General features: G+C 68.3%; 201 protein-coding genes and 5 pseudogenes (2 of these 206 running past the window's edge). 106 read left to right on the top strand and 100 right to left on the bottom strand.

Annotated features, from left to right (window positions below; genetic code table 11):
• The 3 genes in view from oprA to mexX are tightly spaced (at most 15 nt apart) and all read right to left on the bottom strand, a layout consistent with a single transcriptional unit that may run on beyond the window.
• On the bottom strand, window positions 1–968 hold the 5' portion of the coding sequence (gene oprA / locus B7D75_RS14870; RefSeq protein WP_012076019.1) for a multidrug efflux transporter outer membrane subunit OprA. Its footprint begins 436 nt before the window's first position; the window shows 968 of its 1,404 coding nt (coding positions 1–968); the start codon lies at window positions 966–968; its stop codon lies off the left edge, out of view.
• Window positions 968–4,105, bottom strand: coding sequence for a multidrug efflux RND transporter permease subunit MexY (gene mexY / locus B7D75_RS14865; protein WP_107114166.1), 3,138 nt, complete (start codon window positions 4,103–4,105; stop codon window positions 968–970). The genes oprA and mexY overlap by 1 nt, the downstream gene beginning before the upstream one ends.
• Window positions 4,106–4,120: 15 nt before the next feature.
• Complete coding sequence (mexX, locus tag B7D75_RS14860) at window positions 4,121–5,311, bottom strand: multidrug efflux RND transporter periplasmic adaptor subunit MexX (RefSeq protein WP_053817287.1); 1,191 nt, start codon at window positions 5,309–5,311, stop codon at window positions 4,121–4,123.
• A 165-nt stretch (window positions 5,312–5,476) separates the two neighbouring features.
• On the opposite strand from mexX, the gene mexZ reads away from it, so the two are divergent.
• Window positions 5,477–6,109 (top strand): efflux pump transcriptional repressor MexZ, encoded by a 633-nt coding sequence (gene mexZ / locus B7D75_RS14855; RefSeq protein ID WP_107114165.1) that lies wholly within the window; start codon window positions 5,477–5,479, stop codon window positions 6,107–6,109.
• Window positions 6,110–6,115: 6 nt separating this feature from the next.
• On the opposite strand, the gene B7D75_RS14850 is transcribed toward mexZ, so the two are convergent.
• Window positions 6,116–6,340, bottom strand: a complete 225-nt coding sequence (locus B7D75_RS14850; protein ID WP_003154814.1) for a DUF3203 family protein — start codon at window positions 6,338–6,340, stop codon at window positions 6,116–6,118.
• 152 nt (window positions 6,341–6,492) lie between these two features.
• Between B7D75_RS14850 and B7D75_RS14845 the strand changes: the two genes are divergently transcribed.
• Together B7D75_RS14845 and galU are read left to right on the top strand one after the other, a co-directional pair.
• Window positions 6,493–7,854, top strand: a complete 1,362-nt coding sequence (locus B7D75_RS14845) for a UDP-glucose 6-dehydrogenase (protein WP_043101158.1) — start codon at window positions 6,493–6,495, stop codon at window positions 7,852–7,854.
• A gap of 47 nt (window positions 7,855–7,901) precedes the next feature.
• Window positions 7,902–8,741, top strand: a complete 840-nt coding sequence (galU, locus tag B7D75_RS14840; protein ID WP_003088639.1) for a UTP--glucose-1-phosphate uridylyltransferase GalU — start codon at window positions 7,902–7,904, stop codon at window positions 8,739–8,741.
• Window positions 8,742–8,885: 144 nt separating this feature from the next.
• On the opposite strand, the gene B7D75_RS14835 is transcribed toward galU, so the two are convergent.
• Complete coding sequence (locus B7D75_RS14835; protein ID WP_043101161.1) at window positions 8,886–9,308, bottom strand: VOC family protein; 423 nt, start codon at window positions 9,306–9,308, stop codon at window positions 8,886–8,888.
• Between the two features lie 144 nt (window positions 9,309–9,452).
• Between B7D75_RS14835 and gorA the strand changes: the two genes are divergently transcribed.
• On the top strand, window positions 9,453–10,808 hold the full coding sequence (gene gorA, locus B7D75_RS14830) for a glutathione-disulfide reductase (protein WP_043101163.1): 1,356 nt from the start codon (window positions 9,453–9,455) through the stop codon (window positions 10,806–10,808).
• Between the two features lie 63 nt (window positions 10,809–10,871).
• On the opposite strand, the gene B7D75_RS14825 is transcribed toward gorA, so the two are convergent.
• Window positions 10,872–11,873 carry a bile acid:sodium symporter family protein gene (locus B7D75_RS14825; RefSeq protein WP_034080544.1) on the bottom strand — a complete coding sequence of 334 codons (1,002 nt, stop codon included), beginning with the start codon at window positions 11,871–11,873 and terminating at the stop codon, window positions 10,872–10,874.
• Between the two features lie 151 nt (window positions 11,874–12,024).
• Window positions 12,025–12,417: a hypothetical protein gene (locus B7D75_RS14820; RefSeq protein ID WP_043101166.1), complete on the bottom strand. Its 393-nt coding sequence runs from the start codon at window positions 12,415–12,417 to the stop codon at window positions 12,025–12,027.
• A 132-nt stretch (window positions 12,418–12,549) separates the two neighbouring features.
• Here B7D75_RS14820 and B7D75_RS14815 point away from each other — a divergent pair, with 132 nt between their 5' ends.
• Together B7D75_RS14815 and B7D75_RS14810 are read left to right on the top strand one after the other, a co-directional pair.
• Entirely contained in the window at window positions 12,550–13,023 is a 474-nt protein-coding gene (locus B7D75_RS14815) for an Lrp/AsnC family transcriptional regulator (protein WP_107114164.1), read from the top strand.
• 23 nt (window positions 13,024–13,046) lie between these two features.
• Complete coding sequence (locus B7D75_RS14810; RefSeq protein ID WP_034080542.1) at window positions 13,047–13,352, top strand: winged helix-turn-helix domain-containing protein; 306 nt, start codon at window positions 13,047–13,049, stop codon at window positions 13,350–13,352.
• Between the two features lie 52 nt (window positions 13,353–13,404).
• Here B7D75_RS14810 and B7D75_RS14805 read toward each other — a convergent pair whose 3' ends face one another.
• From B7D75_RS14805 to B7D75_RS14790, 4 genes are all read right to left on the bottom strand, one after another.
• Entirely contained in the window at window positions 13,405–14,214 is an 810-nt protein-coding gene (locus B7D75_RS14805) for a hypothetical protein (RefSeq protein WP_053814016.1), read from the bottom strand.
• An 8-nt stretch (window positions 14,215–14,222) separates the two neighbouring features.
• Window positions 14,223–15,335: a hypothetical protein gene (locus tag B7D75_RS14800; protein WP_034080540.1), complete on the bottom strand. Its 1,113-nt coding sequence runs from the start codon at window positions 15,333–15,335 to the stop codon at window positions 14,223–14,225.
• 260 nt (window positions 15,336–15,595) lie between these two features.
• Window positions 15,596–15,838 carry a hypothetical protein gene (locus tag B7D75_RS14795; RefSeq protein WP_043101169.1) on the bottom strand — a complete coding sequence of 81 codons (243 nt, stop codon included), beginning with the start codon at window positions 15,836–15,838 and terminating at the stop codon, window positions 15,596–15,598.
• Window positions 15,835–16,089, bottom strand: a complete 255-nt coding sequence (locus tag B7D75_RS14790) for a DUF1127 domain-containing protein (protein WP_107114163.1) — start codon at window positions 16,087–16,089, stop codon at window positions 15,835–15,837. Before B7D75_RS14790 ends, B7D75_RS14795 begins: the two co-directional genes overlap by 4 nt.
• 179 nt (window positions 16,090–16,268) lie before the next feature.
• Here B7D75_RS14790 and B7D75_RS14780 point away from each other — a divergent pair, with 179 nt between their 5' ends.
• From B7D75_RS14780 to B7D75_RS14770, 3 genes are all read left to right on the top strand, one after another.
• A complete protein-coding gene (locus tag B7D75_RS14780; RefSeq protein WP_003154728.1) occupies window positions 16,269–17,693 on the top strand; it encodes an aminotransferase-like domain-containing protein in 1,425 nt (474 codons plus the stop codon).
• 134 nt (window positions 17,694–17,827) lie between these two features.
• A complete protein-coding gene (locus tag B7D75_RS14775) occupies window positions 17,828–18,736 on the top strand; it encodes a siderophore-interacting protein (RefSeq protein WP_003154726.1) in 909 nt (302 codons plus the stop codon).
• Window positions 18,736–19,410: a class I SAM-dependent methyltransferase gene (locus tag B7D75_RS14770; protein WP_003154725.1), complete on the top strand. Its 675-nt coding sequence runs from the start codon at window positions 18,736–18,738 to the stop codon at window positions 19,408–19,410. The genes B7D75_RS14775 and B7D75_RS14770 overlap by 1 nt, the downstream gene beginning before the upstream one ends.
• 7 nt (window positions 19,411–19,417) lie before the next feature.
• Here B7D75_RS14770 and B7D75_RS14765 read toward each other — a convergent pair whose 3' ends face one another.
• From B7D75_RS14765 to B7D75_RS14755, 3 genes are all read right to left on the bottom strand, one after another.
• On the bottom strand, window positions 19,418–21,076 hold the full coding sequence (locus B7D75_RS14765) for a thiamine pyrophosphate-binding protein (protein ID WP_107114162.1): 1,659 nt from the start codon (window positions 21,074–21,076) through the stop codon (window positions 19,418–19,420).
• 118 nt (window positions 21,077–21,194) lie between these two features.
• Complete coding sequence (locus tag B7D75_RS14760; RefSeq protein WP_012076003.1) at window positions 21,195–21,506, bottom strand: AzlD domain-containing protein; 312 nt, start codon at window positions 21,504–21,506, stop codon at window positions 21,195–21,197.
• Window positions 21,491–22,201, bottom strand: coding sequence for an AzlC family ABC transporter permease (locus B7D75_RS14755; RefSeq protein WP_034000109.1), 711 nt, complete (start codon window positions 22,199–22,201; stop codon window positions 21,491–21,493). The genes B7D75_RS14760 and B7D75_RS14755 overlap by 16 nt, the downstream gene beginning before the upstream one ends.
• Before the next feature lie 555 nt (window positions 22,202–22,756).
• Here B7D75_RS14755 and B7D75_RS14750 point away from each other — a divergent pair.
• From B7D75_RS14750 to B7D75_RS14730, 4 genes are all read left to right on the top strand, one after another.
• On the top strand, window positions 22,757–24,133 hold the full coding sequence (locus tag B7D75_RS14750; protein WP_012076001.1) for a glutamine synthetase family protein: 1,377 nt from the start codon (window positions 22,757–22,759) through the stop codon (window positions 24,131–24,133).
• Between the two features lie 156 nt (window positions 24,134–24,289).
• Window positions 24,290–25,660 carry an APC family permease gene (locus tag B7D75_RS14745; RefSeq protein WP_053817280.1) on the top strand — a complete coding sequence of 457 codons (1,371 nt, stop codon included), beginning with the start codon at window positions 24,290–24,292 and terminating at the stop codon, window positions 25,658–25,660.
• Window positions 25,661–26,141: 481 nt separating this feature from the next.
• The gene (gene sstT, locus B7D75_RS14735) at window positions 26,142–27,371 is read left to right on the top strand and encodes a serine/threonine transporter SstT (protein WP_003156577.1); all 1,230 of its coding nucleotides are present in this window, start codon (window positions 26,142–26,144) and stop codon (window positions 27,369–27,371) included.
• 120 nt (window positions 27,372–27,491) lie between these two features.
• Complete coding sequence (locus B7D75_RS14730; RefSeq protein ID WP_107114161.1) at window positions 27,492–28,394, top strand: RluA family pseudouridine synthase; 903 nt, start codon at window positions 27,492–27,494, stop codon at window positions 28,392–28,394.
• Window positions 28,395–28,430: 36 nt separating this feature from the next.
• Here the strand turns inward: B7D75_RS14730 and B7D75_RS14725 are convergent, their stop codons facing one another.
• The 4 genes from B7D75_RS14725 to cmrA all read right to left on the bottom strand — a co-directional run bounded on the left by B7D75_RS14725 (window position 28,431) and on the right by cmrA (window position 33,175).
• Window positions 28,431–30,305 (bottom strand): DUF3857 domain-containing transglutaminase family protein, encoded by a 1,875-nt coding sequence (locus B7D75_RS14725; protein WP_043104184.1) that lies wholly within the window; start codon window positions 30,303–30,305, stop codon window positions 28,431–28,433.
• A gap of 174 nt (window positions 30,306–30,479) precedes the next feature.
• Entirely contained in the window at window positions 30,480–30,740 is a 261-nt protein-coding gene (gene yidD, locus B7D75_RS14720) for a membrane protein insertion efficiency factor YidD (RefSeq protein WP_034000136.1), read from the bottom strand.
• Between the two features lie 59 nt (window positions 30,741–30,799).
• Entirely contained in the window at window positions 30,800–32,155 is a 1,356-nt protein-coding gene (locus tag B7D75_RS14715) for a hypothetical protein (RefSeq protein WP_043104182.1), read from the bottom strand.
• Window positions 32,156–32,242: 87 nt separating this feature from the next.
• A complete protein-coding gene (cmrA, locus tag B7D75_RS14710; RefSeq protein WP_034080535.1) occupies window positions 32,243–33,175 on the bottom strand; it encodes an AraC family transcriptional regulator CmrA in 933 nt (310 codons plus the stop codon).
• A gap of 535 nt (window positions 33,176–33,710) precedes the next feature.
• Here cmrA and B7D75_RS14705 point away from each other — a divergent pair.
• Window positions 33,711–34,007, top strand: a complete 297-nt coding sequence (locus tag B7D75_RS14705) for a putative quinol monooxygenase (protein WP_003156581.1) — start codon at window positions 33,711–33,713, stop codon at window positions 34,005–34,007.
• Window positions 34,008–34,017: 10 nt separating this feature from the next.
• Here B7D75_RS14705 and B7D75_RS14700 read toward each other — a convergent pair whose 3' ends face one another.
• Window positions 34,018–35,997 carry a metallophosphoesterase family protein gene (locus tag B7D75_RS14700; protein ID WP_107114160.1) on the bottom strand — a complete coding sequence of 660 codons (1,980 nt, stop codon included), beginning with the start codon at window positions 35,995–35,997 and terminating at the stop codon, window positions 34,018–34,020.
• Window positions 35,998–36,148: 151 nt separating this feature from the next.
• Here B7D75_RS14700 and B7D75_RS30095 point away from each other — a divergent pair.
• Window positions 36,149–36,391 (top strand): annotated as a pseudogene (locus B7D75_RS30095) (HAD family hydrolase); the annotation flags it as partial.
• Between the two features lie 35 nt (window positions 36,392–36,426).
• On the opposite strand, the gene cynS reads toward B7D75_RS30095, so the two are convergent.
• On the bottom strand, window positions 36,427–36,897 hold the full coding sequence (gene cynS, locus B7D75_RS14695; RefSeq protein WP_034080532.1) for a cyanase: 471 nt from the start codon (window positions 36,895–36,897) through the stop codon (window positions 36,427–36,429).
• A 38-nt stretch (window positions 36,898–36,935) separates the two neighbouring features.
• Complete coding sequence (gene cynT / locus B7D75_RS14690; RefSeq protein WP_107114673.1) at window positions 36,936–37,598, bottom strand: carbonic anhydrase CynT; 663 nt, start codon at window positions 37,596–37,598, stop codon at window positions 36,936–36,938.
• A gap of 109 nt (window positions 37,599–37,707) precedes the next feature.
• Here cynT and cynR point away from each other — a divergent pair, with 109 nt between their 5' ends.
• From cynR to B7D75_RS14675, 3 genes and pseudogenes are all read left to right on the top strand, one after another.
• Complete coding sequence (cynR, locus tag B7D75_RS14685) at window positions 37,708–38,595, top strand: transcriptional regulator CynR (RefSeq protein ID WP_053817283.1); 888 nt, start codon at window positions 37,708–37,710, stop codon at window positions 38,593–38,595.
• Between the two features lie 90 nt (window positions 38,596–38,685).
• Window positions 38,686–38,826 (top strand): annotated as a pseudogene (locus B7D75_RS30090) (hypothetical protein); the annotation flags it as partial.
• A gap of 184 nt (window positions 38,827–39,010) precedes the next feature.
• Window positions 39,011–40,234 carry a DUF2235 domain-containing protein gene (locus B7D75_RS14675; protein WP_107114159.1) on the top strand — a complete coding sequence of 408 codons (1,224 nt, stop codon included), beginning with the start codon at window positions 39,011–39,013 and terminating at the stop codon, window positions 40,232–40,234.
• Window positions 40,235–40,253: 19 nt separating this feature from the next.
• On the opposite strand, the gene B7D75_RS14670 is transcribed toward B7D75_RS14675, so the two are convergent.
• The 6 genes from B7D75_RS14670 to B7D75_RS14645 form a co-directional block, all read right to left on the bottom strand.
• The gene (locus B7D75_RS14670) at window positions 40,254–41,345 is read right to left on the bottom strand and encodes a copper resistance protein B (protein ID WP_053814006.1); all 1,092 of its coding nucleotides are present in this window, start codon (window positions 41,343–41,345) and stop codon (window positions 40,254–40,256) included.
• Entirely contained in the window at window positions 41,342–43,165 is a 1,824-nt protein-coding gene (locus tag B7D75_RS14665; RefSeq protein WP_053817276.1) for a copper resistance system multicopper oxidase, read from the bottom strand. Before B7D75_RS14665 ends, B7D75_RS14670 begins: the two co-directional genes overlap by 4 nt.
• 145 nt (window positions 43,166–43,310) lie before the next feature.
• Window positions 43,311–43,949, bottom strand: a complete 639-nt coding sequence (locus B7D75_RS14660) for a YdcF family protein (protein ID WP_012075988.1) — start codon at window positions 43,947–43,949, stop codon at window positions 43,311–43,313.
• Window positions 43,946–44,617 carry an HAD family hydrolase gene (locus B7D75_RS14655; protein WP_053817275.1) on the bottom strand — a complete coding sequence of 224 codons (672 nt, stop codon included), beginning with the start codon at window positions 44,615–44,617 and terminating at the stop codon, window positions 43,946–43,948. The genes B7D75_RS14660 and B7D75_RS14655 overlap by 4 nt, the downstream gene beginning before the upstream one ends.
• 1 nt (window position 44,618) lies before the next feature.
• The gene (locus tag B7D75_RS14650; protein ID WP_012075986.1) at window positions 44,619–45,779 is read right to left on the bottom strand and encodes an MFS transporter; all 1,161 of its coding nucleotides are present in this window, start codon (window positions 45,777–45,779) and stop codon (window positions 44,619–44,621) included.
• Window positions 45,780–45,822: 43 nt separating this feature from the next.
• Window positions 45,823–47,547: a carbamoyltransferase family protein gene (locus B7D75_RS14645; RefSeq protein WP_034080528.1), complete on the bottom strand. Its 1,725-nt coding sequence runs from the start codon at window positions 47,545–47,547 to the stop codon at window positions 45,823–45,825.
• Window positions 47,548–47,720: 173 nt separating this feature from the next.
• Between B7D75_RS14645 and B7D75_RS30085 the strand changes: the two genes are divergently transcribed.
• The 3 genes from B7D75_RS30085 to B7D75_RS14630 all read left to right on the top strand — a co-directional run bounded on the left by B7D75_RS30085 (window position 47,721) and on the right by B7D75_RS14630 (window position 52,888).
• Window positions 47,721–47,930, top strand: coding sequence for a tautomerase family protein (locus B7D75_RS30085; protein ID WP_071533823.1), 210 nt, complete (start codon window positions 47,721–47,723; stop codon window positions 47,928–47,930).
• Between the two features lie 119 nt (window positions 47,931–48,049).
• Complete coding sequence (gene fusA, locus B7D75_RS14635) at window positions 48,050–50,158, top strand: elongation factor G (protein WP_034080526.1); 2,109 nt, start codon at window positions 48,050–48,052, stop codon at window positions 50,156–50,158.
• A 153-nt stretch (window positions 50,159–50,311) separates the two neighbouring features.
• A complete protein-coding gene (locus B7D75_RS14630; RefSeq protein ID WP_058175312.1) occupies window positions 50,312–52,888 on the top strand; it encodes a bifunctional diguanylate cyclase/phosphodiesterase in 2,577 nt (858 codons plus the stop codon).
• On the opposite strand, the gene B7D75_RS14625 is transcribed toward B7D75_RS14630, so the two are convergent.
• Window positions 52,853–53,482: a DUF2238 domain-containing protein gene (locus B7D75_RS14625; protein ID WP_012075979.1), complete on the bottom strand. Its 630-nt coding sequence runs from the start codon at window positions 53,480–53,482 to the stop codon at window positions 52,853–52,855. The genes B7D75_RS14630 and B7D75_RS14625 overlap by 36 nt on opposite strands.
• Window positions 53,483–53,508: 26 nt before the next feature.
• Window positions 53,509–53,679 (bottom strand): con-10 family general stress protein, encoded by a 171-nt coding sequence (locus B7D75_RS14620; RefSeq protein ID WP_012075978.1) that lies wholly within the window; start codon window positions 53,677–53,679, stop codon window positions 53,509–53,511.
• Between the two features lie 260 nt (window positions 53,680–53,939).
• Between B7D75_RS14620 and B7D75_RS14615 the strand changes: the two genes are divergently transcribed.
• Both B7D75_RS14615 and B7D75_RS14610 read left to right on the top strand, forming a co-directional pair.
• Complete coding sequence (locus tag B7D75_RS14615; protein ID WP_053817273.1) at window positions 53,940–55,370, top strand: purine-cytosine permease family protein; 1,431 nt, start codon at window positions 53,940–53,942, stop codon at window positions 55,368–55,370.
• Complete coding sequence (locus B7D75_RS14610; protein WP_012075975.1) at window positions 55,370–56,182, top strand: nitrilase family protein; 813 nt, start codon at window positions 55,370–55,372, stop codon at window positions 56,180–56,182. The genes B7D75_RS14615 and B7D75_RS14610 overlap by 1 nt, the downstream gene beginning before the upstream one ends.
• Window positions 56,183–56,740: 558 nt before the next feature.
• Here the strand turns inward: B7D75_RS14610 and B7D75_RS14605 are convergent.
• Together B7D75_RS14605 and B7D75_RS14600 are read right to left on the bottom strand one after the other, a co-directional pair.
• The gene (locus B7D75_RS14605) at window positions 56,741–58,417 is read right to left on the bottom strand and encodes a hypothetical protein (protein ID WP_058134831.1); all 1,677 of its coding nucleotides are present in this window, start codon (window positions 58,415–58,417) and stop codon (window positions 56,741–56,743) included.
• Window positions 58,418–58,562: 145 nt separating this feature from the next.
• On the bottom strand, window positions 58,563–58,772 hold the full coding sequence (locus tag B7D75_RS14600) for a hypothetical protein (RefSeq protein ID WP_012075972.1): 210 nt from the start codon (window positions 58,770–58,772) through the stop codon (window positions 58,563–58,565).
• A 495-nt stretch (window positions 58,773–59,267) separates the two neighbouring features.
• Between B7D75_RS14600 and B7D75_RS14595 the strand changes: the two genes are divergently transcribed.
• Window positions 59,268–60,170 (top strand): LysR family transcriptional regulator, encoded by a 903-nt coding sequence (locus tag B7D75_RS14595; RefSeq protein ID WP_079741125.1) that lies wholly within the window; start codon window positions 59,268–59,270, stop codon window positions 60,168–60,170.
• A 35-nt stretch (window positions 60,171–60,205) separates the two neighbouring features.
• Here the strand turns inward: B7D75_RS14595 and B7D75_RS14590 are convergent, their stop codons facing one another.
• The 5 genes from B7D75_RS14590 to kynB all read right to left on the bottom strand — a co-directional run bounded on the left by B7D75_RS14590 (window position 60,206) and on the right by kynB (window position 67,768).
• Window positions 60,206–62,110 carry a 10S-dioxygenase gene (locus tag B7D75_RS14590; RefSeq protein ID WP_053814000.1) on the bottom strand — a complete coding sequence of 635 codons (1,905 nt, stop codon included), beginning with the start codon at window positions 62,108–62,110 and terminating at the stop codon, window positions 60,206–60,208.
• A gap of 39 nt (window positions 62,111–62,149) precedes the next feature.
• Window positions 62,150–64,024, bottom strand: coding sequence for a (7S,10S)-hydroperoxide diol synthase (locus tag B7D75_RS14585; RefSeq protein WP_107114158.1), 1,875 nt, complete (start codon window positions 64,022–64,024; stop codon window positions 62,150–62,152).
• A 287-nt stretch (window positions 64,025–64,311) separates the two neighbouring features.
• Window positions 64,312–65,718: an amino acid permease gene (locus B7D75_RS14575; protein WP_043100885.1), complete on the bottom strand. Its 1,407-nt coding sequence runs from the start codon at window positions 65,716–65,718 to the stop codon at window positions 64,312–64,314.
• 154 nt (window positions 65,719–65,872) lie between these two features.
• Window positions 65,873–67,123, bottom strand: coding sequence for a kynureninase (kynU, locus tag B7D75_RS14570; RefSeq protein WP_053817268.1), 1,251 nt, complete (start codon window positions 67,121–67,123; stop codon window positions 65,873–65,875).
• Window positions 67,124–67,126: 3 nt separating this feature from the next.
• Entirely contained in the window at window positions 67,127–67,768 is a 642-nt protein-coding gene (kynB, locus tag B7D75_RS14565) for a kynurenine formamidase KynB (protein ID WP_043100889.1), read from the bottom strand.
• A gap of 135 nt (window positions 67,769–67,903) precedes the next feature.
• Between kynB and kynR the strand changes: the two genes are divergently transcribed.
• Entirely contained in the window at window positions 67,904–68,380 is a 477-nt protein-coding gene (gene kynR, locus B7D75_RS14560) for a kynurenine pathway transcriptional regulator KynR (protein WP_107114157.1), read from the top strand.
• Window positions 68,381–68,453: 73 nt separating this feature from the next.
• On the opposite strand, the gene B7D75_RS14555 is transcribed toward kynR, so the two are convergent.
• Window positions 68,454–68,852 carry a four-helix bundle copper-binding protein gene (locus B7D75_RS14555; protein ID WP_034080518.1) on the bottom strand — a complete coding sequence of 133 codons (399 nt, stop codon included), beginning with the start codon at window positions 68,850–68,852 and terminating at the stop codon, window positions 68,454–68,456.
• 170 nt (window positions 68,853–69,022) lie between these two features.
• On the opposite strand from B7D75_RS14555, the gene B7D75_RS14550 reads away from it, so the two are divergent.
• Window positions 69,023–70,795, top strand: coding sequence for a thiamine pyrophosphate-requiring protein (locus B7D75_RS14550; protein WP_012075961.1), 1,773 nt, complete (start codon window positions 69,023–69,025; stop codon window positions 70,793–70,795).
• 18 nt (window positions 70,796–70,813) lie between these two features.
• On the opposite strand, the gene B7D75_RS14545 is transcribed toward B7D75_RS14550, so the two are convergent.
• The 6 genes from B7D75_RS14545 to B7D75_RS14520 all read right to left on the bottom strand — a co-directional run bounded on the left by B7D75_RS14545 (window position 70,814) and on the right by B7D75_RS14520 (window position 76,308).
• Window positions 70,814–71,290 carry a DUF4142 domain-containing protein gene (locus B7D75_RS14545; protein ID WP_034080517.1) on the bottom strand — a complete coding sequence of 159 codons (477 nt, stop codon included), beginning with the start codon at window positions 71,288–71,290 and terminating at the stop codon, window positions 70,814–70,816.
• A 67-nt stretch (window positions 71,291–71,357) separates the two neighbouring features.
• Window positions 71,358–72,299 (bottom strand): 5-oxoprolinase subunit C family protein, encoded by a 942-nt coding sequence (locus tag B7D75_RS14540; RefSeq protein ID WP_034080516.1) that lies wholly within the window; start codon window positions 72,297–72,299, stop codon window positions 71,358–71,360.
• A complete protein-coding gene (locus tag B7D75_RS14535) occupies window positions 72,296–73,009 on the bottom strand; it encodes a 5-oxoprolinase subunit B family protein (protein WP_107114156.1) in 714 nt (237 codons plus the stop codon). The genes B7D75_RS14540 and B7D75_RS14535 overlap by 4 nt, the downstream gene beginning before the upstream one ends.
• On the bottom strand, window positions 73,006–73,749 hold the full coding sequence (locus tag B7D75_RS14530; protein ID WP_107114155.1) for a 5-oxoprolinase subunit PxpA: 744 nt from the start codon (window positions 73,747–73,749) through the stop codon (window positions 73,006–73,008). The genes B7D75_RS14535 and B7D75_RS14530 overlap by 4 nt, the downstream gene beginning before the upstream one ends.
• A 32-nt stretch (window positions 73,750–73,781) precedes the next feature.
• Window positions 73,782–75,011: an OprD family porin gene (locus B7D75_RS14525; RefSeq protein WP_107114154.1), complete on the bottom strand. Its 1,230-nt coding sequence runs from the start codon at window positions 75,009–75,011 to the stop codon at window positions 73,782–73,784.
• Between the two features lie 25 nt (window positions 75,012–75,036).
• Window positions 75,037–76,308, bottom strand: a complete 1,272-nt coding sequence (locus tag B7D75_RS14520; protein WP_012075956.1) for an MFS transporter — start codon at window positions 76,306–76,308, stop codon at window positions 75,037–75,039.
• A gap of 253 nt (window positions 76,309–76,561) precedes the next feature.
• Between B7D75_RS14520 and B7D75_RS14515 the strand changes: the two genes are divergently transcribed.
• On the top strand, window positions 76,562–77,515 hold the full coding sequence (locus B7D75_RS14515) for a LysR family transcriptional regulator (RefSeq protein WP_034000173.1): 954 nt from the start codon (window positions 76,562–76,564) through the stop codon (window positions 77,513–77,515).
• 106 nt (window positions 77,516–77,621) lie between these two features.
• Window positions 77,622–78,419, top strand: a complete 798-nt coding sequence (locus B7D75_RS14510; protein ID WP_053813994.1) for a putative hydro-lyase — start codon at window positions 77,622–77,624, stop codon at window positions 78,417–78,419.
• Here B7D75_RS14510 and B7D75_RS14505 read toward each other — a convergent pair.
• Entirely contained in the window at window positions 78,404–79,384 is a 981-nt protein-coding gene (locus B7D75_RS14505; protein ID WP_107114153.1) for a hypothetical protein, read from the bottom strand. The genes B7D75_RS14510 and B7D75_RS14505 overlap by 16 nt on opposite strands.
• A 300-nt stretch (window positions 79,385–79,684) precedes the next feature.
• On the opposite strand from B7D75_RS14505, the gene ispH reads away from it, so the two are divergent.
• Window positions 79,685–80,614, top strand: a complete 930-nt coding sequence (gene ispH / locus B7D75_RS14500) for a 4-hydroxy-3-methylbut-2-enyl diphosphate reductase (RefSeq protein WP_012075951.1) — start codon at window positions 79,685–79,687, stop codon at window positions 80,612–80,614.
• Between the two features lie 52 nt (window positions 80,615–80,666).
• Here the strand turns inward: ispH and B7D75_RS14495 are convergent, their stop codons facing one another.
• Window positions 80,667–82,538, bottom strand: coding sequence for a flavin monoamine oxidase family protein (locus B7D75_RS14495; RefSeq protein WP_107114152.1), 1,872 nt, complete (start codon window positions 82,536–82,538; stop codon window positions 80,667–80,669).
• Window positions 82,539–82,975: 437 nt separating this feature from the next.
• Here B7D75_RS14495 and ada point away from each other — a divergent pair, with 437 nt between their 5' ends.
• Entirely contained in the window at window positions 82,976–84,052 is a 1,077-nt protein-coding gene (gene ada / locus B7D75_RS14485) for a bifunctional DNA-binding transcriptional regulator/O6-methylguanine-DNA methyltransferase Ada (RefSeq protein ID WP_012075949.1), read from the top strand.
• Between the two features lie 165 nt (window positions 84,053–84,217).
• Here the strand turns inward: ada and B7D75_RS14480 are convergent, their stop codons facing one another.
• The 4 genes from B7D75_RS14480 to bsrA all read right to left on the bottom strand — a co-directional run bounded on the left by B7D75_RS14480 (window position 84,218) and on the right by bsrA (window position 87,490).
• Window positions 84,218–84,457, bottom strand: coding sequence for a DUF2790 domain-containing protein (locus B7D75_RS14480; protein WP_012075948.1), 240 nt, complete (start codon window positions 84,455–84,457; stop codon window positions 84,218–84,220).
• 124 nt (window positions 84,458–84,581) lie between these two features.
• Window positions 84,582–85,682: an NAD(P)-dependent alcohol dehydrogenase gene (locus tag B7D75_RS14475; protein WP_058134839.1), complete on the bottom strand. Its 1,101-nt coding sequence runs from the start codon at window positions 85,680–85,682 to the stop codon at window positions 84,582–84,584.
• Between the two features lie 344 nt (window positions 85,683–86,026).
• Window positions 86,027–86,455 carry a nuclear transport factor 2 family protein gene (locus B7D75_RS14470; RefSeq protein ID WP_012075945.1) on the bottom strand — a complete coding sequence of 143 codons (429 nt, stop codon included), beginning with the start codon at window positions 86,453–86,455 and terminating at the stop codon, window positions 86,027–86,029.
• 129 nt (window positions 86,456–86,584) lie between these two features.
• Entirely contained in the window at window positions 86,585–87,490 is a 906-nt protein-coding gene (gene bsrA / locus B7D75_RS14465; protein WP_012075944.1) for a LysR family transcriptional regulator BsrA, read from the bottom strand.
• 123 nt (window positions 87,491–87,613) lie between these two features.
• Here bsrA and B7D75_RS14460 point away from each other — a divergent pair, with 123 nt between their 5' ends.
• From B7D75_RS14460 to B7D75_RS14445, 4 genes are all read left to right on the top strand, one after another.
• A complete protein-coding gene (locus B7D75_RS14460) occupies window positions 87,614–88,753 on the top strand; it encodes an SRPBCC family protein (protein ID WP_107114151.1) in 1,140 nt (379 codons plus the stop codon).
• A 36-nt stretch (window positions 88,754–88,789) separates the two neighbouring features.
• On the top strand, window positions 88,790–89,740 hold the full coding sequence (locus B7D75_RS14455; RefSeq protein ID WP_107114150.1) for a LysR family transcriptional regulator: 951 nt from the start codon (window positions 88,790–88,792) through the stop codon (window positions 89,738–89,740).
• A gap of 93 nt (window positions 89,741–89,833) precedes the next feature.
• Window positions 89,834–91,474 (top strand): GMC family oxidoreductase, encoded by a 1,641-nt coding sequence (locus B7D75_RS14450; protein ID WP_034080507.1) that lies wholly within the window; start codon window positions 89,834–89,836, stop codon window positions 91,472–91,474.
• A gap of 17 nt (window positions 91,475–91,491) precedes the next feature.
• Window positions 91,492–92,940, top strand: coding sequence for an aldehyde dehydrogenase family protein (locus B7D75_RS14445; protein WP_034080506.1), 1,449 nt, complete (start codon window positions 91,492–91,494; stop codon window positions 92,938–92,940).
• 30 nt (window positions 92,941–92,970) lie between these two features.
• Here the strand turns inward: B7D75_RS14445 and B7D75_RS14440 are convergent, their stop codons facing one another.
• Genes B7D75_RS14440 through B7D75_RS14430 form a run of 3 tightly spaced genes read right to left on the bottom strand, consistent with a single transcriptional unit; the run spans window position 92,971 to window position 95,256 of the window.
• Entirely contained in the window at window positions 92,971–93,603 is a 633-nt protein-coding gene (locus B7D75_RS14440; protein WP_107114149.1) for an IbrB-like domain-containing protein, read from the bottom strand.
• Window positions 93,521–94,033: a GNAT family N-acetyltransferase gene (locus B7D75_RS14435; RefSeq protein ID WP_107114148.1), complete on the bottom strand. Its 513-nt coding sequence runs from the start codon at window positions 94,031–94,033 to the stop codon at window positions 93,521–93,523. The genes B7D75_RS14440 and B7D75_RS14435 overlap by 83 nt, the downstream gene beginning before the upstream one ends.
• Entirely contained in the window at window positions 94,030–95,256 is a 1,227-nt protein-coding gene (locus tag B7D75_RS14430) for a phosphoadenosine phosphosulfate reductase (protein ID WP_034080504.1), read from the bottom strand. Before B7D75_RS14430 ends, B7D75_RS14435 begins: the two co-directional genes overlap by 4 nt.
• 564 nt (window positions 95,257–95,820) lie before the next feature.
• On the opposite strand from B7D75_RS14430, the gene B7D75_RS14425 reads away from it, so the two are divergent.
• Both B7D75_RS14425 and B7D75_RS14420 read left to right on the top strand, forming a co-directional pair.
• On the top strand, window positions 95,821–96,345 hold the full coding sequence (locus tag B7D75_RS14425; RefSeq protein WP_053817258.1) for a DUF4142 domain-containing protein: 525 nt from the start codon (window positions 95,821–95,823) through the stop codon (window positions 96,343–96,345).
• 34 nt (window positions 96,346–96,379) lie between these two features.
• A complete protein-coding gene (locus B7D75_RS14420; protein ID WP_034000195.1) occupies window positions 96,380–97,744 on the top strand; it encodes a cation:proton antiporter in 1,365 nt (454 codons plus the stop codon).
• Here B7D75_RS14420 and B7D75_RS14415 read toward each other — a convergent pair.
• Both B7D75_RS14415 and B7D75_RS14410 read right to left on the bottom strand, forming a co-directional pair.
• Entirely contained in the window at window positions 97,722–98,171 is a 450-nt protein-coding gene (locus tag B7D75_RS14415; RefSeq protein WP_012075935.1) for a DUF421 domain-containing protein, read from the bottom strand. The two genes, B7D75_RS14420 and B7D75_RS14415, sit on opposite strands and share 23 nt — an antisense overlap.
• 25 nt (window positions 98,172–98,196) lie before the next feature.
• Window positions 98,197–98,718 carry a hypothetical protein gene (locus B7D75_RS14410; RefSeq protein ID WP_012075934.1) on the bottom strand — a complete coding sequence of 174 codons (522 nt, stop codon included), beginning with the start codon at window positions 98,716–98,718 and terminating at the stop codon, window positions 98,197–98,199.
• 245 nt (window positions 98,719–98,963) lie between these two features.
• On the opposite strand from B7D75_RS14410, the gene B7D75_RS14405 reads away from it, so the two are divergent.
• The 6 genes from B7D75_RS14405 to B7D75_RS14380 all read left to right on the top strand — a co-directional run bounded on the left by B7D75_RS14405 (window position 98,964) and on the right by B7D75_RS14380 (window position 103,879).
• Complete coding sequence (locus B7D75_RS14405; RefSeq protein ID WP_034000198.1) at window positions 98,964–99,353, top strand: response regulator; 390 nt, start codon at window positions 98,964–98,966, stop codon at window positions 99,351–99,353.
• 17 nt (window positions 99,354–99,370) lie between these two features.
• On the top strand, window positions 99,371–101,914 hold the full coding sequence (ligD, locus tag B7D75_RS14400; RefSeq protein ID WP_107114147.1) for a DNA ligase D: 2,544 nt from the start codon (window positions 99,371–99,373) through the stop codon (window positions 101,912–101,914).
• Between the two features lie 73 nt (window positions 101,915–101,987).
• A complete protein-coding gene (locus tag B7D75_RS14395; RefSeq protein ID WP_012075931.1) occupies window positions 101,988–102,203 on the top strand; it encodes a PLDc N-terminal domain-containing protein in 216 nt (71 codons plus the stop codon).
• A gap of 19 nt (window positions 102,204–102,222) precedes the next feature.
• A complete protein-coding gene (locus B7D75_RS14390) occupies window positions 102,223–102,462 on the top strand; it encodes a metallothionein (RefSeq protein WP_053813985.1) in 240 nt (79 codons plus the stop codon).
• A 10-nt stretch (window positions 102,463–102,472) separates the two neighbouring features.
• Window positions 102,473–102,991 (top strand): CinA family protein, encoded by a 519-nt coding sequence (locus B7D75_RS14385; RefSeq protein WP_012075929.1) that lies wholly within the window; start codon window positions 102,473–102,475, stop codon window positions 102,989–102,991.
• Between the two features lie 27 nt (window positions 102,992–103,018).
• The gene (locus tag B7D75_RS14380) at window positions 103,019–103,879 is read left to right on the top strand and encodes an SDR family oxidoreductase (RefSeq protein WP_034000201.1); all 861 of its coding nucleotides are present in this window, start codon (window positions 103,019–103,021) and stop codon (window positions 103,877–103,879) included.
• Between the two features lie 22 nt (window positions 103,880–103,901).
• Here the strand turns inward: B7D75_RS14380 and B7D75_RS14375 are convergent, their stop codons facing one another.
• A complete protein-coding gene (locus B7D75_RS14375) occupies window positions 103,902–104,090 on the bottom strand; it encodes a hypothetical protein (RefSeq protein WP_012075926.1) in 189 nt (62 codons plus the stop codon).
• A gap of 29 nt (window positions 104,091–104,119) precedes the next feature.
• Complete coding sequence (locus B7D75_RS14370) at window positions 104,120–104,353, bottom strand: hypothetical protein (protein WP_012075925.1); 234 nt, start codon at window positions 104,351–104,353, stop codon at window positions 104,120–104,122.
• Window positions 104,354–104,551: 198 nt separating this feature from the next.
• On the opposite strand from B7D75_RS14370, the gene B7D75_RS14365 reads away from it, so the two are divergent.
• Both B7D75_RS14365 and B7D75_RS14360 read left to right on the top strand, forming a co-directional pair.
• Window positions 104,552–104,839, top strand: coding sequence for a DUF2513 domain-containing protein (locus B7D75_RS14365; protein ID WP_012075924.1), 288 nt, complete (start codon window positions 104,552–104,554; stop codon window positions 104,837–104,839).
• A 49-nt stretch (window positions 104,840–104,888) separates the two neighbouring features.
• Window positions 104,889–107,327: a glycogen/starch/alpha-glucan phosphorylase gene (locus B7D75_RS14360; protein WP_012075923.1), complete on the top strand. Its 2,439-nt coding sequence runs from the start codon at window positions 104,889–104,891 to the stop codon at window positions 107,325–107,327.
• Window positions 107,328–107,333: 6 nt separating this feature from the next.
• On the opposite strand, the gene B7D75_RS14355 is transcribed toward B7D75_RS14360, so the two are convergent.
• Both B7D75_RS14355 and B7D75_RS29585 read right to left on the bottom strand, forming a co-directional pair.
• The gene (locus B7D75_RS14355; RefSeq protein ID WP_012075922.1) at window positions 107,334–107,732 is read right to left on the bottom strand and encodes a hypothetical protein; all 399 of its coding nucleotides are present in this window, start codon (window positions 107,730–107,732) and stop codon (window positions 107,334–107,336) included.
• Between the two features lie 85 nt (window positions 107,733–107,817).
• Entirely contained in the window at window positions 107,818–107,982 is a 165-nt protein-coding gene (locus B7D75_RS29585) for a hypothetical protein (protein ID WP_162835991.1), read from the bottom strand.
• Between the two features lie 249 nt (window positions 107,983–108,231).
• Between B7D75_RS29585 and B7D75_RS14350 the strand changes: the two genes are divergently transcribed.
• The 9 genes and pseudogenes from B7D75_RS14350 (at window position 108,232) to glgB (ending at window position 120,148) form a co-directional block, all read left to right on the top strand.
• Entirely contained in the window at window positions 108,232–108,399 is a 168-nt protein-coding gene (locus B7D75_RS14350; RefSeq protein ID WP_012075920.1) for a con-10 family general stress protein, read from the top strand.
• Window positions 108,400–108,467: 68 nt separating this feature from the next.
• Window positions 108,468–110,609: pseudogene (gene katE, locus B7D75_RS14345) on the top strand (catalase HPII); the annotation flags it as partial.
• Between the two features lie 96 nt (window positions 110,610–110,705).
• The gene (locus tag B7D75_RS29940) at window positions 110,706–110,840 is read left to right on the top strand and encodes a PSPA7_2676 family Cys-rich small protein (RefSeq protein ID WP_012075918.1); all 135 of its coding nucleotides are present in this window, start codon (window positions 110,706–110,708) and stop codon (window positions 110,838–110,840) included.
• On the top strand, window positions 110,837–111,328 hold the full coding sequence (locus B7D75_RS14335; protein ID WP_012075917.1) for an MgtC/SapB family protein: 492 nt from the start codon (window positions 110,837–110,839) through the stop codon (window positions 111,326–111,328). Before B7D75_RS29940 ends, B7D75_RS14335 begins: the two co-directional genes overlap by 4 nt.
• Window positions 111,329–111,341: 13 nt before the next feature.
• On the top strand, window positions 111,342–111,584 hold the full coding sequence (locus B7D75_RS14330) for a hypothetical protein (protein ID WP_012075916.1): 243 nt from the start codon (window positions 111,342–111,344) through the stop codon (window positions 111,582–111,584).
• Window positions 111,585–111,605: 21 nt separating this feature from the next.
• Window positions 111,606–112,493: a non-homologous end joining protein Ku gene (gene ku, locus B7D75_RS14325; RefSeq protein WP_107114146.1), complete on the top strand. Its 888-nt coding sequence runs from the start codon at window positions 111,606–111,608 to the stop codon at window positions 112,491–112,493.
• Window positions 112,494–112,645: 152 nt separating this feature from the next.
• On the top strand, window positions 112,646–114,640 hold the full coding sequence (locus tag B7D75_RS14320; protein WP_034078979.1) for an alpha-1,4-glucan--maltose-1-phosphate maltosyltransferase: 1,995 nt from the start codon (window positions 112,646–112,648) through the stop codon (window positions 114,638–114,640).
• Between the two features lie 10 nt (window positions 114,641–114,650).
• Window positions 114,651–117,953 (top strand): maltose alpha-D-glucosyltransferase, encoded by a 3,303-nt coding sequence (gene treS, locus B7D75_RS14315; RefSeq protein WP_034078981.1) that lies wholly within the window; start codon window positions 114,651–114,653, stop codon window positions 117,951–117,953.
• The gene (gene glgB / locus B7D75_RS14310; RefSeq protein WP_107114145.1) at window positions 117,950–120,148 is read left to right on the top strand and encodes a 1,4-alpha-glucan branching protein GlgB; all 2,199 of its coding nucleotides are present in this window, start codon (window positions 117,950–117,952) and stop codon (window positions 120,146–120,148) included. Before treS ends, glgB begins: the two co-directional genes overlap by 4 nt.
• A 1-nt stretch (window position 120,149) precedes the next feature.
• Here glgB and B7D75_RS14305 read toward each other — a convergent pair whose 3' ends face one another.
• The 12 genes from B7D75_RS14305 to glgA all read right to left on the bottom strand — a co-directional run bounded on the left by B7D75_RS14305 (window position 120,150) and on the right by glgA (window position 136,420).
• Complete coding sequence (locus tag B7D75_RS14305; RefSeq protein ID WP_012075911.1) at window positions 120,150–121,145, bottom strand: lysylphosphatidylglycerol synthase domain-containing protein; 996 nt, start codon at window positions 121,143–121,145, stop codon at window positions 120,150–120,152.
• The gene (clsB, locus tag B7D75_RS14300) at window positions 121,142–122,347 is read right to left on the bottom strand and encodes a cardiolipin synthase ClsB (RefSeq protein ID WP_012075910.1); all 1,206 of its coding nucleotides are present in this window, start codon (window positions 122,345–122,347) and stop codon (window positions 121,142–121,144) included. Before clsB ends, B7D75_RS14305 begins: the two co-directional genes overlap by 4 nt.
• Complete coding sequence (locus B7D75_RS14295; RefSeq protein WP_012075909.1) at window positions 122,344–123,081, bottom strand: endonuclease/exonuclease/phosphatase family protein; 738 nt, start codon at window positions 123,079–123,081, stop codon at window positions 122,344–122,346. The genes clsB and B7D75_RS14295 overlap by 4 nt, the downstream gene beginning before the upstream one ends.
• Window positions 123,078–124,016 carry a DUF72 domain-containing protein gene (locus tag B7D75_RS14290; protein WP_012075908.1) on the bottom strand — a complete coding sequence of 313 codons (939 nt, stop codon included), beginning with the start codon at window positions 124,014–124,016 and terminating at the stop codon, window positions 123,078–123,080. The genes B7D75_RS14295 and B7D75_RS14290 overlap by 4 nt, the downstream gene beginning before the upstream one ends.
• A 3-nt stretch (window positions 124,017–124,019) precedes the next feature.
• A complete protein-coding gene (locus B7D75_RS14285; protein WP_043104333.1) occupies window positions 124,020–125,267 on the bottom strand; it encodes a zinc-dependent alcohol dehydrogenase in 1,248 nt (415 codons plus the stop codon).
• A 66-nt stretch (window positions 125,268–125,333) separates the two neighbouring features.
• The gene (locus tag B7D75_RS14280; RefSeq protein WP_012075906.1) at window positions 125,334–125,750 is read right to left on the bottom strand and encodes a CBS domain-containing protein; all 417 of its coding nucleotides are present in this window, start codon (window positions 125,748–125,750) and stop codon (window positions 125,334–125,336) included.
• Between the two features lie 99 nt (window positions 125,751–125,849).
• A complete protein-coding gene (glgX, locus tag B7D75_RS14270; RefSeq protein ID WP_043104330.1) occupies window positions 125,850–128,000 on the bottom strand; it encodes a glycogen debranching protein GlgX in 2,151 nt (716 codons plus the stop codon).
• Between the two features lie 12 nt (window positions 128,001–128,012).
• Window positions 128,013–128,318 carry a DUF2934 domain-containing protein gene (locus B7D75_RS14265; protein ID WP_107114144.1) on the bottom strand — a complete coding sequence of 102 codons (306 nt, stop codon included), beginning with the start codon at window positions 128,316–128,318 and terminating at the stop codon, window positions 128,013–128,015.
• Complete coding sequence (locus tag B7D75_RS14260; protein ID WP_107114143.1) at window positions 128,315–131,074, bottom strand: malto-oligosyltrehalose synthase; 2,760 nt, start codon at window positions 131,072–131,074, stop codon at window positions 128,315–128,317. The genes B7D75_RS14265 and B7D75_RS14260 overlap by 4 nt, the downstream gene beginning before the upstream one ends.
• 12 nt (window positions 131,075–131,086) lie before the next feature.
• Entirely contained in the window at window positions 131,087–133,135 is a 2,049-nt protein-coding gene (malQ, locus tag B7D75_RS14255; RefSeq protein WP_107114142.1) for a 4-alpha-glucanotransferase, read from the bottom strand.
• Window positions 133,128–134,879, bottom strand: a complete 1,752-nt coding sequence (gene treZ / locus B7D75_RS14250) for a malto-oligosyltrehalose trehalohydrolase (protein ID WP_107114141.1) — start codon at window positions 134,877–134,879, stop codon at window positions 133,128–133,130. Before treZ ends, malQ begins: the two co-directional genes overlap by 8 nt.
• Window positions 134,879–136,420, bottom strand: a complete 1,542-nt coding sequence (glgA, locus tag B7D75_RS14245; RefSeq protein ID WP_034078993.1) for a glycogen synthase GlgA — start codon at window positions 136,418–136,420, stop codon at window positions 134,879–134,881. The genes treZ and glgA overlap by 1 nt, the downstream gene beginning before the upstream one ends.
• 367 nt (window positions 136,421–136,787) lie before the next feature.
• Here glgA and B7D75_RS14240 point away from each other — a divergent pair, with 367 nt between their 5' ends.
• The 9 genes from B7D75_RS14240 to B7D75_RS14195 all read left to right on the top strand — a co-directional run bounded on the left by B7D75_RS14240 (window position 136,788) and on the right by B7D75_RS14195 (window position 142,450).
• The gene (locus tag B7D75_RS14240; protein ID WP_012075898.1) at window positions 136,788–137,153 is read left to right on the top strand and encodes a DUF3509 domain-containing protein; all 366 of its coding nucleotides are present in this window, start codon (window positions 136,788–136,790) and stop codon (window positions 137,151–137,153) included.
• Between the two features lie 336 nt (window positions 137,154–137,489).
• On the top strand, window positions 137,490–138,587 hold the full coding sequence (locus B7D75_RS14230) for a DUF3182 family protein (protein ID WP_012075896.1): 1,098 nt from the start codon (window positions 137,490–137,492) through the stop codon (window positions 138,585–138,587).
• Window positions 138,584–139,360 carry an alpha/beta hydrolase family protein gene (locus B7D75_RS14225; RefSeq protein WP_034078994.1) on the top strand — a complete coding sequence of 259 codons (777 nt, stop codon included), beginning with the start codon at window positions 138,584–138,586 and terminating at the stop codon, window positions 139,358–139,360. Before B7D75_RS14230 ends, B7D75_RS14225 begins: the two co-directional genes overlap by 4 nt.
• Window positions 139,361–139,481: 121 nt before the next feature.
• The gene (locus B7D75_RS14220; RefSeq protein ID WP_012075894.1) at window positions 139,482–139,934 is read left to right on the top strand and encodes a ferritin-like domain-containing protein; all 453 of its coding nucleotides are present in this window, start codon (window positions 139,482–139,484) and stop codon (window positions 139,932–139,934) included.
• A 27-nt stretch (window positions 139,935–139,961) separates the two neighbouring features.
• Window positions 139,962–140,171, top strand: coding sequence for a PLD nuclease N-terminal domain-containing protein (locus tag B7D75_RS14215; RefSeq protein WP_012075893.1), 210 nt, complete (start codon window positions 139,962–139,964; stop codon window positions 140,169–140,171).
• A gap of 75 nt (window positions 140,172–140,246) precedes the next feature.
• Window positions 140,247–140,717, top strand: a complete 471-nt coding sequence (locus tag B7D75_RS14210) for a hemerythrin domain-containing protein (RefSeq protein ID WP_034078997.1) — start codon at window positions 140,247–140,249, stop codon at window positions 140,715–140,717.
• Between the two features lie 3 nt (window positions 140,718–140,720).
• On the top strand, window positions 140,721–141,797 hold the full coding sequence (locus B7D75_RS14205; RefSeq protein ID WP_053813980.1) for a zinc-binding metallopeptidase family protein: 1,077 nt from the start codon (window positions 140,721–140,723) through the stop codon (window positions 141,795–141,797).
• A 26-nt stretch (window positions 141,798–141,823) separates the two neighbouring features.
• Window positions 141,824–142,174, top strand: a complete 351-nt coding sequence (locus B7D75_RS14200) for a YgaP family membrane protein (protein ID WP_012075890.1) — start codon at window positions 141,824–141,826, stop codon at window positions 142,172–142,174.
• A gap of 54 nt (window positions 142,175–142,228) precedes the next feature.
• A complete protein-coding gene (locus B7D75_RS14195) occupies window positions 142,229–142,450 on the top strand; it encodes an Ntn hydrolase family protein (protein ID WP_012075889.1) in 222 nt (73 codons plus the stop codon).
• A 37-nt stretch (window positions 142,451–142,487) separates the two neighbouring features.
• Here B7D75_RS14195 and B7D75_RS14190 read toward each other — a convergent pair whose 3' ends face one another.
• From B7D75_RS14190 to B7D75_RS14180, 3 genes are all read right to left on the bottom strand, one after another.
• Window positions 142,488–142,751 (bottom strand): hypothetical protein, encoded by a 264-nt coding sequence (locus B7D75_RS14190; protein ID WP_012075888.1) that lies wholly within the window; start codon window positions 142,749–142,751, stop codon window positions 142,488–142,490.
• Between the two features lie 336 nt (window positions 142,752–143,087).
• Complete coding sequence (locus B7D75_RS14185) at window positions 143,088–143,426, bottom strand: hypothetical protein (RefSeq protein WP_034079005.1); 339 nt, start codon at window positions 143,424–143,426, stop codon at window positions 143,088–143,090.
• Between the two features lie 9 nt (window positions 143,427–143,435).
• A complete protein-coding gene (locus tag B7D75_RS14180; RefSeq protein WP_034079006.1) occupies window positions 143,436–144,026 on the bottom strand; it encodes an NAD(P)-dependent oxidoreductase in 591 nt (196 codons plus the stop codon).
• Window positions 144,027–144,249: 223 nt separating this feature from the next.
• On the opposite strand from B7D75_RS14180, the pseudogene B7D75_RS14175 reads away from it, so the two are divergent.
• Window positions 144,250–146,201 (top strand): annotated as a pseudogene (locus B7D75_RS14175) (PAS domain S-box protein).
• 3 nt (window positions 146,202–146,204) lie between these two features.
• Here the strand turns inward: B7D75_RS14175 and B7D75_RS14170 are convergent.
• Entirely contained in the window at window positions 146,205–146,813 is a 609-nt protein-coding gene (locus B7D75_RS14170) for a Yip1 family protein (protein ID WP_012075883.1), read from the bottom strand.
• Window positions 146,814–146,975: 162 nt separating this feature from the next.
• On the opposite strand from B7D75_RS14170, the gene B7D75_RS14165 reads away from it, so the two are divergent.
• Window positions 146,976–147,206: a hypothetical protein gene (locus tag B7D75_RS14165; RefSeq protein WP_012075882.1), complete on the top strand. Its 231-nt coding sequence runs from the start codon at window positions 146,976–146,978 to the stop codon at window positions 147,204–147,206.
• Here the strand turns inward: B7D75_RS14165 and B7D75_RS14160 are convergent.
• Both B7D75_RS14160 and B7D75_RS14155 read right to left on the bottom strand, forming a co-directional pair.
• Entirely contained in the window at window positions 147,190–148,146 is a 957-nt protein-coding gene (locus B7D75_RS14160; RefSeq protein ID WP_107114140.1) for a methyltransferase, read from the bottom strand. The genes B7D75_RS14165 and B7D75_RS14160 overlap by 17 nt on opposite strands.
• Window positions 148,130–149,509 (bottom strand): iron-containing redox enzyme family protein, encoded by a 1,380-nt coding sequence (locus B7D75_RS14155; protein ID WP_053817244.1) that lies wholly within the window; start codon window positions 149,507–149,509, stop codon window positions 148,130–148,132. Before B7D75_RS14155 ends, B7D75_RS14160 begins: the two co-directional genes overlap by 17 nt.
• Before the next feature lie 184 nt (window positions 149,510–149,693).
• Here B7D75_RS14155 and B7D75_RS14145 point away from each other — a divergent pair, with 184 nt between their 5' ends.
• From B7D75_RS14145 to B7D75_RS14130, 4 genes are all read left to right on the top strand, one after another.
• On the top strand, window positions 149,694–150,830 hold the full coding sequence (locus B7D75_RS14145) for a carboxylate-amine ligase (protein ID WP_034079016.1): 1,137 nt from the start codon (window positions 149,694–149,696) through the stop codon (window positions 150,828–150,830).
• A gap of 235 nt (window positions 150,831–151,065) precedes the next feature.
• Complete coding sequence (locus tag B7D75_RS14140) at window positions 151,066–152,508, top strand: cytochrome ubiquinol oxidase subunit I (RefSeq protein WP_012075877.1); 1,443 nt, start codon at window positions 151,066–151,068, stop codon at window positions 152,506–152,508.
• A 2-nt stretch (window positions 152,509–152,510) separates the two neighbouring features.
• A complete protein-coding gene (cydB, locus tag B7D75_RS14135; RefSeq protein ID WP_034079019.1) occupies window positions 152,511–153,515 on the top strand; it encodes a cytochrome d ubiquinol oxidase subunit II in 1,005 nt (334 codons plus the stop codon).
• Between the two features lie 18 nt (window positions 153,516–153,533).
• Window positions 153,534–154,433: an alpha/beta hydrolase family esterase gene (locus tag B7D75_RS14130; protein WP_052151038.1), complete on the top strand. Its 900-nt coding sequence runs from the start codon at window positions 153,534–153,536 to the stop codon at window positions 154,431–154,433.
• Window positions 154,434–154,445: 12 nt separating this feature from the next.
• On the opposite strand, the gene B7D75_RS14125 is transcribed toward B7D75_RS14130, so the two are convergent.
• Window positions 154,446–154,730 carry a DUF2061 domain-containing protein gene (locus B7D75_RS14125; RefSeq protein ID WP_107114139.1) on the bottom strand — a complete coding sequence of 95 codons (285 nt, stop codon included), beginning with the start codon at window positions 154,728–154,730 and terminating at the stop codon, window positions 154,446–154,448.
• Complete coding sequence (locus B7D75_RS14120; protein WP_012075874.1) at window positions 154,727–155,236, bottom strand: ferritin-like domain-containing protein; 510 nt, start codon at window positions 155,234–155,236, stop codon at window positions 154,727–154,729. The genes B7D75_RS14125 and B7D75_RS14120 overlap by 4 nt, the downstream gene beginning before the upstream one ends.
• Before the next feature lie 253 nt (window positions 155,237–155,489).
• Between B7D75_RS14120 and B7D75_RS14115 the strand changes: the two genes are divergently transcribed.
• The 3 genes from B7D75_RS14115 to B7D75_RS14110 all read left to right on the top strand — a co-directional run bounded on the left by B7D75_RS14115 (window position 155,490) and on the right by B7D75_RS14110 (window position 157,160).
• On the top strand, window positions 155,490–156,374 hold the full coding sequence (locus B7D75_RS14115) for a manganese catalase family protein (protein WP_058175332.1): 885 nt from the start codon (window positions 155,490–155,492) through the stop codon (window positions 156,372–156,374).
• An 83-nt stretch (window positions 156,375–156,457) separates the two neighbouring features.
• A complete protein-coding gene (locus tag B7D75_RS29580) occupies window positions 156,458–156,628 on the top strand; it encodes a hypothetical protein (RefSeq protein ID WP_043104447.1) in 171 nt (56 codons plus the stop codon).
• Between the two features lie 106 nt (window positions 156,629–156,734).
• Window positions 156,735–157,160 carry a low affinity iron permease family protein gene (locus B7D75_RS14110; RefSeq protein WP_034079025.1) on the top strand — a complete coding sequence of 142 codons (426 nt, stop codon included), beginning with the start codon at window positions 156,735–156,737 and terminating at the stop codon, window positions 157,158–157,160.
• 17 nt (window positions 157,161–157,177) lie between these two features.
• Here the strand turns inward: B7D75_RS14110 and B7D75_RS14105 are convergent, their stop codons facing one another.
• Entirely contained in the window at window positions 157,178–158,344 is a 1,167-nt protein-coding gene (locus B7D75_RS14105; RefSeq protein WP_058134869.1) for a zinc-dependent alcohol dehydrogenase, read from the bottom strand.
• Window positions 158,345–158,495: 151 nt separating this feature from the next.
• Between B7D75_RS14105 and B7D75_RS14100 the strand changes: the two genes are divergently transcribed.
• The 6 genes from B7D75_RS14100 to B7D75_RS14075 all read left to right on the top strand — a co-directional run bounded on the left by B7D75_RS14100 (window position 158,496) and on the right by B7D75_RS14075 (window position 163,866).
• Entirely contained in the window at window positions 158,496–160,754 is a 2,259-nt protein-coding gene (locus B7D75_RS14100) for a membrane-bound PQQ-dependent dehydrogenase, glucose/quinate/shikimate family (RefSeq protein WP_107114138.1), read from the top strand.
• Window positions 160,755–160,852: 98 nt separating this feature from the next.
• On the top strand, window positions 160,853–161,407 hold the full coding sequence (locus B7D75_RS14095) for a ClpP family protease (RefSeq protein ID WP_012075869.1): 555 nt from the start codon (window positions 160,853–160,855) through the stop codon (window positions 161,405–161,407).
• Window positions 161,408–161,612: 205 nt separating this feature from the next.
• The gene (locus tag B7D75_RS14090) at window positions 161,613–161,957 is read left to right on the top strand and encodes a con-10 family general stress protein (RefSeq protein WP_012075868.1); all 345 of its coding nucleotides are present in this window, start codon (window positions 161,613–161,615) and stop codon (window positions 161,955–161,957) included.
• Between the two features lie 78 nt (window positions 161,958–162,035).
• Window positions 162,036–162,371: a hypothetical protein gene (locus tag B7D75_RS14085; RefSeq protein ID WP_012075867.1), complete on the top strand. Its 336-nt coding sequence runs from the start codon at window positions 162,036–162,038 to the stop codon at window positions 162,369–162,371.
• Window positions 162,372–162,467: 96 nt separating this feature from the next.
• The gene (locus B7D75_RS14080) at window positions 162,468–162,881 is read left to right on the top strand and encodes a CBS domain-containing protein (RefSeq protein ID WP_012075866.1); all 414 of its coding nucleotides are present in this window, start codon (window positions 162,468–162,470) and stop codon (window positions 162,879–162,881) included.
• 7 nt (window positions 162,882–162,888) lie between these two features.
• Window positions 162,889–163,866 (top strand): SDR family oxidoreductase, encoded by a 978-nt coding sequence (locus B7D75_RS14075; protein ID WP_107114137.1) that lies wholly within the window; start codon window positions 162,889–162,891, stop codon window positions 163,864–163,866.
• On the opposite strand, the gene B7D75_RS14070 is transcribed toward B7D75_RS14075, so the two are convergent.
• Entirely contained in the window at window positions 163,855–165,462 is a 1,608-nt protein-coding gene (locus tag B7D75_RS14070; RefSeq protein ID WP_012075864.1) for an alpha-amylase family protein, read from the bottom strand. The two genes, B7D75_RS14075 and B7D75_RS14070, sit on opposite strands and share 12 nt — an antisense overlap.
• Window positions 165,452–166,999: an alpha-amylase family glycosyl hydrolase gene (locus B7D75_RS14065; RefSeq protein ID WP_034079038.1), complete on the bottom strand. Its 1,548-nt coding sequence runs from the start codon at window positions 166,997–166,999 to the stop codon at window positions 165,452–165,454. Before B7D75_RS14065 ends, B7D75_RS14070 begins: the two co-directional genes overlap by 11 nt.
• Window positions 167,000–167,203: 204 nt before the next feature.
• Between B7D75_RS14065 and hcnA the strand changes: the two genes are divergently transcribed.
• The 8 genes from hcnA to B7D75_RS14025 all read left to right on the top strand — a co-directional run bounded on the left by hcnA (window position 167,204) and on the right by B7D75_RS14025 (window position 175,826).
• Window positions 167,204–167,518, top strand: coding sequence for a cyanide-forming glycine dehydrogenase subunit HcnA (gene hcnA, locus B7D75_RS14060; protein WP_034000435.1), 315 nt, complete (start codon window positions 167,204–167,206; stop codon window positions 167,516–167,518).
• Entirely contained in the window at window positions 167,515–168,909 is a 1,395-nt protein-coding gene (gene hcnB / locus B7D75_RS14055; RefSeq protein WP_043101681.1) for a cyanide-forming glycine dehydrogenase subunit HcnB, read from the top strand. The genes hcnA and hcnB overlap by 4 nt, the downstream gene beginning before the upstream one ends.
• A gap of 2 nt (window positions 168,910–168,911) precedes the next feature.
• Window positions 168,912–170,165 (top strand): cyanide-forming glycine dehydrogenase subunit HcnC, encoded by a 1,254-nt coding sequence (gene hcnC, locus B7D75_RS14050; RefSeq protein WP_034079041.1) that lies wholly within the window; start codon window positions 168,912–168,914, stop codon window positions 170,163–170,165.
• 174 nt (window positions 170,166–170,339) lie between these two features.
• On the top strand, window positions 170,340–170,924 hold the full coding sequence (locus B7D75_RS14045) for a TetR/AcrR family transcriptional regulator (RefSeq protein WP_012075859.1): 585 nt from the start codon (window positions 170,340–170,342) through the stop codon (window positions 170,922–170,924).
• 126 nt (window positions 170,925–171,050) lie between these two features.
• Window positions 171,051–172,088, top strand: a complete 1,038-nt coding sequence (locus B7D75_RS14040; protein WP_058130449.1) for an NADP-dependent oxidoreductase — start codon at window positions 171,051–171,053, stop codon at window positions 172,086–172,088.
• 129 nt (window positions 172,089–172,217) lie between these two features.
• Window positions 172,218–173,093 carry an NAD(P)-dependent oxidoreductase gene (locus tag B7D75_RS14035; RefSeq protein WP_107114136.1) on the top strand — a complete coding sequence of 292 codons (876 nt, stop codon included), beginning with the start codon at window positions 172,218–172,220 and terminating at the stop codon, window positions 173,091–173,093.
• A gap of 85 nt (window positions 173,094–173,178) precedes the next feature.
• The gene (locus tag B7D75_RS14030; protein WP_107114135.1) at window positions 173,179–174,780 is read left to right on the top strand and encodes an EAL domain-containing protein; all 1,602 of its coding nucleotides are present in this window, start codon (window positions 173,179–173,181) and stop codon (window positions 174,778–174,780) included.
• Window positions 174,781–174,941: 161 nt separating this feature from the next.
• A complete protein-coding gene (locus B7D75_RS14025) occupies window positions 174,942–175,826 on the top strand; it encodes a PoNe immunity protein domain-containing protein (protein ID WP_058145659.1) in 885 nt (294 codons plus the stop codon).
• Here B7D75_RS14025 and B7D75_RS14020 read toward each other — a convergent pair.
• The 15 genes from B7D75_RS14020 to B7D75_RS13950 form a co-directional block, all read right to left on the bottom strand.
• Complete coding sequence (locus B7D75_RS14020; protein ID WP_053813970.1) at window positions 175,823–177,007, bottom strand: type III PLP-dependent enzyme; 1,185 nt, start codon at window positions 177,005–177,007, stop codon at window positions 175,823–175,825. The genes B7D75_RS14025 and B7D75_RS14020 overlap by 4 nt on opposite strands.
• Complete coding sequence (locus B7D75_RS14015) at window positions 177,004–178,758, bottom strand: IucA/IucC family protein (RefSeq protein WP_107114134.1); 1,755 nt, start codon at window positions 178,756–178,758, stop codon at window positions 177,004–177,006. The genes B7D75_RS14020 and B7D75_RS14015 overlap by 4 nt, the downstream gene beginning before the upstream one ends.
• Complete coding sequence (locus B7D75_RS14010; protein ID WP_012075852.1) at window positions 178,755–179,900, bottom strand: MFS transporter; 1,146 nt, start codon at window positions 179,898–179,900, stop codon at window positions 178,755–178,757. The genes B7D75_RS14015 and B7D75_RS14010 overlap by 4 nt, the downstream gene beginning before the upstream one ends.
• Entirely contained in the window at window positions 179,885–181,657 is a 1,773-nt protein-coding gene (locus B7D75_RS14005) for an IucA/IucC family protein (RefSeq protein WP_107114133.1), read from the bottom strand. The genes B7D75_RS14010 and B7D75_RS14005 overlap by 16 nt, the downstream gene beginning before the upstream one ends.
• The gene (locus B7D75_RS14000; protein ID WP_034079054.1) at window positions 181,654–182,853 is read right to left on the bottom strand and encodes an ATP-grasp domain-containing protein; all 1,200 of its coding nucleotides are present in this window, start codon (window positions 182,851–182,853) and stop codon (window positions 181,654–181,656) included. The genes B7D75_RS14005 and B7D75_RS14000 overlap by 4 nt, the downstream gene beginning before the upstream one ends.
• A gap of 70 nt (window positions 182,854–182,923) precedes the next feature.
• Window positions 182,924–184,996 carry a TonB-dependent receptor family protein gene (locus B7D75_RS13995; RefSeq protein ID WP_058136593.1) on the bottom strand — a complete coding sequence of 691 codons (2,073 nt, stop codon included), beginning with the start codon at window positions 184,994–184,996 and terminating at the stop codon, window positions 182,924–182,926.
• Window positions 184,997–185,030: 34 nt separating this feature from the next.
• Window positions 185,031–185,801, bottom strand: coding sequence for an HpcH/HpaI aldolase family protein (locus B7D75_RS13990; protein WP_034079057.1), 771 nt, complete (start codon window positions 185,799–185,801; stop codon window positions 185,031–185,033).
• A 190-nt stretch (window positions 185,802–185,991) separates the two neighbouring features.
• Window positions 185,992–186,669 carry an amino acid ABC transporter permease gene (locus tag B7D75_RS13985; RefSeq protein WP_043101699.1) on the bottom strand — a complete coding sequence of 226 codons (678 nt, stop codon included), beginning with the start codon at window positions 186,667–186,669 and terminating at the stop codon, window positions 185,992–185,994.
• Window position 186,670: 1 nt separating this feature from the next.
• Window positions 186,671–187,387 carry an amino acid ABC transporter permease gene (locus B7D75_RS13980; RefSeq protein WP_012075846.1) on the bottom strand — a complete coding sequence of 239 codons (717 nt, stop codon included), beginning with the start codon at window positions 187,385–187,387 and terminating at the stop codon, window positions 186,671–186,673.
• Window positions 187,388–187,466: 79 nt separating this feature from the next.
• A complete protein-coding gene (locus tag B7D75_RS13975) occupies window positions 187,467–188,273 on the bottom strand; it encodes an ABC transporter substrate-binding protein (RefSeq protein WP_107114132.1) in 807 nt (268 codons plus the stop codon).
• A 298-nt stretch (window positions 188,274–188,571) separates the two neighbouring features.
• On the bottom strand, window positions 188,572–189,048 hold the full coding sequence (locus B7D75_RS13970; RefSeq protein WP_012075844.1) for a hypothetical protein: 477 nt from the start codon (window positions 189,046–189,048) through the stop codon (window positions 188,572–188,574).
• Between the two features lie 81 nt (window positions 189,049–189,129).
• Window positions 189,130–190,077: a LysR family transcriptional regulator gene (locus B7D75_RS13965; RefSeq protein WP_012075843.1), complete on the bottom strand. Its 948-nt coding sequence runs from the start codon at window positions 190,075–190,077 to the stop codon at window positions 189,130–189,132.
• 67 nt (window positions 190,078–190,144) lie between these two features.
• Window positions 190,145–191,665, bottom strand: a complete 1,521-nt coding sequence (locus B7D75_RS13960) for a tripartite tricarboxylate transporter permease (protein WP_012075842.1) — start codon at window positions 191,663–191,665, stop codon at window positions 190,145–190,147.
• Entirely contained in the window at window positions 191,662–192,192 is a 531-nt protein-coding gene (locus B7D75_RS13955) for a tripartite tricarboxylate transporter TctB family protein (RefSeq protein ID WP_053817225.1), read from the bottom strand. Before B7D75_RS13955 ends, B7D75_RS13960 begins: the two co-directional genes overlap by 4 nt.
• A gap of 27 nt (window positions 192,193–192,219) precedes the next feature.
• On the bottom strand, window positions 192,220–193,233 hold the full coding sequence (locus tag B7D75_RS13950; protein ID WP_012075840.1) for a tripartite tricarboxylate transporter substrate binding protein: 1,014 nt from the start codon (window positions 193,231–193,233) through the stop codon (window positions 192,220–192,222).
• A 265-nt stretch (window positions 193,234–193,498) separates the two neighbouring features.
• On the opposite strand from B7D75_RS13950, the pseudogene B7D75_RS13945 reads away from it, so the two are divergent.
• The 14 genes and pseudogenes from B7D75_RS13945 to B7D75_RS13880 all read left to right on the top strand — a co-directional run bounded on the left by B7D75_RS13945 (window position 193,499) and on the right by B7D75_RS13880 (window position 209,448).
• A pseudogene (locus B7D75_RS13945) lies at window positions 193,499–194,823 on the top strand (MFS transporter).
• Complete coding sequence (locus B7D75_RS13940) at window positions 194,816–195,775, top strand: amidohydrolase family protein (protein ID WP_058162569.1); 960 nt, start codon at window positions 194,816–194,818, stop codon at window positions 195,773–195,775. The pseudogene B7D75_RS13945 and the gene B7D75_RS13940 overlap by 8 nt, the downstream one beginning before the upstream one ends.
• Window positions 195,772–196,785, top strand: a complete 1,014-nt coding sequence (locus B7D75_RS13935; protein ID WP_058134888.1) for a 4-hydroxythreonine-4-phosphate dehydrogenase PdxA — start codon at window positions 195,772–195,774, stop codon at window positions 196,783–196,785. The genes B7D75_RS13940 and B7D75_RS13935 overlap by 4 nt, the downstream gene beginning before the upstream one ends.
• A gap of 169 nt (window positions 196,786–196,954) precedes the next feature.
• Window positions 196,955–198,205 carry an OprD family porin gene (locus B7D75_RS13930; protein WP_107114131.1) on the top strand — a complete coding sequence of 417 codons (1,251 nt, stop codon included), beginning with the start codon at window positions 196,955–196,957 and terminating at the stop codon, window positions 198,203–198,205.
• A 204-nt stretch (window positions 198,206–198,409) separates the two neighbouring features.
• Complete coding sequence (locus B7D75_RS13925; protein WP_107114130.1) at window positions 198,410–199,732, top strand: MFS transporter; 1,323 nt, start codon at window positions 198,410–198,412, stop codon at window positions 199,730–199,732.
• Window positions 199,733–199,761: 29 nt separating this feature from the next.
• Window positions 199,762–200,937 carry an L-lyxonate dehydratase gene (locus B7D75_RS13920; protein WP_107114129.1) on the top strand — a complete coding sequence of 392 codons (1,176 nt, stop codon included), beginning with the start codon at window positions 199,762–199,764 and terminating at the stop codon, window positions 200,935–200,937.
• A 27-nt stretch (window positions 200,938–200,964) separates the two neighbouring features.
• A complete protein-coding gene (araD1, locus tag B7D75_RS13915) occupies window positions 200,965–201,960 on the top strand; it encodes an AraD1 family protein (protein ID WP_043101714.1) in 996 nt (331 codons plus the stop codon).
• 116 nt (window positions 201,961–202,076) lie between these two features.
• Window positions 202,077–203,660 (top strand): aldehyde dehydrogenase (NADP(+)), encoded by a 1,584-nt coding sequence (locus B7D75_RS13910; RefSeq protein ID WP_107114128.1) that lies wholly within the window; start codon window positions 202,077–202,079, stop codon window positions 203,658–203,660.
• Between the two features lie 283 nt (window positions 203,661–203,943).
• Complete coding sequence (locus tag B7D75_RS29395; RefSeq protein WP_161971272.1) at window positions 203,944–204,438, top strand: ANTAR domain-containing protein; 495 nt, start codon at window positions 203,944–203,946, stop codon at window positions 204,436–204,438.
• 202 nt (window positions 204,439–204,640) lie between these two features.
• Window positions 204,641–205,003, top strand: a complete 363-nt coding sequence (locus B7D75_RS13900) for a hypothetical protein (protein WP_012075800.1) — start codon at window positions 204,641–204,643, stop codon at window positions 205,001–205,003.
• A gap of 32 nt (window positions 205,004–205,035) precedes the next feature.
• Window positions 205,036–205,776 carry an SDR family NAD(P)-dependent oxidoreductase gene (locus tag B7D75_RS13895; RefSeq protein ID WP_034079079.1) on the top strand — a complete coding sequence of 247 codons (741 nt, stop codon included), beginning with the start codon at window positions 205,036–205,038 and terminating at the stop codon, window positions 205,774–205,776.
• Window positions 205,777–205,925: 149 nt separating this feature from the next.
• Entirely contained in the window at window positions 205,926–207,539 is a 1,614-nt protein-coding gene (gene pdxR / locus B7D75_RS13890; RefSeq protein ID WP_107114126.1) for a MocR-like pyridoxine biosynthesis transcription factor PdxR, read from the top strand.
• Window positions 207,540–207,556: 17 nt separating this feature from the next.
• Window positions 207,557–209,140 (top strand): nitrite reductase, encoded by a 1,584-nt coding sequence (locus tag B7D75_RS13885; protein WP_012075796.1) that lies wholly within the window; start codon window positions 207,557–207,559, stop codon window positions 209,138–209,140.
• A complete protein-coding gene (locus tag B7D75_RS13880) occupies window positions 209,137–209,448 on the top strand; it encodes a c-type cytochrome (RefSeq protein ID WP_034081589.1) in 312 nt (103 codons plus the stop codon). Before B7D75_RS13885 ends, B7D75_RS13880 begins: the two co-directional genes overlap by 4 nt.
• A gap of 184 nt (window positions 209,449–209,632) precedes the next feature.
• Here the strand turns inward: B7D75_RS13880 and B7D75_RS13875 are convergent, their stop codons facing one another.
• Together B7D75_RS13875 and B7D75_RS13870 are read right to left on the bottom strand one after the other, a co-directional pair.
• On the bottom strand, window positions 209,633–210,565 hold the full coding sequence (locus B7D75_RS13875; protein ID WP_003152465.1) for a carbon-nitrogen hydrolase family protein: 933 nt from the start codon (window positions 210,563–210,565) through the stop codon (window positions 209,633–209,635).
• Window positions 210,566–210,574: 9 nt separating this feature from the next.
• The gene (locus B7D75_RS13870; protein WP_053813935.1) at window positions 210,575–211,897 is read right to left on the bottom strand and encodes an MFS transporter; all 1,323 of its coding nucleotides are present in this window, start codon (window positions 211,895–211,897) and stop codon (window positions 210,575–210,577) included.
• A gap of 80 nt (window positions 211,898–211,977) precedes the next feature.
• Between B7D75_RS13870 and B7D75_RS13865 the strand changes: the two genes are divergently transcribed.
• The 7 genes from B7D75_RS13865 to B7D75_RS13830 all read left to right on the top strand — a co-directional run bounded on the left by B7D75_RS13865 (window position 211,978) and on the right by B7D75_RS13830 (window position 220,736).
• Complete coding sequence (locus tag B7D75_RS13865) at window positions 211,978–212,904, top strand: LysR family transcriptional regulator (protein ID WP_105446861.1); 927 nt, start codon at window positions 211,978–211,980, stop codon at window positions 212,902–212,904.
• A gap of 121 nt (window positions 212,905–213,025) precedes the next feature.
• The gene (locus B7D75_RS13860) at window positions 213,026–213,745 is read left to right on the top strand and encodes an MOSC domain-containing protein (protein ID WP_034081586.1); all 720 of its coding nucleotides are present in this window, start codon (window positions 213,026–213,028) and stop codon (window positions 213,743–213,745) included.
• A 961-nt stretch (window positions 213,746–214,706) separates the two neighbouring features.
• Window positions 214,707–215,255, top strand: a complete 549-nt coding sequence (locus tag B7D75_RS13850) for a fimbrial protein (RefSeq protein ID WP_003157878.1) — start codon at window positions 214,707–214,709, stop codon at window positions 215,253–215,255.
• Window positions 215,256–215,350: 95 nt separating this feature from the next.
• Complete coding sequence (locus B7D75_RS13845) at window positions 215,351–216,097, top strand: fimbrial biogenesis chaperone (RefSeq protein WP_033999829.1); 747 nt, start codon at window positions 215,351–215,353, stop codon at window positions 216,095–216,097.
• Complete coding sequence (locus B7D75_RS13840) at window positions 216,081–218,687, top strand: fimbria/pilus outer membrane usher protein (protein ID WP_053817216.1); 2,607 nt, start codon at window positions 216,081–216,083, stop codon at window positions 218,685–218,687. Before B7D75_RS13845 ends, B7D75_RS13840 begins: the two co-directional genes overlap by 17 nt.
• Window positions 218,684–220,030, top strand: a complete 1,347-nt coding sequence (locus B7D75_RS13835) for a fimbrial protein (protein ID WP_033999830.1) — start codon at window positions 218,684–218,686, stop codon at window positions 220,028–220,030. Before B7D75_RS13840 ends, B7D75_RS13835 begins: the two co-directional genes overlap by 4 nt.
• A complete protein-coding gene (locus B7D75_RS13830; RefSeq protein WP_033999833.1) occupies window positions 220,020–220,736 on the top strand; it encodes a fimbrial biogenesis chaperone in 717 nt (238 codons plus the stop codon). Before B7D75_RS13835 ends, B7D75_RS13830 begins: the two co-directional genes overlap by 11 nt.
• Before the next feature lie 95 nt (window positions 220,737–220,831).
• On the opposite strand, the gene B7D75_RS13825 is transcribed toward B7D75_RS13830, so the two are convergent.
• Both B7D75_RS13825 and B7D75_RS13820 read right to left on the bottom strand, forming a co-directional pair.
• Entirely contained in the window at window positions 220,832–221,482 is a 651-nt protein-coding gene (locus B7D75_RS13825; RefSeq protein ID WP_033999836.1) for a response regulator, read from the bottom strand.
• Between the two features lie 53 nt (window positions 221,483–221,535).
• Window positions 221,536–222,216, bottom strand: the 3' end of a protein-coding gene (locus B7D75_RS13820) for a hybrid sensor histidine kinase/response regulator (protein WP_107114125.1). 2,571 nt of this gene lie beyond the right edge of the window; the window shows 681 of its 3,252 coding nt (coding positions 2,572–3,252); its start codon lies beyond the right edge, outside the window; it ends in the stop codon at window positions 221,536–221,538.

The raw sequence follows: 222,216 nt of genomic DNA, 5'->3' as shown, positions 1-222,216 counted from the left end.
GCCGAGCCCAGGTCGGTGCTCAGGCGCAGGCTCGGGAAGAACGCCGCGCGCGCCGCGCCGATGTTGGCGTTGGCCGCGCGCAGTTGTTGTTCGGCCTGGCGGATGTCCGGACGCCGCGCGAGTAGCTCCGAGGGCAGTCCGGCGGGCAGTGGCTGCAGCTGGAGGTGCTCCAGGTCCAGCTGGCTATCCTGCCAGTCGCCGGTGAAGTCGCCGAGCAGCAGCTGCAGACCGCTGACCGCCTGGCTGCGTTCGCGAACCAGCGCGGCGTGGGTGGCGCGGGCGCTTTCCACCAGCATTTCCTCGCTGCGCAGGTCGATGCGCGTGCTCATCCCGGCGGCGTAGCGCTTGCGCACCAGCGCCAGGCCGTTTTCCCGCGCGTGCAGGGTGCGTTCCGCCAGCCGTTGCTGTGCGTACAGCGCCCGTTCCTGCACGTAGCCGCCGGCGACCTCGGCGATCAGGGCGATCCGCGCGCTGCGCTGGGCCTCCTCGCTGGCCAGGTAGTCGGCCAGGGCGGCGTCGCCGAGGTTTTTCACCCGGCCGAAGAAGTCCAGCTCGAAGGCGCTGATGCCGGCTGCGACCCGATAGCGCTGTTCGACCTGGCCGGCCTCGCGGGTTTCGCCGCGCATGCGCTCGCGCTCGTAGCGACCGCTGGCCTCCAGCGTCGGCAAGCGCTCCGAGGCCTGTACGCCATATAGCGCGCGGGCTTCCTCGATGCGCAGGGCGGCGACGCGCAGGTTGCGGTTGTGCTCCAGGGCCTGGCCGATCATCTGGCGCAGCACCGGGTCGGTGAACTGTTGTTGCCAGTCGTCCAGCCTGGCCCGGTCGCCAGCCTGCTGGCTCGCCGGGACGGCCGGATAGGCCGTCGGGATCGGCGCCTCCGGGCGCTGGTAGCGGGGCGCCAGCGAACAGGCGCCGAGCAGGCCCAGGCACAGCGCCAGGGAGGAGGCCGAGAGTTTCGAAAGGGGCATCAGGTCAGCTCCGTTGGGGTATTGGCCGACGCATCGGCGCGAGGCGCCTTGCGCAGCCGGAACAGGCGGCCGACCACCAGGAAGAACAGCGGCACCAGGAACACCGCGAGCACGGTGGCGGTGACTATCCCGCCGAGCACCCCGGTGCCGATGGCGATCTGGGCGCCGGAACCGGCGCCGCTGGAGAGCGCCAGCGGGATCACCCCGAAACCGAAGGCCAGCGAGGTCATGACGATCGGCCGCAGGCGCAGGCGCGCGGCTTCCAGGGTCGCCCGCAGCAGGTCCATGCCTTCCTGGTAATGGTCCTTGGCCACCTCGATGATGAGGATGGCGTTCTTCGCCGAGAGGCCGATGATGGTGATCAGGCCGACCTTGAAGTAGATGTCGTTGGGCAGGCCGCGCAGGCTCACCCCGAGCAGCGCGCCGAGCACGCCCAGCGGCACCACCAGGATCACCGCCAGCGGGATCGACCAGCTCTCGTAGAGGGCGGCCAGGGCGAGGAACACGATCAGCACCGAGAGGGTGAACAGCGCCGGCGCCTGGGCGCCGGACAGGCGTTCCTCGTAGGACTGGCCGGACCACTCGTGGGCGACGCCCTCGGGCAGGCCCTGCATCAGCTGTTCCATCGCCGCCATCGCCTCGCCGCTGCTGTAGCCCGGCGCGGCCTGGCCCTCGAGGTTGAACGAGGGATAGCCGTTGTAGCGGGTCAGTTGCGGCGGGCCGAGGGTCCAGGCGGCCCTGGCGAACGTCGCCAGCGGGACCATCTCGCCCTGCTCGTTGCGCACGTGCAGCTTGCCGATGTCGTCGATGCTCAGGCGCCTGGCGCCATCAGCCTGGACCACCACCTTGCGCACCTGGCTGCCGTGCATGAAGTCGCCGATGTAGTCCGAGCCGAACATCACGGCCAGGGTGGTGTTGATCTCGTCCATGCTCACCCCGAGGGTCTCCGCCTTGCGCCGGTCGATGTCCAGGCGGATCTGCGGCGCCTCGCCCTGGCCGGCGAACATCACGTTGGCCAGCCGCGGGTCCTCGGCGGCGCGTGCCAGGAGTTGGTCGCGGGCCTTGACCAGGGCGTCGTAGCCGACCCCGCCGCGGTCCTGCAGGCGGAAGTCGAAGCCGCTGGTGGAGCCCAGGTCCGGCAGCGGCGGCGAGTTCATCGCGTACACCGTGCGGTTGGGCAGGCCGGCGAAGCGCTGGTTGATCCGCTCGACGATGGCGCCGACGTGCTGGCTGGCGTCCTGGCGCTCGGACCAGTCCTTCAGGGTGGCGAAGATCATCGCCGAACTGGTGCCGTCGCCGTACAGGCTGAAGCCGCCGACCGCATAGGCGTAGGCCACCGGTTCGTGTTCCGCCAGGTAGCGCTCGACGTCGGCGACGTTGGCCATGGTTTCCGCCATCGGCGTGCCCTCGGGCTGCATCACCATGATCATGAAGTCGCCCTGGTCCTCTTCCGGCAGGAACGCCTGGGGCAGGCGCGCGAAGAGCAGGGCGACCACGCCGATGACCAGGGCGTAGACCAGCATCCAGCGGATCGGCCGGGCGAGAATCCCGCCCACGGCCTTCTGGTAGCGCCCGGTCAGGCGCAGGAAGGTACGGTTGAACCAGCCGAAGAAGCCGCGCTTCTCGTGGTGGCCGGCGTCGAGCGGGCGCAGCAGGGTGGCGCACAGCGCCGGGGTCAAGGACAGCGCGAGGAACGCCGAGAAGCCGATGGACACCGCCAGGGTCACCGCGAACTGGCGGTAGATGTTGCCCACCGCGCCGCTGAAGAAGGCCATCGGCACGAACACCGAGACCAGCACCACGGTGATGCCGACGATCGCCCCGCTGATCTGGCGCATCGCCTTGACCGTGGCGTCGTGCGGCGACAGGCCTTCCTCGGCCATCAGGCGCTCGACGTTCTCCACCACGATGATCGCGTCGTCCACCAGGATGCCGATCGCCAGGACCATGCCGAACATGGTCAGCACGTTGATCGAGAAGCCCAGGCCGAGCATCACCGTGAAGGTGCCGAGCAGGGCAACCGGCACCACCAGCGTCGGGATCAGGGTGGCGCGGAAGTTCTGCATGAACAGGTACATCACGGCGAACACCAGGAGCATTGCCTCGAGCAGGGTGCTGACCACCTTCCTGATCGAAATCTCGACGAACGCCGAGGTGTCGTAGGGAATGTTGTAGCTCACGCCTTCGGGGAAGTAGCGCGACAGCTCGTCGAGGGTGGCGCGGATGCGCTTGGCGGTGGCCACCGCGTTGGAGCCGGGCGCCATCTTCACCGCCAGGCCGGTGGCGGTCATCTGGTTGACCCGCGAGACGAAGCCGTACTCGCTCTGGCCGAACTCGACGCGGGCCACATCGCGCAGGCGGATCGCGCCGCCATCGGCGCGGATGCGCAGGGGAATCTCGCCGAACTGCTCGGGCGTCACCAGGGTGTCGTCGACCTTCACCGTGGCGCTGATCGGTGCCGAGTCGGGGACCCCGAGGTTGCCGATGTCGCCCACGGTGAGACGGGCGTTGTGCCGGCGCACGGCGTTGACCAGGTCGCTGGCGCTGAGGTTCATCGAGGTCAGCCTGGCCGGGTCCGGCCAGATGCGCATGGCGTACTCGGCGCCCCAGGTCTCGACCTTGCCCACGCCTTCCACCCGGCGCAGCGCCTGGAGCACGTTGGACGAGGCGATCTCGCCCAGCTCCATGGCACCGTAGCGACCGCTGGCGGAGGTGAGGGTGACGATCAGCTGGATGCTGTCCGCCGCTTTCTCCACGTAGATGCCGTCGCGCCGCACCGACTCGGGCAGGCGCGATTCGACGATCTTCAGGCGGTTCTGCACTTCCACCGCGGCGAGGTCGGCGTTCACGCCCTGGCGGAAGGTCAGGGTCAGCGAGGCCTGGCCGGTGCTGCTGGTGGCCTTGGTGTAGAGCAGGCCGGGCGCGCCGTTCATCTCGCGCTCGATGATCGCGGTCAGCGCTTCCTCGACCACCTTGGCCGAGGCGCCGGGATAGCTGGCGCTGACGTTGACCACCGGCGGCGCGATGTCCGGGTACTGGGCGACCGGCAGGAAGCGGATCGCCAGGATCCCGGCGAGCACGATCAGCAGGGAAACCACCCAGGCGAAGACCGGCCGGTCAATGAAGAAACGAGCCATTCGTAGTGTTCTCCGTCACTGGCCCGCTGGCGAGGCGGCCAGCGGTGAGGGGACGCCGGCGCTGGCCGGCTGGCGGACCACCGCCTGTACGCTGGAACCGGCGGCATGCTGGGCGGCGTTCTCGACGATCACCCGTTCGCCGCCCTTGAGCCCGCGGCTGACGATCCAGTCGCGGCCCTGCAGGGTGTCGGCGTGGACTTCCACGTCTTCCACCACTCCCTGTGGATTGACCACCTTGACCACGGCGGACTGGGCGGTGCGGATCAGCGCGTCGCGCGGGACAGTGATCGCCTGCGGGTTCACTGCGCGCTGCAAGCGTACCTGCACGTAGCCACCCGGCAGCAATTCGCGATGCGGATTGCGGAACAGGGCGCGCATGGCGATGGTGTCGGTGCCGGGATCCACCGCCAGGTCGGAGAACAGCAGCTCGCCGGCCAGCGGGTACTCGCTGCCGTCGGCCAGGACCAGGCGCACGGCGATGTCCTTGTCGGCGACGCCCTGCACCTGGCCCTCGCGGATCGCCCGTTGCATGGCGGCGACTTCGCCGGCCGGCTGGGAAAAGTTCACGTAGATCGGATCGATCTGCTCGACGCGGGTCAGCGGCGTCGGCGAGTCCTCGCCGACCAGCGCGCCTTCGGTGACCAGCGCGCGTCGCGCGCGTCCGTCGATCGGCGCGGTTACCGTGGCGTAGCCCAGGCGCAGGCGGGCCTGCTCCAGCTCGGCCCGGGCCGAGGCGATCTGCGCCAGGCTCTGCCGTGCGTCGGTCTGCGCCTCGGTGTACTCGCGTTCGCTGATGGCGCGGTCCTTGACCAGGTCGGCGTAGCGCTTGAGCTTGTCGGCCGCCGCCGCGTGGCTGGCCTCGGCCCGCGCCAGGGCGCCGCGGCTGATGTCGAGGGCGGCCTTCAGCGGCGCCGGGTCGATCTGGAACAGCACGGTGCCGGCGCGAACATCCTGGCCCTCCTCGTACAGGCGGCGGGTGACGATGCCGGCGACCCGCGCGCGTACCTCGGCCTGGCGGTAGGCCTCGAGGCGGCCGGGCAGTTCGCTGGTGATACCGATCGGCGCCGGTTTCGCCACGATCACCCCGACTTCGGCGGGAGCGTCCGTGGCCTTCTCGGCTTCCGGAGCCTTGTCGCAGCCCAGCAGGAATAGGGCGACCAGGGTCGCCAGCAGCCCGCGCAGCGAGCCGGTCCATTGGATGTGCATGGATGTCCCTCGGATTCATGAGTCTGTGGGCGTGCCCGGAAATGGGCGGTGCAACCCACGAGCGGCGCGACAGTAGCATATAATCAGTCATGAGTGATTGATTAATTGGCGTTTCTGTAACATATCCTTATGATTTGCGGCGCCTTTCCCTTGTGAGGACGTTCAGTGGCCAGAAAAACCAAAGAGGAATCCCAGAAGACCCGTGACGGCATACTCGACGCCGCCGAGCGGGTCTTCCTGGAAAAGGGCGTGGGCAACGCTGCCATGGCCGACCTGGCGGATGCCGCCGGGGTTTCTCGCGGAGCGGTCTATGGCCACTACAAGAACAAGATCGAGGTCTGCCTGGCGATGTGCGACCGGGCCTTCGCCCGCATCGAGGTGCCCGACGAGCGCGCGGACGTGCCGGCGCTGGATATCCTCCTGCGCGCCGGCATGGGCTTCCTTCGCCAGTGCTGCGAGCCCGGGTCGGTGCAACGGGTGCTGGAGATCCTCTATCTCAAGTGCGAGCGCAGCGACGAGAACGAGCCGCTGCTGCGCCGGCGCGAACTGCTCGAGAAGCAGGGCCAGCGCCTGGGCCTGCGCCTGATCCGCCGGGCGGTGGCGCAGGGCGAACTGCCGGCGCGGCTCGACGTCGAGCTGGCCAGCGTCTACCTGCAATCCTTGTGGGACGGGGTCTGCGGCACCCTGGCCTGGACCGAGCGGTTGCGCAACGATCCCTGGAACCGCGCCGAACGCCTGTTCCGCGCCGGCATCGACAGCCTGCGCGGTTCTCCCCACCTGTTGCGCGCCGAGGCCTGACGCCGCTCAGTCGTCCGCCATCAGGTGTCGGCGCTGGTCCTCGGCGCCGGCCACCACCAGCCGCTGGGCATCTTCCTCGCTGATGTGCAGGCGCCTGCCGTCGATGTAGAGCACCGACAGGCGAGCCTCGGCGTCGGTGCCGACGCGCAGGCTGTCGATCGCCGCGCGATGCCGGCTGCCTTCGATCTCGACGCTGCAGACGCCTTGATCCGAATCGATTTCGATGGCCATGGGAGCCTCCTGTTTTTTTCGCTCACTCTGGGTGGACCGTGGATGGCCGTCCCGGGTTCTGTCACAGCAGCTTCATGGTCTGGTCATGAGCCTGCCACCGCGCTTGGCTGCAATCGTCGGCAGAGACGGCGAGGCCAGCGGAGGACGACGCGATGCGGCTATGCGTGATTGGGGCGGGCTATGTGGGGCTGGTGACGGCGGCCTGTTTCGCCGAAATGGGCAACCAGGTGCGCTGCGTGGAGCGCGACCGCGAGCGGGTCGCGCGACTGCGGCGCGGCGAAACGCCTATCTACGAACCGGGCCTGGAGAATATCCTGCGCGACCAGCTGGATGCCGCGCGCCTGACCTTCACCACCAGCCTCGCGCAAGGCCTGGTGGATGCCGAGGTGGTCTTCATCGCCGTCGGCACGCCCTGCGGCGAGGATGGCTCCGCCGACCTCAGCCATGTGCTGGCGGTTGCCGAGGAACTGGGCGCACAGCTACGCCAGGACTGCATCGTGGTGAACAAGTCGACCGTGCCGGTGGGCACCGCCGAGCGGGTCGAAGAGATCATCCGCCTGGGCCTGGCGCGTCGGCGCAAGCGCTTCAGGGTGGCGGTGGCGAGCAATCCGGAATTCCTCAAGGAAGGTTCGGCGGTGGACGACTTCATGCGCCCGGACCGGGTCATCATCGGCAGCGCCGAGGCGCAGGCCGGCGAGACCCTGCGCCAGCTCTACGCACCGTTCCTGCGCAACCACGAGCGGGTCCTGCTGATGGGACGCCGCGAGGCGGAGTTCAGCAAGTACGCGGCCAACGCCTTCCTCGCCACGAAGATTTCCTTCATGAACGAGATGGCCGGGCTGTGCAGTCTCACCGGCGTCGATATCGAGGAGGTGCGCCGTGGCATGGGCAGCGACAGGCGCATCGGCACCCATTTCATCTATGCCGGCTGCGGCTACGGCGGCTCCTGCTTTCCCAAGGATGTCCGCGCGCTGATCCGCAGCGCCGAGCGGCAGGGGTTCGACAGCGCGATCCTGCGCGCCGTGGAAGCGCGCAACGCGCGGCAGAAGGAACTGCTCTTCGAGACCCTCGGCGAGCTGTTCCAGGGCCGCTGGCAGGGGCGCACCGTGGCGCTCTGGGGGCTGGCCTTCAAGCCGGGGACCGACGACCTGCGCGAGGCGCCGAGCCTGGTCCTGCTGGACGCGCTGCTGCGCCACGGGGTGAGGGTCAGGGCCCATGACCCGGTGGCCAACGCCGGGGTCGCCGCGCGCTATCCGCAGGCGCTGGCCTGCGCCCAGTTGACCCTGCACGACTCGCCCTATGTGGCGGTAGAGGGCGCCGACGCCCTGGTTCTGGTGACCGAATGGAAACAGTTCCGCCAGCCGGACTTCGAGAAAATCCGCGGATCCATGCGAACTCCCCTGTTGGTCGACGGTCGGAATCTCTACGCGCCGGCGCGGATGGCGGAACTGGGCTTCATCTACCAGGGCATAGGACGTCCAAGGGCCGGGCATTGTAAGGCGAGCGCAGCCTGATTAGACTGCGCGCCATCCGCATACTTCGTCCATGTCGAAGGATTCTCATGATCAAGAAATGTCTTTTCCCGGCCGCCGGCTACGGTACCCGTTTCCTCCCGGCCACCAAGGCCATGCCCAAGGAAATGCTGCCGGTGGTGAACAAGCCGCTGATCCAGTACGCGGTGGAGGAGGCGCTGGAGGCCGGCCTTTCCGAAATCGGCATCGTCACCGGGCGCGGCAAGCGCTCCCTGGAAGACCACTTCGACATCAGCTACGAGCTGGAGCACCAGATCCGCAACACCGACAAGGAAAAGTACCTCGTTGGCATCCGCCGGCTGATCGACGAGTGCACCTTCGCCTACACCCGCCAGGTCGAGATGAAGGGCCTCGGCCATGCGATCCTCACCGGCCGTCCGCTGATCGGCGACGAGCCGTTCGCCGTGGTCCTGGCCGACGACCTGTGCCTGAACCTGGAAGGCGACAGTGTGCTGAAGCAGATGGTCAAGCTGTACAACCAGTTCCGCTGCTCCATCGTGGCGATCCAGGAAGTGCCGCCGGAGGAAACCAACAAGTACGGCGTGATCGCCGGCGAGATGATCCGCGACGACATCTTCCGGGTGAACACCATGGTCGAGAAACCGAAGCCGGAAGAGGCACCGTCGAACCTGGCGATCATCGGCCGCTACATCCTGACCCCGGATATCTTCGACCTGATCGAGCAGACCGAGCCGGGCAAGGGTGGCGAGATCCAGATCACCGACGCCCTGATGAAGCAGGCCCAGGACGGCTGCGTGCTGGCCTACAAGTTCAAGGGCAAGCGTTTCGACTGCGGCAGCGCCGAGGGCTACATCGAGGCGACCAACTTCTGCTACGAAAACCTCTACAAGACCGGCAAGGCTCACTGAGCCTCGCCGTTCCCGATGAAAAACGCCGCGTCCCCGATGGGGGCGCGGCGTTTTTCGTATGGGGCGAACGGCCATGGGGGGTTATCCGCCCTACGTGAGCTGTCGGCGGGCGTGGCCCAGGCCAGGCGGCACCTCCGCGCCCGGTCAGGGAATCGGCAGCGCCTCGGAGCCCGGGCCCAGCGGCTGGCCGTAGCTGAACTCCACGTAGTTGCCCGCGGGATCGCGCAGGCCGCAGTAGTAGCCGACCGGATAGGGCTCGTCGCGCGGCGCCCAGACCAGGCAGCCGGCGGCCTCGGCGCGGCGCGCCAGATCGTCCACCGCTGCGCGGCTGGAGAGGGCGAAGCCGAAATGGCTGTAGTCGTCGCTGGCGAGGTTGCGCGGCTGGCCGCCGGGCATGATGACGAAGATGAAGCGGTGTTCCTGGCCGGGCTCGGCCATCCAGACGATCTGCGAGCCTTTGCCGGGGCGCCGGTGGATCACCCGCATGCCGCAGAAGGTTTCGTAGAAGGCGATGCAGGCGTCGAGGTCGGGGACGTGCAGTGCGAGGTGGGTGAGGGTGGGGGACATCGCGATTACCTCCTCGGACAAGGATAGCCCATCGCTGGCCAGGCTCCGCGCCGAGCCGTTGCGACAGGTTTTTGCGCCGATCCGGCAGGAGTCCGCGGCAGGGAATGGGTTATGCTGGAACGCATCTGATCCAGGAGTAGGAACATGTCTTTCGATTTCGATCTGTTCGTCATCGGCGCCGGCTCCGGGGGCGTCCGCGCCGCCCGTTTCGCCGCCGGCTTCGGTGCCCGCGTCGCGGTGGCGGAGAGCCGCTACCTGGGCGGCACCTGCGTCAACGTCGGTTGCGTACCGAAGAAGCTGCTGGTCTACGGCGCGCACTACAGCGAAGACTTCGAACAGGCCCGGGCCTATGGCTGGAGCGCCGGCGAGGCGCGCTTCGACTGGGCGACCCTGATCGGCAACAAGAACCGCGAGATCCACCGCCTCAACGGCATCTATCGCAACCTGCTGGTGAACAGCGGGGTGACCCTTCTCGAAGGCCACGCCCGCCTGCTCGATGCGCACAGCGTCGAGGTGGACGGCCAGCGCTTCAGCGCCAGGCACATTCTCATCGCCACCGGCGGCTGGCCGCAGGTGCCGGAGATTCCGGGCAAGGAACACGCGATCACCTCCAACGAGGCGTTCTTCCTCGAGCGCCTGCCGCGCCGCGTGCTGGTGGTCGGCGGCGGCTACATCGCCGTAGAGTTCGCCTCGATCTTCAACGGCCTGGGCGCCGAGACCACCTTGCTCTACCGTCGCGACCTGTTCCTGCGCGGCTTCGACCGCAGCGTGCGTGAGCACCTGCGCGACGAACTGGGCAAGAGGGGGCTCGACCTGCAGTTCAACAGCGACATCGCCCGTATCGACAAGCAGGCCGATGGCAGCCTGGCCGCGACCCTCAAGGACGGCCGGGTACTGGAGGCGGACTGCGTGTTCTACGCCACCGGACGGCGGCCGATGCTGGACGACCTCGGCCTGGAGAACACCGGAGTGAAGCTGACCGACAAAGGTTTCATCGAGGTCGACGAGCACTACCAGACCAGCGAGCCGTCGATTCTCGCCCTTGGCGACGTGATCGGTCGCGTGCAGCTCACCCCGGTGGCGCTGGCCGAGGGCATGGCGGTGGCGCGTCGGCTGTTCAAGCCCGAGGAGTTCCGTCCGGTGGACTACAAGCTGATTCCCACCGCGGTGTTCAGCCTGCCCAACATCGGCACCGTCGGCCTGACCGAGGAAGAGGCGCTGAGCGCCGGGCACAAGGTGAAGATCTTCGAGAGCCGCTTCCGACCGATGAAGCTGACCCTCACCGACAACCAGGAAAAGACCCTGATGAAGCTGATCGTCGATGCCCACGACGACAGGGTGCTGGGCTGCCACATGGTTGGCGCCGAGGCCGGCGAGATCCTCCAGGGTATCGCGGTGGCGATGAAAGCCGGGGCGACCAAGCAGGTCTTCGACGAGACCATCGGTATCCATCCGACCGCGGCGGAAGAGTTCGTCACCCTGCGCACGCCGACGCGCTGAGCCGCGTCGAGACGAAGAAGCCGGCTCATGGGCCGGCTTCTTCGTTTCCGCGAACGCGTCGCCTCAGCGCGAGGATGCTTCCGCCAGCGCCGCCGCTGCGTCATCGCGGCGCCTCGCGTAGCGCTGAGCGAGCACCGCGCAGACCATCAGCTGGATCTGATGGAACAGCATCAGCGGCAGCACCATCGGCCCCACCGCGCTGGTGGCGAACAGCACCTTGGCCATGGGCACGCCGGTGGCCAGGCTCTTTTTCGAACCGCAGAAAACGATGGTGATCTCGTCTTCCTTGCTGAAGCCCAGGCGCCGCGCCAGCACCGTGGTCAGCACCAGGGCCAGGGCGAGGATCACGCAGCAGGCGACGGTCAGGCCGATCAGCGCCAGCCAGGGCACTTCATGCCACAGGCCCTGGATCACCGCCGCGCTGAAGGCGGTGTAGACCACCAGCAGGATCGAGCCCTGGTCGACATAGCGCAGCACCGGCTTGTTGCGCTCCACCCAGGCGCCGATCCAGCGCCGCAGGAGCTGGCCGGCGATGAACGGCACCAGCAATTGCAGGGTGATCTTGCCGATGGCGTCCAGTGCGTTGCCGGTCTCGCCTTCGGCGCCGAGCAGCAGCTTGACCAGCAGCGGGGTGAGGAACACCCCGAGCAGGCTCGATACCGAGGCGCTGCAGACCGCCGCCGGCACGTTGCCGCGGGCCAGCGAGGTGAAGGCGATGGAAGATTGCACGGTGGCCGGCAGGGCGCAGAGGAACAGGATGCCGAGGTACAGCTCCGGTGTGACCATCGGCGACAGCGCTGGCTTCAGCGCCAGGCCGAGCAGCGGGAACATCACGAAGGTGCAGGCGAACACCAGCAGGTGCAGGCGCCAGTGGGTCATGCCGGCGATGATCGCCTGGCGCGACAGCTTGGCGCCGTGGAGGAAGAACAGCAGGCCGATGCCGATGTTGGTCACCCATTCGAAGACCACGGCGGTCTGGCCGCTACAGGGCAGGAAGGTAGCGAGCAGGACGGTGGCGATCAGCGCCAGGGTGAAGTTATCCGGAAGGAAACGCGGTCGGGACATGGGCACGCTCTGCAGGATCGGGAGAACACACGGCAGTCTCGTGGCTGCCTGGCGAACCTGCACTGTAGCCATGGGGCCGGCGACCGGCTAACGCCAGAAGGCCAGCCGATGACGCTGAATGGACAGGGCGACGCAGGCGCCGCCCCGGGGCTCAGACGACGCTGGCGAGCAGGGGCTCGCTGAGGCTGGGGCGGATCTTGCCCGCGAGAGGGGAAAACTCCAGGCGTACGCCGAGCACGGTGACCAGCGAGCGCAGCTTTTCCGCGATCACGCTGGCGCGGTGCTGGCTCAGCCCCTGGTAGGAGAGGGTCAGGCGGATCTTGTGCTCCTCGCGGTCAGCCCGTACTCGCTCCGGGGTGAAGGACTGCACGGCGAACAGATTGAGCACCCGGCACAGCAACTCGGGATCGGCCATGCCCTCGACGTGGAAGATCGACAGGGTTTCGCCGTCTGCGCAAGAGCTTTCCCAGACGTTCGGCCGGATCACCTGGCGCTCTTCGCCGCGTGGGTGCTTGGCCGGGAAAACAGGGGCGAGGGTAGACATGTGAAGCTCCAGGCAGTGTTTCGACGAGAGAAATTCTCCCAAAGCCCGCTGGAAGTTTTTATCCTGTTTTTGCGTGAATACGGGTTATTTGTGCATAATCGTTCCCTGTAAATGTGCTTGTAGGGAATTTATATGTCCATTTCATTGGATGCACACGATCAGCGTATTCTTGCGCTATTGCAGGAGGAATCCTCGCTGTCCACCGCCGAGATCGCCGAGCGTATCGGACTTTCCCAATCGCCCTGCTGGCGGCGCATCCAGCGCCTGAAGGAGGAGGGGGTGATCCGCAAGCAGGTGACCCTGCTCGACCGCAAGAAGATCGGCCTGAATACCCAGGTATTCGCCCAGATCAAGCTCAACGCCCACGGACGCAAGAACCTCACCGACTTCGCCGAGGCGATGCACCAGTTTCCCGAGGTGCTGGAGTGTCACGTACTGATGGGCGCGGTGGACTTCATGCTGCGCATCGTCACCCGCGACATCGAGTCCTATGAACGCTTCTTCTTCGAGAAGCTGTCGGCGGTGCCGGGTATCCAGGAGGTCAACTCCATCGTCGCCCTGTCGGAAATCAAGTCCACCACTACCTTGCCTCTGCTCGCCCCCTGAGCCTTCACGGAGAACGCCTGTCCATGGCCATCAGCAAGACCAAGTCCAGCTTCTATCGCCGCCTCTATGTCGCCCACCTGATCGACAGCGGCGTTGCCAGCGTGCCGGAGATCATGGCTGCCACCGGCATGCCGCGACGCACCGCCCAGGACACCATCGCCGCGCTGGAGGAACTGGATATCGTCTGCGAGTTCGAGCAGCAGGAAGGCGCGCGTAACCACCAGGGTGGCTATGTGATCCGCGACTGGGGCGCGGTTCGGCGGGAATGGGTGACGCGACATCGCGCGAAGCTCGCCGAGGCGCTGGAATATCCGGCATTACCCGCCTGAGTCGAGCCCGCGCGAACAAGGAAGGCCGTCTCGCTGGAGACGGCCAGGATCGTCATAGACAGGCTTCCAGCGCACCACCTTCCGCCGAGGCGTTGGCCGCCGCGGCTTTTTCCAGAACATCCTTGCTCACCAGGTTCTTCTTGACTCCATAGAACTTGTTGGCGATCTGCCGCTCCAGATCCGAGGCCGCTTCCCTGGCGTTCGGCAGGTAGGAAACGTGGGCCTCGCTGACGTAGCCGGTTTCCGGCAGTACGTTTTCCAGCATGGGCTTGCACGATTCGCAAGGAGCCTGGGAAATGAAACCGGTCAGGCGCCCACCGCTGGGGACGAGACCACTGCGGATATCGCTCTCCAGGTTGCGCAGCGCTTTCAGCTCGGCGTCGGCCTGGCGAATGTCCAGCGATGCGCTGAAGCGTGAATCGGGAACCTCGATGTTCTTCACGTAGCGCTCGGCATTGGCGCCTCTTGCGGCGAAGCGTTCGTCGAACCCCGAATAGAGCGGATGGTCCTGCGGCACCTTGAGCAGGTCGCGCAGGTCTTGCCCGGACATCGCGTTATAGACGCGCAGATGTTCGACGCCTTCCTGGACGTAGCGGTATTCGAAGCGCGCGGTGGTACTGGAGCGCCATTTCGAGACCAGTTCCTTTTTCGCCGCGTTGGACGGGTTCAATTGCTCTTCGGCGACAGCGCGTGCCGCCATGTCGACGTGGTAGCGCACGGATTTGAGTAGCCGCGAGGAGACCTGTTCGTTCACGGAGCTGACCGCTTCCACCGTGACCACCGGGCCGGCCTGGGAGAATCCACTGGCAAGGCTGAGGCCGAAAGCGAGGAAAAACCGGGAAATACCTTTGACGATAGTCATGACGAGCCTCAGATACGACAGATCTTGCTTAGGGATGCAGCGGAAATGCCTTCCGCCTCTTCTTCGCTGAACGCGCCTTCGGCACCCAGCTCGCCAGCCTCGGCGGCTTCGAAGGATTCGAACAAAGCCAGGCCATCGAACAGCGTGGCGATCGGTACGATCACCTCCAGCAGCTTGGCGAGGAAACTGCTCTGGGGCTCCTCGGGGGAGCGAGGCTTCATCTGGTCGCGGTACTTTTCCTTGTACCAGTCGAACAGCGCCTTGTCGGTCATGTCGTTGAGGCATGGCTCGGCGCCGTCGGTGCCGCTGTAGCGGCCGTCCGCGGTACAGATCGGGGTGCTGGAAATGAAACCGTTGCGATAGCGGTAGGCTGCGGCCAGGCGAGCCAGTCGGTACTGTGGAGGCAAATGGAAGCCGCCCTGGCCGTCGCGATAGTCCGGGCTCCTCAACTGGTAGTCGAGGATGCCCATCAGATAGTTCTGGTCGCCGTGACTGAGCTGCGTATAGCTCTGGGCCGCCTTGAAGCGGGTCAGGACCCCGGCGTCTATGCCGTTGGCCCGGTGCTGCGCTAGCGGAATGGCGTTCATCGAGTCACGCAGGTATTGCGCGGCAAGAGCGAACTTGGCGGCAATGGTGCCGTAGCGCCAGCCGAAGAGTTCGTAGGCATGATAGTAGAGGTCGGCATCCACCCCGGCCTTGAGCACATTGGCGAGGATCAGCGGGTCGTCGCGTTCGAAGCTGACATAGCCCTCCGGCACCCGGTCGACGGCGATGTCGCTATGCGGGCGCGCCTTGGTCAGTCCGGTCTCGCGAAGGAAGATGCCGAGCGTCTCCTCGGGATCGAATGCCGTGCCCTGGTCGCGATTGAAATCGCCGACAGCGCTCGCCCAGCCGATGCTGTTGAGAATGGGCGGGTTGGATACGGTGTCGGAGTAGATCGATTCAGGCTCGACCAGGAAGGTGTTCTTCAGCGTTTGTTCGTCGAAGTCGATCGAGTTGTCGGTCTTGACTGCGTGGTAGTGGAGTGCCTTGGTCAGCGTATCGGAAAAGTAATCTGCCTGGGCGTAGCCTGAGATGGCCGCCAGGGTTGTCGCCAGCCACAGCGAACTGAAGTGCCTCATGTTCCATCCTCGTATGCGAGGCGCCGCCGGATGCGGCGCCTTCGGCCTGTCGCCGGTTGCGAACAGCCGGCGGGCGGGATACTAGGCAGCGGGGCGGCCGTGGAAGCGGGTGGCGAAGGGAAAATCGGCAAAGGTCGCGGTGGTTCGCAAAAACGCGACAAAGGTATCGTCAGGGCTGTTGCAGACGAATCCAGGTTGGCAGGGGGACAAAAACGGGAGGGGCTCAGCTTGCCTCCCCTCCCTAACATGCGTTCCGTGCTTCAGCCGCCCCCCTGGCCGATGGCCGTCCGCCCTGCGCTGCTCTCCTGGTAGCGTTCGATCTGGGCGGCGGGAGCGGGCGGCAGTCGGGGTTTCAGATAGGCCGCCAGGCTGACGCCGCAATACACCAGCAGGGCCATGGCGATCAGTGCCTTGTATGGATCGATGTCGGATCGACGCTTGCAGACCATACAGATATGCTCTTCGGTGGCCGGGTATTCAGCGCAGTTGCGACAGCGGATCATGCGTTCCTCCCGCGGGGGCTGCCAGCCTGCCAGAACGGTCGCGAGGCTTCCTCGCGGGCCTGCTCGGCGCTCAGGCCGATGTCCTTAAGTTCCGCCGCTTCCAGTTCCAGCAGAGCACGCCGGGTCTGCTGGCGGTGCCTGGCCAGTCGATAGCCGCGGCGCAGGGCCTGGGCCAGGGTATCCATCACGGCGAAGGGTAGGTGGCCATCGAGGCGTTGGCGGTGCTCGGTTCTCGCGCTGTATCCCGACATGCTGCGTACTCCGTGTTGATCGGCTGGACGATGGAGATAGAATGGCCACTGCGCGCTGTTCCGTACAGGTCCAGAAAAGGTGGGTTGACTGCATACAGATCAGACGCTTCCCGGCCTGAATGGTGGATTTCCACGCCATCTGTACCGGTCCCGCTTTCGATCTCGCTGGAGTCCCGTTCATGACCCTTTATCTGCAACTCGCCGAGACCCTCGGCTCGCGTATCGAACAGGGCCTCTACCGGCCGGGCGACCGGCTGCCTTCAGTACGCGCGATGAGCATCGAGCACGGCGTCAGCCTGAGCACCGTGCAACAGGCATACAGGCTGCTGGAGGATCGAGGCCTCGCCGAACCACGGCCGAAATCCGGCTATTTCGTCCCGGCGGCACGGCAGATGCCGCCGTTGCCGGCGATCGCCCGGCTGGCCCAGCGGCCGGTGGAAATCTCGCAATGGGAGCAGGTACTGGCCCTGGTCAGCACGGTGCCGCGCCCGGACGTGGTCCAGCTCGGCCGTGGCATGCCGGATATTTCCAGCGCCTCGCTGAAGCCGCTGACCCGCAGCCTGGCGCGCCTCAACCGGCATGCCGATGCCCGCGCCCTGGCCTATGACGGTATTCATGGCTCGCCGCTGCTGCGCGAGGAGATCGCCCGTCTGCTGGTGGATTCCGGTTGCCGGGCGAACGCCAGCGACGTGGTGATCACCACCGGTTGCCACGAGGCGCTGTCGGTGAGCATCCGCGCGGTGTGCGAGCCGGGCGACATCGTCGCGGTGGAGTCGCCGAGCTTCCACGGCGCCATGCAATCGCTGAAGGGACTGGGCATGAAGGCCCTGGAGATTCCAACCGACCCGGTCAACGGCATCAGCCTGGAGGCTCTCGAACTGGCGCTGGAGCAATGGCCGATCAAGGCCATCCAGGTCACGCCGAACTGCAACAATCCGCTCGGCTACATCATGCCGGAGTCGCGCAAGCGGGCCCTGCTGGCGCTGGCGCAGCGCTACGACGTGGCGATCATCGAGGACGACGTCTACGGCGACCTGGCCTACACCTATCCGCGCCCGCGCACCATCAAGTCATACGACGACGATGGCCGGGTGCTGCTCTGCGGTTCGTTCTCCAAGGTCCTCGCGCCGGGGCTGCGGATCGGCTGGATGGTTCCCGGGCGCTATGCCGACCGGGTGCTGCACATGAAGTACATCAGCACCGGGGCGAGCGCCCTGCAGCCGCAGCTGGCGATCGCCGAATTCATCGGCAACGGCCACTACGAACCGCACTTGCGGCGCATGCGCGCGCAATACCAGCGCGGCCGCGACCTGATGATCGACTGGGTGGCGCGCTATTTCCCCGAAGGTACCCGCGCCAGCCGGCCGCAGGGCGGTTTCCTGCTCTGGGTCGAGCTGGAGGAAGGCTTCGACACCCTGCGCCTGGACAAGGCCCTGCGCCAGCGTGGGGTGCAGGTGGCGGTGGGCTGCATCTTCTCCGCCTCCGGCAAGTATCGGAACTGCCTGCGGATGAACTACGCGGCGCCGCCGACGCCGGCCATCGAACAGGCGGTCAGGCGGGTAGGGGAGTCCGCCTGCGAATTGCTGGAGCCTTGCGAAGCCTGAGTGCCAGGCGTGCTCGCGACGCAGCGAATGATTGCGCAAATGTCAAATGCTAATCATTCGCATCGTCTGCTAGAGTTGCCTGACGCATGCATCCGCCGGCGCCATGGGGCGCCGGTCACCAGGAGACCATCGTCATGTCGCAACCCGCCTATCGATTGTTCAATGTCGAACTCAAGCGCCGCGAGCGGCTCAGTCCTGCGCTGACCCGTTTCGTCTTCGGCGGCCCGGAGGTCGCCGAGATGAAGACCCTGGCCGCCGACCAGCGGATCAAGATCTTCTTTCCCGATGCCAGCGGCCAGCCGCCCAGCCTGCCGGGCGGCAGCCAGTGGTACCAGGCCTACCGCAGCGTCGAGCCGGCGCGCCGGCCGCCGATGCGTACCTATACCATCCGCGCCTTGCGCGCCGAGCAGGAAGAGGTCGACGTGGAATTCGTCCTGCACGGCGAGAACGGCCCGGCCTCGGCCTGGGCGACCCACGCCCGGGTCGGCGACCGCCTGCAGCTGGCCGCGCCCAACCGTCATTACGGCGAGGATCCCGGCGGCTACGAGTGGAAGCCGCCGGCCGGTGTCCGGCATATCCTGCTGATCGCCGACGAAACCGCCTTGCCGGCGGTGGCGGGCATTCTCGAGGCGCTTGCCGGTGAGGCGCAACCGCCGGCAATCGAAGCCTTCCTCGAGGTCCCGGAGGAGGCCGACATCCTCGACCTGCCGGCGATTCCCGGCGCGCGCCTGCACTGGTTGCCGCGCCACCAGGCCGGGATCCACTCGCGCAACGGCGAGCGGATGATCGAGGCGGCGCGCCTGGCGCGCCTGCCGGAAAGCGAGATGGTCGGCAGCGCCATCCAGGAGCTGGAGGATGTCGATGTCGACGAGGAAATCCTCTGGGAACTGGCCAATCCCGAAAGCGGCACCTTCTACGCCTGGGTCGCCGGCGAGTCGGCGGCGGTGATGGCGATCCGGCGCTACCTGGTGAAGGAACGCGGTATCGACAAACGCCACCTGACGCTGATGGGTTACTGGCGCCTGGGCAAGGTCTTCGACTGATGAGCCGTTTCGTCGGGAAGGACGCGGACAGCTACGAGTCGCGCATCGGTTGCCTGCTACCAGGCTACGAGTTGTTGCACCTGCTCAGTCGCGCCCAGTTGCTCGCCCGCCTGCCGGAACGGGCGCGCCTGCTCAGCGTCGGCTGCGGCGCCGGTGGCGAACTGGCGGAACTGGCCGGACAGCGCCCAGGCTGGCGGTTCGTCGCCCTGGACCTGTCGGCGGACATGCTGGCGCTGGCCCGGCAACGCTTCGCCATGCTCGGCCTGCTCGAGCGGATCGACCTGCACTGTGGCGAAGTGGCCGGCCTGCCCGCGTCGCCTCCCTACGACGCGGCGCTGCTCCTGCTGGTGCTGCACTTCATCCGGGGTGACGAGGCCAAGCTTCGCTTCCTCGAGACGATCGCCGCGCGCCTGGCGCCGGCGGCGCCGTTGCTGCTGGCGAACCTGATGGAGCCGCGGGACGCCTTCGAGCGGCCGGTGCAGGCCGAGGCCTGCCGCCTGCTCGGGCTGTCGGCCGAAGAGGCCGGCGGCATGCTGCAACGCTTGCGCGACGACTTCGATCCGCTCTCCGAGCAGCGTCTTGGCGAATTGCTCACGGAGAGCGGCTTCGTCCTGCCCGGACGCTACTTCCAGGCTGTCGGCTACCAGGCCTGGATCGCCTTTCGCGCCGCCTGAGCGCGATTCAGGCGAGGCGTGCCTGTGGCGTGACCTGGCGCGGATCGGTGAGCAGTTCGAGCAGCGCCGGGCGCCCGCTTGCGCGGGCGCGGCGGAATGCCTCGGGGAAGTCGGCGCTGCGTTCCACCCGCTCGGCGTAGGCGCCGAACGCCCGCGCCAGGGCGACGAAGTCGGGATTGACCAGGGTGGTGGCGGAAACGCGTCCTGGGTATGCGCGCTCCTGGTGCATGCGGATGGTCCCGAGCATGCCGTTGTTGACCACGATCACCACCGGTGTCGCGCCGAACTGCGCGGCGGTCGCCAGTTCCTGCGGGTACATCATGAAGCAGCCGTCGCCGGCGAAGCACACCACGTCGCGCCGCGGCTCGCGCAGGCTGGCGGCGATCGCCGCGGGCAGGCCGTAGCCCATGGCGCCATTGGTCGGCGCCAACTGCGTGCGGGCCTGGCGATAGCGGTAGAAGCGGTGCACCCAGACCGCGTAGTTGCCGGCGCCGTTGGCGATCACCGCATCGTCCGGCAAGGTTTCATCCAGATGCGCGACCACCGCCGCCAGGTCGACGCCCTGCAACGCCGGGTCGCTGGCGACGGGGGTCGAGTACGCCAGGTAGTCGGCGCGGGCGGCTTCGCGCCAGGCCTGCCAGGGCGGCGAGGGCCGTGGCGGCAGGGCGGCGAGGGCCTCGGCGAAGGCGGCGGGAGTGGCCTGGATCGGCAGGTGCGCCAGGTAGACGCGGTTGAGCTCCGCGCCGTCGGCATGGACGTGGACCAGCGCCTGCGCCGGCTCGGGGCAACCGACCAGGCTGTAGCCGGCGCTCGGCGTTTCGCTCAGGCGCGAACCGAGCACCAGCAGCAGGTCGGCCTGTCGAACACGCTCGAGCAGACCTGGCGCGGCGCCGAAGCCCAGTTGTCCGACATAGTGCGGATCGCGGTTGTCGAACAGGTCCTGGCGGCGGAACGAGGCGGCCACCGGCAGGCCGTTGGCATGAACGAAGGCCGCCAGGCGCTTGCGGGCGGTCTCGTCCCAGCCGCTGCCGCCGAGCACCAGCAGCGGACGCTGCGCGCGGTCCAGACGCTCTTGCAGTTCGCCCATCGCCGCGGCCGCAGGCTGGCCAGGCAGCAAGCGTGGCGCCGGTGCGTCCGCGACCTGCGCGGAACCGAACAGGATCTCCTCGGGCAGCGCGACCACCACCGGGCCCGGCCGGCCCGAGGTGGCGACACCGAAGGCGCGGGCGACGAGTTCCGGTATCCGGTCGATGCGGTCTATTTCCACGACCCATTTGGCCAGGCCGGAGAACATCTGCACATAGTCGACTTCCTGGAACGCCTCGCGGCCCTTGAAGGCGCTTTCCACCTGGCCGATGAACAGGATCATCGGCGTCGAGTCCTGCTTCGCGGTGTGCACGCCATTGGCCGCGTGGGTGGCGCCGGGGCCGCGGGTGACGAAGCAGATGCCCGGTCGTCCGCTCAGCTTGCCGTAGGCGTCGGCCATGTTCGAGGCGGCGCCTTCGTGACGGGTGACGACGGTACGGATGCCGGCGGCGTCGTGCAGCGCGTCGAGCACCGGCAGGTAGCTTTCACCGGGGATGCAATAGACCGTATCGACGGCGTTGCGCCGCAGCGCTTCCACCAGGATCTGCCCGCCATTGCGCCGGGGAAGGGAGTCGGCCATGGGAACCTCGCTGCGAGAAGGGTCGATGCGCCGATCTTCGGCCGAAAGCGCGTGGGCGCCAAGCGACCTTTCTTCGCGAGTTCATTCCCGTTGCGCATGAAGCGCTGGCCGGTCCCGGTCAGACCAGCCACTTGAAGAAAAAGAAGAACGCCATGCCCAGCAACATGCTCGCCAGGGTGTTGCGGGTGTAGAGCACCAGCGCCACGGTGACCACGCCGCTGACCAGGTAGGGATTGTCGTAGCCGAGGTCGATGCGTCCCTCGGGCATGAACACGATGGGGCCGCAGATCGCCGTGAGCATACCCGGCACGGCGAAGCCGAGGAACTGCCGAAGGTTGCTGCCCAGGCGGATCGGCAGGCGCGGTTCGAGGAACAGGTAGCGGTTGAGAAAGACGATCGCGCCCATGCCGAAGATCACTGCCCAGACCATGGAGCCTCCCGATACAGCTTGTTGCAGACGAAACCGGCGGCCATCCCGGCGAGACCGGCCAGGACCAGCGCCGAACTCCATTGCCAATAGCTGAACAGCACCGAGCAGAACAGCGCGGTGGCGACGCAGACCACGGTCGGCACGTTGCGTACCAGCGGCGCGACCAGGGCGATGAAGGTGGCGGCGATGGAGAAGTCCAGGCCAAGGTGCTCGAGGCCGGGAATGCTGCGACCGAGGAGGATGCCGGCGAGGGTGAAGAGGTTCCAGGCGGCATAGAAGGTCAGGCCGACGCCGAGTGCGTACCAGCGGTCGAAGTTGCGCTGGTCGTGCTGGCTGGCGAGAGCGAAGAATTCGTCGGTGAGCAGGAAGCCGAGGCCGACCCGCCAGCGTCCCGGTAGCGGCGACAGCACCGGGCGCAGGCTCATGCCGTAGAGCAGGTGCTGGGAGGTCAGCAGCAGGGTGGTGAAGATGATCGAGAAGAAACCGGCGCCCCCCTTGAGCATGCCGATCGCCACCAACTGGGCGGCGCCGGCGAAGACGATGGCGGACAGGCCCTGGCCTTCGGCGGGGGTCAGGTTGGCTTCGATGGCCATCGATCCGGCCAGCAGGCCCCAGGGCGCGACGGCCAGGGACAGTGGCAGGATGGCGACGGCTCCGCGGAGAAAGGCGTGGCGGGGCAGGTCGGTAGCGGTCATGGGCATGGCAGGTGGTGGACGTCGGGCCAGCATGCCAGGGGGCGTCCGGGTCTGGCTTGAACGATATTGCTGTTCGTCTCCGCTCGCGGCTGTGCGAAAGGCGATCGCCGTCCTTCCTTATATAAGGATGATGTGGCGAGACGTTCGCCGGCCGAACACGGGCCACGGCGGCGAGGCTGGCGAAGGCAGGGACAGACGGGGATAGGGAGCGCAGCTAGCGCGGATGCTGACCGATCTTGTGGCCACGGAACTTGGCGCCGAGGGACGGCTGGTAAGGCATGGAACACCCGGTTTATTGCTGTTGTAGGGTGGGCACAGCTTAGCCTTGTTCAATTTTTCGTACAACGCCGTCTGTAAAATATCCGCTGCACCCGGTTGAACACCGTGCCCGGCCTGGCTTTCACCGCTTTCCTGCTGCCCTGGAAGGCCCTTTCTACGGCCGCCCGGCATTTTGTGTGCATCGAGGAGGGGCTATTGACAACAAATTGGCTTTCCGATTGACTCTGGCTCCAGCCCCCGCATGATTGAAATTTTTAACAAAAAAGGTGTTGCATCATGTCGGTACCCCTGCGTGCCGTTCAGCTCACTGAGCCGAGCCTGTTCCTTCAGGAACATCCCGAGGTCCAGTTCGTCGACCTTCTGATTTCAGACATGAATGGCGTGGTTCGCGGCAAGCGGATCGAACGCAACAGTCTGCCCAAAGTCTTCGAAAAAGGTATCAACCTTCCCGCTTCCCTGTTCGCCCTCGACATCACCGGCTCCACCGTGGAGAGCACCGGCCTGGGTCTCGACATCGGCGACGCCGACCGGATCTGCTATCCGATCCCCGGCACCCTCTCCATGGAGCCCTGGCAGAAGCGCCCCACCGCGCAACTGCTGATGACCATGCATGAGCTGGAAGGTGATCCCTTCTTCGCCGACCCCCGCGAAGTCCTGCGCCAGGTGGTGGCCAAGTTCACCGAGATGGAACTGACCATCGTCGCCGCCTTCGAACTGGAGTTCTACCTGATCGACCAGGAGAACGTGAACGGCCGGCCGCAGCCGCCGCGCTCGCCGATCTCCGGCAAGCGCCCGCAGTCGGTGCAGGTGTATTCCATCGACGACCTCGACGAATACGTCGAGTGCCTCCAGGACATCATCGACGGCGCCCGCGCCCAGGGCATCCCGGCCGACGCCATCGTCGCCGAATCCGCTCCGGCGCAGTTCGAGGTCAACCTGCATCATGTCGCCGACCCGATGAAGGCCTGCGACTATGCGGTGCTGCTCAAGCGCCTGATCAAGAACATCGCCTACGACCACGAGATGGACACCACCTTCATGGCCAAGCCCTATCCGGGCCAGGCCGGGAACGGACTGCACGTGCACATCTCGCTGCTCGACAAGCACGGCAACAACATCTTCACCAGCGAGGACCCCGAGCAGAACGCCGCATTGCGCCATGCGATCGGCGGTGTGCTCGAGACCCTGCCGGCCTCCATGGCCTTCCTCTGCCCCAACGTCAACTCCTACCGCCGCTTCGGTTCGCAGTTCTACGTGCCGAACGCGCCGAGCTGGGGCCTGGACAACCGCACCGTGGCCCTGCGCGTGCCCACCGGCAGCCCGGACGCGGTGCGCCTGGAGCACCGCGTGGCCGGCGCCGACGCCAACCCCTACCTGCTGCTGGCAGCGGTGCTGGCCGGGGTCCACCACGGGCTGAGCAACCAGGTCGAGCCGGGCGCGCCGATCGAAGGCAACTCCTACGAGCAGTTGGAGCCGAGCCTGCCGAACAACCTGCGCGACGCCCTGCGCGAGCTGGACGACAGCGAGATCCTGGCGAAGTACATCGATCCGAAGTACATCGACATCTTCGTCGCCTGCAAGGAGAGCGAGCTGGAGGAATTCGAGTACTCGATCTCCGACCTGGAATACAACTGGTACCTGCACACCGTGTAAGCGGGGGCGGGCGGTGCCGAGCCGGCGCCGCCCGTCCGCACTTCCGTCGAGGTCCCCATTCTTGCTGGAGGTAGACAGCGGCAAGCCTGCGGTTTCCGCCTGTCCGCCTTCCTTTGCTGTGCATTAGAAAAAGAAGAAATCGAGGCAAGCGCATACATGTCGAATCCACCCCCCTCCGCAGAGCGAACCCAGCTTCGCAAATCCCTGAAGCTGTGGCAGATCGTCATGATCGGGTTGGCCTACCTGACCCCCATGACCGTCTTCGATACCTTCGGCATCGTTTCCGGGATCTCCCAGGGACACGTGCCCACCGCCTACCTGCTGGCCCTGGCCGGCGTGCTGTTCACCGCCGTCAGCTACGGCAAGCTGGTCCGCCAGTTCCCCACCGCCGGCTCGGCCTATACCTACGCGCAACGCGCGATCAATCCACATGTCGGCTTCATGGTCGGCTGGTCGTCGCTGCTCGACTACCTGTTCCTGCCGATGATCAACGCGCTGCTGGCGAAGATCTACCTGACCGCACTGTTCCCTGAAGTAGCGCCGTGGATATGGGTGGTGATGTTCGTGCTGATCATGACCGTCATCAACATCAAGAGCGTGAATCTGGTCGCCAACTTCAACACCGTCTTCGTACTGGTCCAGCTGGCAATCATCGTGGTCTTCATCGGCCTGGTGATCCATGGCCTGGAGAACGGGGAGGGGACCGGCACGGTGCTCAGCACCCAGCCATTCTTCTCCGAGCATGCGCATCTCTCGGCCATGGTGGCGGGCGCGACCATCCTCTGCTTCTCCTTCCTCGGCTTCGACGCGGTGACCACGCTGTCCGAGGAGACCCGCGATGCCGCCAGGGTGATCCCGCGGGCGATCTTCCTCACCGCGCTGTACGGTGGGGTGATCTTCATCACCGTGTCCTACTTCCTGCAGTCGTACTTCCCGACCAACGTGCGCTTCAAGGAGCCGGACGCAGCGCTGCCGGAAATCGCCCTGTACGTCGGCGGCAAGTTGTTCCAGTCGATCTTCCTCTGCGCCACCTTCATCAACACCCTGGCCTCCGGGCTGGCTTCCCAGGCCAGCGTATCGCGCCTGCTGTACGTGATGGGCCGGGACAACGTGCTGCCGGAGCGGATCTTCGGCTTCGTCCATCCGAAATGGCGTACGCCGTCGATCAACGTGCTGATCGTCGGCATGGTGGCGCTCTCGGCGATCTCCTTCGACCTGGTGACCGCCACGGCGCTGATCAATTTCGGCGCGCTGGTGGCCTTCACCTTCGTCAACCTGTCGGTGATCGTGCACTTCTACGTGCGCGGCGGACGCAACCGCAGCCTCAGGGAGCATTTCCACTACCTGGTCCTGCCGCTGACCGGCGCGGCCATCGTCGCGGTGCTCTGGCTCAACCTGGAAAGCACCTCGCTGGTGATGGGGCTGGCCTGGGCCGGGCTGGGCTTCGGCTATCTGTTCTACCTGACCCGCCGGTTCAGCCGGCCGCCGCCGCGCTTCCAGGAGAACGAGCTGAGTGCCACCCGCTGACGTGAAGCGATTCAGCGAAAGGTGAAGAAAAAAAGAGCGGTAAACTTCACGAAATTTTCACGCCGACGGGTCAATCATGGACCCATGGCTAACGGACTAGCCCCCCATCTGAAGCCCGCCTCATGGCGGGCTTTGGCTATCCGCAGCCAGCGGATTCCGCGTTTTCCCTCCTTTTCACAGGGCTTTCCCGGCCTGCAGGGCGCCGCCGCGCCTGCGACGACATGTCCGAATCCAGACAGAATTGGACGCCCCCAAAAAGCCCAGACACGGCTAGAATCCACGCCGTCCCGATCCGGTTCGATGGCCGTGGCGGGGATGCCTGCTGTCCGCTGGTCGGTGTTTCCGCTGCCGCATCAGGTCCTTCCCTAGACTACCGGGCCGATTCGAGCCATCCCTTCGCGGGGGCGGAACGGCACAGGGTCGTTCGGCATGGAAGCCGCCTGGGCCGGCCTTCGACACACCTATAAGAGTGGAAATCTGCATGACATACCCTGAACGACCCCTGCTTCATCTACTGACGCGCACCAGCCTGGTGGTCCAGATCATCGTCGGCCTGGTCGCCGGCCTGCTGCTCGCCAGCTTCTTCCCGGCCGCCGCGCTCAAGGTCGGGTTCATCGGCAAGGTCTTCGTTTCCGCCCTGAAAGCGGTGGCGCCGGTGCTGGTGTTCGTACTGGTGATGGCCTCCATCGCCAACCACAAGCAAGGCCAGCAGACCCATATACGGCCGATCCTGCTGCTGTACCTGGTGGGCACCTTCAGTGCCGCGGTGGTCGCGGTGATCGCCAGCTTCGCCTTCCCCTCCAGCCTGGTCCTGGCCAGCCAGCCGGGCGAGATGTCGCCGCCCGGCGGTATCGCCGAAGTGCTCCAGGCGCTGCTGCTGAGCGTGGTGGACAACCCGGTCAACGCCCTGATTTCGGCCAACTTCATCGGCATCCTGGCCTGGGCCATCGGCCTGGGCATCGCCTTCCGCCACGCCAGCGACAGCACCCGCAACCTGCTCTCCGAGCTGTCCGGCGGCGTCTCGCTGATCGTCAAGGTAGTGATCCGCTTCGCTCCGCTGGGGATCTTCGGCCTGGTCGCCTCGACCTTCGCCGAGTCCGGCGTCGAGGCCTTGAAGGGTTACGCCCACCTGCTGGTGGTACTGCTCGGCTGCATGCTGTTCGTGGCCTTCGTGGTCAACCCGCTGATCGTGTTCCTGAAGATACGCCGCAATCCCTATCCGCTGGTGCTGACCTGCCTGCGCGAAAGCGGCATGACCGCGTTCTTCACCCGCAGCTCGGCGGCCAATATCCCGGTCAACCTGCAGCTCTGCGAGCGCCTTGGCCTGCACGAAGACACCTATTCGGTGTCGATCCCGCTGGGCGCGACCATCAACATGGCCGGCGCGGCGATCACCATCACCGTGCTGACCCTGGCGGCGGTGCACACCCTGGGCATCGACGTGGACGTGCCGACCGCGATCCTGCTCAGCGTGGTCGCCTCGGTCTGCGCCTGCGGCGCGTCCGGCGTGGCCGGTGGTTCGCTGCTGCTGATCCCGCTGGCCTGCAGCCTGTTCGGAATTCCCAGCGAAGTGGCGATGCAGGTGGTCGCGGTGGGTTTCATCATCGCGATCCTCCAGGATTCCGCGGAGACCGCGCTGAATTCCTCCACCGACGTGCTGTTCACCGCCGCGGCCTGCCAGGCGGAGGAGCGCAAGGCCAGCGCCGCCTGAGCCGCTGCCTGGCTCCCGGAAGAAACCGCCTGCGGGCGGTTTCTTCGTTCCGGCCCGGCGGGCTTTGACCTGGGCGCCGTGCTGCGGCCTAATGGGCGTCCGTCTTCCCCGAGTTGCCGCATGTCGTCTCCCGCCTTGCCTGGCGCCAGTCTTCGCGCCAGTACCCTGCATCTGCCCGCCGGTCCCTGGAGCACCGTGCTCGACTGTCTCTGCGCGCGTTTTCCGGCCATCGACCGCGATACCTGGCTGGCGCGCATGCGACGGGGCTGCGTTCTGGATGCCGAAGGGCGCGCGCTGGACGCGCGGACGCCGTATCGCGAAGGCCTGCGCGTGCATTACTTCCGCGAAGTGCCGGTGGAAACGCCGATTCCCTTCGAGGCGCGCATCCTGCACCAGGACGAGCATCTGCTGGTGGCGGACAAGCCGCACTTCCTGCCGGTGATGCCGGCCGGTGGCTATGTCGAGCAGACCCTCCTGGCGCGGCTGGCACGCAGCACCGGCAACCGCGAGCTGGTGCCGCTGCACCGGATCGACCGGCATACCGCCGGGCTGGTGCTGTTCTCGACCAATCCCGGAAGCCGCGGGCGCTACCAGGCGCTGTTCCGCGAGCGGCGCATCGACAAGTACTACGAGGCGATAGCTCCGGCCTTGCCGCGGCTGGACTTCCCGTTGCTGCGCAAGACTCGCCTGGTGCCCGGCGAGCCGTTCTTCCGCATGCGCGAGGGCGACGGCGAGCCGAACAGCGAGACGCGCATCGAGGTGGCCGAGCGCAACGGCCGCTGGTGGCGCTACCGGCTGTATCCGCTGACCGGCAAGAAACACCAGTTACGCGTACATCTGGCGGCGCTCGGCGCGGCTATCCAGAACGACGGCTTCTACCCCGGGTTGCTGGACGCCGAGGACAGCCCCGACGACTATCGGCGGCCGCTCAAGCTGCTGGCCAGGGGCCTGCGTTTCGACGACCCGCTGAGCGGGGAAGCGCGTGTATTCGAATCCGAGCTGAGACTCGAATGGCAGGAGTGAGTGGGAGACGCGCCCGTCGAAGCGGGCGCGTTGTGATCAGGACCGCTCGTCCAGCCTGACCACCAGGCGCAACTGCTCGACGCATCCGCGGCTCTGCTCGATCAGCTTGCCGAACTCGGCGCTGTTGATCTCGTCGTGGTTGAGCCAGCTGGTCTTCTGCACTTCCCGGTAGCGGTAGTGGTAACCGCCATCCTTGGCCGGTTCGGCCTGCAGGTCGATATCGAACCAGGGGCTGCGGATCTCGCAACTGTGCGCCGGTTCGTCGGTCTTGCCGCCGGACAGGCTGATGTCATAGGAAGTTATCTGCGGCTCGCCCAGGTACAGCTCGGCCAACTGGCCTTCGCTGCGGTACTTGGCGAAGGCGTCCCACTGGCTGGCCAGGTCCTGGCGGTTGTAGAAATACTTCCCGCCCAGCCGGTCGAGGGCGCGGCGGTCGGTAAGCCTGGCACTGATCGAATAGCTGGGTGGCAACACGAACTGGCTGTCGTCGCGCTCCAGCACGCAGTCGCTGCCTTCCTTGGCGAAGTTGCGGCACAGGTCCTGGTCGGTGCTGGTGCGGCCGCGCTGGCGGTCGGCGACGCTGAGTTGCATCAGCGGCGCATTGGAAAGCTCCACGCGCGACTCGACCCTGGCTTCGCCGTCGTGGGTGTAATGCTCGCTGCGGGTCACGCGCAGGGTGTCGCTGGGCGCTTCCAGGGGAATCTCGTCGCGCCGTACCTTGCCGTCGGCACCCAGCACCAGCGCCCAGCGCTGCTGGATGTCGGGCATGGTGCGGCCGGGAGCGAACACCGGGTTGGTCGGGTCCAGCCACCAGGTACTGCCGTCCACCTCGGCGCGGACGATGGCGTGGTTCGGCGCGTACAGGCCGGGCACCAGCAGGTCCCAGGCCACGTCGCCGCGGCTGACCAGGGTCGGTTCGGCCTTGATCCCGGCGGCCTTGAGCATGGCGCCGAGGAGGATCGCCAGGTCCTTGCAGTCGCCATAGCCATTGCGCTCGATCTCCGCCAGGGAGAAAGGCACGTAGCCGCGCTCGCTGGCGCGCCAGTCACCGAGGTAGCGGTAGGTGTCGTTGATGTACTGCATCAGGCCGGCGACCTGCTCGCGCGCCGGCTTGCCCTTCACCGCGGCGACGGCCGCCGCGGCGCCCCTGGGCAGCTCCGCGGCGAGGATCTCGTTGTAGCGCGCGGCGAACGGGCCGAAGTTGTCCTGCAGGTCGAGCGAGCTGCCCAGTTCCAGGCGCGGGGTGTGGCGCAGGTAGGCATTGCCGGCTTCGTTGATGTAGTTGGTGTATTGCGGTTTCTTCAGGCTGACCTTGAGGGTCTTCCGGTCCGCGCTCTGTTCGATGCGATAGGCGTCCATCAGCTCGCTGCGCACGAAGATCGGCCGCTCGGCCTTGAACTCGGCGATGAAGCGGTCGTCGCGCACCGGCATCGGCGGCCGGCTGAGGACATAGTGGAACTGGGTGCTCAGCGGCTTGGCGGTGAAGTGCTCGCGCAGGGTATAGCTGATGCGGGTACCGACCCGCAGGTTGGGGAACGCCAGGGAGGTCTGGCGTTCGCGCAGGAAGCCCTGGTCCGGGTTCGGCGCGGTCCGCGTATCGATCTGCGACTGGTCCAGCGGCACCGGCTTTTCGCCGGGCTGGGTCAGTTCGGCCTTCTCCACGATCAGGCTGTCGGTCTCGGCATAGCTGCGGTCGATCCGCGAGAGCATCTCGCGGCCGCTCGGCTTGAGGATGGTGAAGCTGTAGGTGCTCACGCAGTCGGTGCTGTTGTCGGCGTTGAACTGGCAACGGAACTCGGTCTCGCCGGCCAGCGGGGCCTCGGCGATCGGTTGCAGCGCGGCGAGGGCCGGGGTGGCGGCACAGAAGACACTGGCGGCGAGGAAGGAAGGAGAGAAGGGATGACGGGGCATCGGTGCCTCAGGATGAAACGTTTAGGCGGAGCTCCCGGGCACAGCCGGCCGCAAGGGGACGGTGGAGGATAGCCGGGGAGATTGGCCCTGAATGATATGTTTTATCAATTCCGCATGTCGACCGGCGGGTCCGGTTATGTGCGGGATGTCGCCGTTGGGAGCTTTTCGCCGGCCTCATTCGCCCGGTTTCGCCGTTCTGTGGCAGGCGCACGCCTGTTCCTGGCGCTCCGGCACCGGGTCGAAACCGCCCGGATGCCAGGGATGGCAACGCAGCAGGCGGCGCGCGCCGAGGTAGCCGCCACGCAACGCGCCGTGGGTGCGGATCGCCTCCAGGGTGTAGTGCGAGCAACTGGGATAGAAGCGGCAACGGGGCCCGATCAGCGGACTGATCACGTACTGGTAGAAGCGGATCAGTCCGATCAGCAGGAACTTCATGGCGATGCCCTCGGCGGGGTTGCGGCGGCGAACGGGCATTGTAACGCCGTTGACGGTCCTCAAGGCGCATTCTCCGCCGCACAGTAGAGGGTCCGCCCGTCGACGAGGCTGCGACCAGTCGCCAGGCGGCCGCGCAAGCCCGGTTCATCCAACGCCAGCGTACCCTCGCGCCAAGCGCCTCCGCGCAACGGAATCAGCGCCGAACGGCCGTAGCCCGGGCAGTACGCCTCGGCGTCGCCTTCCAGATAGTCGACGCCGTCCAGGGTCAGCTCGCCGACATTCCAGCGCGCGCCGAGGTAGGCCTGGCGGAACGGCCCGTCGGGAAGGACGTAGAAGCCCCCGCGCACCCCGCTTGCCGCCGTGGCGAAGCCGATGGTACGCCGCGGTTGCGGGATCACCAGCAGCGCTCGCCGTGGGTCGGCGAAGGCCTCCTGCAACTCGACCAGGCGCTGGCGGGTGGCGCTCATCTCGCGCCGGTAGCGCTCGCCGCGCGCCCGTGCGGCATCGGATAGTTCGCTCCAGGCCGGAGGCTGGTCGCGCAGCAGGTAGTCCAGCGGCCAGGTGCCATCCATCGCGGCCTCCTTCCAGTCCGCGTCGTCCTCGCGCAGGTCCAGCAACACGCCGGCCAGCGCGCCGATCTCGTAGGCTTCGCTGTCGACGCCGACGCCGATCTCGTTGGCATCGTAGAAGGCCAGCGCGTACTCCCGCAGCGCCTGCCGATAGCGTTGCGGGTCCTCGGTGAAATCGGTGCGGTAGCGCGCGGCGGCGGCCATCTCGACATAGCGCGCGGTGCCTTCGCTCAGATCGACCTGCGCCGCCAGCCGGCTTTCCTCGGGAGCCGCTTCGCGCCAGCGGCGCAGCCAGCCCTGGGCGTCGCTCAGGTAGCTGTCGCGCTGCTCGGGCGTGCGCAGGGCCTGGAGAAGCGACTGGAACAAGGCGTAGCGGTATTGCCGTGGGCGCGGGTCGAGCGTGGCCAGGTCGCCGCGATAGCTGCCGGGCTTGCGCAGGCCCCGCCAGTCTTCCTGGGCGTAGCGGTGGAAGGCTTCGTGCGGACCTATGGCGGCCAGCGCCTCGGTATTGCCGGCATTGCTCCGCAGATGCGCGCGGCTGATCTGCAACAGCACCGTCGGACGCCCCTGGTATTGCACAAAGGCATAGCTCAGGTCGAGTTCCGGGTCGCCGATGGCAGGCGCCGTGGTGCGCTGCGCGCGCCCTTCGGCATCGGCTACCCAGGTGTCATGGCCGTCGCTGTAGAGAAAGGCCTTGTCGGCCAACCGCCAACCGGGCCAGAGTCGCTCGCTGTGCTGGCCGACGGCATGGGCATAGGCCAGGTAGCGGCGGGCGAACGCCTCGCTGTCCGTCGCGGCGGCGGGGAGGGATAGGGCAAGCAGGACCAGGGGCAGGGTTCGGATCATGGTTGGGACGGTTTCGCAAGGCCGGTCATGGCGACGAAGGTATCCCGCCGCTCACCGATTGACCGCCACGGTCGCCCCGACGTTCCCCTAGGCGCTGGTCCGCGCCCGCGCCAGGTCGCGCAGCGGCGGGGCGCCGAACAGCCGGCTGTACTCGCGGCTGAACTGCGACGGGCTTTCGTAGCCGACCCGGTAGCCGGCGGCGGCCACTTCCAGGCCCTCGCTGAAGATCAGCCGGCGTGCTTCCTGCAGGCGTAGCTGTTTCTGGTACTGCAGCGGGCTCATCGCGGTCACGGCCTTGAAGCGGTGGTGCAGGGTCGAGGGGCTGAGGTTGACCACCTGGGCCAGTTGCTCGATGCGCAGCGGCTTGCCGAAGTTCTGGTTGATCCAGTCTATGGCGCGGGTGATGCGGTGCGCCTGGCTATCGCCGATGGCGATCTCGTGCAGGCGCTGGCCCTGGCCGCTGCGCAGCAGCCGGTAGAAGATCTCGCGCAGCACCAGCGGCGCCAGCATCGCGATATCCCGCGGGCTGTCCAGCAGATGGATCAGGCGCAACACCGCATCCAGCAGGCTGGCATCGATGCGATCGACATACAGGCCGCGGTCGCCGCGGCGGCCGCTCACTTCCATGGGCCCGGCCTCGGAGATCAGCTGGGTGATCTCGGCCGGATCGATGTCCAGGCGCACGCACAGGTAAGGCGCTTCCGGCGAGGCGTCGATCACCTGGCCGGCCAGCGGCAGGGTCACCGAGACCACCAGGTAGTGCAGCGGATCGTAGATGTAGCGCTCCTCGGCCAGCTGCACCTCCTTGCGGCCCTGGGCGATGATGCACAGCGCAGGTTTATGCATGCCGCGCGCTGGCAGCGTGGGGCCGTTGGCGCGGATCAGCGCGAGCGGGGCGATGGCGGTTTCGTAGATGCCATCGTCGGCGCAGTGTTTCAGCAGCAGGTGCGCCAGTTCGCTCTGGCGCTGGCGCAGGGCGGCGGGCAGTTCGGTGGCAAGCGGGACGGTGGTTTCGCTCATGCGGGAACTCGTGGGGACGACCCGCCAAGACTAGCGCGCGTCGCGGCGACAGGCATCCACCATCGGCCGTGACGGCAGGATCAGGCAAGCATTCGCCAGGAACAGGCAAGCCGACTCGGCCAAGGGCCCGGGCGCGTGCCGGAAAAACCCGGGACGCGGCAGTTTCAGGCAAGAACCCGACAGTATCCGTCTACCGATTCCGTGTTCCGTCCGCCTAATCTGGCTGGCATGGCGGTATCCCCGCCATGCCGATGGAAACTCTCGAGGGGGACACACGCATGTCAAATCAACAGGCCAGACTGGTATCGGACGGCGTACCGCCACCATCCCCGATGCAGCCGCGCCTTTCCCGGCCGGCTCGCTCCGCCACGGCCCCGGCGCCGCGGCGCACGCATCCCGGCAACTGGTAGGGGAGGAGCGCCGCATGGGTCATCCGCACACCCCAGCGCCGCCGGCCGGAGCCTCGGTGCCGCCGGTCCTTCCCTTCCGGGGGCCGCTCGCGCAGCGGCGAATTCCTGTCGAGGAGACACAGAGCATGCCAGCGTTGAACCCGGCCAGCCATGTGGTCAGCATCCGCGCCCGCAGGGGCCAGTCGCAACTTCTCGGCCAGCGCCTGCACGCACTGGCCTTGCTGGGCCGGGCGGTGCCTGGCTGTCTGCGCTACGAGGTCAGCCAGGCCGGCGAGGATGCCGACCTGTGGTTGATCCACAGCGCGTGGAGCGACGAGGACGCGTTGCTCGCGCATCTCTGCGGCGAGGCCCAGCGGGTCTTCGCCGAGGTGCTCTGGCAGGCGCTCGCCGCGACCCTGGAGATAGAGGAGCGGATCCTCTGAAAGCGTCGCCTCAGTGCTTCGGCTCGGCCGCCGGGGCGGCCGGGTGATCGTCCCCGGCCTCGCGCCGCCGTTCGAAGGCGGTGGCCGGCGAGCCGTCGGCGTTGACCTGCAGAACGGCGCGCGGCCGTCCGTCCTCGTCGATGAAGACCTGCCCGATCCCGGCGCTGTTCCACAGGCGCTCGCCGGCCTGGCTGTGCTCCGGGATGCGCGGGCGGATTTCCAGGCTGCGCCGCTGGGTCAGCCAGTTGAGCGGCGACCAGGGCGCGTAGAGCCAGCGGTTGAGGCGGTCGAACCAGTCCAGCAGGCGCCGTGGAAACTCGTTCTTGATCCCGCTGCTGGTGATCTGCCAGAGCTGCGGTCCGTGTTCGCGGTGGCGAATCTGGATGTCGTAGACGAAGGAATAGTGCACGTCGCCGGAGAGGATCAGGTAGTTACCCGGTGTGCGTGAATGGCGGAAGATGTTCATCATCACCGCGGCCGCGCCGCGATGGGCCATCCAGTTCTCCGCGTCCACCAGCAGCGGCTGGCCGAACCAGCTGAACAGTTTCTGCACGCCCTCGATCAGCTTGACCCCGAACATCGGCGCCGGCGAGACGATGACCGCCGCCTTTTCGCCAAGCAGGTCCTGCTGGAATTCGCTCAGCGCCTCCCAGTCCATCAGCCCGGACGGGCGGCCCAGGTTGCGCTCGCTGCGCCAGCGCCGGGTGCGGGTGTCGAGGACGATCAGGGTGGGACTGCCGGGCAACCGGTAATGCCAGTGCTGGAAACCGAGCAGGGCGTCGAGCAGCCGGTCCTGGGCGGCGCAGGGTAGCCGGCCGTCGGCCGCGGCGCCCTCCATCAATGCCGCGACCGGTGCCAGCCATACGCCGCAGTGCTGCGGGTCGTTGCCCCAGCCCTGGCACAGCAGGTAGCCGAGCAGGGCGTTGCCGATGATCCGTCGGGAGAACGGATGGCCGTAGGCGGTCAGCTCCCAGCGCGCGGAGAGGTTCCAGTCGTCGGTGATGTCGTGGTCGTCGAAGATCATCAGCGAGGAGATGTGCGCGAGCGCCCGCGCCACGCCGGCCAGACCATCGCGGAAGCGTTCGATGTGCCGACGTTCGTCGGCGAAGCGCTGCGCCCGTCGTGCGTCCAGCCCTGCCGGCGGCTCCAGGCCCACCAGGCGCCAGGGGGTCGGCGACCAGACCAGCAGGTACATCGCCAGCACCTCGGCCAGGCTGACCAGGTGGTTGTGTGCGTTGGCCGAGGTGAAGATCGGCTTCTTCACCCCGCCGAAGAACCGCTCGCGCAGGGCTTCGTTGGACTCGAAGGCCGGCAGCAGGTCCTCGCGCCGGTAATAGGTGGCAGGGTGCGCGTAGAGCGCCTCGCTGTCGTCCACCACCGCGCCTTCCAGGTGCTCTCCATACAGGCCGAGGCGGCGGATCAGGCCATGGATCGCCACCAGCATCGGCCCGGCGACGTCGTCGGCGTAGACCTGATCGCCGCTCATCATCAGTAGCGGCGGGCGCGTGTCGACCTGCAGGAGGTTCTCCCGCAGCAGCCGGTCGACCTGCAGCAGGCCGTCGGCCGCCGGATGGTGCGGCTTGCGGCAGGAACCATGGAGCAAATGATCGAGGCGGCTCCTGAGTACCAGGCTGGCCCGCTGGCGGCCGGGATAGAGCAGGTGCGGCGCCCACTCGGCGATGCCGGCGGGGGCCTGGTCGTCGCTGGCGAGGCGCAGGTCGTAGTCGACCAGGCGATCGCCGGGCAGCGGTGGGTCCAGAGTGACGTCGAGCAGTTGCAGCCAGGCCCGCTCGCCGACGCGGATGGCGGTATGCGCCGCGCTGTCGAGGACGATCCGCCGCTCCGCCTCGCCAGCCGGGGCGAGGAGCAGCTCGATGGCCACGGGACGCGAGGTCGCCAGCCAGAAGACCAGGCGTTCGGGTTGTGCGCGGCGCAGCAGTGGGCCGGCCAGGACCAGGGGCAGGGGGGAGGTGTCGGTGCGGGCGGACATGGGATACGGCGGTGTCGAAGCGGCGAGACAAGCCCGCAGTATGCCGTCTTTGCCGGTGCGTGGCGTTGCCATTTCGTAAGGAATGACGACAGTCCGAGCCCTGGAGGTATAGCGGAGAACAGGAAATCAGGTTGGATCCATTTGATATCCTGGTTTGTGGCGAGATTTCCGCGGCTTGTTCCCTCACGCCGTTCGGGGTTTCGCATGCCGTCCCGACGCCCGCGGTTCGAGGCGCAGCAGCGCGCTGGAGCAGGCCGGGGTGGAGGCGGCGACGACCCTGTTCATCGATGACCACCTGCCCAACGTGGAGTCGGCGCGGACGCTGGGCATCGTCGCCGAACACTACGACGGCAGCGTCGCCTGCCTGGAGCGGATCCGCGCGTGCCTGGCCTGAGCGCCGCCCGACTGCCAGCCGGGCGGCGCGGCGGTTCAGAAAGGCTTGGTCGGCAGGTATTTGCCGTCGAGGGTGATCACCGCCCGCGAACCGCCTTCGGGATCCTCGACCTTCTGGATATCCAGCTTGAAGTTGATCGCGCTGATGATGCCGTCGCCGAACTGTTCGTGGACCAGAGCCTTCAGGGTGCTGCCGTATACCTGCAGCATCTCGTAGAAGCGGTAGATCGTCGGGTCGGTGGGGATGCCGCCGGGGATGCTGCCGCGTAGCGGGATGGTTTGCAGCAGGAGCACCGCGTCGTCGTCCAGGCCGAGCTGGCCGGCGACCTTGCGCGCGGCGGCCTCGGGCAGCGCGTGCTGGCCGAGCAGGGCGGCGGTGACGAAGGTCAGGGCGAGGCCGGTGCCGTCGGCCAGGTCCTGCCAGGACAGGCCCAGGCGTGCCTTGTTCAGGACCACGGTCTCGGCCAGTTGCTGGCGGGCGTTGGGGGACAGTTGGCTGTGTTGCATGGGTGACGCTCCTTGCGGGTTGCTGTGAAGGAAGGGATTCAGGCGACCGCTAGCCCGGGTTCGCCGCCGACGGCGCGCACCCCGGGATGCTCGGCGAGGGAGACGAAGCGCCGGCTGGCGCCATCGAGGGCGTCGATGCGGCCGCTCTCGATGTCATAGACCCAGCCGTGCAGGTTCAGCCGGCCCTGTTCCAGGGCGCGGGCGACGCTGGGGTGGGTGCGCAGGTTGGCCAGCTGGGCGATCACGTTGTGCCGCACCAGGGCGTCCAGCCGCGCCGCGTCGCTGGAATGCTCATGGGCGCTGTTCATCGCCCGCGCCGCCTCGGCGTGACGTAGCCAGCCGGCCACCGCCGGCAGGTGGTCGAGGCAGGCGCAGGAGGCGATGGCACCCATCGCGCCGCAGTCGGAGTGGCCGCAGACCACGATATCGGCGACCCCGAGCACCGCCACCGCGTACTCCACCGAGGCGCTGACCCCGCCCGGTTGCTGGCCGTAGCCGGGAACGATGTTGCCGGCGTTGCGGATCACGAAGAGTTCGCCGGGCTCGCGCTGGGTAAGCAGCTCGGGGACCACCCGGCTGTCCGAGCAGGCGATGAACAGCGCCTTGGGCGCCTGGCGGGTGGCGAGGGACTTGAACAGTTGCGAGCGCGCCGGGTAGGCATCGCGCTGGAACCTGAGAAAGCCGTCGATGATGTCGCGCATGGCGCTGGGCTCCTGGCCGTGGATCGTGGCGCCAGGATGCGCGGAACCGATCATAGGGTCAAAGACTGGTTTATTATTCCAACTATTGGTTCTGCCTATGGTCTTCCCCATGCTGCTCCGTCACCTGCGCTACCTGCTCGCCGTCGCCGAACACCGCAACTTCACCCGCGCCGCCGAGGCGCTGCACGTATCGCAACCGACCCTGTCGCAGCAGGTCCGACAGCTGGAGGAACAACTGGGGGCGCAGCTGCTCGACCGCTCCGGCAGGAGCGTGCGTCCCACCGATGCCGGCGAGCTGTACCTGACGCACGCGCGCCGCGCCCTGCGCGAGCTGGAAGCGGCGCGGCGGGCGCTGCACGAGGTCGGCGATCTGAGTCGCGGACGCCTGCGCCTGGGCATGACGCCGACCTTCACCTGCTATCTGGTCGGCGCCCTGGTGGATCCGTTCAACCAGCGCTACCCGGGTATCGAACTGAGCCTGGAGGAGTTGCCCCAGGATGCCCTGGAGGCGGCGCTGATCGACGATCGCCTGGACCTGGGCATCGCCTTCAGCGAGCCGGGTTCGGTGGAGATCGACAGCCAGCCGCTGTACCTGGAGCGCCTTGGCCTGGTGCTCGGCGATGGGCAGCCGGCGGAGCAGGTGCCGCTGGCCGCTGAGGAGCTGGCCGAGCGGCCGCTGGCGCTGTTGCGGGGCGACTTCGCCACCCGCCGGCATATCGACGGCTATCTGCGCGAGCAGGGTGTGAAGGCGCGGGTGGCGCTGGAGGCGAACTCGATCAGCGCCATCGTCGATGTGGTCCGCCGTGGCCGCCTGGCGAGCATCCTGCCCGAAGCCGTGGCGCGCCAGCAGTCGGGATTGCGTTGCGTGGCGCTGTGCCCGCCGTTGCCGACCCGCCAGGTGGCGCTGCTCTGGCGCCAGGGCAGTCATGCCGGGGCTGCGCGCCTGGCGTTCCAGGCCCTGGCCGTGGAATGCGGCGCCGAACTGGGCGACGCCTGAGGCTCAGCCGCGGCCGGGCTCTGGCCCGCGCCACCAGCAGGCCGAGATCGAGCGCAACGAGCGACACCAGCGACCAGCATCGCCCGCGTCGGTCCCAAGGGGATCGGCGCGTTGTACGTCGGGCCGTGCGCCAAGGCGCCCATCGCGCATGCCCTGAGCCTGGCCTTCGACCACCCGGCCTTCACCCCCCGGGTCCTCGAAGCCAGCCTGGCGGTCTCCAGCACGTCGGCGCAACCGGCGCAGGTTGATGGAGCGGGCCAACCAGGGCCGGCGGATAACCGCGAGGCGATCGTTCGTCCCACTGCCTTACCTGTCCATCCTTTCCGCCCCCTTGGCTGACTGCACAGGTTGGGTATCATGCGTCGCCATCCCCATCCACCGCCGACGGAAGTCAGGCTTCGCCTGCGTGAAACCAATGGACGATCTCTCTCCCGATTCCGCCCTGCCGCCCCCGGGTGGCGCTCCGGACGACGACGCGCCGCGCCAGCTGGTGGTCTGCATCGACGGCACCTCGAACCGCTTCGGCGACCAGCCGACCAACGTGGTGCGCCTGTACCGCTCACTGTCACGCGATCCGCGCAAGGTGCTGACCTACTACGACCAGGGTGTCGGTACCTTCGGCCTGAAGGAAACCTTGTTCGAGTGGCAGAAGTTTCCCTCGCGGATCGCCGGCCTGGCCTTCGGCTGGGGGCTCAAGCGCAATGTCGAGGGCGCCTACCGCTTCCTCGCCGAGCACTACCGGCCGGGCGACCAGATCTTCCTCTTCGGTTTTTCCCGCGGCGCCTACGCGGTGCGGGTGCTGGCCGCGATGCTGCGCGCGGTGGGGCTGATCGACGCGCACCAGCCGCATCTCTTCGACTATGCCTGGACCCTGCTGACCACGCGGATGCCGCCGCGCGACGAAGACAAGCAGGCCGGCAAGCGCCGGCGCGGTCCGGACTTCGGACTGCTGGGACGTTTCCGCAAGGTCTTCGGCCGGCAGGTGAAGGTGCACTTCCTCGGCCTGTTCGACACCGTCACCTCGGTGGGCTGGGTCTACGACCCGCTGACCGTGCCGTACTCCTCGAACAACGAGATGGTCGACGTGGTCCGCCAGGCCCTGGCCATCGACGAATGCCGCTGCTTTTTCCGGCAGAACCTCTGGTTCGGCGAGAAGGACCGAAAGTCCGACGTGCTGCAGGTGTGGTTCCCCGGCATGCACTCGGACGTCGGCGGCGGCTACGCGCCGAAGGATTCTCGGCTGGCCCTGGTGGCCTTCACCTGGATGCTCGGCGAGGCGCTGGAGGCTGGTCTGCACGTCGACCCGGCGCGCAGCCGCGACCAGTTGCGCGCGCGTTCGAAGCAGGGGCCGGACCCGAGCGCGCCGATCCTGCCGGTGATGACCCGGCCCTGGCGCCTGGCCGAATGGCTGCCGCTGCTGGTCTGGGACCGCCGCAGCGGCGACCGCGCCTGGCGCTGGTCGCGTGGCCGGCCACGCTCGCGGCCGCTGGAGCCGGTCGGCCGGGAGACCCGGGTCAAGCTGCACCGTTCGGTGCAGCGGCGGATGGAACTGTGCCCCGACTACCGGCCATGCAACCTGCCGCCGCTGGAACGCTGCGACCTGGTCGACGACTCGCCGTCGCTCGACGGCTACCGCTAGCGCCTGGCCAGCGGCGCGTTCAGAACCACATGCGGATGCCGGCGACGAAGCGCGCCTCGTCGTCGTCCTCGCCCTCGGCGCGGGCCAGGTCGGCGGTGTTGCCGTAGGAGCGGTTCCAGGTCACCCCGATGTAGGGCGCGAATTCCCGGCGGATCTCGTAGCGCAGGCGCAGGCCGACCTCGCTGTCGGCCAGGCCCGAGCCGATGCCACGGGTTGGATCGTTCCTGCCGTACAGGTTGATCTCGGCGCTGGGCTGGAGGATCAGCCGGTTGGTCAGCAGGATGTCGTACTCGCCCTCCAGACGCAGTGCGCTCTGGCCGTTCTCGCCGAGGAACGCGGTGACTTCCGCCTCGAAGTCGTAGAGCGCCAGGCCCTGCACGCCGAATGCCGCCCAGGTCTGCGGCGAGCCGGGCTTGAAGTCCTGGCGCACGCCGGCGACCAGGTCCCACCAGGGACCGATGGCATGCCCGAACAGAGCCTGGAGTTCGGCATCCTCGGTCTTGCCGTTGAGCCGCTCGCCTTCGCTGCGCAGCCACAGGCGATTGATGTCGCCGCCGATCCAGCCGCTGGCGTCCCAGGCCAGGGCGCTGCCGTCGTCGGCGTCCTGGTACTCCAGCTGGTCGAGCAGGAAGAAGCTGTTCAGCGCGCTGTCGTGTATCTTGTGGCCCTCCAGCGGAGGGAAGGCGGCGCGGCGGTCGGCGTCGGTCAGGACCGGGATCGGCGTGCGACTCTCGCGCGTCGCGGCCTGCGCCGGCGCCCGCCGCATGCCGGGCATCGCGTCATGGTTCATGCCGGAGTGGTCCATGCCCTGATGGTCCGCGGGCTTCGTCGTGGACGGCGCAGCGGATGGTGGGCTGCCATGATCCATGCCGGGCATCGCCCCGTGGTTCATCCCGGAGTGGTCCATGCCCTGGTGGCCCGCGGGCTTCGTCGTGGACGGCGCAGTGGATGGTGGGCTGCCATGGTCCATGCCGGGCATCGCCCCGTGGTTCATCCCGGAATGATCCATGCCGCCGTCCTGCGCGGCTTCGACGAGAGTCGGCAGGCCCAGCAGCAGGCCCAGGGCAAGGGCGCCGCCGGCCAGGCGGGCGGGTTTCGTCTGGCGGCTCATGCGTTGTCTCCTTCGTCCACCCGGACTTCGCGGAACATGCCCATCTCCATGTGGAACAGCAGGTGGCAGTGATAGGCCCAGCGGCCCAGGGCGTCGGCAGTGACGCGATAGCTGCGGCGGGTGCCCGGCGGCATGTCGATGGTGTGCTTGCGCACCAGGAAGTTGCCCTGTTCATCCTCCAGGTCGCTCCACATGCCGTGCAGGTGGATGGGGTGGGTCATCATGGTGTCGTTGACCAGGGTGATCCGCAGGCGCTCGCCGTAGGTCAGGCGCAACGGCTCGGCGTCGGAAAACTTGATGCCGTTGAAGGACCAGGCGAATTTCTCCATGTGCCCGGTCAGGTGCAGTTCGATGGTGCGCCCCGGCTCGCGGCCGTCGGGATCGGCGAAGCGGCTGCGCAGGTCGGCGTAGGTCAGCACCCGGCGGCCATTGTCACGGAGGCCGAGGCCGGGGTCGGCGAGCTTCGGCGCCGGCGTCATGGTCTGCATGTCCACCAGCGGATTGCCATCCTCCGAGGCCGGGTGGGACTGCATCGGCATGTCACCCATGCCGGCCATCTTCGAATGATCCATGCCATTCATGTGCATGCCGGCCATCTTCGAGTGGTCCATGCCGTTCATGTGCATGCCGGGCTTTTTCGAATGGTCCATCCCGGTGGAGGGCTTCGCCGCCGCGCCATGTCCCATGGCGCCGTGGTCCATGCCGCCCATGCCCATGTCGTCCATGCCGATAAGCGGCCGCGGATCGGGGCTCGGCACCGGCGCGCTGAGACCCTCGGCCACGGCCAGGGTGCCGCGGGCGTAGCCGCTGCGATCCATGGACTGGGCGAAGAGGGTGTAGGCCTGAGCGTCGCCCGGCTCGACGATCACGTCGTAGGTCTCGGCCACGGCGATGCGGAACTCGTCGACGCTGACCGGTTCGATGTACTGCCCGTCGGCGGCGACCACGGTCATCTTCAGGCCGGGGATGCGCACGTCGAAGTAGCTCATCGCCGAAGCGTTGACGAAGCGCAGGCGCAGCTTCTCGCCACGGCGGAACAGGCCGGTCCAGTTGCCGTCCGGAGCCTGGCCGTTGAGCAGGTAGGTATAGGTATAGCCGCTGACGTCGGCGAGATCGGTGGGGCTCATCTTCATCTCGGCCCACATCTTGCGGTCGGCCAGGGTCGCGGCCCAGCCGTTGGCGCTGACGTCGTCGATGAAGTCGCCGACGGTACGCTTGTGGAAGTTGTAGTAGTCGGACTGTTTCTTCAGCTTGGCGAGGATGCGCTGCGGTTTCTCGTCCGACCAGTCGCTGAGCAGCACCACATAGTCGCGGTCGTAGCTGAACGGTTCGGGTTCGCGGGCGTCGATCACCAGGGCACCGTAGACGCCGGCCTGTTCCTGCAACCCGGAATGGCTGTGGTACCAGTAGGTGCCGTTCTGCTGGACCTTGAATCGGTACTCGTAGAGGCCGCCGGGGGCGATGCCTTCGAAGCTGAGGCCCGGCACGCCGTCCATGTTGGCCGGCAGGATGATGCCGTGCCAGTGGATCGAGGTGTCTTCGGCGAGACGGTTGCGTACCCGCAGGGTCACAGTATCGCCCTCGCGCCAGCGCAGGGTGGGGCCGGGCAACGAGCCGTTGATGGTCATGGCGGTGGCTGGCGAACCGCTGAGGTTCACCGGGGTTTCGCCGATGAACAGGTCGAAGCTGTCCCCGGCGAGCAGGTTCTGCTGGCCGCGCCCGGCCAGGGCCCAGGCCGGGGCGCGCCAGAGCCCGAGGCCGCCGAGCAGGCCGGTGGCGGCGAGGCCTTTGACGAAGGTGCGTCGCGAAGTCGTGTGCATCCGCTGGTTTCCACGCAGGTGGCAGGATGGCCGCGCGAACCTGCGCGGCCGGAATGTCGCGGCCCGCCTGGGCGGTGCGGCGATGCGGACACCCTAGCGATGCGCGGCTGTCGACAAGCTGTGGGGAAGATTACAGTCCTGTCAGCTAGCGCGGGAGGGGTACCAGGTGGCGGTCGAAACCGCGCGCCACCAGGCGCTCCCAGGCCTCCATGACCTGCGCCGGGACCGGGCAGGCGACCTGGAAACCGAGCGCCGGATAGCGCAGGATCCGGTCGAGGTCGCCGACCATCTCGTCGATCACCCCGAGCACCCCGACCAGGTTCGAGATGCCCTCGGGGAAGCGGTAGTCGGGCGCGTCGACGTGACCTTCCAGCCCCGGCCAGCGGACCGGCAGGGTCAGCGCCACGCGGCGGATCGAGTTGGGCTTGGTGACGAAGGTCGCGCGGCGCAGGTCGGGAAACAGCTCGCGGGCGAAGGCGATGTTCTCGGCGAAGTTGGTCGCCCGCGGCTCGATCACCACGAGGCTGTCGCTTACCCCGCGCGCCCTGGCGTGGCGGGCGAACAGTTCGGCTTCCGGCTCGACCCAGAGATGGCGCGTCCAGTGCCCGGTATTGCCGGTGAACAGCAGGCGTTCGGCGAGGCCACGCTCGAGCAGGTCGCAGGCGTGGTCGCAGACCCGCAGGTCGTAGGAGCCGCAGACCACCAGCAGTTCGCAGGGCACGTGGCAGCGCCCCTGGCCAAGGAAGTCCCAGAGCAGGAGCGCGTCTTGCAGGGTCGGACTCATGGGACGCCAACGCTCCTCTGGCTGCCGGCCGGTGCGGCGGGTTGCCGGCGCAGGCAATACAGCGCCTGCTCCGCGCGGGCGATCCGCAGCTCGCGGAAGTCCCGGGCCGACCAACGCGCGCCGGCGTCGAGCAGCCCGGCTTCGTCGCCGATCGCCACGCAGGCCGCGCCGGCGGCACAGGCGGCCTGCACGCCGCTGAGGGAGTCTTCGAACACCAGGCAGCGCGCCGCCGGCAGCCCTAGCCTTGCGGCAGCCAGGCGATAGCCATCCGGCGCCGGCTTGCCATGAGCGACGTCGTCGCGGCTGACCAGGGTGCGGAACGCCGTCTGCAGGTCGTGCTGGCGCAGCACGTGCTCGATGCGCGCCGGCCAGCTGCTGGTGACCAGCGCCAGCGGCACGTCCAGCCTGCGCAACTGGCGGAGGAAATCGGCGACCCCGGGCAGCAGCGGGCAATCGGCGCGTTCCTCCAGGGTATCGACCTGCTGCTTGAGGGCTCGGCGGCGCTCCGGCGGCAGGTGGCCGAACAGGTAGTCCAGGGTGTAGCCGCCCGGGCGGCCGTGCACGTGGTCGCGCAGGCAGTCCGCATCCAGCGCCACGCCCTGTTCGCGGGCGACGCTACCCCAGGCGCTGGCGATGGCCTCTCGGGAGCGGATCAGGACGCCGTCCATGTCAAACAGGACGGCTGAAAATTCCAGTCGATGCATCTCGGGCACTCTGTAGGGCAAGCCAGACGAGGACGCCGCCGCCCAGGGCGAACGCCGCCATGATCAGGTAGGACCACTGCGGCAGGCGTTCGTACAGCCAGCCGGCGGCCGGGCTGGCGAGCCCCATGGGCAGGGCCACCGCCAGAGAGTAGTAGATTCCCTGGGTCAGTACCCGCGCGCTTTCCGGCGCGTGGTCGCGGATGTAGCGCATCACCGCGGCGTGGTAGGCGGCGAAGCTGAGGGCATGCAGGCACTGGCCGAGAAGGATCGCCGCGAGGTGCTCGCTGCCGGCCAGCAGGCTCCAGCGCAGCGCCGCGCAGAGGCTGGAGAAGAGCATCACGCGGAGCGCCGGATGGCGGTCCAGGATCCGGTTGGAGATGGCGAAGAAGCTGATCTCGGCGATCACCGCCAGGCCCCAGAAGGCGCCGACCGAGAACGACGAATAGCCCCGTTCGAGCCAGCCCAGCGAGGCGGTGGTGAAGTACAGCGAGTGGCTCAGCTGGATCATTCCGGCCGCGCCGATGGCCAGTAGCAGCGGGCGCTGCCGGAAGATCGCGCGCAGGTCGGGATGGCGCCTGGCGCTTGGCGCCGTCGCGTCCGGGCGGCGTACGCCGCGGCGGAGGAGGAGGCAGGCCAGCGCGGTGAGCAGCATCGTCAGGCCGACCAGGAGCGGCACCAGCTGCTGGCCGAAACGACCGAGCAGCAGGCCACCGAGGGTAGCGGTGAGAATGAAGGCCAGCGAACCGACCGCGCGTACCCGTCCGTAGTTGTGCAGGGCCGCCTTGTCGCGCTTGAGCAGGTAGGACTCGGTGAGCGGCAGCACACTGGTCCAGAACGCGCCGTAGAGCACGCTCAGGGCGATGAACAGCGGCAGGCCCTCGGCCAGCTGGAACAGCAGGGCGCAGGCTCCCGCCAGGGCCGCCAGCAGGGTCGCCAGGCGCAATTGGTCGATGCGCCAGTCGGCGACGTAGGTCAGTGCCACCCCGGCGATCACCTGCGGCCAGTAGGCCGCGGCGATCAGCAGGCCGATCTGGCTGGCGCCGAAGCCGAGGCTGGCCAGCCAGGTCGGCCAGAACGGGTAGATCAGCCCCTCGGCGGCGAAGTAGCCGGAGAAGATCAGGTACATGCCGGTCCCCGCGCCGCCGTGCCGTTGCGCTCCTGCCCGCGGCTCACTCGAAGCGCGCCCTGGCGAAGGCGTTCTCGCCCTTGCGCCAGACCAGCAGGGATTCGCCGAGCACCACCAGGTCGACCATGCCGTCCTCCAGCGCGCCGAGGGCGTCCTGCGGGGCGCAGACGATCGGTTCCTCGTGGCGGTTGAAGGACGTATTGATCAGCGCCGGCTGGCCGCTGCGGGCATGCCAGGCATGCAGCAAGGCATGCATGAACGGATCGGCCTGCGGACGGATGATCTGTGGCCGCGCGGTGCCGTCGACATGGACCACCGCCGGGCAGCGCTCGCGGAAATCCGCATGGCAGTCGTAGGTCATGGTCATGTAGTCGGCCGCTACCTGGTCTTCGCGCCAACCGACGTAGCAGGCCTCGGCGTGCTCCACCGCGGTGACCGGGGCGAACGGCATGAACTCGGTGCGCTCCATGCGTTCGTTGAGCCAGTCGTTGGCCGTGGTGTCGCCGGCGTGATAGACGATGCTGCGGTTGCAGAGCGCGCGCGGACCGAACTCCATGCGGCCCTTGAACATGCCCAGCACCTGGTTTTCCCGCAGTGCCTCGACCAGCGTCTCGATCAGGTTGGCCGGCCGGCTGTAGGCCAGGCGCGGGTACTGGCTGGCGATCAGCTCGGCATTCTGCGCGGCGCTGCGCGCGTCCGGGCCGAGGGCCATGCTCGGCGCCGGGAAGCGCGTGCCCTGCTCGCGGTAGGCAACCGCCACCGCGGCGGCCAGGGCCAGGCCGCCGTCGCCCATGCAGGGCAGCACGTAGACATCGCGGACCCCGGGGATCTCGCGCAGGCGCTGGTTCAGCTTGACATTGCCGAACACCCCGCCGGCCAGGCACAGGTTGGCGCAGCCGGTGCGCGCCACGTGTTCGCGGGCGATCGCCACCAGCAGGTCTTCGGAATGCCGCTGCGCGGCGGCGGCGACGTCGGCCGGGCGCTCCGCCGCGCAGCGTTGCAGCAGCGGGTCGCTGTAGCCGTCGTAGGAGGGCAGGTACAGCTCGCCGCAGCGGGCGCGCAGGCGGCCGTTTTCCAGGCGGATCATGTCGTTCATCAGCGGCAACAGTCTTTGCGCGTCGCCGAAGGCGGCCAGGCCGGTGATCTTGCCTTCGTGGCGGTTCGGCTTGAAGCCGAGCAGGCGGGTGATGCGTCCGTAGAAATAGCCCAGGCTGTCGATGCTGGTCTCGCGCTGCAGGACCGCCTCGCCGCCGTCGGCGCGGTAGTGGGTGACGGTCAGCGACTGGAAGTCGCCGCGGCCGTCGCAGGTGAGGGTCAGCGCCTGGTCGAACGGCGAGCAGACGAACGCGCCGAGGGCGTGGCATTCATGATGGTCGATGTACTCGACCTTGCCGCGCAGGCCGTTGGCGCGGATGAAGGCATCGAACTCGCCGCGCTTGGCCTTGTCGTTGGCCAGTTCGTCGGCGATGCGCTTGCGCAGGTGTGCCAGGCCTTCGGGGCGTTCGCGGGCTTCCTCGAGGACCCGGTCGAGATAGAGGTCCAGATGGCGGTCGGCGTCGAACCCGGCATTCCAGCCATAAGCGACGCGGTCGACGGCGGCCAGCTCCACGCCGGCCTCGCCGAGCACGTAGTCGATGGAGCGGCCCGGCCAGGTCTTGTGGTCCTTCTGGCGGGTGAAGCGTTCCTCGCTGGCGGCGGCGACGATCCGGCCGTCGCGGACCAGACAGGCGCCGGCGAGGTCGTTGTTGGTGATGCCGAGAATGATCATGCAGTGTCCTCTTGCGCGAACGGGTGGGTGGCGAGAGGCGTAATAGGTTGCATGGCGCCGCGGGCCCAACAACCTGCCAGATCTGGTCGCCTGTGAAATCTGCCAGGGCTACCGGATCTGGCAGCTGGACAGGCGTCGGCGGGCTAGGCCGGGGCTCGCCGCGGCCGGGCCGGATGCGTCCGTGGCGACGGCGCGGCACATGCCGGCAATCGCTTCGATCGCCCTGCAGCCAACCTCAAGCCACCGATCCGCTGCGGAAGGTCCTGGACAAACCGCCGGCGAGCATCTTCGTGGTGATCGACGAGGTCGACACCGACAACAGGGGCGTGGCCGGCGAAAGCGTAAGCGCCTTGCGGCGCCGCCAGGCACCCCGGACTTCCTGAACCGCCGCTGGCGAGCGAGGTCGAAAACAGGCGCCGCGACAGGCGTTGCGGCGTTTTTTCTTCAGCTACATTTTCAACAGTCGTTCCCATCATCCAGGGCAGCACCCAAGGGGCAGATCATGGCTCGCAGCACACCCATCGAGCTCTACCGCAACATCGGCATCGTCGCCCACGTCGACGCCGGCAAGACCACGACGACCGAGCGGATCCTCTTCTACACCGGCGTCAACCACAAGATGGGCGAGGTCCACGACGGCGCGGCGACCATGGACTGGATGGTGCAGGAGCAGGAACGCGGCATCACCATCACCTCGGCGGCGACCACCGCCTTCTGGCAGGGCTCGACCAAGCAGTTTCCGCACCGCTATCGCTTCAACATCATCGATACCCCCGGCCACGTCGACTTCACCATCGAGGTGGAACGCTCGCTGCGCGTGCTCGACGGGGCGGTGGTGGTGTTCAGCGGCGCCGACGGCGTCGAGCCGCAGTCCGAGACGGTCTGGCGGCAGGCCAACAAATACCACGTGCCGCGCCTGGCCTACGTGAACAAGATGGATCGCCAGGGTGCCGACTTTCTCCGTGTGGTGGCGCAGATCAAGCAGCGCCTGGGGCATACCCCGGTGCCGATCCAGCTGGCGATCGGCGCGGAGGAGAACTTCAGCGGCCAGGTCGACCTGGTGAAGATGAAGGCCATCTACTGGAACGACGACGACCAGGGCACCAGCTACCGCGAGGAAGAGATCCCGGCGGAGCTGCGCGCGCTGGCCGAGGAGTGGCGGGCGCACATGGTCGAGGCCGCCGCCGAGGCCAACGACGAGCTGATGAACAAGTACCTCGAAGGCGAGGAACTGAGCGTCGAGGAAATCAAGGCCGGGCTGCGCCAGCGGACCCTCGCCAACCAGATCGTGCCTGCGGTGCTCGGTTCCTCGTTCAAGAACAAGGGCGTGCCGCTGGTGCTCGACGCGGTGATCGACTACCTGCCGGCGCCTTCGGAAATCCCGGCGATCAAGGGCACCGACCCTGACGATGAAGAGAAGCACGACGAGCGCCATGCGGACGACAGCGAGCCGTTCTCGGCGCTGGCGTTCAAGATCGCCACCGACCCCTTCGTCGGCACCCTGACCTTCGCCCGCGTGTATTCCGGGGTGCTGACGTCCGGCGACGCGGTGCTCAATTCGGTGAAGCGCAAGAAGGAGCGCGTTGGCCGGATGGTGCAGATGCACGCCAACCAGCGCGAAGAGATCAAGGAGGTGCGCGCCGGCGACATCGCCGCGCTGATCGGCATGAAGGACGTGACCACCGGCGACACCCTGTGCGCCATCGACAAGCCGATCATCCTCGAGCGGATGGACTTCCCCGACCCGGTGATCTCGGTGGCGGTGGAGCCGAAGACCAAGGCCGACCAGGAAAAGATGGGCATCGCCCTGAGCAAGCTGGCCCAGGAAGATCCGTCGTTCCGCGTGAAGACCGACGAGGAGACCGCGCAGACGATCATTTCCGGGATGGGCGAACTGCACCTGGATATCATCGTCGACCGCATGCGTCGCGAGTTCGGCGTCGAGGCCAACATCGGCAAGCCGCAGGTGGCCTATCGCGAGACGATCCGCAACACCTGCGAGATCGAGGGCAAGTTCGTCCGCCAGTCCGGCGGGCGCGGCCAGTTCGGCCATTGCTGGATCCGCTTCGCCCCGGCCGACGAAGGCCAGGAGGGCCTGGAATTCCACAACGAGGTGGTCGGCGGGGTGATCCCGCGCGAATTCATCCCGGCGATCCAGAAGGGCATCGAGGACCAGATGCAGAACGGCGTGCTGGCCGGCTACCCGCTGCTCGGCCTGAAGGCGACGGTGTACGACGGCTCCTACCATGACGTCGACTCCAGCGAGATGGCCTTCAAGATCGCCGCCTCGATGGCCACCAAGCAGCTCTCGCAGAAGGGCGGCGCGGTGCTGCTGGAGCCGGTGATGAAAGTCGAGGTGGTGACGCCCGAGGACTACATGGGCGACGTGATGGGCGACCTCAACCGCCGCCGTGGCCTGATCCAGGGCATGGAGGACACCCCGGCGGGCAAGGTGATCCGCGCCGAGGTGCCGCTGGGCGAGATGTTCGGCTACGCCACCGACGTGCGCTCGATGTCCCAGGGCCGGGCCAGCTACTCGATGGAGTTCGTCCGCTACGCCGAGGTGCCGGCCAGCGTCGCCGAGGCGATCGTCGCCAGGCAAGGCCGCTGAGGTCCGAAGCGCGCCTCTCGCGGCGGGGCGCGCTTCGCCTGGGGATCGACGCTCAAGGCGCCGATGCGCTTGCCAACCGGTGTCTTTGACGCCCCCCGGATGCTTAACTATAAGACAGTCATCCAGGCCCGCACCCACAAGGATGGCGAATCGATGCTTGCTTCAGCGATTGCCAGCGGCACCGCAGTTTCCCAGGTCTCCAAGCATCTCCTTCTGTTCCTGGCCGCCCTTTTCCTCGCCCTTGGTGCATGCGGCTGGGCGATCCTGCACATCGCCAGGCAGCAGGACGGCATCGCCATCGAGCAGAGCCATTTCTACGTGGAAAAGGCGCTGCAGAACCGCCGGGAAAATTCCGAACAGTTCTCCACCACCTATTCCTTCTGGACCGACGCCTACGTCTATCTGGGCAGCCAGGTCGACGTGGACTGGGCCTTCTCCAAGAACAACCTCGGCTCGGTGCTCTACACCACCAACGGCTACGACGGAGTCTTCGTCATCGACGACCGTGGCACTGGCTACGCCATGCTCGAGGGCGAGCTGTCCGAGCGCTCGCTGGCCGAGGCGCTGAACGCCGATACCGGGGACATCCTCCGCGCCGCCCGCCAAGCCGCGCTGGACGAAGCGGCGATCAGCCGCTACGTCGACTTCGGCGGCGCACCGGCGATCCTGGTCGCCTCGGCGATCAAGCCCACCAGCGATCATGCGCCCATCGACCTGGCCAAGGCCTCGGTGCTGGTCTTCCTCGACCGACTGACCCCGGAAAAGCTGGCCAAGCTCGGTGGCGACTACGGCATCGCCAACCTGCACCTGCTGACCGGCGGCGCGGCGGGCGACAAGGAAAGCCTCGCCCTGGAAGGCACTCCCCATCGCCTGGCCTGGGTGTCGTCGCGCCCGGGCAGCGCGATGCTGCGGGAAACCGCGTTGCCGCTGCTGGGAATCTTCGTGGTCGCCGCCGGCCTGCTGTTCTGGTTGAGCCGTAGCGCCCTGCTCAACGCTCGCGCGGTGGACCGCCAGCAAAAGGTGCTGAAGCGCAGCAACCAGGCCCTGCAGGCCAGCGAGGAGCGTTTCAAGTCGATAGCCGAAGCGGCCTCGGACTGGATCTGGGAGGTCGACGCGCGTTTCGTCTTCACCTATCTCTCCACGCGTTTTCGCGAGGTCACCGGCTACCAGCCGGCGGCATGGATCGGCCGGCGCCTGGACGAGTTGCTGGGCAGCGACACGGTGAACATCGTCAAGTGGCTGGAAGGGCTGCCCGATGTCGGCACGCCATCCAGCCTGGTCTGCAGCTTCCGCGACGAACTGGGCCAGGCGCGCATCGGCAAGCTGACCGCCACCGCAATCCGCAACGGCGCGGGCGACGGCTATCGCGGCACGGTCGCCGACATCACCGACGAGGTCGAGGCCCACGCGAAGATCCAGCACCTGTCACAGCACGATGCGCTGACCGGGCTGCCCAACCGCAACAAGCTGTTCGGCTTCCTCGAACGCCTGCTGGCGGAGAAGGCCGGCAAGTCGCCGCTGGCGGTGCTGATGCTCGATCTCGACCGCTTCAAGCCGATCAACGACCAGTACGGCCACCCCGCCGGCGATGCGGTGCTGCATGCGATCGCCGAGCGGTTGCGCGCCTCGACCCGCGACCTGGACATGGTCGCCCGGCTCGGCGGCGACGAGTTCGTGGTGGTCAGCGTGCACGTGACGTCGAGGCTGGAGGTCGAGAAGTTCTGCATACGGCTGATCGAGGTGATCAATCGCGAAATCCTCCACGACGAGCATGTCTTCCATGTCGGCGCCAGCATTGGCGTGGCCCTGGCCAGCGAGCACGGCGACGACCCGCGGGCGCTGCTGCGCTGCGCCGACGTGGCGATGTACGAGGCCAAGGCGGCGGGGCGCAATACCTGGCGCTTCTACTCGGAGGCGATGGATTTCCACCTTGCCGAGAAGAAGCAGCGCGAAGCTGAGCTGCGCGCCGCGCTGCAGCGCGGCGAGTTCGAACTCTACTACCAGCCGCGCTATCGGACGGAGGAGGGCAGCATCGCCTCGGCCGAGGCGCTGATCCGCTGGCACCACCCACGACGCGGCATGATCGGCCCCGATGAATTCATCGGCCTGGCCGAGGAAAGCGACCTGATCGTGCAGATCGGCAACTGGGTGCTGCGCCAGGCCTGCTCCAGCGCGGCCAGCTGGCCGGGCGAGGTGATGGTCTCGGTGAACGTGTCGCCGGCGCAGTTCATCAGCGGCGACATCGTCTGGCAGGTGCGCGAGGCGTTGCGCCTGGCGCACCTGGACGCGCGCCGGCTCGAACTGGAAGTGACGGAGAACGTCATGCTCAACGATGTCGACGGCGCCCTGCGGACCATGACCGCCCTCAAGGAACTGGGCGTGCGCCTGAACATGGATGACTTCGGTACCGGCTATTCGTCGCTCGGCTACCTGCGCACCTATCCCTTCGACAGCATCAAGATCGACAAGCGCTTCATCGCCAACATGGAGAAGACCGGCCGCGACCGTTCGATCGTCCAGGCCATCATCAACCTGGGCAACGCGTTGAACCTGCGGGTGACCGCCGAAGGCGTGGAGACCGAAGGGCAGATGCGCATCCTGCGCGACGAGAAATGCCACGAGCTGCAAGGCTTCCTCCTCAGCCGACCGGTGGACGGGCAGCGCCTGCAGGCGCTGCTGCGAAGCGAAACGGCGCTAGCGCCGCCGCCAGCGCGCACCGGCCATGGCTAGCAGGCTGGCCAGCAGGGCGCCGGCGAATGCCAGGGCCATGTCCTTCTGCGCGTCCCAGGGGTCCTCCTGGGCGCCGACGAACGCCGCGGAACGGGCCCCGCCGAGGTACTCGCCACCCAGCCACTCGATCAGTTCGTAGAGCGCCGAGGTCGACAGCACCAGGTCCACCGCCAGGGCGCCGGCGAGCGGCCGCCGCACGCCGAGGCGTTCGATCAGTTCGCGGAACGGCAGCACCAGAAGCAACCCATAGAGCGCATGGGCCAGGCGGTCGAACTGGTTGCGCCGCCAGCCGAGGGCGGCGTCCAGCGAGGCGCCGGTCAGCCATTCCCAGGCCTGGTCGTAGGGCACCCGGGAATAGGTGTAGTGGGCGCCGATCTCGTGGACCAGCAGGAACAGGAACAATCGCCGGCATGCCGCCAGCGACGGACGGAACCAGCCACGGACGCAGTACAGGCCGAGGCCGAGCGCGGCGACCAGCAGATTCTCCAGCAGCCAGTCGCCGCGTTCGTGGGGGGCCAGCCCGAGCAGGGCGAAGACCAGCAGGAACCCCGCCAGCAGCATGCGGCGTTCGGCGGAGTCGGCGGCGCCGCGCATACCGGCTCCGGCTCAGTTGCTGCGGTTCAGGGACGGTTGCCGCCGTGGCTGTGCTGGCCGCCCTTGCGCGCTCGTTCGGCACGGTTGGTATCGGCCTCGACATTGCCGCCGGCATGTCGGGAACCTTTGCGGCCGGCCTCCGAGACCTTTTGCGGATCGTCGGCGAAATGGTGCTTGTCGTTGCGATGGCTGCTCATGTGCGGTCCTCCTCGTGGTATGCATGGATTGGGAGGTCCGCGGCGAGCGCGCGTTCATTTCCGCTGCCGAACGGACGGGGCGGTTGGTTCAGGGGACGCCTGCGGTTAGTTCAGAAAAAGCTGAAGTAATTTTTTGACCTGACCGATTCACTTCCTGCCTCCGCTTGCCGACACTCGGCCGTTCCCATGGCTTCGGGCCAGGGGCGCCGACCGGAATGCCTGCGTCCGGCGAGCGATAACAAGAATGACGAGGAAGCCGCATGAGCAATAACAACGAGGCGTCACGCCCGAAGATCGAGGTCCGCTCGATCGATTACGTTCCCCGCCACGAGCGCCACGGCAAGGTCTGGCACCAGGCACCGTTCTGGTTCACCGGCAATTTCGTGCTCACCACCATGGTCACCGGCTTCACCGGCCCGGCCCTCGGCCTGGGGGCGCTGTACTCGATCCTGGCGATCGTCCTCGGGGTCTGCTTCGGCACCTTCTTCATGGCCTTCCATGCCAACCAGGGCCCGCGCATGGGCCTGCCGCAGATGATCCAGTCGCGCGCCCAGTTCGGCCTGCGCGGCGCCATCGTGCCGTTCGCCGCGGTGGTGTTCGTCTACATCGGCTTCAACGTATTCAACGTGATCCTCGCCACCGACGCGATCAACACCGTGCTGCCCGGCCACCGCGCGCCCTGGTACGTGCTGCTGATCGGCGTGGCGGTGCTGCTGGCGATCGTCGGCCACGACCTGCTGCATACCGTGCAGCGCTGGCTGACCTACGTGATGATCGCGGTGTTCGGCGTGCTCACCGTCAGCGCCCTGCGCAGCCTGGAGGCGGACGCGGCGCTGGGCGGCACCCCGGCCTTCTCCTGGAGCGCGTTCCTGGTGCAGCTGTCGGCCGCCGCCGGCTACCAGATCAGCTACGCGGTGTACGTTTCCGACTATTCGCGCTACCTGCCGCACGAGACGCCGACCCGCAAGGTGATCTTCTGGACCTACCTGGGCGCTGCCGGCTCGGCGCTCTGGCTGATGTCCCTCGGCGCGTTCCTCGCCTCGGCGCTGCCGGCGCCGGATGCCATCGGCAGCGTGCGCGAGGTGGGCAACCGGCTGTTCCCCGGCTTCGGCACCTTCACCGTGCTGATCGCCGTCCCGGCCCTGGTGGGGATCATGGCGGTCAACTGCTACGGCGCGATGCTCACCAGCCTCAGCGCCATCGACGCCTTCCGCAAGGTCAGCCCGACCCTCAACCTGCGTGTCACCGGCATCGGCGTGATCGCCCTGGTGGTGTTCGGCGTAGCCTTGTCGATCCCGGAAAGCTACCTGGGCAGCTTCAACACCTTCGTCCTGCTGATGCTGTACTTCCTGGTGCCCTGGACCGCGGTCAACCTGGTCGACTTCTACTTCGTGCGCAACGGTCATTACGCGATCAGCGAGATATTCAATCCCCAGGGAATCTATGGCCATTGGGGCCGCCCGGGGCTGACCGCCTACCTGGCCGGGCTGCTGGCGATGATCCCGTTCATGTCCCTGAGCTTCTACAGCGGACCCTTCGCCACCGCGCTGGGCGGCGCCGACGTGGCCTTCGTGGTCGGCCTGCTGGTGGCCGGCGCGGTCTATGCCTTCATGTGCCGGGCGCTGGACCTGGAAGCCGAGCGACGGGTCGCCGCGCTCAGCGACCGGGCGCTGGAAGAGGGGCGCGTCTGATGTCCAGGGTCACCGTCGCCTGCTGCCAGATCGCGCCGCGCATCGGCGAGCACGAATTCAACCTGCGCCTGGTCGAACAGGCGATCCGCGAGGCCGCGCGACGCGGCGCGAATGTCGTGGTGCTGCCTGAACTGGCCACCAGTGGTTATGTCTTCGCCGATCGCAGAGAGGCCCTGGCCCTGGCGGAAACCCGCGAAGGGCCGAGCCTGGCGCTGTGGAGCGCGCTGGCCGGCGAACTCGACCTGGTGGTGGTCGGCGGTTTCTGCGAGCGCCTGGACGAAGGCCGGGTAGCCAACAGCGCCGCCCTGGTCGACGCCGACGGCGTGCGCGCGCTCTACCGCAAGGCCCACCTGTGGAACGAGGAGGGCGCTATCTTCGAGGCCGGCGACCAGTCGCCACCGATCGTCGCCACTCGCTTCGGACGGATCGCGGTAATGGTCTGCTACGACCTGGAGTTTCCCGAGTGGGTACGCCTGCCGGCGTTGTCCGGTGCGCAACTGCTCTGCGCACCGGTGAACTGGCCGGCGGCGCCGCGCCCGCTGGGCGAGCGGCCAGCGGAGGTGGTCAGGGTCCAAGCCAACGCCTCGGTCAACCGGATGTTCATCGCCGCCTGCGACCGTTGCGGGCAGGAGCGCGGGGTGGACTGGGTCGGCGGCTCGGTGATCGTCGACGCCGACGGCTACCCGCTGGCCGGGCCACTGGTGGGCGAGGAGGGCATGCTGCTGGCCAGTCTCGATCTCGCCGAGGCAGACGAGAAGCGCATCAGCCGGCACAACCACGTGCACCGCGATCGCCGCCCGCAGCTGTATTGAGACCCATGGCGGCAGCCATGCGCGTCAGGTGTGCCAGGAACGGGTCGCCGACAAAAGTTGGCGCATCGTACATGCGCCTCAAGGTTGGCGACGACCTCGGTCCAGGCGTTGCCGTGTGTGTTTTCCGGCTTGTGTCGGCTACCTGGCGGAGCGCCACGACCATTCCGTCTTCCGTAGACGAAGCGCTTCTCCATGCCCGCCGCGCCCGGCGTCACCGGCGGGTGCACGTGTTGCGCGAGGCTTGGCGTGGCCCGCGGGCATTGGCGGTCCAGGCGTATCCAGGTCATCCCGGTCGATGCGCGGCTGCGCAGAACGCTCCGGAGAATTTCAGGGTAGCGCCGTGGCATGCTAGCGGACCATGTCATGTGGCGCTCCGGCGTGGAACTGTTCGGCAGCGAAATGCGGGGCGCCGCGCGGCCGATTAGCTGCGTCGAGCCTTTATTCGCCCTGCCGGCATGATCTGGCGCGGTATTGGAGTCGCCCGATGGCGGGGCGGGATGGCGCTATGAAAAAGGGGCGCGGCGCCAGACGGCGCAGCGCCCCTTGGGCGAGCGAGTTTCACTCCAGTTCGGCGGTGCTTTCTTCCTGGCGCGCCTGCGGGGTGTTCAACGCGGTATTGCTGATGGCGTGCAGGGTGGTGTTGAACTGCACGGTCTCGTTGAAGCCCTTGACGATCTGCGCCAGCTTCTCGCGGGCGCTTTCCAGCTTCTTGTAGCGTTCGGCGAGTTCCAGGCTGCGTTGCTGCACGCCGGCCTCGCGCTTTTCCAGCTCGGCCTGGCGCAGATTCTGCTGGTTGCGCTGTTCTTCGATGCGTTCCTGCTCGACCTGCAGCACCTCGGCGCGACGGGCGCTGCTGCGCTCGCGCGCCTCGACGCTTTCCGCCAGCTGCTGCAGGGCGGCGCTGCGTTCGGCCAGGAGGCGACTGCTCTGCTCGGTTTCCTGCTCCAGCGCCTGGCGGTCGTCCTGCAGGCGCTTGTGCCATTGCTTCAGCTGCTTTTCCTTCTCCTGCAACAGGCGTTCCCGCTCGTGCAACTGGGCCTTGCGCGATTCCAGGGACTCCTGCTGCTTGAGCGCTTCCTGTTTCTGCTGGCTCAGCTGCTGGGCCATGCCGGCGAGATCGGCGAGGGTGCCCTGGACATCCTGCAGCAGATGATCGGTATCGGTGCCGATATTGAGCGTGGTATCCGTGTCCACGTGTGGTTCATCCTCGGGTTGGCGGCTGGAAACGGGGGGCTGGGGCGAGTCGGCGATGGCCTCGCTGCCGACGCCGAGCGGGCGTGCGGAAGGAACCTGCAGGCGCAGCGACAGGTTCGGCACCCTGGCCGAAGTCGGCTCCGGGGACCGTTCGGGACTTGCGAGGGGGGAGGGGCTCGGGGTCATGGAGGGTTCCTCGGGAGTGTCGGGGGTGGCGTGGGGCGGTTCGGCGTCCGGCAGCGGTTCCGGGCTGAGCATCTGCGCCAGGCCGGCCAGTTCTTCGCGGAGGTGGCTGGCGTTGTCGACGAAGGCGCCGATCGCATCGGCTTGCGGCAGCCCGGCGTGCTCGTGCTCGGTATCGGGACATGCCTCGGCAGGCGCCTCGGCCGTATCGGTTTCGCTCTCCAGGTGGTCGTGCCCGGTTCCGGCGACGCTCCGCTCTTCGGTTGCCTCAGGTTCGTCGGAGCGCTCGCCCGCGGCAGGGCTGACCACATCGGCGGGTTCAGGCTCGGGCTCGGAGCCGTCACCGGTTTCGATGACCGCGGCAGCGGGACCCTCGGTGTGCGCTTCTTCGCAAACCAGCGGCGGTACTTCCTCGCAGGGCTCCTCGCCATCGAGGGCCGGGCCGTAGCCCGCGGGCGGCTGGAAGGTGACCAGTTGCATGACCCAGTCGTGGTTGAGGGCAAGGGAGCGGTGGTCGTCCCGCCGCGCCGGGGCGATCTCCGCTTCCTGCAGGTCGAGCAGGTGGTAGGCCAGGTCATTGGCCCGGCGGTTGCCGGTGGCGGCCTCGCGAACGATCTGGCGGAACACCTGGATGGCTGCTTCGCAGGCCGGGCCGTCGTCGATCCGGCCGGGACGGAAACCGCCCTCGGTCTTGTACAGCGAGGCGATGTAGACGCGCGAGTTCACCTCGTCGAGCTGCTCGTTCAGGCTGTAGGCGATGAAATTGCGCTCGCTGTCGGGGATGGCGAAGCCGCACAGCAAGGCAGCATTCAGTTCCGTCTGGTCGGCCGTTTCCACACTGATGGTTCGAAGAAGCATAAGCCCTGGAGATCCCGTTGGTGCTGGTAGAGTTAGCCAGCGAGGGTACCGGGCGCACCGGGTCAGGTAACTTGGACGACTCCTATTGGAAGGTAGGAAAAGTCTTAAAGGTATTGGCGCAGCCGCGCGGCGGCAGCTTTCCGGTTCAGCGATCCGCCATCAGCACCACGATGGCTTCGGCGACGAAATCGGCGTTGCGCTCCAGGGTCTGCAGGTGACCCATGACCACATCGTAGGTCTCGCCACCCTCATGTCGCCGCGCCCAGATCGCCAGTTCCTCCAGGGCCATGCCCAGGGCACTCTGGTTCTGGTTGAGACGGCAGAGCAGGGCGACAGTCAGGTCGTGATCGAGCATGGCGCTACTCCTGATCCTGAAAATCTCAGCGTAGACCCGGCGGAGCGGACCCGATATGCGGCGGTTCACGAAAAACCGCGAGCGCTTCGCCGGGACGAGCGCGAGCAGGCCGCCAGGCGCATGGTTGCGGCCTGCTCCGCCCGCGCTGCCAGCTCTGCCGGCGGCTGGCAAGGGGACCTATCCGAACGGAGGGGATGGCGCGCGGCCCTGCACCGGCCGATGGTCCGTTCTCCCGGGTGCCTGGGTATACTGGCGGCACGGGAAAGACGCCGTCCACTCAAGAGCGTCCCGGTTCGAACCTCGCGCTTCCTGTCATCTCCGCTAGCTATCTTCCGACTTCCTGGCGCGAACCGGTCCAGGCAGGCGGGCTGCCGGCGCTCAGGTCGTCGCAGGCCGGCCGTGCCCGTGCCGATCCGACCCGTGTTGCCAGCGAGGGGTATGTACGCGATGTCCGTGACCGATGCCAGTTTCCCGATCATCAACTGGTCGAAGGCGATGCCTTCGTTGCGCCAGCTGATGTATTTCGCCTGTGTCGCCGAGTACGGCAGCATCGGCCAGGCCGCCGAGGTGCTGCACGTTTCGCAGCCGTCGCTGTCGCGGCAGATCCAGGCGCTCGAGGCGCACATCGGCGAGGCGCTGTTCGTCCGCGGTCCGGCCGGGGTGAGCCTGACCGAGGTGGGCAGGGTGGTGCATTGCCGTGCGGTGAAGATCATCGCCGAGGCCAAGGCGCTGACCCGCGACATCGGCGACGGCGACGAGCGCCAGTTGCACATCGGTTTCAGTCGTTATCTCGATCCCGGCTGGTCCGGCGAGCTGGCCCGGCGCTTGAAGGAGGCGCAGGTGTGCAGCGCCGTCTCGCCGTCCTGGGCGCCCTCGCTGGACCTGCTCAGCCTGGTCCGCGAGTCGTCGCTGGACGCCGCGATCATCGGCGCGCCACCGAAAGTGGTGCGCGAGTACGAACTGATGCAGATCGGCAGCTACGAGCATGTGCTCGCCCTGCCCGAGACGGTGCGGGCGCGGCTGGCGCCCGGCTGGTCGCTGGACGACCTGGCCGGCCAGGCGCTGCTGGTGCCCAAGGATTCGCTGTTCCCCGCCTACAGCCAGTTCATGAACGAGGCGATGGAGGCCGCCGCCTTCGCGCCCCGGCGCAGCGTGCGGCCGAACGACCTGAGCATCCTCCTGGCCCAGGTCGCCAGCGGCGACGGCTTCGCCTTCCTGCCGCTGTCGCTGACCAAGTTCGCCTATCCGGGCGTGGCCTTCAGCGCCTTGCCGCCGGCGGTGAACGAGCGCTTCCGCCTGCCGGTGGGGCTGGCGGTATCGCCGACCTCGCGGCTGCGCGCCAGCGACGCGCAGTTCGAATGCTTCATCGAGACCGCGCGGCGGGTCGCCGCCGGTTGAAGCGGGCGGCCGGCGGCCCGGCCGCGGGGATGGTCTCAGAGGGTCTTCATGTACTCGACCAGGGCGCGCCGCTGCTGTTCGCTGAACTGCGCGTTGCCGTAATCGTGGCCGCCATTGGCGTTACCGAGCTTGCCGCTATCGAAGAGGAAGCGGTTGTCGCCACCGGCATCGGTGACATAGCCGACGTTGACCGGATCGAACTCGACGCTGCCGGTATAGAAGGTGCGCGGGCGCAGGTCCGGCGGTAGCAGCAGGTCGTAGAGGGTCGCCACCGAGCCGTTGTGCAGGTAGGGCGGGCTGGCCCAGATGCCGTTCAGCGGGCGCGCCTTGTAGGCCATCAGGTCGCTGGTCATTGCCAGGCACTGCTCCAGGCGTCGGGCCTTGTCGCTGTCGGCCGCCACGTTTTCGACCAGGAGCAGGGCGCCTGGCGCGTCCGCGGCCGTCGCTTCGGCGCTGCTGGCGTCGGGATCGTCCGGAGCCGGGCTGATCAGCGGCGGCAACTGCCCGTCGAAGAGGCCCAGCGCGGCGGTCTGGAAGGCCCCCAGGGCGACGTTCAGGCCGCGCGCGGCCAGGGCCTGGACCACCACTTCCTGGAGTACATCCACCGCGTAGGCCTGCTTGCCGTAGAAACCACGCTGGCCAGTGCCGACGAAGGACAGGTAGGGTTTGCCGCGCACGTAGCCGGTCTTCAGTTGGGCGATGCTGTTGCAGGCGGTCCACGGGTCGGTGCCGATCGGCGCGACGTCGCCGCGCGCCTGCAGGTGGGTGAGCACGGTCTTCACCGGGGTCCGCAGGTCGTTGCGGTCCAGCGGCGTGTGGCAGCTGGAGCAATGTTGCCGGTACAGCTCGCGGCCTTCGGCGACCCTGGTCGGCTCCGGGGCGCCGAACAGCTGGTTCGGCCAGGCCGGCGGCTTCAACTGGCCGAGCTGGTCTTCGATGCGGATCAGGTTGTCGACGTTGATGCTCGACGGGTAGCCGATGTGCAGCGCCGACTGGAGCGGGCTGAGCACCTTGACGTCGGCGAATACCCCGACCGCCTCGCCGGCGTTGCGCGCCAGGGCGCCGACGTCGAACTTGCGGTTGTCGATGTCGACGACGTTGATGTGGTTGGGGTTGAATCCGGTCCATTGCACGCGGTCCAGTTGCGGCACGTTCCACAGGAACGGATAGCTCACCGGGGCGTCTTCGGCCCCATAGATCTGCTCGTCGGCGTGCAGTTCGTAGCCCACCGAGTTGAAGATCGAACCGATGGCGTCCAGGCGGCCCGGGCCGAACTCGGGATCGTGCGGCAGGTTGAAGTGCGAGCCGTCGCGCAGGCGCACGATGGTGGCGTCCAGGGCTGCCTGCAGGCGCGCCTTGTTGGCGTCGTTGTAGCCGCCGACCAGGCCGTCGGCGCCGAGCACCTTGCGGGCGAAGCGCTCGAACTTGGCGGCGTCGGCGCGGGTGCTCTGCAGGGCGCCGAGGATCTCCAGCTGGAAGCCGGCGAGGTCGCCCATGGTCTGCCCGCCGTAGACGGTCAGCCGGGTACCCTGGTAGCTGATGTGCGAGGTGTGGCACATGCTGCAGGTCGGCCCGACCCAGGGTTCCCTGGAGCCCTGCAGGGCCTTCCAGCGCAGCTTGGTGAAGGTCAGGTCGCTGTCGTCGCTGCGGTCGACCGCGTAACCCTGCACCACCTTCACGCTGGAGCCGCCGAGGGTGTGCGGGACATAGCCGTACTGGCGGATCAGCGCGTCGGACATCAGCGGTTCCTCGCTGGCGCGCTGCTCCAGCGCCACCAGCCAGGCCAGCGGCAGCATCCGCGAACCCTGGCCGGCTTCCAGCCAGGCGGTCTTCTGGGTCTGGTTCCACCCCTGGTCGAGGTCGATGCCGCCGTCGTCGGCGAATGCCGGGGCGCCGGCGAGGACGGAAAGGATGGCAAGGCTGAGTCGCGATAGGGTCATCGGGCGGTTCTCTCTATTGGGCATGTGTGCGGGGCCGACTCACAGGGTCTTGAGGTATTCGAGCAGCGCCAGGCGCTGGCTTTCGTCGTACTCGCGGGCGAAGTCGTGGCCGGCGTTGGAGTTGCCTTCCAGGTGGGTGTCGAAGAGGAAGGCGTTGTCCGGGCCGGGCGCGGTGACGTAGCCGACCCGGCTCGGATCGAACTCGTGGCTGCCGCTGTAGAAGGTGGCCGGCCGCTGCTCCTGGGGCAGCAGCAGGTCGTACAGCGACGGCACCGAACCGTTGTGCAGGTAGGGTGCGGTGGCCCAGATGCCGTTCAGCGGGCGGGCGATGTAGCCGAGGAATGGATGCTCGGTATTCAGGCAGTAGTCCTTGCGCGCACTCTTGTCGGCGGGGACTTCGCCGGCGGCGAGGCTCTGCGCCTGGCTGTCGGCAGGGCCGGCGCCGGCCAGCAGCAATTGTCCGGCGGGCACCGCTTGCAGGCTGTCGGAGCCGGGCAGGGTCTGCTGCCCGGTGACGATGGCGTGGATGATCTCGGCGATGCCATCGGCCAGCTGGCCTTTCTTGCCGAGCATGATCTGGAACACCTCGGGGACCTGCATGTCGGCGATCTTCGAGGTCCGCCCGACGATGCCGACGCCGCTGGGGGTGCCGAGGGACGGGCGGAACAGGCCGAAGTAGTTGCCGCTGGGGCTGCTGAAGGTGAAGGTGTTGCAAGCCATCCACGGATCGGTGCCGATCGGCGCGTCGTCGCCATGGGCCTTCAGGCGTACCTGGCGGACCTTGATCGGGGTTTGCAGGTCGTCGCGACCGATGTTCGCATGGCAGGCCGCGCAGTTCTCCGCGTAGAGCCGCTTGCCCTGGGCCAGCCGGGCGCTGTCCGGGGCGCCGAACAGCTGGCTTGGCCAGGCCGGCGCCTTGAGCTTGTGGATCAGGCCCTCGACACGGGTCAGGTTGTCCACGCGGATGCTCGATATGTAGCCCTCCAGGCCGGACAGCGGATGGCTGACCACATCGCCGTAGTCGCCCTGGACCACGCCGATGTCGCCGGCCAGGTAGCCGAGGTCGAAGACCTGGCCGTTGAGGTCGAGCACCTTGACGTTGGGCACGAATCCGCTGGATTGCAGCTTGTCCATCTGCAGCGTGTGCCACAGTGCCGGGAAGCTGGTCGGCGCGTCGGTCGGATTCGGCTGCAGGTGGCGGGCGCCGGAGTTGATCGCCGCGCGGTTGAGCGACTGGCCGGTGGCGTCGAGGCGCCCCGGACCGGGCTGCAGGTCGGTGGCGGACATGCTCAGCAGGGTGTCGATCAGCGCCGCGCGCTTGGCCAGGGCGGCCTTCAGCAGGTCGCGGTTGCCCGGGCTGTCTTCGCTGCCGAGGACGTGGCCGGCGAAGCGCGCGAACTTGTCGCCGTCGTCGCTGGTGCGGCGCAGCGCGGCGAGCACTTCGTCGAAGATCGCCTGGACGTTGGCCAGGGTGGCGCCGGCGTCGATGGTCAGTTCGCTGCCGCGGTAGCTGATGTCGGTGGAGTGGCAGCCGGCGCAATTCAGCCCGACCCAGGGTTCGCTGGACGACTGGCGGGCCTTCCAGCGCAGGTGGGTGTCGGAGAACCGACTGTCGTCCTGCTGGTCGAGGGCGAAGCCGCGCGGCAGGCGCAGTTCGCCGCCCTGCCAGTTGCGCAGGGGAAAACCGAGGCGCCGGGCGTTGTCTTCGGAGAACAGGCGTTCCTCGCTGTCCGGGCGCTCCAGCGCCTGGGCCCAGGCCAGCGGCAGCAGCCGCGAACCGAGCGAGGCGTCGTACCAGGACGCCCTCTGTTCGGCATTCCAGCCTTGTTCCAGCTGGATTTCGGTGGCGACGGCAGGGCTGCCGGCGGTGGCCAGCGCGGCGGCCAGCAGGACCCGCGAAAAGGTCGGATGCATCGTGTTCCCCTCATGGCTGACGACGTCTGCGTCCCCACAGGGCTGAGCGATGCAGTGCGCTCGATGGCTGGGCGTACCGCCATGTCGTCCCTGACGGGAGCGCGCCGGCCATGGCATGCGCCATGGGCCGGAACGTCCGGTTGGGCATTACGCTAAGGAGTCGCGACGATGGGCGGGTAATGCTTTTTGTGCGACGAAAAAGGTATGGGGAACGGAACCGCCCGGTCCGGAAAGGGCGCGTCGGTCGGGCTTCGCCGTGCGCGCCAGGTTCGCAGGGCGGAGAGCGCCTATGGCGTTGCCCGCTCTACCGGGGAATCCCTGCCGGGCCTGCGGACGAACGCCAGGTAGAGGGCGGTGAGCAGCGCGAGGAACGGCACGCCGAAGACCAGGGTCATGCGGAACGCCTCGGTGAAGAAGGTGGTGGCCAGGATCGCCGCCATCAGCAGCAGGCCGAGCAGCGTCGACCAGGGCGCCAGGCGCATGCGGAAGGCCAGCGGCGCACCGCCGTGGCGGGCGCGGTGGCGACGGAAGCAGAGGTGGGTGAAGAAGATCATCAGCCAAGTGAAGAGCGCGCCGAACATCGACACCGCCATCATCAGGGTGAACGACTGCTCCGGGTAGACCAGGTTGAGCAGGGTCGCCAGGGCGATGCCGACGCTCGACAACAGCAGGGCGTTCAGCGGCACGCCCTTGCGGCTCAGTTCGCCGAGGCCCTTCGGCGCGTGCCCGGCGCGCGACAGGCTGAACATCATGCGGGTGGTGATGTATAGCTGGCTGTTCATCGCCGACAGCGCGGCGACCAGCACCACGAAGTTCATCACCCCGGTCGCGCCGGGCAGGCCGATCGCCTGCATCACCGTGACGAACGGGCTCTGGCTCTGCCCGGCCTGGTTCCACGGGACTATCGCCAGCATCAGTGCCAGGGTCAGCAGGTAGAACACCACCAGGCGCACGATGGTCGAGCGGAACGCCGACTTCACCGCCTGTTCCGGATGCTCGGCCTCGGCGGCGGCGACCGCGATCATCTCCACGCTGAGGTAGCTGAAGATCGACACCACCACGGCGATCCACATGCCCTTCAGGCCATGCGGGAAGAAGCCCCCATGGGCGCTGTAGTTGTGCATGCCGTAGGCCGGGTTGGCGGAGCCGAACACCAGGTAGGCGCCGAGCAGGATGAAGGCGACGATGGCGGCGATCTTGAGTGTCGAGAAGCAGTATTCGAAGTTGCCGAAGGCCTTCACGCTGCTGGCGTTGAGGCCGATCAGCAGGCTCGAGAAGGAGAGGATCCAGACCCATTCCGGGACACCGGCGAACCAGTACTTCATGTACATGGCCACCGCCGTGACCTCGGTGCCCACCGCCAGGACGATGGCCGCCCAGTAGGCGTAGCGCACCAGGAACCCGGCCAGCGGGCCGACGTAGTGCTCGGCGAAGGCGCCGAACGAGCCGGGGGTAGCGTGGGCCACGGTCATTTCCGCCAGGCAGCCCATCAGCAGCAGGGTGATCAGCGCGCCGATGGCGTAGCTGAGCAGGACGCTGGGGCCGGCGAAACCGATGGCGAAGGCGCTGCCCATGAACAGGCCGGTACCGATGGCGCCGCCGATGGCGATCATGCTCATCTGCGCGGCCGAGAGCCGCCGTTGCAGGCCCTGTTCGCGGCGCGAGATGGCCTCGAAGCCCTGGGGGTCGTTCATCTGGATGTCCTCTGGAATCTTATTGGGGTTCTTATGAATTGCCGAGGGAACGTCGGTGGCGATGTGCGTGCGCTCCGGTCGCGGGATCCTGGCGCGCGAGCGGACGGCGCTCGCGGGCCGCCGCGGGAATACCGGCGCGGCCCGCGCGGGGGACTCAGGTCACCTTCTGCCGGACCTGGTAGCGCGGCTCTTTCCAGGCTTCGCTCTCGAGGATTTCCAGCAGCGCCTGCACCGCGTCCCAGACCTCGACGAAGCGGGTGTACAGCGGGGTGAAGCCGAAGCGCAGGATGCCCGGCTCGCGGTAGTCGCCGATCACCCCGCGGTCGATCAGGGCCTGGACGATGGCGTAGCCCTGGGCATGCTCGAAGCTGACATGGCTGCCGCGCCGGGCGTGCTCGCGCGGAGTCGCCAGGGTCAGGCCGAAGCGTTCGCAGCGGCTTTCCACCAGCTCGATGAACAGATCGGCGAGGGCCAGCGACTTGTCGCGCAGGCGCTGCATGTCGGTCCGGGCGAAGATGTCCAGGCCGCATTCGACCAAGGCCAGCGAGGTGATCGGCTGGGTGCCGCAGAGGAACCGGGTGATGCCTTCGCCGGGCTGGTAGCGCGGCTCCATGGCGAACTGGCGGGAATGGCCGAACCAGCCGGACAGCGGTTGCCAGACGCGCTCGCGCAGGCGCGGCGCGACCCATACGTAGGCCGGCGAGCCGGGGCCGCCGTTGAGGTACTTGTAAGTGCAGCCGATGGCGTAGTCGGCGTCGGCCGCGTGCAGGTCCAGCGGCAGCGCGCCGGCCGAGTGGGCCAGGTCCCAGATCGCCAGGGCGCCGTTTTCGTGGACCAGGCGGGTGACCTCGCGCATGTCGTGCAGGTAGCCGGTCTTGTAGTTGACATGGCTGAGCATCACCACCGCGGTATCCGCGTCGATCGCCGCCGGCAACTGTTCCGGGCTGTCCACCAGGCGCAGCCGGTAGCCGCGCTGGAGCATGTCGGTGAGGCCCTCGGCGATGTACAGGTCGGTAGGGAAGTTGCTCGATTCGGAAACGATCACCTTGCGCTGCGGCGCCTCTTCCTCCTGGATCCGCAAGGCGGCGCTGAGCACCTTGAACAGGTTGATCGAAGTGGTGTCGGTGATCACCACTTCGCCGGCGCGCGCGCCGATCAGCGGCGCCAGCTTGTCGCCCAGGCGCTCCGGCAGGCCGCGCCAGTCGGCGCTGTTCCAGCTGCGGATGAGGCCGTCGCCCCATTCCGCGGCGACCACTTCGGCGGCGCGTTCCACGGCCGCCCGGGGACGGGCGCCGAGGGAGTTGCCGTCGAGGTAGATCACGCCGTCGGGCAGGGCGAAGAGCTGGCGCAGTTCGGCAAGGGGATCGCGGGCGTCGAGCGCCAGGCAGTCGTCACGAGTGGTCATCGGTTACTCCGCGGTAGGCAGGGAACGCAGCACGGCACGCACCGGGCTGGCATCGAGGTGGGTGAATTTCAGCGGCAGGGCGAGCAGTTCGTAGTCGCCGGCGGGTACTTCGTCGAGGACCACGCCTTCGAGGATCGCCATGCCGTGGCGGCCCACCGCGTGGTGGGCATCGAGGGTCTTGGAATGCTGCGGATCGAGCGACGGGGTGTCGATGCCGATCAGCCTGACGCCGCGCTCGGCGAGGCATTCGACGGTGGCCGGAGCGATTGCGCAGAAGCCTTCCGGCCAGTTCGCCGGGACCCGTTCGAAGGTCCGCAGCAGCACCCGCGGCGGCAGGTCGTCGAGCTGGCCGGCGAGGTGTTCGGGGGTCACCAGGGGAGTGGCGCCGATGCAGTGGAGCACCCGGCACGGCCCCATGTAGACATCCAGCGGCACCTGGCCGATGGCCAGGCCGTCGGCGCGGTAGTGCAGGGGAGCATCGACGTGGGCGCCGGTATGCGGCGAGAGGGTGACCCGGCCGACGTTGACCGGACAGTGCTCGTCCAGCCGCGCCGCCCATTCCTGCTGGAAAGGGGTGTCGCCGGGCCAGGTCGGCGTGTTCGGGTCCAGGGCGGGACTGATGTCCCAGTAGCGGAGCGAAGTCATTGTTTTTCTCCGGAAATCCAGCGAATGATAATGAACGAGATTTCGGAGAATTTTCGTGCGAAATGCAAGGTCGCATGGCAATCTGTTCGCACAAAATTCGAAGATAGCTATTCATTCTGATAGGAACTGCGACGCATGCCCCTCGATGCCATCGATCTCCGCATTCTCCGCCACCTACAGCAGGACGGGCGGATGAGCAACCAGGACCTGGCCGAGAAAGTCTCCCTCTCGCCCTCGGCCTGCCTGCGCCGGCTGCGCCTGCTGGAAAGCGAGGGAATCATCCGCGGCTACTCGGTGGAGCTGGACGCCGAGCGCCTGGGCGTGGAACTGAAGGCCATCGTCCATGTCTCGCTGCGGCAGGACGTGGAAGGCTGGCACGAGGCATTCATCGCGCGCGTCCAGGACTGGCCGGAGGTGGTCACCGCCTATGTGGTGACCGGCGCCACCAACTACGTACTGCGGGTCCGCGCGCGCAACCTCAAGCACTATTCGGACTTCATCGTGAACAAGCTGAACCGCGCCGCCGGGGTCACCGACATCCGCTCGGAAATCGTTCTCCAGGAGATCAAGGCCGGCGCCGACCTGCTCGACCTGGTGAACCTGAAGGGCTGAGCGCGCCGCTAGCCGTCGACATGCGGAGCGGCCGCGCGCGCAGCAAACGCAGCGGCAGCCTTGGGTTGGTCGCTCAGGTCGGCAACAACGGCCGACAGGCCTCGACGAAGCGCCGGCAGGCGCCGGCACATTCGCGCTCCAGCGGCTCGCCGCCATCGCAGCGCTCCGCGCATGCCAGGGCATAGCGCGCCGCCAGCTCGCAGGCGGCCGGCGCCCATGGGCTGCGGCGTTCCAGCAGCAGGGCACCGAGACGGCAGAGGTCGGCGCAGTCGCCGGCGTGCTGGCGTTTTTCCGCGGAGGCCTCGGCGCATAGCGCCAGGTAGCGCTCGCAGGCGAGGATGCAGGCCTGGGCGGCGCGCCGGCAGCGCTCTTGCGGCGCGCGAGCGGCGGCATCGCCGAGCAGGGCGTCGGCGTCGGTTTCCAGCAGCGAACCGGGATCTTCGTTGCCGGGATCGTTGATGGCACGGCTCATGGCGGCACCTCCTGGCCGGTTGCGCCCATGCGGGCCCTGCTCGTTGGTCCGGCGGGGCATGCCGACAGTTCAGTCGATTTCGCCGCCGGCACCGTCGCTCGATTGCCTTGAACCCTCGCCGGCCTGGCCAGTCCTCACAGGTACGACCCAGACAGGACCAGGAGGCGAGAATGTCCAGCACGGTTGCCGATCAACTGCTCGAACGCTTGAGCCAGTGGGGGGTGAAGCGCGTCTTCGGCTACCCCGGCGATGGCATCAACGGGATCATGGGTGCCATGGGCCGGCGCGCCGAAGCGTTCGACTACATCCGCGTGCGGCACGAGGAGATGGCGGCCTTCATGGCCGGTGCCCACGCCAAGTTCACCGGCGAGGTCGGGGTCTGCCTGGCCACCTCGGGGCCGGGCGCCATCCACCTGCTCAACGGGCTCTACGACGCGCGCATGGACCACCAGCCGGTACTGGCCATCGTCGGCCAGCAGGCGGCGACTGCGCTGGGCAGCGACTACCAGCAGGAAGTCGACCTGCAGAGCCTGTTCAAGGACGTTTCCGCCTACGTCGAGACCGTGGTCAGCCCAGCGCAACTGCTGCATGTGCTGGACCGCGCGCTGCGCGTGGCGGTCGGCGAGCGGCAGGTGGCGACGGTGATCGTGCCCAACGACGTGCAACAGATGGCGGCCCCGGAAAGCCAGCCCCACGAGCATGGCCACGTGATGTCCGCGGTGGGTTTCGTCCAGCCGCGACCCTACGCGCGCGATGCGGACCTGCAAGCCGCCGCGGCGATCCTCAATCGCGGCCGGCGCGTGGCAATCCTCGCCGGCGCCGGTGCGCTGGGCGCGCACCGGCAGCTGGAAGCGGTCGCCGAGCGCCTGGCCGCCGGGGTGGCCAAGGCGCTCCTGGGCAAGGCGGCGGTTTCCGACGACCTGCCTTACGTGACCGGCTCCATCGGCCTGCTCGGCACCCGCGCCAGCAGCATGCTGATGGAGCATTGCGACACCCTGCTGATCGTCGGCAGCACCTTCCCCTACAGCGAGTTCTTACCCAAGGCCGGCCAGGCGCGGGCGGTGCAGATCGACCTGTATCCGCGCAACATCGGCATCCGCTATCCGATCGAGCAGGCCTTGCTCGGCGATGCCGGGGAAACCCTGGAGCGCCTGCTGCCGCTGCTCGAGCAGAAGAAGCACGGCGCCTGGCGCCGACGGGTCGAGCGAGCGGTGGCGGCCAGCCGCGAGGAGGCCCAGCGCCAGGCCGAGGAACCGGCCGATCCGATCAACCCGCAACGGGTGTTCCGTAGCTTGTCGGAGCAGTTGCCGGACGATGCGATCCTCTGCGGCGACAGCGGCTCGCACACCAACTGGTACGCCCGCGACGTGCGCATGCGTCCGGGCATGCTCGGCTCGCTGTCGGGCAAGCTGGCGACCATGGGCAGCGGCGTGCCCTACGCCATCGCCGCCAAGCTCGCCTATCCGCAGCGGCCGGTGGTGGCGATGGTCGGCGACGGGGCGATGCAGATGAACGGCAACGCCGAACTGGTCACCGTGCAGCAGTACTGGCAACGCTGGGCCTCGCCGACTTTCATCGTACTGGTGCTGAACAACGGCGACCTCAACCAGGTGACCTGGGAACAGCGCGCGCTGGCCGGCGATCCGGAGTTCAGCCCGGCGCAGGAAGTGATCGACTTCCCCTACGCGCGCTATGCCGACATGCTCGGCTTCAAGGGTATCCGCGTGGATCGCCCGGAGGACATCGACGCCGCCTGGGCCGAGGCCTTCGCCGCCGACCGCCCGGTGCTGCTGGAGGTGCTCACCGACCCGAACGTGCCGCCGCTGCCGCCGCACATCAGTTTCGAGCAGGCCAAGCACCTGCTTGGCGCCATGCTGCAGGACGATCCCAAGCGCTGGGGCGTGATCCGCCAGAGCGCCCGGCAGGTTCTCGCCCGGCACTGAGCAAGGCGGTCGTGCCGCTCAGTCGGTGCGGCCGCTGCGCAACTGGTCGGCCAGTTCGCGGTGGTGGTAGAAGCGCGCCAGCCATTCATCGGCGAAGCGGCGCAGCTCGGGGTCGGTGGCATCCCGGGCTAGGCCTTCGAAGCGCCCGACCAGGCGGTCCTGCTGGCGAATCTGCGCGTCGAGGAAACCGCGCTCGTCGAAGCCGCCGGGAGCGGCGGCCTGGCGTTCGGTCTGGCGCGGCGAGGGCAGCGCCAAGGCCTTTTCCCCGGCCAGGGCGCGCAACTGGTGGTCGAACTCCTGCTGTTCGGTGAGCACGCGCTTGGCGTAGAGCTGCACGGCCTTGTTGTCGGAACGGCGCATGGCCTGCTCGGCGGCCGCCACCTGGGCCTGGCTGTCGGCCAGGCTGGCGGCGAGCAGGGCGCGGGTATCCTCCGGTTCGGCCTGGACGGCCAGGGGGAGCAGCAGGGCGGCGATCAGGGACAGGCGGCGAAGCATGGCGACCTCCGGGCGGGACGATGTGTGCGGTGGACGCCGCTCCCGCGGGGCCGTTCAAAAAAACCGCCTACGCGTCCCAGGCCGCCAGCAGGCGCCGATGCTCGCGATGCGCCGCCTCCTGCACCGTCGGCAGCAGCCGCACCCGCTGGCCCGGCAGGCATTGCGCCAGGCGCGCCAGCGCCAGCGGGGCGAGGGCGCCGAGACGGGGATAACCGCCGATGGTCTGGCGGTCGTTGAGCAGGACGATCGGCTGGCCGTCCGGCGGCACTTGCACCGCGCCCAGGGCGATGCCTTCGGAGATCATCGACTGCTGCCGGCATTCCAGGCGCGGGCCGAGCAGGCGCACGCCCATGCGGTCGGCACGGGTGTCCACCTGCCAGTCGCCGTTGAACGCATCGAACAGGCTCATGGCCGGGAAGGCGCCGATCTGCGCGCCGAGGATCAGCTCCAGGCGCGCGTCGCCAGCGCAGTCCAGGATCCGTTCGCTGGGCATCGGCAGCGCGCGTGGCCGCGCGCCATCGGCCAGCCAGCCGAGGCTGTCGCCTTCGCCCAGGGCCTTGCCGTCGGCGCGGGGGCCGCCCAGGCCCTCGCGGACCACCGTGGACAGGCTGCCCAGCTGGCGCGCGCCGGCGAAGCCGCCGGGTGCCGCCAGGTAGGCGCGGGCGCCCTGGCGTGGGTGGGCGAAGGCCAGGCGCTGACCGTCGCGCACGGCGAACGCGCCCCAGGCCGGCAGCGGCTGGCCATCGAGGGTCGCGCCGAGATCGCCGCCGGCCAGGGCCAGCCAGCCATCGGCGCGGCATTCGGCGACGAAGCCGCCGAGGGCGATCTCGATCACCGCGGCGTCCAGGGGATTGCCCAGCAGCCAGTTGGCCCAGCCCATGGACAGCCAGTCGAGGGCGCCGCCCTGGGTCACGCCGAGATGACGGCAGCCGAAGCGGCCGCGATCCTGCAACTGCACCAGCGGGGTGCTCTGGCGCACCCACAGGCCGCCATGGATGGAATCGTTCATGCCTGGACCTCCAGGGGCGTGTCGTCGCCGCCGAGGCGGACGAATTCGGCGTGTCCGATGGGCTCGAAGCGCACCCGGTCGCCGGCACGCAGCAGGCTGTAGCCGTCCAGGGCGAGGTCGAACAGGCGCACCGGGCAGCGCCCGAGCAGGTTCCAGCCGCCTGGCGAGGCTTGCGGATAGACCGCGGTCTGGCGCTCGGCGATGCCGACGCTGCCGGCGGCGATGCGTTGCCGGGGAGTCGCCAGGCGTGGCGCCGCCAGGGCTTCCTCGACCAGCCCCATGAAGGCGAAGCCGGGGCTGAAGCCGAGGGCGAAGACCCGGTACTCGCGCTGGCTGTGGCGGCGGATCAGCTCGGCGACGCCGAACTGCTTGCGCCGCGCCAGGGATTCCAGGTCGGGGCCGACCTGCGGGTCGTACCAGGTCGGCAGGACGTGCAGGCGGCCGTCGTCCTGGCGCTTCGGGCGCAGGTCGGCCAGCGCCGCGGCGATCCGCGCGCGGGCCTCGCCGGGGTCGAGCTGGAGCAGGTCGTATTGCAGGAGCAGGGTGGTGTAGGACGGCACCAGGTCGAGCAGGGCGCCGCCGAACGCCGCCCGCAGGTTTTCCTCCGCCGCCAGCAGCCAGGGCATGTTGGCTTCGTCGATGCGCTCGAACAGGCGCAGCACGAAGCTGTCGATGGCGGCCACCTCGATGCGCGGTTGCGGTTGGCTCATGCCGCCTCCAGGGCTTCGCGGATGCGCCGCACCGCGGCCAGCGAGGCGGGATTGTCGCCGTGCACGCAGAGGGTCTGCGCCTCCAGCGCCAGGGCGCTGCCGTCGCTGGCGCGCAGCGGCGCGCCGCGGGCCAGCAGCAGGGCCTGGGCGAGCACCGTCTCGGCGTCGTGGTGCACCGCGCCGGGCTGGCTGCGCGCGACCAGGTAGCCGGCGCCGTCGTAGGCGCGGTCGGCGAACGCCTCGAACCACAGCTCGATGCCGTGGGCCGCGCCCAGCGCCCGCGCCGCGGCGTTGTCGCGGGTGCTCATGAGCATCAGCGGCAGGCTACGGTCGTAGGCCGCCAGCGCGCGCAGCACGGCGGCGAGGATCGCCGGGTCGCGCATCATGTCCTGATACAGCGCGCCATGCGGCTTGACGTAGCGTACCTGCGCGCCCTGGGCGCGGCAGAGTCCGTCGAGGGCGCCGATCTGGTAGAGCAGCAGGTCTTCCACTTCCTGCGCCGAGCAGGCCAGCGAGCGCCGGCCGAAGCCGACCAGGTCGGGGTAGCCGGGGTGCGCGCCGATGCGCACGCCATGCTCCACCGCCAGGGCCACGGTGCGGCGCATGGTGCCGGGATCGCCGGCGTGGAAGCCGCAGGCGATGTTGGCGCAATCGATCAGTGGCATCACCTCGGCGTCCAGGCCCATGCGCCAGGCGCCGAAGCTCTCGCCGATATCGCAGTTCAACAACAGGCTGTTCATGCAGGTTCCTTCAGGTCATTGCTCGCCGGACCTCACCACAGCGCCAGGCTGTAGCTGAGGATCAGGCGGTTTTCGTCGAGGTCATTGGCGAAATTCGAACGCACCGTGGCGTTGCGCCATTTCACCCCGAGGTTCTTCAGCGGCCCGCTCTGTACCACGTAGCCGATGTCGGTGTTGCGTTCCCACTCCTTGCCATCGTTGGCCGCGCCACGGGCGACGTTGTCGCCGGAGACGTAGCGGCTCATGAAGCTCAGGCCGGGCAGGCCGAGCGCGCCGAAGTCGTAGTCGTAGCGCAGTTGCCAGGAGCGTTCGTCGACATTGCCGAAGTCGCCGATCTGGATGAAGTTGACCAGGTACGGATCGCTGCCGGCGATGTAGGGATAGGGGTCGTCGCCGCTGATCCGCTGGTAGCCGGCGGCCACCACGTGGGCGCCCAGGCGCAGGCTGAAGAGGGCGCCGAAGGCGCGGTTGTCCAGTTCGCGGAAGTCGCCGTCCTCGCTGGCCCGGGCGAAGCGCAGGTCGCTCTTCAGCGAGCGTTGTCCGCCGAGGTCGAGGGTATGCACCAGGCCGGCGAAGGTTTGCCGGTAGATGTCCTTGAGCCGGCCGTGGTGCAGGCTGGCGGTCAGCGCCGGGGTCAGGCGATAGTCGCCGCCGGCGAAGTCGAAGGCATCGCTGCGCCCGCCGATGCGGTTGGCGCTGAGGGCCTGGTAGTCGCTGGAACTGTTCAGCTTGTTGCGGTCCAGGTGCGCGCCGCGCAGGGTCAGGCCGTCGATCTCCTGCACGTCGAGCAGCGCGCCACGGAACAGTTCCGGCAGCAGGCGGGTGTCGTTGGCCGAGACCAGCGGGCTCTTGAAGTGCAGCGCGCCGACCTTGAGCAGGCTGTTGGAGACCCGCGCCTTGGCGGTCAGGCCGAGCTTGGCGTAGTCGTCCTGGGAGCCGCCAGACGAGCCGTCGGCCGGCAGAAGCCCGGTACCGCCGCTGCCGCCGCCGGAATCGAGCTTGAGGCCGAGCAGGCCGATGGCGTCGACGCCGAAGCCGACGCGGCCTTCGCTGAAGCCGGATTCCAGGCGCAGGAGGAAGCCCTGCGCCCACTCGTCGGCATTGTCGCGCGCGCCGCTCTGGCGGAAGTCGCGGTTGAAGTAGAAATTGCGCAGTTCGAGGCTGGCATGGCTGTCCTCGACCAGGTCGGCCTGGGCGAAGAGCGGCCAGCCCAGCCCGCTGCCGGCGAGCAGCGCGGCAGCCAGGCGGGGATTGGGATGCATGACGGGTTCCTCGGTCGGCGGCGGTTCAGAGTTCGAGTTGCTTGCCGCGGGTCTCCGGCAGGCTGAGGGCGGCGAGGATCACCACGCCGTAGGAGACCGCGGCGAAGGCGCCGATCCCCAGGCCCAGCGAGACCTTCTGGCCGATCATGCCGATCAGCATCGGGAACAGCGCGGCGATGGCGCGCCCGGCGTTGTAGCAGAAGCCCTGGCCGGAGCCGCGGATGCGTGTCGGGAACAGCTCGGTGAGGAACGAACCCATGCCGCTGAAGATGCCCGAGGCGAAGAAACCGAGCGGGAAGCCGAGCCAGAGCATGGCGCCGTTGCTCACCGGCAGCTGGGTGTAGAGCAGCACCACGGTGAAGGAGCCGACGGCGAACAGGACGAAGTTCTTCTTGCGCCCGATCAGGTCGGTGAGGAAGGCGCTGACCACATAGCCGACGTAGGAACCGAGGATCACCATCGCCAGGTAGCCGCTGGTGCCGAGCACGGTCAGCCCGCGCTCGGTCTTGAGGAAGGTCGGCAGCCAGGCGGTGATGGCGTAGTAGCCGCCGAGGGCGCCGGTGGTCAGCAGCGAGGCGCGCAGGGTGATGCTGAGCATGCCGGGGGCGAAGATCTCGTAGAAGCTGACCTTGTCGGCGCCCTGGTTGCGCTGCCGGGCTTCGCGGTAGATCGCCGGTTCCTTGACCAGCCGGCGTACCACCAGGACGAACAGCGCCGGCAGCAGGCCGAGCATGAACAGCGCGCGCCAGGCCTCCTCCGGCGGCAGCAGGCTGAACATCAGCGAGTAGAGGATGGCGGTGAGACCCCAGCCGATGGCCCAGCCGGACTGCACCAGGCCGACCGCCTTGCCGCGGTCGCGGGCCTTGATCACTTCGCCGATGAGTACCGCGCCAGCGGTCCATTCGCCACCGAAGCCGAAGCCCATCAGGGTCCGAGCCACCAGCAATTGCTCGTAGTTCTGCGCGAGGCCGCAGAGGAAGGTGAAGAAGGCGAACCAGAGCACCGTCAGTTGCAGGGTCAGTACGCGGCCGATGCGATCGGAGAGGATCCCGGCGATCCAGCCGCCGGCGGCGGAGGCGAGCAGGGTCATGGTGTGGATGAAGCCGGCTTCGCCGGTGCTGATGCCCCACAGGGCGATCAGCGTGGGAATCACGAAGCTGAGCATCTGGGTGTCCATGCCGTCCAGGCCGTAGCCGATCTTGCAGCTCCAGAAGGCTCGCCGTTCCTGCTTGTCGAGGGCGCGATACCAGCCGAAGTGACCGTCCCGGGAAGTTTCCGGGCCGGCGTCGAGGGTCATGTGTTTTTCCATGGGGGCACCGATCGTCGTTATTGGTGTTATGAAGATTCGGTGGGCGCCGTCGCACCCGGTGGTGGCATTCTTCGAGGCTGGCCAGGGGGCGTCCAACTAATTTATGCGGCCGCCGGGGATAAGAAATTTCGATGGCGGAGCAGGCCGCCATGCGTCGATCATGTGCCGCTGGAAGGCGGCGCTGGCATGCAAACTGCTCGCTCCCGCCACCTTGTGCCCCTTGCCCGTCGGTGCCCGCCACATGAACCTGAAATTCCTCGAGACTTTCGTCTGGGTCGCGCGCCTGAAGAGCTTCCGCCTCACCGCGGAGAAGCTGTTCAGCACCCAGGCCTCCATTTCCAGCCGGATCGCCGTGCTGGAGGACGAGCTCGGCGTCAAGCTGTTCGTCCGCGATTCGCGCGGCGTGACCCTGACCCCGGAGGGCGACAAGGTACTGGCCTACGCCGAGCGGATGATGGACACCATGCACGCGCTGAAGCAGTCGCTCGACACCGGCGCCAGCACCCAGGGACGGATCCGCATCGGCGCCATGGACACGGTCATCCATACCTGGCTGAGCCCGCTGGTGGCGAAGGTCACGGAGGCCTTTCCGGCGGTGGAGATCGAGCTGATGGCAGACACCGCGCGCAACCTCTCCGAACAGTTGCAGAAGGGTTACCTGGACCTGATCTTCCAGACCGACTCGCTGCGCCACGAGTCGGTGCTCAACCTGGAACTGGGCAGCTACCCGCTGCGCTGGATCGTCTCCACCGGTTCGATCTATCACCGCGACTACGCCTCGCTGGCGGACCTGGCGCGGGAACGGGTGGTGACCTTCTCCAAGCACTCGCGGCCGCACCAGGACGTGCTCGGCCTGCTGCACGCCAACGGTGTCGCCGCGCCGCGCCTGAACTGCGTGAACTCGGTGGCGGCGATGACCCGCCTGCTGCGCGATGGCTTCGGCGTCGGCGCCTTGCCGCCGGCACTGGTCAGCCAGGAACTGGAGCGCGGCGAGCTGACCCTGCTGCGCCTCGGCCCGCCGCCGCCGAACCTGCCGGTGGTGGTGTCCTGGCGCGGAGGCACCGGCCTGGAGCTGGTCGACGAAGTGGTGGAACTGAGCAAGACGGTGCTGGCCGACTACGCGGTCAATGTCGGCCCGGAGTGCCTGGTCCTGGCGCCGTTGAAGAAAGGGGTGGGACGGCTGCGTTCGCGCTGATTCGGATTTTCCGATAGCCCCCGGCGGAAAAATCTTGTTGGACGCTGGCCGCCGTCCGCCTCTACAAACCCCGCAACAACAACATCCGCCAGCGAACGGAGCCGCCATGCCTGCCCCGACCTTCGACGAACTCGCCCAATTGCCGCCGCCGACCCTGCGCCAGTTGATCCGCCGCGGCGACTATGCCGGCCATACCAGCGGCCTCGGCCAGCGCCACCTCCAGGCCAACCTGGTGATCCTGCAGAAATCCTGGGCCGACGAGTTCCTCCGCTTCTGCGCCCTGAACCCCCGGGCCTGCCCGCTGCTCGACGTCAGCGAACCCGGCTCGCCGCATTTCGCCAGGCTCGGCGCGGATATCGACGTGCGCAGCGACCTGCCACGCTACCGCGTGCACCGGCGTGGCCAGGAGCCCGTCGAGGTGAACGACATCGGCGCGTTCTGGGAGGCGGATTTCGTCGCCTTCGCCATTGGTTGCTCGTTCTCCTTCGAACAGGCGTTGCTCGACGCCGGCATCGGCCTGCGCCATCTCGAACTGGGACGCAACGTGGCGATGTATCGCAGCTCCATCGCCACCCGGCCGAGCGGTCGCCTGGCCGGGCCCACGGTGGTATCGATGCGCCCGATGAAGGCCGCCGAGGCGATCCGTGCGATCCAGGTCACCAGTCGTTTCCCGCTGACCCATGGCGCACCGCTGCACCTGGGCGATCCAACGCTGATCGGCATCCGCGACCTGGCACGACCCGACTACGGCGACCCGGTGCCGCTCGCGGCGGACGAGATCCCGCTGTTCTGGGCCTGCGGGGTCACGCCCCAGGCGGTGCTCGCCGAAGCCCAGCCGGAGCTGTACATCAGTCACGCGCCGGGACACATGCTGGTCAGCGACCGACTCTACGATGAACTCTGAGGGGCGTCGTCCTTCGCCGGACCGGGAATGATCGCCAGGTGGCGCAGGGCGTCCGGCTCCAGGCTGTAGCTCTTGCCGCTCGGCGCTTCGACGAGCCGGCCGAGGGCATAGAGGGTGAAGTAGCGCACCGTTTCGGCGCAGCCGAGGATGTCTTCGAGGTAGCGCCGATACGGATAGGCCTGCAAGGTTTCCGGGGCAACGTAGAGGAAAACCGGCTTGCCGTCGATGCGGTCGCGGAACCTGAAGCGGAAGCCTTGCGGCCGGTTCGGTGAACCGTAGCGCCGGACCAGGTCGGCACCGCCGTAGAACACCTTGCCGGCGCTGCCCGGAGTGGCATAGCCGATGTGCTGGAAATAGGCGCGCAGCGGTATCCGGCCGAGGCCGCTGATGCGGATGTCCAACTGCTTGAATTCTTCCGCCGGCAGCTCGGCGCGGGCCTGGCGGAAGGTGTCGACGAGCAGTTCGAAATCGCGGGTGCGCCGCGGTCGTTGCGTCCTCTGCCGAGGCGCGGCGGGAGCGGCGGCGCGCGGGCCGGCGGAGGCGGGCGGCTGTTCCTGGGCGTCCGGGTTCGCTTGCGGCGGCGCGGCCTCCTCGGCAATGCCCGGATCGAATTCCTCGACGTAGGCGTCCAGCTTGTCGCGGATGCGCCGCTGGCCGGCTTCCTCGGCGGATTCGCCCGGACGGAGAGCGTCCTCGTCCTCCTCGACGAACCATTCGCAATCCGGCAGGTGGGTGGAGTGCGGGAACTTGCTGAAGTGCGCGGCCTTGCGGGTGTCCTGCGGCAGCTTGTCGTAGTTGCTCGCCGACACCTTGATCCCCTGCGCCCGGCAGCCCTCGCTGGAACAGAGGAAATCGAAGCGCTTGCGCGGCTCCGCCTGGGAGAAGTATTCGCGGCGCGCGCTGGCGATGGAGATCACCCGCTCCAGTTGTACGCAGTAGGCCTGTCCGATCCGTTTACTTGCCATGCTTGCCGTTCTTCCAGGAAGGGAGCGGGCCGCAACAGCCGTCCCGCAAGTGAAATTCATCGCGCGAGCCAGGGGCGGAGACCCGCAGCGACGGCCGGCGCACGATAGCATGGGCAGGCCCGGGCCTTCCTGTGGAAACTGGCAGGGACCGCTTCGGCGCAAGTCCTTATAGATTACATGGGCAAGGTCCACTCGCAGTGATCGGCCTGCGCCCGCCAGTCGCCCCGGGGCCGGGGATTCGTGGCATTGACTGGCGGCGACTCGACCCGGAAATCTTCGTTCCCCCAGAGAGGCACACCCGTGAAAATCATACTTGCCCAACCGCGCGGCTTCTGCGCAGGCGTGGAGAGAGCCATCGAGAGTGTGGAGAGCGCCCTGGAGCAGTTCGGCGCGCCGGTGTACGTGCTCCATGAAATCGTGCACAACCGGCATGTGGTGCGCAGCCTGGAAGGCAAGGGCGCGCGCTTCGTCGAACGGTTGGACGAGGTGCCAGCGGGTGCGGTCCTGCTGTTCAGCGCCCATGGCGTGGCGCAGAGGGTCGAGGACCAGGCGGCGGAGGCGGGCCTGCGGGCCTTCAATGCGACCTGCCCGCTGGTACTGAAGGTTCACCGCCAGGGACGCCAGTATGCCGCCAAGGGATACCGGATCATCCTGATCGGCGACATCGATCATCAGGAAGTGATCGGCACCGTTGGCCAGATCCCCGCGCCAGTGACGGTTCTGCGCAAGGTCGAAGAGGTCGGGGCGCTGCCGTTCGCCGCCGACACGCCGCTGGCCTACATCACCCAGACCACCCTGAGCATGGACGATACCCGGGCCGTTGTCGCGGCGCTGCGCCAGCGCTACCCGCAGATCGTCGGTCCGGATACCCGCAACATCTGCTATGCCGTGCAGAACCGCCAGTTGGCGGTGCGCAGCCTCAGCCGGCAGGTGCAACTCGTGCTGGTGGTGGGCGGGCACAACAGCGCGAATTCGGAAACCCTCCGCTGGGTCGCCGAGTGCGAGGGCATTCCCAGCTACCGGCTGGCCAACGGCAGCGAGTTGCGCCGGGAGTGGTTCGACGGAATCTCGACGGTTGGCCTCAGCGCCGGTGCCTCCACGCCGGAAGCGATGATCGACGACGTACTGGATCGCATCGGCCAGTGGATGCCGGTGGAAATCGGCCTGCAGCCGGGCATCGAAGAATACGCGCAGTTCCAGTTGCCCGCGGGACTGATCGCTCGCCAGTGAGGGAAGCGCCCGCTCGACCCGGGGCCTGCCGTCCGGCAGGCCCCGGGCAGGCTCAGCGGGGCACCGGCTGCAAGCTTTCCCAGGACTCCACCGGCCCCGGGTTGTCGGGCCGGCTACCGCCGCCCAGGCAGACCGCCACCTTGTTCACCGCGTTGAGCGCCGTACCGACCGCGCCTTCCGCCCAGCCACCGGTCCAGGACACGTCATCGCCGGCGAGGATGAAACGGTAGGGTGCGCCTTCGGCCACCCCCTGCATGAACTGCGAGAAGATCCGCCGCTGCAGCTCGTACTGGCCTGGCAGATTCATCTTGAAGGCACCCAGGTAGTGGCCCTGGTTTTCCCAGTTGACCTGGGCGAAGGGCTGCACGTCGGTGTAGTGGCTGCGCAACTCGGCGTTCGGATAGAGCTTTTCCAGCAGGTGCGTGCACAACCCGATGTCTTCCGGCAACGGCGAAGCCGGCGGGCTGTCGCCCGTCAGCAGATCGGGACAGCGGCCAAGGAACTTCAGCGAATCGTCGTTCCAGGTATAGGACAGGAAGATGCCAGCGCCCTTGTAGCATCCGCTGCTGCCGGCGTAGTCCACCAGGTAGGTGCCACGGGTCAGCCGATCGGAAAGGGTGAGGCTGAAGATCCGCTTGTCGTCGCTGCCACGCTCGGTCCAGAAAGCCGAGCGGGTGGCGGCGAACAGCTTGGTGGACTGCATGTAGTGGGTATACATCACCGCTTCCCACAGCTCGCTGCCGAGCAGGGCGTCGGCGGCCGCGATCTGTGCCGGCGTGCCGCTGTAGCGCAGCTTGTCGAGCAGGCGTACGTGCGGGGTATGGATGACCAGGTCGGCTTCGAGCTGGCTTTCGGCGCCGCTGGCGCTATCGCGCAGGGTGGCGACGAACTCGCCGTGCGCGCCCCTGGCGATGCGCAACACCTCCTTGCCCAGCGGCGAGTCGACACAGCGTCGGGTCAGCGACAGCACGGACTCCCGCGACCCCCAATGCCGGCACTGGTCGCCGAAATCGGCGGGCGGCGTGTTCAGCAGGCGCTCCGGCAGGGCGGAAGAGCCGTCGTACATCAGTCGATGGTCGACATCCAGGCCGGTATAGAGCACCCGGAGCACTTCGAGAATGCTGTTCGGGTAGTCGGTGTTCCAGCCTCCGGTGCCGAAGCCGATCTGGCCGAACAGGTCGATCTGCTCCCGACTCCACCCGGACTTCTCCACCAGGGCCAGGTAGAAGCTCACGTCATCCCAGCTGCGGCCCTGCGCCGGGGCGACGATGTCCTTCCACAGCGCCTTGATCCGCTGCTGCTTGGCCTCGGTCACCGGCTCGGTCATGGCCGCCTCCATCTCGGTGAACTGGAAGGCTTCGAGGAACGTGTCGAAGAACTGGTCTTCCAGCTGGTCGTACTCCGGCGGCTTGGGGAACGGGTTGGGTTGTCCTGCCGGGCGCACCTCGTAGTACTGCTGGCGCCCCTGGTAGTCCACCAGCGTGCTGACCGCCGCCTCGGTTCCCGGGTTGGGGAAGGGCGCAGAGTTCAGGGCCATGCCGACCTTGTCGAAATAGTGGAACAGGGCCTTGCCGGACAGCGGGAAACGCATGCCGCCGAGTTCGCAGAGCGTCTGTCCGCCCGGCGCGCTCGCGTTGCCACGCGGCTGCGCGCAGAAACGGCCGCCAATCCTTTGGCTGGCTTCCAGCAGTATCGGCTGCAAGCCCATGCGCATCACTTCGTAGGCCGCCACCAGCCCGGCGACGCCGCCGCCGATCACCAGCACCTTCTTGCCGTGCGCCTCCTCGGGGACATCGCAGAGCGGAGCGCTGCCGGCGTTGCGCAGGTAGCGCTGGTAGTGAAAGGGAAAGTCCGGGATCAGCGCGGTGAGGTCCTTGCCGAACCGCAGGGGGGAGCGCTTGCTCCGATTGGGGATGGAAGACATGGCATCTCTCCTTGACGGGCCCATCTGACAACCATGGGCGATTGGGAACGGGGCTGTACCTTCCCTGTGGGTCCGGCAGACAAACGCCAGTCTTCGAAGCGGTATTTTCCGCTGGAAATGACCAGGGCCGGCGCATTTCCGCCCTGGAAGATCCGCTCCGCTCTTTTCTTCCGGCCTTGCCACGAAGCAAGCGTAGATAGTCTTTCCTGGTTCGGAAAATTAAATGTTTTTCCCATGGAATCAATCATTTGAAGGTTCATGTCGAGACGGGGTCGGGTTTCGTTGGTTACCTGGCGGATTTCCCAGGCGGTCCGGCGTCGCGTCCCGCTCCCGCCGAGGAAAGAGGCGGTGGGGAATTCAAGCGCAAGAACCGGAGTGCTTGCGCTTGAAGGGCGAACTAGTCTGCGCGCATCATCCGCTGCCACAGGGGAACCGCCATGAGCCAGCATCTCGATCCTTCGAGCGCCTACCTGACCGACGCACAGCGCTGGGCCGCCGTGCAGGCCCGCGACGCTTCGGCGGACGGGCATTTCGTCTATGCCGTGAAGACCACCGGGGTATATTGCCGGCCGAGTTCCTCGGCGCGCCGGCCGCGGCGCGAGAACGTCGAGTTCTTCGCCACTGCCGAGGCGGCCGAGGCGGCGGGCTATCGTCCCAGCCGGCGTGCCGCCGGCGACCGCAGCCTTGCGGCGGAACAGCGCGCGGCACGGGTGGCGCAGGCCTGCCGGTTGATCGAGACGGCGGATACTCCGCCGAGCCTGGAGGCGCTGGCCGTCCGGCTGGGGATGAGCCCCTACCATTTCCACCGGCTGTTCAAGGCCGAGACCGGCTTGACGCCCAAGGCCTATGCCTCGGCCTTCCGCGCCCGGCGGCTGCGCGAACGGCTGGGCCAGGCGTCCGCCTCGGTGACCGAGGCGATCTACGAATCCGGTTTCAATTCCAACAGCCGTTTCTACGAATCCTCCTCGCAACGGCTCGGCATGCTTCCGCGCGACTACCGCGACGGCGGCGCCGGCGCGCGGATCCGTTTCGCCATCGGCCAGTGCGCCCTGGGCGCGATCCTGGTGGCACAGAGCCAGCGCGGGATATGCGCGATTCTCCTCGGCGAGGATCCGGATCGACTGCTGCGCGAATTGCAGGACCTGTTCCCGCGCGCCGAGCTGAGCGGAGGCGACGCCGGTTTCGAACGCCTGGTGGCACAGGTGGTGGGTTTCGTCGAGTCGCCCGGGCTGGGCCTCGACCTGCCGCTGGACGTGCGCGGCACGGCGTTCCAGGAACGGGTCTGGCAGGCGCTGCGGGAGATCCCGCCTGGGACAACGGTGAGCTACGCGCAGGTCGCCGAACGGATCGGCGCGCCGAAAGCGGTGCGCGCCGTGGCCCAGGCTTGCGGGGCCAACCGCATCGCGGTGGCGATTCCCTGCCACCGTGTGGTGCGCCGCGATGGCGATATCTCCGGCTATCGCTGGGGCGTGGAACGCAAGCGCGAGCTGCTGCGGCGGGAGGAGGGCGCCTGAGTGGCGCTGCGGTACCCGGGAAACAGGCGCCGTACAATGCAAAAAGCCCACTCGGGGTGGGCTCTATGCAATGGGGCGCTGGTCCTTCAGCTGGTTCCAGTATCCATGTCAGGAGTGAAAATTTTGTGAAATGAAACGACAACCCTGACCGTTCGTCCTTTCCTCTCACTCGCGGCTGCAGGCCCGCGCCTGCTTCAGGTAGTGCAGCACCCGGCGTTCGCCGTGGGAATCCAGGTACACCAGGGTGGCGCGGACCACCTGGCAGGTATCGCTGGGCGCCTCGTCGACGCTCAGCACCCTGGCCACATCCAGCGGCATGCCGTAGACGTAATCGACAGTCGCCGCGCCGGCGAAGGCCGGCGCCAGCAGCGCGGCGCAGCAGAGGTAGAGCTTGGCTCGGTGCATGGACGGTGTCTCCAGCCCCCCGCGAAGCGACGGTGCAAGGAAACCGCCGACGCCATGGGTGGAACCCGCTTCGTCGTTCGCGGCGGGTTCGTCACCTCCGTCCAGCAGTATAGATCGGCGGGCCTCAGTGCGGCTTGATCGCCACCTTCAGTACGTTGTCACGCTGGTTGGCGAACAGGTCGTAAGCGGCGACGATGTCGTCGAGGCGGTACTCGTGGCTGACCAACGGCCCGAGGTCGACCCGGCCCGAGGCCACGATATTGAGCAGGCGGCGCATGCGTTCCTTGCCGCCGGGACACAGCGCGGTGTTGATCCGGTGGTCGCCGAGGCCGGCGGCGAAGGCCGACAGCGGGATCGTCAGGTCTTCCGAATAGACCCCGAGGCTGGAGAGGGTGCCGCCGGGCTTGAGCACCCTCAGGGCGGTTTCGAAGGTCGATTGCGTGCCGAGCGCCTCGATCGAAGCATCCACGCCGCGCCCGCCGGTGAGTTTGAGAATCTCCTCGATCACGTCGCACTCCCTGAAGTTCAGCGTGACGTCGGCGCCCATTCCACGGGCGATATCGAGGCGATGGGAGTTGCCGTCGATGGCGATGATCGTGCTGGCGCCCAGCAGCCGGGCGCCAGCGGTGGCGCACAGGCCTATGGGGCCCTGGGCGAAGATCGCCACGCTATCGCCGATGCGGAGATTGGCGTTCTCCGCGCCCTTGAAGCCCGTGGACATGATGTCCGGACACATCAGCACCTGTTCGTCGCTGAGACCATCGGGGATGGGGGCTAGGTTGGCCTGGGCGTCGGGAACCAGCACATACTCGGCCTGGGTGCCGTCGATCAGGTTGCCGAAGCGCCAGCCGGCGGTCGCCTTGTAGCCATGGCAGGCGCAACGGCCGGATTCCACCAGGTAGCTGCCGTCCTGCGACGGTACGCCGTCCTGGGCGGCATAGGAGTTGAAGTTGGGGCAGATGGCGCCGGCGATCACGCGTTGGCCTTCGCGGTAGCCGACCACCGAGCTGCCGAGCTTTTCGATGATCCCGACCGGTTCGTGGCCCACCGTCAGGCCGGGCGCGACCGGATACTCGCCCTTGAGGATGTGCACGTCGGTGCCGCAGAGCGTGGTGGTGGTGATGCGCACCAATGCATCGTTCGGCCCCACGTCGGGAATCGGCTTGTCGACCAGTTCGATACGGCCGGGCTGGATGAATACGGCGGCTTTCATCATCTTGCTCATGGAGCATCCTCGCGGGGTGGAGGCCCTGGGGGCGGCACGGGGGAAAGAACGGACGGATGCCAGGACAGTGGCGGAATTGCCGTCCCCTGTCCTTGATATGGGTCATGCGCCGCGATGGATGTGGGTTCGCGAAGTACCGGCCTGGCGCTTTTCCTGGAAACTGTCCTCGCCCGGTTCGCTGCGGAATACCCAAGCCCCTCCGCTCTGGCCAGGGTCGAGGCTGAACGCAGGGTGCTCGCGGGCGTTGCGCCCATGCCGGGAGATCGCTTCCGGCAACGCCCCGGCGGGTCGACGCTGCGGTCCTGGCAACGGCAGCGTCCGGCCCTGGCCCGGAAGCTAGCGCCTCAGGCCTTGCTCGCGGCCAGATAGGGCGCCAGGCGCCGGCCCATTTCCTCGCCGAGAGCCTGGAGGCCGCTCATGGGCCGGACCATCACTTCGAAGTCGACGATCCGGCCGTCGTCGCCGAAGCGGATCATGTCGATGCCTTTCAGTTCGCGTTCGCCGACCCGCGCGCTGAACTCCAGCACCACGCTGCGGCCGTCGGCGCTGGCCAACTGGCGGTGATAGGCGAAATCCTCGAAGACCGTGAGCACGGTATTCAGGATCGTCGACACCACCGGCGCGCCGGCATACGGCTTGTGCGCCATCGGCGAGCGGAACACGGCGTCGGGATGCAGCAACCGTGGCAGTTCGCCCAGATCGCGACGGGCGATCAGTTCGTGCCATTCGGCGAGGGTGGCGGCGGCGTTGGCTTCGAGCGGCAGGCTGGACATACGGTGGCTCCTCTGGCGGGTGCTGGAATATGCCCTTGTGGGGGGCGAGCGATCACCTTAGGTCGTCGCGTTGGCAGCGCTCAATGATCGAAAGTGACGGAAGACTGATCCTGGCGCGCAACCTGCGACTCAGCCCTGTTCGATCTGCACGATCTGCTCGCGCAGCCATTGCAGGCCGGGGGTCGCTTCCTGCTGGCGATGCCAGACCAGGTTGACCTGCACCGGCGCCATCTCGAAGGGGACGTCCGCCAGTTGCAAACCATGGCTGCCGGCGAAGCGCTCGGCCAGGCGGCGCGGCACGGTGCCGAGCAGCTCGGTGCTGGCGACGATGTCCGGGATGGTCAGGTAGTGCGGCACCAGCAATTGCACCTGGCGCTGCACCCTGGCCGAGCCGAGGACGATCTCCAGTGGACTGCCGCGGCCCACCCGCGGCAGGATCGAGACGTGCTGCGCGGCCTGGTAGGCCTCCCGGTCCAGTCCGGGACGGAAGGCAGGATGGCCCTGGCGGCCGATCACCGCCAGGCGCTCCTCGCCGAGCGGCTGGTAGCGTAGCTCCGGCTCGTCGAAATACAGGTAGTCGATCGCCAGGTCCAGCTCGCCGCTGGCCAGCTGTGCCGGGATCGAAGTGGCTTCGTCCGGGCGCACCTCCAGGAGCAGCCGCGGGGCGAGGGTCTTCAACCGGGTCACCAGGCCCGGCAACAGGCGCAGCTGGGCGTAGTCGTTCATGCTCAGGCGGAAAGTCCGCGCGGTGTGCGGGTCGAAGGCTTCCTGGGAGCCAAGCCCGGCCTGCAGCAGATGCAGGGCCTGGCGTACCGGTACATGCAGGGAGAGCGCCGCGGCGGTCGGCTCCAGGCCCTTGGCGGTGCGCCGGAACAGCGGCTGGCCGAGCTGCGCGCGCAGGCGGGCGAGGGCATTGCTCACCGCGGGCTGGCTGCGATGCAGGCGCAGCGCGGCGCGCGACAGGTTGCGCTCGCGCATCAGGGCATCGAAGACCAGCAGCAGGTTGAGATCGAGCTGCTGCAAATTCAGGTTCATGAATGATCCTCATTCCAAATATCCATTACCCTGATAAGACTGGCATCGCTACACTCCAATGCAAGCCCTCCGTCCTGGCGGCAGCGGCTCGCTTCGCGGCACATCCATAACAATCACAGCGAGATGCCGGGCATGTCCTTCGATCCCCAACCCTTCCGCGAGCAGTACCGCGCGGCCATCCGTCGCGGCTACAACCCCTGGCTGCACGCCGGCTTCGTCCTCGCCTACGGCGTTGCCTGGATCGTCTTCTTCCTCTCCCGGCTCGAGCAGCCGAGCCTGCTGGAATGGCTGACGGTGCCGGCCGCGCTGGTGTTCTTCAACTGGGGCGAGTACCGCATCCACAAGTCCCTGGGCCACCACAAGCACCCGCTGGGACGGATGTTCTACAAGCGCCATACCGGCGACCACCACAGCTTCTTCGTCGCCGGCCAGATGCGCTACGAACAGCCCCGCGACTGGCGGGTGATCCTGTTCCCGGCCTGGCTGGTGGTGCTCTTCAGCGTGGGTGCGCTGCTCGCCTGGAGCCTGCTCGGCCTGCTGAACGACAACGTCGCCGCGCTGTTCGCCGCGACCCTGCTGCTGGGCTACCTCGGCTACGAAATCTTCCACGCCTGCGAACACCTGCCAGCGGAGCATCCGCTCGCCCGCCTGCCATGGATCCGCCACATGCGCCGCCTGCACGAACTGCATCACCGCCGCGAGCTGATGCAGACACACAACTTCAACCTGGTCTTCCCGCTGATGGACTGGTGGCACGGCACCCTTCACTGGGAAGCGGAAACCGTCGAGGAACGCGCCATGTCGCGCATGCAGCACCGGATCGAGATCGCCCGCGCGCCCGCGGCGACCCTGGCCTACGCCGCCAGCCCGAGCCATTGGCCGCAGTGGCACCCCTCGTCGTTGCGGGTCGACGGCGCCTCTGGCCCGCTGCCGGCCGGTGCGCGCTTCGAGGAGGACATCCACGCCGGCGGCCGCGCCGGGCATCTGTCCTGGGAGGTCGTGGAGTACCAGCCGGGCCGCCTCTGGCGCGCCAATGCCCGCGGCGACCACGGCCTGCACCTGCGCCTGAGCTACGAATGCCGGCCGAGCGCGGCCGGCAGCCATTTCGTGCGCACCCTGGAATACACCTTCGACGGCTGGTCGATGCGCTTGGCCAACCTGTTCCTGTTGCGCCGGCGCATCGAGCGCGAGTCGGCAGAATCGATGCGGCGCCTGCGACGGGCCGCCGAAGCGCTGATCCCACGGGAGGAGGAGCAGGTATGATCGCGGTCCGCGGGGGCGGCTCTCACAGGAACGACGATGAACAAGTTCGCCGAAATGACCACCTATGTCAGCGTGGTGGAAGCCAGCAGCTTCTCCGAGGCGGCGCGCCGCCTGGGCACCACCAAGTCGCAGGTGAGCCAGCGCATCCGCCAGCTGGAGCAGCGCCTGGGCTGCATCCTGCTCAACCGCACCCGCCCGCTCAGCCTCACCGAAGCCGGTAGCACCTACTACGAACACTCCCTTCGCCTGCTGCAGGAGCTGGAGCGGATCGAGGAACGGCTGGCCGAGCCGGAGGCCGGCCTGCGCGGCCAACTGAGCCTGTCCGCGCCGCTGGCGTTCACTCCGCGCTACCTGGCGCCGATGCTGGCGCGCTTCGCCGAGCGCTACCCGCAGTTGCGGGTGGACGTACAGGCCGACGACCGCATGGTCAACCTGCAGGACCCGCGCTTCGACATGGCCCTGCGCCTGGGCCGGCTCGGCGATTCGTGCCTGGTGGCGCGGCCGATCACGGCCAACCGCCACCTGATCTGCGCCAGTCCCGACTACCTGGAGCGCCACGGCGTGCCGCGGCATCCGGAGGACCTACAGCGTCACGACGGCCTGGTCTACTATCACCGCGAGCCGGGCGGCATGCTCAGCCTGCCGCTGGACGGCCAGCAGGCCTCGTTCCGGGTCCGCGTGCGGATGCGCACCGATTCCGGCCACCAGTTGCTCGAAGGCGCGCGCGCCGGCCTGGGCTTGGCGATCCTGCCGAGCTTCCTGGCCGCCGACGCCTTGCTCGCCGGCGAACTGCTGCCGGTGCTGGAAGCCTATACGCCATCCGGCGGGCATGTTTCCGTGGTCTACCGCAAGACCCGCAAGACATCGCAGAAGATCCTCGCCCTGGGCCGCTTCCTCGAAGAGGAGATCGGCGACCCTGCGCCGTGGGACCGCCTGCTCATCGAGCGCGGCCTGCTGGCGCCGCTTCCGGGCCAGGTTCGGCGCTAGCGAACCGGCCGTTCGCTTTCCGGTATCTGTCACCCGGCCCGCGCGGCGCATAGCGTTGCTCCCGTCCATCGATCTCGATACGGGAGAGTCTCCATGCACCAACCTGAAAACCCGGCCCGCCGCACCCTGCTGGGGCAGGCCGTGGCCGGCTCCGCGGCGCTGGCCCTGGGCTCGCTGCTCGGTAGCGCGGCCGGCCCGGCCGCTGCCGCCGCGGGAGCCAGCCCGCGCAAGGCCTTCGACGGCGGCAGCATCGACCTGCTGATCGTCGGCGGCGGTGCCGCCGGCGCGGTACTGGCGCGCCGCCTGAGCGAGCGCGGCGAGCGCCGCGTGCTCCTGCTGGAGGCCGGTGAGGCCTACCCGGCCTGGGACTATCCGAAGGTCATCGCCAGCAGCGACAGCGTCGGCGGCGATACGAGCTGCGACTGGGGCTACCAGAGCCAGCCGGGTGCGATCGGCCACCCGCTGCACGCGATCCGCGGCAAGGTCCTGGGCGGTAGCTCGGCGATCAACGGCGCGGTGGCGATTCGCGGGCGGCGCGAAGATTTCGCCAACTGGAACCTGCCGGGCTGGTCCTACGAGGAACTCCTGCCGGCCTTCCGCCGCCTGGAGAACCGCCATGGCGGCGATCCGGCGCTGCATGGCCAGGACGGCCCGCTGCCGGTTCGGCAGCTGACCCGCGAGGACCTGACGCCGATGCAGCGCGCCTTCGTCGACGCGACCCGGGCCAACGGCTTCCGGGCCATCGCCGACTTCGACGGCGCCGACGCCAACGGCGTCGGCGCGTACCCGATGAACATCGTCAACGGCGTGCGCGTCAACACCGGGATGGCCTACCTCGACAATCCGGTGCGCGCCCGCGCCAACCTGGCGATCCGCGACAACGCCACGGTCGACCGGGTGCTGTTCGACGGCAGGCGCGCGGTCGGCGTGCGCCTGGTCTCGGGCGAGGAGATCCACGCCAGCGAAGTCATCCTCAGTGCCGGCGCCTACGGCAGCCCGGCGATCCTGCTGCGCTCGGGGATCGGCCCGGCCGACCAGTTGAAGGCGCTGTCGATCCCGCTGCTGGCCGACCTGCCGGTGGGGCGGCGGCTCAAGGACCATCCGTTCTACTACAACGCCTACGCGGCCCGCCCGGAGCGAATCGGCGCGCAATCGCCGGTGATCGGCGCCAAGCTCTGGACCCATAGCTCGCGGGCGAAGAACGGCGAGCTGGACCTGCACATCACCGCCACCCACCTGTTCCCCAGCGAGATGAGCCCGACCGGGGTCGGCTTCGTCCTCGCCGTGGCCCTGACCCGCCCGCAATCGCTGGGCAGCCTGCGCCTGGCCAGCCGCGACCCGGCGGCGGCGCCGCTGATCGACCTGAACTTCCTCGCCGAAGCCGAGGACCGCGCGCGGTTGCTGGAAGGAGTCAAGCTGGCGCGGCGCATCGGCCAGACCGAACCGCTGGCCGGCCTGATCCATGCCGAGCTCGGCCCGGGGCCGCAGGCACGCAGCGACGCACAGATCGAGGAGGCGATCCGCGCCACCCTCGACACCTACCACCATCCGACCTCGACCGCGCCGATGGGCCGCGTCGGCGATAGCCGGGCGGTGGTCGACCTCGAAGGCCGGGTGCACGGCCTGCAGGGGCTGCGGGTAGTGGACGCGTCGATCTTCCCGGACACCATCTCGGTGGCCACCCATGTCACCACCCTCGCGGTGGCCGAGCACATCGCCCGGCGCATCGCCTGAGCCCACGGAGAACCGCCATGAACAGACATGCGAGACACTGGATCGACGCCGAATGGGTCGACTCCACGCAACAGGGGCAATCCCTCGACCCGGCCAGCGGCCAACCGATCGGCACCTATGCCGACGGCGGGCGGGCCGAGGCCGATGCGGCCATCGACGCGGCATTGCGGGCCTTCGAAGAAGGCCCGTGGAAGGAGGACCATGCCCTGCGGGCGAAGGTCCTCGAGGAGATCGCCGCCGCCTTCGAGCGCCACGCCGACCGGCTCATCGAGCTGCTGGCCCTGGAGAACGGCAAGATCAAGCCCGAGGCGGCCTTCGAGGTCGGTATGGTGCCGGGCAAGTTGCGCTACTACGCCGGCCTGGCGCGCAGCGAGCGCGGCGCCAGCGGCACGCCGCGGCCCGACGTGGTGTCGCTGGTGCTGCGCGAACCGATGGGCGTGGCCGGGATCATCGTGCCGTGGAATTCGCCGGTGGTCCTGCTGGTCCGCGCGCTGGCCCCGGCGCTGGCCGCCGGCACCACCGTCGTGGCGAAGATGCCGGCGCAGACCGCGCAGACCAATGCCCTGGTGGCGCAGATCATCGCCGAGGCGCCGTCCCTGCCCAGCGGGGTGGTGAACATCTTCAGCGAGTCCGGTTCCGAAGGCGCCCGCCAGTTGATCGTCTCGCCGGCGGTGCCGGTGATCAGCTTCACCGGCTCGACCGCCACCGGCCGGGCGATCTCCGCCGCCGGCGCGCAACAACTGAAACGCTTCGGCCTGGAGCTGGGCGGCAAGACTCCGCACCTGGTGTTCGACGACGCCGACCTCGACGCCGCCCTGCCGGTGCTGGAAAAGTCGCTGACGGTGTTCGCCGGCCAGTTCTGCATGACCGGTTCGCGCCTGCTGGTCCAGCGCGGCGTCGCCGGGCGCCTGCGCGAACGCCTGGCGCAACGCCTGGAGGCGGTGCGCGTGGGGGCGGCGGCGGACCCACGCAGCGAGATGGGGCCGCTGATCGACAAGGCCAGCGTCGAACGCGTCGAGCGCGCGGTGCGGCAGGCGATCGACGCCGGCGCGCGGGTCCTGGTGCGCGGCGGCCCGGTCCGCGAGGGTCCGTTGGCCGCCGGCGCCTTCTATCGGCCGACCCTGCTCGAAGTCGACGACCCGGCGCTGGACATCGTGCAGAAGGAGACCTTCGGCCCGGTGCTGACCCTCCAGGTGTTCGACAGCGAGGAGGAGGGCGTGGCCCTGGCCAACGACAGCGAATACGGCCTCGCCGCCGGGGTCTGGACGCGCGATGTCGCACGCTCGTTCCGGGTGGCGCGGAAGATCCGCGCCGGCACCGTGTGGATCAACGACTGGGCCCGGGTCTACGACGAGTTCGAGGAAGGCGGCTACCGCCAGTCCGGGCTCGGCCGCCTGAACGGCGTCGCCGCCCTCGACGACTTCGTCGAGTACAAGCACATCAGCCTGTCCACCGGCGCCGCCTGAGCCGCGCCGGTCCCGGAGCCGGGACCGGCGTCATTCCCAGGAGCGCGAATACTCGTGGTCGCGGAACATCTCGGGCAGCCCGGAAACCTGCTTGAAACGCAGCACTTCGTCGTTGTCCATGCCCAGTTCGCGGGCCACGTCGGCCTCGCTCCAGCCGGCCCGCAACAGGCTGACCACGATCGCCGTCATCGGCAGCACGCCGTGCACGCCGCGGGCGCGATTGTGGCGGATGGTGGCGGCGATGCGCTCGCTGCCGCCAGTACGGGAAGGGCGGATGCTGGCGAGCGGCAGGTAGCCATGCAGACGTTGGCGCAGACCCTTGCCGCTGCCCACGCGCAGGCGGTGAAATCCGTCGACCACCTCGAAGCGGCCATCGGCCTGCGGATAGGCGACGATCGGCTGGGTGAAGCCGTCCGCCTCGATGGACAGGCGCAGCAGGCGCATTTCCGGAGGCGCGACGCTGTTGGGGTTGTAGTCGTTCCCCGCGACCTGTTCGGCGCGCACCCATTGCACGCAGTCCACCGGTTGGTCGGCGAACGGGCTGTGGGCGTGCAGCAGTCCGCGGAGCCGGTTGAGCGTCTCAATCCGTTCGGCAAGCGGCAAGTCGCCCAGTTCGCGGAACAGCGCTTCGGCGCGCTCCGCCAGAGTGGTTGTCTGTGGCATTGGCTTTCCTTGTCAGGGTCACCCAGCTCCCGCGGCTGGAATGCAGGATGAACCCGTGGGGTTCGAGGAGCCGCGCGCTGGCCTGGGGGGCGCGGACCGTACAAGCCAGTCCGAGCTGGTCGACATGCTCCAGCACCCGCTCGCGCAGGATCCGGAACAACCCGAGGCCGCGGGCTTCCGCGCGCAGGTAGGCGTCGCGCAGGCGCACGCTGTCGGCGCGCTGTTCGAGGCTGATGAAGCCGAGGACTCGCGGGTCGCCCAGGCGGCGAAGGACGAACCAGCGGTGGTAGGGGCCGTCGCTCAGCGGATAGCCACCGCATTCGCGCCGCACCTGGGCGCTGGCGAAGAAACGGCCCATGCTGGCGAAAAACGCCGCTTCGTCGTCGAACGACCGCCACTGGAGGATCTCGCAGTCCCGTGCGCGGATCACGTGCGCTTCTTCCGCTCGGCGAGCAGGCGTTCGACATCGGCCTGGGCATAGCCGAAGGACAGCGAGCGGGCCATGTCCTGCTTCAGCAGCGACAGCGCGATGCGCCGCCAGGACGGTTGCTTGCGCCGGTTCTCCAGGGCCGGCACGCCGGCGTCGGGCCAGGTGGAAAGCGGGTAGTCGTGCTGCTTCCACCACAGGATGAAACGTTCGATCCGACGCAGGTAGATGCCCCGCAGGGGCGGCGGCATGCTGCGCAGGAGGAACCGGCTGTACTCGCGCCAGCTGGCGAAGGTCGGCGGCAGGCCGAGGCCGCCGCGGTAGCCGAGGAAGCGCTGGCGACAGTAGCGCGCGCCATAGTTGGCGCCGGCGACCCGGTGGACCACCCGGGCCCAGGTTCGCGGCTCGATCCGCTGGAACAGGTCGAGCCCCTTGCGCTGGTCGTCGCCATAGGGTTGGCAGATACGCATCTGCGAGAAGGGTACGCCGGCGCGGTACATCTGGTCGTAGAGCCGGTTGTAGGCATAGCCGTGCTCGGCGACGCAGCGCCAGAGGTCCTCGAAGCGCCAGTCGTAGATCGGAAAGAAGCTCACCGCGTGGGGGTTCAGCCGGTCGCGGGCGCTCCATGCCAGTGGCGCAGGGCCACCGGGGGGCGTCCAGGCGCATTGCTTGGCGCGGCTGCGTCGCCTGACCGCCAGGTAGCGGTTGAGCGATTCGTCCGAGCGGATGCCGACCAGGAACGCGGTGGGCGTCTCGCCGGCCAGCCAGGCATTGAAACCGCCGACGAATTCCTCGAACTCCATGCGGTAGCGGTAGAAGGGAAAGAACGACGGATCGCTGATCACCCCGGGATGGCGCGGCAGCGGCCGTACCCAGTCGGCCTCGGCGTCGGGCTCCCAGCAGCACCAGTAGGGCTGCTCCAGGCTGGAGGCGTTGCGCAGGTTGAGCGGCAGGCACACCCACCAGGGACGCACGTCGGGACGCCCGAGCATCTCGCTGACATGTTCGATCGTCGCCCGGTACTGCCCCTCGAGGTCGATGAACAGTACGTCCAGCGGCCCGCGGCCCATCTCGCGGGCCACGTCGAGGGCCAGTTGCAGGGTCACCGAGCTGTCCTTGCCGCCGGAGAACGCGACGCAGACGCGCTCGAAATGCTCGAAGACCAGGCGGATGCGGGAAAGGGCTGCGCTATGAACGTCGGCCTCCTGGTAGTGCTTTCCAGCCATGCTGCGGATCTCTTCCTTCTGCTGTCGAGAAACACCGTTGCGACAACTGTCCGCGCGCGGACTTCCGCCGGGAAGGAGGCGCGCGGGCGCCATGGGGAAGTCTGGACGAAACGGGGAGTCGCCATGTTGATTCGTCGCAACGGGCTGGCCGAACGGCCCTGGCGGGGCGCAGGACGGCGCAGCCGATTATAGGAAGCGCGGCGGGGGCCCAGGCAAGGGACGAAAAGCACAGGATGGATGGGTTCCGCCGTGGCGGCGCCGTTCTTGCCGCCAGATTGGCGCTATATGCCGCAAAACCCCGGCCTGCAGGCGCAGGAACCTATTTATGCATTCGCCCGCTCGCGGTCGCCGTGGCTTCTGTGCGGGAGGAGGCATATGCGGGCCGCGCCATCGAGCGGGCGGGCAACCGGCCGTCGACATTAGCACAGTCGCGGCGGCGGGCAGGCGCAGCGCTGACCGGCGAAAAATCTGAACCGCCCGGGCAGCCTGTCGTCACAGCAGCAACGGCGTCGAACCGCGCCGTGCCGATGTCGGCATCCACCCTGTCACGCCACGGAGACGATCATGAACAGACCCATTCGCCTGCCCCTGAAGGGAGCCACGTGGCTCCTGCTACTGCTGGTCCTGCCTTTCGCCAACGCCCAGGACATGAACACCACCGCGCCGCAGACCTTCGTCAGCGAGGCCTCGGCGGCCGGCGTGGCGGAAATCGAGGCCGGCAAGATGGCGCTGGAAAAAAGCACCGCTGCCGATGTGAAGGTCTTCGCCAAGCAGATGATCGATGACCACGGCAAGGTCAACGCCGAACTGCGTAGCCTGGCCCAGCGCAAGAAGCTCGAGGTCGAGGACGATGCCAGCCTGACCGACAAGGCCAAGGCGTCCCTGCTCGACCTGCGCGACGCTTCCTTCGACCCGGCCTACGCCAACAACCAGGTGGCCGCCCATGAGAAGGCCGTCGAGTTGTTCACCCGGGCCGCGGACAACCTGACCGATCCCGACCTGCAGGCGTTCGCCAGGACCCAGCTGCCGACCCTGAAGCATCACCTGGAGATGGCCCGCGCACTGGCCAAGGCGCACCCATCCAAGTAGCGCTTCCGCGGGTAGCGGCGGAGCCTGGCCAGGCATGAGCTTCAGCCTGTGGTTGCTGGTCCTGGGCTGCATCCTGCTGACGCTCGGCCTGGCCTCGGCCTACCTGCGCCTGCTGCCGGTCAGCGCTTCGTTCCTCTACCTGCTGTTCGGCCTGGCCATCGGTCCGGCCGGGCTGCAGGTATGGCGCAGCGAGTTGCCGGAGATCAGCGGCTGGCTCGAGCACCTGAGCGAAGTGGCGTTGCTGATCTCGCTGTTCATCGGCGGCCTCAAGCTGCGCCTGCCGCTGCGTTCGCCGGCCTGGAGCGCTGCCTGGCTGCTGGCCGGGCCGGCGCTGCTGGGCTGCATCCTCGGCCTGACCCTCGGTGCGCACTTCCTCTTCGGCCTTGACTGGGGCCTGGCGCTGCTGGTGGCGGCGATCCTGGCGCCGACCGATCCGGTGCTGGCCAGCGAGATCCAGGTCAATCACGCCGGCGACGACGATCGCCTGCGTTATGCGGTGTCGGGCGAGGCGGGGTTGAACGACGGCATCGCCTTTCCCTTCGTCGTCGCCGCGCTGCTGCTGATAGGGCAGGGCGGCGACCTGCCACGCGGGGTCGACCGCGACGGCCTGGAGTGGCTGCTGCGCGACGTGCTCTGGGCCATCCCCGTCGGCCTGCTGGTGGGCTATTGTCTGGGCCACGGCCTTGGTCGCCTGGCCATCCACCTGCGTGCCCGGCATACCGACACCTCGGTATCGGCCAATGACTTCCTGGCCCTGGCGCTGATCGCCCTGTCCTATGTCGGAGCCGATGCGCTGGGCGGCTGGGGCTTCCTCGCCAGCTTCGCCGCCGGGATCGGCCTGCGCCACGCCGAGGTGGCGACCCTCGGCCGGTCCTCGGCGCCGGCCGAGGAGCAGGCGGCCGCCGCCGACGTGCGCGAAGCCGGGCAGGTGAGCGCCGCCATCGAATACGGCAGCGACCGCAGCGAACACCCCAAGGTGGCGGCCGGCGCGGTGATGCTCGACGTGCTGTCCTTCGGCAACCTGCTCGAGCGTGCCCTGGAGGTGCTGCTGGTGACCCTGCTCGGCGCCATGCTCTACCAGCACTGGGACTGGCGCGCGCTGCCGCTGGCGCTGCTGTTGTTCGGCGTATGCCGGCCGGCCATGGTCTGGCTGCTGGTCGGCCGCCGGCTCATGCATCCCGCGCAGCGACGCCTGCTCGGCTGGTTCGGCATCCGCGGCATCGGCAGCCTGTACTACCTCAGCCACGCGTTGAACCAGGGCTTGCCGGCGTCGCTGGCCGGCATCGCCAGCGACCTGGTGCTGAGCATGGTCGCCCTGAGCATCTGCCTGCATGGCCTGAGCGTGCAGCCGCTGCTGGCACGCCAGGCGCGCGACGTCAGTCGCCGCGCTCGGGAATGATCGAGATCTTGCCGTTCTTCTCGAGGATGGCGAAGCGGATCTGCTCCATGCGTTCCAGGCCCTGGGTTTCGCGGGCGGCGAGGAGAATGTCCTCCTCGCGCAGGCGCGCCTCGACCAGGCGCGCGCGCAACGGCCTGCCATGCTCGACGATCAGCGTCGGCGAGCCCTCGATCAGGGTGTCGATCTTCGGGTGGCGCAGCTTGAGCAGCGACAGGCCGACATCGATCACGATCAGGGTGACGATCACCAGCACCGCGTTGACCAGCGAGAAGTCGTCGCCGAGCAGGGCCTGCTGGGTGGCTTCGCCGATGATCATCAGCAGGAGCAGGTCGAAGGTGGTGATGTCGGTCAGGGAACGCCGTCCGGCGATGCGGAACAGGATCAGCAGGACCAGGTAGAGCGCGGCGGCTCGCAGTACGGAATCCATCGGGCGCCTCCTCGGGACGGATGAGTCAGGGATAGACGAACTGGTCGAAGGCGAGGCTTTCGCCGGCGAACTCCAGCCGGCTGGCGACTGCGCCGAGTTGGTTCGGCAAGAGTGTCAGGAACAGGCTCAGGCGGCCGTCTTCGTCGAGCCGCCCCTCCAGTTCCAGGCCGCCGCGCCAGCTGTGACTGCGCAGCGGTTGCGGTTGCAGGCTCTGGATGCTGTGCGCCTGTAGCAGGCCGCCCCCCAGGCGCACGCCGACCTCGGCGCCCGGTGCGCCGCGCAGGTCGATACGCAGGCGACTGGAGGCGCCGCTGCGTTCGAAGCGCTCGTAGGCGATCGCCAGCCTGCCGCTGTCGCTGACCAGAGTCCGCGAACTCAGAGGCCCGCCGGCGAACACCCCGGTCAGCGCCAGGAGGATCAACCCGAGCAGCGCCCACAGGCCCGCTCGTTCGAAATGCCAGGCGCGTCGCTGGCTTTCCAGGCGCTCCGGGATCGGATACTCGCGCGGGTCGAACGCATCGTCTTCGGCGTCGTCGGGCGGGCTCATGGCTGGCTCCTTCGCTCGTGGTCTCTCAGGCTGGACTCCGATCGAGGCGGTTGGTGCCGGCGGGCTTACCAGCGGACAAATGGCCGTGCAGTCTGCACGATGGGCGTGGGGCGATCCGGGCACTCTGCTGATCGCACTTTGCGATCAGCGCGCGACGCCCCCGGCAGCGGCGGGCCTCGCGCGACAGCGCGGCGGTCGGCGCGAACCTTGCAGCGGACCGGGCCTGGAACCCTGGAGGGAGAATCGTGATGAACAGGGAAAACAGGATCGTCCTGGTCCTTGAAGAACACGCCGACCAGCTCTGGCGCATAGAGGAATTCCTCCTCGACCGAGGCTATGCGGTGCTCAGCGCGGCGAATCGCGACGAGGCCCTCGACCATCTGGCCTCGGACGCGGTGATCGACCTGTTCCTGGTCAGCGAACAGCTCGACGGGCCGTTCAGCGGCAGTCTGCTGATCGAGACCAGCCTGCCGGTGCGCCCGCGGATGCGGGTCATCCTGCTCAGCGACAGCACCCGCGTCGACATCGACCCGGCGGCGCCGTATCCGGTGCTGCTCAAACCGGTGACCCTGGAGGAACTGGGGAAAGCCATCGACCTGGTCCTGCACAGCGCGCCGGTCTGCCCCGGCGTCTGACCACCGAGGAGCCCGCCATGCCCAGCAAGCCGCTCGCCGAGTACGCGCGCAAGCGCGATTTCCGCCAGACCCCGGAGCCCAGTGGGCGCAAGCGCCGCAAGGACGGCGACGGCCTGCTCCGCTATTGCATCCAGAAGCACGACGCCAGCCGTCTGCACTACGATTTCCGCCTGGAACTGGACGGCACCCTGAAGAGCTGGGCGGTGCCCAAGGGACCATGCCTCGACCCGGCGGTGAAACGGCTCGCGGTGCAGGTGGAGGACCATCCGCTGGACTACGCCGACTTCGAAGGCAGCATACCCAAGGGCCACTACGGCGCCGGCGACGTGATCGTCTGGGACCGTGGCGCCTGGACGCCTCTAGACGACCCGCGCGAAGGGCTGGAGAAAGGTCATCTCAGCTTCCTCCTCGACGGCGAGAAACTCTCCGGGCGCTGGCACCTCATCCGCACCAACCTGCGCGGCAAGCAGCCCCAGTGGTTCCTGGTCAAGTCCAAGGACGACGAGGCGCGCAGCCTGGATCGCTTCGACGTGCTGAAGGAACGTCCCGACAGCGTGCTCAGCGAGCGCACGCTGGTGCCCCGCCGCGGCGAAGCCGCCACGCCCGCGGCCAGGCCCGCGCGACGCGGCAAGGCCGGCAAGGGCGGCAAGGGCGGCGGGAAGACGCCGATGCCCGAGTGGATCGCCCCCGAACTGGCCAGCCTGGTCGAGCAGCCGCCGCAAGGGCAATGGGCCTACGAGCTCAAGCTGGACGGCTACCGGCTGATGAGCCGCATCGAGGACGGCCACGTGCGCCTGCTGACCCGCAACGGCCACGACTGGAGCGAACGCCTGCCGCACCTGAAGAAGGCCTTGGCCGGGCTCGGCCTTGAGCGCAGTTGGCTGGACGGCGAGCTGGTGGTCCTCGACGAGGAGGGCCGGCCGGACTTCCAGGCCCTGCAGAACGCCTTCGAGGAGGGCCACGGCGAAAATATCCTGTATTTCCTTTTCGACCTGCCGTATCACGAAGGCGAGGACCTGCGCGATGTCGCCCTGGAAGAGCGCCGCGCGCGCCTGGAGGCGCTGCTGGAGGGGCAGGACGAAGACCCCCTGCGGTTCTCCGCGACGCTCGCGGAAAACCCCCGCGACCTGCTGGCCAGCGCTTGCAGGCTCGGCCTCGAAGGCGTGATCGGCAAGCGCCTGGGCAGCGTCTACCGCTCGCGCCGCAGCAACGACTGGATCAAGCTCAAGTGCCAATTGCGCCAGGAGTTCGTGATCGTCGGCTACACCGAGCCGAAGGGCTCTCGCCGGCACATCGGCGCTTTGCTTCTCGGCCTCTACAGCCCGGACGAGGAACGCCGGCTGCGCTACGCCGGCAAGGTCGGCACCGGCTTCACCGCCGCCAGCCTGAAGAAGGTCCATGAGCGCCTGGCGCCCCTGGCGATCAATTCCAGCCCGCTGGCGAAGGTGCCGCCGGCGCGCGAGACCGGCGTGGTGCAGTGGGTGCGACCGGAACGACTGTGCGAGGTTTCCTATGCGCAGATGACCCGTGGCGGGATCATCCGCCAGGCGGTGTTCCACGGTTTGCGCGAAGACAAACCGGCGCGCGAGGTGACCGGCGAACGTCCGGCCGGCCCGCCGCCGGCGCGCGGCGCGCGCAAGGCCGGGAGCGCGAGCGGCGCCTCGCGGGCGGCCACCGCCGGGGTACGCATCAGCCATCCGCGGCGGCTGATCGATCCATCGATCCAGGCCAGCAAGCTGGAACTCGCCGAGTTCCATGCGCGCTACGCCGACCTGCTCCTGCGCGACCTGCGCGAGCGCCCGGTGTCGCTGGTCCGCGGCCCCGATGGTATCGGCGGCGAACTGTTCTTCCAGAAGCACGCGGCGCGCCTGAAGATCCCCGGTATCGTCCAGCTCGACCCGGCGCTCGATCCCGGCCATCCGCCGCTGCTGCAGATCCGCAGCGCCGAGGCGCTGGTCGGCGCGGTGCAGATGGGCAGCATCGAATTCCACACCTGGAACGCCAGCCTGGCCAACCTGGAGCGGCCCGACCGCTTCGTCCTCGATCTCGATCCGGACCCGGCGCTGCCGTGGAAGCGCATGCTCGAGGCGACCCAGCTGAGCCTCACGCTGCTCGACGAGCTGGGCCTGCGTGCCTTCCTCAAGACCAGCGGCGGCAAGGGCATGCACCTGCTGGTACCGCTGGAGCGCCGGCATGGCTGGGACGAGGTGAAGGCTTTCGCGCAGGCCATTTCGCAGCACCTGGCGCGGCTGATGCCGGAGCGCTTCTCGGCGGTTTCCGGGCCGCGCAACCGGGTCGGCAGGATCTTCGTCGACTACCTGCGCAACAGCCGCGGCGCCAGCACCGTGGCCGCCTATTCGGTACGCGCCCGCGAAGGGCTGCCGGTGTCGGTGCCGGTGTTCCGCGAGGAGCTCGACTCGCTGCAGGGCGCCAACCAGTGGAACCTGCGCAGCCTGCCGCAGCGCCTCGACGAACTCGCCGGCGACGATCCCTGGGCCGACTATGCCGGCACCCGCCAACGCCTCAGCGCCGCCATGCGCCGCCAGCTCGGCCGCGGCTGACCGTCCGCGAAAAAGGCGGAACTCCCCGGCGCCCGGGACCTCCACCGTGCAACGAGAAGCCGTGGAGGTCCCGATGGATATCGCCTACCTGATCCTGGCGCTGCTGGTCCTATTGCTCCTGGTGGATGCCTGGGCCATCAACAGCGTCCTGCGCAGCGACAGTTCCGCCAGCCGCAAGCTCGGCTGGTCGTTGCTGATCCTGCTCCTGCCGCTGCTCGGCCTGGTCCTCTGGGGCTGGACCGGTCCTCGCGGCCTGCGTCCGGTGAGCTCGCCGGAACACAGCAAGTGAACCCGACTGGAGACTGCCCATGAACAGCGAAACCTGTGCCTGTCCCAAATGCACCTGCCGGCCCGGCGAGAACGCCGTCGAGCGCGACGGCCAGCAATACTGCTGCGCGGCCTGCGCCAGCGGCCACCCGCAGGGCGAACCCTGCCGCGACGCCGACTGCCCGTGCGGCGGCACCACCCGGCCACAGGTGGCGGAGGACCGCCAGCTGGACGACGCGCTGAAGGAAACCTTTCCCGCCAGCGACCCGATCTCGCCCTGAGGAGGCCCGCATGCCCGAGCTACGCCTGGGGGACGACGCCGCCCGCCTGGTGGCCTACCTGCGCGACGCGGGCCTGAGCCTGGTCACCGCCGAGTCCTGTACCGCCGGGCAGATCAGTGCGGAACTCTCGGCGGTGGCCGACAGCGGCCAGGTGATGGAAGGCGGCTTCGTCGTCTATTCGCCGGCCGCCAAGCTGGCCCTGCTGGGCCTGGATCCCGGCTGGCTGGAGCGCTTCAACCTGACCAGCGTCGAGGTCGCCGAGGCCATGGCCGGGGCCGCCCTGCAACGCAGTCCGGCGAACGCCGCCCTGGCGGTCACCGGGCTGCTCGGCAGCGAGGCGAAGGACGGCATCGCCCCGGGCACCGTGTGTTTCGCCCTGGGCTTCCGCATGGCCGACGGCCTCGCGCTGTTCTCGCGCCGCGAGCGTTTCCACGGCGATCCCGCGCAGATGCGCCGCGAAGCCACCCGCTGGGCGCTGCGGCGCCTGCCCGAATTCCATCAACGCGCCCTGCGCGGCGAACGCGCCTGAGGCGCCCGACAAGAGGGGAAAACCACCATGAGCGAACAGCGACAGACCTTGCCGGCGCAACACCAGGACCAGCGCCCCGGCCACGAAAGCGAGATGCGGCCGAAGCCGGAGTTCGTTTCCGGCGACTACCATCCGGCGGCCAAGCTGGAGGGCAAGGTGACCCTGGTCACCGGCGGCGACAGCGGCATCGGCCGCGCGGTGGCGGTGACCTTCGCCCGCGAGAAGGCGGACGTGGTGCTGGTCTACCTGGAAGAGAACGAGGACGCGGCGAAGACCCGCGAAATCATCGAATCGCTCGGCCGCCAGTGCCTGGTGTTCGCCGGCGACGTCGCCGACGCCGGCTTCTGCCGCCAGGTGGTGGACACGGTGCGGCAGAAATGGGGGCGCCTCGACGTGCTGGTCAACAATGCCGGCGAGCAGCATCCGCAGGCGCGCCTGGAGGACATCAGCGAGGACCAGTGGGAGAAGACCTTCCGCACCAATATCTTCGGCATGTTCCAGCTGACCAAGGCGGCGCTGCCGCTGATGGGCAAGGGCGCGGCGATCATCAACACCACCTCGATCACCGCCTACAAGGGCAACCCGCAACTGATCGACTATTCCTCGACCAAGGGCGCGATCACCTCGTTCACCCGCTCGCTGTCGATGAACCTGGTCAACCGTGGCATCCGCGTCAACGCGGTGGCGCCGGGGCCGATCTGGACGCCGCTGATCCCGTCCACCTTCAGCGCCGAGAAGGTCGCGCAGTTCGGCGCGGACACCCCGATGGGCCGCCCCGGGCAGCCGGAGGAACTGGCCGCCAGCTACGTGTACCTGGCCTGCAACGACTCGTCCTACGTCAGCGGACAGGTCCTGCACGTCAATGGTGGTACCGTGGTCAACGGTTGAGCCGCGCCGGCCGCCGCGCGGCTCAGGCGGGCGCGGCGGCCGGCAGCAGGGGAAAGACCTGCACCGCGCTCAGGTGTTGCGGAAAGAGCAGGGGATAGCACAGCTGCAGGCGGGCATGCGCCTCGCTGGCGCTGAGAGTCGACGCAAAGGTGGTGAGGACGGTCTGGCCGGGCTGGCCGGCGTCACGGAAATGAACCACGAATGCCTGCATCGGTGCGCTCCTGGCAGAAAGGGAAAGCTTCATTCGCCAGTAGTGAAGCTGCGCTCCAGCTCGCGCGCCAGTTCGCGCAGCGAACGTTCGCAACAGCATTCCTCGGGGCTGACCCCGGCGACGGTGGTGGCCTCGCCGGGACGATCGGCGCGGGCGACGGTAATCGTGAGACCGCCATCGGCGGCCTTGCGGCAGTGGAAATGCGAGGAACAGGCATTGGCATTGAGGATTCGTTCGATCTGGCGCAGGGAAAGCATGGTCATGTCGGCTGGCTCGTGCGGATTGGACGGTTTCACGATGACTCTGTAATGGGTACGAAGCCCGCTGCGGCGATCGGTTCCCCTCCACGGACGGGCGGGCCGGCTACCGCCGGGAAAAAACAATGAACCATCCCGCGCTTCGCCACTCCGCTTGTAGGTGGCCGGACGGACCGGCCGCGCGACACACGGAGGAGCACGGCGATGAAACGCGACTGGGGGTTGATCCGCGACCTGCTGGAACACCTGGAAAGCCTCGATTTCGGCCAGCACTGGGAGGCCCGCGAGCTACCCGGCCATTCCCGCGAGGTGGTGGCCTACCATCTCCAGCTGCTCAGCCAGGCGGCGCTGATCGCCGGCAGCCTGCAGCATTCCTGGACCGGGCAGGAGCAATGGGTGGCCCACCACCTCACCCTGGCCGGCCACGACCTGCTCGACCGCCTGCGCCAGGAGCCGGTGGCGGCTGCCGTCCCGGTACGCAAGCGCGCCTGAAAACCCTCGCAAGCGCCGGTCCGGGTGCGGACCGGAAGGAAACCCGGCGATGCCCGACAGCCAAGAGCAGACCGCGAGCGCGGTCCATACCCTGAAAGCCAGCATCCTCGCCAAGCTGCGCTACAGCGTCGGCCGCGATCCCTCCACCGCCTGCCCGCACGACTGGTTCGAAGCGGTGGCGCTGGCGGTCCGCGACCACATCATCGATCACTGGGAAGAGGCCACCCCGCAGGGCCAGGCGCCCGCGCGCAAGCGGGTCTACTACCTGTCCCTGGAGTTCCTCATCGGTCGCCTGCTGCTGGACAACCTCGGCAACCTCGGGCTGCTCGAGGAGACCCGCCAGGCCCTCGCCGAACTCGGCGTCGACCTGCAGCGGATCGTCACCCTGGAGCCCGACGCGGCGCTCGGCAACGGCGGCCTCGGACGCCTGGCGGCGTGCTTCATGGAAAGCATGGCCAGCCTCGACATACCCGCCCACGGCTACGGTATCCGTTACGAACACGGGCTGTTCCGCCAGGTGCTCACCGACGGCTGGCAGCAGGAGCAGACCGAGACCTGGCTGGACTTCGGCAACCCCTGGGAGTTCGAGCGCCCGGAGGTCAGCTACTACATCGACTTCGGCGGCAGCGTGCAGGTCGACAGCGAGCACAGCGGTCGCGCCATCTGGCGGCCGGACGAGCGGATCCGGGCGATCGCCTACGACACCCCGATCGTCGGCTGGCGGCGCGCCAGCGTGAACACCCTGCGCCTGTGGCGCGCCCGCGCCGAGGAAGACCTGCAACTGGACCGCTTCAACGCCGGCGACCATATCGGCGCGGTGGTCGACGTGGTCAAGGCCGAGAGCATCTCGCGGGTGCTGTATCCGGCCGACAGCACCGAGGCCGGCCAGGAGCTGCGCCTGCGCCAGGAGTACTTCTTCGTTTCCGCCTCGCTGCAGGACCTGCTGGATCGCCACCTGCGCCGCCACGCAGACCTGCGCAGCCTGCCGGAACAGGTGGCGATCCAGCTCAACGACACCCACCCGGCGATCGCCGTCGCCGAGCTGATGCGGCTGCTGGTGGACGTGCACCAGCTGGCCTGGCCGGACGCCTGGGCGTTGAGCGTGGCGAGCCTGTCCTACACCAACCACACGCTGCTGCCGGAGGCGCTCGAATCCTGGCCGGTGGCGCTGATGGAGCGCCTGCTGCCGCGGCACATGCAGATCATCTACCTGATCAACGCCTTCCATATCGATGCGCTGCGCGCCCAGGACATCCACGACTTCGACCTGCTGCGCTCGGTCAGCCTGATCGAGGAGGGTCATGGCCGGCGAGTGCGCATGGGCAACCTGGCGTTCCTCGGTTCGCACCAGATCAACGGGGTGTCGGCGCTGCACACCGAGCTGATGCGCGAAACCGTGTTCCGCGACCTGCACCACCTGTACCCGCAGCGCATCAGCAACAAGACCAACGGCGTGTCGTTCCGCCGCTGGCTGTTCCAGGCCAATCCGGAACTGACCGGGCTACTGGTGGAGACCCTCGGCGCGGACCTGCTGGACACCCCGGAGCGGCGCCTGCCCGATCTCGAGGCGCATGTCGAGGACGCCAGGCTGCGCAGCCGCTTCGCCGAGCAGCGACGCCACAACAAGACCGCCCTGGCGCGCCTGGTGCTGGATACCCTTGGCGTTGCGATCGAAGCGGAAGCGCTGTTCGACGTGCACATCAAGCGCATCCACGAGTACAAGCGGCAGTTGCTCAACCTGTTGCACACCGTCGCGCTGTACCAGGAAATCCGCAACGATCCGACCGCCGACCGCGTGCCGCGGGTGAAGATCTTCGCCGGCAAGGCCGCCGCCAGCTACCACCAGGCCAAGCTGATCATCAAGCTGGCCAACGACATCGCCCGCACCATCAACGACGACCCGACCGTGCGCGGCCTGCTCAAGCTGGTGTTCCTGCCCAACTACAACGTCAGCCTGGCCGAGGCGATCATTCCGGCGGCGGACCTCTCCGAACAGATTTCCACCGCCGGGCTGGAAGCCTCCGGCACCAGCAACATGAAGTTCGCCCTCAACGGCGCGCTGACCATCGGCACCCTGGATGGCGCCAACGTCGAGATGAGCCAGCGGATCGGCCTGGAGCACATGTTCATCTTCGGCCTCAGCGCCCAGCAGGTGGAGCAGCGCCGGCAGGCCGGGGAACTGGGAATGGGCGGGGTGATCGCGGCTTCGCCGCGCCTGGAGGAGGCCCTGGAAGCGATCCGCAGCGGGTTGTTTTCGGCTGACGATCGCAGCCGCTACGAAGGGCTGGTGGACGGCCTGGTGCATGACGACCGCTTCATGCTCTGCGCCGACTTCGAGGACTACTGGCAGGCCCAGTGCAGGGTCGAGGAGGTGTGGCGCGAGCCCGACCGCTGGTGGCGCTCGGCACTGCTCAACGTGGCGCGGATCGGCTGGTTCAGCGCCGACCGGACGATCAGCGAATACGCCCGGGAAATCTGGAAGCTGTGAAGCGGATCACCAGAAGCCGGCCGGATGACGGCGTCCGGGACCGGCCAGGCGCAGGTCGAAGGCGCGGCGGAAGAATACCGCCAGCTCGCTGTCGAGCACCATCGGGTTGATCGACTCCAGCTCGCCGGGAAGACTGTGCCATTCGCCGGCCCCGGCCAGGTACTGGCGGTGGATCACCCTCTCGCCGGGAATCGCCAGCAGGCTGTAGTGGCTCTTCTCCGCGCCCGGCTCGCCGACTTCCAGGCGCAGGCGCGGATGGCCGTCCTCGTCGAGGTCGAGGCCCACGCTGCAGTCGAGGCCGTGGCTGCGCGCTTCCTCGCAGGAATCCACGAAAAGAGGTTTCGCCACCTGTTCGACGAGAGAAATGAAAGAGTGCTGGAAACGCACTTCGTCACTGTTTTCCATGGCGAGTTCCACCTATTTTTCAAGTTCATTCTTAATTATTGAAGAAGCCTATTGCAATATCGGGCAATGCAATAGAAAAGTATAATTATGGGATTCCTCCCGCCGTCTCTTCGGCATCCTTTCCATGATATATGGGATAGGGCTCCTGATCGCTGTCGCCCGGCTCGAAATTCCATTCATGGCAATCGCGGCCGGGCTCTTCGTTGCTCACCACGGGGTCTCTGTAGACGGGATGCTCGTAGGGTTTCATGGCATTCCTCCGAGATTCTAAGGCCTTTCATCTGAAGCAATTCGAGCCGTCCTGTCAATGCTGGCAATGGAATAGGCAGAACATCGCAGACTCATATAGGCCTGCCTCTAACCGTAATGGCAAAGCGCTCCGTATTCATTCGGAAAAAATAATCTGAACCCCTGGCGAAACGTCCTTTCAGAGTTAGGGCATGCGCCACGCATGCATCCATGAAATCTGTTCTGAAGAGATTATTCGGAGGAAATAGAAATGGCACAGCATCAAGGTGGTAAAGGCAACTTTGCGGAAGATCCGAAACGCGCATCGGAAGCCGGCAAGAAGGGCGGCCAGGCCAGCGGCGGCAACTTCAAGAACGACCCGCAACGCGCTTCCGAGGCCGGTCGCAAGGGCGGCCAGCGCAGCCACGGCGGGCAGTGATCGTCAAGCAGTGAAGTGAAGGGGGCGGCGCAGGGAAGCGTCCGCCCCATTTTCATGCCGAGGATGAGGAGAGGAAACCGATGAGCGAGCAGAACGATCCGCAGCGCAGCCAGGCGGCCGGCACCGACACCGTCGATCGTGGCAACAGCAACGCCAAGCTGGAGCAACTGGAGGCCTATCGCGAGGACGCCACCGGCGAGGCGCTGAGCACCAACACCGGCACCCGCATCGCCGACAACCAGAACACCCTGAAGGCCGGCGAGCGCGGCCCGTCGTTGCTCGAAGACTTCATCATGCGGGAGAAGATCACCCACTTCGACCACGAGCGCATCCCCGAGCGCGTGGTCCACGCCCGTGGCTCCGCCGCCCATGGCTACTTCGAGGCCTACGATGACCTCAGCGACCTGACCAAGGCGAGCTTCCTCGCCGAGGCCGGCAAGCGCACCCCGGTGTTCGTGCGCTTCTCCACCGTGCAGGGGCCGCGCGGCTCCGCCGATACGGTGCGCGACGTGCGCGGCTTCGCGGTGAAGTTCTACACCGACGAAGGCAACTTCGACCTGGTCGGCAACAACATGCCGGTGTTCTTCATCCAGGACGCGATCAAGTTCCCCGACTTCGTCCACGCGGTGAAACCCGAGCCGCACAATGAGATTCCCACCGGCGCCTCGGCCCATGACACCTTCTGGGACTTCGTCTCGCTGACCCCGGAGTCGGCGCACATGGTCATGTGGCTGATGTCCGACCGCGCCATCCCGATCGCCTACCGCAACATGCAGGGCTTCGGCGTGCATACCTTCCGCCTGGTCAACGCGGCAGGCGAGAGCGTGCTGGTGAAGTTCCACTGGCGGCCGAAGTCCGGGACCTGTTCGCTGGTCTGGGACGAGGCGCAGAAGCTGGCCGGCAAGGACCCCGACTTCAACCGGCGGACCCTCTGGGAGGACATCGAGAAGGGCGACTATCCCGAATGGGAGCTGGGCCTGCAGGTGATCCCGGAGAACCAGCAGGACCGCTTCGACTTCGACCTGCTCGACCCCACCAAGCTGGTGCCCGAGGAGTTGGTGCCGGTAAGGGTGGTGGGGCGGATGGTGCTGAACCGCAACCCCGACAACTTCTTCGCCGAAACCGAGCAGGTGGCGTTCCATGTCGGCCACGTGGTCCCCGGCATCGACTTCACCAACGACCCGCTGTTGCAGGGACGGCTGTTCTCCTACACCGACACCCAGCTGTTGCGCCTGAGCGGGCCGAACTTCAACGAGATCCCGATCAACCGGCCGCTGTGTCCGTTCCACAACAACCAGCGCGATGCGCCGCACCGGCAGACCATCAACCGCGGCCGGGCTTCCTACGAGCCCAACTCGATCGACGGCGGCTGGCCGAAGGAAACCCCACCGGCGGCGCGCAACGGTGGCTTCTCCAGTTACCACGAGCCGGTCGCCGGCACCAAGCTGCGCAAGCGCGCCGATTCCTTCGCCGATCATTTCAGCCAGGCCGCGTTGTTCTGGCACAGCATGAGCGAGGCCGAGCAGGCGCACATCGTCGCCGCCTACAGCTTCGAGCTGTCCAAGGTCGATCGCCAGTCGATCCGCGAGCGCGAGGTCAACCAGATCCTCCTCAACATCGATCCGCAGCTGGCCGCCAGGGTCGCGGCGAACCTCGGCGTGCAGCTGGCGGCGCCGGCCAACCCGGCGCCGCAGCCGACCCCGTCGCCGGCGCTGAGCCAGATGAACCTGCTGTCCGGCGACATCCGCTCGCGCAAGGTGGCCATCCTGATCGCCAACGGCGTCGCCGAAAGCGACGTCAGCGACCTGCGCGACGCGCTGATGAAGGAAGGCGCCAGTGCCAAGCTGATCGCTCCCAGCGCCTCGCCGGTGCAGGCCGACAACGGCGCCGAGCTGGTCCCTGAGGGAACCTGGGACGGCCTGCCGTCGGTGGCCTTCGACGCAGTCTTCGTCCCCGCTGGCGCGGCCAGCAGCCAGGCCATCGGCAGCGACGGACGCGGCCTGCACTACCTGCTGGAGGCCTACAAGCACCTGAAGCCGCTGGCTTTCGCCGGCGACGCCCAGGCACTGGCCAGCCAGCTTTCGTTGCCCGGCGATCCCGGCGTGGTGCTGGGCGCGACGGCTACCGACGTGTTCCCCGGCCTGCGCCAGGCGTTGCTGCAGCACCGGGTCTGGCAACGCGAGGCGGTGACCGGGGCGATCCCGGCCTGAGGGCGACCGTCGGTGAATCCGATCGCACCTTCCCGTCGTATCGCCGGTCACAGCAGGAAAGGGTGACTGGCCGAGCGATTCGGCGGGAGGACCCGGATGACCTTGCGTTGCCTGATCGTCGGCTGCGACTGGTGCCGGCAACCGGCGTTGCTGCTGGGTGAGGAAGCCTTCGACTGCGAGCGCTGCCAGCGTTGCGGCGCCCTGCGCTACAGCGGGATGCGCCGTCGATGAGCGCCTGGGAGACGCTGTGGAAGATTCTCGGCGAGGAGTTCGCCGACCTCGCCGACTTCGAGCAGACCGCCCGCGCCGCGTTGCGCCTGTTGCTGGCGGCGGCGCTTGGCGCGGTGCTCGGCTACGAGCGCGAGCAGAGCGGCAAGGCCGCCGGCCTGCGCACGCACATGCTGGTGACTCTTGGCGCGGCGCTGTTCGTCATGCCGCTGCAATTGCAGGACGGTGGGGCGGACGCGCTGAGCCGGGTGATCCAGGGCACCGTCGCCGGCATCGGCTTCCTCTGCGCCGGCACCATCCTCAAGGCCGGGCGGGAAAGCCGGGTCAGGGGCCTGACCACCGCGGCGGGACTCTGGGCGAGCACCGCCATAGGCGTCGCGGTCGGCCTCGGCCACCAGGGCACGGCGGTGCTCGGCACGGTCCTGGCGCTGCTGGTACTGCACGTCCTGGCCTGTCTGAACCGTTCGCCGCCATCTTCCGATAGTCGTTGAGGAGATTTCCGTCATGTTCAAGGACTTCGCCGCCTGTACCGCCTGGACCGACGCGATGCAGGAACATCGCCAGCCGATCGGCCTGATCCTCTACCAACCCAAGCGGCGCGGCGCGCCGGTGCGCGTGCTGTGGGTGGTGATCCCGGGCTGCAGTTGCCTGAGCGACGCCGAGACCGCCGCCGACAACCTGCTGCAACGCATCACCGACATCGCCGCCGACGGCCGCGTGCACTACGCGGACGGCGGCACGCTGTAACGACCCGAGGAGGAAACCAGCATGGCGCGTGCGATCTGGAAAGGCGCGATCAGCTTCGGCCTGGTGCACATCCCGGTGAGCCTGTCGGCGGCGACCTCGTCGCAGGGCATCGATTTCGACTGGCTCGACCAGCGCAGCATGGACCCGGTCGGCTACAAGCGGGTGAACAAGGTCACCGGCAAGGAGATCGAGCGCGAGCACATCGTCAAGGGCGTGGAGTACGAAAAGGGCCGCTACGTGGTGCTGAGCGAGGAGGAAATCCGCGCGGCGCATCCCAAGTCGACCCAGACCATCGAGATCTTCGCCTTCGTCGACAGCCAGGAGATCCCCCTGCAGCACTTCGACACCCCGTACTACCTGTCTCCCGACCGGCGCGGCGGCAAGGTCTACGCGTTGCTGCGGGAAACCCTGGAAAGCACCGGCAAGGTGGCCCTGGCCAACGTCGTCCTGCATACCCGCCAGCACCTGGCCCTGCTGCGGCCGCTGGAAGATGCCCTGGTGCTGATCACCCTCCGCTGGCCGTCGCAGGTGCGCAGCCTGGATGGCCTGGAGCTGGACGAAAGCGTCACCGCGGCGAAACTCGACAGGCGCGAGCTGGAGATGGCCAGGCGCCTGGTGGAGGACATGGCCTCCCATTGGCAGCCTGACGAATACAAGGACAGCTTCAGCGACAAGATCATGAAGCTGGTCGAGGAAAAGGCCGCCAAGGGCCAACTGCACGCGGTGGAGGAAGAAGAGGAGGTGGCCGGCAAGGGCGCCGACATCATCGACCTCACCGACCTGCTCAAGCGCAGCCTGCGCCCCCGCGCCGGCGGCGGCAAGGCCAAGACCAAGGATGGCGGCAAGGCCGCTGCCACCGCGAAGGGCCGCGCCAGGTCCGCTGCCTCGCGGTCGCGGCGCAAGGCCTGAGCGCGCCGCCGGGAAAACAACCTGAACCAATCCGCCGCCGTCAGGCTCGGAACCAATGACCGTCCGGGTCCGCGACCCGGACGGCGGGTGCCGGCGCCAGGCGCCGGCCACCTCCAGCACTGGACCCACGACCCGATAAGGAGCGCGCCTCGATGAGTTCGATTGCCCGCAACAGCGACGATGATCCGGTCGTCATCGCCATCCAGCAGCCGCGTATCGCCATCGAATCGGTCCACCCGGTGGTGGAGGAAGGCGCCTATCCGGCGAAGGCCGAGAGCGACCGCGACCTGCGCCTCGGCGCGCGGATCTTCGCCGATGGCCACGAGGTGCTCGGCGCCGAGGTGGTTTGGCGGCGCGTCGGGGAAACCGCGGAGCGGCGCCTGCCGCTGTTCCCCGAAGGCAACGATTTCTGGAGCGCACGGTTGCGCACGCCGCCCTGCGGCCGCCTGTACTTCCGTATCGAGGCCTGGATCGACCGCTTCGCCGGTTATCGCCGCGAACTGCGCGCCAAGCATGGCGCACGCCTGCCGCTTGACCTGGAACTGCGCGAGGGCGACGAACTGCTGCGGCGCTGCGCCGAGCGTGGTGGTCCGGAGATTGCCGCCGCCTGCGCGCCGCTGGCCGGGCGCCTGCAGGCCTGCCAGAGCGTCGAGGAGCGGGTGGCGCTATGGCTGGCGGCGCAGACCGGCGAGCTGTTGCGCCTGGTCGGCCCGCGCGAGCACCTGGTGCGCAGCCGCGAATACCCGTTGGAGGTGGAACGGCCGCTGGCGCGCTTCGCCAGCTGGTACGAACTGTTCCCGCGCTCGGAAAGCGGCGATCCGACGCGCCACGGCACCTTCGACGATGTGATCCGGCGCCTGCCGCAGATCGCCGCGATGGGCTTCGATGTTCTCTATTTCCCGCCGATCCATCCCATCGGCCGTACCCATCGCAAGGGCCGCAACAACTCCCTGCGCGCCGAGGCCGGCGATCCCGGCAGCCCCTATGCGATCGGCAGCGAGGAGGGCGGCCACGAGGCGATCCATCCCGAACTGGGCGATCGCGAGGACTTCCGCCGGCTGCTCGCCGCGGTACGCGAGCACGGCATGGAGCTGGCGCTGGACTTCGCCATCCAGTGTTCCCCCGACCATCCCTGGCTGCGCGAGCATCCCGGCTGGTTCGCCTGGCGGCCGGATGGCAGCCTGCGCTACGCGGAAAATCCGCCGAAGAAGTACGAGGACATCGTCAACGTCGACTTCTATGCCGAACAGGCCCTGCCGGGCCTCTGGGAAGCCCTGCGCGACGTGGTGCTGGGCTGGGTGGAGCAGGGCGTGACGCTGTTCCGCGTCGACAACCCGCACACCAAGCCGCTGCCGTTCTGGGAGTGGCTGATCGCCGAGGTGCGCGGCCGCCATCCGGAGGTGATCTTCCTCTCCGAAGCCTTCACCCGCCCGGCGATGATGGCGCGCCTGGGCAAGGTCGGCTTCAGCCAGAGCTACACCTACTTCACCTGGCGCAACGACAAGCAGGAACTGGCGGAGTACTTCGCCGAACTCAACCAGCCGCCCTGGCGCGACTGCTACCGGCCGAACTTCTTCGTCAACACCCCGGACATCAATCCCTGGTTCCTGCAACGCTCCGGCCGCCCCGGCTTCCTCATCCGCGCCGCCCTGGCGACCATGGGCTCGGGGCTGTGGGGCATGTATTCCGGCTTCGAGCTGTGCGAGGCGGCGGCCTTGCCGGGCAAGGAGGAGTACCTCGATTCGGAGAAATACCAGCTGCGCCCGCGCGACTACCAGGCGCCGGGCAACATCGTCGCCGAGATCACCCGGCTCAACCGCATCCGCCGGGAGAACCGGGCGCTACAGACGCACCTCGGGTTCCAGGCCTACAACGCCTGGAACGAGCGCATCCTGTACTTCGGCAAACGTACCGAGGATCTCGCCAACTTCATCCTGGTAGCGGTCTGCCTGGATCCGCACGAGGCCCAGGAGGCGCATTTCGAACTGCCGCTGTGGGAATTCGGCCTGCCCGACGACGCCAGTCTCCAGGGCGAGGACCTGATGAACGGGCATCGCTGGGTCTGGCACGGCAAGGTCCAGTGGATGCGCATCGAACCCTGGCACCTGCCGTTCGGCATCTGGCGCGTGCGACGCGTCGACGCATAAGGAGAAGCCCATGGCCAGACGCGAGAAACCGGTCTTCCTCAACGACCCGCAATGGTACAAGGACGCAGTGATCTACCAGGTCCACGTGAAGTCCTTCTACGATGCCAACAACGACGGCATCGGCGACTTCGCCGGGCTGATCGAGAAACTCGATTATATCGCCGACCTCGGCGTGAACACCCTCTGGCTGCTGCCGTTCTACCCCTCGCCGCGCCGCGACGACGGCTACGACATCGCCCAGTACCGTGGCGTGCACAGCGACTACGGCAGCCTCGCCGACGCCCGCCGCTTCATCGCCGAGGCCCATCGGCGCGGCCTGCGGGTGATCACCGAACTGGTGATCAATCACACCTCCGACCAGCATCCCTGGTTCATCCGCGCCCGCCACGCGAAGAAGGGGTCGCGCGCCCGCGATTACTACGTGTGGTCGGACAGCGACGAGAAATACCAGGGCACGCGGATCATCTTCATCGACACCGAGCAGTCCAACTGGACCTGGGACCCGGTCGCCCAGCAGTATTACTGGCACCGCTTCTATTCCCACCAGCCGGACCTGAACTTCGACAACCCGCAGGTGCTGCGCGAGGTGCTCGGGGTCATGCGCTACTGGCTGGACATGGGCGTCGACGGCCTGCGCCTGGACGCGATTCCCTACCTGATCGAACGCGACGGCACCAGCAGCGAGAACCTGCCGGAAACCCACCAGGTGCTCAAGCGCATCCGCGCCGAACTGGACACGCATTATCCCGACCGCATGCTGCTGGCCGAGGCCAACCAGTGGCCGGAGGACACCCGGCCGTATTTCGGCGGCGAGGATGGCGGCGAGGGCGACGAATGCCACATGGCCTTCCATTTCCCGCTGATGCCGCGCATGTACATGGCCATCGCCCAGGAGGACCGCTATCCGATCACCGATATCCTGCGCCAGACCCCGGACATCCCGGCCAACTGCCAGTGGGCGATCTTCCTGCGCAACCACGACGAGCTGACCCTGGAGATGGTCACCGACGACGAGCGCGACTATCTCTGGAACCACTATGCCGCCGACCGCCGCGCGCGCCTCAACCTGGGCATCCGCCGGCGCCTGGCGCCACTGGTGGAGCGCGACCGGCGGCGCATCGAGCTGCTGCACAGCCTGCTGCTGTCGATGCCGGGCACGCCGACCCTGTACTACGGCGACGAGATCGGCATGGGCGACAACATTTATCTCGGCGACCGCGATGGCGTACGCACGCCGATGCAATGGTCGGTGGACCGCAACGGTGGCTTTTCCCGCGCCGACCCGGCGAAGCTGGTGCTGCCGCCGATCCTCGACCCGCTGTACGGCTACCAGACGATCAACGTCGAGGCGCAGGCGCGCGACCCGCATTCGCTGCTCAACTGGATGCGCCGCCTGCTGGCGGTGCGCAGCCAGCAGAGGGCCTTCGGCCGCGGCAGCCTGAAGATGCTCGCGCCGAGCAACCGGCGGATCCTCGCCTACCTGCGCGAATACGCCGAGGGCGAACGCCGGGACAGCATCCTCTGCGTGGCCAACCTGTCGCGCGCGGCGCAGGCGGTGGAACTGGACCTGGCGGCGCACGCCGGCAAGGTGCCGGTGGAAATGGTCGGCGGCATGTCGTTCCCGCCGATCGGCGAGCTGACCTACCTGCTGACCCTGCCACCCTACGGCTTCTACTGGTTCTACCTGGCCGACGCGGCGCAGATGCCGAGCTGGCACGTGGCCGCGGACGAGCGCCTGCCGGAACTGCCGACCCTGGTGGTCAAGCAGCGCCTCGGCGAACTGTTGCAGGGCGCCTCGCGGGACATCCTGGAAGGCGAGACGCTGCCGGCCTACCTGCCGAAGCGCCGCTGGTTCGCCGGCGAGAAGGGCCAGCCGCGGCTCTGCTACATCGTTCCGGTGGACGAGGCGGAGCCGCGCTGCGCGCTGTGCGAAGTCGAGATCGACGGGCTGCGCTACCAGTTGCCACTGGGCTTCCTCGACGCCGACCAGCGCGGCGACAGCCTGCCGCAACTGCTGGCCCTGGCGCGGCTGCGGCGCGGACGCAAGGTCGGCCTGCTGACCGACGCCGCCAGCCTGCCGCTGTTCGCCCGCAGGGTCCTCGCGCAACTCCGCGCCGAGGCGCTGATCGCCCACGGCGACGGCGAGATCCAGTTCGTCCCGGCGGCGGGCCTGGCGGAGCTGGACGACATCGCCGACGAGGAGGTCCTGCCATTCGCGGTGGAACAGTCCAACAGCTCGATCCGCTTCGGCGAGCGCATGGTCCTCAAGGTGCTGCGCAAGATCCTTCCCGGGCTGCACCCGGAGATCGAGGTCGGCGGCTACCTGACCCGCCACGGCTACCCGGGCATCGCCCCGCTGCTCGGCGAAGTGCGGCGGGTCGACGCCGCGGGCGTGCCGCATACCCTGGCGATCCTGCAGGGTTACCTGAGCAACCAGGGCGACGCCTGGAACTGGACCCTGGACAACCTGGAGCGGGCCGTGCGCGACGAGATCTCCGGGGCCAGCGAGGCGCTCGAAGGGCAATACGACAGCCTCGCCGAACTGCGCGGCTTCGCCGCCAACCTCGGGGCCCGGCTCGGTGAGATGCACAGCGTACTGGCCGGCGAGTCGGACGACCCGGCCTTCGGCAGCCGCGAGAGCGACGACGCCAGCGTCCAGGCCTGGGCGCTGCGCATCGCCGAGCAGTTGCGCGAGGCCGCCGAGCGCCTGGGCGAGCCGCCGCGGCCGTTGCAGGGCGAGGCGGCGGAACAGGCGCGGCACCTGCTGGAACGCCTGCCGGCGCTGCTCGAACGCCTGCCGCTGCTGGCCCGGCAGGCCGCCGGCGGGCTGCTGATCCGGGTCCACGGCGACCTGCACCTGGGCCAGGTGCTGATGGTCCAGGGCGACGCGCGCTTCATCGACTTCGAAGGCGAGCCGGCGCGCAGCCTGGAAGAACGCCGCCAGCGCCACAGCCCGATGAAGGACGTCGGCGGCATGCTGCGCTCGTTCGACTACGCGGCGGCGATGGTCCTGCGCAACGCGCAGAGCACCGACAGCTCGGAACAGGCCGACAGCGCCCGGCGCAAGGTCGCCACGCGCTATCGCGGCGAGGCCCGCGACGCCTTCCTGGCCGGCTACCGCGCCGCCGCGGCGGGCCTCGCGCACGCCTGGCACGGCCGCGAAGGCGAGGGCGCGGCGCTGGCCCTGGCCTGCCTGGAAAAGGCCGCCTACGAACTGCTCTACGAAGCCGACTACCGCCCCGACTGGCTGGAAGTGCCGCTCGCCGGTCTGGCCGAACTCACCGAACACCTCCTGAAGGGCAAGAACCGATGAGCGAACCGATGTCCGAACGCGAACGCTGGCAATTGGAACTGGACAAGCTGCAACGCGGCCTGCAGGGCGATCCCTTCGCCTTCCTCGGCCCGCAACGCGACGCCGACGGCGAAGGCGGCGTGCTGCGCGCCTACCTGCCCGGCGCGCAGCGCGTCGAACTGCTCGACGAAGACGGTGCGACGCTCGCCGAGCTGGAGCAGAGCGACCCGGGCAGCGGCCTGTTCCAGCGCCACCTGGAGCGCCTGCCGGCGCGCTACCGCCTGCGCACGCACTGGCCGGACGGCGTGCAGGAAAGCGAGGACCCCTATGCCTTCGGGCCGTTGCTCGGCGAACTCGACCTGTACCTGTTCGCCGAAGGCAACCACCGCCAGCTGGCTTCCTGCCTGGGCGCACAACTGACCCGTCACGAAGGCGTGGACGGCGTGCGCTTCGCGGTATGGGCGCCGAACGCCGTGCGCGTCTCGGTGGTCGGCGATTTCAATGGTTGGGATGGGCGCCGCCATCCGATGCGGCGGCGCTATCCCTCCGGCGTCTGGGAACTGTTCATCCCGCGTCTCGGCGCGGGCGAACTGTACAAGTACGAGTTGCAGGGCCACGCCGGCCTCCTGCCGCTGAAGGCCGACCCGTTGGCACTGGCCTGCGAGACGCCGCCCGGGACCGCCTCGAAGACCTGCGCGGCGCTGCGCCACGAATGGCGCGACCAGGACTGGCTGGCGCGGCGCGCGGAGCGCCAGGGCTACGCGGCGCCGCTGTCGATCTACGAGGTTCACGCCGGTTCCTGGCGCCACCGCGACGGCCGGCCGCCGCGCTGGTCGGAACTGGCGGAGGAACTGATTCCCTACGTGCGCCAGCTCGGCTTCAGCCATATCGAACTGATGCCGGTGATGGAGCACCCCTTCGGCGGTTCCTGGGGCTACCAGCCGCTCGGGCTGTTCGCGCCGACCGCGCGCTACGGCACGCCGGAGGACTTCGCCGGGTTCGTCGACGCCTGCCATCAGGCCGGGATCGGCGTGATCCTCGACTGGGTACCGGCGCATTTCCCCACCGACGCCCATGGCCTGGGCCGTTTCGACGGCACGGCACTGTACGAGTACGAACATCCCTTCGAAGGCTTCCACCAGGACTGGGATACCTACATCTACAACCTCGGCCGCAGCGAGGTGCACGGCTTCATGCTGGCCTCGGCGCTGCATTGGCTGCGCACCTATCACGTCGACGGACTGCGGGTGGATGCCGTGGCCTCGATGCTCTACCGCGACTATTCGCGCAAGGAAGGCGAATGGCTGCCGAACCGCCATGGCGGCCGGGAGAACCTGGAGGCCATCGATTTCCTCCATCATCTCAACCAGGTGGTCGCCAGCGAGACCCCCGGGGCGCTGGTGATCGCCGAGGAATCCACCGCCTGGCCCGGCGTCAGCCGTCCGGTGGCGGAGGGCGGCCTCGGCTTCAGCCACAAGTGGAACATGGGCTGGATGCACGACAGCCTGGCGTACATCGGCGAAGACCCGCTGCACCGGCGCTATCACCACCACCAGTTGACCTTCGGCCTGCTCTACGCCTTCTCCGAGCATTTCATCCTGCCGATCTCCCACGACGAGGTGGTGCACGGCAAGCATTCGCTACTGGACAAGATGCCCGGCGACCGCTGGCAGAAGTTCGCCAACCTGCGCCTGTACCTGAGCTTCATGTGGTCGCACCCGGGCAAGAAGCTGTTGTTCATGGGCTGCGAGTTCGGCCAATGGCGCGAGTGGAACCATGACGGCGAGCTGGACTGGTACCTGTTGCGCTATCCGGAACACCAGGGCGTACAGGACCTGGTGGCGACGCTCAACCGCCTCTACCACGAGGTTCCCGCGCTGCATGCGCGCGACGGCGAGGCCCTCGGCTTCGAATGGCTGATCGGCGACGACCAGGCCAACAGTGTCTACGCCTGGCTGCGCCACGCGGCCGGCGAGCCCTCGCTGCTGGCGGTGCACAACTTCACCCCGGTGCCGCGCCAGGGCTATCGGATCGGCGTACCGCAAGGCGGCGACTGGGACGTGCTGCTCAACAGCGACGCGCAGGCATACGCCGGTTCCGGCGCCGGCAGCCAGGGCCGGGTCGCCAGCGAACCGGCCGGGGCCCATGGCCAGGCGCAGTCGCTGCTGCTCGACCTGCCGCCGCTGGGCACGTTGCTGCTGCGTCCGGCCGGCTGACTCAGGCCTGCCCCTGGCGCAGGCGGCGCTGCTTGCGGCGCAAGCGGATCGCCCGGCGTTCCAGCAGCAGGTAGACCACGCAGGCCAGCGCCAGGGGCAGGAGGAAGTACAGCACCCGGTAGCCGATCAGCGCGGCCAGCAGCACGCCCTGGGACAGGCGCCCCTGGAGCAGGGCGATGAACACCGCCTCGAGCACCCCGAGCCCCGCCGGGATATGGGTGACCACCCCGGCGATGCTGCTGATCAGGAGGATCGCCAGGACGGTCGGGTAATCCACGCTGTGCGGCAGCAGGCTGTACAGCAGCAACGCCATCAGCGACCAGTTGCTCGCCCCGAGCAGGCCCTGCAACGCCGCCAGCCGCCAGGACGGCAGGGTCAGCCGGTGCTCGCGCCAGCCCCATGCCCGGCGCCGGGCGAAACGGCAGGCCAGCAGGTAGCCGGCGGCCAGTGCCAGCAGGAGCAGCCCGATCAGGCGCAGGCCGTCGCTGCCGAGCTTCCAGCCCGGCGGCAGGGCCGGCAGGCCGCAGCTGAAGAGGGTGCCGGCGAGCAGCAGGTAACCGAACCAGTTGGTCACCAGGCTGAAGGTAAGGATCCGGGTGATGTCGGCAATGCCCAGGCCAAGCCGGCTGTACAGGCGATAGCGCAGCGCCACGGCGCCGACCCAGGAACTCAGGTTGAGATTGAACGCGTTGCACACGAACGCCACGGTGAAGACCCGTCGCTTGGGCAGCGAGTGGCCGATGTAGTAGCGGCTGAGCAGGTCGAAGCTGCTGAACACCGTATAGCTGGCGGTGGCCAGCAGCAGGCCGAGGAGCAGGGTGGCGGGACGGTATTCGCCGAGGGCGTGGCGCACTTCCTGCCAGTCGAGATTCTTCACCAGCAGGAACAGCAGCAGCGGGACCAGCACGAAGAACGCCAGGGTCAGCAGCTTGCGCAACCCGCGCCAGTAGCCGCGGCGCGGCGCCGCGGGGGCATTGCCGGGGCTGCCGTCGTTCATGGATTGCCCCGCTGCCCCTGGCGCTCCCGCCAGCGCTTCGGCGGATGCGGCTCCAGTGATTTCAGGCGCGGCAGATGGGCGGGGACCCAGCCGGCGATGGCCGGGAAGTGCCTGGAAAAGTGGAAGCCGAGGAAGATCAGCGGCGCCCGCCACCAGTAGCCGCGCCTGGCGTGCCGGCGGCTGATCCGCCGGCAGTGCTGGCGGGCCAGCTGGCGCAGGTGCTGGTAGAGCTGACCGTTGAAGGCCGGGTCGCGGATCACCAGGTTGGCCTCCAGGTTCAGCGACAGGCTGAGGGGATCGAGATTGCTCGAACCGATGGTCGTCCAGTCGTCGTCGATCACCGCGACCTTGCCATGCAGCGGGCGCTGGCAGTATTCGTGGATGCGCACGCCCTCGCGCAGCAGGTAATCGTAGAGCAGGCGGCTGCACAGGCGCACCAGCGGCATGTCCGGCATGCCCTGCAGCACCAGGTCGACACGTACGCCGCGGCGGGCCGCGTCGCGCAGTTCGCGCAGCAGGCGGTAGCCGGGGAAGAAATAGGCGTTGGCGATCAGCAGGCGCCGGCGTGCCTGGCGGATCGCCTGCAGGTACTCCCGCTCGATATCGTCGCTGGACTGGTCGTTGTCGCGGATCACCAGGCGCACCCGCGCCGGCTGCTCGGCGCCCGAGGGACGCAACGGCGGGTAGTCGGCGTCCGGCTCCAGCAACGCCAGGCAGGCCTGGCGGATGTCACGGACCACCGGCCCCTCGACGCGCACCGCGTAGTCCTGCTTGGCCATGTTGCCGCGGCGCACGAGATGATCCTCGCCATAGTTGATGCCGCCGACGAAGGCCTGCTGGCGATCGATCACCACCAGCTTGCGATGCAACCGGCGGAACAGGTTGGTACGCATGCCGAGCAGGCGCGGACGCGGGTCGAACAGGTGCACGCGGACCCCGGAGGCGGTGAGCCGGGCCAGGTAGTCCGGGCTGAGCGAGGCGGTGCCGTAGCCGTCCACCGTGACCTGTACCTCGACCCCGCGCTCGGCGGCGGCGCTGAGAGCTTCCTGCAACTGCAGGCCGACCTCGTCCTCGAAGATGATGAAGGTCTCCAGGAGGATTTCCCGGCGCGCAGCGGCGATGCACTGGAACAGGCGCGGGAAGTATTCCTCGCCATTGATCAGCAACTCCACGCGGTTGCCGTCGCGCCAGGGGAAGTTCATGGTTCCACCTCAACCGCCAGCGGCAGGTGGTCGGAGAGGTGCGACCACGGCCGCCGCGAGAGGATCCGCGGTTGGCGCCCGCGGGCATTGCGCAGGTAGATGCGGTCCAGCGGCAGCAAGGGCCAGCGCGCCGGGAAGCTGCGCGCCGGCCGGCCCTCGGCGCCGACGAAGACTTCGCGCAGGCCGCACCCGGCGAGCAGGCGGTCGGCGCGCTGGCGCCAGTCGTTGAAGTCGCCGGCGACCACCACCGGCTCGCGCTCCGGCAGGCCCGTCACCAGCTCGCAGAGCAGTTGCAGCTGGCGCTGGCGCTGCGCCTCGCGCAGTCCCAGGTGCACGCAGACCGCGTGCAGCGGTCGGCCGATGTCGATCACCGCGTGCAGCAGGCCGCGCTCCTCGTTGCCGGCCACCGAGACGTCGAGGTTGCGGTGATCGAGGATCGGGTGCTTGGAGAGCAGGGCGTTGCCGTGGTGACCCTCGGGATACACCGCGTTGCGCCCGTAGGCGAACTGCGGCCACATGCTGTCGGCCAGGTATTCGTATTGCGGCGCCGGCGGCCAGGCCGGCAGGCGCGCGGCGTGCAGGCTGTGGGAACCAAGCACTTCCTGGAGGAACACCAGGTCGGCGCCGACGCTGCGTACCGCTTCGCGCAGCTCCGGCAGGATGAAACGGCGATTGAACGGATTGAAACCCTTGTGGGTGTTCACCGTCAGCACCTGCAGGCGCGGCAGGCTCATGCGGCGCTCTCCCGCAGGTCCTCGGGCAAGCGCCCCGGCACTGTCCGCAGGTCGCCGTCCAGACCCAGCAGGTGCAGGAGGCGGCGGGCGTCGTAGGGCGCGCGGACCTTCACGTCGTTGTCGAAATAGCAATACAGGTCGCGTGCCGCTGCCTTGGCCGGCGCCTCGTCGCTGGCTCGCTGCAGGTCGGCGGCCTGGCCGCCGTCGGTCCAGGCGCGGATCCGCGCCTGCCATTGGCGCAGGGCCGCTTCCGAGTAACCGCTGCGGTACAACTCCTTGTCACCGTGCAGGCGCAGGTAGAGGAAGTCGGCGCAGACGTCGCCGAGCAGCGGCCACTTGCCGGCGGTATCGGCCACCACCAGGGCGACCCGGTGTTCGCGCAGCAGCTCGATGAACGCCGGGTCGACGAAGCTCGGATGGCGGATTTCCACGGCATGCCGCAGGCGCTGCGCCGGATCGCCGTCGAGGTAGCCCTCGCGGTGCAGGCGCGCGGCGGCATGCCGGGCGAGCTTCTGCGCGGCGGCGCCGTCGCGCGGCAGGCGGGCGAGGAAGTCGGCGAACAGCTCGCGGTCGAAGCGCAGGCTCGGCGGGAACTGCCAGAGGAACGGGCCGAGGCGCTGGCGCAGGGCGAGGGGGCCGGAGGCGAAGAAGTTCGCCAGCGGCTCGTCGATGTCGCGCAGGCGCCGTACATGGGTGATGTAGCGCGGCGCCTTGACGCTGAAGACGAAGTCCTCCGGAGTGTCCTCGGCCCAGCCACGGAAGCGCTCGGGTGTCTGCAGGGCGTAGAAGGTGCCGTTGATCTCGATGCTGTTCACCGCCCGCGAGGCGAAGCGCAGTTCGTCCCTCTGGCGCAGCCCCTCGGGATAGAAGTCACCCCGCCAGGGTGCGTAGCGCCAACCGGATATGCCGATGCGCAGGCGCGCCTGTGCGTCCATGCCTCACCCCCGGGCGCCGCTCTCCGGCGTTGGCCGGCGCGCCAGTTCGTCCACCACGCTCTCGTCGACGCGCTCCTCGTCGCCCTCGACCCGCTGCTTCTGCGGCGTCAGCTCGACCTTGATCCAGCCGGTCTCGCGGCGGTCGAACGCCTCGAACGCCTCGATGGCGTCGCCGATCGGCTTGACCTGAGTGAGGATCCGCGCCGGGTCGATGCGGCCGCTAAGCACGTAGTCGAGCAGGCGCGGGATGTACTTGCGGTGGTGGCAGTTGCCCATGCGGATGGTCAGGTTGCGGTTCATCGCCAGGCCGATCGGAAACTGCCGCGAGTCCTCGGCGTAGACGCCGATGATCGACAGCGTACCGGCCTTGGCCAGGCCCTGGACCGCCCACTCCAGGGCCTGCGCCGGAGCGTTGCCGGGGCTCCAGCTGGTACCGTCCTGGCGTGGCGCCGCAGTGGCGGCGCCATGGCTGTGCTCGGCGTCCACCCCGACGGCGTCGATGGCGCGGTCCACGCCGATCCCGCCGGTCAGCCAGCGCAGGGCCTGGACCGGGTCCTCGCGCTCGAAGTCGATCACCTCGGCGCCCTGTTGCCGGGCCATGTGCAGGCGATCCGGGTGGCGGTCGACGGCGAACACCCGGGCGGCCCCCATGAGCAGGGCGCTGGCGATGGCGAACTGGCCGACCGGCCCGCAGCCGAACACGGCGACGGTGTCCCCGGGAGTGATCTCGGCCAGTTCGGCGCCGAAGTAGCCGGTGGGAAAGATGTCCGAGAGCAGGATCGCCTGGTCGTCGCTGATGCCGCTGGGCAGGCGGATCAGGCCGATGTTGGCGAAGGGAATCCGCGCCTTTTCCGCCTGCAGCCCGTGGAAGCCGCCGTTGGCCTGCGGTCCGCCGAAGAACGCGGTGCCGGCCTGCGCGCCGCCGGGATTGGCGACGTCGCACTGGGCGTAGTAGCCGGCGCGGCAGTACACGCAATTGCCGCAGGCGATGGTCGAGGGGATCACCACCCGGTCGCCGACCTGCAGGTTGCGCACTTCGTCGCCCAGCGCCTCGACGATGCCTACGCCCTCGTGGCCGAGGATGGTGCCGGGGCGCATGCCGCCGACACTACCGCGGACGAAATGCAGGTCGGTGCCGCAGATCGCCGAGGCGGTCAGGCGCACGATGGCGTCGGTGGGCTCCCGCAGTCGCGGCTCGGCCACGTCTTCGAGGCGGATGTCGCCGATATCATGGAATACCACGGCTTTCATGGCGTTCTCCCGGTTGGGGCCCGGCCTCGGCCGGAACGGCGAGGGCGGGCCGGGTGGAAGAAAGGCTCAGTAGTGGGCCTGGGCGACGCCCTGCAGGACGGTGGCGCTGGACGCCTGGTCGCGGCAGCTGGCTATGTTGCCCAGCGATACCACGCCCACCAGCCGCTTCTCGCGATTGAGCACCGGCAGGCGGCGCATCTGGATGTCGGCCATGTTGCGGGCCACGTGCTGGACGTCTTCGTCCTCGAAGCAGTAGTGGATGTCGCCGCTCATGATGCGGCCCAGCGGGGTCTCGCCGGGCAGGCCATCGGCCACCGCGCGGATGGCGATGTCGCGATCGGTGATCATCCCGACCAGGCGGTCGCCCTCGCCGACCAGCAGGGCGCCGCTGTCGATCCGCGCCATGGTGGCGGCCGCCTCGCGGATGCTCTGCTGCGGGTCGGCGACCTGGACGTTGCGGGTCATGATGTCGCTGATCTTCATGCTGTCCTCCTGTGTAGGGTGGATGTGCGGGCGCCGCGTGCGGCACCTACAGCTTCCGACTGGAGGTGTCGGAGGCGGTTCAGGTTTTTTCCCCGCCGTTCATCCTTGCGCTCCCGTTCCCGGCGGCTGCAGCTCGAAGAGCAGGAAGCTGCGGCCGCCGACCAGAAACTCGCTGGCGAAGGCATAGCCCTCGCCGAGGGGTTCCTCGGGGCGCTGGGTATCCAGCAGGCAGTTCCAGCCGCTGCCTTCGGCCACCTCGGGAAGGCGGAAGGACACCGCATCGTGGTAGGCGTTGAGGATCAGCAGCAGGGTGGCGTCCTCGCCGCTGCGCAGGATGCCAGTGGGCTGCGCGCGGCCATCGAGGAGCACGCCGAGACAGCGGGCGTGCTCGTCGTGCCAGTGCTCCTCGGTCATTTCCTCGCCCCCTGGAGCCAGCCAGGTGACGTCCTTGACCCCCAGCGCCTGGTTGTACTCGCCGACCAGGAACCGCCCCCTGCGCAGGATCGGATAGCGTTGGCGCAGGGCCAGCAGGCGCTGGGTGAAGGCCAGCAGCGAACGGCCCTCGTCGTCCAGCCGCCAGTCGATCCAGCCCAGTTCGTTGTCCTGGCAATAGACATTGTTGTTGCCCTGCTGGGTGCGGCTGAACTCGTCGCCGGCGACCAGCATCGGGGTGCCCTGGGACAGCAGCAGGGTAGACAGCAGGTTGCGCATCTGGCGCAGGCGCAGAGCGCGGATCTCCGGGTCGTCGGTGGGGCCCTCGCAGCCGTGGTTCCAGGACAGGTTGTGGTCGCTGCCGTCGGCGTTGTTCTCGCCGTTGGCCTCGTTGTGCTTGTGGTCGTAGGAAACCACGTCGCGCAGGGTGAAGCCGTCGTGGGCGGTGACGAAGTTGACCGAGGCGTAGGGCCGCCGTCCGCGCTGGTCGTAGAGATCGCCGGAGGCGGTCAGGCGTCGCGCCAGTTCCGGCAGCATGCCGTCGTCGCCGCGCCAGTAGGCGCGCACGCAGTCGCGGAAGCGGTCGTTCCATTCCGCCCAGCCGGGCGGGAAGCCGCCGACCTGGTAGCCGCCCGGGCCGCAGTCCCAGGGTTCGGCGATCAGCTTGCACTGGCTCAGCACCGGGTCCTGGCGGCAGGCGACGAGAAAGCCGTGGCGCTCGTCGAAGCCGTCCGGATGACGGCCGAGGATGGTCGCCAGGTCGAAACGGAAGCCGTCCACGCGCATCTCCGTGGCCCAGTAGCGCAGCGAGTCGGTGACCATCTGCAGCACGCAGGGATGGCTGAGGTCGAGGGTGTTGCCGGTGCCGGAGTCGTTGATGTAGTAGCGCCGCTGCTCGGGCATCAGGCGGTAGTACGAGGCGTTGTCGATGCCGCGCATGCACAGGGTCGGGCCCAGCTCGTTGCCTTCGGCGGTATGGTTGTAGACCACGTCGAGGATCAGCTCCAGGCCGGCGTCGTGGAGGTGCGCGACCATCTCCTTGAACTCGTTGACCTGGCCGCTGGCGAGGTAGGCCGGGTGCGGGGCGAAGAAGGCGATGCTGTTGTAGCCCCAGTAGTTGCTCATGCCGTTTTCCAGCAGGTGCTTGTCGTCGACGAAGCCATGGATCGGCAGCAGTTCGACGCTGGTCACCCCGAGCCGGCGGATATGCGCCAGCAACTCGGCGTTCATCAGCCCGGCGAAGGTGCCGCGCACCGCCTCCGGCACCTGCGGGTGGCGCATGCTGAGCCCGCGCAGATGCGCCTCGTAGATCACCGTGCGGTCCCAGGGCACGCGTACCGGCGGGCGCTCGGCCCAGGTGAAGGCGGGATCGATGACCTTCGACTTGGGCACGAAGGGCGCGCTGTCGCGCTCGTCGAAGCTGAGGTCGGCGTCCGCCGCGCCGATGGTGTAGCCGAACAGCGCCTCGGACCAGCGCAGGCGGCCGACCAGCTGCTTGGCGTAGGGGTCGAGCAGCAGCTTGTTGGGATTGAAGCGGTGGCCGGCGTCCGGCTCGTAGGGGCCATGCACCCGGTAGCCGTAGATCTGCCCCGGATGGGCATCTGGCAGGTAGCCATGCCAGATCTCGTCGGTGTACTCGGGCAATTCGATGCGCTCGATCTCCTTTTCCCCGCGCGCGTCGAACAGGCACAGCTCGACCCTGGTCGCGTGGGCCGAGAACAGCGCGAAATTGACCCCCAGGCCGTCCCAGGTGGCGCCGAGGGGAAAGGGGCGTCCTTCGCTGATCCGCGAAGGGGCGTGGCTACGCTTTCTGCTCATTCATCGGACTCCTCATTCGCCCGCTTCGGGCTTGCGGCGGCTGCGCGGCTTGGCCGCCGCCGGTTTCTCGCTGGCCGGTCGCGCCGGCGCGGCGGCCCTCGGCTTGCGCGGCTTGGCCGCCGGCGGCTTGAGCAGGGCGGGAGTCTCCTCGCCGGGCCTGGCCCGCGCGCGCGGCTTCTTCGGCGCGGGCGCCGCGGCTTCCGCCTCGGCCAGTTGCCGGGCCATGGCCCAGTGGCGCTCGGCCTGGCCTTCGGGTCGACCCTCGGATTCCCAGATCTGGTAGGCGAACTCTCGTATGCGTTTTTCGTCGGCGCTCATGGGGTGTCCTCCTGGGCGAGCCGGTAAAGCAGGTTGACGGGAAAGTCGGCGAGCACTTCGGACAGGCTCAGATGGCCGTCACTGGGCAGCGGTATGGTGGAAAACAGGCCGCTGTAGGTGCACTCAGACAGGCTCGGCGGCAACAGCAGGCAGGTGTCGCCCCAGGCCTCGGCCGGCACCCGCGGCTGCTCCGCCTGGCCAAGCAGGCCGCAGGCCAGGCGCGGGATCACCACCAGCAGGCAGCCGTGGCGACTGCGCCGGGCGAAGGCGAGGACGCGCTCGGCGTGCTCGCCGCTGACCTCCAGGGGCAGATAATCGCCATCGCGGAACAGACCCGGTTGCATCCGCCGCAGCCCCAGCACGCGAGCGATCAGGGCCTGCTTGATGCGGCCGTCGCGCCAGTTTTCCAGCAGTTCCGGGAAGGGCGTCGGCGCAGCCAGGGCGGCAGCGTGACGGGCGAAGTCCACCGGCCTGCGGTTGTCCGGATCGACCAGGCTGAAGTCCCAGCCCTCGCGGCCCTGGTAGAGGTCGGGAATGCCCGGGCAGGTCAGGCGCAGCAGGCACTGGGCGAGGCCGTTCAGTGCGCCGGCGGGCATCAGCCGCGCCGCCGCGTTGCTCAGCGACTGGCGCAGGGCCTGCGCCAGCGGCGCACGCAGGAGCTGTTCCAGGTAGTCGGCGCAGGCGCGCTCGTAGTCTTCGTCGGGGGCGGTCCAGCGCGTGCGCAGCTTGGCTTCGCGCAGTGCCTTGCGTTGCCATTCGCTCATCCGCTCGAGGAACGTCTCGTCCAGCGCGGCGCCGTCGCGGGGAGCGTCGAGCGGCCAGCTGCCGAGCAGGGCCTGGAACAGGATCAGCTCGTCGCCGGGGCTCGGCGCCGGCCCCTCGGCGAGGTCGCGGCGCAACGGCGTGGCCAGGTTCTGCCAATGTTCGACGTTGCGCGCGAACCAGGGCGCCAGCTCGCTGAGCGCGGCGAGACGGGCGCGGGCGTCCTCGCCGCGCTTGTGGTCGTGGCTGGCGGTGGCCAGCAGGGCACGCGGGCTGGCCAGGCGCCGGGCTTCGCAGGCGGCGTGGAAGCGCTCGGCGGAAGCGGCGAAACGCTGCGGGTCGAAACCGACATCGTTGCGCGACAGCAGGGCCGCCGAGCGATAGCAGGCGGTATCTTCCACGGCCTTGGCGGCGGTCGGCGAACTCAGCTGCTGGAAGCGCGCCAGCAACTCGCCGCGCAGGCGCCGCAGCGGACCGGGCGGCAGCTCGCGCAGTGGCTGGCCACCGAGCCAGCGTTCGAGATGGTCGAGGACCGTCCGGTCGGCCTCGTCGAGGTCCTCGCGGGCCGCCTCGAACGCCATGCGGAATACCGCGCGGTCCTGCGCCGAGCGACCGCAGGCTCCGGCGTAGGTGCGATAGACCGGGAATCGCGCGAGCAGCTGGAACAGCGCGCGGCGGATACCGCCGAGGGTCAGGTCGCGACTGGCCAGGTCGGCCCGCGCCACTCGCAGCAGGCCCTGGGCAAGGTTTTCCAGGTCGCCGGCGAGGCTCCCGGCCAGAACCAGCTGGCGTGCCTGATAAACCTCCTCGAGGAATTCCGCCGGACGCCCGCTGACCCTCTGCCAGAGTTCGCGCAGCGGGCGCTCGCCGCGCGGATCGTGCTGCAGCAGGCTGACCTGGTTCATGAAGTCGTAGCCGGTGCTGCCGTCGCACTGCCAATCCTCCGGCAGGCGTTCCTCGCCAGCGAGGATCTTCTCCACGTACAGCAGCATCGGCGCGCCGCCGCGACGGGCGCGAATCCGCTCGCTGCGACGACGCAGGCGCCGGCAATAGCCGCGCGGATCGGCGAGACCATCGACGTGGTCGATGCGCAGGCCATCGAGCAGCCCGTCTTCGAGCAGTTGGAAGACCTTGCCGTGCACGGCCTCGAACACCTCGCCGCGCTCCACCCGCAGGCCGACCAGTTCGCTGATGTCGAAGAAACGCCGCCAGTTGATGTCGTCCGCCGCGGTGCGCCAGCTGGCCAGGCGGTAGTGCTGGGCCTCGAGCAAGCGGTGGAGGCGCTGGCGAGTCTCGCCATGGTCCTCCTGGAGTGCGCCCAGCGTCCGCTCCAGGGCGGCGCGCGGCGCACCCTCGGCGAGCGTCGCCGCCAGTTGTCGCTGCATCTCGCGCAGGGCCTCGCGGTCCTGCCGGGACTCGCGGAAGCCGGCGGCCAGGGCAGCCAGGCGCGGCTCGCCGCTGTCTTCCAGCAATTCCGGGTAGCTGCCCGGCCAGAGCGGGAAACGCTGTTCGCCGTGGCTGGCCAGCAGGCGGCCGGCCCCGGCGTCGAGACACAGGCCGATCTCTCCGGCAGCCAGCACCTCGCCGTAGTCGCTGCGCAGGAACGGCAGCAGCACCTGGCCGCGCAACGCCGCGTCGTGGGAGTTCCACTGGATATCGAAGAAGCTGGCGTAGGGGCTTTCGCGGCCCCATTCGAGCACGTCCTGCCACCAGGGATTGGCGCCGCCGCCGATGCCCATGTGGTTCGGCACGATGTCCATCAGCAGGCCCATCCCGTGTTGCCGCAGGCCCTGGACCAGGCGCAGCAGCGCCGGCTCGCCACCCAGTTCCGGGTTGATCCGGGTCGGATCGACCACGTCGTAGCCGTGGCTGGAGCCGGGCCGCGCGCGGAACAGCGGCGAGGCATAGAGATGGCTGATGCCCAGGTCGGCGAAATAGTCCAGCCAGGGCAGGGCGTCGTCGAGGGTGAAGCCGGCATGGAATTGCAGGCGCAGGGTTGCGCGGGCTCAATCACGGGTGTCCTCCCCGGCGTTCCGGCGACTGCGGTCGAGGCTGCGCAGGCGTCGTTCGACCTGTGGTGTGTCGAGCATCTGTGCGGCGTGCAGGTTCCAGCGCCGCCGCCAGTTCGGGTGGACGTCGCCGGGACCGGGCAGGTTCGGCTGCTCCAGGCTGCCCAGGGCGTCCTCCAGCGGCAGCAGCACCAGCGGCGCGGGAGTCGCCCCGACGTAATCGATGCAGGCCTCCAGCGGCGCCTCGGCGGCAGGGTCGGCCGGCGGTTCGAGGCTGGCGGCCAGCGCCCGGCGTTCCTCCGCCCGCAGTTCCAGATCGGCGGCGCACTCCTCGGCGCCACGGAGTCCGGCGCGTCCGCGCCAGTGGATGTCGTGGCCGCGCCACCAGCCGGCCAGGCTCGGCAGGTCGTGGGTGCTGGTAGTGGCCATGGCGTCCGCCGGCCATTGCGCCGGGGGAGCGAAGCGTTCGCCGTGGCGTTCGAAGAGCAGCACGCGGGTACCGAGCACCTGGCGCCGTGCCAGTTCCTCGCGCAGGCCTTCGGGCACGGTGCCGAGGTCTTCGCCGATGACCAGCGCCGAGGCGCGGCTGGCTTCCAGGGCCAGCAAGCGCAGCAGGTCGCGTTGCGGATAGCGCAGGTAGGCGCCGGCGTGGGGCGGCTGGCCACGCGGGATCAGCCAGAGCCGTTGCAGGCCCATCACATGGTCGATGCGTAGCCCTCCGGGCCAGGCCAGGTTGGCTTGCAGCATCTCGCGGAACGCCCGATAGCCGTGGCGGCGCAGGCCCTCCGGGTTGAACGCGGAAACGCCCCAGTCCTGGCCGGACTGGTTGAGGATGTCCGGCGGCGCGCCGACATTCACCTCGGCGAGCAGCTCTTCCTGCCGCGACCAGGCCTGACTGCCGCCACCCTCGGCGCCCACCGCGAGGTCGGCGACCAGGCCGATGGCCATCCCGGCTTCCCGCGCCTGCCGCTGGGCATGTTGCAGGCAGCGCTGGGTCAGCCATTGTCCGAAGGCGCGGAACTCCACCTCCTCCGCGTGCTCGGCGCAGAACGCGGCCACCGCCGGCTCGCCGGGGTGGCGCAGCGGCTCCGGCCAGCGACGCCAGTCGGGCCCGGCGCCGAGACGCGCCTGCAGGGTCTCGAAGCGGCAGTGGTGGAGCAGGGCCTCGCCGCCTTCGCGGCGGAATTCGGCGAGGTCATGGCGCAAGGGACTGGCGCGCTCGATGAAGTCACGGTGGAGTTGGCGCAGCAGGCGCATGCGCAGGTTCGCGGCCGCCGCCCAGTCGATCAGTTCGAGGCGCTCCAGGCGCGCCATTTCCGCGGCCAGGCCGGCGCGGTGGATCGCCTGTTCCACCGCGGCCGCGCCGAGGATGGTCGCCGGCGCGGCGTGCAGCACATTGAAGAACAGCCGGCTGGACGGCGAGTAGGGGCTGTAGGCGTGGCCATTGTCCTCGGCCAGCGCATGCAGCGGGCTGATCGCCAGCGCATCGGCGCCGTGCCGCGCGGCGCTGCGCAACAGGTCCTCGAGGGCGGCGCTGTCGCCCAGCCCGCCATCGCCTGCGCGGCGCAGCGCATAGACCTGCGCGGCCAGCCCCCAGCGCCGCGCGCGTCCGGGCGCGAGGCTGGCCAGGGACGGACAGCTCGGCGGCGCGATCGCCACTGCCCACGCCTGGCGCTCCAGGACCAGCTGCGCGTAGCCGCTGCGGGTCTGCGCCGGCAGCCGGCCTTCGGCGTCAAGGCGCAGGGTGATCCGCGTGCCGTCCTCGTAGACCAGTTCGCCCGGCGTGCCGGCAGGCCCGAGCCTCTGTTCCAGCGGCTGGCCGCATTCGCCGACCAGCAACCCGAGGTTGGCGCTGTCCTCGCGCAGCCGGACCAGCGCGGCCAGGCTCTGTCCGATCTGCTCCGGACTCTGCGCCGGATAGCCGAGGGCTTCCAGCAGGCCGCGCTGGACCTCCGGGTCGACCCGCTGCGGCCGCCCGCCGGCATCCTGCCAGTCGAGTTGCAGGCCCACGGCGGCGGCCAGTTCGGCCAGGCGTGCGTCACTCATGGGCCGGCTCCAGGCTGACCGCGATGCTGCGGGGGCCGAGGCGGCCGCCGCGATACCCGGCGCAGGCGAGGTTGTCGAGGAACAACACCTGGTCCGCCGCCGCCGGCGGCTCGACTTCCGCTTCGAGCGGCCCGGGGTTGAAGTCGATTCGCCAGCCGCTGCCGTCGCCGAGCCGCCAGCGCGCCGACAGCGCGGCGCCGGCGATGGTGGTCACGCCCAGCGAACGGGCACCGCGCAGGCGCGGGATCAGGTATTCATGGCGGATTTCCAGCAACTGCCGGTAGAAACCGCGCCAGGCCGGGTCGCAGTCGGCCAGACCGGGACGCGAGCGCTCGAAGGTCTCCACCGCGTTGGGATCGGGCAGCGAGGCCAGGGCGGCGCCGTCGCCAAAGCGGCCGAACTCGCCGAACTCCTTGCGCCGCCCCTCGCGGACCGCGTCCGCCAGTTCACCACGGTGATCGGTGAAATACAGGAACGGTTCGCGCGCGGCGCATTCCTCGCCCATGAACAGCAGCGGAATCATCGGCGCGAGCAGTTGCAGCGCCACCGCCAGGCGCAACGCCTGGGGCTCGGCGAGAACGCTGAGGCGTTCGCCGAAGGCGCGATTGCCGATCTGGTCGTGGTTCTGCAGGAACAGCACGAAGGCGTCCGGCGCCAGGTCGGCGCTCGGTTCGCCGCGCGGCCGGCCGTGGCGGTTGGCCTCGCCCTGGTAGACGAACCCCTCGGCCAGGCAGCGCGCCAGGCAGCGCAGCGGCTCCCGGTAATCCTGGTAGTAGCCGTCGCTCTCGCCGGTGAGCAGGACGTGCAGCGCATGGTGGCCATCGTCGTTCCACTGCGCGTCGTAGCCCTGGCGCAGCAGGCTGGCGCGGTTGTCGTCGTTTTCCAGGACCAGGTGCACATGGCGCCCGGGGCCGGCGGCGCCGCGCAGGCGGCGGGCCATCTCGACGAGGAAGGCGGGGTCGGGGATCGCATGCACGGCGTCGAAGCGCAAGCCGTCGACGCGATAGTCGAGCAGCCACATCAGAGCGTTCTCGTAGAAGAACTCGCGGACCTCGCCGCGACGGAAATCGATGGCCTGGCCCCAGGGCGTCTGCCGGTCGTCGCGGAAGAACGCGGCGGCGTACTGCGCGAGGTAGTTGCCGTCCGGGCCGAAGTGGTTGTAGATCACGTCGACGAAGACCATCAGGCCCATGCCGTGCGCGCTGTCGATCAGATGCTTGAGCTGCTCCGGGGTGCCATAGGCCGAGGCGGGGGCGAAAGGCAGGACGCCGTCGTAGCCCCAGTTGCGACGCCCGGGAAACTCGCCCAGCGGCATCAGCTCGACGGCGGTCACGCCCAGCTCCACCAGCCTGGGCAGGAAGCGTTCGACCTCGGCGTAGGTACCGAACAGGCCGACGTGCAGTTCGTAGATCACTGCTTCGTGCCAGGGACGCCCGCGCCATTCGTCGACCCGCCAGGCGTAGGCCGCGTGGTCGACCACCTGGCTATCGCCATGCACGCCGTCGGGCTGGAACTGCGAGGCCGGGTCCGCTACGCCGGGGCGGCCGTCGATGCGATAGCGGTAGCGCGTGCCGGCCGGACAGGGCAGGGTCGCCTCGAACCAGCCGCTGTCGCTACCCACCAGCGGCCAGCTGCGGCCGTCGGCGGTCTCGACCAGTACCTCGCGCGCATCTGGAGCCCAGAGGCCGAAACAGGTCAGGCCGCCGCCTTCCGGCTGGGCGCCGAAGCGGCGCCGGATCGCCATCACGGGCGCACCCCGCGCAAGGCCGGCGCGGTATTCCTCAGCAGGCGCCGGTAGAGGCGGTTGTACGGTTCCACCGAGTCGCGCCAGAACATCGGCGCGGCCATCGCCTTGCAGCGCATGGCATTGAGCAGAGCGGGGCAATGGTAGACGTTGATCGCGCGCAGCACCGCATCCAGATAGCTCTGCGCGGTTTCCTCGCGGAACAGGAAGCCGGTGACGCCGTCGACGATGGTGTCGGCGAGCCCGCCGGTGCAACGCGCGATCGGCAGCGAGCCGAAGCATTGCGCGTAGAGCTGGCTCAGGCCGCAAGGCTCGTAGCGCGATGGCATGAGCAGGAAGTCGCTGCCGGCATAGATGCGCCGCGCGTCGGTCTCGTCGAAGCCGATGTGCACGCCGACCTGGCCCGGATGACGCCGCGAGAGATCGAGCATGGCCTTCTCCAGCGACGGTTCGCCGCGCCCGATGCTGACCAGCCGGCCACCGGCCTGGAGCAGGGCGTCGCTGATCTCCAGGGTCAGGTCGATACCCTTTTGCTGCACCAGCCGCGAGACCACCGCGAACAGCGGCCCCTTGCCCGGCTCGAGGCCGAAACGCTCCTCGACATAGCGTGTGTTGGCGCGCTTGCCGGCCCATTGGCGGGCGCTGAAGCCGGCCACCAGGTGCGGATCGCAATGCGGCTGCCAGCTGTCATCGATGCCGTTGACGATGCCGCTGAGCTGGCGCTTCTCGACCTTGCACTTGAGGATGCCGTGCAGGCCGCAGCCGTATTCCGGGGTGGTGATCTCCTGCGCATAGGTCTCGCTCACCGTGGTGATGTGATGGGCATGGGCGATGCCCGCCTTGAGGAACGACAGGCGCCCGTGGAACTCCATGCTCTCGGGGCTGAGCGCTTCGTCGGGCAGGCCCAGTTCGGCGCTGCACTGCAGGTCGCAGAGACCCTGGTAGGCGAGGTTGTGGATAGTGAACAGGCTCGGCGTGCGCACACCGTTCCAGGCCATGTAGGCCGGGGTCAGCGCCGACGGCCAGTCGTTGGCGTGCACCAGGCCCGGCTGCCAGCCCTGGGCGCCGTGACCGCCGGCGATCTCGGCGGCGGCCAGGCAGAGGCGGGCGAAGCGCAGGTGGTTGTCAGCCCAGTCGTTGCCCTGGTCGTCCATGTAGGGGGTGCCCTCGCGCTCGTAGAGCAACGGGCAGAGCACCAGCATCACCTCCAGGCCGTCGTCGAGGGTCACCAGGCCGATCTCGCACGGCGGGATCGCCGCGCGGCCCGGCAGGCTGCCGAGGATTCGCAGGTCACTGCAGCGCTCCAGCACCTGGCGGTAGCCGGGCAGCAGGACCCGTACCGCATGCTGGCGCCTGAGCACCCGGGGCAGGGCGGCGGAAAAGTCGCCGAGCCCGCCGACCTTGACGAAGTCGCTGAGCTCGGCGGTGACGAAGAGTATTCGATCCCTCTGTTGCGGCGGGTCCTGCGGGTGCAGCAGCGACGGAAAGGCGGTCAGTACCGCGGGTTCTTCCAGGCAGACGCCTGCAACAGAATGTCCCATGTCATCCTCCGGTCGTACGTTGTCCTTGGCGTTGGTCAGGTCGGAACCATCGCCGCATCGGCAGGGCGAGGTCCTTGCTAGGGGGACCGGAGGGGAGCGACGGAAGTTTAGTTTTTTTTCCCGGCGGCTCGGCTTGCATGTGGCGGAACCAAGGGGTCGCGCGGGAGGTAGCGGAACAGCGGGGTTGCCGAATGCAACGCTGGCCGAGGCACTTCTTGCAAAATGCAAATATCATTTCGCCGCTTTTCTTTGCAACCTATTGATTTAAAAGGAATTGATTTTTCGGCAAAGCTGGTACGCCTTCTGCTCCAGAGGTATGCGCCTGTTTACCGGCGTCAAAAACTCTTGGATGAGGAGGAGGCCAGCAATGCGTGATACCGATGAAAACGTGGTCGAGTACCTGGAGGAGCATTTCAAGGACGTGCGCGTCAGTTGCGAGTCCCGCCCTGACGGCGCGCTGCTGGTGACCCTGCGCAACAGCCAGGGCAAGCGCCTGATGAGCCGGGCGATCTCCGGGCAGGAACAGAGCAGCCCGCTGCTGCTCAACCAGGTGCTCGAACGCATCCGCCGCGACCTGATCATCGACCAGGGCCCGCTGCAGATGCGCGACAGCGACTACTTCCGCAAGCGCATCGACCTGCTGACGTTCCGCGACTGCGACAACCAGCATCTCACCCACCGCAAGGTCCTGGTGGCCGGCGGCAAGCTGCGCACCATGAGCCTGGCTCGCTGAGCAGGCCGACGCTTTCGTACCGGGGCGGTGGCCGCCGCGCGCCGCCCCGGCCCTTCCGACGCATGGTCCGAACCAATCGCTCCGCGCAGCCCTCCATCTAGAGGTCATCCTTACGATGGAGGCGGATATGCGTCTTTCCACTTCTGCACCCGATGCGATAACAGCCACCCCACGCAACCCTTCCCAGGACCCGGACGAATACCCGGTTCCCGATCGGGAGAGCCACGTCCCGCAGGAATTCCCGGAAGAAGTACCGATGGAGCAACCGAGCGAAGAACCTCTTTCGCCCATGCCGGAGCGCTGAGCGGTCCGATTTCCATTGAGGAGGAGCGGAACATGAGCGCAGACCCGCAGCAACGCCTGGTGGTGGCCCACAGCGTCGACCCCGCCGCCGCCGACCACGAAGTGCAGGGCAACCTGGCGCTGGCGCGCTGGCTGGCCGAAGTGCAGAACCTGGCGTTCGGCGGCGCCTTCGAACCCGAACTGCGCCAGCGAGGCCTTCTCTACCTGGTGCCCACGCGGACCCTGGTCGGCCTGGAGAGTGCGCGGCAGTTGGGCGTGGCCAGCGCCGACGACCTGCTCGGCGGGTTCGTCGAGCACGCCTTCATCGGCGGCAAGGCCATCGCCCACCCGCTGGCCCGCGGCGGCCTGGCGCCGGAGGGCTGGAACCCATTGTTCGCCGAGAAGGTCCGCGACGTGGTGCTGACCGGGGTGAGCGCTTTCAGCCTGGCCGACGCCCATCGCGCCGGCGCCCGGCTGCTCGCCGAGGGGCCGGTACGCGCCAAGCTGGCGGAAGCCTGCGGCGGCCTCGGCCAGCATGTCGCCCGCGACCTCGACGAACTGGACGGCTGGCTCGCCGGCCTCGAGGAACGCCAGCTGGCCCTCGGTCTGGTGCTGGAAGCCAACCTGGAGCGGGTCGTCACCCACAGCGTCGGGCAAGTCCGGGTCAATGGCTTCCTGATGAGCTACCACGGCCACCAGCACCAGACCCGCAACCGGCGTGGCGAACTGGTCTACGCCGGCTCGGACCTGCTGGTGGCGCGTGGCGGCTACGCCGAGCTGCTGGCCCTCGACCTGGCGCGCGAGGTGCGCCAGGCCATCGAATACGCACGGATCTTCGATACCGCCGCGGCGATTTTCTTTCCCGCCTGCTTCGCCTCCCGGCGCAACTACGATGTTGCCCAGGGCGTCGACAGCCGCGGCCGCGAGCGCTTCGGCGTGCTCGAACAGTCCTGGCGGGTGGGCGGCGCGAGCAGCGCGGAAATCGCCGCGCTGGAAGCCTTCCGCGCCGAGCCGGGGCTCGCCGCGGTACGCGCCTCTTCGTTCGAGATCCACGAGGACAAGCGCCTGCCGGACAACAGCCGGGTCATCTACCGCGGCCATGACGAACACGGCGACTTCCTGCTCAAGTACGCGATGACGGGGGAGGCATGACGGCCAACAGCGAGCGCATCCGTATCGACGTCGGCGCCGAACGCATCGAGGGCACCTTCCTCAGCCCCCGGGCGAAGGTGCCTGGCGTGCTCTTCGTGCATGGCTGGGGCGGTAGCCAGCAGCGCGACCTGAAGCGCGCGCAGGGCATCGCCGGACTCGGCTGCGTATGCCTGACCTTCGACCTGCGCGGGCACGGCGCCGAAAGCGGGCGCCAGGCCCTGGTCACGCGCGAGGACAATCTGCAGGACCTGCTTGCCGCCTACGACCGCCTGGTCGCCCACCCGGCGATCGACAGCGAGGCGGTGGCGGTGGTCGGCACCAGCTACGGCGGCTACCTGGCGACCATCCTCAGCCAGCTGCGCGCGGTGCGCTGGCTGGCGTTGCGGGTGCCGGCGATCTACCGCGACGAGGACTGGCTGACGCCCAAGCTGCTGCTCGACCGCCAGGATCTCATCGACTACCGCGGCAGCCTCATCCCGGCCGCCAGCAACCGCGCACTGCAGGCCTGCGCGGCGTTTCGCGGCGACGTGCTGCTGGTCGAGTCGGAGTTCGACAGCTACGTCCCGCACTCGACCATCATGAGCTTCCGCGCGGCGTTCCAGCAGACCCATTCGCTGACCCACCGGATCATCGACCACGCCGACCACGCCCTCAGCAGCGAGGCGGCGCAGGACGCCTATACCTCGATCCTGGTGGACTGGATCACCGAGATGGTGGTCGGCGAGCGGCTCAGCATCACTCCGACATACGCCACCATCCATCCGGCTTTCTGAACGCTGCGCGAAACCCGCTCTCCCACCTTCCGTGGGTGCCTGCCCACGTTTTCGTGCCGGCCCGCGCCGGCGCCGACAGACGCGAGAACTCCCGGACAGCTGCCGGGCCAAGGAGAGCGATATGAACCAGACCAATCTCGACGACACCCTCGACGTGCTCAACGACCTGCTGCAGACCAGCAAGGACGGCGAGGCCGGTTTCCAGGCCTGCGCCCAGGACCTGCGCGACCCGCAGCTGAAGGCGGCGATGCTGGAACAGAGCCGCGATTGCGCGGCGGCCGCCGACGAGCTGGAGCGGATCGTCCTGGAGCTGGGCGGCAAGCCCAAGGACAGCACCAGCTTCGCCGGCGACCTGCACCGCCGCTGGGTCGACCTCAAGTCGCTGGTCACCGGCAAGGATGAAGAGGCGGTGCTCAACGAATGCGAACGCGGCGAGGACGTCGCCAAGCACCGCTACCAGGCGGCCCTGGAAAAGCCGCTGCCGGCGGAGATCCAGCAGGTGATCGAGCGCCAGTACCAGGGCGTGCTCCGTCACCACGACCGGGTCCGCGCGCTGCGCGACGCCCGCGCCTGAACCCGACGCCACGAGGAGAAGCACGCCATGAGCCAATCCCTGGCCTTCCTGCTCATCGGCCTGGCCACGCTGGTCGGTTTCTATGACCTCTGGGCCTTCGTCAGCGTGTTCCGCAGCGACCGCAGCGTGAACTCGAAGGCCCTGTGGTCGTTGCTGATCGCCCTGGTTCCGGTGATCGGCGTGCTCATCTGGGCGGTCGCCGGCCCGCGGGCCGCGACCGCCCGTCCTCGCGGCTGAACTCGGCGGGGGATCGGGCGCTCAGCCAAAGGGAGTGCCACCGGCACCCGGATAACGAAACGATGAGGAACGACAATGAATGCCATCGAACTACTGGTCCATGACCACGAGACCGTGAAGAAACTGCTCGGCGACCTCAGCGAGACCACCGAGCGGGCGCTGAAGAAGCGCAGCGAGCTGCTGGGCAGGCTGGAGCTGGAACTGGTGCTGCACACCACCATCGAGGAGGAGATTTTCTACCCGGCGCTCAAGGAGAGCGGCGGCAAGGAAGAACTGAAGATGTACTACGAGGCCAAGGAGGAACACCGCACGGTGGACTCTCTGGTGCTGCCCGACCTCAAGCGCACCCGCCCGGACACCGTGCAGTTCGCCGGCCGGGTCAAGGTGCTGAGGGAACTGCTGGAGCATCACATCGAGGAAGAAGAGGGCGAGCTGTTCCCGCGCGCCCGGCAACTGCTCGACGCCGCCACCCTCGAGCAACTCGGCCAGGCCATGCAGCAGCACAAGAAGGCCCTCAAGGCGCGCCTGGAAAAAAGGGCGGCCTGAGGCATGCGTGACGCAGACCGCGCACTGCTCGAGGAACTCCTGCTGGCACGCGGGCCGGGAGGCCAGGAAGACGAGGTGCGGGCCGTCTGCCAGCGGGAGCTGGAGCGTTGTTGCGACGAGGTCGGCAGCGATGCCGCCGGCAACCTGGTCGCGCGCATCAGCCCGCCGCACCTGCCGCGCGAACAGGCGCGGCGGGCGGCGGTGCGGCTGCTGGCACACCTCGACGAGATCGCCATGATCGTCAAGCGCGTCGAGGCCGACGGCAGCCTGCGGGTGGTCGCGCTGGGTGGCGCGCAGCCGGTGAGCTTCGGCGTCTGCCCGGTGCAGATACTGGCCGGCGAGGGCGTCCTCGACGGCGTGCTGTCCTACGGCAGCATGCACGCCACCGGCGAGTCGCCGCAGGGCTCCGACGTGCTCTCGGGCGCCGTGCATTGGCGCGATGTGCATGTGGTCACCCGGCGCAGCGCCGAGGAACTGGCCAGCCTGGGCGTGCGCCCGGGCACGCGGGTGGTGCTCAACCGCCTGTGGCGACGTCCGCTGTACTTCCAGGACTGCGTCGCCGCGCACTTCCTCGACGACCGCGCGCCGCTGCTCGCCGTGCTCGGCGTGGCCGACGAGATCGCCCGACGCCGCGACGAACTGCGCGGCGACCTCTACCTGGTGCTGACCACCATGGAGGAGGAGAGCAACGCCGGCGCGCTGTTCGCCGCGCGCCACCTGCCTGGCGACGTGAGCATCGCGGTGGAGGTCGGGCCGACCGTCGCCGAGTACGGCACTCGCCTGTGCCGCGACCCGATCATCAACAGCGGCGACGCCAAGGGCTACTACAGTCGCCACCTCACCGACCGCCTGCTGCGCGCCGCCGAGCGCTGCCTGTACCGGCCGCAGGCGGCGCTGCTGCTCGACTTCGCCTCGGACGCCAGCGCCCTGCTGAGCCATGGCGAGTCGGCGCAGGTCGGCTGCATCGGCATTCCGACCGAGAACACCCACGGTTTCGAGATCGTCCTGGAAGAAGGTATCGAGGCCTGCCGGCGAACGCTGGTGGAATTCCTCGTGGAGCCGCCGGACGGCGAAGCCTGACCGACAACCGACGCAAGGAGAACCCCATGAACGAATACCTGCCCACATCGACAACCAACGGGCTGCCGCACAATCTGCAGCGCGGCGAGCGGCTCGCTTCCATCGGCGCCGGACTGGTCCTGGCCGGGTTCGGCCTGGCCCGCGGCGGCCTGCCAGGCGCCTGCAAGGCGGTCGCCGGCGGCCTGCTGGTCAGCCGCGGGCTGAGCGGACACTGCCACGTCAAGGGCCTGCTCAACGAGCCGCGGGAGGAGTTGCAGTTGCTGCGCGAGGAAGTACAGCACCTGACCCGGCGTCTGCAACGCCTGCAGGAGCGCCAGCGCGACGACTCGCGGCCGGACGCTCCGCTGGAAGCCGACCTGTCGCCGAACCTGCCGTGACATCCCGGCCCTGCGCCAAGGCGCAGGGCCCATCGACGAGAGGAGGGCGAGGCGATGGCCGGCCACCTGTTCCTGATCAGCTACATACTCGACGACCAGCCGATGACCACCGAGCTGCACAGCGAGGCGCCGACCCTCACCCGCGAGGACGCGCGCCGCCACCTGGAGGCGCTGCATCGTCCGCGGGACGCCAGGGCGCTCAGCGACATCCAGGTCAGCAAGGTGGAGCGGACCCACGAAGCGGGGACCACTCCGGGACATTACCAGCAGCCCTGACGCCCGGCGCAAGCGCGGCTGGGAAAGGGGGCGGCGCTCAGCCGGTTCCGGTCTTCAACTCGGCCTCGAGTTCGCCGAAGCGACGGATTTCCTCGCGCAGCTCGAGGATGAAGGCGCTGAGATCGCTGAAGCTGCTGCTCTGCAGGAAATCGCAGTTGGGCACTATGTAGAGCGCGCCGCGGGTGCCGTCCACGCGGCAGCTGATGGTCACGGTGAAATCGGCGTTCAGCTGGCATTGGCAGTCGTGGTCGCGCAATTCCTCCTCGAGGATCTTCTTCAGGTACAGGTAGGAAAGGTTCATCTGGCCAAGTCTCCCCAGGTTTGCGAGACGCAAAAAAATCCGTTCCGTCCCTGGAGCGGGATTAGCCTGAATCAGAGAGAAACCGTCGGGTCGAGCCAACGGTACGCATAACTATAGGCGCCACGAAGGCGGAAGGCCGTCCCATATCCAGAATTCGAGGGTTTAGCCGCATCCCGCATGATACGCGGGATGCAGAATGCAAGAGGTCGTGCAGCCTGCACATGTCAGAGTGAAATCACCACGTGCGAAAAGCCTGGCCGCAGGGTCTTATGCGGCTTCGGAAAAACGCCTGGGAAAATGGTTATATGCAAGTTTTCGATGTTCGACCGCTGCGCTTCAGCGGTTCGACGGCGAAGAAGCCGATCTTTTCCGCCGGGTTTCCCGCATCGCCCGCCGCAACCCTTTCGCCACCCCATAGCCCAGCACGCACCCGCCGACGGTCGCGCCGACCTGCAGGGCCAGGCCGAGGGCGTTGTCCAGGTTCGGCGCGTTCGCCAGCACCCCGGCTTCCGGCCAGAAGCCCAGCCACACGGCGATGAAGGCCAGGACCAGGTCGTACCAGGCGGCCCGGACGCCCGCCGGCCGGTAGCCACGGACGAACAGGATGAAGGCGCTGAAGGCCAGTGCCAGGAGCAGCGTAGCGCAAGCCTGGCTGAGCGCATCGGGTCCGGACATGCGAGCCTCCTAGGGCATCAGGCGCATGCACTGGCGGCTGTGCAGGCGCAGGTGGATTTCGTCGAGCAGGGCCTCGGCGCAGGAAAGGACACGCAAGGCGTCCACCCGCGACTCATCACCGGCGCGGCTGAAATCATCGATCCGCAGGCCGCTGGGCAGCGCCGGGGTTTCCACCAGCGTCCACTCCAGGCCACTGACCGTCAGGCTGCGCTCCAGGCCCGCGCCCAGCTGTTCCTCGGCGGTATCGCGCGGTTCGACCAGCCAGCGCCAGTGGCCGAGCAGGAACAGGCGTGGCACCTCGGCGCGCAGGGCGCCGTCGATCAGCGCCGCGCAGATCGGTGGCAAGGTTTCGGCGCTGTAGTCGGACAACGGTGCGAACAGAACGTCGAGACCGGCCGCCGCCTGGCTGACGGCAATCGAGGATTCCAGGCTGGCGGGTTTGCAGCGCAGGCCGGGGCGGGCCTGCAGGCTGTTGAGGTCGGATTGCAGGGCGCTGACTTCGGCCTGCCGCTGCAGGGCCGCTGCGATCAGCGCCTGGCTCAGGCTGTCGTGGGGATGGAAGATCCCCAGCTTCAAGGTGTCGCTTTCCAGATTGTGCATGGGAACTCCCGGAGTCGAAGCGGTGGAAAGGAGATGTCCCTTACTGCATATCGAAAGCCATCCGCCGGCCAAGGTTCCCGCGAAGGGAATTCGCCGGCCGCGCCGGGGTCTTCCGCAAGGCGGGCGAATTCCCTGCACGCGTCGACGGCCGGAAGTCGCTCTTCGTACTACCTTGCTTGGTATGCCTTGCAGCCCGCGCCGAGCTGCCGACGAGTGAACATCCATGAAAAGCACAGGAAAACCGCAGGTTCCCCTGAACAACGCAGCACGCAACCGCCTGCTCGACGAAGCGGTCGATGACTACGCGATCCACACCCTCGACCGGACCGGCCGGATCGCCAGCTGGAGCGCCGGGGCGATGCGGCTGTTCGGCCACGAGGGAAGCGAGATCCTCGGCCAGGATTACGCCTGCCTGCATACCCGCAAGGACCGTGAGGCGGGCCTGCCGCAGCGGGCATTGCGCCAGGCCGACAGCGACGGGCGCTTCCGCAGCGAAGGCTGGCGGGTGCGCCGTAGCGGCAAGCGCTTCTGGGCGCAGGTGGTGATCGACGCCATCCGCGACAGCGAGGGGCAGTTGCTCGGCTTCGCCCAACTGGTCCACGACCTCAGCGAAGGACGCGCGGCCCGGGAAGCCCTGCGGCACAGCCAGGAGCAGTTCCGCCTGCTGGTGCAGAGCGTCACCGACTACGCCATCTACATGCTCGACCATCGCGGCCGGATCACCAACTGGAACCTCGGCGCGCAGCGGATCAAGGGCTACCTGCCGGAGGAGGTCATCGGCCGGCACTTCTCCTGTTTCTATACCCCCGAGGACCGCGAAGCCGGCGAGCCGGAGCGCGGCCTGGCCGCCGCCGAGCGCGAGGGCCGCTTCGAGAAGGAAGGCTGGCGGGTGCGCAAGGACGGCAGTCGCTTCTGGGCCAACGTGGTGATCGATCCGATCCGCGACGGCAACGGCCGGCTGATCGGTTTCGCCAAGGTGACCCGCGACATCACCCACCGGATCGAGGCCGAGCGCGAGCTGGAGCGCGCCCGCCAGGAGCTGTTCCAGGCGCAGAAGATGGAATCCCTGGGGCATCTCACCGGCGGCGTGGCGCACGACTTCAACAACCTGCTGACGGTGATCATCGGCAGCCTCGGCCTGTTGAAGAAGCGCCTGCCCGGCGACCAGCGCACCGCCGACCTGCTGCAGAACGCCCTGGAAGCCGCCCAGCGCGGTGCCACCCTGACCCAGCGGATGCTCTCCTTCGCCCGCAAGCAGCGCCTCGATCCACGTCCCTGTGCGATACCCGACCTGTTGCGCGGGATGACCGATCTGCTGATCCATTCCCTGGGGCCGAGCGTGTCGATCGAGACACGCTTCCCCTCGATCTCGACCTCGCCCTGACCGACGCCAACCAGCTCGAGCTGTCGATCATCAACCTGGCGACCAACGCCCGCGACGCCATGCCCAACGGCGGGCGCATCACCTTCTCCGCGAGCAACCAGCGGGTGGAGACCGGCAATCCGCATCGGCTCGCGCCTGGCGACTATGTCTGCCTGGGCATCAGCGATACCGGCAGCGGCATGGACGAGGAAACCCTGCGCCGGGCGGTGGAGCCCTTCTACACCACCAAGGGGGTGGGGCGCGGTACCGGGCTCGGCCTGTCGATCGTCGACGGCCTCGCCGAGCAGTTGGGCGGCCGTCTCACCTTGCAGAGCCAACCGGGCGTGGGCACCACCGCGATCATCTGGATACCGGCCATCCACCGCAACGCGGAGAGCGTCCGCCACGTCTGCAGCGAACCGCCAGCGGCTCCCGGCGAAAGCGAGCGGGTACGACTGTCCTGCCGGGTGCTGGTGGTGGACGACGATCCGCTGGTGCTGAACAACACCGCGGCGATGCTCGAGGATCTCGGCTGCTCGGTGCTCAAGGCCGATTCCGGCAGCCTCGCCCTGGAGATCCTCGCGGCGACGCCGGAGCTGGATATCCTTCTCACCGACCAGGCGATGCCTCGGATGAACGGCAGCCAACTGGTGGAGCGGGTCCTGGCCCAGGGCCGGCCGCTGAAGATGGCCCTGGCCACCGGCTTCGCCGAGAAGATCGAGGGCGCCGCCGCGCAACTGCCCAAGCTGGCCAAGCCGTTCGGCCAGGAAGAGCTGTACCTGTTCCTGACCGACACGCTGAAGGTCGCCTGAGCCTCAGCGCAGGTACTCGCCGCTGCCCGACAGCGCCTGCCCCCAGAACTCGATGAAGAGGAAGGCGGTGGTCAGCAGGGTCAGGAAGCCGACGCCAAGGATGCAGAAGGCATAGAACGGCGTCTGTCCCTGCTGCATGCGCATGAACAACGGCAGCCCGGTGAACAATAGGCGCACCGAGTAGGCGCAGGCCGCGGCGGCGGCCAGGAGCAGGAGAATCCGCCAGGGCACCAGGGCGACGATGCCGGCGAGCATCAGCGGCACGGCGACCGCCGTGGTGAAGGTCAGGCTGCCCGGCAGGCTGGGGCGCGACGGCGTGCGGAACAGCACCCAGCGCACCATCAGGCTCATGATCACCACCCCGGCAACGAAGCCCAGGTAGCACATGATCGCCAGCAGCAGGGCGCTGCCGCTGGAAAGGTGCTGCACGCTGTCGTTGCCCGGCAGCGACCAGCCGACCTGGGTGGTGCCGATGAACAGGCAGGCGGCGGGCAGCAAAGGCAAGAGCAGCAACGGGGCGAGGAAGGCGAAGTGATGGTGGTCGTAGTCCTGGCGGATTTCCGGCCAGGCGCTGGCGGGACTGATCAGTAGCCGAGCCATTTCACGGGTCATGGCGGACACCTCCTTTCTGTGGCGTTCAGGAGTCTGGACCGGCTCGCCGCGCACGGGTTCAGGCCGCGTGCCGGGCGGTCCGCGACCACCCATCCAGGCGCCTGAACCGGAAGGCGCCGGCGGGCGCCGAAAGGCAAACGGTTCTGACTTGCGGAGGCGCCCATGACCACTTACGAGATCCAGCACATGCGCGGCTGGCGACGTTTCGCCCGCACCGTGCGCGCCGCCAGCCGCGCCGAGGCGGAACGCCTGTGCCAGCCCTGGGAGTGGGTGGATGACGAGGTCCTCGCGGTGATCCCGGCCGAGGCCGAGGTGGTCGAGCGCTGGCAACGCCTGAACGAGGACCTGGTGGAAAGCCTGGAAGACCTGGAGCGCCTCAGGCGCGACGGCTGATCCGCAGGCCGACCACGGCGATCCGCTCCGCCTCCCGGTAGGCGGGACTCTCCAGCTCCTCGGCGAACACATCCGGATCCAGCTCCTGGTATTCCCAGTCCCAGCCCCGGGCGCGCTGCGCCAGGCGCTCCCGGACCCGGGCGAGGAACGGGTCGGCGCCATCGACCATCGCCACGCCGGTGTACAGCAGCAGGCTGCCGCCCGGTTCCAGGCGCTCGAGGGCGGCGTCGACGATCGCCAGCGAGAGCCCGGCGCCCAGTGAGCCGCCGCCATGCCGGTAGGCGCGCTCCGAGGCATCCAGGAGGTATGGCGGGTTGGCGACGATCAGGTCGAAGCGACCGGGCGCCTGGCATAGCAGGTCGCTGCGCGCCAGCGTCAGATTGTCGACCCCGGCCAGCGCCGCGTTGACTCGTGCCAGGTCGAGCGCCGCCGGATTTATATCCAGCCCGTGCACCTCGGCGTCCGGGCAGGCCAGGGCGATGCGGATCGCTCCGGGACCGGCGCCGCAACCGATGTCCGCCGCACGGCGGATGCCCGTCGGATCGAGCGCGGCCAGGTGGCTGCGGATCAGCCGGTCGAAACGGTAGGTGTCGGGACCGAAGAACACCGCGTCGGCGGCCAGGGTCGGGAAGGCCGAGTGGACCAGCAGTTCGTCGCCGAGGCTCGAATAGCGCACCCGGCTGCGCCAGCCTTCGGCCTCGCGGTGGATCAGGTCGTGCCCGGCGAGGAGCGCCAGCCAGTCCGCCGGCAGGCATTGCGCGGCGAACGCCCGGCTCCAGCCGAAGATTCCGGGCAGGTCCCGGGCCATGCGGTTTTCCGGCCGGGCGTTGACGCGCTCATGGGTAGCCGGGGTGACGGTGACGAAACGGTAATCCTGGCTGCGCAACCAATTGCCGAGGCTGACCAGGGCGTCCAGGCGCGGGTCATTCAGGCTGGGCATGGGCGGCCCTCCAGCGTTGGCTGAACAGCCGCGTGGCGAGCAGGCCGGCGGGGCGGTGGTGGAGGTGCGGGGCCATCAGTTGCAGCAGGCGGGCGACGCCCTGCTCGGGCGTCAGGCGCAGGAGTTCGCGGCGCAGCGCGACCTGCTCGGCCTCCACCTCGCCACCGACCGGCAGCGCGGGTTCCGCCAGCGCTGCCGGGACGGTGTCGGCGGCGCGCGGCGGTGCCTGCCAGTCGCCGGCGATCCAGTCGTGCAGCAACTGCCGCTCGTAGACGCTGAAGACCCCGAACATCGCCGCCCGATCGCCGTCCACCAGCGCCCAGAAGCGACTGCCACGCGGATCGGCGTTGCGCCTGATCCAGCCTTCCTCCTGCAGACAGGCGAGGAACGCCGGAATCCTTCCGGGCACCGCAAGCCACTGGTTCACCGTGCGCCCGCCGATCCGGCAGCGATCCGAATGCATGCCCGCCGCATAGACGCGCTTGCGTTCGAGCATGGCTTGCAGTTCCTCCTCCAGATCGAAACCGTCGATTATCTGCGTGCTACTCAGGCCGACGTCGTTGAGTCGATAGCCGTTGCGCACCCGCTCGAGGAAGGCTTCGCGCCCACCGAGCTGCGGCAGGTTGTCGAACAGCGCGCGCAGGGCCTTGCGCGCATGCCCGCTGGCGGCATTGTCGATGGTGACGTGGAGCTGGAAGTAATAGGGGTCCAAACCCAGTTCGCGCAGTTCGTGGGTGGTGATCAGCAGGTGCAGCGGCGGTTGCTCGTAGCCCAGGTTGTAGCCGATCACCTCCGGCAGGTAGTCCGCCGCCAGGTGACCGAGGGCGAGTTGCTGGGTGCCCTGCAGGTAGTGCAGGTCGCTGAGACCCTCGGCCTCCTCGCTGCCGATGCTGGCCAGCAGGCGCCGGTAGAGCAGCACATGGTTGCGCGCCGGAACCCCGTCACCGAGCTCCTCGAGGAAGGTCTGCAACAGCGGACGCAGGCGTTCGTCGGCGTGATGCGGCAACAGCCCGTAGAGCCAGGCGCCATCGACCAGCTTGGTCGGCGCCACGCTGCGGATGAAATGCATCGCCTGCGACGGCACGCGGAAATAGCGCCGGCCTTCGCCGCGTCGACGCGCCTTGAGGTACTCGACATGGGCCTCGGCGGTGCGCCGGGCGCCGGCTTCGAGCCAGGCGGGCCAGGCCTCGGGGTGTTCCGGCAGGTCGTCGTCGCGGGTGGCGGCCAGGCCCAGCTGCTGGTCGAGGAACACGCCGGCGGCGTCGAGATGGTCCTGCGGCGCCTCGAGCAGGGCATGGTACAGCTCGCGGACCCGGGGCGACGGGTTTGCAGTGGTGGCAGGGAGGGGCGAGGACAGGCTCATGTCGCGTTCCTTGTCATGGGTTTGCGGGGGCGGCCGGATCGACCGCACATACCGTTGCGAGTGAGCGCGGGAATAAAAGGTTTCACTGGCGGGACAGGTGGCGCGCCGTGGCGCCGTGCGACGGCAAAAGCGAACCCTGGCGGCGCCCCGGGGTCTGCCGCTGACAGCCCCCGGAGCCGCGCCGATGATTGATTCCCGGGCCGACCACGGCCTTCGCTTCGGCATTGAGGAGGAATTCTTCCTGCTCGACGCCACCGACCTGGATATCGCCCGCACGGCTCCCTCCGGATTCCTCGAGGCCTGTCGCGCCGCCCTCGGCGAGCATTTCGCCGAAGAAATGTTCGAATGCCAGGTCGAGGTCGCCAGCCCGGTGTTCGCCGACCTGGCGCAAGCCGCGCGCTTCCATGGCCGGGCCCGCCAGCGCCTGGCGCAGCTGGCCGCCGGCTTCGGCCTGCGTGCGCTGTGCGTCGGCACGCATCCCTTCGCCGACTGGCGGCGGGCGCGGAGCAACCCGGCGGCGCACTTCGCCCGCCTGTTCGAGGACCAGGGGCGGGTGGCCCGGCGCAGCCTGGTCTGCGGCCTGCACGTGCACGTCGAGATTCCCGCGAGCCACGACCGCATGGTCGTGCTCCAGCAGGTCCTGCCCTGGCTGCCGCTGCTGCTGGCGTTGAGCGCGTCGTCGCCGTTCCGCGGCGGCCGCCACAGCGGTCTGGCGAGCTACCGCCGGGCGCTGTGCGGCGAGTGGCCGAGGATGAACATCCCTCCCGCCTTGCCCGACGAGGACGCCTACCGCCGGCACCTGGCGCTGCTGCGCGAGAGCGGCTGCATCCGCGAGGATGGCCAGGTGTGGTGGATGGTCCGGCCATCCTCCCACGTTCCCACCCTGGAGTTGCGCATCTGCGACGCCTGCCCGCGGCTGGCCGACGCGCTCTGCCTGGCCGGGCTGTTCAGGGCGCTGGTGGGGCAAGCGCTGCTGGCCGGCGATGCGCCTGCCGGACCGGTCGCCCGCGACGCCTGCCTGGAAGAAAACTACTGGCAGGCGATGCGCCACGGTTGCGCCGGACGCTATCTCGTCGACGGCCGCTGCGTGAACGCCAGGGACTGGCTGGAGAGGGCCTGGCGGCAATGCCACCCGCAGGCCCGCCAGGGCAACGAGTGGGCCTATGGCCACGCCCAGCGATTGCTCGAGGAAAACTCCGCCGATCGCCAGTTGCAGCGCTACCAGGCGTTGCGCGCCGAGGGCCGTGAGCGGCAGGCGGCGCTGCGGCGGCTCGTGGAGGAACTGCTGGAGGAAAACCTCCAGGCGCTGCCCGCGATCTAGTCCAGCGTCCTCGAGGGCGGACAGGACGCGAACCATCAGGGGGCGAGGTGCTTTTCGGTTTCGCGCGGGCGCGCCGCCGCCCACCTCGCGAAGCGGGGCCGCGCCGCTTCGGGCCGGAGGACACCGACGAGGAGTTTTCCTGAACGTTCCGGGCCATGCGCATTCATAGCGTCAGGACCCCGAGAACCCCGGCGCAGCGGCACCGCCGCCAGCCCCAGCCACAGGAGACCGCCGCATGCCCGCACTGGAAGCCCTGGACCTGGCGCGCTTGCAATTCGCCTTCACCATATCCTTCCACATCCTGTTTCCGGCCATCACCATCGGCCTGGCCAGCTACCTGGCGGTGCTGGAAGGGCTCTGGCTGAAAACGAACGAAGAGGTCTACCGCGACCTCTATCACTTCTGGTCGAAGATCTTCGCGGTCAACTTCGGCATGGGCGTGGTGTCCGGCCTGGTCATGGCCTACCAGTTCGGCACCAACTGGAGCCATTTCTCCGATTTCGCCGGATCCATCACCGGGCCGCTGCTGACCTACGAGGTGCTCACCGCGTTCTTCCTCGAGGCCGGCTTCCTTGGTGTCATGCTGTTCGGCTGGAACCGCGTCGGGCCGGGGTTGCATTTCTTCGCCACGGTTATGGTGGCGATCGGCACGCTGGTCTCGACCTTCTGGATCCTTGCCTCCAACAGCTGGATGCAGACCCCGCAGGGCTTCGAGATCGTCGACGGGCGGGTGATCCCGGTGGACTGGCTGGCGGTGATCTTCAACCCGTCGTTCCCCTATCGCCTGCTGCACATGTCGGTCGCCGCGTTCCTCGCCACCGCCTTCTTCGTCGGCGCCTCGGCGGCCTGGCACCTGCTGCGCGGGCGCGACAACCCGGCGATCCGCAAGATGCTTTCAATGGCCATGTGGATGGCGCTGATCGTCGCCCCGGTGCAGGCGGTGATCGGCGACGCCCATGGTCTCAACACCCTGGAGCACCAGCCGGCGAAGATCGCCGCCATCGAGGGCCACTGGGACAACGCCGGCGGCGGGCCGACCCCGCTGATCCTGTTCGGCTGGCCGGACATGCAGCGCGAGGAGACCCGCTTCAAGGTGGAGATCCCGCTGCTCGGCAGCCTGATCCTCCGCCACAGCCTGAGCGAGCCGGTCCCGGCGCTGAAGGAGTTCACGCCGCAGGACCGCCCCAACTCGACGGTGATCTTCTGGACCTTCCGCCTGATGGTCGGGCTCGGCCTGCTGATGATCGCCACCGGTCTCTACAGCCTGTGGCTCCGCTGGCGCGGAGGAGAGCGACTGTACCGCTCGCCGGCGTTCCTGCGCCTGGTGCTGCTGATGGGCCCGTCCGGCCTGCTCGCCATCCTCGCCGGCTGGGTCACCACCGAGATGGGCCGCCAGCCCTGGGTCGTCTATGGGCTGATGCGCACCCGCGACGCCGTCTCGGCGCACAGCGCCGAACAGCTGGGCCTGAGCCTGGCGCTGTTCGTGCTGGTCTACTTCGCTGTCTTCGGCGTCGGCTTCGTCTACCTGCTGCGCCTGATTCGCAAGGGACCGCGCACGGCGGAAGGGCGGCAGACGGAGGAGGGCGGCGGCGCCGGGCGCAGACAGACGCCGGCCCGCCCGCTGTCGGCGGCCGGCGAGGAACTGGAAGACAACCAGGACGCCACCGGGAGGAACTGAGCATGGGCATCGACTTACCCCTGATCTGGGTGATCATCATTCTGTTCAGCGTCATGATGTACGTGGTGATGGATGGCTTCGACCTGGGCATCGGCATGCTCTACCCGTTCTTTCGTGACGCGCGCGACCGCGACGTGATGATGAACAGCGTGGCGCCGGTCTGGGACGGCAACGAGACCTGGCTGGTGCTGGGCGGGGCCGGCCTGTTCGGAGCCTTTCCGCTGGCCTACTCGGTGGTCCTGCCGGCGCTCTACCTGCCGCTGGTGTTCATGCTGATCGGCCTGGTGTTCCGTGGCGTGGCCTTCGAGTTCCGCTTCAAGGCCAGGCCGGCCAGGCGGCATGTCTGGGACAAGGCGTTCATCGGCGGCTCGTTGCTGGCGACCTTCTGCCAGGGCGTGGTCCTGGGAGCCTTCATCGATGGCATCCCGGTGGAGAATCGCCGCTTCGCCGGCGGCTCGCTGGACTGGATCGCACCCTTTCCGCTGTTCTGCGGCGTGGGGCTGGTGGTGGCTTACAGCCTGCTCGGCTGCACCTGGCTGATCATGAAGACCGAAGGCCGCCTGCAGGAGCGCATGCACGACCTGGCGCGACCGCTGGCGCTTGCGCTGCTGGCGGTGATCGGCATCGTCAGTCTGTGGACACCCTTGAGCCATCCGCAGATCGCCGCGCGCTGGTTCAGCCTGCCGAACCTGCTCTGGCTGCTACCGGTGCCGCTCCTCGTGCTGCTGACGTTCCGCCAGTTGTTGCGGGCGGTGGCGGCGGACGCCCAGGCCCGGCCCTTCATCCTCACCCTGGTGCTGATCTTCCTCGGCTACAGCGGCCTGGGCATCAGCCTGTGGCCGAACATCGTGCCGCCGGCGCTGGACTTCCGCGCCGCCGCCTCGCCGCCACAGAGCCAGGGTTTCATGCTGGTCGGCGCGCTGTTCATCATTCCCTTCATCCTCGGCTACACCGCCTGGAGCTACTACGTGTTTCGCGGCAAGAGCGCCGATGCCGGCTACCACTGACCACGGAGGGATATCTGCATGGCGCAATCCGCGGCTCTTCATCCATCCACCACCCGCCTGCTCGCGGCCTGCCTGGTGGTGGTTCTGTTCACCGTGGAGGCGGCGCTCCCACCGCTGCACGAATTGAAGGTAGGCAGCGCCACCCGCCGCTACCTGCTGTCCCAGCAGCACAAGCCGGCGCGACCGTTGCCGCTGGTGCTCGCCCTTCACGGCGCCAACGGCGACGCGCGAGAGTTCGCCGCGAGCACCGCGCTGGACAGCGAGGGCCGCCGCCTGGGTTTCCTGCTGGCATTCCCCGAAGGCAGCGGCGAGAAGGGCGCGTTGAGCTGGAACGCCGGCGATTGCTGCAAGACCGCCAGCCGCCGCGACGTCGACGACATCGCTTTTCTCCGCGCCCTGGTGGCAGACCTGGTGGCGCGGGGCTGGGCGGATCCGCAGCGAGTGTTCGTGGTGGGCTTCTCCAATGGCGGCATGCTCGCCTATCGACTGGCCGCCGAGGCGCCCGCTCTGTTGCGCGCCATGGCCGCGGTTTCCGCGACGCTCGACATCGACCCGAACGAGCTGAGCCTGGGCGTGCCGCTGCTGCATATCCATGGCAGCGCCGATACGCTGGTGCCTTATCGCGGCGGGGTGGGTCCACGCTCGAGCAACCCGGCGCCCTATCCCAGCGTTTCCAGCAGCATCGCCTCGATGGCCGGGCGGCTCGATGCCCGCCTGGCGGACGATGGCCGCGCCGGTCGTACCGCCGACGGCAAGCCGGTGAGCCGCGAGCGCTATGCCTCGGCGGCCGACGGTGAGGCGGTGGTGCTCTTGCGCATCGCTCGCGGCGGACACGACTGGCCGCGCAGCGACAACCGCGGCAGGGGCCTGGACGCCACCCGTGAAGTGCTGCGCTTCTTCCAAGAGCATGGCGGCTGAAGAAGCGCCGTCTCAGTCGCGGCGTTCCGACGCCACCAGGTTGCCGTGGCCGTGCCCGCTTTCCCGCCGCGGCCGGGCGCCGAAGCGCTGCCAGATGCGTTCGTGGAAATAGAACGCCAGGGTGTTGCAACTGGGTTCGATCAGCGCGATCAGGCCACCGGTCAGTACCGAGCCGGTCAGCGTATAGGCCACGCCGAAAGCGATGCTGAAGTGCAGTACGGCAAAGGTCAGGGTCTTGAACAGGGGCGCCTGCGGATCCGCTCGTCCGCAGCACGCCCCGATCCCCCGTGGGTTCACCGCTTGGCCTCGGTGTCCGGCTGGCAGTCACGGGCGAGGAAGGCCCGGGTGAGTTCCGGCAGGTGCTCGCGCAGCCAGTCGGCCATGGCTTCTTCCTGGGGCAGGATGCGCTCCAGCGCGGCGAGGGTCTCGCTGTCGCCGACTTCGCGGGCGGCGGCGATCAGCACGGTGTAGGCGGCGATCTCCATGTTCTCGAAGACGTAGCCGCTCATCGCGCCCTTGACCACTTCGTCGCTGACCGTCATGCCGGCCACCGCCTGGCCGAAGGCCATCAGCTTGGCGCCCATGTCCTTGAGGGTCGACGGACTGCTGTCGAGGCGCTCCAGGCACTCTTCGAGCAGACGCTGCTGGCCACGGGTCTCTTCGATGTGTTGCTCGATCCGCGTCTTCAATTGCGGATAGTGCTCCAGGCGCGCCGCCTGGCCCTTCAGCATCTGCTCGGCCTGTTGCTCCATGGCGTGGGCGTCGCGCAGCCAGTCCAGCAGGTTTTCCTGTTTGCTCGTCATCGCGGTTCTCCTCGGTGTGTATGTGTCTGCTCAGAGGGGCCTGTGGGCACAGCGTTCAGTTTCTTTGCCGACCGGTCGCAGACAGCGCAGCGGCGCCGTTGCGCCAGGCGAAGCGCGATCGGAAAAAGTTCTGAACCATCGCCTGTCGCGGGGTTTCCGACCTTCCGTGCGCAGGATGAAAGCGCCGCTTCGAATAGCCGTTGTTCGAATGTCCGTCGGAGGGAACGTCAACGAACCCACAGAGGAACGAACCATGTTCGTACATGACAAGCGACTGCAGTACACCGTCAGGGTCGCCGCACCCGACCCCGGCCTGGCCAACCTGCTGCTGGAGCAGTTCGGCGGGGCGCAGGGCGAACTGGCCGCAGCCATGCGCTACTTCACCCAGGGACTGGGCGAGTGCGATCCCGGACGCAAGGACCTGCTGATGGACATCGCCACCGAGGAACTCAGCCACCTGGAAATCATCGGCTCCATCGTCGGCATGCTCAACAAGGGCGCCAAGGGTCGTCTGGCCGAGGCCGTGGAGGAGGAGGCCGAGCTCTACCGCTCGCTCACCGGAGGCGGCAACGACTCGCACATCACCTCGCTGCTGTATGGCGGCGGGCCGGCCCTGGTGAATTCCGGCGGAGTGCCATGGAGCGCAGCGTACGTCGACAGCATCGGCGAACCGACCGCGGACCTGCGGTCCAACATCGCCGCCGAGGCGCGCGCGAAGATCGTCTACGAACGGCTGATCAACCTCACCGACGATCCCGGCATCAAGGACGCGCTGACCTTCCTGATGACCCGCGAACTGGCGCACCAGCGCTCGTTCGAAAAGGCCCTCCACGCGATCCAGCCGAATTTCCCGCAAGGCAAGTTGCAAGGGATGCCGGAGTTCGCCCAGCGCTATCTGAACATGTCGCGCGGCGAGGGCGACATGCGCGGCTCATGGAACGAAGGGGACGGATGGGAATACGTGGACTCGCCGCAGCCGGCCCTGGACGGCGGCGACGGCACGGCCAGCGTGACGCTGTCCGATGCCGAGGGGGAAGTCCTGCAGCGAATGGCCGACCGCACCCGGTCCGATCCCATGCTCGATCCGCTGACCGGCGCCGATCTGGGCGCCGGCGCGTCTGCGGACACCACCCGCTGAGCCCGGATGCCCGTCGCCGGCGGGCTTGCCCCGGCCTCCACGCCCGGCACTGCAGCGTGGAGGCCTGGCAGAGGATATTCATGATGACCACCAAGCGTGAAACCCGCGAGCCAGAAAACCCACCACTGAGCCCCGACTCGCCTGCGGTGGGTCCCGAGCGACACAAGCACGACCAGGCGAGCGAGGCGCAACCGGAGTTCGCCCCGGACGATCCCGACGTCGCAGGCCACGGCGAGGCCCGCCGCCCGGCCTGAAGTTCCCGGCGCCCGGAGAGGGCGCCGGTCATTTCGTCCGGTCGATGGAAAGCCCGGCGAGGCAGGCGGTCATGAATAGGGAGAATGCAGCAGGGAGTCCGCCACCATGAGTTTTTCCCGTTTCGCCCAACGCCTGTCCAACTGGGCCGGCCGCCCGCCGACCTTCGTCGTCGCCCTCGGTTTGATCCTGCTGTGGGCGCTCAGCGGGCCGTTCTTCGACTTCAACGATACCTGGCAGCTGGTGATCAATACCTCGACCACCATTGTCACCTTCCTCATGGTCTTCCTCATCCAGAACACCCAGAACCGCGATACCGACGCGCTGCACATCAAGATCGACGAACTGCTGCACAGCACCCAGCGCGCCCATGATGCGCTGCTGGGCCTGGATGAACTGGATGCGGACACCCTGCGCAAGCTGCGCGAGCGCTACCAGCGCATGGGCGAGCAGGATGACGAGACCCCGGAAAGCGTCGCCGCCGAGGAAGAGCGCCAGTGCGGTTGCGCCAGCCCGGAGCGGCGCGACGCCTGAAACGCCGCCGCGACGGCTCAGGGGCGCAGGATGACCTTGCGGCAGTCCTCGCGCTTCTCGTCGAACAGCGCGTAGCCCAGCGGCGCGTCGTCCAGGCGCAGGCGATGGCTGATGATCGCCTCGGGATGCAGTTCGCCATTGCCGATGTGCTCGAGCAGGGCCGGCAACAACGCCTGCACATGGGTCTGCCCCATCTTGAAGGTCAGGCCCTTGTCGAAGGCGTCGCCGAACAGGAAGCCGTGGATGAAGCCGGCATAGACGCCCGGCACGCTCACCGTCCCGCCGCGCCGCACCGCCGCGATGCACTGGCGCAGGGCCTTGCCGCTGCCGGCCTCGAGCCTGAGCGCGGCAAGCATGCTTTCGGTGACGCTGCCCTTGGCTTCGAAACCCACCGCGTCGATCGCCGCGTCCACCCCACGGTGGCCTTCGGTGCGCTCGATGATCGCCGCTGCCGGGTCGTCCTCGCTGCCGAAATCGATGGGGATCGCGCCATAGGTGCGGGCGGCGAAGTCCAGCCGGTAGCGGTGGTGATCGACGATGAAGATCCGTTCGGCGCCCAGCAGGCGCGCGCAGGCGGCGGACATCAGGCCGACCGGTCCGGCGCCGTAGATCGCCACGCTGCTGCCCTGGCGGATGCCGGCGTTGCGTACCGCCTGGTAGCCGGTGGGCAGGATGTCGCTGAGGAACAGTACGCGTTCGTCATCCAGGGCGTCGGGAATCACCAGGGGCCCGCTGTTGGCCTTGGGCACCCGGACGTATTCGGCCTGTCCGCCCGGCACGCCACCATACAGGTGGCTGTAGCCGTAGAGTGCCGCGCCCGGTGGAATCTGCTTCTTGTTGAGGATCGCGCCACGCCCGGGGTTGCTGGTCTCGCAGGCGGCATGCAGGTTCAGGCGGCAGAAGAAGCACTCGCCGCAGGCGATCACGAAGGGCACCACCACACGGTCGCCGGGGCGCACGGCGGTGACGGCCGGGCCGACTTCCTCGACGATGCCCATGAACTCGTGGCCGAGGATATCGCCCTGTTCGACCAGGGGGATCTTGCCGCGATACAAATGCAGGTCCGAGCCGCAGATGGCGGTGGCGGTCACTCGCAGCAGCAGGTCGTCGGGCTCCTGCAGACGGGGCTCGGCGACCCGTTCGATGCGGACGTCGTGGCTGCCGTGGAAGGTGAGGGCGCGCATGGCGGTGCTCCTGGCTGTGGCTGATGCAGATGGGGCGCACGCCCGCTCGCTGGAGTTCATTCGCCGGGACGGGCGGGCACCGTCGGTCCCGCGCATTCAACGACGCGGCAGGCACGCGGTCGGATGACGGGACCGGACCGGAGGCTTTCCCATGCGCACCTACCGCCTGCTCGCCGTCCCGCTCCTGCTCGCCGCGCTCTGGCTGCTCGGCGGCGGCGCCTGGTTGTGGCTGCTCGACGGTTCCGCCTACTACCTGTGCGCCGGCGGCGCACTGCTGGTCTGCGCCATCGCCCTCTGGCATGGCCGGGCGCGGGCCCTGGCCGCCTACGCGACGCTGCTGCTGGGCAGTTGCCTGTGGGCCTGGTGGGAAGTCGGCCTGCGCTGGTGGGAGCTGGTGCCGCGCCTGGCCCTGTGGTTCCTGCTCGGCGGCCTGCTCTGCCTGCCGGCGTTGCGTCGCCGACTGCGTGGTCGTCACGCGTCGCGCGACGCCGCGCTGCTGGCCTGCGCCCTGGGCCTGGTCGCGCTGCTGGCGAGCCTGGCGCTGCTGCGGCCATCCGTGGAGTTGCCGGCGGTCAGCCATGGCGCGGCCGGGCCAGGCGCCACGGGTGCGGCGGATGGAGAGTGGCACTTCTACGCGGGCGACGCCGGCGGGCAGCGTTACTCGCCGCTGCGTCAGATCGATCGCGGCAACGTGCGACGCCTGCGACTGGCCTGGCACTACCGCAGTGGTGACCTGCCAGGTCCGGACGACCCGCTGGAGACCACCGCGGAAAACACCCCGCTGATGGTCGGCGGGCGTCTCTACCTGTGCACGCCGCATAGCCAGGTGATCGCCCTGGAGGCGGAGAGCGGCCGCGAGCTCTGGCGCTTCGATCCGCAGCTGCGCGGCCGTCGCGCCGACGGCTTCCGCAGTTGGCCGCACATGACCTGCCGCGGGCTCGCCTACCATCACAGCCCGGCCTCCAGCGGCAGTTGTCCACGCCGCCTGCTGCTGCCCACCGCGGACGCCCGTCTGATCGCCCTCGATGCCGACAGTGGCAAGCCCTGCCGGGGCTTCGGCAAGGACGGCACGGTGGACCTGGCGCGCGGCCTGCCGGACTTCCAGGCCGGCGAATACTACTCCACCTCTCCGCCGGCGCTGGCCGGCGGCCTGGTACTGGTCGGCGGCCATGTCACCGATCGGATCGCCAGTGGCGTGCTGCGCGCCTATGACGTAGAGGACGGCCATCTGGTATGGAACTGGTACGGCGACGACCGCGTCGACGGCCGTCCGCTGGCCGCCGGCGAGCAGTATCCGCGCGGCGCGCCGAACGTCTGGTCGACGATCAGCGTCGACCGGCGCCTGGGCCTGGCCTACCTGCCCGTCGGCAACGCCAAGCCGGACTTCTGGGGCGGCCGGCGCAGCGCCGCGGCGGAGCGTTACAGTTCCTCGGTGGTGGCTTTGGAGATCGCCAGCGGGCGGCCGCGCTGGGTATTCCAGGCGACCCGCCACGATATCTGGGACCGTGACCTCGCCGCCCAGCCGACGCTCTTCGAACTGCGCCGGGGGCGGCAGCGGATCCCGGCGCTGCTGGCGGCCACCAAGCAGGGCAGCCTGTTCGTCCTCGACCGGCGCAATGGCAAGCCGCTCTGGCCGGTACGCGAGGTGCCGGCACCGGCGGGCGCCGCCGAAGGCGACCACACGGCAGCGAGCCAGCCGGTCTCCAGCCTGGACTTCTCCCCGCCGCCGCTGCGCGAGCGGGACATGTGGGGGGTCACCCCCCTGGACCAGTTGCTCTGCCGGCTGGCCTATCGCCGGCTGCGCTATGAGGGTCCGTATACGCCACCCGGCGAGTCCGGCAGCCTGATCTATCCGGGCAGCGCCGGGGTGTTCAACTGGGGCGGGGTAGCGCTGGACCCGCACCGGCGCATCGCCTTCCTCAACCCGAGCTACATGGCCTTCCGCGTGCGCCTGGTCGCCGGCGCGCCGGGCGAACCGCGCTATCGCGCCGACGGCGTGCCGTTCCGCTCGCCGCTCGGCCTGCCGTGCCAGGCCCCGCCCTGGGGCGAGGTGATGGCCCTGGAGCTGGACAGCGGTCGCCTGCTCTGGCGCCGCCCCAGCGGCACGGTACGCGACGCCACGCCGCTGCCGCTGCCATTCGCCCTTGGGGTCCCCAGCCTCGGCGGAGGCCTGGTCACCGCCGGAGGGCTGGCAATCCACGCCGGCACCCTGGATCGCTACCTGCGCGCCTACGACCTGGACACCGGCGAGGAACTCTGGCGCGCGCGCCTTCCGGCAGGCGGCCAGGCCAGCCCGATGAGCTACCGCGGGCGCGATGGACGCCAGTACCTGGTGATCGTCGCCGGCGGCCACGGCTCGCTGGGCACCCGCGCCGGGGACCACGTGCTGGCCTTCGTCCTGGCGCCCTGAGTGCCATTCGTCGCGGCGATGGCTCATGGCGCGCGAGCGACAATCCTCCGTAGGGAAAACCATCGTCGAGGAACCGATACGAAAGAAGAGAGGCGAGCATGTCCAAGCAGCACATCATCCATTTTACCGGACCGATCAATTCGTCCACCTGCGGCAACCTGATCAACACCTGCGCGAAAGCCCTGCAACAGGAAGCCGAGGAATTGCGGATCAACATCGCCACCATGGGCGGGGAGTGCAGCTACGGCTTCACCCTGTACAACTTCCTGCGCGCGCTGCCGGTCCCGGTCCATACCCACAACCTGGGTACCGTCGAATCGATGGGCAACATCCTGTTCCTCGCCGGCGAGCGCCGCAGCGCCTGCGCCCACAGCAAGTTCCTGTTCCACCCGTTCCACTGGACCCTGCATGGCGCGGTGGACCACGCGCGGATGGCGGAATACGCGATGAGCCTGGACTACGACCTGCAGCTGTACGCGCAGATCGTCGCCGAGCACACCCGCGACGCCCCCGAGCGCCTGGACATCCCGCGCTACCTGATGGCCTACCCGCGGATCCTCGGTCCCGACGACGCGCTGGCCTGCGGGCTGATCCAGAGCGTCGACGACTCGCCGATACCCGCTTCCGCCTGTCACTGGAGCGTGCACTCCTGAACCCGCGCAGGCCTTGCCGGGGTCACGCGCGGCGGCCTTCGGCCAGCATATTCCGGCAAGCGGAAGGCCTTGAATCGGCTAATGAATTTTTCGTCGCAGGACATCCGCAAAAGAGTTTGAACGTTCCCTGGCGGAAGCCTTCGGAGTAAGTGCACGCGGCGAAAAGCGCCGCATCCCTTCCAACCCTCGAGAGGAGGAAACGAGCATGACCGACAAACGACAAGGCATGAGCACCAGCGAAGCCGGGCAGAAAGGCGGCGAAGCCACCTCCAGGAGCCACGGCAAGGAGTTCTACCAGGAGATCGGCCACAAGGGTGGCCAGGCCAGCGGCGGCAACTTCGCCAACGACCCGCAGCGCGCCGCCGAAGCCGGGCGCAAGGGTGGCCAGCAAAGCGGGGGCAATTTCGCCAATGACCGGGAAAGAGCCGCCGAGGCGGGCCGCAAGGGCGGCCAGCAGAGCGGCGGCAATTTCGCCAACGACCGGGAAAAAGCTTCCGAGGCAGGACGCAAGGGCGGCCAGAACAGCCACGGCGGCGGCCGTTCGTCCTGACCATGTAGAACCGCGCAAGCGTACGGCGCATCCCCACCGGGATGCGCCGTTTTTCCATCAGACGAAGAGGAACTCAGCATGTCCAGACCCACTTCCCGCCATCCGCTGCGCGCCTTCCTCCTGGTTGCCACGCTCTGCAGTGGCGCCGCCCTGGCCGGGCAACCGGCAACGCCGGACGGCAATCATCCCGGCCCCGGCGAGGGTACGAGCCATGGCCAGGGCGCCGGGCCCACCGCCCAGGATCCTCACGAAACCCATCGCGAGAACGGCAAGGTACGCACCGAGGATGGCCGCGCCGTGCGCAGCGACGACGGCGAGCGCAACAACCGCAGTGACCACCAGGATGCCTCGCCGGAGCATTCCGGCGAGGGCGGCCAGCGCGATCGCTCCAGCAACCCCGGTAGCCAGGAGTGACGCCGGGAAGAAACTTCGAACTCCCGCTGCCGCCGCCATTCACAAGCAGGGAGAGTCGCGCCGGGAAGCGGCGCGTCGAAAGGAGGAGACAGACCGATGAAAGTCCGCGAAATCATGAGTCGCGAAGTACGCACCGTCACCCCCCAGACCACCCTTGGCGAGGCGGCGCTGCTGATGCGCCAGGCCGACATCGGCGCCTTGCTGGTCAACGAGGGCGAGCGCCTGACCGGCGTGGTCACCGACCGCGACCTGGTGGTGCGCGGTCTCGCCGACGGCCTGGCGGCCGACCGCCCCGTGCGCGAAGTGATGAGCGCGGAACTGCGCTACTGCTTCGAGGACGAGGAGGTGGACCATGTGGCGAAGAACATGGCGCAACTCGAAAAGCGTCGCCTGCCGGTGATGGATCGCAACAAGCGCCTGGTGGGGATCGTCTCGCTGGCCAACATCGCCACCTGCAACACCGACAAGCTCAGCGCCAATCTCTTGCGCGGCGTGGCACGCGCGCACTGAGGCAGCCATGGCGGAACGAGGGCTGGTGGCGATCTGCGGCGGCAGCGCCGGGGTCGGGCGGGCCACCGCGCATGTCTTCGCCCGCGCCGGCTACGCGGTGGCGATACTGGCCCGCGGCGAACGCGGCCTGGCCGAGACCGAGGCGGAGCTGCGCGGCTACGGCGTGCCGCTGACGACGCTGAGAGTCGACGTGGCCGATGCCGATGCGTTGCGCGCGGCGAGCGAGCGCCTGGAGCATGAACTGGGCACCCCGGACGTCTGGGTCAACGCAGCGATGGTCACGCTGTTCTCGCCAGTGCGCCAGCTCACCGCGGAGGAGATCCGCCGTGTCACCGAGGTCACCTACCTGGGCACGGTGCATGGCACCCTGGTCGCGCTGGAGCGCATGCGCCCGCGCGACCGCGGGGTGATCATCCAGGTCGGCTCGGCGCTGGCCTACCGGGCCATCCCTCTGCAGGCTGCCTATTGCGCGGCGAAGTTCGCCGTGCGCGGCTTCACCGACGCGCTGCGCTGCGAACTGCTGGAGGAGGGCAGCGGGATCCGCCTGTGCATGGTGCAATTGCCGGCGCTCGACACCCCGCAGTTCGACTGGGCGCGTAACCGCCTGCCGCGAAAACCGCAGCCGGTGCCGCCGATCCACCATCCCAACCTGGCGGCCCATGCGATCTACGCGGCGGTCGACAAGACGCCACGGGAACTCTGGCTGGGCGCGTCGACCCTCCAGGCGATCCTTGCCAACGGCGTGGCGCCGGGCCTGCTCGACCGCCTGCTGGCGCGGCGCGCCTACGTCGGCCAGATGAGCGAACAGGCCGAGCCGGGAGGGCGTCCGGACAACCTGTTCCTGCCCCTGGAGGAAGGCCACGCCACTTGCGGCCGCTTCGCCAGCCGCTCGCGCTGCTCGGCGCTGTTGCTCAGCGCCGCCACGGTGTCCTGGGGATTGCTCGGCGCGGCCCTGCTGCTGGCCGCGCTGCTGCTATGGCTGTGAGCCGTCGCGACGGAACCAGCGGTAGCCGTAGCCAGCCAGCGAGACCCGGTTGCCGTGCGGAGGCGGGTAGTCGTCATCGGCGAGGATTTCCCGGTAGGCGCCGAGATCCAGCTCGCCTATGCACGCGCGTAGCGGCCGCTCGGACAGGTTGACCAGCATCAGGCTGCCGGGTGCCTGGCCGCGATCATGGCGCATGGCGAACAGCGCCGGCTGGTCGGTCGGTACCAGGCTGGCCTGGCCCAGGCCCGTCTCCGGCAGTTCCGCGCGCGCCCGGGCCAGGCGCCGTACCCGGTTGAGCAGGGAGTCCGGCGCCGCATCCTGGGCGGCGACGTTGACCCGCGTGCAGGCGAACGGCCCGTCCTCGATCGGCGCCACCGCCAGGCGTTCGGCGGGCGCGTCGGAAAACCCCGCGTGGGGCTGGTCGCTCCATTGCATGGGCGTGCGCACCGCCAGGCGTTCCGGGCGCCGCAGGTCGTCCCCCATGCCGATTTCCTCGCCGTAGCGCAGGATCGGCGTGCCCGGCAGGGACAGCAGCAGGGCGTAGGCCATCGCCTGGCGGCGGACGTCGCCGCCGAGCATCGGCGCCAGGCGCCGGCGGATGCCGCGGCCATAGAGGCGCATGTTCTGCTCGGGGGCGAAGGCGCGCATGACCTCCTCGCGCTCGGCCTCGCTCAGGCGCTCCAGGTCCAGCTCGTCATGATTGCGCAGCCACAGGGCGTAGCCGCAGCCCGGCGGCGGCACCGGCTGGCGGACCAGCGCGCGGCGCAGCGGTTCGGCGCTCTGCCGGGCGAGAGCGAGGAACAGGTGGTTGTTGATCCAGAAGTCCAGTACCAGCCCCAGTCGCCTGCCGTCGCCGAAGTAATGGCGGTAACGGTCGGGCTCGACGTCCACCTCGCCCATCAGCAGCGCCTCCGGCGCATGCCGGGCGAGCCGTTCGAGCAGCCAGGCGCCACGTCGCTCGTCACCGCCGCCGGCCTGTTCGACCAGGTGCGAGGCGGCATCCAGGCGGAAACCGGCGACGCCCAGTTCCAGCCAGTGGCTCATGACCCGCTCGACTTCCTCGATGACCCGCAGGTTCTTCAGGTTCAGGTCCGGCTCGTGGCTGTAGAAAAGATGGCGGTAGTACTGCCCGGCCTGGGCGTCCCAGTTCCAGATGCCGTCCTCCACGGAGGGAAAGATCGGCCGGTTGCCGTCGTCCAGCGGCCGGTCCGACCACAGGTAGTAGTCGCGACAGGGCGCCTCGCGGTCATGCCGGGCGGCGACGAACCAGGGGTGCTGATCCGAGGTGTGCTGCACCACCAGTTCGAGAATCACCCGCATGCCGCGCGCGGCGGCCTCGCTCACCAGCCGCCGGAGATCCTCCTCACTGCCGAAGCGCGGCTCCAGCGCCAGGTGGTCGCTGACATCGTAGCCGGCGTCGCGGAACGGCGAGCGGTACAGCGGCATCAGCCACAACGCACCGACGCCCAGTTCGCGCAGATAGTCGAGGCGCTCGACGATACCGGCCAGGTCGCCGCAACCGTCGGCGTCGCTGTCGCGGAACAGCGATGGATCGATCTGGTAGATCAGGCAGTGGCGATACCATTCAGCGTCCATCGCCACGCTCCCCTGGCCGCAGCAGCAGCGCCTGGCCGCCGCGCAACTCGCCGGCGTAGGGCTGCCCGGCGGCGACGCCATCGCTGGCCACCTCGACCTGCCAGGCACCGGCCAGCGGGAAGCCGTGGGCGGCGTCGGCGAAGTTGACGCAGACCAGCCGCTGGTCATCGCCATGGCGCCGACGGTAGGCCAGCACCTCGGGGTGCGACGGCAGCTCCTCCCAGTCGCCCAGCTGCAACGCGGGGCTGCCGCGGCGGCAGGCGAGCAGCCGGCGATAGAGCGCCAGCACCGAGCCGGGATCGCGCTCCTGGACCTCCACCGCCAGGGTATCCGCCTCGGGCGGGAAGGGCAGCCAGGCGGGCTCGCCGGCCCAGCCGTGGGGTGCGGCGGCTCGCCACGGCAAGGGCGCGCGGCTGCCGTCGCGGCCACCGGGGTCGACGCCATGCGCCGCCTCGATCGGCGCGTCCTCCAGGCCCAGTTCCTCGCCCTGGTAGATGAACGGCGTGCCGCGCAGGGTCAACAGCAGCACCGCAGCGGCGCGCGCCCGCGCCAGGGAGCCGCCGTAGCGCGTGCGGTGGCGACTGTTGTCATGGTTGGAGAGGACCCAGGTCGGCCAGGCCGCCGCCTGATTCAGCGCGGTTTCCACCTCGCGGATGCACAGGCGCAGGGTCACCGGGTCCCAGGGCGCGTCCAGCGGCGGGAAGTTGAAGGACATGTGCAGCTCGTCGCTGGCGCCGTAATAGGCGGCGACCCGCGCGGTCGAGCGGATGTTCACCTCGCCGACCAGCACGCGCTCGCCGGGATAGCTGTCGACCAGTCGGCGCAGCCCGCGCAGCACCTCGTGGCTGTAGGGCTGGTCGTTGATCCGCGCGATGCTCTCGCCGGCCGCGCAGCGCGGGTCGTCGGCGAACTCGGGATCCTTGCCGATGCAGTGCGCGACGTCGATGCGGAAGCCGTCGACACCGCGTTCCAGCCAGAACCTGAGAACCTCGTGCATCGCCTCTACTACCTGCGGGTTGCGCCAGTTCAGGTCCGGCTGCTGCGCCAGGAAGAAATGCAGGTAGTACTGCTGGCTGGCCTCGTCCCAGGTCCAGCTGCTGCCGCCATCGATGGCGGCGCGCCAGTTGTTCGGCTGGTCGCGCCAGATGTACCAGTCGCGCCGCGGATCGTCGCGCCCGCGTCGGGCGGCGAGGAACCAGGGGTGCTGGTCGGAAGTGTGGTTGGGCACGAAATCGAGCAACACCCGCAGGCCGCGCGCATGAGCTTCGGCGAGGAGGCGGTCGAGGTCGGCGAGGCTGCCGAACAGCGGATCGATGTCGCAGTGGTCGCAGATGTCGTAGCCGGCGTCGCGCATCGGCGAGCGGTACACCGGCGACAGCCACAGCGCGTCGACGCCGAGACGCTGCAGGTGGTCGAGGCGGGCGATCAGGCCGGGCAGGTCGCCGACGCCGTCGCCGTTGCTGTCGGCGAACGAGCGCGGATAGACCTGGTAGATCACCGCGCGCCTCCACCAGGGCGGCTGGAAGGATTGCAGCATGGGACCTCCTGGGCGGCTTCGACAGCCGCTTTCCTGCTTCGAGCCCGACGCCCGGCGCGGGGTTCGAATTTTCCGCGCGAGCGCCTGCGGCCCACCTACCAGAATTGGCAGGAGAAGGTGCCCACCTGTCGTGGATCAATGTCCACGCCCGGTCCGACTCCTAGTGTCGCCGGCTCCCAACTCTCTCTCACGGATGAAAGGGCAATGCACCTTCTTGAACGCCAACACGATATCCAGCCCCTCTCGCGGGCAGACATGACCATCCAGCTCAATGGCCAGCCCGTCGCGGTGGCTGCCGGCGAGACCGTGCTCAACGTGCTCAACGCGGTCGGCCTGCGGCGCGTCGCGCGCAACGATCACGGCCAGGCCAGTGGCGCCTTCTGCGGCATGGGCGTGTGCCATTGCTGCCTGGTCGCCATCGACGGCCGGCCCAAGCGCCGCGCCTGCCAGACCGTGGTGCGGCCAGGCATGCGGGTGGAAACCGAGGTCAATCGCTTCGACCGGGAGGATCGTCCATGAGCCAGCGTCCGCTGATCGTCGGCGGTGGCGCGGCCGGCATGGCCGCGGCCATCGAACTGGCCCGCCACGGGGTCTCCTGCGTGCTCGTCGACGAGGCCTCGCGCCCGGGCGGGGTGGTCTATCGCGGACCGCTGCGCGCCGGCGTCGACCCGGCCTACCTCGGCGCGCGCTACACCAGGGCCCTGGAAAAGCTGCGGCGTGACTTCGCCGCCTGCGCCGGGCACATCGACCTGCGTCTGAACAGCCGCGTGGTCGGCGGCGACAGCCAGCGCCTGATGATCCTCGACGAGGCGGAGCGGCTGCACGAAATGACCTATTCGCACCTGCTCCTGGCCACCGGCTGCCACGAACGCAGCGTACCGTTCCCCGGCTGGACCCTGCCCGGGGTGATGCTGCTCGGCGGCCTGCAATTGCAGATCAAGAGCGGCGCGGTGAAGCCGCTGGGCGATACCCTGATCGCCGGCAGCGGCCCGCTGCTGCCGCTGGTGGCCTGCCAGCTGCATGCGGCGGGGGTACGCGTCGCCGGGGTCTACGAGGCCTGCGCGTTCGGCCGCATGGCCAGGGAAAGCCTGGCGCTGCTGAACAAGCCGCAACTGTTCCTCGACGGCCTGAGCATGCTTGGCTATCTCAAGCTCAACGGCATCCCGCTGCATTACGGCTGGGGGGTGGTCGAGGCCGGCGGCGCTGGGGAACTGGCGGAAGTGACGGTGGCGCCCTACGACGATGAATGGCGGCCCGACCTGGAAAACGCCCGGTCGGTGCAGGCATCGACCCTTGCCGTCGGCTACGGCTTCATCCCGCGCACCCAGCTCAGCCAGCAACTGGGCCTGGAGCACGGCTTCAGCGACGACGGCTACCTGCGCGCGGAGTGCAACGTCTGGCAGCAGAGCAGCCAGCCGCATATCCACCTGGCAGGCGACATGGCGGGCATACGCGGCGGCGAGGCGGCGATGATCGGCGGACGCATCGCCGCCTTGTCGATCCTGTTGCAGCGCGAGGCGATTTCCCCCGCCGAGGCCATCGAACGGCGCGATTCCCATCTGGCCCGGCTGGAGGCGATCAAGCGCTTCCGCGCCGGGGTCGAGCGCTACACCCGGCGTGGCGCCCGCCAGGTCGAACTGGCTCGGGCCGATACGGTGATCTGCCGTTGTGAACAGGTCACCCGTGGCGACGTCGAACGCGCGCTCGAACAGGGCGTACAGGACATCGCCGGCCTGAAGATGCGCACCCGCGTCGGCATGGGCGACTGCCAGGGGCGCATGTGCATCGGCTATTGCAGCGATCGCCTGCGTAGCGCCACCGGGCGCGCCGACATCGGCTGGCTGCGCCCGCGGTTCCCGATCGACCCGATCCCATTTTCCGCATTTCAGAACCTCGGTACGGAAGCCTGAACATGAACAGAACCTATGACATCGTGATCGCCGGCGGCGGCGTGATCGGCGCGTCCTGCGCCTACCAGCTGTCCAAGCGCGGCAACCTGCGCATCGCCGTGGTCGATGCCAAGCGCCCCGGCAACGCCACCCGCGCCTCGGCCGGCGGGCTATGGGCGATCGGCGAATCGGTGGGGCTGGGCTGCGGGGTGATCTTCTTCCGCATGATGTCCGCCCGCAACCGGCGCGAGGCCCAGGGCGCCGCGGTGGCGGTGGACGCGAGCACGCCGCACATCCTGCCGCCGGCATTCTTCGACTTCGCCTTGCAGTCCAACGCGTTGTATCCGGAATTGCACCGCGAGCTCATCGAACGCCACGGCATGGACTTCAAGTTCGAGCGCACCGGCCTGAAGTACGTCATCCAGGACGACGAGGACCGCCAGTACGCCGAGCACATCGTGGCGCAGATCCCGCACCTCGCCGATCAGGTGCGCTGGCTCGACCGCGACGACCTGCGCCGCGCCGAGCCGGCGGTCAGCCAGGCGGCCCACGGCGCGCTGGAATTCCTCTGCGACCACCAGGTCAGCCCGTTCCGCCTGGCCGACGCCTACCTGGAGGGGGCGCGGCAGAACGGCGTCGAGCTGCTGCTGGGGAGCAACGTCACCGGCGTGCTGCGCCAGGGCCGGCGGATCAGCGGGGTGCGCACGGACAACGCCGGCGTGCTGCACTGCCAGACCCTGATCAACGCCGCCGGCGCCTGGGCCGCCGAGCTCAGCGAAATGGCCAGCGGCCGGCGCATCCCGGTCAAGCCGGTGAAGGGCCAGATCGTCCTCACCGAACGCATGCCGCGACTGCTCAACGGCTGCCTGACCACCAGCGACTGCTACATGGCGCAGAAGGATAACGGCGAGATCCTGATCGGCAGCACCACCGAGGACAAGGGCTTCGACGTCAGCAATACCTTCCCGGAAATCGCCGGCCTGGTGCAGGGCGCGGTGCGCTGCGTACCGCAGCTGCAAGAGGTCAACCTCAAGCGCACCTGGGCCGGGCTGCGCCCGGGCTCGCCGGACGAGCTGCCGATCCTCGGCCCGGTGGCGGAGGTGGAAGGCTACCTGAACGCCTGCGGGCACTTCCGCACCGGCATCCTCACCTCGGCGATCACCGGGGTGCTGCTCGACCGTCTGGTCCACGGGGAGCAACTGCCCCTGGACCTCACGCCATTCCTGGCGGCGCGCTTCCAGCCGGAGCGCTCCGCCGTGGCGGTGGCGGCCTGCTAGCTTCGTGGTGGCGACAGGCACCGGGCGGAGCGGGGCATGCCGCGCTCCACTCGGTCGCCGGGGCAGGGCGCTGGCGGGAAACGCGCCACGCTTGCCGGCGGACATGGCGGCGGTTGTATGCTCACCCGGAAAGCCCACTAGACGACTGGTCTAATTCAAGCTACCGTGCGCCCCATGAAAACCAGCTACGACGATACCCGCCAGCATCTGCTCGATACCGGATACCGGATCATGGCGGTCAAAGGCTTCTCCGGAGTCGGCCTCAACGAAATCCTGCAGACCGCGGGCGTGCCCAAGGGCTCGTTCTATCACTACTTCAAGTCCAAGGAGCAGTTCGGCCAGGCCCTGCTGGAAGACTACTTCCGCGCCTACCTGGCGGACATGGACCAGCGCTTCGCCGCTCCCGGGCTGAATGGCCGCGAGCGGCTGATGAGCTACTGGCAGAAGTGGCTGGACAACTCCCGCACTCCCTGCGACGAGCAGAGGTGCCTGGTGGTCAAGCTCAGCGCCGAGGTCGCGGATCTTTCCGAGAGCATGCGGATCACCCTGCGCGACGGATCGGACGGGATCATCGAGCGACTCGCCGGGTGCATCGAACAGGGCCGCGCGGACGCTTCCCTCGCGCCCTGCGACGCCCGTCGCAAGGCCAGCGCCCTGTACCAGCTGTGGCTGGGGGCGAGCCTGCTGAGCAAGCTGCATCGTCATCCCGGTCCGCTGGAAAGCGCGATGGAAACCACCAGGAGCCAGTTGGAGCCCTGAGTTTCGCGAGACCAAGAAGACCCGCCCCGGAAGAGGCGGGTATTTTTTCCGCCCGCAGCTAGTCGACTGGTCTAGTTTCAACCTGCACGGCACCGGCCGTGCAGCGTCAGACAGAGGAGCCTGGAAATGCCCCAATCCACGCAGGTCAACCGCCGTATCGTCCTCGCGTCGCGCCCCCACGGCGCCCCGACCCGGGAAAACTTCCGCCTGGAGCAGGCCCCGGTGCCGCAACCCGGCGCCGGCCAGGTGCTGCTGCGCACCGTCTACCTGTCGCTCGACCCGTACATGCGCGGACGGATGAGCGACGCACCGTCCTACGCACCGCCGGTGGAGCTCGGCGCAGTGATGGTCGGCGGCACGGTGAGCCGGGTGCAGGCATCCAAGCATGCCGACTTCAAGGTCGGCGACTGGGTGCTTTCGGCCAACGGCTGGCAGGATTATGCGCTGTCCGACGGCAGCGGTCTGGCCCGACTGGGCGAGGCCCCGGAACATCCGTCCCATGCCCTGGGCGTGCTCGGCATGCCCGGCTTCACCGCCTACATGGGCCTGCTCGACATCGGCCAGCCCCGGACCGGCGAAACCCTCGTGGTGGCCGCCGCCACCGGCCCGGTCGGCGCCACCGTCGGACAGATCGGCAAGCTCAAGGGCTGCACGGTGATCGGCGTCGCCGGCGGCGCGCAGAAATGCCGCCACGCGGTCGAGGTCCTGGGTTTCGATGCCTGCCTCGACCACCATGCCGCGGATTTCGCCGAGCGCCTGGCCGAAGCCTGCCCGCAAGGCATCGACATCTACTACGAGAACGTCGGCGGCAAGGTCTTCGACGCGGTGTTCCCCCTGCTCAACGCCAAGGCGCGGATCCCGGTATGCGGCATCGTCGCCCACTACAACGACACCGACCTGCCGCCGGGGCCGGACCGCCTGCCGGCACTGATGGGCACCATCCTGCGCAAGCGCATCAAGGTGCAGGGCTTCATCATCTTCGACGACTACGGTCATCGCTACGGCGAGTTCCAGCGCGACATGTCGCAATGGATCGCCGAGGGCCGCATCCAGTATCGCGAGGAGCGGGTCGACGGTCTCGAGAACGCCCCCGAGGCGTTCTTCGGCCTGCTCCAGGGACGCAACTTCGGCAAGCTGGTGATCCGCGTCGGAGCCGACGCATGAGCCGGCCGATCCAGGCGCTCGGCGGCCTGCGGGGGAAGCGCCGGGCGTTGCTCCTCAAGGAGCTGGACGAGGCGTCCCGCACCACCACCATTCCGGGTTGAGACCCACGACCAATAAGGAGTCACGCAAATGAAAGTCGGTTTTCTCGGGTTGGGCGGCATGGGCTCGGCGATGGCCACCCGCCTGGTACAGGCGGGGCTCGAGGTCACGGTCTGGAATCGTTCCGCGGCGGCCTGCGAGCCGCTGCTGGCGCTGGGCGCCGCCAGGGCGGGCGAGGCCGCCGAGCTGTTCGGCCTGGACGTGGTCATCAGCATGCTGGCGGACGACCAGGCGACCCGCGGGGTACTGCTCGACAGCGGCGTGCTCGAACGGGCGCGTCCCGGTCTCATCCATCTGAGCATGTCGACGCTGTCGATCGGCTGCGTCGAGGCGCTCGCCGCAGAGCACCGGCGCCTGGGGCTGGCGTTCGTCGCCGCGCCGGTGTTCGGGCGCACCGACGTGGCCGCCGCCGGCAGGCTGAACATCGTCGTCGGTGGCCCGGAGGAGGCCATCGAGCATGTCAAGCCGCTGCTGGAGATTATGGGACAGAAGACATGGTTTTTCGGAAAAGATCCACTCAGCGCAATGGCGGTGAAGATCTCTGGTAACTTCATGATCGCCAGCGCCATCGAAAGCATGGGCGAGAGCGTCGCCCTGGTGAAACGCCTGGGCGTCGACCCCGGACGCTTCATGGAACTCATGTCCTCGACGCTGTTCGATGCGCCTGTCTACCGCAACTACGGTCCGCAGATCGTCGAGCAGCGCTTCACTCCCGCCGGCTTCCGCCTGGTCCTCGGGCTGAAGGACGTCGACCTGGCGCTGTCCGCCGGCAAGAGCCGCAACGTACCGTTGCCGCTGGCCAGCCTGCTGCACGATGTGCTGCTGGAGGCCATCGCCCATGGCGACGGGGAATCGGACTGGACGGCGCTGGCGAAGGTAGCGTTGTCACGATCGGGACAAATCTGAGAAGGTTCTTCGCACGGCCCCCGGCCCGTGAAGCTGTTCGGCAATCTGACGTGCTTTCCATCAATTCTTTCATCGGGAAGAAGGTATGTCCGAGCGTGGGACGGCTGTCGAAGGCCGGATCGACTGGCAACGGATCCTGCTGATCCTGTTCACCACCACCCTGGTGGGCGGCGTCTGTGGGATCTTCGTGATCAACGAACTGGATCGCCAGCACGACGGGGCGCACCTGGCGTCCTATACCGAAATGGCCCTGGAGCGGGCGCTGGAGATCTCCTCGGCGGCCGACCAGATGCTCGCCGAGATGAACGCCGGCAGCGCGCCGGCCTGCGGCGACCGCGACCTGGAGATGCTGCGCTCGATCGTGCTCGAGTCGCGTTTCATGAGCGACGTCGGCCGGATCAGCGGCAACCAGGTGATCTGTACCGGGGTGCGCGGCCGCTTGCGCGCGCCCTGGGGGCTGTCCGCACCCGACCGGGTCGACCGCGCCGGCACCCGCTTCTGGTCCGAGGGCATGCCGTTGCCGCTGCAGGTGCTGCCGACCGGCCTGGTCGCCCGCGGCAACGCCATCGTGTTCATCGCCCCGCATGCCTATTTCGACGTCGACCACCCGGACGCCGGCATCTCCGCCGCCGCCGTCTCGGCCAACGGCGACTACATCTACCACCGCTTCGCCGGGGAGCAGCGCCCGGCCCCGGAGATGCCCGGCAGGCCCGCTTGGCCGGAAGTCTCCGGCGCCCGCCAGGCAAGCCGCTGCGAGCCGGACCAGGACCTCTGCGTGGTCTCCCACCTGCGCGAGCGCGGCCTGCTGAACACCGAGCCGGACCGCGCCGCCATGGCCGCGGCGATGGGCGGCGGGCTGTTCTTCGGGGTCATGTTGCTGCTGAGCTACCTGTTCGGCTTCCTCAGCGACGAGAAGCTTCCCGCCAGGCTCCTGCGCGCGTTGAAGCGCGAGGCGCTGGAGGTGCACTACCAGCCGATCGTGCGCCTGGCGGACGGCCGCTGCATCGGCGTCGAAGCCCTGGCGCGCTGGACCGACAGCAGCCTGGGCCGGGTGTCTCCCGACATATTCATCGGCGCCCTGGAAGAAAGCGGCGACATCCAGTTGCTGACCCGCTTCGTCTTCCGCCGTGCCCTCAGGCAGCTGGGCCCGCTGCTGAGAAAGGAGCCGGGGTTCTATGTCAGCATCAACGTGACCGGCAAGGACATCGCCAATCCCGGATTCATCGACTTCGCCATCCGCCAGATGGCCCGCGAGCGCGTGCTGCCTGCACAGGTCGCCCTGGAGCTGACCGAACGCACCACCGAGGCCCAGGACTGCCTGCTGGCGGGGATGAACCGCCTGCGCGAGCTGGGCCTGAAGATCTACGTGGACGACTTCGGCACCGGCCACTCGAATCTGGTCTACCTGGCCAACCTGCCGGTGGACGCGATCAAGATCGACAAGGTCTTCACCCAGTCGATCGGCGAAAGCGAAGCCGTCGAGCTGATCTTCGACAAGCTCTGCTCGATGGCCGAACAGTTGCAGATCGGCGTGGTGGTCGAAGGAATCGAAACCCAGGCCCAGGCGGACTACGTCTCGCGCCGCTCGCCGGAAGCCCTCGGCCAGGGCTGGCACTTCGGCAGGGCGTTGGCGCTTGAGGCCTTTCTCGCCTATTACCGGGATCCCCCCGCCCGCATGCGGCCATGAATCCGTGCGACGAGCGTGCCGGGGGAGCGTTGCAGGGTGGCGGCTTTTCGCGGAACAGGCGGCTGCGCTAGCATCGCCGCTCCACACCGGTGGAGGCCCGGACGGCCGCCCCGGATCGCACGGATCGGCCGGAAACGGCCGCGATGACTACAGGCCGCCGCATGTACGCACCGACACCCGCCCTGGACAACCAGCTCGCCGACGCCCTGCCGCAGTGGCGCGATCTCGCCCGCACCGCCGCGGTTCCACGACGAAACCTCGACCTTGCCGACTGGAACGCCGACTGGCGTGGCCTGTTCGGCGCACTCGAACGCTTTTCCCGGAGCCACGCCTACCGGCAGCCTGGCGCGGTGCAGGGGTATGCGGCGCTGGAGAGCGCCTGGAGCTGGGGTAGCGCCGCGGAGAATGCCAGCACGCTGCTGCTCAAGGGTATCGACCGGGGCCTGCCGGGCGCCGCGCTGCGCCCCGTCTACCGGGAAACGGCGGCGCTCTGGCTGGATTACGCGCGGTTGCTCGGCGCCGCGCGCGACAGCCTGCGGCAGCAGGGCGAGGAGAACTTCGAAGCGACCCCGGCCCTGGCGCCACGCAGCGGCCAGTACCCGTTCGCGTTGCAGCTGCTGGCCATGGGCGTGCTGCTCGACGCCCAGGACCTTCTTCCCGCGTTGGTCGAGGAAGTTCTTCTGTTCGACACCGACCGTCTTCTCGACTACCTGAGCGCGGCCGCCCTCGGCCTGGTCGAGGCCAGCGGGGAAACCTTCCATCCGCGACCGTTCGGCGAGCTCCGGGCGTTCTTCGAAGCCCCGGACGACAGCGCCGCGCAGGCGCTGGTGCCATACCTGCAACGCCAGTACCGGGAGTTCTTCCAGTTGTCGCCCAAGGCCCAGAAAAAGACCCACCGCCTGGCCGGGCCCGAATCCTGGGGCTGGTGGGCCATGGAAGTGTCGGCCCTGAGCGTGCTCTACGGCTGGGACGACAAGGCCCTGCGCGACTCCCCGCACTACCTCGCCGATCTGGTCGACTACGCCCGGGCGCAGGGCAGCGACTAGTCCTGCAGGAACAGCATCCGCGGCGGCTCATGCATGAGGAAGTCGCGGTGCGAGATGTTCCAGGCGTAGGCGCCGGCCAGGGTGAACACCAGCAGGTCGCCGACGGCCAGGGCGGCGACCTGCTGCCGCCGGGCCAGCACGTCCTTGGGCGTGCACAGCTGGCCGACCAGGGTCACCGCCTGGTCCTCGATTTCCGCGGCTCGCTCGCCGCGCACGACGACGAAGGGATGGTCGTGACCCTGCGCCGCGGGGGTGCGGAAATGGTGGGTGCCACCCCGGGCGACGGCGAAAAGCTCGCCATGGTTGCGCTTGATGTCGAGCACTTCCATCGCGTAGTAGCCGCATGGCGCGGCGATGTAGCGGCCAACCTCGAAGCGCAGGCGGATACCCCCCATGCCTTCTTCGTCGAGGAGGGCCGGCAAGGCGTCGCAGAAGCCCGACCAGTCGAAGGAGCGCGCGAAATCGCGGTAGTCGATGCCCATCCCGCCGCCGACGTTCAGCAGCGACAACGGCAACCCCGATTCGCCAGCGATTCGCAGGAAGGCGCGGCAGTAGGCGCGGACCAGTTGCAGGTGGGCGCTCACGTCGAGCTGGTGGGAAAGCAGGTGGAAGTGCAGCCCCTTCAACTCCAGCGCGGGCTCCTCGCGCAGCAGCGCCAGGGCCTCGTCGAGCGCTTCCTCGTCGAGTCCGAAGGGCGTCGGCTTGCCGCCCATGACCAGGCGGCTGTCGGGAGTTTCGTCCAGCTTCAGGTTCAGCCGCAGCAACAGCGGGATCCGTCGCTCGCGCCGCCTGGCGAGGCTGGCCAGGCGGCGCAGCTCGTGCAGGCTCTCGACGTGGAAGGCATCGAGGTTGGCCAGCAGCGCGGCGTCCAGTTCGCTTTCCAGCTTGCCGGGGCCGCCGAATATCAGCGGATGCTCCGGACAATGTTGGCGAAGCCAGGCCAGTTCGCCGCCGGAAGCTGCCTCGAAGCCGTCGACCAGCGGCGCCAGGGTGCGCAGGATCGCTGCCTCCGGATTGGCCTTGGCGGCATAGAAAAGCTCGCATGCGGGCGGCAGCGCCGCGCGCATCGCGCGAACCCGTTCGGCCAGCGCCGGCAGGTCGTATAGGTAAGCGCAGAGCGGCTCCTCGCGCTGTCGACGCAGGTCGGCGAGGGCCAGGCGTATGCGTGGCGGCAGGTTCATGCGCGGTCTCCATGGAACAGGGGATTGGGCAGGGCGGTATAGCCGGCCTCGCGGTCGGCGCGTTGCAACAGGCGGGTCATGAAGTTTTCCTTGCTGGGCAGGGCGGCGCCGGCGCACAGCCCGCTCAGCTCAGCGGGATTGCCGAGCCGCGCGCATTGCGCCCGCAGTTCTTCGCCGAGCAGTGTCCACAGGCGCCGCTCCAGCGCCGCGTCGCCGTCGGCAAGATGGAACAGCGCTTCGCCCAGGTTATTCACCAGCGCGCAATAGGCGACCCGTTTCCAGGCCTTCTCCGGGCTGTAGTAAAGGGAGGCGCGGGTGCGTTCGTCGAGCCCGGCCAGGCGTTCTTCCGGCCAGTGCCCGGCGACCAGCTTGGTGCCTTCCAGGTCGCGGACCCAGACCCGGCAGGGCAGGCCATCGTCGTCGAAGCCGAGCAGGGTGTTCTGCAAATGGGGTTCCAGGACCACCCCCTGGCGATAGAGGCAGTGCAGCACACCACCCAGCAGCAGGCCGGCATAGCGCTGCAGCCACAGCGCGGCGGTCTCCTCGCGCCCCAGGCCGAGCCGCGCCGCGCACTGGCGCAGGCGCGAGGCGCACATGCCGTGGCCGTCCAGGCCCCAGGTGAAGAGCGCCATGGCGACCTGCGGGCGATAGGCCTCGCGACTGCCGGCATCGAAGTTGCCGCGGTAGAGGATACCGAAGCACTCGGTGACTTCGCGGGCTTGCTCGGCGCTGCCCAGCGCGCTCAGGTCGAGGGTACTGGCGGCGGGCTCGGGCATCAGTTCGAAGCCCGGCTGGTGCCTGGCCAGGTCGGCCATCGCCGGCCGCAGCAGGCGGGTCAGGGCCACTGCGCTGTGGAGTTCGTACCAGGCGTTCTTGCGGATGCAGTTGGTCAGGCGCACGTGCACCGAGAACTTGAGGAAGTAGGCAAGCTCGGGGTGATACAGGGTACGCACCGACGAGGTCGGATACAGCGGCGCGCCCAGCGCGCCCCTGTAGGCCATCAGTCCCCGCGACATGGCGCGTTGTACCAGGGGGTTGCCCAGGATGCGTTGCACCTCCCAGGGGTGGCACGGATAGAGATGCTCCTCGCCGGACAACTGGCGCAGGGTCGCCCGCGGATCGTCGCCCAGATGGCGGAACAGCGAGGGATCGACCTGGAACCAGTGCAGCGAGAAGTGCGCGCCGACCTCCGGGGAACAGGCCAGCAGGGACTCCAGGGAAACCCCCTCGCGACTCTTCGGGGTCGGATGCAAGGCATGGCCCCATACCTGGTGCTGCTCCGAGCGCAGCAGGCTGTCCTGCGGCAGCTGCTGCGCCGGAACCGCGTGACGGAGGAAGACCCGGGTGACGCTCAGGCTGTTGTGGATCTGCCCCATCAGTTCGCCATGGCGCTCCGCGCTGGCCAGGGGCGCCAGCAGCAATTGCGCCAGTTCCATGACCCCCAGGGGGCGCCAGCCCTGACCGTTACCCTTGAAATAGGGCGCGCTGGTGAAGCGGCAGCGACCGAGCGCACTGGTGCGGTCGGCGGCTACCGCCAAGCGGCCGCCGGCCAGGTCGATGCAGACGCGGGTGCCGGCGAGCTGGCGCAGGCTCATCGGCAGGTCCTGGCCACGCGCGTCGAGGCAGGCCTCGCCACGGGGCAGGGCATACTCGCGCAGATAGCAGTTGAGCAGGCATTCGATGGCGTGCCGCTGGGCGTCGCCGGCCAGCGCGTGGTCGTGCAGGGACAACGAGTCGGGTGCTGCGGTCATGCGGTGATCTCCCGAGGAGCGACGAGCAGGGGACGCGCCAGCCACAGCGCCGCGAAAGCGGCCAGGCCGGCGACCAGGAACGGTGAAGCGATGCCGTAGTGCTGGCTGGCCAGGCCGGCCGCGGCACCCGCGGCAGCGCCGGCCCATTTGCCGCTGGAGTCGAACCAGGCGAACAGCCGTCCGGCGCTGCCATGGCGGCGGCGCTGACTGAGACAGCGATGCAGGCCGATGAAGGCGAGCAGCATGCCGAGCCCCGCGAGCAGGCGCCAGGCGAACAACGACAGCGGTTGGCCGGCGCCGAACTGCAGGAAGTTGCCCAGGGCGAACAGCCCCAGCCCCGGCAGCAACAGGTTGGCGGGGTAGCGCTGCAGGCGCGGCAGGGCCACCAGGTAGACCAGGTGCGGCAGCGCGTAGAACAGGCCGATGAGAGCGTCGTTGCGCAGGCCCAGGGCCTCGCCATAGGGAACGAAGTAGGGGAAGCCCAGCACCATCGCGAAACAGAACAGGAACTGCACGGCGAGCAGCCGCGCCAGGTCGCCCGGCAGGGCGCCCGCACCGGCTTCCCCGGCACTCCCGGAGGCCCGCTGGCGGCCATGATCGGCAGGCAACGGGAGGATCAGCACGAAAGCCAGCAACGGCAGCCAGGCCAGCACCCGGTAGAGTTCCTGGCCCATGCCGCTGGCGGTCAGCAGGCCGAGCAGGACCGGTCCGCTGATCATCGCCAGGCGCGCCGAGTACTGGGTCCAGTTCAGTGCGCGCGACAGCTCGCCGTCGTCCAGCTGGGTCGCCAGGTAGGCGTTGGAGGCAGCCATGGCGCCACCGAAGCTGCCCTGGATCACCAGGGCGAGGACGAACGTCCAGAGGTTGGGGCTCAGCCCGGCCAGCAGGAAGCCGAGCGCCAGTCCCGCATGTGCCCGCAGCAGGGACAGCCGGCACCCATGGCGGTCGGCCAGGCGGCCCCAGAACGGGGCCGCCAGCGCGGTGCACAGGGTCGGCAGGACGAACAGCACGCCGATGGCCCAGCCCGGCGTGCCCGGCGCCAGGTCGGCGAGGATCCGCGGCAGGAACAGGGGCACGCCGAGGGCGGTGAACGCCGACAGGTAGTGACCGAGCAGGACGCTGTACATCAGGCGCCGGGACATGCGTCGTCCCCCCGCAGGAAATTCGCGGCGCTGTAGCCGTAGAACTTGTTGATGTCGCGAGCCCCCGACCAGGCCTTGCTGAACAGGCTGCCGGCGCTGAGCAGGTATTTCACCGGCAGGCGCGGACTGTCGAGCAGGAAGCGCCGCGCCTCGGCGCACGCCAGGCCTTCCGCCTCGAGCCCGTCGAGGCAGGCGCGCAGGCGTTCGCGCAACCTCGCGTAGAGCGCTTCGCGCGGGGCCAGGCGGGCCGCAGCGATAGCCTCGATTGGCGCGACGATGTTCAGTTGCAGGGTGATGGTGGTGAACATCTCCGCCAGCGCCTGGGAACCTTCGACGCGGATACGCTCGTCGCGCAGGGCGGCGCAGTGGCCGGCCAGGTCGGGACGGGCCGCGAGGAAGCGCCGCGGCCAGAGACGCGCCGCGTCGTTGTCCTTCATCAGCAGGCGCAGCGGCTGGCCGGGCTGGAACAGCAGCACGGCGTTCTGCTGGTTGGCCTCCAGGGCGATGCCGTAACGCAGCCACAGGCGCAGGTGCACCTGCAGGAGGAGGTCGAGGTAGCGCTCCAGCCAGTCGTCCAGGTCGCCACCGTGGAAACGCTCGACCAGCGCTTCGAGGAACAGCCGGCCATCCTCCAGCGGACTGGCCAGCGCCGCCACCGGGACCAGGGTGGCGCGCTCCAGGCCGGACGGATAGCGGCGCACGATATAGGCCAGGTGCCTGTGCTCGCCGACATGGCCGCCGTGGCTTTCGTCGACATGCAGGTAGCGATCCGCCAGGGCCGGGTCGCGCTCGGCCAGCGCCTGCAGGATACGCTGCAGGGTATGGCCGTCATACAGGGTGCTCGGCTTGATCAGGCGCAGGTTGCGCGCCCCGAGGGTGCGTACCAGCAGCGGCAGCTTGATGTGCCAGTCAGGATGTTCGACGCAGGCCACGGTGCGCACGGAAAGCGTCGGCTGCACCCACAGCGCGCTGCCGGGCGCGCGCAACGCGTCCGCCGGCAGGCCGTGGCGCTCCAGTTCCGCCCAGGTCAGTGGGTGCACCGGCAGCAGCGCATGGCTCTGCGCCAGGGCGGGGTCCAGGCCCACTTCGGCGAACCCCGGCCAGTGCGCCGGCGCGGTGCTGGCGAGGGTCAGCTCGGACTTCGGCAAGGCCAGCCAGTTGAGCGCGAAGCGCGGGGCGAACTCCGGCGCATAGCGGCGCAGGGCGTCCCGGTCGAAGCCGCTCTTGGCGCGCGCGGTCGGGTAGAACGGATGATCGAGGTAGCTGGCCAGGCGATCGATGCCCAGCAGGCGCTCATCCCAGCCCGCGGCGTCGAGCGGTTCGCCGGCGCCATGCCGGCGCCGCGCCACGCGGCAGAGGGCGCGATGAGCCACCGCGCACTCGGCCTCGGCGAGGTAGTCACGGAACAGTTCCCGGCTTTCCGCGTCCAGCCCCAGGGCGAGGAGTTCCAGCCACCGGCCATGCCCCCGCTCCAGCAGCACCGCGCCATCCTGCCTGCGCAGCCAGGCATCGCACGTTGCGCTCCAGGCCTGCAGCGGTGCTCCGCGGCGGACCGGCAGCCAGAGTTCGCCAAGCGGGAGATGGTCGATGCGCAGCCAGGCGTCGGGGGCGGCCAGCGGCCAGTGCCCGCCCAGCTCGGCCGGAAGCGCGCCGGCCCGACCCTCGCTGGCCAGGCCGCGGATGTCCTCACGCAGGAAACAGTCGATGATGCGCTGGCCGATCACCGCCCGGTCGGCGCAGGAAGCCACGGCGCTCATGCCAGCACCCAGCGCAGGTCGGCCAGGCTGGCCTGCAGGCGCGCCCGCAGGGTGGCGTCGTCGCGCTCGATCAGGCGCAGCACGCCGACATAGTCCTTGTTCGAGTGGCTGAGGCGGATCTCGTCGCCGCTGCGATACAGCGCGCGGTAGTCACGCCAGCGGCAGTCGTCCTGCTCGCTGAAGCTTTCCGGCGCCTGGCTCAGCACGCCGGAGCGCTCGGCGACCAGGTAATGCACCAGCGCCTCGGCGGCCGCGGCCAGCGGCTCGCTGAGCGGTTCGCCCAGGTGCAGGGCGAGGATACGCTCGAACCAGCCCTGCGGTAGCAGGCGGTCGAGCAGGAACTCCCGGCCATCGCCGATGCTGCGGTAGTTGATCTCCACCAATACCGGCCCCTGCGCAGTGAGGATGAATTCGCTGTGGCAGACCCCGAAATTGATGCCGAAGGCAGCCACCTGGGCCAGGGCCGCGGCACGGTTCTCACGGCTCAGCGGTCCGTTCCAGCGCGCCGCCAGCTCGACGAAATGCGGCGGCGCCGAGAGGTTCACGTCGAAACCGCCGATCGCCCTCAGGCGCTGGCCGTCGCCGAGGGTTTCCAGGGTGAACAGCGGGCCCTCCAGGTAGGCCTCCAGCAGCAGCGCGCGGCCGGGATTGAGCTGCCAGAAACGCGTGCAGTAGTCGCGCAGCGCGTCACCATCACGGCACAGGCGGACATCCAGGCTGGCCACTCCTTCACGCGGCTTGGCCACGACCGGGTAGGGAACCTCGTCGGGCAGTGCCGCGCCCGGCACCAGCACGCGGAACCAGGGGCAGGGCAGGCCGAGTCGCAGCAGGCGCTCGCGCATCAGCGCCTTGTTCTTCGCCGCCAGGCACAGACGCCAATCCTTGCCGGGACAGGCGAAGGTCTCGGCCACCAGCGCGGTGGCGGTCTGCAGGTGGTCGCTGTTGCTGAACACCGCGAGTGGCGTCCAGCCATGGGCGTTGATCAATTCGACCACGGCGAGCGGATTGAACACGTCGCACTCGTGGATCTCCAGGCGTTCGGCCGGATAGTCCGCGTCCGCCAGCTGGCGTCGATGCTGCTGCGCATGGTCGGTGATCAGCAGCACCGGCAGCCCACGCGCCATGGCGGCGGGAAGGAAACCCTCGGTGATGGCGGGATGGGCGATGTGGGTGAGGATCACGAGCGGTCGTTGCATGGCGGCCTCCGGGTGGGCGACAGCCGTCCCTCCGCTGGGGCGGACGGCTGTGTGGTACGGGGTAGGTGGGTTAGAAGCGGTAGTTGAGACCGACCGTGAAGGTCCGTCCTGGCGCCGGCTGGCGGCCCCACGGGCTGGTATCGATACCGCGGTAGTAATACTGGCGGTCGAAGAGGTTGCTGATGCCGGCGGAGGCGGTCAGCAGGCTCTTGTTGGCGAACTTGAATTCCCGCTCGATGGCGGTGTTCCACAGCCAGTAAGACGGCAACTCGCCGACCGAGGCCGTGACGTTCTCTGCATGACTGTTGGCGGCGTCGGTGAAGCTCTTGCTGACGTAGAGGCCGTCCAGGCTATAGGTCCAGAACTCGGCGAAGCGATAGCGTCCGTCGAGAATGACCTGGTGCCTGGAAGCGTAGGGCACTTCATTGTCCGCGTACTGGCCGCTGCGCTGCTCGGCGTCCAGGTAGGCATAGCCGGCATGCAGTTCCAGGCCGCGGATGGCTTCGGGCGACCAGAATATCTCCGTCTCGATCCCCTGGTGGCGGGTGCTGCCGAGGTTCACGAAGCGGTCGGTGCTGGCGTTGTATTCGATCTGGTCGTCGAAATCGATGCGGTACAGGCCGAAGTCCACCCGCAGGCCGTTCCAGGGGGTGTAGCGCACGCCGGTCTCGTAGTTCCAGGCGATCTCCGCATCCACCGCGCCCTCCTTGACGATCTGCGTGACCTGCGGCGGGCGCAGGGAGCGCTGGGCGTTGGCGTAGACGAACCATTCCTCGGTGGCCTGGAAGCCTACGGTCAGGCCGGGCAACCACTCCTTGGCCTTGTTGGTGCGCTGGAAACCGGTGACGCTGTCGGAGTAGTCCATCGTCGCGTTTTCGTAGCGCACCCCGGGAGTGATGGTCAGGCGATGGTCGAGCAGGCTGATGGCGTTGCTCAGGTAGAAGGCCTTGGCATCGTTGTCGAAGCTCCAGTCGCGGAACACGCTGGTGACGCCACTGTTCAGGTTCTGCCGGTCGACCCGGTAGTCGATGTCCTCCTTCACGTAGCGCGCCCCGAGCAGCCAGGTCTGGCCGATGCTATCGCCGTCGATGCTCATGCTCAGGCGCGGCTCGCTGCCCCAGACCTTGAAGTCGCGCGGGCCGTCCTGCTTGGTCACGGGCTGCGCATCCGGGGTGAATGGCAGGCCGACGACGAAGTTGCGATAGCTGTTGTGGGCGAAGTTGGTCCAGCTGAACTCCACCGAGTCGAACGGCCCGACCGCGCCGAAGTACTGGGTATAGGTGCCCCAGACCCGGTCCGTATCGCCCTCGAAGCGGTCCAGCGGGCGGGTGGATTGCCGTGGGTCGTCCTTGTAGTCCCTGACGCTCAGGGCGCCGGCCAGGTCCATGTCGGCGACATAGCGCTGGACGCCGAAGGTCAGCTCGCGGTCGTCGTCGATGAGCCACTGGCCACGCAGGCGGTAGTTCTGGATGTCGGTGTCGGAGTGCTCGCGGCCGTACTCGCCGTTGACCGTGTTGAGGTCCAGCTGCAGACCGAAGTTGTCGGTCAGGTAGCCGCCGGTCCCCAGGTAGCTGTCCCACAGCTGCCGTCCACCCGGGGCGAAGGTGGTGCGTTCCTGCAGGGTGGTTTCCCACTCGCGCGGAATCGGCCGGCTGATGAAGTTGATCACCCCGCCGACGTTGTTCGGGCCGTACTGGACCGCCGCGCCGCCGCGCACGATGTCGATCCGGTCGATGGTCGCCAGGGTCATCGGGAACAGCGACATGCCGGTCTGGCCGTAGGGCGCCAGCGCCAGCGGGACGCCGTCGGACAACGCCTGGATGCGCCCGCTGCGGCTTTCATAGAGACCGCGGACGGAAATCTGCGGCAGCGCGCCGGTGCCGGTCTCGTCGAAGATCTTCACTCCGGGGACCCGCTGCAACGCGTCGTCCAGGCCGCGCACGCTGCCTTTGCTCAGGTCCTGCGCATCGACCACGCTGCGGCTGCCGCTGTAGGTGAGCACCTCGGGATCGCTGGCTTTCCCGAGCACGTCGCCCTTGATCACCATCGGGTCCAGGGCGGCGTCTTCCTCCTCCGCGGCATTCGCGATGCCAAGGGCCAGGAGGCTGAAGGGAAGGGCAAGTAATGGGATTGTTGTTTTCATTCGTGCTTGCGACTGCTCTTGAGGGAGTGAAGGGTCAGGGGGTGGATTGCAACTCGCCCAGGCGGTTCTTCAGGGCCGCCTGGAGCAGGCCGCGGTCTTCGCCGGCGAGAAAGGCGCGGATGCCGGCGGCCTGCCAGTGACGGCGCTGCTCGGGCGTACGCGGGTTGGCGCAGAACGGTACGCCGGTCGCCCGGCAGGCCTCGGCCATTTCCTGCAGGGCCTGCCAGACCCGCGGATGCAGGGGTTCGGGACCGAGTCCCAGGTCGAGCGCCAGGTCGAGGGCGCCTTCCAGGAGCATGCCGACGCCGGGCAACTGGAGGATTTCCGGCAGCGCGCGCAGGCCGGCGGCGCTCTCGATCATCGGAACGATCGGCCGGGCCCGGTTCGCCAGTTCGATGTAGTCCGCCAGGGACAGGCGACCGAAGCCGGTGACCCGGCCGCCGGTGATGCCACGGCGGCCGAGCGGCGGGAAGAACGCGGCCTCGATGGCCCGCGCGACCTCGGCGGCGCTTTCCACCCGCGGCAGGACTATCGCCTCGACGCCGGCATCCAGCGCGCGGCCGATGAGCTTGGCGTCCACTTCGGGGATCCGCAGCCAGGGCGAGATTCCAGCCGACTCGCAGGCGCGCAGGCAGTGCATCAGGTCGTCGCCGGAGCGCAGCAGGTGCTCCATGTCGAGGATCACGAAGTGATAGCCGGCGAGGGCGATCATTTCGCAGAGCAGGGGGGAGGGTACCGAATTGAGCAAGCCGTAGACGCATTCGCCGTCGTTCAGTCTTGCCTGGACAGGTGAAGGCCGGATCATTCGCGAGGCGCACCCTTAGGAGAATTCTGGCGAATGATAACGAGTCGCAAATAAATGTAAATTACATTTATGTTATTTTCCGCGCCTCGACATGGTGGCGAAAAGCCGCGTCATACGGGGCTTCCAGCGAGTAGAGGAGTAGCCGGGCCCGACCGAACAGTTCCTTCGATCGGGTCAGGGACTACGTCGTTCAGGCCCGCCGGCGCCGGCTCAGGAACCCGGCGAAGAGGTCGAGGCTGGTGCAGAGCAGGAAGTAGAGCAGGGCGACGAACAGGAAGATTTCCGTCGGGTGGACCATCACCCGATTGCTCACCTGGGTGGCGACGAAGGACAGCTCGCCGACGCCGATCACGTAGGCCAGGGAGGTGTCCTTGATCAGCGACACCCACTGGTTGAGGAACGACGGCAGCATCACCGGCAGCGCCTGTGGCAGGATCACCAGGCGCAGCACCTGCCACGGCCGCAGTCCCAGCGCGCGGGCGGCCGCCCACTGTCCGGCGGGGAGGCTGTGGATCCCGGCGTACACCGAGTGGGCGAGGTAGGCGCCGCCGATCAGCGACAGCGCGCAGACCACGGTGGCCAGCGCCGGTACGTCGACGTGGAAGACGATCGGCAGGAGGAAGTAGGTCCAGAAGATCAGCATCAGCACCGGGATCGCGCGGAAGAAGCCGAGCAGCGTCACCAGCAGCAGGCGCGGCTTGCCGGGCAGTACCGCGAGGGCCACGCCGAGGACCAGGCCAAGCACCGCCGAAACCAGTCCGGAGAGCAACGCCAGCAGCAGGGTCAGCGCCGCTCCGCCGAGCGGGCCGTCCGGGTAGGCGCCGAGCAGCAGGTAGGACAGGTTGTCCGAGATGACCGAGAAATCCATCTCAGGCACCTCCCTGGCGATAGCGGCGGGTCTGCTGCAACGCCTGGCCGAAGGCTTCGATCAGGGCGATGGCGCCGATGTAGAGGAGGGTGGCGATGCCGAAGGCCTGGAAGGTCTTGAAGGTTTCGGTTTCTACCTGGCGCGAAGCGTAGGACAGCTCGGCCAGGCCGATGGCCATCGCCAGCGAGGAGTTCTTCAGCGCATTCATGTACTGCCCGAGCAGCGGCGGCAGGGCCGTGCGCAGGGCCTGCGGCAGCACCACCACGCGCCATACCTGGCGCTGGGTCAGCCCCAGGGCGAGGCCGGCGGCGCGCTGCTCGGGGCGTACCGAGGCGATGCCGGCGCGGAACTCCTCGGCGACGAAGGCCGACGTGTACAGGGTCAATCCCCAGGCGCCGGCGAGGAACTCGAAGGACGGCCAGTCGAGCAGGGGCGTCTCGTGCGGCGTGTTCAGCCAGCTCACCAGTTCCTCCGGCAGCAGCGCGGGAACGCCGAAGTACCAGAAGAACAGCTGCACCAGCAGCGGGGTATTGCGGAACAGCGCCAGGTAGGCGCGCGCCGGCCAGGACAGCAGGCGCCGGCGCGACAGCCGGGCGATGGCCAGGGGGGCGCCGACCAGGGTGGCGAGCAGGCAACTGAGCAGGGAAAGGCCGAGGGTCAGCAGGAAGCCGTCGAGCAACCAGCGCAGGTACTGCGGGGCGAGAAGTTCGCCGAACATGTGCGGGATTCCGTCGGGTAGAACGAAAAACGCGCCTCAGCGAAGTGAGGCGCGCGGTGGTGCGGGCGAAGCGGGCCGCTCAGCTCTTGTCGCCGATCCTGTACAGGCGCGCCAGCGGGGTCTTGGTCTGCGGACCGAACCAGGTGTCGTAGATCTTCTGCGCCTGGCCGTCCTGCTCCAGCTCGCGCAGGCTCTTGTCGACGAATTCGGTCAGGGCCTTCTCGCCCTTGGGTATACCGACGCCGATCAGGTCGTTGGAAATGGTGAAGGGCGGCACTTCGTACTTGTCGCGGTCGGGCACGTTGGCCAGCAGGCCGATCAGTTTCGGACCATCCTGGGTGATGGCCTGGACCTGGCCGTTGCGCAGGGCGGTGAAGGCGAAGGGCGTGTCGTCGTAGGCGATGACCTTGGCGCCGGGGAACTTCTCGCGCAGCACGCCTTCGTTGACCGTGCCCTTGTCCACGCCGACCCGCCACTTGTTGAGGACTTCCGGCGAGGTCAGGGTGCCTTTCTTGACGATGAACTGCTGGCCGGAGGAGAAGTAGGGGATGCTGAAGTCCACCTGCTGGGCGCGCTCCGGGGTGATGGTGAAGTTGGCCAGGACCAGGTCGACCTTATTCGCCGTCAGCAGCGGGATGCGGTTGGCCGGGTTGGTCGGCAGCACTTGCAGGCGGACACCCAGCTTGTCGGCCAGGGCCTTGGCGTAGTCGACGTCGAGGCCTTCGATCTGCTTGCTCTTGGCGTCGACGAAACCGAACGGTGGGTTGCTGTCGAAGGACGCGACGCGCAATACGCCGGCCTTGCGGATGTCCTCCAGGCGGTCGGCCTGGGCCAGGCCGGAGATCAGGGCGAGGGCGAGGGCGGTGATGGCGGGGAGTTTCTTCATGAAAGTTCCAGCTCCTTGTCGGCCGCGATCGACGATCAGGGCCTTGCAATGGGGGGCGGACATTCCGGATGGGAATGCCGCCATGTCGGCGCGGGGGTATCCCGTGGCGAAGGGAGTTTGGCAGGGGCCTAGGGTCGGGAGAAAAGAATGAATCGATCTATCTTATTTCCAGAAGAAATAAGAGGCATGAAAACAAGGATTCAAGGAAATAAAAAACGATAGCGCAAGGCCATGACCGCCGAGGTTCCCGCGCCGGGATTCGTCGTCGAGAAGGCGGGTCGAGGCCTCGCGGCCGCCGTCAGCGGCTGTCCCGGCAGTCGATCACGCTGGCGTTGGTGATGATGTCCCGGCTGTCGGTGTACAGGGTGATGCTGCAGAAATAGTCGAGGATGGTCTGGTTCTCGTAGTAGCCGGTCTTGCGATAGACCGCCTCGCTGCTCACCGGCGCCATGCCGGCGACCCCCTGGCCACCGACGCCGACCCAGGTCTCGCGCTGGCCGACGTACTCGCTGCCGGTCTGTATGAAGACCTTGTCCGGCCCCATGTGGGTCCGCACGCGGTTCCAGGCGTAGAAGCCGCCGCTACCGTAGGACGAAGGGCCAAGGCCCTGGTCGGGCTTGCCGAACAGTTCGAAGGCCTTGCCGGCGGGCTGGCCGATGAGCTTCTGCGCGGCGACCTGGACCTCGTTGTCGCGATTCCCCGACTGGCCGAGGGAGGCGCAGGCGCTGAGACCGAGGACGAGCAGGGCGAGACCGAAGGGCTTGATCGAGGGCATGGCATTCACTCCGTTGAAATGCCGCAGGATGTTAGAGGTCCAGCCGGCTCGCGGCTATTAGCTCATTTGTGCTAGCGCCGGTCACTTCGCCAATTGCCGCGCCTGTTCGGCATGCACGCTGGCCATGAAGGTCTGCATCGCCGAGGAGTGGACCCGGTTGCGTCGGGTGATCAGGCCGTAGGGCGGCAGGCGCGGCTCCAGCTGGATCGGCAGGATCGCCAGCAGGTGCTTGCCCGGGTAGTCCTCGATCACCGAGCGCGGGGTGATGCCGATCATGTCGGTCTGCTGCAGCAGGGAGAGCAGGGTCATGATCGAGGTGGTCTCGACGATACTGCTCGGCAGGTCGATGCGCGCATTGTGGAAGGCCTGGTTGACGATCCCGCGCATCGGGCTGGGGTGCTGCTGCAACACCCAGGTCAGCTCCTGCAACTCGCCCCAGTCCAGCTTGCGTGCCTGCGACAACGGGTTCTGCGCGCCGACTACCACGCAGAGCTCCTCCTCGCCGAGGCTGTCGAACACCAGGTCGTCGGTGCGCGCCCCGCTGGGGATGCGCCCGAGCACCACGTCCAGCTGGTCCTGTTGCAGGGCCTGGACCAGCACGTCGCTGGTATCCACCTGGATGCTCATCGACAGCCGTGGATGACTCTGCTTCAGAGTGGCGATGGTGCGAGTGAGCAGGCTCGAGGCCAGCGCCGGGATCGCCCCGACGGTGACCCGGCCGAGGTTGCCGGACTCCAGCGCGACCAGTTCCTCGCGCATCCCGGACAGCTCGGCGAAGATCATCCGCGAGTAGTAGATCAGCGTCTCGCCGAAAGGCGTCGCGCGCATGCCGCGCGGCAAGCGCTCGAACAGTTCGACGCCGAGCAGGTCTTCGGCCTCGTGGAGCATCTTGGTCGCCGCCGGCTGGGTCATGCCGATCTCGTCGGCGGCGCGGCGCAGCGAGCCGAGTTCCTCCAGGGCCAGCATCAGGCGCAACTGGCGCAGACGCAGGCGGCTGTGGATGATGCTGGCGTCGGGAATCCGGGACATGGCGTATCTCGCTGGCGGCGGGGAAACCCAGGGTGACAAGAAATCCACCCCGCCGCCAGGCACAGGCTCAGGCGGCATGCCGAAGGGCCCGTCGGCCACGCCGGAGCAGCGACCCGGCGCAGCGCGCCAGCAACGGCCAGAACAGCATCGCCAGCGCCGCGCCGGTCAGGCTGGCAACCAGCGGGTTGGACCAGAACACCGAGAGTTGCCCATCGGAGAACAGCATCGACTGGCGGAACGCATCCTCGGCCTTGTCGCCGAGCACCGCGGCGAGCACCAGCGGGGCGATGGGGTAGCCGAGCTTCTTGAACAGGTAGCCGAGCGCGCCGAACAGCAGCATCAGGACCACGTCGAGCATGGCGTTGTGCACCGAGTAGGCACCGATGGCGCAGACCATGACGATGATCGGCGCGACGATGGCGAACGGAATCCGCAGGATCGAGGCGAACAGCGGCACGGTCGCCAGTACCACGATCAGGCTCACCACGTTGCCCAGGTACATGCTGGCGATCAGGCCCCAGACGAAGTCGTGCTGTTCGACGAACAGCGTCGGTCCGGGATGCAGCCCCCAGATCATCAGGCCACCGAGCATCACCGCGGCGGTCGCAGAGCCCGGGATGCCGAGTGTCAGCATCGGCAGCAGGGCGCTGGTGCCGGCGCTGTGGTCGGCAGTCTCCGGAGCGATCACGCCTTCCACCTCGCCCTTGCCGAAGTTCTCGCGGTTCTTCGAGAAGCGCCGCGCCAGGCTGTAGCTCATGAACGAGGCGGCGGTGGGGCCGCCCGGAGTGACGCCCATCCAGCAGCCGACCAGCGCGCTGCGCAGCCAGGTCAGCCAGTAGCGCGGCAGCCTGGCCCAGGTACGCAGGATCACCCTCGGCGTGATGCGTGCGCGCTCGCCGCGAAACACCAGGCCTTCCTCCACCGTGCAGAGGATCTCGCCGATGCCGAACAGACCGATCACCGCCACCTCGAAACTCAGCCCGGAGAGCAGCCAGGGCTGGTCGAAGGTCAGGCGCAGGTCGCCGGACACGGTATCCATGCCCACCGCGGCCATGGCGAAGCCGATCGTCATCGCCACCAGGGTCTTCAGTGGCGGGTTCCTGCTCATGCCGATGAAGGTGCAGAACGCCAGCAGGTAGACGGCGAAGAACTCGGGCGAGCTGAACGCCAGGGCGAAGCGAGCGATATGGGTGGACAGGAAGGTCAGCAGCAGCACGCCAGCCAGCGCCCCGAGGAGCGCCGAGGTGAAGGCGGCGGTCAGCGCTTCGCCGGCCCGGCCGTTGCGCGCCATCGGATAGCCGTCGAAGGTGGTGGCCACCGACGACGGCTCGCCGGGGATATTGAACAGGATCGAGGTGATCGAGCCGCCGAACAGCGCGCCCCAGTACATGCAGGAAAGCAGGATGATCGCCGCCACCGGCGACATGCTGAAGGTCAGCGGCAGCAGCAGCGCCACCCCGTTCGGAGCACCGAGGCCCGGCAGCACGCCGACCAGGATGCCGAGCAGCACGCCGATGACCATCAGGCCGAGGTGATGGGCGCTGAGAACCAGGCTCATGCCCTGCATCAGGGAATCGAATTCGCTCATGGCCTGGCGCTCCCGACGTAGGCCGCGAGGTCGGCCAGTACCCCGGCATCCAGCGGCACCTTGAACCAGAGGGCGAAGACCAGGTAGCTGGCCAGCGCCGCGCCGCAGGACAGCGTGACGATCAGCGGCACACCGTAGGGTTCGTCGCGGCTGCGGTCGCGCCACATGAACCAGGCGATGAACAACGCGGAGGCGAGGTAGATCCCGGCGAACGGCATGGCCGCCACGTAGGCGGCGATCGGCAGGAACACCGCGAGCACCCGGCGGAACGCCGCGCGGGCGACGAACGTCGAGCCCAGCGCGTGCCAGCGCCACAGCGCCATGAGCAGGTTGCCGAGGCTGGCACCGCTCAGCAGCAGGCCGATGTAGAAGGGGAAGTAGCCGGCTTCCGGACCGGCGTCGCCCCAGCCGATGCCGATATCCAGGCTGCCGTACATGACGAGCGCGCCGAGGGCGGCGGTGAACAGCGCCAGGCCGATCTCCACCCAGCGGGTGGACACCAGCGGCGCGTCGGATGAACTGGACATGCGCGTCTCCTGTTCGCGTGGCGGGCGTTACTGGCGGAGCCAGCCGGCGTCGCGGAACAGCGGGATGGCGCGCTGGCGATCCCGCTCGATGTAGGCCACCAGTTCCTCGCCAGCGAGGAAGGTCGGGGCCAGCGCCGAACGCGCGACATAGTCCTTGAACTCGGCGGTCTGGCTGACCTTGCGCATCAACTCGACGTAGAAGGCGCGCTGCGCGTCGCTGACGCCGCCGGGCAGGAACACCGTGCGCGGGAAGCGGTACTGGTCGATGCCCAGGCCCTGTTCGTGGCAGGTGGGAATGTCTGCCCAGGACTGCTCCGCCGTGACCTTGGCGGTGTAGATCATGCGTTCGTGGCTGAACACGCAGAGCGGCCTGACCTGGCCGCCGCGCCACTGGCTGAGGCTTTCCGCCGGGTTGTTGAGGTTGGCGGCGATGTGCTTGCCGGCCAGTTGGATGGAGGCCTCGCTGCCGCTCTTGAAGGGGATGTAGGTCAGCCTGGCGCCGGCCTGCTTGCCGAGCAGCAGGCTGAGGGTCTGGTCGACATCCTTCGACTGGCTGCCGCCGAAGCGCATGCCTGCCGCGTCCTTCTTCAGATCGGCGAAGAATGCCGAGGCGTCCGCCCACGGCGCCGCCTGGTAGGTCCAGAGGATGAAATCGTCCTCGGCGACCGCTGCCACCGGGGTCAGGTCGGTCCACTGGTAGCCCAGCCTGGCCACCAGCGGCAGCAGGTAGACGTTGTTGGTGCCGATCACCAGCCTGTGCGCATCGCCCCTGGCCAGCTTCAGGTCGAGGAAGGCCTCGGCGCCGTTGCCGCCGCCCTTGTTCAGCACCACGGTATTGACCTCGAGCAGCTTGTTCTGGCTGATCGCCGACTGGATCAGCCGGGCGAGCTGGTCGGTGCCGCCGCCGGGACCGCCGGCCACGACGATCTCCAGGTTCTCGGTGGGTTTCCAGGTGTCCGCCAGGGCGGGCAGGGCAGCGCAGCAGAGCAGGGCGCAGGCGGCGAGGAGCGACGGGATGGAGCGCGCGGATACGGTTCGCATGGAGGCCTCTGATTGTCGTTGTTGTTATGGGTAGGCCGGAGTGTGCGAAGCGAACCGATAAGCGTCCACTCAAAATAAGGCATACACCGATAGCCCCGGGTTATCCCTGGGAGACGCGGGCAGGAAGCGCCAAGCGATAACCGTGGGAAATGGCCATATGAGCAGCTTTGATTAGACGGTTATCGATGCAAGGCCGGATAGTGGGTCTGCCGGACCTGCCAACCCAGGTCCGCAGCACAAGAACAACAAAAAAGAGGTACGACCCATGGTTCAGGCACAGACCGCCGTGCTCCAGGCTGATCCTGCCCAGAAAAAGGCCACTGCCGCAAAACCCAGCAACGTCCGCTGGCGCATCTTCGCCATCATCTTCGCGCTCACCGTGATCAACCTGGTCGACCGCGTCTCCCTGTCCATCGCCATGCCCACCATCGCCGGTGAATTCGAACTGACGCCAGGCATGCAGGGCCTGATCCTCAGTAGCTTCTTCTGGGCCTACGCATTGCTGCAGATTCCCGGCGGCTGGCTGATCGACCGCTACGGCCCGCGCCGGATGATCGGCTGGTCCACCGGGCTCTGGGGGCCTTCCAGACCCTCGCCGCCTTCGCCAGCGGCGGCCTGTCGCTGATGTTCGCGCGGGTCGCCCTGGGCGCGGCGGAGGCGCCGCTGTTCCCCTCCGGCGGCAAGCTCAACTCGCTGTGGCTGGGCGCCAGCGAGCGCAGCCGCGGCGCCGTGCTGATGGATTGCGGCGGGCCACTGGGCGTCGCCCTCGGCGGCCTGGTCATCGCCTACCTGATCGCCGCGCTCGGTTCCTGGCGCAGCGCCTTCTTCATCGCCGGCATCGCCACCCTGGCCATGGCCTGGCTCGCCTGGCACTACCTGCGCGACCGGCCCGGCGAGCACCCCGGGGTCAACGCCGCCGAACTGGAGAGGATCGACGCCGACCGCGCCGCGCCGCCGGCCGACGCCGCCCGACAGGCGAGCGGCGGCCTGGGCATCGCTTCCCGTTCGCTGGCCGGCATCGTCCTCGGCCGCGCCAGCTGGGCAATGGTGTTCTTCGGCCTGCTGACCTGGGGGCCGAGCTACCTGGCCCAGGCGCGCGGCTTCGACATCAAGGGCATCGGCGCGGCGACCTTCGTGATCTTCCTCTGCGGCGCCATCGGCTCGCTGGTCGGCGGCTTCCTCTGCGACCTGCTGATCCGCAAGGGCGTGCGCCGCGGCCTGGCGGCCAAGGGACTGCTGACGTTCTCCGGGCTGGTGGCGCTGGTCACCTTCCTGCTCTTGCCGGGCATGAGCGACGCCTATGCCGCCGTGACCCTGCTGGCGCTGACCGCTTTCTTCCTGATGTGGGGCAGCCTGTACTGGAGCTTCCCGGCTCTGCTCGCCGCGCCGTCGCGGGTCGGCCTGATCGGTGGCGTGATGAACATGGCCGGCAGCCTCGGCGGCATCGCCGTGCCGATCCTGGTCGGGTTGCTGCTGCAGCACCTGGGCGGCTATGCCGCGGTGCTGGGCTTCTTCGCCCTGTGCTCGGCGACCTTCATCGCCGGCACCCTGCTGATTTCCCTGGACACGAACGAGGCTGAACATGGCTGAGCTGTACGACGGACCGATAGTCGACGCCCATCACCATTTCTGGGATCCGCAGGTGAACTACCACCCCTGGCTGTCGGACGGCGAGAACATCCCGTTCCGCTACGGCGACTACAGCGCGATCAAGCGGCGCTACCTGCCGGCCGACTATTTCACCGACGCGGGCGCGCACCGGGTGGTCGAGACGGTCTACGTGGAAACCGAGTGGGACCCGCGCGACCCGCTCGGCGAGACCCGCTTCGTCCACCGGCTCGCCGAACGCCATGGCGCGCCCCACGCGGTGGTGGCCCAGGCCTGGCTGGACGCGCCGGACGCCACCGAGGTGCTGGCGGCGCAGGCGGGCTTCGCGCGGGTCCGTAGTGTCCGCCACAAGCCCGGCGGACCGACCCGGCCGGAACAGGTCGGCGAAACGCGCAGCCTGATGAGCGACGAGCGCTGGCGCCGCGGCTACGCCGAACTGGCGCGCCACGGCCTGCACTTCGACCTGCAGACGCCCTGGTGGAACCTTGCCGAGGCCGAGCGGCTGGCGCGCGACTTTCCCGGCACGCTGCTGATCCTCAACCATGCCGGCCTGCCGGCGGACCGCAGCGAGCAGGGCCTGGCCGGCTGGCGGCGGGCCATGGCGCGCTTCGCCGAGCGGCCCAACGTGGCGGTGAAGATCTCCGGCCTCGGTCAGGCCGGCCGGTGCTGGAGCGTCGAGGACAACGCCTGGATCGTCCGCGAGACCATCGCCCTGTTCGGCGTCGAGCGGACGATGTTCGCCAGCAATTTCCCGGTGGACAGCCTGTGCGGCTCGTTCGACGACATCTATGGCGGTTTCAAGCGTATCGTCGCCGACCTGCCGTACGCCGACCAGGAACGACTCTTCCATGGCAACGCGCGGCGCATCTACCGCACCGTGCCCGACACCATACGCCTGCAGCAGGCATCGCCCGACCCGAGGACTTCCGCATGAACACTCCAACCCTACCGCGACTGGCCATGGTCCTGGGAGACCCGGCCGGCATCGGCCCGGAATTGATCGCCCGCCTGCTGGCCGAGCCCGAGGTGCGCGGGAAGGCGCATGTCCTGCTGATCGCCGACGAAGCGGAAGCGCGCCGCGGCATGCACATCGCCGGCTGCGAATTCCCCTACCGGCGCATCGACTCGCTGGAAACCCTGGACTTCGCCGACGCCACGCCACTGCTGCTTCCCTGGCACGGCCAGGGCCAGGGCGAGTTCCCACGCTGCGAAGCGAGTGCCGCCGGCGGCCGCTACAGCCTGGAGACCCTCGCCCTGGCCCTCGAACTGACCCGCGGCGGCAGGACCGACGCGATCCTCTTCGGCCCGTTGAACAAGACCTCGTTGCACATGGCCGGCATGGCCCACAGCGACGAACTGCACTGGTTCGCCGAACGCCTGGGATTCGACGGCCCGTTCTGCGAGTTCAACGTTCTCGACGACCTCTGGACCTCGCGGGTAACCTCCCACGTGGCCCTGGCCGAGGTGCCGGGCCTGCTCAGCCAGGAGCGGGTAGGGGAGGCGATCCGCCTGATCGACGCCGCGCTCCGCCGCAGCGGCCTGGCGCGGCCGCGCATCGGCGTCTGCGGGCTGAATCCGCACAACGGCGACAACGGCAGCTTCGGCCGCGAGGAGCTGGACATCATCGGCCCGGCGGTACGCAAGGCGCGCGAGGAGGGCATCGACGCCGACGGCCCGTATCCCGCCGACACCATCTTCCTCAAGGTGCAGGGCGACGCCCGCGCCTTCGACGCGGTGGTGACCATGTATCACGACCAGGGGCAGATCGCGATCAAGCTGATGGGCTTCTCCCGTGGCGTGACCGTCCAGGGCGGCCTGCCGATCCCCATCGCTACGCCGGCCCACGGCACCGCCTTCGATATCGCCGGGCAGGGCCGGGCCGACGTCGGCGCTACCCGCCAGGCGTTCGAGATCGCCTGCCGGATGGGCAGGCGCAAAGCCTGATCGCTTGCATGCGACACGACAACCAGAGCGCCGCCCCCTCGTAACGCGCTCCTGACGCCTCCCTGTACCGTCGCGGCGGGGCAGGGGGCTTCGCACCTTCGACGAGACACATCGCCTGGAGCCACAGCGCTCCACGGCTCGCTTCGGCCTGGGAAAAGGAAAAACAACAATGACCCGTTCCGCTCCGAACCTGCTGAAATCCGCCTCGCTCGCTCCGGTCCTGCTGGCCGGCCTGCCGTCGCTCGCCGGCGCCGAGGGCTTTATCGAAGACGCCACTGTCAGCCTCGGCCTGCGCAATCTCTATTTCAATCGCGACTTCCGCCAGCCCGGCACGGCGCAGTCGAAACAGGAGGAGTGGGCCCAAGGCTTTCTCCTCCAGGCGAAATCCGGCTATACCCAGGGCACCCTGGGCCTGGGCGTCGAGCTGCTCGGCCAGCTCGGCCTGAAGCTCGACAGCAGCCCTGATCGTGCCGGCTCCGGGCTGCTGCCACGCCACGCCGACGGACGCGCCGCGGACGACTACGCGCGACTGGGCGTGGCGCCGAAGCTGAAGCTGTCGAATACCGAACTGAAGCTCGGCGAACTGCTGCCGGAACTGCCGATCCTCCTGCGCAACGACGGCCGCCTGCTGCCGCAGACCTTTCAGGGCGGCATGCTGACCTCGAAGGAAATCGCCGGCCTGACCCTGCACGGCGGGCAGATGCGTTCGCTCAGCCAGCGCAACTCCAGCGACCACCAGGATCTCTCGGTGGATGGGCGAGGCGGGGCGTTCTCCGACCGCTTCGACTACCTGGGCGCCGAATACCGCTTCAACGCCGAGCGCAGCCAGGTCGGGCTGTGGCAGGCGCGACTGCAAGACATCTACCGGCAGGATTACTACAGCCTGAGCCACAAGCGGAGCTTCGGCGGCTGGCGCCTGGGCGCCAGCGTCGGGCTCTTCGACACGCGCGACGAAGGTGCCGCGAAGCTCGGCGAACTGGACAACCGCGCGCTGAGCGGTTTCTTCAGCGCGACCCACGGCGGACACAGCCTCGGCGCCGGCTACCAGCGCATGTACGGCGACGACGGGATGCTCTACATCGCCGGCACCAGCACGCCGTTGGTCAACGACATCCAGGTGCGCAACTTCACCAGCGCCGGCGAGCGCTCCTGGCAACTGCGCTACGACTACGACTTCGTCGCCCTGGGCATTCCCGGGCTGACCGCCATGGCTCGCTACGCCAGCGGCGCCCATGCCCGGACGAAGGCAATGGCCGACGGCCGCGCCTGGGAACGCGACGTGGACATCGCCTACGTGATCCAGAGCGGCCCGCTGAAGAACCTCGGCCTGCGTTGGCGCAACGCCATGCTGCGTTCCAACCATGCCGCCGACGTCGACGAGAACCGTCTGATCCTCTCGTATTCCCTGCCGCTGCTCTGAGCGCGGGGCCGCGCTTGGCCCTGGCCGATAACCGACGATTGGCTCATTGGCGAAAAGGTATTGCCTGGGGTTATCGACGAATGCGCAGAAGTGATTATCCGCGCGGGAGCGGCCTGGCTACAGTCGGCCCAACGCAAGCGGCCATGCCGCCTCCGCGTCGAACAACAACAACAACAACAACAACAACAAGAAGGGAAGTCCTCCATGAGCGCCATGAACGACCACGCCAGGCTGCTGTCCTCGGCGATCGCCACCAGCCGCCTGCGGCTCCTGCCTTTCCTGATCCTGATGTACGTGCTGGCCTTCATCGACCGGGCCAACGTCGGCTACGCGCGCGCCTTCCTGCAAGCCGACAGCGGGCTCGGCGATGCCGCCTTCGCGTTCGGCGCGAGCATCTGCTTCATCGGCTACGCCTGCTTCGAGGTTCCCAGCAACCTGATGCTGCACCGCCTTGGCGCCAGGGTCTGGCTGTGCAGGATCATGGTCAGCTGGGGCCTGGTCTCGGCGGCGATGATGTTCGCCGACGACGCCATGACCTTCTATGTCCTGCGCTTCCTGCTGGGCGTCGCCGAGGCGGGCTTCTTCCCCGGCATCATTCTCTATCTCACCTACTGGTTCCCGCAGCGCAGCCGTGCCCAGGCGCTCGGCCTGTTCTACTTCGGCCTGCCGCTGGCGCTGGTGCTGGGCGGCCCGCTGTCCGGCTGGCTGCTGGAGTTCCACGGCATATTCGGCCTGGCCAACTGGCAGTGGCTGTTCGTCACCGAGGGCCTGCTGGCCTCGCTGGTCGGCATCGCCGCCTACTTCTACCTGGTCGACCGCCCACGCGATGCCGGCTGGCTGAGCGACGAGCAGAAGCGGGCGCTGGAAGGCGAGCTGGCCGAAGAAGACACCCGCAAACAGGCACGCGGCCCACACGGCTTCCTCAGCGCACTGCGCAACGGCCAGGTGCTGAAGTTCTGCCTGGTCTACTTCACCATCCAGATGAGCGTGTACGGCGTGGTGTTCTACCTGCCGACCCGCATCGCCAGTTTCCTCGACGGTCAGGTCGGCCTGAACGTCGGTTTGATCACCGCGATTCCCTGGGCCTGCGCCCTGGTGGTGACGCGCCTGGTGACCCGCCATGCCGACCGCAGCGGCCTGCACCGCCCACTCGCGGTGGCCATGCTGGGCATGGCCGCTGCCGGCATCGCCGCCTCGGCGCTGGCCGGCAACCTTGGCCTGGCGGTGATCGCCTTCTGCTTCGCCGCGTCCGGCTTCGTCGCGGTGCAGCCGTTGTTCTGGACCCTGCCCACCGGCTACCTGAGCGGCGCGGCCGCCGCCAGCGGCATCGCCCTGGTCAACTCCCTGGGCAACCTCGGCGGCTTCGTCGCGCCGAACCTCAAGACCCTCATGGAAAACCTGTTCGCCGACCCGCGCGCCGGCATGTTCGCCCTGGCCGCCGTCGGCCTGCTCGGCGCCTGCCTGCTGGCCCGGCTGAAGACCTCCGGATCGTCGTCCGTCCCGCTGCGCGCGCGGCAGGCCGGCTGACCCCACTACGCACCGATAGGAGCTGCGACATGAAAATCAAATCCGTCCGTACCCGCGTCTTCGAATGGAAGGGCAAGGTCGTCCCGCCGCAGGCGCACTTCTGCACCAATGCCAGCGACATCCTGTTCGAGAAGGGCGACGCCATGGGCTCGTTCCGCTTCCACGGCTGGCTGGTGGTGGAGATCGAGACCGACGACGGCCTCGTCGGCGTCGGCAACTGCGCCCTGGCGCCACGGGTGGCCAAGGAAATCATCGATCTCTACCTGGCGCCGATCTGCATCGGCGAGGACCCGTTCGACAACGAGTACATCTGGCAGAAGATGTATCGCCGCACCCACGCCTGGGGCCGCAAGGGCATCGGCATGGCAGCCATCTCGGCGGTGGACCTGGCGATCTGGGACATCATGGGCAAGGCGGTGAACAAGCCGGTGTTCAAGCTGCTCGGCGGACGCACCAAGGAGAAGATCTGGACCTACGCCTCGAAGCTCTACGCCAACGACAATCTCGACGCCTTCCTCGAAGAGGCCCGGGGCTACCTGAACCAGGGCTTCACCGCGCTGAAGATGCGCTTCGGCTACGGCCCCAAGGACGGCCCGGCGGGCATGCGCAGGAACATCGAGCAGGTCCGCGCGCTACGCGAACTGGCCGGCCCGGACGTCGACATCATGCTCGAATGCTACATGGGCTGGACCCTGGAATACGCCCGGCGGATGCTGCCGAAGCTCGCCGAGTTCGAACCGCGCTGGCTGGAGGAGCCGGTGATCGCCGATGACATCGAGGGCTACGTCGAGCTGAAGAAGATGGGGATCATGCCGATCTCCGGCGGCGAGCACGAGTTCACCGGCCACGGCTTCAAGGATCTGCTGGAGCGCCACGCGGTGGACGTCATCCAGTACGACACCAACCGCGTCGGCGGGATCACCGCCGCGCGCAAGATCAACGCCATGGCCGAGGCCTGGTCGGTGCCGGTGATCCCGCACGCCGGACAGTTGCACAACTATCACCTGACCATGGCCAGCACCGCCTCGCCGATGGCCGAGTTCTTCCCGGTGTTCGACGTCGAGGTCGGCAACGAGCTGTTCTACTACGTGTTCAAGGGCGAGCCGCAGCCGGTCGACGGCTATATCCAGCTGGACGACGACAAGCCCGGCCTGGGCCTGGAGATATCCGAAGAGCACCTCAGGGATTTCACCATCATCGAGTGATACTCGGAGCGCACAGGAGGAGCCGAGATGCGGCTGATTCAATTCGAGGACCGGGCAGGGCAGCGCCGGGTCGGCGTCGTCGAAGGCGCCGGGATACAGGTGCTGCGCGGCGTGCACAGCACCCGCGAACTGGGGTTGGCGGCGATTCGCGCGGGCATCGGCCTGCACGACGAGGTGCTGCGCCGAGGCAGCGAACCGGGCCCGGACTATGCCGGGTTGCTGGAGGAGGGAAGGGTGCTGCCGCCGCTGGATCATGAAGACCCGGCCCATTGCCTGGTCAGCGGCACCGGCCTGACCCACCTGGGCAGCGCCGCGACGCGCGACCGCATGCACCAGCAGCACCAGGGCGACGAGACCGCGCTGACCGACACCATGCGCATCTTCAGGTGGGGCCTGGAGGGCGGCAAGCCGCCGGCGGGCCAGGTCGGCGCGCAGCCCGAATGGTTCTACAAGGGCGACGGCGGCATCGTCGTGCGCCCCGGCGCGGACTTCCCGCTGCCGGCCTTCGCCGAGGACGCCGGCGAGGAACCGGAGCTGGTCGGGCTCTACCTGATCGGCGATGACCGCCGGCCTTACCGGCTCGGCTACGCCCTGGGCAATGAGTTCTCCGACCACGTGATGGAGCGCCGCAACTACCTGTACCTGGCGCATTCCAAGCTGCGCGCCTGCTGCTACGGGCCGGAGCTGCGAGTCGGCGAACTGCCGCGCCACCTGCAGGGCGAGAGCCGGATCCTGCGCGACGGCAAGGTGCTCTGGCGACAGGCGTTCCTTTCCGGCGAGGACAACATGTGCCACAGCCTGGAGAACCTCGAGTTCCACCACTTCAAGTACGCGCAGTTCCTCCGCCCGGGCGACGTCCACGTGCATTACTTCGGCACCGCCACGCTGTCTTTCGCCGACGGGATCAAGGCCGCTCCGGGGGATGTCTTCGAGATCGCCATGACCGAGTTCGGCGCGCCGCTGCGCAATGGCATCGCCGCCGTCGAGACGGCACTGGCGCCGGGGCGGGTAGTAGCGCTCTGACCCCCAACCGCCGCGCATGGGCCGGACCCGCGGCACGGATTCCTTCATTCCTGCGGAGCCCTTGGCTCCGGCCCCGCCGGCCATCCCCGGCGGGGCTTCCCCTGCATGAGGTCGACATGACAGCCATCCTCGGACACAACTACATCGGCGGCGCCCGCAGCGCGGCCGGCACGCTCTTCCTGCAAAGTCTCGACGCCGCCAGCGGCGAGGCGCTGCCGTACCGTTTCGTGCAGGCCACCCCGGAAGAAGTGGATGCCGCCGCCGAAGCCGCCGCCAGCGCCTACCCGCGCTACCGGCAACTGCCGGCCAGCCGCCGTGCGGAATTCCTCGATACCATCGCCGGCGAACTCGATTCCCTGGGCGCTGACTTCATCGCCATCGTCTGCCGCGAAACCGCGCTGCCGGCCACGCGCATCCAGGGCGAACGCAGTCGCACCAGCGGCCAGCTGCGCCTGTTCGCCGAAGTCCTGCGGCGCGGCGACTTCCATGGCGCGCGCATCGACCGCGCCCAGCCCGAGCGCAAGCCGCTGCCACGCGTCGACCTGCGCCAGTGCCGGATCGGCCTCGGCCCGGTGGCGGTGTTCGGCGCGAGCAACTTCCCCCTGGCGTTCTCCACCGCCGGCGGCGACACCGCCGCGGCCCTGGCCGCCGGCTGCCCGGTGGTGTTCAAGGCGCACAGCGGACACATGGCCACCGCCGAACTGGTCGCCGCGGCGATCCTCCGCGCGGCCGAGCGCAGCGGCATGCCGGCGGGCGTGTTCAACATGATCTACGGCGGTGGAGTAGGGGAGCGACTGGTCCGCCACCCGGCGATCCGAGCGGTAGGCTTCACCGGTTCGCTGAAGGGCGGCCGCGCCCTCTGCGACATGGCGGCCGCCCGGGCGCAACCAATCCCGGTGTTCGCCGAGATGAGCAGCGTCAACCCGGTGGTGCTGCTGCCGGCGGCGCTGAAGAAGCGCGGCGAGGCCGTGGCCGACGAACTGAGCGCCTCGGTGGTGCTCGGCTGTGGTCAGTTCTGCACCAATCCCGGCCTGGTCGTCGGTATCCGCTCCGTGGAATTCTCGGCATTCCTCGAACGCTTCGCCGCCCGCATGGACGAGCAGCCGGCGCAGACCATGCTCAATGCCGGCACGCTGGCCAGCTATGCCAAGGGCCTCGCGGCGCTGCACGCCCATCCGCGCGTCCGCCACCTCGCCGGGCAGCCGCAGGAAGGCCGCCAGGCCCGGCCGCAACTGTTCCAGGCGGATGTCAGCCTGCTGCTGGAGGGCGATGAATTGCTACAGGAAGAAGTCTTCGGTCCGGCCAGCATCGTCGTCGAGGTCGCCGACCGCGACGAACTGTACCGCGCCCTGGAGAGCCTGCACGGCCAGCTCAGCGCAACCCTGATCGCCGAAAGCGAAGACCTGGCGACCTTCGCCGACCTGGTACCGCTCCTGGAACAGAAAGCCGGGCGCCTGCTGCTCAACGGCTACCCGACCGGCGTGGAAGTCTGCGACGCGATGGTCCACGGCGGCCCGTACCCGGCCACCTCTGACGCCCGCGGCACCTCGGTCGGCACCCTGGCCATCGAGCGCTTCCTGCGCCCGGTGTGCTACCAGAACTACCCGGACGCGTGGCTGCCGGAGGCGTTGAAGGACGGCAATCCGTTGGGAATCGCGCGGTTGGTGGATGGGGTTGTGACCCGGGGTGGTATTGATTGAGGAACAGGCTCCGGCATGACCAGTCCCGGTTACTTGCGGGCTGGTCGAGCTGGACAGAAAGTGGGCGAGGGCAAGGGAAGCTCTCGCTCCCTGACCGCGACTGACTGCTGTTTCCCCTGGGTTTGCATGCATGGCGTCTTAGAAGAGGGCTTCTGACACAATATGTAATTTAACATAATATACATTATGCGAATCCATGACTCACAACGGGCGGGGCGGAGCTGCCATCAGGCACTACAGTGACCCGCGTCCCGAACGCCTCCCGCGGCTGGACCTTCTGCACTTGGAACTGCTGCGATGCCGGCTGAGGCTGCATCATGCGCTGATCGACTGCTTTGGCCAAAAGACCCTGCGCCTCCTGATCGCCGAAAACTGCCATGCTCAGTCGCTGCTCCTCGAGCGGATGCTCAACCGGTTGGGCTATCACCGAATCGCAATTGCCACGTCGTCATCCGAGGCCTGCCTGCTGGGACATTGCACCGGGCATCCGTTCGACGTACTGATCTGCAACGCGCGACTTCTCGCCAGCGAACCGCTGGGTGATGCCTCGCTCGCCGGGATCTGTCACAGCGCGCTGGTCTACCGGAGCCAGCATCCATCTACCCACCGAGCGCGCGCCCCTGCCCGTCGCAGCCACCCTGGCACGTCTGCCCGGCGCGCTGGATGCGGCCAGCCTTGGCGCCTTCATGATGCTGATCGATCCCCGGGCCTTGCCACCGAAAAAAACGATACGCAGAGATTGATTCCGGCCCCACTTCGCCGCGTCCCTGGGTGGTGACATGGGGCCGCCGCCCGGCGCTCCTTCCTCGCACTGCAAGAGCGGGCCTTGCGGTCAATCCGACTAGCAAAGTGTCATTTTGACTCCAGACTTTTCAAGTCAAAAGGACACCAAGAAGCCCAACCCATTGATCTGGATCAATAAAAAACCTGGCACAGGAAATGAAAAGCCACTAGCGACTCCTTCCCATTCAGGATTTCCCATGAAACGCGTATCCCTGTTCGTCGCACTGACCCTGGCAACCGCTACTCCCTTTTCCTACGCCACCGAGGTGGTTTCCACGGAGCGTGACCACAGCGTCGGCTACGGTGCCGGCGGCGTCGTCGGGGTCATGGTCGGCGCGGCGCTGGGCGGGCCGTTCGGGGCGATCGCCGGTGCCGCCCTGGGCGCCCTGGGCGGTGGTGCCGTCCAGCAGGCGACGGGCCTGAGCGAGAACGCCTACATCGTACGCCACGCGGACGGCTCGACCGAACGCTTCCGCTCCCCTAACGCAGAGTTCGAGACCGGCGATCCGGTGCAGGTGCAAGGCATCCGTCTCGTGCCGGCCTCGGCCAGCTCCCGGTAGGCCCCGCTTCCATCACCTCACGAGGAACTCCCATGAGTGAATTCAACGAGCGCTTCGCCGTCGTCACCGGCGCCAGCTCCGGCATCGGCCTGCAACTGACCGAGACGCTGCTCGCGCAAGGCGCAACGGTCCTGGCGATGGCCAGGCATACGCAGCCGCCGGAAGCGCTGCAGGCGCACCTGGGCGAACGCTTGCACTGGCTGGCGGGCGACGTCACCTGCGAGCGGGACCTGGCTGCCCTGGCCGCGCGCGCCGCATCCATCGGGGCGGTCGATTACCTGGTGCCGAATGCCGGCATCGCCCGGCTCGCGGACGGGCTCGACAGCCAGGCCTTCGAGCAGCAATGGCGGGTCAATGGCGCCGGGGCGCTGAACACCTTCGCCGTGCTCAGCCAGCAGATGCGTACGCCGGCCAGCGTGGTTTTCATCGGCACTTTCCTGACCCAGGTGACCTTCCCCGGCCTCGCCGCCTACATCGCCTCCAAGACCGCGCTGATCGCCCAGGCCAGGACGCTGGCGATGGAGTGGGCGGGCAAAGGCGTGCGGATCAACGTCGTCTCCCCCGGCCCCACCGCCACCCCGATCTGGCATTCGCTGGGGTTGAGCGGCGACCAGGTGGAGTCCGTCACCCGCGACATCAACCTGCGACTGGTCGACGGCAGCTTCCTCAGCCCGCAGGAGATCGTCGATGTCGTGACCTTCCTGCTGTCGACGAAGTCCGCCGGCCTCTATGGCCAGGAGCTGATCGTCGACAAGGGCTACGGACTGCGCTGAAAGCGCTCTTTCCGGCCGTCCCTGGCGGGGCGCCTGCCGCTTGCGCCTCATCCGCCCCTCCCCGCCAGTCTTCTCCCGGCTTGATTCAGGTCATGTCCCTCCGGCCCCGCCCATACGCAGCATGCGGGCAGGTCACTGGAGAACCGATCATGCGCGGGATACACCAGCTTCCGCTGCTGCTGGAACGGGGCGGCAGGCATTCGCTGCAACAACAGCTGCTCGAACAGTTGCGCGGCAAGCTGCTCACTGGCGTGTTGCGGCCCGGCCAGCAACTGCCGCCGATTCGCGAATTCGCCCGGAGCCTCGGAGTGGCACGCAACACCGTGCTGCAGGTCTACGAGCACCTGAGCGCCGAAGGCTACATCCTCAGCCACGGGACGCGCGGCACCTTCGTCGCCGATCCGCTGCCCGACCGCAGCCTCTCCACCTGCCAGGTACGTCCGCGCCCTGCCACGCGGAGCGCACCGACGGCCCTCCTGCCGGACATGCGCCAGCCGTTGCCCGAGTCCCCGGGGGTCACCGCCACCCGGGAGTGCGTCGAGGCGCCCATCGATTTCAGTCTCGGCCGCCCCTCCGCCGAGCTCTTTCCCCAGGAAACCTGGTTCAAGGCCTCGGCCCGGCAGGCCCGGCGCAACCCCCGCTACCTGACCGACTACGCGCCCTCGGCAGGCGATGCGGGCCTGCGCCAGTGCCTGGCGGAGCATCTGGGTCGGATGCGCGGAATCGGTTGCGACGCGGAAGACATCGTCATCGTCTCGGGTATCCAGGAGGCGCTCAGCCTGATCGTCTCGCTGTTGCCGCAGGACGGACGCCCGGTGGTAGTGGAAAGCCCCGGCTATGCCGGCGCCTGCAACCTGTTCGCCTATCATCGGCGCGAAACGCTGCCGGTGGCGGTGGACGACCAGGGCCTGTGCGCAGCGCATTTGCCCGAACGCGCCTGCGCCCTGGCCTACGTGACGCCCTCGCGGCACTACCCGCTGGGCATGACGCTCTCCCTGGAGCGCCGCCGCACCCTGCTGGCCTGGGCGCAGCGCCAGGGCGCGTACATCCTCGAAGACGACTACGACGGCGACTTCCGCTACCAGCGCGTGCCGTTGCCAGCCCTGAAGGCCTTCGACCACGAGCGGGTGATCTACCTCGGGACCTTCTCCAAGAGCCTCGGCGCGGGCCTGCGCCTGGGCTACGTGGTCTGCCCGCCCGGCCTGCGCGAGGCCATGGTGCGTGCCAAGGCGCTGCTCAATCACGCCTGCCCCTGGCTGCCGCAGGTAGTCCTCGCCGACTTCCTTCGCTGCGGTGCCTATGCCGCGCACTTGAGGCTCATTCGTGGCGAGTACCGGCGCCGGCGCGACTGCCTGATCGCGGCGCTCGAGCGCCTGTTTCCGGGCAGCGCCTTCAGCGGCGTGGACTGCGGCATGCACCTGTGCTGGCAACTGCCCCCCGGCCTGCCCTCGGCGCATGCCCTGGCGCGGGCCTGCGCCGAGGAAGGCATCCGCGTCTATACGCTCGACCAGGCCGCCGCCGTCTTCCCCAAGGAGGGCCTCGCGAGCGAACGCCTGCTGCTGCTTGGCTACGCCGCGCTTTCGCTGCAGCACATCGCCTGCGGCATCCAGCGGATCGCCCGGATCGCCGCGCACCTCGAACGCCGGGCCGACAACCGCCCTTCCCCGCCCAGCGCCCCGTCCCGCGCCTGTACCCCTGAACCGGGCGCACCTTGTACCCATGGCCGCCCGCATGACGCCGCTACCCTGCCGGACAGTCCATAGCACAAGGTAACCGCGCCATGTACAACGCCCGTCCCGCCTCGGCCTTCGGCGTCCTGCCAATGGCCCTCTGCGCCGCGGCCTCGCTCGCCTCCGCCGCGCCGCCCGACAGCTCGCCCGGCGAAGCCGAGCGCCTGTTCCAGGACAACTGCACCACCTGCCACGGCGCCGACCGCGGCGGCTTCATCGCTCCGGCGCTGCACAGCGCCGCGCTGAACTCCAGCGAGACGGCGCTACGCTCGATGATCATGTTCGGCATTCCCGACACCCTCATGCCGCCCTGGCTGGGCGTGCTCGAGGACGAGCAGATCCGCGCCCTGGCGCACTTCATCAAGACCACCCCGCGCGGCAAGCCCGAATGGACCCTGGAGGACATCCGCAACTCGGTCGAGGTCCTCGCGGACGAGTCCACGCTTCCCGACAAGCCGGTGTACGACGGCGACGTGCGCGACCTGATGGCGGTCATGGTCCGCGGCCGGCACGGCAAGGCGCCGGCCGCGCGGGTGGTCTTCTACGACGGCAAGAGCAACCGGCAGGTGGGCGAGATCGCCACCGAATATGCGCCGCACATCCTCGACTACGATCCGGTCAACCCGCGCTGGGGCTACCTGAAGACCGACACCTCGGAGGTCTACAAGATCGATCTCTACTCGCTGAAGGCGGTACGCAAGGTAAAGGCCGGCCTGAGCGGGCCGTCGATCGCGGTATCGGCGGACGGCCGCTACCTGCTGTCCGGCTCCTTCGCCCCGGGAATCGTCACCCTGCTGGACGCACGCACCCTGGAGCCGCTCAGCCGCGTCGAGCTGCGCGGCACCGACTACGACGGCAAGCCCGTGGAGTCGGCTTCCAGCATGGTCATCGCCAGCCCGCTGGACAACACCTTCGCCATCGCCGTCCGGCAGACCGGCCAGGTCTGGATACTCGATCCCCGGCAGCCGCAGGCGCCCATCGTCAGCCGCATCGAAAAGGTCGGGCGCTTCGTCCACGACGCCTTCCTCGCCCCGGATCGCCGCCACATGTTCCTCGCCGATTACGTCGGCAACGCCTTCGCGGTGGTCGACCTGCAGCAACGCAGGCTGGTCAAGACCCTCGAGGGCGGTTGCCAGCCCCACGTCGGCTCCGGCGCGGTCACGCCGATCGGCGGGCGGATGCTGGCATTCGGCACCAATATCGGCACCTGCGACAAGAAGAGCGTCGTGACGGTCTGGGATGCGAAGACCTTCGAAATGGTCAAGCAGATCCCGGTTTCAGGCGCCACCGAGTCGCCGGCGGCGCATCCGGACGCCCCCTACGTGGCCGTCGATATCGTCGACAAGGACCGCCGCGCGCGGCATGTCGAACTGATCGACAAGAACACCCTGAGCGTGGTCAGGACCCTGGAGGCCGACGGGCACCTGTACTTCCCCGAGTACACCCGCGACGGCAAATACCTCTATGTCAGCGGCGGCTATACCGGCGACCGCCTGCACATCTACGACAGCCACAGCCTCGAAGAAGTGGCCAGCTATCCGCTGGAGACGCCGGCCGGGATCTTCTCCCGTGCCCGCACCGAATGGGGCACCGTGGGCCTGCCGCTGGCCCTGGAAGGGAGCGTGAAGCCATGAGCGGAAAAGCCCTTCACCGGTGCGCCGGGCTGCTGACGCTCCTGGCCACGCTCGGAGCGTCCGCCCATGGCGCCGACGAGATGCGCGACCTGCTGCCGATCTGCTCCAGTTGCCACGGCGCCGACGGCCATGGCGTCGCGCCGAACTTCCCGAAGCTGGCCGGCCAGCACGAGGCGTACCTGCGCAAGCAGATGCAGGACTTCCGCAGCGGGGCACGCAAGGACCCGGCGATGTCACCCATCGCCGCCGGCCTCTCCGATACGCAGATAGAGGCCGCGGCGCGCTACTTCGCCGGCCAGGAGCCCTGATCCGCCCTCCCCTGGTCGCTGCCGGCGCCGCTCGCGCCTTTTGCCCGGCAGCCCAGGGTCGCCGAGGGCGGACAGGTCCCGGGGTGGCCAGGGCTACCCCGGGCTTGGGTCCGGAGCGCCGGCCGAGGTCGAAACGTTGCCAGCCATCGATCCGCCAGCTGGCGGGCGCCACGCGCCCGGTGCCCTACTCGTCGCTGAAGTTCACCGCCCGCAGCGGCGCGGTGTTGACCTTCAGCTGGAACACATCCGGCCGCGAATAATGCCCGCATGGGTCGAAATCCAGATTGCCCTTTTCCAGTTGGCTGAGGTCGAGGTCGGCGTAGAGTTCGGTCTCGCTTTCGTAGACCGGCCCGGCGAGGACCTCACCCAGCGGGCTGACGATCATGCTGCCGCCGCGCATCACGAACCCTTCCTCCGGGCAATCCAGGCCGAACGCGGCGCGGTGCTCCGGCGGATACTCGGACAGGCGGATCGCCTGGCACGCCGACAGTACGAAGACACGTCCCTCCAGGGCGACATGCACCATCGAGCTGGCCCAGGAGTCGCGGTCGTCGGCGGTCGGCGCGCAATACAGCTGCACGCCCTGGGCGTACATGGCCTGGCGCAGCGCAGGCATGTAGTTCTCCCAGCAGATCACGCTGCCCAGCACGCCGATGTCGCTGGGTACCGCGGCGATGGTCGAGCCGTCGCCGAAGCCCCAGACCAGCCGTTCCTGGCCGGTGGGCATCAGCTTGCGGTGGTAGCCGGCGATGCCGCGCCCGGGAACCAGGGTCACCGCCGTGCAATACAGGGTGCGGCCGAAGCGCTCGATGACGCCGACCACCACCGTCACCCCGGTCTGCTCGACGCCCTCCGCCAGTGCCGCCAGTTCCGGCCCCTCCAGGGTCACCGCGCCACGCACGTAGCGCTCGTAGAGTTCGCGACCTGCGCCACTGCGGTTGCCGACCACGCTGCCGAAACTCACGCCTTTCGGGTAGCCGCCGATGAACGCTTCGGGAAACACGGCGAGCCGGGCACCCTGCCGCGCCACCCGGCGCAGGATGACGCAGGCCTTCTCGACGCTGGCCATGGGTTCGTAGGGCACGGATGCGGCCTGGATGATCGCTACACGGGTCATTCTGCACTCCTAGTACTGGGTGATGTCGTTGTCACGGGTTTCCGGCAGGGTCTTCCACAGCACCAGCAAGCAGGCCAGGGAAACCAGCGCCAGGTAGGCCGCCGGCAGGTTGGCGTCGCCGGTCTGGCGGATCAGCGCGGCGGCGATGAACGGCCCGGGGCCGGCGAGCAGCGCCAGCGCCACGTTATGGCCCAGCGCGGCGCCGCTGGAACGGATCGAGGCCGGGAACACTTCCACCAGCAGCACCACGTCCATCACCGCGGTAACCGCCACCAGCAGGCCGAGGATGATCAGTCCGAGCAGGATCGCCGGCGGCTGGCCGCTGTTGAGCAACAGGAAGACCGGATAGGCCAGCAGGGTCAGCGCGGCGGCGGCCGCGAGCAGCAGGCGGCGGCGGCCGAAGCGGTCGCTGAAGCGACCGACCAGCGGGTTGGCGATGCAGTACACCACCAGCGCCAGGCTGCACAGCCAGAGCGCGCTGCTGCGCGGCAGGCCGACAGTCGCGACCAGGTGGTTGTTGGCGTAGGTGATGAAGTAGTAGAGCGACACGCCGAACAGCGCGGAGAACGCGAAGCTGGTGACGAACGCCCGCCGGCGCACCGCGCGGCTCGGCTCCCGGACCCGCTGCTCGCGGCGCTGCCGTTGCAGCGCCTCGTAGACCGGCGTGTCGCCGAGCCGGCGGCGGATGAACACGGCGATGCCGGTCATGACGATGGAGGCCACGAACGGCAGGCGCCACCCCCAGGCATGCAGTTGCTCCTCGCTGAGCCCGCTGGAGATGGCCGCCGCGGTGAAGGTGCCGAACAGGAACGCCAGGCCGGCCGTACCGGTGATCACGCTGGCCGCCGTGGCGCGGCGGTCGGCCGGCGCGCTTTCGACGATGTAGATGCCGGCGCTGGACCATTCGCCGCCGACCATCATGCCCTGGATGAAACGCATGACGATCAGCAGGATCGGCGCGGCGATACCGATCGCCGCGTAGGACGGCAGCAGGCCGATGATCGTGGTGCACAAGCCCATGCCGAACACCGTGACGATCAGCACCGCGCGACGGCCCAGGCGGTCGCCGATGGGGCCGAGGAGCAGCGCGCCGAACGGGCGCGAGAGAAAGCCCACGGCGAAGACCGCCAGCGAGGAGAGCAGCGAGATCCCCGGCGCGGCGGAAGGAAAGAACAGCGTGCCGATGATCGCGGCGAAATAGCCGTAGATGGCGAAGTCGAACCATTCCATGAAGTTGCCGATGCCCACCGCGATCGCCCGCGTGCGCAGGTCCGACCGCCCTCCCCGGGCCTGGAGGTCGCTCGCGGCGACGCGTTGCTGAATGATGTCCACAGGATTCTCCGGCGCTTGTTATGTTGTTGTGGGCGCCAGACTAGGAATCACCTCGGCCACAGGGCAAACGATTAGCAAATATGAGCCGGATTAACGTACGTAATATCTCGCGGATAGACCTCAATCTTCTGCTCACCTTCCATTGCCTGATGAGCGAACGCAGCGCCACCCGCGCGGCGGTCGTCCTGCACGTGACCCAGGGCGCCGTAAGCGCGGCGCTGCGCCGGTTGCGCGAGCATTTCGGCGACGAGCTGTTCATCCGCAGCGCCTCGGGCATGCAGCCGACGCGCAAGGCCATGGAGCTGGCGCCGCGGATCGCCGAGGCCCTGACCTCGATCTCCGGGGTGCTCGCCGCGGAACCGGAATTCTCGCCGCGCGACTCCAGCTACGTGTTCAACATCGCGCTCTCGGACGACATCGAGTCCTACCTGGCGCCCTGCATCGTCAATGCCGCGGCGGCCGAGGGGCTCGGCGTGAGCTTCGCCTTCCACCAGAGCAACAGCTCGCTGTGGAAACAGTCCCTGCTGGACCCGGACATGGACCTGGTGATCTGCAGCGAGCCCAAGGATTTCAACACCAGCTATTCGTCCCAGGTGCTGTTCTCCTCGTCCTACTCCTGCCTGTTCCGCCCGCGCGGGAGCATGGCCGGCGCGGCGATCGGCCTGGACGACTATTTCGCGGCGAACCATGTGCGCATCTCCTATGACGGTCGTCGCGGCTTCATCGACGACCTGTTCGAGAGCGCCGGCTACGCCCGCCGGGTCACCGCCTCCTTCACCCATTTCGCCGGCGCCCTCTCGACCCTGATGAGCGGCGAGGTGATCGCCACCCTCCCCACCTTCGCCGCCGAGACCTACAGCCGCATGATGGATCTGCACTGCTGCCCGGTGCCTTTGCCGGTGCCGTCCTTCCGCTGCTTCATGGTCTGGGACGTGGCCAAGCACAACAAGACCCACCACGACTGGCTGCGGCGCTTCGTCGGCGAGATCGCGCAGCGTCTCGGCTAGCGGCTGCGGCATTTTCACGCAGATCCGGAGCGGCCGGCGCCTTGACAGGGATCGGCGGCATGGCCGATCCTGCGCATATTGTATTTAGTCGATACTATATTGCGCCATCGAGAATCCTGCCATGACCCTGCCCGACCTCCCCCTCGATGCCCTGCTCACCGGCCATGCACGCCCCTTCACCCGCCCCGGCTCGCGCAGCGGCATCGCCAAGTCGCCGCGCGATGGCGCCGTCGCGGTGACCGTCCTCGGCCTGGAAGGCGACGAGCAAGGCGACCTGCGCGTCCACGGCGGCGTCGAGAAAGCGATCCACCACTACCCGCGCGAGCACTACGCCGCCTGGATCGCCGAGTTGGGCGAGCATCCCCTGCTGCGCCAGGCGGGCGCCTTCGGCGAGAACTTCAGTACCACCGGCTGGAGCGAGGCCGACGTCTGCCTCGGCGATCGCGTCCGGGCCGGCAGCGCCTTGCTCGAGGTGTCCCAGGGACGCATGCCGTGCTGGAAGCTGAACGACCGCTTCGAGGTCGCCGGGATGTCCCTCAGGGTCCAGGAGACCGGTCGCACCGGCTGGTACTACCGGGTGCTGGAAGAAGGCGCGGTGGCCGCCGGCGATGTCCTGCGGCTGGTCGAACGGCGCCATCCCGAATGGTCGCTGCTGCGACTCTCGGAAGTGCTGTTCGACAAACGTGTCGCCACCGACCTGCTGCGCGAATGCCTGGCGCTGCCACTGACCCCGTCCTGGCGGCGCACCCTGGAGCGGCGCCTGGAAAAAGGCCAGGTCGAGGACTGGGGACCGCGCCTGGAAGGCTCTCCGAGGCAAGCGGACGATGCCACGGCACGCTAGGATTCCCCCGCGGTTTAACGCCCCGGGTGGACGCGAAGTCGATTACGGCAGCGCGGAAAGCTGCTGCCCTTGAGCTGAGGCGAGGAAGGAGCCCGTTTAGGAAACATCTGATTAAAAGCCCGTCTGCACGCTCTTAGAGTTCGCCCCATCGACGACGACTCAGAGGGATCGAGAGATGTTCGGGCACCCCCGACGCGCGCTGGTGCTATGCGCCAATCCAGGTCGCCTGCTCAGGTACGGAGCATTGTTCAACCACCTTGGCTACTACCATCTGAGCCTCTGCCTGGATCGCCAGGAGCTGCGCGCCTCCCTGCAGTCGGGCTATCGCTACGACTATTGTGTGCATGACGATTTCCGGCTGAATGCAACCGACAAGGGAACGCTCAGGTTGCTCGCGCGCAGTGGCTGCGTCCGGCATTTCGTTCTGATAAGCGACATGGACTGCCGGGAACGGCGAATACTCCATGAATGGGCAACGCGACACTCGATCATCATCCGGGAGATATACGACCCTCCTCTGGACAGCAGCACGATGTCAGCCCTTGTCGGGCAGGAAACGACTTCCTGTGCGGCCTGCGAGGCTCCCGCGAGCAAAGACCCGACATATCGATCCGAGAGGCACCGATGAATATTGCTCGGCACTTCATGGTCATTCGCCCCATGTCAACGAGTTCCCGCTCGCGATGACATTGAAGTGAGGAGACCCGGTCACGGTCGGCGATTTGCCCCGCAAGCCCCCCACTTCCCTCCCCATAACGGCCAGCGCGAGCTGTGCCGGCCCGTCGCCCTTCCAGGCCCGGCAAGAACTTCCGGCCATTCACGCCACATCGCCTCGTATCGCGCCTCGGCAGGCCCTGCCTGGGTCAGGAATCCAACCCGATTAAGAATCGTCTTAGATACCGGGAAAAGCGCATGCCACATCATTGCTCCGAGGACACAACTCAACAAGGAGCTCAATGAAATGAAACTTCAAGCATCTGCCCTGGCTATCGCTACGCTGCTCGCGGTGCCGGCCATCGCATCGGCGGCCAATACCATCACCTTCAATGGCGAAGTGACCGACCAGACCTGCTCGGCCATCGTCGATGGCAACACCGACCCCACCGTGATGCTCAACAGCGTGCCGGTCAGCGCCCTGAACGGTACGGTCGGCAAGACAGCCGGCGAAACCAGCTTCACCCTGCAACTGACCGGCTGCGCCGCGCCGGGCACCGGTGAAGAGGAACACTTCTCGGCGCTGTTCCAGGCCACCAACGCGACCACCGCCGGCAACCTGACCAATACCGCCAGCGGCGGCGCCACCGGCGTGGCCCTGCAACTGCTCACGGCGCCGGGCGGTACCGCGGTCAACCTGGCTGGCGGCGCGGCCGTGGCCGCCGGCGACATCGTGCTCGCCGAAGGCCAGACCAGCACCAGCTACGACTACGCCGTCCAGTACGTTTCCGAGGCGGCTACCGTCACCCCCGGGCCGGTGCTCGGCTCGCTCACCTACACCCTGCGCTACGAGTGATACCGGAGGCGCCGTCCCAGCGGCGCCTTCCCGCATTCCGCCATGGTTTCCCGGGCTCGCTGTCCGGCTGCCGCCACGGCCACAAGGTGAACAGGATGAAGAGTTTTCCACTACGCCCGCTTCAGGCGGCGACGCTCGCGCTCGCCCTGGCGCTGGCCACCCTTCCGGTCCAGGGCAGCGTGGTGATCACCGGCACCCGCGTGATCTATCCCGGCGACGCCCGGGAAAAGACCGTACAGATGACCAACCAGGACCCGTTTCCCAATGTGATCCAGGCGTGGATCGACATCGACGACCCCGCCTCGTCTCCGGAGAGCGCCGACGCTCCCTTCCTGGTCAATCCGGCGGTGGCGCGAATGGCGCCCGGCAGCGGCCAGACCCTGCGCATCGTCCATACCGGGCCGGCCCTGCCCCAGGATCGCGAATCGCTGTTCCACCTGAACGTCCTGCAGATCCCGCCACGCAATGCCGCCAAGGCGAACCGAAACCAGATGCTGCTGTTGCAGCGCAACCGCCTGAAGCTGTTCTACCGCCCCGCCCCGCTGGCCGGCGGTTCGGATTCGCTGGCCGAGAAATTGCGTTTCAGCCTGCGCCAGGAGCACGGCGCCTGGCGTGTGCGGGTAGAGAACCCCAGCGGCTACCATGCCTCCTTCGCGGCGGCGACGCTCCGCGTTGGCGAGCGCCAGTGGAAACTTCGCTCGAGCATGGTCCCGCCCATGGGCCAGGCGGAATGGGTCGCGGAACACCCCTCGGCGCTCCCGCCGGGTGCGGTCCGGCTGAATGCCCTGCTGATCAACGACTACGGCGCCCGGCTGGATGTTCGCCATGTTCTGCCGCGTTGACTTCCGCCGCGCCCACATGGCGCCGCTGGCACTGGGCAGCCTGGCGCTGGCCGTCACCGGCCTGGCCAGTGCGGAGCAATATCGCTTCGACGACAACCTGCTGCTGGGCTCGGGCCTGGCCGGCGGCAGCCTGGAGCGCTTCAACCGCGCCAACCAGGTGGACCCCGGCAGCTACCACGTCGACATCTACCTCAACGGCAGCTACGCCAGCCGCGCCAGGGTCGAGTTCCGCAGCCACAACGATGGCGTCGAACCCTGCTTCAGCGAGCGCTTCCTGCGCCAGACGCTCGGCGCCCACGCGGCCCCCAATACCGACGAGGTCGATAGGCAAGCCTGCCAGGGCCTGCTGGAACGCCTGCCCGGCTCGTCCTTCACCCTCGACACCGCCCGCCTGCGCCTGGACCTCTCGGTCCCCCAGGCCCTGCTGGACCTCAAGCCGCGCGGCTACGTAAGCCCCGACGAGTGGGACGCCGGCAGCACCATGGGCTTCGTCAACTACGACGCCAGCCTGTACCGCTCCAGCTTCGACGGAGCGGGCAATGGCCACTCGGACTACGGCTACCTGGGGTTGAGCGGCGGGATCAATCTCGGCCTCTGGCGCCTGCGCCACCAGTCCAACTACACCTATTCCAGCTATGCCGGCAATACCCGCAGCGACTGGAACAGCATCCGTACCTACGTGCAGCGCGCGGTGCCCGGCCTGCGCAGCGAGCTGACCCTGGGCGAAAGCTATACCGAGGGCAACCTGTTCGGCAGCCTGGGCTACCGTGGCGTGCGCCTGGCCAGCGACGACCGCATGCTGCCGGAGTCGCAGCGCCGCTACGCGCCGCAGGTGCGCGGCACGGCCAACAGCAATGCGCGGGTGGTCATCAGCCAGAACGGCAAGAAGATCCACGAGGCCGTCGTCGCCCCCGGCCCGTTCGTCATCGACGACCTCTACGGCACCGCCTACGACGGCGACCTGGATGTCCAGGTGATCGAGGCCGACGGCAGCGTATCGCGCTTTTCCGTGCCCTTTTCCGCGGTTCCCGAGTCCATGCGCCCCGGTATCTCGCGCTATGCCGCCACCCTCGGCCAGGCGCGCCAGTATGGCGACGGCAACGACCTGTTCGGCGACTTCACCTACCAGCGCGGCCTGACCAACGCCCTGACCGCCAACCTTGGCGCGCGCATGGCCGAGGACTACCTGGCGCTGCTCGGCGGCGGCGTGTTCGCCACGCGCTACGGCGCCTTCGGCCTGAACACCACCTTTTCCAGCGCCACGGTGGAAAACGGCCAGCGCAAGCAGGGCTGGCGTGTCGGCCTGAACTACAGCCGCACCTTCCAGCCGACCCAGACCACCCTCACCCTCGCCGGCTACCGGTACTCCACCGAGGGCTATCGCGACCTGGGCGACGCGCTGTCGGCACGCCACGCGGACCAGCGCCACGACACCTGGAACTCCAGCAGCTACAAGCAGCGCAACCAGTTCACCGTGCTGGTCAACCAGGGCCTGGGCGAATACGGCAACCTCTACCTGTCCGGCGCCACCAGCGACTACTACGACGGCAAGAGCCGCGACACCCAGTTGCAATTCGGCTACAGCAACACCTGGCGCCGGCTCAGCTACAACCTGGCCTACTCGCGCCAGCAGACCACCTGGTACCGCGACCTGGACAACGACTACGACCCGTCGCTGCCGCCGCAGTACAACCTGCGCCGCGGCAGCGAGCGCAACGATACCCTGACCCTGACGCTGTCCCTGCCGCTGGGTTCCTCCAGCCGCGCGCCGAACCTCAGCGCGATGGCCTCGCGGCGCTCGGGCGACAGCCGTGGCAGCAGTTACCAGACCGGTCTCAACGGTACTCTCGGGGAGGACCGCAGCCTGAGCTATGCCATCAACGCCGGACGCGACAGCCAGGCCCGCGGCACCGATTTCAACGGCAGCCTGCAGAAACAGACCGCCGTGGCCACGGTCAACGCCGGCTACGCCGAGAGCGCCAGCTACCGGCAGTTGAATGCCGGTTTGCGCGGCGCCGCCGTGCTGCATCGCGGCGGCCTGACCCTGGGGCCCTATGTCGGCGACACCTTCGCCCTGATCGAGGCCAAGGGCGCCAGCGGCGCGGGCGTTCGCGGCGGCCAGGGCGCGCGGGTGGACGGCAACGGCTATGCCGTGGTGCCCTCGCTCTCGCCCTACCGCTACAACCCGGTCAGCCTCGACCCCCAGGGCATGGGCGAAACAGCCGAACTGGTGGAGACCGAACGCAAGATAGCGCCCTACGCCGGCGCCGCCGTTCACGTGAGGTTCAAGACGCTGACCGGCCACCCGCTGCTGATCCAGGCGCAGCTTCCCGACGGCGGCGCGCTGCCCCTGGGCGCCGACGTACTCGACAGGCGCGGCGTGACCATCGGCATGGTCGGCCAGGGCGGCCAGGTCTATGCCCGCGCCGAAGGCGACCAGGGCCGCCTGCGCGTGCAATGGGGCGAGCGCCCGGAAGACGCCTGCCTGCTGGACTACGACCTCGACGCCAGCCCTCGCGAGGCCGGCGCATCCGACCAGGCGGTGATCCGCCTGGATGGCATCTGCACGCCCGAACCGGAGGCACCATGAAGACAGCCTTGCATCTCCTGGCGCTGCTCGCGCCCTTGCTCGCCGCCCCGGCCTGGGCGACCTGCTACAAGGTCACGGCCGTGGGCAGCGCCACCACCACCGTCACGACACAGATCCGTCCCGGCGAAGGTACGGCCGGCACCTGGGCCGGTGCCTGCGACACCTGCAACGGCTCCCTCGGCCTGCCGAGCGTGATCAACGTCAGCGATGCCAGTTTCCAGCCCGACGGCACGCTGATCGCCAGCTCGGTGGCGCCGCTGACTCAGTACGGCGACAGCGCCGGCTACGACCCCGAACGCGTGTTCTTCCGCTGCGCGCCGGAGGACCAGGTGTACGAGATGTTCTCGACCAACGCCGACAACCTCTACAGCGGCTGGTACCAGGGCGGCGACAGCGTGGGTACTTCCATTGGCCTGCAGTCCGCCTACCGTACCGCCTGGCGCAATGTGCTGCTGCGCCTGACCCATGTCGAAACCGGCCTGTACTTCACCGATGTCTGGCGCGAGCGCCTGCTCACCGGGCTGGACATCGACTCGCGCGGCTACCAGTTGGTCAAGGCGAAGAATCTCAGCGCCATACGCGCCGAGCTGTTCCGGGCGCCGCTGGAAACCACAGGCTATTACTCGCAGAACATCGCCTCGCAGTTGTATGGGTACACCCAGCCCAATGGCTACATCGCCATCAAGGGGCCGGGCCTGCTCTATCCCCGGGTGGGCGAGACCCACTATGGCAACTACTCCGGCTGGCACGGCAACTGGCCGGGTGCCATCGGCCTGTACAACGACGTGACGCTCAAGCGCTATCCCACCTGCGCCGTTACCAATGTCACCCCGCATGTCGTGTTCCCCTCGATCTCGCTCGGTGAGATCAAGGCCGGCGCCAGCCGCGAGATGCCCTTCGAAGTGGCCTTCAAATGTGAAACCGGGGTGCTCAACAGCACTGCCGCCAACGGCACGGCGCTAGGAATCAAGGCGTCTCCCGGCGCCCTGGCGGCGGCCGCTTCGCTGGGCCTGGTGAATGCCAGCGGCGGCCTCTCCTACCTGCTGTCCGACCGCTATGGCCAGCCCGGCATGGCCCAGGGCGTAGGCATCCGCCTGCTGCGCGACGGCAGCGCGATGAACCTGCTGGCGAACGAGGATTCAGCCATGGGCAGCAACGCCGAGGCGCGTGGTTGGTATCCGGTGATCGGCGGCGCTTCGAACCTGGCCGGCGAAGTGGGCGGCGTCAGCCAGTACAGCGAGACCTTCCGCGCGCGCCTGGAGAAACTTGCCCTGGGCAGCATGCCCGGTGTCACCCCGGGACGCGTCGAGGCCACCGCTCAGGTGGTGATCCGTGTCCAGTGAGCGCGGACTGCGCGGCGCACTGTTCGGCCTGGCGCTGCTGCTCGGGCTGGACGCCCAGGCCGGAGTCACCGCCGAGCGCACCCGCGTGGTGATCGCCGAAGGCCAGCGCGAAGCCTCGCTGCTGCTGGTCAACCAAAATGCCTACCCGGTCATCGTGCAGGCCTGGATCGACGATGGCGACCTGGATTCGACGCCGCAGACCGCCCGCGCGCCGTTCATGCCGCTGCCGCCGGTGTTCCGCCTGGATCCCGGAAAGCAGCGCAGCCTGCGCCTGCTGCGCACCGGCCAGGCCTTGCCGGGGGACCGCGAAGCGCTGTACTGGCTGAACATCTACGAGATCCCGCCGCGCCCCGGGGAACCGCCGGCCGAAGGACAGTCCCGGCTGACCGTCACCCTGCGCACCCAGATGAAGGTCATCCACCGTCCCCGTGCCCTTGCCAGGGCGGCCGAGGAGGCTCCGCGCCAGCTCCGCTTCCAGCGCCAGGGAAAAGCGCTGCTGGTGGAAAACCCCACCGCCTACTTCGTCAGCCTCGCCGGCGCCGAACAGGAGGACGGTGCCCCGCTGCTCTCCGCCCTGCTGCTGGCGCCCTTCTCCCGGCAGATGCAGGCTCCCGGCCAGACGCTGCCGAGCGGGAAGCAGGCGATCCGCTTCCACTGGCTGGACGACGGCGGCAACCTCCGGCAGGGACGGACCACCCTGCGCTGAAACGGGGTTCCCAGCCGAACGCGGCTGGGTGCCGCCGCGCGCTGGCGAGCCCGGCCCGGTCTTCCGCGCCTTGCCCGCGAGGGAACGCCAACCCGTCAATGGAACAGGTTGGCCCTTACGCAGAAGGTCATCAGCGCCTGGTCGCTGTTCACTTCCAGCTTGCGCATGGCCGAGATCTTCTGCGTGCTCACGGTCTTGACGCTGCGCTTCAGCAGGCGCGCGATGTCGCAGACGTTGTTTCCGGACACGAAGTGACGCAGCACCTCGAATTCCTTCATCGACAGGCGGGCGAAGCGGTTTTCCACCTCGTCGCGACTGGTCAGTACGTTGGCCGGGTCGATCATGTGCGCGCCGCGGTAGATCCGGTTCTGCAGCACGACGTCGAGCGCCAGGAGCAATTCGTCGAGCTCACCGCTCTTCAGCACCACGCCGGCGACGCCATGGTCGTAGAGGCTGTCGAGGATCAGGCGATTACTGACCATGGTGAAGATCAGCACCCGGGTACGAGGAAAATTGCGCAACAGGTAGTCGATCAGCTTCAGCCCGTCGCCATAACGCTCATCCCCCGGCATGCTGTAGTCGGTAATGGCGATGTGCGGATCGGCCTGCCGGTACAGCGATACCAGTTCGCTGGGGTTGGACGCCTCGCCCACCACCTCGAAGCGGGGATCGCGCTCGAGCATGTCGCATACGCCCATGCGCACGATCGGATGGTCATCGGCCAGTACTATTTTCAATTTACTCATAGGCTTCTCTTGCATTGACTTGAGCTGTTCCTCTCAGCGAAGGTCCGGCCGCATCAGCCGGTCCGTCTCACCTGTTCCAGCGCCCGCGCGAGATGGGCGAGCACTTCGGCGACCTCTCCGGCGGCGCAGTCGAGCGTTCCTTCCACCAGGCCCTCCTCCACCCGCTGGCACAGCGCGACCAGCGCCCGCGCACGGGTGACCGCCAGGGAGCCGGCCATGCGATGCAGCCCCTGCCGCAACCCTTCCGGGTCGCCCCGGCGGAGCGCCTCCCGGGCCGCGTCCAGGTCCTTGCTCATCGTCGCCAGGAAAAGCCCACGCATGCGTTCAGGCACCCGCGGCGCCAGACCCTCGTCGCAGGCTTGGTCTGGCCTGGCGCTCGCTGGCGCGTCGGCGGCTGGCGACATGCCCCTGGCGCCGAACGCGCCGAGCTGTTCGTGCAGCGTATGCAGGGTGATCGGCTTCACCAGCCAGGCGTTCATGCCCACCGCCCGGCAGCGCTCGCCTTCTTCGCGCAGGGCGTTGGCGGTGACACCGATGATCGGCAGGGTTTCTCCGCGTTCGCGCAGGACCTGGGTCAGTTCGTAGCCGGTCATGTTCGGCATGTTGACGTCGCTGAGCAGCAGGTCGAAGCGCTGGTGGTCGAACAGTTGCAGCGCCTGCCGCCCATCGCTGGCCAGACTCACGTGGCAGCCCAGTTCCTCGAGCTGCTCGCGAAGCAGCGCCTGGTTGACCGG

The sequence above is a fragment of the Pseudomonas paraeruginosa genome (genome assembly GCF_003025345.2).
Lineage (GTDB): Bacteria > Pseudomonadota > Gammaproteobacteria > Pseudomonadales > Pseudomonadaceae > Pseudomonas > Pseudomonas paraeruginosa.
The sequence above is the reverse complement of the archived record's forward strand: the minus strand, read 5'-3'. Positions and strand labels throughout refer to the sequence as shown.

What these genes read in the sequence shown, in the direction of transcription:
- B7D75_RS14335 (WP_012075917.1), top strand. Translation starts at nt 110,837, where the DNA reads ATGAGCGCCTGGGAGACGCTGTGGAAGATTCTCGGCGAGGAGTTCGCC.
- B7D75_RS14220 (WP_012075894.1), top strand. Translation starts at nt 139,482, where the DNA reads ATGAACCAGACCAATCTCGACGACACCCTCGACGTGCTCAACGACCTG.
- mexX (WP_053817287.1), bottom strand. Translation starts at nt 5,311, where the DNA reads ATGCACATCCAATGGACCGGCTCGCTGCGCGGGCTGCTGGCGACCCTG.
- bsrA (WP_012075944.1), bottom strand. Translation starts at nt 87,490, where the DNA reads ATGAACCTGAATTTGCAGCAGCTCGATCTCAACCTGCTGCTGGTCTTC.
- B7D75_RS13960 (WP_012075842.1), bottom strand. Translation starts at nt 191,665, where the DNA reads ATGAGCGAATTCGATTCCCTGATGCAGGGCATGAGCCTGGTTCTCAGC.
- B7D75_RS14265 (WP_107114144.1), bottom strand. Translation starts at nt 128,318, where the DNA reads ATGAGCGCCGACGAAAAACGCATACGAGAGTTCGCCTACCAGATCTGG.
- B7D75_RS14630 (WP_058175312.1), top strand. Translation starts at nt 50,312, where the DNA reads ATGCTTGCTTCAGCGATTGCCAGCGGCACCGCAGTTTCCCAGGTCTCC.
- B7D75_RS14085 (WP_012075867.1), top strand. Translation starts at nt 162,036, where the DNA reads ATGTCCAGACCCACTTCCCGCCATCCGCTGCGCGCCTTCCTCCTGGTT.
- B7D75_RS14820 (WP_043101166.1), bottom strand. Translation starts at nt 12,417, where the DNA reads ATGTCTACCCTCGCCCCTGTTTTCCCGGCCAAGCACCCACGCGGCGAA.
- B7D75_RS14540 (WP_034080516.1), bottom strand. Translation starts at nt 72,299, where the DNA reads ATGAACGATTCCATCCATGGCGGCCTGTGGGTGCGCCAGAGCACCCCG.
- B7D75_RS14210 (WP_034078997.1), top strand. Translation starts at nt 140,247, where the DNA reads ATGAATGCCATCGAACTACTGGTCCATGACCACGAGACCGTGAAGAAA.
- B7D75_RS14040 (WP_058130449.1), top strand. Translation starts at nt 171,051, where the DNA reads ATGCCCCAATCCACGCAGGTCAACCGCCGTATCGTCCTCGCGTCGCGC.
- B7D75_RS13845 (WP_033999829.1), top strand. Translation starts at nt 215,351, where the DNA reads ATGAAGAGTTTTCCACTACGCCCGCTTCAGGCGGCGACGCTCGCGCTC.
- B7D75_RS14140 (WP_012075877.1), top strand. Translation starts at nt 151,066, where the DNA reads ATGCCCGCACTGGAAGCCCTGGACCTGGCGCGCTTGCAATTCGCCTTC.
- B7D75_RS14365 (WP_012075924.1), top strand. Translation starts at nt 104,552, where the DNA reads ATGAAACGCGACTGGGGGTTGATCCGCGACCTGCTGGAACACCTGGAA.
- fusA (WP_034080526.1), top strand. Translation starts at nt 48,050, where the DNA reads ATGGCTCGCAGCACACCCATCGAGCTCTACCGCAACATCGGCATCGTC.
- B7D75_RS14535 (WP_107114156.1), bottom strand. Translation starts at nt 73,009, where the DNA reads ATGAGCCAACCGCAACCGCGCATCGAGGTGGCCGCCATCGACAGCTTC.
- B7D75_RS13835 (WP_033999830.1), top strand. Translation starts at nt 218,684, where the DNA reads ATGAAGACAGCCTTGCATCTCCTGGCGCTGCTCGCGCCCTTGCTCGCC.
- kynR (WP_107114157.1), top strand. Translation starts at nt 67,904, where the DNA reads ATGCCCCTCGATGCCATCGATCTCCGCATTCTCCGCCACCTACAGCAG.
- ada (WP_012075949.1), top strand. Translation starts at nt 82,976, where the DNA reads ATGAGCCAGCATCTCGATCCTTCGAGCGCCTACCTGACCGACGCACAG.
- B7D75_RS14835 (WP_043101161.1), bottom strand. Translation starts at nt 9,308, where the DNA reads ATGTCCCCCACCCTCACCCACCTCGCACTGCACGTCCCCGACCTCGAC.
- B7D75_RS29940 (WP_012075918.1), top strand. Translation starts at nt 110,706, where the DNA reads ATGACCTTGCGTTGCCTGATCGTCGGCTGCGACTGGTGCCGGCAACCG.
- malQ (WP_107114142.1), bottom strand. Translation starts at nt 133,135, where the DNA reads ATGAGTGACGCACGCCTGGCCGAACTGGCCGCCGCCGTGGGCCTGCAA.
- B7D75_RS14120 (WP_012075874.1), bottom strand. Translation starts at nt 155,236, where the DNA reads ATGACGAGCAAACAGGAAAACCTGCTGGACTGGCTGCGCGACGCCCAC.
- B7D75_RS13880 (WP_034081589.1), top strand. Translation starts at nt 209,137, where the DNA reads ATGAGCGGAAAAGCCCTTCACCGGTGCGCCGGGCTGCTGACGCTCCTG.
- ku (WP_107114146.1), top strand. Translation starts at nt 111,606, where the DNA reads ATGGCGCGTGCGATCTGGAAAGGCGCGATCAGCTTCGGCCTGGTGCAC.
- hcnC (WP_034079041.1), top strand. Translation starts at nt 168,912, where the DNA reads ATGAACAGAACCTATGACATCGTGATCGCCGGCGGCGGCGTGATCGGC.
- galU (WP_003088639.1), top strand. Translation starts at nt 7,902, where the DNA reads ATGATCAAGAAATGTCTTTTCCCGGCCGCCGGCTACGGTACCCGTTTC.
- glgX (WP_043104330.1), bottom strand. Translation starts at nt 128,000, where the DNA reads ATGAGCAGAAAGCGTAGCCACGCCCCTTCGCGGATCAGCGAAGGACGC.
- cydB (WP_034079019.1), top strand. Translation starts at nt 152,511, where the DNA reads ATGGGCATCGACTTACCCCTGATCTGGGTGATCATCATTCTGTTCAGC.
- B7D75_RS13930 (WP_107114131.1), top strand. Translation starts at nt 196,955, where the DNA reads ATGACCCGTTCCGCTCCGAACCTGCTGAAATCCGCCTCGCTCGCTCCG.
- B7D75_RS14020 (WP_053813970.1), bottom strand. Translation starts at nt 177,007, where the DNA reads ATGAACCTGCCGCCACGCATACGCCTGGCCCTCGCCGACCTGCGTCGA.
- B7D75_RS13885 (WP_012075796.1), top strand. Translation starts at nt 207,557, where the DNA reads ATGTACAACGCCCGTCCCGCCTCGGCCTTCGGCGTCCTGCCAATGGCC.
- cynS (WP_034080532.1), bottom strand. Translation starts at nt 36,897, where the DNA reads ATGCAACACAGCCAACTGTCCCCCAACGCCCGCCAGCAACTGGCCGAG.
- B7D75_RS14605 (WP_058134831.1), bottom strand. Translation starts at nt 58,417, where the DNA reads ATGCTTCTTCGAACCATCAGTGTGGAAACGGCCGACCAGACGGAACTG.
- B7D75_RS13860 (WP_034081586.1), top strand. Translation starts at nt 213,026, where the DNA reads ATGACCCTGCCCGACCTCCCCCTCGATGCCCTGCTCACCGGCCATGCA.
- B7D75_RS14200 (WP_012075890.1), top strand. Translation starts at nt 141,824, where the DNA reads ATGAACGAATACCTGCCCACATCGACAACCAACGGGCTGCCGCACAAT.
- B7D75_RS13995 (WP_058136593.1), bottom strand. Translation starts at nt 184,996, where the DNA reads ATGAAAACAACAATCCCATTACTTGCCCTTCCCTTCAGCCTCCTGGCC.
- B7D75_RS13850 (WP_003157878.1), top strand. Translation starts at nt 214,707, where the DNA reads ATGAAACTTCAAGCATCTGCCCTGGCTATCGCTACGCTGCTCGCGGTG.
- B7D75_RS14700 (WP_107114160.1), bottom strand. Translation starts at nt 35,997, where the DNA reads ATGTCCGCCCGCACCGACACCTCCCCCCTGCCCCTGGTCCTGGCCGGC.
- B7D75_RS14530 (WP_107114155.1), bottom strand. Translation starts at nt 73,749, where the DNA reads ATGAACAGCCTGTTGTTGAACTGCGATATCGGCGAGAGCTTCGGCGCC.
- B7D75_RS14825 (WP_034080544.1), bottom strand. Translation starts at nt 11,873, where the DNA reads ATGTCCCGACCGCGTTTCCTTCCGGATAACTTCACCCTGGCGCTGATC.
- B7D75_RS14390 (WP_053813985.1), top strand. Translation starts at nt 102,223, where the DNA reads ATGAACAGCGAAACCTGTGCCTGTCCCAAATGCACCTGCCGGCCCGGC.
- B7D75_RS14030 (WP_107114135.1), top strand. Translation starts at nt 173,179, where the DNA reads ATGTCCGAGCGTGGGACGGCTGTCGAAGGCCGGATCGACTGGCAACGG.
- B7D75_RS14195 (WP_012075889.1), top strand. Translation starts at nt 142,229, where the DNA reads ATGGCCGGCCACCTGTTCCTGATCAGCTACATACTCGACGACCAGCCG.
- B7D75_RS14590 (WP_053814000.1), bottom strand. Translation starts at nt 62,110, where the DNA reads ATGACCCTATCGCGACTCAGCCTTGCCATCCTTTCCGTCCTCGCCGGC.
- B7D75_RS14610 (WP_012075975.1), top strand. Translation starts at nt 55,370, where the DNA reads ATGTCCAGGGTCACCGTCGCCTGCTGCCAGATCGCGCCGCGCATCGGC.
- B7D75_RS13840 (WP_053817216.1), top strand. Translation starts at nt 216,081, where the DNA reads ATGTTCTGCCGCGTTGACTTCCGCCGCGCCCACATGGCGCCGCTGGCA.
- B7D75_RS14110 (WP_034079025.1), top strand. Translation starts at nt 156,735, where the DNA reads ATGAGTTTTTCCCGTTTCGCCCAACGCCTGTCCAACTGGGCCGGCCGC.
- B7D75_RS14650 (WP_012075986.1), bottom strand. Translation starts at nt 45,779, where the DNA reads ATGTACCTGATCTTCTCCGGCTACTTCGCCGCCGAGGGGCTGATCTAC.
- B7D75_RS13940 (WP_058162569.1), top strand. Translation starts at nt 194,816, where the DNA reads ATGGCTGAGCTGTACGACGGACCGATAGTCGACGCCCATCACCATTTC.
- B7D75_RS14230 (WP_012075896.1), top strand. Translation starts at nt 137,490, where the DNA reads ATGAGCGCAGACCCGCAGCAACGCCTGGTGGTGGCCCACAGCGTCGAC.
- B7D75_RS14375 (WP_012075926.1), bottom strand. Translation starts at nt 104,090, where the DNA reads ATGCAGGCATTCGTGGTTCATTTCCGTGACGCCGGCCAGCCCGGCCAG.
- B7D75_RS14105 (WP_058134869.1), bottom strand. Translation starts at nt 158,344, where the DNA reads ATGCGCGCCCTCACCTTCCACGGCAGCCACGACGTCCGCATCGAACGG.
- B7D75_RS14480 (WP_012075948.1), bottom strand. Translation starts at nt 84,457, where the DNA reads ATGCACCGAGCCAAGCTCTACCTCTGCTGCGCCGCGCTGCTGGCGCCG.
- B7D75_RS14430 (WP_034080504.1), bottom strand. Translation starts at nt 95,256, where the DNA reads ATGGCTGGAAAGCACTACCAGGAGGCCGACGTTCATAGCGCAGCCCTT.
- B7D75_RS13985 (WP_043101699.1), bottom strand. Translation starts at nt 186,669, where the DNA reads ATGGATTTCTCGGTCATCTCGGACAACCTGTCCTACCTGCTGCTCGGC.
- B7D75_RS13965 (WP_012075843.1), bottom strand. Translation starts at nt 190,077, where the DNA reads ATGTCCCGGATTCCCGACGCCAGCATCATCCACAGCCGCCTGCGTCTG.
- B7D75_RS14665 (WP_053817276.1), bottom strand. Translation starts at nt 43,165, where the DNA reads ATGCACACGACTTCGCGACGCACCTTCGTCAAAGGCCTCGCCGCCACC.
- B7D75_RS14075 (WP_107114137.1), top strand. Translation starts at nt 162,889, where the DNA reads ATGGCGGAACGAGGGCTGGTGGCGATCTGCGGCGGCAGCGCCGGGGTC.
- B7D75_RS14505 (WP_107114153.1), bottom strand. Translation starts at nt 79,384, where the DNA reads ATGGCAAGTAAACGGATCGGACAGGCCTACTGCGTACAACTGGAGCGG.
- B7D75_RS14775 (WP_003154726.1), top strand. Translation starts at nt 17,828, where the DNA reads ATGTCGCAACCCGCCTATCGATTGTTCAATGTCGAACTCAAGCGCCGC.
- B7D75_RS14410 (WP_012075934.1), bottom strand. Translation starts at nt 98,718, where the DNA reads ATGAGCCCGCCCGACGACGCCGAAGACGATGCGTTCGACCCGCGCGAG.
- B7D75_RS14165 (WP_012075882.1), top strand. Translation starts at nt 146,976, where the DNA reads ATGACCACTTACGAGATCCAGCACATGCGCGGCTGGCGACGTTTCGCC.
- treS (WP_034078981.1), top strand. Translation starts at nt 114,651, where the DNA reads ATGGCCAGACGCGAGAAACCGGTCTTCCTCAACGACCCGCAATGGTAC.
- B7D75_RS14420 (WP_034000195.1), top strand. Translation starts at nt 96,380, where the DNA reads ATGAGCTTCAGCCTGTGGTTGCTGGTCCTGGGCTGCATCCTGCTGACG.
- B7D75_RS14645 (WP_034080528.1), bottom strand. Translation starts at nt 47,547, where the DNA reads ATGATCATTCTCGGCATCACCAACAACGACCTCGCCGGCGCCTGTCTG.
- B7D75_RS14655 (WP_053817275.1), bottom strand. Translation starts at nt 44,617, where the DNA reads ATGGACGGCGTCCTGATCCGCTCCCGAGAGGCCATCGCCAGCGCCTGG.
- B7D75_RS14305 (WP_012075911.1), bottom strand. Translation starts at nt 121,145, where the DNA reads ATGAACGACGGCAGCCCCGGCAATGCCCCCGCGGCGCCGCGCCGCGGC.
- B7D75_RS13925 (WP_107114130.1), top strand. Translation starts at nt 198,410, where the DNA reads ATGAGCGCCATGAACGACCACGCCAGGCTGCTGTCCTCGGCGATCGCC.
- yidD (WP_034000136.1), bottom strand. Translation starts at nt 30,740, where the DNA reads ATGAAGTTCCTGCTGATCGGACTGATCCGCTTCTACCAGTACGTGATC.
- B7D75_RS14790 (WP_107114163.1), bottom strand. Translation starts at nt 16,089, where the DNA reads ATGTCGGGATACAGCGCGAGAACCGAGCACCGCCAACGCCTCGATGGC.
- B7D75_RS14800 (WP_034080540.1), bottom strand. Translation starts at nt 15,335, where the DNA reads ATGAGGCACTTCAGTTCGCTGTGGCTGGCGACAACCCTGGCGGCCATC.
- treZ (WP_107114141.1), bottom strand. Translation starts at nt 134,879, where the DNA reads ATGGCGATCCGGCGCCGCTTCGGCGCCCAGCCGGAAGGCGGCGGCCTG.
- B7D75_RS14080 (WP_012075866.1), top strand. Translation starts at nt 162,468, where the DNA reads ATGAAAGTCCGCGAAATCATGAGTCGCGAAGTACGCACCGTCACCCCC.
- B7D75_RS14425 (WP_053817258.1), top strand. Translation starts at nt 95,821, where the DNA reads ATGAACAGACCCATTCGCCTGCCCCTGAAGGGAGCCACGTGGCTCCTG.
- cmrA (WP_034080535.1), bottom strand. Translation starts at nt 33,175, where the DNA reads ATGAGCGAAACCACCGTCCCGCTTGCCACCGAACTGCCCGCCGCCCTG.
- B7D75_RS14585 (WP_107114158.1), bottom strand. Translation starts at nt 64,024, where the DNA reads ATGCATCCGACCTTTTCGCGGGTCCTGCTGGCCGCCGCGCTGGCCACC.
- B7D75_RS14750 (WP_012076001.1), top strand. Translation starts at nt 22,757, where the DNA reads ATGTCGGTACCCCTGCGTGCCGTTCAGCTCACTGAGCCGAGCCTGTTC.
- B7D75_RS14845 (WP_043101158.1), top strand. Translation starts at nt 6,493, where the DNA reads ATGCGGCTATGCGTGATTGGGGCGGGCTATGTGGGGCTGGTGACGGCG.
- B7D75_RS14450 (WP_034080507.1), top strand. Translation starts at nt 89,834, where the DNA reads ATGCACCAACCTGAAAACCCGGCCCGCCGCACCCTGCTGGGGCAGGCC.
- B7D75_RS29585 (WP_162835991.1), bottom strand. Translation starts at nt 107,982, where the DNA reads ATGAAACCCTACGAGCATCCCGTCTACAGAGACCCCGTGGTGAGCAAC.
- ligD (WP_107114147.1), top strand. Translation starts at nt 99,371, where the DNA reads ATGCCCAGCAAGCCGCTCGCCGAGTACGCGCGCAAGCGCGATTTCCGC.
- B7D75_RS14035 (WP_107114136.1), top strand. Translation starts at nt 172,218, where the DNA reads ATGAAAGTCGGTTTTCTCGGGTTGGGCGGCATGGGCTCGGCGATGGCC.
- B7D75_RS14145 (WP_034079016.1), top strand. Translation starts at nt 149,694, where the DNA reads ATGATTGATTCCCGGGCCGACCACGGCCTTCGCTTCGGCATTGAGGAG.
- B7D75_RS14070 (WP_012075864.1), bottom strand. Translation starts at nt 165,462, where the DNA reads ATGGACGCTGAATGGTATCGCCACTGCCTGATCTACCAGATCGATCCA.
- B7D75_RS14445 (WP_034080506.1), top strand. Translation starts at nt 91,492, where the DNA reads ATGAACAGACATGCGAGACACTGGATCGACGCCGAATGGGTCGACTCC.
- B7D75_RS13875 (WP_003152465.1), bottom strand. Translation starts at nt 210,565, where the DNA reads ATGACCCGTGTAGCGATCATCCAGGCCGCATCCGTGCCCTACGAACCC.
- B7D75_RS14225 (WP_034078994.1), top strand. Translation starts at nt 138,584, where the DNA reads ATGACGGCCAACAGCGAGCGCATCCGTATCGACGTCGGCGCCGAACGC.
- cynT (WP_107114673.1), bottom strand. Translation starts at nt 37,598, where the DNA reads ATGCGCGACATCATCGACGGCTTTCTCAGGTTCCAGCGCGATGCCTAC.
- B7D75_RS14185 (WP_034079005.1), bottom strand. Translation starts at nt 143,426, where the DNA reads ATGTCCGGACCCGATGCGCTCAGCCAGGCTTGCGCTACGCTGCTCCTG.
- B7D75_RS14815 (WP_107114164.1), top strand. Translation starts at nt 12,550, where the DNA reads ATGTCCATTTCATTGGATGCACACGATCAGCGTATTCTTGCGCTATTG.
- B7D75_RS14575 (WP_043100885.1), bottom strand. Translation starts at nt 65,718, where the DNA reads ATGAACGACCCCCAGGGCTTCGAGGCCATCTCGCGCCGCGAACAGGGC.
- B7D75_RS14285 (WP_043104333.1), bottom strand. Translation starts at nt 125,267, where the DNA reads ATGAAAGCCGTGGTATTCCATGATATCGGCGACATCCGCCTCGAAGAC.
- B7D75_RS14385 (WP_012075929.1), top strand. Translation starts at nt 102,473, where the DNA reads ATGCCCGAGCTACGCCTGGGGGACGACGCCGCCCGCCTGGTGGCCTAC.
- araD1 (WP_043101714.1), top strand. Translation starts at nt 200,965, where the DNA reads ATGCGGCTGATTCAATTCGAGGACCGGGCAGGGCAGCGCCGGGTCGGC.
- B7D75_RS14620 (WP_012075978.1), bottom strand. Translation starts at nt 53,679, where the DNA reads ATGAGCAGCCATCGCAACGACAAGCACCATTTCGCCGACGATCCGCAA.
- B7D75_RS14380 (WP_034000201.1), top strand. Translation starts at nt 103,019, where the DNA reads ATGAGCGAACAGCGACAGACCTTGCCGGCGCAACACCAGGACCAGCGC.
- mexY (WP_107114166.1), bottom strand. Translation starts at nt 4,105, where the DNA reads ATGGCTCGTTTCTTCATTGACCGGCCGGTCTTCGCCTGGGTGGTTTCC.
- B7D75_RS14290 (WP_012075908.1), bottom strand. Translation starts at nt 124,016, where the DNA reads ATGGACGCACAGGCGCGCCTGCGCATCGGCATATCCGGTTGGCGCTAC.
- B7D75_RS30085 (WP_071533823.1), top strand. Translation starts at nt 47,721, where the DNA reads ATGCGTCCGTGGCGACGGCGCGGCACATGCCGGCAATCGCTTCGATCG.
- B7D75_RS14795 (WP_043101169.1), bottom strand. Translation starts at nt 15,838, where the DNA reads ATGATCCGCTGTCGCAACTGCGCTGAATACCCGGCCACCGAAGAGCAT.
- B7D75_RS14370 (WP_012075925.1), bottom strand. Translation starts at nt 104,353, where the DNA reads ATGACCATGCTTTCCCTGCGCCAGATCGAACGAATCCTCAATGCCAAT.
- B7D75_RS14755 (WP_034000109.1), bottom strand. Translation starts at nt 22,201, where the DNA reads ATGACCGCTACCGACCTGCCCCGCCACGCCTTTCTCCGCGGAGCCGTC.
- B7D75_RS14520 (WP_012075956.1), bottom strand. Translation starts at nt 76,308, where the DNA reads ATGACCCTCGACGCCGGCCCGGAAACTTCCCGGGACGGTCACTTCGGC.
- B7D75_RS14705 (WP_003156581.1), top strand. Translation starts at nt 33,711, where the DNA reads ATGCCAGCGTTGAACCCGGCCAGCCATGTGGTCAGCATCCGCGCCCGC.
- B7D75_RS14495 (WP_107114152.1), bottom strand. Translation starts at nt 82,538, where the DNA reads ATGTCTTCCATCCCCAATCGGAGCAAGCGCTCCCCCCTGCGGTTCGGC.
- B7D75_RS14005 (WP_107114133.1), bottom strand. Translation starts at nt 181,657, where the DNA reads ATGAGCGCCGTGGCTTCCTGCGCCGACCGGGCGGTGATCGGCCAGCGC.
- B7D75_RS14355 (WP_012075922.1), bottom strand. Translation starts at nt 107,732, where the DNA reads ATGGAAAACAGTGACGAAGTGCGTTTCCAGCACTCTTTCATTTCTCTC.
- B7D75_RS14190 (WP_012075888.1), bottom strand. Translation starts at nt 142,751, where the DNA reads ATGAACCTTTCCTACCTGTACCTGAAGAAGATCCTCGAGGAGGAATTG.
- B7D75_RS14515 (WP_034000173.1), top strand. Translation starts at nt 76,562, where the DNA reads ATGAACCTGAAATTCCTCGAGACTTTCGTCTGGGTCGCGCGCCTGAAG.
- B7D75_RS13825 (WP_033999836.1), bottom strand. Translation starts at nt 221,482, where the DNA reads ATGAGTAAATTGAAAATAGTACTGGCCGATGACCATCCGATCGTGCGC.
- B7D75_RS13980 (WP_012075846.1), bottom strand. Translation starts at nt 187,387, where the DNA reads ATGTTCGGCGAACTTCTCGCCCCGCAGTACCTGCGCTGGTTGCTCGAC.
- B7D75_RS14780 (WP_003154728.1), top strand. Translation starts at nt 16,269, where the DNA reads ATGACCCTTTATCTGCAACTCGCCGAGACCCTCGGCTCGCGTATCGAA.
- gorA (WP_043101163.1), top strand. Translation starts at nt 9,453, where the DNA reads ATGTCTTTCGATTTCGATCTGTTCGTCATCGGCGCCGGCTCCGGGGGC.
- B7D75_RS14595 (WP_079741125.1), top strand. Translation starts at nt 59,268, where the DNA reads ATGCCTTCGTTGCGCCAGCTGATGTATTTCGCCTGTGTCGCCGAGTAC.
- B7D75_RS13910 (WP_107114128.1), top strand. Translation starts at nt 202,077, where the DNA reads ATGACAGCCATCCTCGGACACAACTACATCGGCGGCGCCCGCAGCGCG.
- B7D75_RS14545 (WP_034080517.1), bottom strand. Translation starts at nt 71,290, where the DNA reads ATGCTTCGCCGCCTGTCCCTGATCGCCGCCCTGCTGCTCCCCCTGGCC.
- B7D75_RS14155 (WP_053817244.1), bottom strand. Translation starts at nt 149,509, where the DNA reads ATGAGCCTGTCCTCGCCCCTCCCTGCCACCACTGCAAACCCGTCGCCC.
- B7D75_RS13970 (WP_012075844.1), bottom strand. Translation starts at nt 189,048, where the DNA reads ATGCCCTCGATCAAGCCCTTCGGTCTCGCCCTGCTCGTCCTCGGTCTC.
- B7D75_RS14550 (WP_012075961.1), top strand. Translation starts at nt 69,023, where the DNA reads ATGTCCAGCACGGTTGCCGATCAACTGCTCGAACGCTTGAGCCAGTGG.
- B7D75_RS14395 (WP_012075931.1), top strand. Translation starts at nt 101,988, where the DNA reads ATGGATATCGCCTACCTGATCCTGGCGCTGCTGGTCCTATTGCTCCTG.
- B7D75_RS14360 (WP_012075923.1), top strand. Translation starts at nt 104,889, where the DNA reads ATGCCCGACAGCCAAGAGCAGACCGCGAGCGCGGTCCATACCCTGAAA.
- B7D75_RS13935 (WP_058134888.1), top strand. Translation starts at nt 195,772, where the DNA reads ATGAACACTCCAACCCTACCGCGACTGGCCATGGTCCTGGGAGACCCG.
- B7D75_RS14625 (WP_012075979.1), bottom strand. Translation starts at nt 53,482, where the DNA reads ATGCGCGGCGCCGCCGACTCCGCCGAACGCCGCATGCTGCTGGCGGGG.
- B7D75_RS29580 (WP_043104447.1), top strand. Translation starts at nt 156,458, where the DNA reads ATGACCACCAAGCGTGAAACCCGCGAGCCAGAAAACCCACCACTGAGC.
- B7D75_RS13950 (WP_012075840.1), bottom strand. Translation starts at nt 193,233, where the DNA reads ATGCGAACCGTATCCGCGCGCTCCATCCCGTCGCTCCTCGCCGCCTGC.
- B7D75_RS14115 (WP_058175332.1), top strand. Translation starts at nt 155,490, where the DNA reads ATGTTCGTACATGACAAGCGACTGCAGTACACCGTCAGGGTCGCCGCA.
- kynB (WP_043100889.1), bottom strand. Translation starts at nt 67,768, where the DNA reads ATGACTTCGCTCCGCTACTGGGACATCAGTCCCGCCCTGGACCCGAAC.
- B7D75_RS14670 (WP_053814006.1), bottom strand. Translation starts at nt 41,345, where the DNA reads ATGAGCCGCCAGACGAAACCCGCCCGCCTGGCCGGCGGCGCCCTTGCC.
- B7D75_RS14615 (WP_053817273.1), top strand. Translation starts at nt 53,940, where the DNA reads ATGAGCAATAACAACGAGGCGTCACGCCCGAAGATCGAGGTCCGCTCG.
- B7D75_RS14440 (WP_107114149.1), bottom strand. Translation starts at nt 93,603, where the DNA reads ATGCCACAGACAACCACTCTGGCGGAGCGCGCCGAAGCGCTGTTCCGC.
- glgA (WP_034078993.1), bottom strand. Translation starts at nt 136,420, where the DNA reads ATGGGACATTCTGTTGCAGGCGTCTGCCTGGAAGAACCCGCGGTACTG.
- B7D75_RS14025 (WP_058145659.1), top strand. Translation starts at nt 174,942, where the DNA reads ATGTACGCACCGACACCCGCCCTGGACAACCAGCTCGCCGACGCCCTG.
- B7D75_RS14760 (WP_012076003.1), bottom strand. Translation starts at nt 21,506, where the DNA reads ATGGTCTGGGCAGTGATCTTCGGCATGGGCGCGATCGTCTTTCTCAAC.
- B7D75_RS13900 (WP_012075800.1), top strand. Translation starts at nt 204,641, where the DNA reads ATGAAACGCGTATCCCTGTTCGTCGCACTGACCCTGGCAACCGCTACT.
- pdxR (WP_107114126.1), top strand. Translation starts at nt 205,926, where the DNA reads ATGCGCGGGATACACCAGCTTCCGCTGCTGCTGGAACGGGGCGGCAGG.
- B7D75_RS14730 (WP_107114161.1), top strand. Translation starts at nt 27,492, where the DNA reads ATGTCGTCTCCCGCCTTGCCTGGCGCCAGTCTTCGCGCCAGTACCCTG.
- B7D75_RS14100 (WP_107114138.1), top strand. Translation starts at nt 158,496, where the DNA reads ATGCGCACCTACCGCCTGCTCGCCGTCCCGCTCCTGCTCGCCGCGCTC.
- B7D75_RS14295 (WP_012075909.1), bottom strand. Translation starts at nt 123,081, where the DNA reads ATGAGCCTGCCGCGCCTGCAGGTGCTGACGGTGAACACCCACAAGGGT.
- B7D75_RS14240 (WP_012075898.1), top strand. Translation starts at nt 136,788, where the DNA reads ATGCGTGATACCGATGAAAACGTGGTCGAGTACCTGGAGGAGCATTTC.
- B7D75_RS13865 (WP_105446861.1), top strand. Translation starts at nt 211,978, where the DNA reads ATGAGCCGGATTAACGTACGTAATATCTCGCGGATAGACCTCAATCTT.
- B7D75_RS14180 (WP_034079006.1), bottom strand. Translation starts at nt 144,026, where the DNA reads ATGCACAATCTGGAAAGCGACACCTTGAAGCTGGGGATCTTCCATCCC.
- B7D75_RS14725 (WP_043104184.1), bottom strand. Translation starts at nt 30,305, where the DNA reads ATGCCCCGTCATCCCTTCTCTCCTTCCTTCCTCGCCGCCAGTGTCTTC.
- B7D75_RS14765 (WP_107114162.1), bottom strand. Translation starts at nt 21,076, where the DNA reads ATGGCCGACTCCCTTCCCCGGCGCAATGGCGGGCAGATCCTGGTGGAA.
- B7D75_RS14095 (WP_012075869.1), top strand. Translation starts at nt 160,853, where the DNA reads ATGTCCAAGCAGCACATCATCCATTTTACCGGACCGATCAATTCGTCC.
- B7D75_RS14660 (WP_012075988.1), bottom strand. Translation starts at nt 43,949, where the DNA reads ATGAGTCCGACCCTGCAAGACGCGCTCCTGCTCTGGGACTTCCTTGGC.
- hcnB (WP_043101681.1), top strand. Translation starts at nt 167,515, where the DNA reads ATGAGCCAGCGTCCGCTGATCGTCGGCGGTGGCGCGGCCGGCATGGCC.
- B7D75_RS13895 (WP_034079079.1), top strand. Translation starts at nt 205,036, where the DNA reads ATGAGTGAATTCAACGAGCGCTTCGCCGTCGTCACCGGCGCCAGCTCC.
- B7D75_RS14015 (WP_107114134.1), bottom strand. Translation starts at nt 178,758, where the DNA reads ATGACCGCAGCACCCGACTCGTTGTCCCTGCACGACCACGCGCTGGCC.
- B7D75_RS13955 (WP_053817225.1), bottom strand. Translation starts at nt 192,192, where the DNA reads ATGTCCAGTTCATCCGACGCGCCGCTGGTGTCCACCCGCTGGGTGGAG.
- B7D75_RS14000 (WP_034079054.1), bottom strand. Translation starts at nt 182,853, where the DNA reads ATGCAACGACCGCTCGTGATCCTCACCCACATCGCCCATCCCGCCATC.
- clsB (WP_012075910.1), bottom strand. Translation starts at nt 122,347, where the DNA reads ATGAACTTCCCCTGGCGCGACGGCAACCGCGTGGAGTTGCTGATCAAT.
- sstT (WP_003156577.1), top strand. Translation starts at nt 26,142, where the DNA reads ATGACATACCCTGAACGACCCCTGCTTCATCTACTGACGCGCACCAGC.
- B7D75_RS14170 (WP_012075883.1), bottom strand. Translation starts at nt 146,813, where the DNA reads ATGACCCGTGAAATGGCTCGGCTACTGATCAGTCCCGCCAGCGCCTGG.
- B7D75_RS14205 (WP_053813980.1), top strand. Translation starts at nt 140,721, where the DNA reads ATGCGTGACGCAGACCGCGCACTGCTCGAGGAACTCCTGCTGGCACGC.
- cynR (WP_053817283.1), top strand. Translation starts at nt 37,708, where the DNA reads ATGCTGCTCCGTCACCTGCGCTACCTGCTCGCCGTCGCCGAACACCGC.
- B7D75_RS14350 (WP_012075920.1), top strand. Translation starts at nt 108,232, where the DNA reads ATGGCACAGCATCAAGGTGGTAAAGGCAACTTTGCGGAAGATCCGAAA.
- B7D75_RS14475 (WP_058134839.1), bottom strand. Translation starts at nt 85,682, where the DNA reads ATGAGCAAGATGATGAAAGCCGCCGTATTCATCCAGCCCGGCCGTATC.
- B7D75_RS14600 (WP_012075972.1), bottom strand. Translation starts at nt 58,772, where the DNA reads ATGCTCGATCACGACCTGACTGTCGCCCTGCTCTGCCGTCTCAACCAG.
- B7D75_RS14470 (WP_012075945.1), bottom strand. Translation starts at nt 86,455, where the DNA reads ATGTCCAGCCTGCCGCTCGAAGCCAACGCCGCCGCCACCCTCGCCGAA.
- B7D75_RS14770 (WP_003154725.1), top strand. Translation starts at nt 18,736, where the DNA reads ATGAGCCGTTTCGTCGGGAAGGACGCGGACAGCTACGAGTCGCGCATC.
- B7D75_RS14805 (WP_053814016.1), bottom strand. Translation starts at nt 14,214, where the DNA reads ATGACTATCGTCAAAGGTATTTCCCGGTTTTTCCTCGCTTTCGGCCTC.
- B7D75_RS14510 (WP_053813994.1), top strand. Translation starts at nt 77,622, where the DNA reads ATGCCTGCCCCGACCTTCGACGAACTCGCCCAATTGCCGCCGCCGACC.
- B7D75_RS14460 (WP_107114151.1), top strand. Translation starts at nt 87,614, where the DNA reads ATGCCGGGCATGTCCTTCGATCCCCAACCCTTCCGCGAGCAGTACCGC.
- B7D75_RS14130 (WP_052151038.1), top strand. Translation starts at nt 153,534, where the DNA reads ATGGCGCAATCCGCGGCTCTTCATCCATCCACCACCCGCCTGCTCGCG.
- B7D75_RS14330 (WP_012075916.1), top strand. Translation starts at nt 111,342, where the DNA reads ATGTTCAAGGACTTCGCCGCCTGTACCGCCTGGACCGACGCGATGCAG.
- B7D75_RS14045 (WP_012075859.1), top strand. Translation starts at nt 170,340, where the DNA reads ATGAAAACCAGCTACGACGATACCCGCCAGCATCTGCTCGATACCGGA.
- B7D75_RS14675 (WP_107114159.1), top strand. Translation starts at nt 39,011, where the DNA reads ATGGACGATCTCTCTCCCGATTCCGCCCTGCCGCCCCCGGGTGGCGCT.
- B7D75_RS14850 (WP_003154814.1), bottom strand. Translation starts at nt 6,340, where the DNA reads ATGGCCATCGAAATCGATTCGGATCAAGGCGTCTGCAGCGTCGAGATC.
- B7D75_RS14090 (WP_012075868.1), top strand. Translation starts at nt 161,613, where the DNA reads ATGACCGACAAACGACAAGGCATGAGCACCAGCGAAGCCGGGCAGAAA.
- B7D75_RS14010 (WP_012075852.1), bottom strand. Translation starts at nt 179,900, where the DNA reads ATGTCCCGGCGCCTGATGTACAGCGTCCTGCTCGGTCACTACCTGTCG.
- B7D75_RS14320 (WP_034078979.1), top strand. Translation starts at nt 112,646, where the DNA reads ATGAGTTCGATTGCCCGCAACAGCGACGATGATCCGGTCGTCATCGCC.
- B7D75_RS14415 (WP_012075935.1), bottom strand. Translation starts at nt 98,171, where the DNA reads ATGGATTCCGTACTGCGAGCCGCCGCGCTCTACCTGGTCCTGCTGATC.
- B7D75_RS14280 (WP_012075906.1), bottom strand. Translation starts at nt 125,750, where the DNA reads ATGAAGATCAGCGACATCATGACCCGCAACGTCCAGGTCGCCGACCCG.
- B7D75_RS14745 (WP_053817280.1), top strand. Translation starts at nt 24,290, where the DNA reads ATGTCGAATCCACCCCCCTCCGCAGAGCGAACCCAGCTTCGCAAATCC.
- B7D75_RS14215 (WP_012075893.1), top strand. Translation starts at nt 139,962, where the DNA reads ATGAGCCAATCCCTGGCCTTCCTGCTCATCGGCCTGGCCACGCTGGTC.
- B7D75_RS14160 (WP_107114140.1), bottom strand. Translation starts at nt 148,146, where the DNA reads ATGCCCAGCCTGAATGACCCGCGCCTGGACGCCCTGGTCAGCCTCGGC.
- B7D75_RS13975 (WP_107114132.1), bottom strand. Translation starts at nt 188,273, where the DNA reads ATGAAGAAACTCCCCGCCATCACCGCCCTCGCCCTCGCCCTGATCTCC.
- B7D75_RS14715 (WP_043104182.1), bottom strand. Translation starts at nt 32,155, where the DNA reads ATGATCCGAACCCTGCCCCTGGTCCTGCTTGCCCTATCCCTCCCCGCC.
- glgB (WP_107114145.1), top strand. Translation starts at nt 117,950, where the DNA reads ATGAGCGAACCGATGTCCGAACGCGAACGCTGGCAATTGGAACTGGAC.
- B7D75_RS14455 (WP_107114150.1), top strand. Translation starts at nt 88,790, where the DNA reads ATGAACAAGTTCGCCGAAATGACCACCTATGTCAGCGTGGTGGAAGCC.
- B7D75_RS13920 (WP_107114129.1), top strand. Translation starts at nt 199,762, where the DNA reads ATGAAAATCAAATCCGTCCGTACCCGCGTCTTCGAATGGAAGGGCAAG.
- B7D75_RS13990 (WP_034079057.1), bottom strand. Translation starts at nt 185,801, where the DNA reads ATGATCCGGCCTTCACCTGTCCAGGCAAGACTGAACGACGGCGAATGC.
- B7D75_RS14810 (WP_034080542.1), top strand. Translation starts at nt 13,047, where the DNA reads ATGGCCATCAGCAAGACCAAGTCCAGCTTCTATCGCCGCCTCTATGTC.
- B7D75_RS14555 (WP_034080518.1), bottom strand. Translation starts at nt 68,852, where the DNA reads ATGAGCCGTGCCATCAACGATCCCGGCAACGAAGATCCCGGTTCGCTG.
- B7D75_RS14525 (WP_107114154.1), bottom strand. Translation starts at nt 75,011, where the DNA reads ATGCATCCCAATCCCCGCCTGGCTGCCGCGCTGCTCGCCGGCAGCGGG.
- hcnA (WP_034000435.1), top strand. Translation starts at nt 167,204, where the DNA reads ATGCACCTTCTTGAACGCCAACACGATATCCAGCCCCTCTCGCGGGCA.
- B7D75_RS14065 (WP_034079038.1), bottom strand. Translation starts at nt 166,999, where the DNA reads ATGCTGCAATCCTTCCAGCCGCCCTGGTGGAGGCGCGCGGTGATCTAC.
- kynU (WP_053817268.1), bottom strand. Translation starts at nt 67,123, where the DNA reads ATGACCACTCGTGACGACTGCCTGGCGCTCGACGCCCGCGATCCCCTT.